The sequence below is a fragment of the Caballeronia sp. BCC1704 genome, from assembly GCF_902833455.1.
In the GTDB taxonomy this organism is placed as follows: domain Bacteria; phylum Pseudomonadota; class Gammaproteobacteria; order Burkholderiales; family Burkholderiaceae; genus Caballeronia.
Window position 1 is genome coordinate 287,373 of the sequence record NZ_CADFFT010000005.1, and the last position, 226,457, is coordinate 513,829.

The 226,457-nt window shown below is 64.5% G+C and carries 218 protein-coding genes and 2 pseudogenes (2 of these 220 cut by a window edge); 121 read left to right on the forward strand and 99 right to left on the reverse strand.

The genetic code is table 11. The annotated features are described in order from the left end of the window. Positions 1-288 carry the 5' end (the start) of a hypothetical protein gene (locus HWX53_RS24340; RefSeq protein WP_175945708.1) on the reverse strand. 900 nt of this gene lie to the left of the window's left edge, so only the first 288 of its 1,188 coding nucleotides appear in the window; it begins with the start codon at positions 286-288; the stop codon falls past the left edge of the window. 246 nt (positions 289-534) lie between these two features. On the opposite strand from HWX53_RS24340, the gene bluB reads away from it, so the two are divergent. After that, positions 535-1,182, forward strand: a complete 648-nt coding sequence (bluB, locus tag HWX53_RS24345) for a 5,6-dimethylbenzimidazole synthase (protein ID WP_175945709.1) — start codon at positions 535-537, stop codon at positions 1,180-1,182. A 4-nt stretch (positions 1,183-1,186) separates the two neighbouring features. Here the strand turns inward: bluB and HWX53_RS24350 are convergent, their stop codons facing one another. The 5 genes from HWX53_RS24350 to HWX53_RS24370 form a co-directional block, all read right to left on the reverse strand. After that, a complete protein-coding gene (locus tag HWX53_RS24350; RefSeq protein ID WP_175945710.1) occupies positions 1,187-2,401 on the reverse strand; it encodes a YeeE/YedE family protein in 1,215 nt (404 codons plus the stop codon). 121 nt (positions 2,402-2,522) lie between these two features. After that, a complete protein-coding gene (locus tag HWX53_RS24355) occupies positions 2,523-3,608 on the reverse strand; it encodes a carotenoid 1,2-hydratase (protein WP_244140274.1) in 1,086 nt (361 codons plus the stop codon). 26 nt (positions 3,609-3,634) lie between these two features. Next, positions 3,635-6,196 (reverse strand): FtsX-like permease family protein, encoded by a 2,562-nt coding sequence (locus tag HWX53_RS24360; protein ID WP_175945712.1) that lies wholly within the window; start codon positions 6,194-6,196, stop codon positions 3,635-3,637. Continuing rightward, positions 6,193-6,888, reverse strand: a complete 696-nt coding sequence (locus HWX53_RS24365) for an ABC transporter ATP-binding protein (protein WP_175945713.1) — start codon at positions 6,886-6,888, stop codon at positions 6,193-6,195. The genes HWX53_RS24360 and HWX53_RS24365 overlap by 4 nt, the downstream gene beginning before the upstream one ends. Before the next feature lie 261 nt (positions 6,889-7,149). After that, complete coding sequence (locus tag HWX53_RS24370) at positions 7,150-7,770, reverse strand: hypothetical protein (RefSeq protein WP_244140248.1); 621 nt, start codon at positions 7,768-7,770, stop codon at positions 7,150-7,152. 267 nt (positions 7,771-8,037) lie between these two features. Between HWX53_RS24370 and HWX53_RS24375 the strand changes: the two genes are divergently transcribed. From HWX53_RS24375 to HWX53_RS24385, 3 genes are all read left to right on the forward strand, one after another. Beyond that, positions 8,038-9,144: an NADH:flavin oxidoreductase/NADH oxidase gene (locus HWX53_RS24375; RefSeq protein ID WP_175945716.1), complete on the forward strand. Its 1,107-nt coding sequence runs from the start codon at positions 8,038-8,040 to the stop codon at positions 9,142-9,144. A gap of 69 nt (positions 9,145-9,213) precedes the next feature. After that, on the forward strand, positions 9,214-9,582 hold the full coding sequence (locus HWX53_RS24380; protein WP_175945718.1) for a hypothetical protein: 369 nt from the start codon (positions 9,214-9,216) through the stop codon (positions 9,580-9,582). Between the two features lie 292 nt (positions 9,583-9,874). Then, on the forward strand, positions 9,875-12,208 hold the full coding sequence (locus tag HWX53_RS24385) for a filamentous hemagglutinin N-terminal domain-containing protein (RefSeq protein WP_175945719.1): 2,334 nt from the start codon (positions 9,875-9,877) through the stop codon (positions 12,206-12,208). Positions 12,209-12,262: 54 nt separating this feature from the next. On the opposite strand, the gene HWX53_RS24390 is transcribed toward HWX53_RS24385, so the two are convergent. Then, complete coding sequence (locus HWX53_RS24390) at positions 12,263-14,017, reverse strand: ShlB/FhaC/HecB family hemolysin secretion/activation protein (RefSeq protein WP_175946192.1); 1,755 nt, start codon at positions 14,015-14,017, stop codon at positions 12,263-12,265. A 249-nt stretch (positions 14,018-14,266) separates the two neighbouring features. Further along, entirely contained in the window at positions 14,267-15,436 is a 1,170-nt protein-coding gene (locus HWX53_RS24395) for a zinc-dependent alcohol dehydrogenase (RefSeq protein ID WP_175945720.1), read from the reverse strand. Positions 15,437-15,849: 413 nt separating this feature from the next. Here HWX53_RS24395 and HWX53_RS24400 point away from each other — a divergent pair, with 413 nt between their 5' ends. Next, positions 15,850-16,719 (forward strand): manganese catalase family protein, encoded by an 870-nt coding sequence (locus HWX53_RS24400; protein ID WP_175945721.1) that lies wholly within the window; start codon positions 15,850-15,852, stop codon positions 16,717-16,719. 98 nt (positions 16,720-16,817) lie between these two features. Here the strand turns inward: HWX53_RS24400 and HWX53_RS24405 are convergent, their stop codons facing one another. Both HWX53_RS24405 and HWX53_RS24410 read right to left on the reverse strand, forming a co-directional pair. Then, positions 16,818-17,969, reverse strand: a complete 1,152-nt coding sequence (locus tag HWX53_RS24405; RefSeq protein ID WP_175945722.1) for a porin — start codon at positions 17,967-17,969, stop codon at positions 16,818-16,820. Between the two features lie 407 nt (positions 17,970-18,376). Beyond that, positions 18,377-19,585, reverse strand: a complete 1,209-nt coding sequence (locus HWX53_RS24410; RefSeq protein WP_175945723.1) for a zinc-dependent alcohol dehydrogenase — start codon at positions 19,583-19,585, stop codon at positions 18,377-18,379. 120 nt (positions 19,586-19,705) lie between these two features. On the opposite strand from HWX53_RS24410, the gene HWX53_RS24415 reads away from it, so the two are divergent. Then, a complete protein-coding gene (locus tag HWX53_RS24415) occupies positions 19,706-19,909 on the forward strand; it encodes a CsbD family protein (RefSeq protein ID WP_175945724.1) in 204 nt (67 codons plus the stop codon). A gap of 15 nt (positions 19,910-19,924) precedes the next feature. On the opposite strand, the gene HWX53_RS24420 is transcribed toward HWX53_RS24415, so the two are convergent. Beyond that, entirely contained in the window at positions 19,925-21,736 is a 1,812-nt protein-coding gene (locus tag HWX53_RS24420; protein ID WP_175945725.1) for an ATP-dependent DNA helicase RecQ, read from the reverse strand. Between the two features lie 353 nt (positions 21,737-22,089). Here HWX53_RS24420 and HWX53_RS24425 point away from each other — a divergent pair, with 353 nt between their 5' ends. Further along, complete coding sequence (locus tag HWX53_RS24425; protein WP_175945727.1) at positions 22,090-22,395, forward strand: hypothetical protein; 306 nt, start codon at positions 22,090-22,092, stop codon at positions 22,393-22,395. An 84-nt stretch (positions 22,396-22,479) separates the two neighbouring features. On the opposite strand, the gene HWX53_RS24430 is transcribed toward HWX53_RS24425, so the two are convergent. From HWX53_RS24430 to HWX53_RS24440, 3 genes are all read right to left on the reverse strand, one after another. Then, positions 22,480-22,869 carry a hypothetical protein gene (locus tag HWX53_RS24430; RefSeq protein WP_175945729.1) on the reverse strand — a complete coding sequence of 130 codons (390 nt, stop codon included), beginning with the start codon at positions 22,867-22,869 and terminating at the stop codon, positions 22,480-22,482. Positions 22,870-22,995: 126 nt separating this feature from the next. After that, complete coding sequence (locus tag HWX53_RS24435; protein WP_159834885.1) at positions 22,996-23,241, reverse strand: DUF6723 family protein; 246 nt, start codon at positions 23,239-23,241, stop codon at positions 22,996-22,998. Positions 23,242-23,488: 247 nt separating this feature from the next. Further along, complete coding sequence (locus HWX53_RS24440) at positions 23,489-23,830, reverse strand: cupin domain-containing protein (protein WP_244140249.1); 342 nt, start codon at positions 23,828-23,830, stop codon at positions 23,489-23,491. Between the two features lie 344 nt (positions 23,831-24,174). On the opposite strand from HWX53_RS24440, the gene HWX53_RS24445 reads away from it, so the two are divergent. Both HWX53_RS24445 and HWX53_RS24450 read left to right on the forward strand, forming a co-directional pair. Continuing rightward, positions 24,175-24,618 carry an SET domain-containing protein gene (locus tag HWX53_RS24445; protein WP_175945733.1) on the forward strand — a complete coding sequence of 148 codons (444 nt, stop codon included), beginning with the start codon at positions 24,175-24,177 and terminating at the stop codon, positions 24,616-24,618. Positions 24,619-24,706: 88 nt separating this feature from the next. Next, positions 24,707-25,750: a sensor domain-containing diguanylate cyclase gene (locus HWX53_RS24450; RefSeq protein WP_175945735.1), complete on the forward strand. Its 1,044-nt coding sequence runs from the start codon at positions 24,707-24,709 to the stop codon at positions 25,748-25,750. Here HWX53_RS24450 and HWX53_RS24455 read toward each other — a convergent pair. Next, positions 25,747-26,952, reverse strand: a complete 1,206-nt coding sequence (locus HWX53_RS24455; RefSeq protein ID WP_244140250.1) for a polysaccharide pyruvyl transferase family protein — start codon at positions 26,950-26,952, stop codon at positions 25,747-25,749. The two genes, HWX53_RS24450 and HWX53_RS24455, sit on opposite strands and share 4 nt — an antisense overlap. A gap of 126 nt (positions 26,953-27,078) precedes the next feature. Here HWX53_RS24455 and HWX53_RS24460 point away from each other — a divergent pair, with 126 nt between their 5' ends. The 3 genes from HWX53_RS24460 (at position 27,079) to HWX53_RS24470 (ending at position 29,610) form a co-directional block, all read left to right on the forward strand. Further along, positions 27,079-27,846, forward strand: a complete 768-nt coding sequence (locus HWX53_RS24460; RefSeq protein WP_175945737.1) for a hypothetical protein — start codon at positions 27,079-27,081, stop codon at positions 27,844-27,846. 172 nt (positions 27,847-28,018) lie between these two features. Further along, entirely contained in the window at positions 28,019-29,287 is a 1,269-nt protein-coding gene (locus HWX53_RS24465; protein WP_175945739.1) for a PQQ-dependent sugar dehydrogenase, read from the forward strand. Continuing rightward, complete coding sequence (locus tag HWX53_RS24470; protein ID WP_208454816.1) at positions 29,284-29,610, forward strand: cytochrome c; 327 nt, start codon at positions 29,284-29,286, stop codon at positions 29,608-29,610. The genes HWX53_RS24465 and HWX53_RS24470 overlap by 4 nt, the downstream gene beginning before the upstream one ends. A 245-nt stretch (positions 29,611-29,855) precedes the next feature. Here the strand turns inward: HWX53_RS24470 and HWX53_RS24475 are convergent, their stop codons facing one another. The 3 genes from HWX53_RS24475 to HWX53_RS24485 all read right to left on the reverse strand — a co-directional run bounded on the left by HWX53_RS24475 (position 29,856) and on the right by HWX53_RS24485 (position 31,642). Continuing rightward, positions 29,856-30,041, reverse strand: a complete 186-nt coding sequence (locus tag HWX53_RS24475; RefSeq protein ID WP_175945323.1) for a hypothetical protein — start codon at positions 30,039-30,041, stop codon at positions 29,856-29,858. Between the two features lie 133 nt (positions 30,042-30,174). Beyond that, positions 30,175-30,840, reverse strand: a complete 666-nt coding sequence (locus HWX53_RS24480) for a glutathione S-transferase family protein (protein ID WP_175945742.1) — start codon at positions 30,838-30,840, stop codon at positions 30,175-30,177. Positions 30,841-30,856: 16 nt separating this feature from the next. Continuing rightward, the gene (locus tag HWX53_RS24485; RefSeq protein ID WP_175946198.1) at positions 30,857-31,642 is read right to left on the reverse strand and encodes an enoyl-CoA hydratase/isomerase family protein; all 786 of its coding nucleotides are present in this window, start codon (positions 31,640-31,642) and stop codon (positions 30,857-30,859) included. 285 nt (positions 31,643-31,927) lie between these two features. Here HWX53_RS24485 and modA point away from each other — a divergent pair, with 285 nt between their 5' ends. From modA to modC, 3 genes are read left to right on the forward strand one after another with little or no spacing between them, the layout of a single operon-like run. Next, complete coding sequence (gene modA / locus HWX53_RS24490) at positions 31,928-32,680, forward strand: molybdate ABC transporter substrate-binding protein (protein WP_175946200.1); 753 nt, start codon at positions 31,928-31,930, stop codon at positions 32,678-32,680. A gap of 7 nt (positions 32,681-32,687) precedes the next feature. After that, the gene (modB, locus tag HWX53_RS24495) at positions 32,688-33,368 is read left to right on the forward strand and encodes a molybdate ABC transporter permease subunit (protein ID WP_175945744.1); all 681 of its coding nucleotides are present in this window, start codon (positions 32,688-32,690) and stop codon (positions 33,366-33,368) included. A 19-nt stretch (positions 33,369-33,387) separates the two neighbouring features. After that, on the forward strand, positions 33,388-34,509 hold the full coding sequence (gene modC, locus HWX53_RS24500; RefSeq protein ID WP_244140275.1) for a molybdenum ABC transporter ATP-binding protein: 1,122 nt from the start codon (positions 33,388-33,390) through the stop codon (positions 34,507-34,509). On the opposite strand, the gene HWX53_RS24505 is transcribed toward modC, so the two are convergent. Continuing rightward, on the reverse strand, positions 34,484-35,086 hold the full coding sequence (locus HWX53_RS24505; protein WP_175945748.1) for an NUDIX domain-containing protein: 603 nt from the start codon (positions 35,084-35,086) through the stop codon (positions 34,484-34,486). The genes modC and HWX53_RS24505 overlap by 26 nt on opposite strands. Positions 35,087-35,305: 219 nt before the next feature. On the opposite strand from HWX53_RS24505, the gene HWX53_RS24510 reads away from it, so the two are divergent. Together HWX53_RS24510 and HWX53_RS24515 are read left to right on the forward strand one after the other, a co-directional pair. Next, a complete protein-coding gene (locus HWX53_RS24510) occupies positions 35,306-35,623 on the forward strand; it encodes a hypothetical protein (protein ID WP_244140276.1) in 318 nt (105 codons plus the stop codon). A gap of 24 nt (positions 35,624-35,647) precedes the next feature. Next, positions 35,648-36,166 (forward strand): glycine zipper family protein, encoded by a 519-nt coding sequence (locus HWX53_RS24515; protein WP_175945750.1) that lies wholly within the window; start codon positions 35,648-35,650, stop codon positions 36,164-36,166. 6 nt (positions 36,167-36,172) lie between these two features. Here HWX53_RS24515 and HWX53_RS24520 read toward each other — a convergent pair whose 3' ends face one another. Beyond that, positions 36,173-37,015 (reverse strand): hypothetical protein, encoded by an 843-nt coding sequence (locus tag HWX53_RS24520; RefSeq protein ID WP_244140251.1) that lies wholly within the window; start codon positions 37,013-37,015, stop codon positions 36,173-36,175. A 40-nt stretch (positions 37,016-37,055) separates the two neighbouring features. Next, a complete protein-coding gene (locus tag HWX53_RS24525) occupies positions 37,056-37,808 on the reverse strand; it encodes a lipoate--protein ligase family protein (RefSeq protein WP_175945752.1) in 753 nt (250 codons plus the stop codon). A gap of 257 nt (positions 37,809-38,065) precedes the next feature. Here HWX53_RS24525 and HWX53_RS24530 point away from each other — a divergent pair, with 257 nt between their 5' ends. Next, entirely contained in the window at positions 38,066-38,296 is a 231-nt protein-coding gene (locus HWX53_RS24530; RefSeq protein ID WP_175945753.1) for a hypothetical protein, read from the forward strand. 5 nt (positions 38,297-38,301) lie between these two features. On the opposite strand, the gene HWX53_RS24535 is transcribed toward HWX53_RS24530, so the two are convergent. Both HWX53_RS24535 and HWX53_RS24540 read right to left on the reverse strand, forming a co-directional pair. Further along, the gene (locus tag HWX53_RS24535) at positions 38,302-39,069 is read right to left on the reverse strand and encodes an SDR family oxidoreductase (protein ID WP_175945754.1); all 768 of its coding nucleotides are present in this window, start codon (positions 39,067-39,069) and stop codon (positions 38,302-38,304) included. A 140-nt stretch (positions 39,070-39,209) separates the two neighbouring features. Beyond that, positions 39,210-39,707: a hypothetical protein gene (locus HWX53_RS24540; RefSeq protein ID WP_175945755.1), complete on the reverse strand. Its 498-nt coding sequence runs from the start codon at positions 39,705-39,707 to the stop codon at positions 39,210-39,212. A 209-nt stretch (positions 39,708-39,916) separates the two neighbouring features. Between HWX53_RS24540 and HWX53_RS24545 the strand changes: the two genes are divergently transcribed. Together HWX53_RS24545 and HWX53_RS24550 are read left to right on the forward strand one after the other, a co-directional pair. Continuing rightward, entirely contained in the window at positions 39,917-40,621 is a 705-nt protein-coding gene (locus HWX53_RS24545) for a glutathione S-transferase N-terminal domain-containing protein (RefSeq protein ID WP_175945756.1), read from the forward strand. Between the two features lie 398 nt (positions 40,622-41,019). Beyond that, the gene (locus tag HWX53_RS24550; RefSeq protein ID WP_244140252.1) at positions 41,020-41,382 is read left to right on the forward strand and encodes a hypothetical protein; all 363 of its coding nucleotides are present in this window, start codon (positions 41,020-41,022) and stop codon (positions 41,380-41,382) included. A gap of 79 nt (positions 41,383-41,461) precedes the next feature. On the opposite strand, the gene rpoD is transcribed toward HWX53_RS24550, so the two are convergent. From rpoD to HWX53_RS24575, 5 genes are all read right to left on the reverse strand, one after another. Next, on the reverse strand, positions 41,462-43,465 hold the full coding sequence (gene rpoD, locus HWX53_RS24555) for an RNA polymerase sigma factor RpoD (RefSeq protein WP_175945757.1): 2,004 nt from the start codon (positions 43,463-43,465) through the stop codon (positions 41,462-41,464). A gap of 186 nt (positions 43,466-43,651) precedes the next feature. Continuing rightward, complete coding sequence (locus tag HWX53_RS24560; protein ID WP_175945759.1) at positions 43,652-44,971, reverse strand: replication protein O; 1,320 nt, start codon at positions 44,969-44,971, stop codon at positions 43,652-43,654. Between the two features lie 298 nt (positions 44,972-45,269). After that, entirely contained in the window at positions 45,270-46,130 is an 861-nt protein-coding gene (locus HWX53_RS24565; RefSeq protein WP_244140253.1) for a ParB/RepB/Spo0J family partition protein, read from the reverse strand. A gap of 111 nt (positions 46,131-46,241) precedes the next feature. After that, complete coding sequence (locus tag HWX53_RS24570; RefSeq protein ID WP_175945763.1) at positions 46,242-47,420, reverse strand: AAA family ATPase; 1,179 nt, start codon at positions 47,418-47,420, stop codon at positions 46,242-46,244. 172 nt (positions 47,421-47,592) lie between these two features. Next, positions 47,593-49,068 carry a phage integrase family protein gene (locus tag HWX53_RS24575; RefSeq protein WP_244140254.1) on the reverse strand — a complete coding sequence of 492 codons (1,476 nt, stop codon included), beginning with the start codon at positions 49,066-49,068 and terminating at the stop codon, positions 47,593-47,595. Between the two features lie 645 nt (positions 49,069-49,713). Here HWX53_RS24575 and HWX53_RS24580 point away from each other — a divergent pair. The 7 genes from HWX53_RS24580 to HWX53_RS24610 all read left to right on the forward strand — a co-directional run bounded on the left by HWX53_RS24580 (position 49,714) and on the right by HWX53_RS24610 (position 58,087). Further along, the gene (locus HWX53_RS24580) at positions 49,714-51,051 is read left to right on the forward strand and encodes an Nramp family divalent metal transporter (protein WP_175945767.1); all 1,338 of its coding nucleotides are present in this window, start codon (positions 49,714-49,716) and stop codon (positions 51,049-51,051) included. A gap of 24 nt (positions 51,052-51,075) precedes the next feature. Next, positions 51,076-52,230: a dienelactone hydrolase family protein gene (locus HWX53_RS24585; protein WP_175945769.1), complete on the forward strand. Its 1,155-nt coding sequence runs from the start codon at positions 51,076-51,078 to the stop codon at positions 52,228-52,230. 32 nt (positions 52,231-52,262) lie between these two features. Beyond that, positions 52,263-54,587, forward strand: a complete 2,325-nt coding sequence (locus HWX53_RS24590; protein ID WP_175945771.1) for a cytochrome P450/oxidoreductase — start codon at positions 52,263-52,265, stop codon at positions 54,585-54,587. A 643-nt stretch (positions 54,588-55,230) separates the two neighbouring features. After that, positions 55,231-56,412, forward strand: coding sequence for an acetyl-CoA C-acetyltransferase (locus tag HWX53_RS24595; protein ID WP_175945773.1), 1,182 nt, complete (start codon positions 55,231-55,233; stop codon positions 56,410-56,412). A 133-nt stretch (positions 56,413-56,545) separates the two neighbouring features. After that, the gene (gene phbB, locus HWX53_RS24600) at positions 56,546-57,289 is read left to right on the forward strand and encodes an acetoacetyl-CoA reductase (RefSeq protein WP_175945775.1); all 744 of its coding nucleotides are present in this window, start codon (positions 56,546-56,548) and stop codon (positions 57,287-57,289) included. A gap of 126 nt (positions 57,290-57,415) precedes the next feature. Beyond that, positions 57,416-57,634, forward strand: coding sequence for a hypothetical protein (locus HWX53_RS24605; RefSeq protein WP_175945777.1), 219 nt, complete (start codon positions 57,416-57,418; stop codon positions 57,632-57,634). A gap of 180 nt (positions 57,635-57,814) precedes the next feature. Continuing rightward, complete coding sequence (locus HWX53_RS24610) at positions 57,815-58,087, forward strand: hypothetical protein (protein ID WP_244140255.1); 273 nt, start codon at positions 57,815-57,817, stop codon at positions 58,085-58,087. Here HWX53_RS24610 and HWX53_RS24615 read toward each other — a convergent pair. The 8 genes and pseudogenes from HWX53_RS24615 to HWX53_RS24645 form a co-directional block, all read right to left on the reverse strand. Further along, positions 58,047-58,253, reverse strand: a pseudogene (locus HWX53_RS24615) (isochorismatase family protein); the annotation flags it as partial. The gene HWX53_RS24610 and the pseudogene HWX53_RS24615 sit on opposite strands and share 41 nt — an antisense overlap. A gap of 399 nt (positions 58,254-58,652) precedes the next feature. Further along, positions 58,653-58,934 carry a DUF4148 domain-containing protein gene (locus HWX53_RS24620; protein ID WP_175945780.1) on the reverse strand — a complete coding sequence of 94 codons (282 nt, stop codon included), beginning with the start codon at positions 58,932-58,934 and terminating at the stop codon, positions 58,653-58,655. Between the two features lie 140 nt (positions 58,935-59,074). Next, the gene (gene lpdA, locus HWX53_RS24625) at positions 59,075-60,487 is read right to left on the reverse strand and encodes a dihydrolipoyl dehydrogenase (RefSeq protein WP_244140277.1); all 1,413 of its coding nucleotides are present in this window, start codon (positions 60,485-60,487) and stop codon (positions 59,075-59,077) included. A 168-nt stretch (positions 60,488-60,655) separates the two neighbouring features. Then, a pseudogene (locus tag HWX53_RS27970) lies at positions 60,656-60,874 on the reverse strand (biotin/lipoyl-containing protein); the annotation flags it as partial. 300 nt (positions 60,875-61,174) lie between these two features. Further along, positions 61,175-62,092: an ABC transporter substrate-binding protein gene (locus tag HWX53_RS24630; protein ID WP_175946204.1), complete on the reverse strand. Its 918-nt coding sequence runs from the start codon at positions 62,090-62,092 to the stop codon at positions 61,175-61,177. A gap of 124 nt (positions 62,093-62,216) precedes the next feature. Continuing rightward, on the reverse strand, positions 62,217-63,254 hold the full coding sequence (locus tag HWX53_RS24635) for a ribose ABC transporter permease (protein ID WP_175945784.1): 1,038 nt from the start codon (positions 63,252-63,254) through the stop codon (positions 62,217-62,219). A 27-nt stretch (positions 63,255-63,281) separates the two neighbouring features. Next, positions 63,282-64,850, reverse strand: coding sequence for a sugar ABC transporter ATP-binding protein (locus HWX53_RS24640; protein ID WP_175945786.1), 1,569 nt, complete (start codon positions 64,848-64,850; stop codon positions 63,282-63,284). Further along, positions 64,840-66,099, reverse strand: coding sequence for an ROK family transcriptional regulator (locus HWX53_RS24645; protein ID WP_175945788.1), 1,260 nt, complete (start codon positions 66,097-66,099; stop codon positions 64,840-64,842). The genes HWX53_RS24640 and HWX53_RS24645 overlap by 11 nt, the downstream gene beginning before the upstream one ends. A 186-nt stretch (positions 66,100-66,285) precedes the next feature. Here HWX53_RS24645 and HWX53_RS24650 point away from each other — a divergent pair, with 186 nt between their 5' ends. Next, complete coding sequence (locus tag HWX53_RS24650) at positions 66,286-66,792, forward strand: GAF domain-containing protein (protein WP_175945790.1); 507 nt, start codon at positions 66,286-66,288, stop codon at positions 66,790-66,792. A 58-nt stretch (positions 66,793-66,850) separates the two neighbouring features. Further along, positions 66,851-67,828, forward strand: coding sequence for a substrate-binding domain-containing protein (locus tag HWX53_RS24655; RefSeq protein ID WP_175945792.1), 978 nt, complete (start codon positions 66,851-66,853; stop codon positions 67,826-67,828). Here the strand turns inward: HWX53_RS24655 and HWX53_RS24660 are convergent. Then, complete coding sequence (locus HWX53_RS24660; protein WP_175945794.1) at positions 67,825-69,009, reverse strand: fumarylacetoacetate hydrolase family protein; 1,185 nt, start codon at positions 69,007-69,009, stop codon at positions 67,825-67,827. The genes HWX53_RS24655 and HWX53_RS24660 overlap by 4 nt on opposite strands. A 124-nt stretch (positions 69,010-69,133) precedes the next feature. Between HWX53_RS24660 and HWX53_RS24665 the strand changes: the two genes are divergently transcribed. The 4 genes from HWX53_RS24665 (at position 69,134) to HWX53_RS24680 (ending at position 74,527) form a co-directional block, all read left to right on the forward strand. Next, on the forward strand, positions 69,134-69,880 hold the full coding sequence (locus tag HWX53_RS24665) for an IclR family transcriptional regulator (protein WP_175945795.1): 747 nt from the start codon (positions 69,134-69,136) through the stop codon (positions 69,878-69,880). Positions 69,881-70,173: 293 nt separating this feature from the next. Next, a complete protein-coding gene (locus HWX53_RS24670; protein WP_175945796.1) occupies positions 70,174-71,367 on the forward strand; it encodes an HlyD family secretion protein in 1,194 nt (397 codons plus the stop codon). Between the two features lie 3 nt (positions 71,368-71,370). Then, positions 71,371-72,954 (forward strand): DHA2 family efflux MFS transporter permease subunit, encoded by a 1,584-nt coding sequence (locus tag HWX53_RS24675; protein ID WP_175945797.1) that lies wholly within the window; start codon positions 71,371-71,373, stop codon positions 72,952-72,954. A gap of 1 nt (position 72,955) precedes the next feature. After that, on the forward strand, positions 72,956-74,527 hold the full coding sequence (locus tag HWX53_RS24680; RefSeq protein WP_175945798.1) for an efflux transporter outer membrane subunit: 1,572 nt from the start codon (positions 72,956-72,958) through the stop codon (positions 74,525-74,527). Here HWX53_RS24680 and HWX53_RS24685 read toward each other — a convergent pair. Then, a complete protein-coding gene (locus HWX53_RS24685) occupies positions 74,524-74,763 on the reverse strand; it encodes a hypothetical protein (RefSeq protein WP_175945799.1) in 240 nt (79 codons plus the stop codon). The genes HWX53_RS24680 and HWX53_RS24685 overlap by 4 nt on opposite strands. Positions 74,764-74,958: 195 nt before the next feature. On the opposite strand from HWX53_RS24685, the gene HWX53_RS24690 reads away from it, so the two are divergent. Continuing rightward, positions 74,959-75,423 carry a response regulator gene (locus tag HWX53_RS24690; RefSeq protein WP_175945800.1) on the forward strand — a complete coding sequence of 155 codons (465 nt, stop codon included), beginning with the start codon at positions 74,959-74,961 and terminating at the stop codon, positions 75,421-75,423. A 20-nt stretch (positions 75,424-75,443) separates the two neighbouring features. Here the strand turns inward: HWX53_RS24690 and HWX53_RS24695 are convergent, their stop codons facing one another. The 4 genes from HWX53_RS24695 to HWX53_RS24710 form a co-directional block, all read right to left on the reverse strand. After that, positions 75,444-75,857: a hypothetical protein gene (locus HWX53_RS24695; RefSeq protein WP_175945801.1), complete on the reverse strand. Its 414-nt coding sequence runs from the start codon at positions 75,855-75,857 to the stop codon at positions 75,444-75,446. A gap of 155 nt (positions 75,858-76,012) precedes the next feature. Continuing rightward, the gene (locus HWX53_RS24700) at positions 76,013-76,453 is read right to left on the reverse strand and encodes a hypothetical protein (protein ID WP_244140256.1); all 441 of its coding nucleotides are present in this window, start codon (positions 76,451-76,453) and stop codon (positions 76,013-76,015) included. 177 nt (positions 76,454-76,630) lie between these two features. Beyond that, complete coding sequence (locus HWX53_RS24705; protein ID WP_175945803.1) at positions 76,631-76,981, reverse strand: hypothetical protein; 351 nt, start codon at positions 76,979-76,981, stop codon at positions 76,631-76,633. A gap of 131 nt (positions 76,982-77,112) precedes the next feature. After that, positions 77,113-78,087: a serine hydrolase gene (locus tag HWX53_RS24710; protein ID WP_175945806.1), complete on the reverse strand. Its 975-nt coding sequence runs from the start codon at positions 78,085-78,087 to the stop codon at positions 77,113-77,115. A gap of 202 nt (positions 78,088-78,289) precedes the next feature. Here HWX53_RS24710 and HWX53_RS24715 point away from each other — a divergent pair, with 202 nt between their 5' ends. Further along, positions 78,290-79,639: an AarF/UbiB family protein gene (locus tag HWX53_RS24715; RefSeq protein WP_244140257.1), complete on the forward strand. Its 1,350-nt coding sequence runs from the start codon at positions 78,290-78,292 to the stop codon at positions 79,637-79,639. A gap of 4 nt (positions 79,640-79,643) precedes the next feature. Here the strand turns inward: HWX53_RS24715 and HWX53_RS24720 are convergent, their stop codons facing one another. From HWX53_RS24720 to cyoA, 8 genes are all read right to left on the reverse strand, one after another. After that, entirely contained in the window at positions 79,644-80,441 is a 798-nt protein-coding gene (locus tag HWX53_RS24720; RefSeq protein ID WP_175945810.1) for an IclR family transcriptional regulator, read from the reverse strand. Positions 80,442-80,486: 45 nt separating this feature from the next. Beyond that, positions 80,487-81,215, reverse strand: coding sequence for an SDR family NAD(P)-dependent oxidoreductase (locus tag HWX53_RS24725; protein WP_175945812.1), 729 nt, complete (start codon positions 81,213-81,215; stop codon positions 80,487-80,489). Between the two features lie 11 nt (positions 81,216-81,226). Beyond that, positions 81,227-82,528 (reverse strand): MFS transporter, encoded by a 1,302-nt coding sequence (locus HWX53_RS24730; RefSeq protein WP_175945814.1) that lies wholly within the window; start codon positions 82,526-82,528, stop codon positions 81,227-81,229. 68 nt (positions 82,529-82,596) lie between these two features. Further along, entirely contained in the window at positions 82,597-83,124 is a 528-nt protein-coding gene (locus HWX53_RS24735; RefSeq protein ID WP_175945816.1) for a 2,4'-dihydroxyacetophenone dioxygenase family protein, read from the reverse strand. Between the two features lie 164 nt (positions 83,125-83,288). Next, positions 83,289-83,621 carry a cytochrome o ubiquinol oxidase subunit IV gene (cyoD, locus tag HWX53_RS24740; RefSeq protein WP_175945817.1) on the reverse strand — a complete coding sequence of 111 codons (333 nt, stop codon included), beginning with the start codon at positions 83,619-83,621 and terminating at the stop codon, positions 83,289-83,291. After that, positions 83,621-84,226: a cytochrome o ubiquinol oxidase subunit III gene (cyoC, locus tag HWX53_RS24745; protein ID WP_175945818.1), complete on the reverse strand. Its 606-nt coding sequence runs from the start codon at positions 84,224-84,226 to the stop codon at positions 83,621-83,623. The genes cyoD and cyoC overlap by 1 nt, the downstream gene beginning before the upstream one ends. Then, entirely contained in the window at positions 84,227-86,236 is a 2,010-nt protein-coding gene (cyoB, locus tag HWX53_RS24750) for a cytochrome o ubiquinol oxidase subunit I (RefSeq protein ID WP_175945819.1), read from the reverse strand. 3 nt (positions 86,237-86,239) lie between these two features. Next, positions 86,240-87,124 (reverse strand): ubiquinol oxidase subunit II, encoded by an 885-nt coding sequence (gene cyoA / locus HWX53_RS24755; RefSeq protein WP_175945820.1) that lies wholly within the window; start codon positions 87,122-87,124, stop codon positions 86,240-86,242. On the opposite strand from cyoA, the gene HWX53_RS24760 reads away from it, so the two are divergent. The 6 genes from HWX53_RS24760 to HWX53_RS24785 all read left to right on the forward strand — a co-directional run bounded on the left by HWX53_RS24760 (position 87,091) and on the right by HWX53_RS24785 (position 91,110). Then, the gene (locus HWX53_RS24760) at positions 87,091-87,429 is read left to right on the forward strand and encodes a hypothetical protein (protein WP_175945821.1); all 339 of its coding nucleotides are present in this window, start codon (positions 87,091-87,093) and stop codon (positions 87,427-87,429) included. The genes cyoA and HWX53_RS24760 overlap by 34 nt on opposite strands. 107 nt (positions 87,430-87,536) lie before the next feature. Next, positions 87,537-88,280 (forward strand): hypothetical protein, encoded by a 744-nt coding sequence (locus HWX53_RS24765; protein ID WP_175945822.1) that lies wholly within the window; start codon positions 87,537-87,539, stop codon positions 88,278-88,280. A 258-nt stretch (positions 88,281-88,538) separates the two neighbouring features. Then, a complete protein-coding gene (locus HWX53_RS24770; protein ID WP_175945824.1) occupies positions 88,539-88,766 on the forward strand; it encodes a hypothetical protein in 228 nt (75 codons plus the stop codon). A gap of 210 nt (positions 88,767-88,976) precedes the next feature. Beyond that, the gene (locus HWX53_RS24775) at positions 88,977-90,185 is read left to right on the forward strand and encodes a nitronate monooxygenase family protein (RefSeq protein ID WP_175945826.1); all 1,209 of its coding nucleotides are present in this window, start codon (positions 88,977-88,979) and stop codon (positions 90,183-90,185) included. Positions 90,186-90,325: 140 nt separating this feature from the next. Next, a complete protein-coding gene (locus tag HWX53_RS24780) occupies positions 90,326-90,547 on the forward strand; it encodes a DUF3079 domain-containing protein (RefSeq protein WP_175945827.1) in 222 nt (73 codons plus the stop codon). A 131-nt stretch (positions 90,548-90,678) separates the two neighbouring features. Next, the gene (locus HWX53_RS24785; RefSeq protein ID WP_175945829.1) at positions 90,679-91,110 is read left to right on the forward strand and encodes a hypothetical protein; all 432 of its coding nucleotides are present in this window, start codon (positions 90,679-90,681) and stop codon (positions 91,108-91,110) included. Between the two features lie 26 nt (positions 91,111-91,136). Here the strand turns inward: HWX53_RS24785 and HWX53_RS24790 are convergent, their stop codons facing one another. The 6 genes from HWX53_RS24790 to HWX53_RS24815 form a co-directional block, all read right to left on the reverse strand. Then, on the reverse strand, positions 91,137-91,439 hold the full coding sequence (locus HWX53_RS24790) for a hypothetical protein (protein ID WP_175945831.1): 303 nt from the start codon (positions 91,437-91,439) through the stop codon (positions 91,137-91,139). Between the two features lie 102 nt (positions 91,440-91,541). After that, positions 91,542-92,525: a spore coat protein U domain-containing protein gene (locus tag HWX53_RS24795; RefSeq protein ID WP_175945833.1), complete on the reverse strand. Its 984-nt coding sequence runs from the start codon at positions 92,523-92,525 to the stop codon at positions 91,542-91,544. A gap of 44 nt (positions 92,526-92,569) precedes the next feature. Then, on the reverse strand, positions 92,570-94,927 hold the full coding sequence (locus tag HWX53_RS24800; protein ID WP_244140258.1) for a fimbria/pilus outer membrane usher protein: 2,358 nt from the start codon (positions 94,925-94,927) through the stop codon (positions 92,570-92,572). Positions 94,928-95,011: 84 nt separating this feature from the next. Then, positions 95,012-95,737: a molecular chaperone gene (locus HWX53_RS24805; protein WP_175945836.1), complete on the reverse strand. Its 726-nt coding sequence runs from the start codon at positions 95,735-95,737 to the stop codon at positions 95,012-95,014. 113 nt (positions 95,738-95,850) lie between these two features. After that, a complete protein-coding gene (locus HWX53_RS24810; protein WP_175945838.1) occupies positions 95,851-96,357 on the reverse strand; it encodes a spore coat U domain-containing protein in 507 nt (168 codons plus the stop codon). A 229-nt stretch (positions 96,358-96,586) separates the two neighbouring features. Then, on the reverse strand, positions 96,587-96,865 hold the full coding sequence (locus HWX53_RS24815; protein WP_175945840.1) for a hypothetical protein: 279 nt from the start codon (positions 96,863-96,865) through the stop codon (positions 96,587-96,589). Between the two features lie 435 nt (positions 96,866-97,300). On the opposite strand from HWX53_RS24815, the gene HWX53_RS24820 reads away from it, so the two are divergent. Together HWX53_RS24820 and HWX53_RS24825 are read left to right on the forward strand one after the other, a co-directional pair. After that, positions 97,301-98,359, forward strand: a complete 1,059-nt coding sequence (locus HWX53_RS24820) for an NAD(P)-dependent alcohol dehydrogenase (RefSeq protein ID WP_175945842.1) — start codon at positions 97,301-97,303, stop codon at positions 98,357-98,359. 14 nt (positions 98,360-98,373) lie between these two features. After that, a complete protein-coding gene (locus HWX53_RS24825) occupies positions 98,374-99,192 on the forward strand; it encodes an AraC family transcriptional regulator (protein WP_175945844.1) in 819 nt (272 codons plus the stop codon). A gap of 6 nt (positions 99,193-99,198) precedes the next feature. Here HWX53_RS24825 and HWX53_RS24830 read toward each other — a convergent pair whose 3' ends face one another. Beyond that, positions 99,199-99,633: a DUF2000 domain-containing protein gene (locus HWX53_RS24830; RefSeq protein ID WP_175945846.1), complete on the reverse strand. Its 435-nt coding sequence runs from the start codon at positions 99,631-99,633 to the stop codon at positions 99,199-99,201. A gap of 194 nt (positions 99,634-99,827) precedes the next feature. Here HWX53_RS24830 and HWX53_RS24835 point away from each other — a divergent pair, with 194 nt between their 5' ends. The 7 genes from HWX53_RS24835 to HWX53_RS24865 all read left to right on the forward strand — a co-directional run bounded on the left by HWX53_RS24835 (position 99,828) and on the right by HWX53_RS24865 (position 107,769). Further along, a complete protein-coding gene (locus HWX53_RS24835) occupies positions 99,828-101,168 on the forward strand; it encodes a hypothetical protein (RefSeq protein ID WP_175945848.1) in 1,341 nt (446 codons plus the stop codon). 143 nt (positions 101,169-101,311) lie between these two features. Beyond that, positions 101,312-101,659 (forward strand): hypothetical protein, encoded by a 348-nt coding sequence (locus tag HWX53_RS24840; protein WP_175945850.1) that lies wholly within the window; start codon positions 101,312-101,314, stop codon positions 101,657-101,659. A 38-nt stretch (positions 101,660-101,697) separates the two neighbouring features. Next, positions 101,698-102,363, forward strand: a complete 666-nt coding sequence (locus tag HWX53_RS24845) for a MarC family protein (RefSeq protein ID WP_175945852.1) — start codon at positions 101,698-101,700, stop codon at positions 102,361-102,363. A gap of 98 nt (positions 102,364-102,461) precedes the next feature. Continuing rightward, positions 102,462-104,207, forward strand: a complete 1,746-nt coding sequence (gene araD, locus HWX53_RS24850; RefSeq protein ID WP_244140259.1) for an L-arabinonate dehydratase — start codon at positions 102,462-102,464, stop codon at positions 104,205-104,207. 16 nt (positions 104,208-104,223) lie between these two features. Further along, the gene (locus HWX53_RS24855) at positions 104,224-104,958 is read left to right on the forward strand and encodes a ribonuclease activity regulator RraA (protein ID WP_175945856.1); all 735 of its coding nucleotides are present in this window, start codon (positions 104,224-104,226) and stop codon (positions 104,956-104,958) included. A 435-nt stretch (positions 104,959-105,393) separates the two neighbouring features. After that, a complete protein-coding gene (locus tag HWX53_RS24860) occupies positions 105,394-106,665 on the forward strand; it encodes an MFS transporter (RefSeq protein WP_175946210.1) in 1,272 nt (423 codons plus the stop codon). Between the two features lie 45 nt (positions 106,666-106,710). Further along, the gene (locus tag HWX53_RS24865; RefSeq protein ID WP_175945858.1) at positions 106,711-107,769 is read left to right on the forward strand and encodes a LacI family DNA-binding transcriptional regulator; all 1,059 of its coding nucleotides are present in this window, start codon (positions 106,711-106,713) and stop codon (positions 107,767-107,769) included. A 4-nt stretch (positions 107,770-107,773) separates the two neighbouring features. On the opposite strand, the gene nudC is transcribed toward HWX53_RS24865, so the two are convergent. Beyond that, entirely contained in the window at positions 107,774-108,703 is a 930-nt protein-coding gene (gene nudC, locus HWX53_RS24870; protein ID WP_175945860.1) for an NAD(+) diphosphatase, read from the reverse strand. Between the two features lie 129 nt (positions 108,704-108,832). Between nudC and HWX53_RS24875 the strand changes: the two genes are divergently transcribed. Together HWX53_RS24875 and HWX53_RS24880 are read left to right on the forward strand one after the other, a co-directional pair. Further along, positions 108,833-109,765 carry a glycosyltransferase family 4 protein gene (locus tag HWX53_RS24875; RefSeq protein WP_175945862.1) on the forward strand — a complete coding sequence of 311 codons (933 nt, stop codon included), beginning with the start codon at positions 108,833-108,835 and terminating at the stop codon, positions 109,763-109,765. Positions 109,766-109,859: 94 nt separating this feature from the next. Then, complete coding sequence (locus tag HWX53_RS24880) at positions 109,860-110,201, forward strand: hypothetical protein (protein WP_175945864.1); 342 nt, start codon at positions 109,860-109,862, stop codon at positions 110,199-110,201. 22 nt (positions 110,202-110,223) lie between these two features. Here the strand turns inward: HWX53_RS24880 and HWX53_RS24885 are convergent, their stop codons facing one another. Next, positions 110,224-110,748 carry a response regulator transcription factor gene (locus HWX53_RS24885; RefSeq protein ID WP_175945866.1) on the reverse strand — a complete coding sequence of 175 codons (525 nt, stop codon included), beginning with the start codon at positions 110,746-110,748 and terminating at the stop codon, positions 110,224-110,226. Positions 110,749-111,004: 256 nt separating this feature from the next. On the opposite strand from HWX53_RS24885, the gene HWX53_RS24890 reads away from it, so the two are divergent. From HWX53_RS24890 to HWX53_RS24905, 4 genes are all read left to right on the forward strand, one after another. Continuing rightward, the gene (locus HWX53_RS24890; RefSeq protein WP_175945867.1) at positions 111,005-111,664 is read left to right on the forward strand and encodes a glutathione S-transferase family protein; all 660 of its coding nucleotides are present in this window, start codon (positions 111,005-111,007) and stop codon (positions 111,662-111,664) included. 26 nt (positions 111,665-111,690) lie between these two features. Beyond that, complete coding sequence (locus HWX53_RS24895) at positions 111,691-112,401, forward strand: DUF899 family protein (protein WP_175945868.1); 711 nt, start codon at positions 111,691-111,693, stop codon at positions 112,399-112,401. 124 nt (positions 112,402-112,525) lie between these two features. After that, positions 112,526-113,227: a septal ring lytic transglycosylase RlpA family protein gene (locus tag HWX53_RS24900; protein ID WP_175945869.1), complete on the forward strand. Its 702-nt coding sequence runs from the start codon at positions 112,526-112,528 to the stop codon at positions 113,225-113,227. A 97-nt stretch (positions 113,228-113,324) separates the two neighbouring features. After that, positions 113,325-114,386, forward strand: a complete 1,062-nt coding sequence (locus HWX53_RS24905; protein WP_175945870.1) for a phytoene/squalene synthase family protein — start codon at positions 113,325-113,327, stop codon at positions 114,384-114,386. Here HWX53_RS24905 and HWX53_RS24910 read toward each other — a convergent pair. Beyond that, positions 114,364-115,185, reverse strand: a complete 822-nt coding sequence (locus HWX53_RS24910) for a LysR substrate-binding domain-containing protein (protein ID WP_175946213.1) — start codon at positions 115,183-115,185, stop codon at positions 114,364-114,366. The genes HWX53_RS24905 and HWX53_RS24910 overlap by 23 nt on opposite strands. A 138-nt stretch (positions 115,186-115,323) precedes the next feature. Here HWX53_RS24910 and HWX53_RS24915 point away from each other — a divergent pair, with 138 nt between their 5' ends. The 4 genes from HWX53_RS24915 to HWX53_RS24930 all read left to right on the forward strand — a co-directional run bounded on the left by HWX53_RS24915 (position 115,324) and on the right by HWX53_RS24930 (position 118,229). Then, positions 115,324-116,193: an alpha/beta hydrolase gene (locus tag HWX53_RS24915; RefSeq protein WP_175945871.1), complete on the forward strand. Its 870-nt coding sequence runs from the start codon at positions 115,324-115,326 to the stop codon at positions 116,191-116,193. A gap of 141 nt (positions 116,194-116,334) precedes the next feature. Beyond that, the gene (locus HWX53_RS24920; protein ID WP_175945872.1) at positions 116,335-116,718 is read left to right on the forward strand and encodes a hypothetical protein; all 384 of its coding nucleotides are present in this window, start codon (positions 116,335-116,337) and stop codon (positions 116,716-116,718) included. Between the two features lie 156 nt (positions 116,719-116,874). Next, complete coding sequence (locus HWX53_RS24925; protein WP_244140260.1) at positions 116,875-117,777, forward strand: fructose bisphosphate aldolase; 903 nt, start codon at positions 116,875-116,877, stop codon at positions 117,775-117,777. 236 nt (positions 117,778-118,013) lie between these two features. Continuing rightward, on the forward strand, positions 118,014-118,229 hold the full coding sequence (locus tag HWX53_RS24930; RefSeq protein WP_175945875.1) for a hypothetical protein: 216 nt from the start codon (positions 118,014-118,016) through the stop codon (positions 118,227-118,229). A gap of 25 nt (positions 118,230-118,254) precedes the next feature. Here HWX53_RS24930 and HWX53_RS24935 read toward each other — a convergent pair whose 3' ends face one another. Further along, positions 118,255-119,196, reverse strand: a complete 942-nt coding sequence (locus HWX53_RS24935; RefSeq protein WP_175946215.1) for a LysR family transcriptional regulator — start codon at positions 119,194-119,196, stop codon at positions 118,255-118,257. 111 nt (positions 119,197-119,307) lie between these two features. Between HWX53_RS24935 and HWX53_RS24940 the strand changes: the two genes are divergently transcribed. The 7 genes from HWX53_RS24940 to HWX53_RS24970 all read left to right on the forward strand — a co-directional run bounded on the left by HWX53_RS24940 (position 119,308) and on the right by HWX53_RS24970 (position 126,647). After that, positions 119,308-120,819, forward strand: a complete 1,512-nt coding sequence (locus tag HWX53_RS24940) for a CoA-acylating methylmalonate-semialdehyde dehydrogenase (RefSeq protein WP_175945877.1) — start codon at positions 119,308-119,310, stop codon at positions 120,817-120,819. A 96-nt stretch (positions 120,820-120,915) separates the two neighbouring features. Further along, on the forward strand, positions 120,916-122,040 hold the full coding sequence (locus HWX53_RS24945) for a nitronate monooxygenase (RefSeq protein ID WP_175945879.1): 1,125 nt from the start codon (positions 120,916-120,918) through the stop codon (positions 122,038-122,040). Between the two features lie 88 nt (positions 122,041-122,128). Next, complete coding sequence (locus tag HWX53_RS24950) at positions 122,129-123,079, forward strand: TauD/TfdA family dioxygenase (protein ID WP_175945881.1); 951 nt, start codon at positions 122,129-122,131, stop codon at positions 123,077-123,079. A 35-nt stretch (positions 123,080-123,114) separates the two neighbouring features. Continuing rightward, positions 123,115-124,191, forward strand: coding sequence for an ABC transporter substrate-binding protein (locus HWX53_RS24955; RefSeq protein WP_175945883.1), 1,077 nt, complete (start codon positions 123,115-123,117; stop codon positions 124,189-124,191). Positions 124,192-124,220: 29 nt separating this feature from the next. Next, positions 124,221-125,048 carry an ABC transporter permease gene (locus HWX53_RS24960; protein ID WP_175945885.1) on the forward strand — a complete coding sequence of 276 codons (828 nt, stop codon included), beginning with the start codon at positions 124,221-124,223 and terminating at the stop codon, positions 125,046-125,048. A 9-nt stretch (positions 125,049-125,057) separates the two neighbouring features. Then, the gene (locus HWX53_RS24965) at positions 125,058-125,861 is read left to right on the forward strand and encodes an ABC transporter permease (protein ID WP_175945887.1); all 804 of its coding nucleotides are present in this window, start codon (positions 125,058-125,060) and stop codon (positions 125,859-125,861) included. 12 nt (positions 125,862-125,873) lie between these two features. After that, a complete protein-coding gene (locus HWX53_RS24970; protein ID WP_175945889.1) occupies positions 125,874-126,647 on the forward strand; it encodes an ABC transporter ATP-binding protein in 774 nt (257 codons plus the stop codon). Here HWX53_RS24970 and HWX53_RS24975 read toward each other — a convergent pair. The 6 genes from HWX53_RS24975 to HWX53_RS25000 all read right to left on the reverse strand — a co-directional run bounded on the left by HWX53_RS24975 (position 126,644) and on the right by HWX53_RS25000 (position 135,564). After that, positions 126,644-128,968: a transglycosylase domain-containing protein gene (locus HWX53_RS24975; protein ID WP_244140278.1), complete on the reverse strand. Its 2,325-nt coding sequence runs from the start codon at positions 128,966-128,968 to the stop codon at positions 126,644-126,646. The genes HWX53_RS24970 and HWX53_RS24975 overlap by 4 nt on opposite strands. A gap of 119 nt (positions 128,969-129,087) precedes the next feature. After that, on the reverse strand, positions 129,088-129,429 hold the full coding sequence (locus HWX53_RS24980; RefSeq protein WP_175945893.1) for a zinc ribbon domain-containing protein YjdM: 342 nt from the start codon (positions 129,427-129,429) through the stop codon (positions 129,088-129,090). 85 nt (positions 129,430-129,514) lie between these two features. Further along, on the reverse strand, positions 129,515-131,299 hold the full coding sequence (gene treF, locus HWX53_RS24985; RefSeq protein WP_175945895.1) for an alpha,alpha-trehalase TreF: 1,785 nt from the start codon (positions 131,297-131,299) through the stop codon (positions 129,515-129,517). A gap of 87 nt (positions 131,300-131,386) precedes the next feature. Beyond that, a complete protein-coding gene (locus tag HWX53_RS24990; protein ID WP_244140261.1) occupies positions 131,387-132,844 on the reverse strand; it encodes an efflux transporter outer membrane subunit in 1,458 nt (485 codons plus the stop codon). 19 nt (positions 132,845-132,863) lie between these two features. Beyond that, complete coding sequence (locus HWX53_RS24995) at positions 132,864-134,441, reverse strand: MDR family MFS transporter (protein WP_175945899.1); 1,578 nt, start codon at positions 134,439-134,441, stop codon at positions 132,864-132,866. Continuing rightward, positions 134,434-135,564: an HlyD family secretion protein gene (locus HWX53_RS25000; protein ID WP_175945901.1), complete on the reverse strand. Its 1,131-nt coding sequence runs from the start codon at positions 135,562-135,564 to the stop codon at positions 134,434-134,436. The genes HWX53_RS24995 and HWX53_RS25000 overlap by 8 nt, the downstream gene beginning before the upstream one ends. 166 nt (positions 135,565-135,730) lie before the next feature. Here HWX53_RS25000 and HWX53_RS25005 point away from each other — a divergent pair, with 166 nt between their 5' ends. The 4 genes from HWX53_RS25005 (at position 135,731) to HWX53_RS25020 (ending at position 139,936) form a co-directional block, all read left to right on the forward strand. After that, the gene (locus HWX53_RS25005; protein WP_175945903.1) at positions 135,731-136,384 is read left to right on the forward strand and encodes a TetR/AcrR family transcriptional regulator; all 654 of its coding nucleotides are present in this window, start codon (positions 135,731-135,733) and stop codon (positions 136,382-136,384) included. Positions 136,385-136,604: 220 nt separating this feature from the next. Next, the gene (locus tag HWX53_RS25010) at positions 136,605-137,297 is read left to right on the forward strand and encodes a heme-binding protein (RefSeq protein WP_241270105.1); all 693 of its coding nucleotides are present in this window, start codon (positions 136,605-136,607) and stop codon (positions 137,295-137,297) included. 297 nt (positions 137,298-137,594) lie between these two features. After that, positions 137,595-138,560, forward strand: a complete 966-nt coding sequence (locus HWX53_RS25015) for a bile acid:sodium symporter family protein (protein ID WP_175945907.1) — start codon at positions 137,595-137,597, stop codon at positions 138,558-138,560. A gap of 143 nt (positions 138,561-138,703) precedes the next feature. Next, the gene (locus tag HWX53_RS25020; RefSeq protein ID WP_175945909.1) at positions 138,704-139,936 is read left to right on the forward strand and encodes a multidrug effflux MFS transporter; all 1,233 of its coding nucleotides are present in this window, start codon (positions 138,704-138,706) and stop codon (positions 139,934-139,936) included. Positions 139,937-139,966: 30 nt separating this feature from the next. Here the strand turns inward: HWX53_RS25020 and HWX53_RS25025 are convergent, their stop codons facing one another. From HWX53_RS25025 to HWX53_RS25045, 5 genes are all read right to left on the reverse strand, one after another. Next, on the reverse strand, positions 139,967-140,743 hold the full coding sequence (locus HWX53_RS25025; RefSeq protein ID WP_175945911.1) for a MipA/OmpV family protein: 777 nt from the start codon (positions 140,741-140,743) through the stop codon (positions 139,967-139,969). Then, the gene (locus tag HWX53_RS25030; RefSeq protein WP_175945913.1) at positions 140,740-141,621 is read right to left on the reverse strand and encodes an alpha/beta fold hydrolase; all 882 of its coding nucleotides are present in this window, start codon (positions 141,619-141,621) and stop codon (positions 140,740-140,742) included. The genes HWX53_RS25025 and HWX53_RS25030 overlap by 4 nt, the downstream gene beginning before the upstream one ends. 2 nt (positions 141,622-141,623) lie before the next feature. Beyond that, on the reverse strand, positions 141,624-142,421 hold the full coding sequence (locus tag HWX53_RS25035; protein ID WP_175945915.1) for a DUF4118 domain-containing protein: 798 nt from the start codon (positions 142,419-142,421) through the stop codon (positions 141,624-141,626). 221 nt (positions 142,422-142,642) lie between these two features. Next, complete coding sequence (locus HWX53_RS25040; protein WP_175945917.1) at positions 142,643-143,023, reverse strand: hypothetical protein; 381 nt, start codon at positions 143,021-143,023, stop codon at positions 142,643-142,645. A 19-nt stretch (positions 143,024-143,042) separates the two neighbouring features. Then, the gene (locus tag HWX53_RS25045; protein WP_175945919.1) at positions 143,043-143,465 is read right to left on the reverse strand and encodes a hypothetical protein; all 423 of its coding nucleotides are present in this window, start codon (positions 143,463-143,465) and stop codon (positions 143,043-143,045) included. 805 nt (positions 143,466-144,270) lie between these two features. On the opposite strand from HWX53_RS25045, the gene HWX53_RS25050 reads away from it, so the two are divergent. Continuing rightward, complete coding sequence (locus HWX53_RS25050; protein ID WP_175945921.1) at positions 144,271-146,535, forward strand: bifunctional diguanylate cyclase/phosphodiesterase; 2,265 nt, start codon at positions 144,271-144,273, stop codon at positions 146,533-146,535. 18 nt (positions 146,536-146,553) lie between these two features. Here the strand turns inward: HWX53_RS25050 and HWX53_RS25055 are convergent, their stop codons facing one another. Beyond that, positions 146,554-146,853: a hypothetical protein gene (locus tag HWX53_RS25055; protein WP_175945923.1), complete on the reverse strand. Its 300-nt coding sequence runs from the start codon at positions 146,851-146,853 to the stop codon at positions 146,554-146,556. 351 nt (positions 146,854-147,204) lie between these two features. Between HWX53_RS25055 and HWX53_RS25060 the strand changes: the two genes are divergently transcribed. The 17 genes from HWX53_RS25060 to HWX53_RS25140 all read left to right on the forward strand — a co-directional run bounded on the left by HWX53_RS25060 (position 147,205) and on the right by HWX53_RS25140 (position 169,203). After that, a complete protein-coding gene (locus tag HWX53_RS25060; protein WP_175945925.1) occupies positions 147,205-147,753 on the forward strand; it encodes a hypothetical protein in 549 nt (182 codons plus the stop codon). Positions 147,754-147,822: 69 nt separating this feature from the next. Beyond that, the gene (locus HWX53_RS25065; protein WP_175945927.1) at positions 147,823-148,374 is read left to right on the forward strand and encodes a hypothetical protein; all 552 of its coding nucleotides are present in this window, start codon (positions 147,823-147,825) and stop codon (positions 148,372-148,374) included. Between the two features lie 400 nt (positions 148,375-148,774). Beyond that, positions 148,775-150,076, forward strand: coding sequence for a gallate dioxygenase (locus HWX53_RS25070; RefSeq protein WP_175945929.1), 1,302 nt, complete (start codon positions 148,775-148,777; stop codon positions 150,074-150,076). Positions 150,077-150,101: 25 nt separating this feature from the next. Beyond that, complete coding sequence (locus HWX53_RS25075; RefSeq protein ID WP_175945931.1) at positions 150,102-151,451, forward strand: aromatic acid/H+ symport family MFS transporter; 1,350 nt, start codon at positions 150,102-150,104, stop codon at positions 151,449-151,451. A gap of 19 nt (positions 151,452-151,470) precedes the next feature. Next, positions 151,471-152,496, forward strand: a complete 1,026-nt coding sequence (locus HWX53_RS25080; protein WP_175945933.1) for an amidohydrolase family protein — start codon at positions 151,471-151,473, stop codon at positions 152,494-152,496. Between the two features lie 2 nt (positions 152,497-152,498). Then, a complete protein-coding gene (ligK, locus tag HWX53_RS25085; RefSeq protein WP_175945935.1) occupies positions 152,499-153,182 on the forward strand; it encodes a 4-carboxy-4-hydroxy-2-oxoadipate aldolase/oxaloacetate decarboxylase in 684 nt (227 codons plus the stop codon). 14 nt (positions 153,183-153,196) lie between these two features. Beyond that, entirely contained in the window at positions 153,197-153,898 is a 702-nt protein-coding gene (locus tag HWX53_RS25090; RefSeq protein ID WP_175945937.1) for a substrate-binding domain-containing protein, read from the forward strand. 592 nt (positions 153,899-154,490) lie between these two features. Then, positions 154,491-155,750 carry a nucleotide sugar dehydrogenase gene (locus HWX53_RS25095; protein WP_175946226.1) on the forward strand — a complete coding sequence of 420 codons (1,260 nt, stop codon included), beginning with the start codon at positions 154,491-154,493 and terminating at the stop codon, positions 155,748-155,750. 30 nt (positions 155,751-155,780) lie between these two features. Then, complete coding sequence (locus HWX53_RS25100; RefSeq protein ID WP_175945938.1) at positions 155,781-158,291, forward strand: tetratricopeptide repeat protein; 2,511 nt, start codon at positions 155,781-155,783, stop codon at positions 158,289-158,291. Positions 158,292-158,360: 69 nt separating this feature from the next. Continuing rightward, positions 158,361-160,451, forward strand: a complete 2,091-nt coding sequence (locus tag HWX53_RS25105; protein WP_175945939.1) for a glycosyltransferase — start codon at positions 158,361-158,363, stop codon at positions 160,449-160,451. Positions 160,452-160,502: 51 nt separating this feature from the next. After that, entirely contained in the window at positions 160,503-161,639 is a 1,137-nt protein-coding gene (locus tag HWX53_RS25110) for a polysaccharide biosynthesis/export family protein (RefSeq protein WP_175945940.1), read from the forward strand. A gap of 9 nt (positions 161,640-161,648) precedes the next feature. Further along, positions 161,649-162,962, forward strand: coding sequence for a sugar ABC transporter permease (locus HWX53_RS25115; protein WP_175945941.1), 1,314 nt, complete (start codon positions 161,649-161,651; stop codon positions 162,960-162,962). A 5-nt stretch (positions 162,963-162,967) separates the two neighbouring features. Continuing rightward, on the forward strand, positions 162,968-163,687 hold the full coding sequence (locus HWX53_RS25120; RefSeq protein ID WP_175946228.1) for an ATPase: 720 nt from the start codon (positions 162,968-162,970) through the stop codon (positions 163,685-163,687). Beyond that, positions 163,680-164,840 (forward strand): sugar ABC transporter, encoded by a 1,161-nt coding sequence (locus HWX53_RS25125; protein ID WP_244140262.1) that lies wholly within the window; start codon positions 163,680-163,682, stop codon positions 164,838-164,840. The genes HWX53_RS25120 and HWX53_RS25125 overlap by 8 nt, the downstream gene beginning before the upstream one ends. After that, positions 164,833-166,869, forward strand: a complete 2,037-nt coding sequence (locus tag HWX53_RS25130; RefSeq protein ID WP_175945942.1) for a tetratricopeptide repeat protein — start codon at positions 164,833-164,835, stop codon at positions 166,867-166,869. Before HWX53_RS25125 ends, HWX53_RS25130 begins: the two co-directional genes overlap by 8 nt. A gap of 43 nt (positions 166,870-166,912) precedes the next feature. After that, positions 166,913-167,977, forward strand: a complete 1,065-nt coding sequence (locus HWX53_RS25135) for an SDR family oxidoreductase (RefSeq protein WP_241270103.1) — start codon at positions 166,913-166,915, stop codon at positions 167,975-167,977. Between the two features lie 143 nt (positions 167,978-168,120). Next, the gene (locus HWX53_RS25140) at positions 168,121-169,203 is read left to right on the forward strand and encodes a polysaccharide lyase family 1 protein (RefSeq protein WP_347879174.1); all 1,083 of its coding nucleotides are present in this window, start codon (positions 168,121-168,123) and stop codon (positions 169,201-169,203) included. Between the two features lie 38 nt (positions 169,204-169,241). Here HWX53_RS25140 and HWX53_RS25145 read toward each other — a convergent pair whose 3' ends face one another. The 3 genes from HWX53_RS25145 to HWX53_RS25155 form a co-directional block, all read right to left on the reverse strand. Next, positions 169,242-170,783, reverse strand: coding sequence for a methyl-accepting chemotaxis protein (locus tag HWX53_RS25145; protein ID WP_175945944.1), 1,542 nt, complete (start codon positions 170,781-170,783; stop codon positions 169,242-169,244). Positions 170,784-170,948: 165 nt separating this feature from the next. Beyond that, positions 170,949-171,662 carry a DUF2182 domain-containing protein gene (locus tag HWX53_RS25150; RefSeq protein WP_175945945.1) on the reverse strand — a complete coding sequence of 238 codons (714 nt, stop codon included), beginning with the start codon at positions 171,660-171,662 and terminating at the stop codon, positions 170,949-170,951. Next, entirely contained in the window at positions 171,643-172,404 is a 762-nt protein-coding gene (locus tag HWX53_RS25155) for a DUF899 domain-containing protein (protein WP_175945947.1), read from the reverse strand. Before HWX53_RS25155 ends, HWX53_RS25150 begins: the two co-directional genes overlap by 20 nt. A 129-nt stretch (positions 172,405-172,533) precedes the next feature. On the opposite strand from HWX53_RS25155, the gene HWX53_RS25160 reads away from it, so the two are divergent. The 4 genes from HWX53_RS25160 (at position 172,534) to HWX53_RS25175 (ending at position 179,121) form a co-directional block, all read left to right on the forward strand. Next, positions 172,534-173,754 carry a helix-turn-helix domain-containing protein gene (locus tag HWX53_RS25160; protein ID WP_175945949.1) on the forward strand — a complete coding sequence of 407 codons (1,221 nt, stop codon included), beginning with the start codon at positions 172,534-172,536 and terminating at the stop codon, positions 173,752-173,754. A 45-nt stretch (positions 173,755-173,799) separates the two neighbouring features. Next, a complete protein-coding gene (locus HWX53_RS25165; RefSeq protein WP_175945951.1) occupies positions 173,800-174,438 on the forward strand; it encodes a PQQ-binding-like beta-propeller repeat protein in 639 nt (212 codons plus the stop codon). A gap of 153 nt (positions 174,439-174,591) precedes the next feature. After that, positions 174,592-176,721, forward strand: coding sequence for a PAS domain-containing hybrid sensor histidine kinase/response regulator (locus HWX53_RS25170; protein ID WP_208454817.1), 2,130 nt, complete (start codon positions 174,592-174,594; stop codon positions 176,719-176,721). A gap of 150 nt (positions 176,722-176,871) precedes the next feature. Further along, complete coding sequence (locus HWX53_RS25175; protein ID WP_244140263.1) at positions 176,872-179,121, forward strand: EAL domain-containing protein; 2,250 nt, start codon at positions 176,872-176,874, stop codon at positions 179,119-179,121. A gap of 22 nt (positions 179,122-179,143) precedes the next feature. Here HWX53_RS25175 and HWX53_RS25180 read toward each other — a convergent pair whose 3' ends face one another. After that, complete coding sequence (locus HWX53_RS25180) at positions 179,144-180,085, reverse strand: LysR family transcriptional regulator (RefSeq protein WP_175945955.1); 942 nt, start codon at positions 180,083-180,085, stop codon at positions 179,144-179,146. 122 nt (positions 180,086-180,207) lie between these two features. On the opposite strand from HWX53_RS25180, the gene HWX53_RS25185 reads away from it, so the two are divergent. The 8 genes from HWX53_RS25185 (at position 180,208) to HWX53_RS25220 (ending at position 187,183) form a co-directional block, all read left to right on the forward strand. Then, on the forward strand, positions 180,208-181,230 hold the full coding sequence (locus HWX53_RS25185; RefSeq protein ID WP_175945957.1) for an alpha/beta hydrolase: 1,023 nt from the start codon (positions 180,208-180,210) through the stop codon (positions 181,228-181,230). 440 nt (positions 181,231-181,670) lie between these two features. Further along, positions 181,671-182,288, forward strand: coding sequence for a CsgE family curli-type amyloid fiber assembly protein (locus tag HWX53_RS25190; protein ID WP_175945959.1), 618 nt, complete (start codon positions 181,671-181,673; stop codon positions 182,286-182,288). Positions 182,289-182,320: 32 nt separating this feature from the next. Next, positions 182,321-182,770, forward strand: coding sequence for a curli assembly protein CsgF (locus HWX53_RS25195; protein ID WP_175945960.1), 450 nt, complete (start codon positions 182,321-182,323; stop codon positions 182,768-182,770). A gap of 18 nt (positions 182,771-182,788) precedes the next feature. Continuing rightward, positions 182,789-183,709 carry a CsgG/HfaB family protein gene (locus HWX53_RS25200; protein WP_175945961.1) on the forward strand — a complete coding sequence of 307 codons (921 nt, stop codon included), beginning with the start codon at positions 182,789-182,791 and terminating at the stop codon, positions 183,707-183,709. 4 nt (positions 183,710-183,713) lie between these two features. Then, a complete protein-coding gene (locus HWX53_RS25205) occupies positions 183,714-184,271 on the forward strand; it encodes a hypothetical protein (protein WP_175945962.1) in 558 nt (185 codons plus the stop codon). A gap of 162 nt (positions 184,272-184,433) precedes the next feature. Next, the gene (locus tag HWX53_RS25210; RefSeq protein WP_175945963.1) at positions 184,434-185,423 is read left to right on the forward strand and encodes a hypothetical protein; all 990 of its coding nucleotides are present in this window, start codon (positions 184,434-184,436) and stop codon (positions 185,421-185,423) included. 245 nt (positions 185,424-185,668) lie between these two features. After that, positions 185,669-186,793 carry a porin gene (locus HWX53_RS25215; protein WP_175945964.1) on the forward strand — a complete coding sequence of 375 codons (1,125 nt, stop codon included), beginning with the start codon at positions 185,669-185,671 and terminating at the stop codon, positions 186,791-186,793. Between the two features lie 57 nt (positions 186,794-186,850). Next, a complete protein-coding gene (locus tag HWX53_RS25220; protein WP_175945965.1) occupies positions 186,851-187,183 on the forward strand; it encodes a DUF2322 family protein in 333 nt (110 codons plus the stop codon). A gap of 71 nt (positions 187,184-187,254) precedes the next feature. Here the strand turns inward: HWX53_RS25220 and kdgD are convergent, their stop codons facing one another. Beyond that, entirely contained in the window at positions 187,255-188,172 is a 918-nt protein-coding gene (gene kdgD, locus HWX53_RS25225) for a 5-dehydro-4-deoxyglucarate dehydratase (RefSeq protein WP_175945966.1), read from the reverse strand. A gap of 198 nt (positions 188,173-188,370) precedes the next feature. On the opposite strand from kdgD, the gene garD reads away from it, so the two are divergent. The 4 genes from garD to HWX53_RS25245 all read left to right on the forward strand — a co-directional run bounded on the left by garD (position 188,371) and on the right by HWX53_RS25245 (position 192,425). Continuing rightward, complete coding sequence (garD, locus tag HWX53_RS25230; protein WP_175945968.1) at positions 188,371-189,960, forward strand: galactarate dehydratase; 1,590 nt, start codon at positions 188,371-188,373, stop codon at positions 189,958-189,960. A gap of 195 nt (positions 189,961-190,155) precedes the next feature. Then, positions 190,156-191,013 (forward strand): NmrA family NAD(P)-binding protein, encoded by an 858-nt coding sequence (locus HWX53_RS25235; RefSeq protein ID WP_175945970.1) that lies wholly within the window; start codon positions 190,156-190,158, stop codon positions 191,011-191,013. A 74-nt stretch (positions 191,014-191,087) separates the two neighbouring features. Continuing rightward, positions 191,088-191,792 carry a glutathione S-transferase N-terminal domain-containing protein gene (locus tag HWX53_RS25240; protein ID WP_175945972.1) on the forward strand — a complete coding sequence of 235 codons (705 nt, stop codon included), beginning with the start codon at positions 191,088-191,090 and terminating at the stop codon, positions 191,790-191,792. Positions 191,793-191,807: 15 nt separating this feature from the next. Further along, positions 191,808-192,425, forward strand: coding sequence for a TetR/AcrR family transcriptional regulator (locus HWX53_RS25245; RefSeq protein ID WP_175945974.1), 618 nt, complete (start codon positions 191,808-191,810; stop codon positions 192,423-192,425). 2 nt (positions 192,426-192,427) lie between these two features. Here HWX53_RS25245 and HWX53_RS25250 read toward each other — a convergent pair whose 3' ends face one another. Further along, positions 192,428-193,069 carry a DUF1109 domain-containing protein gene (locus HWX53_RS25250; protein WP_175945976.1) on the reverse strand — a complete coding sequence of 214 codons (642 nt, stop codon included), beginning with the start codon at positions 193,067-193,069 and terminating at the stop codon, positions 192,428-192,430. Then, complete coding sequence (locus tag HWX53_RS25255; RefSeq protein WP_175946236.1) at positions 193,056-193,625, reverse strand: sigma-70 family RNA polymerase sigma factor; 570 nt, start codon at positions 193,623-193,625, stop codon at positions 193,056-193,058. Before HWX53_RS25255 ends, HWX53_RS25250 begins: the two co-directional genes overlap by 14 nt. Positions 193,626-193,960: 335 nt before the next feature. Here HWX53_RS25255 and HWX53_RS25260 point away from each other — a divergent pair, with 335 nt between their 5' ends. The 4 genes from HWX53_RS25260 (at position 193,961) to HWX53_RS25275 (ending at position 197,092) form a co-directional block, all read left to right on the forward strand. Next, on the forward strand, positions 193,961-194,590 hold the full coding sequence (locus HWX53_RS25260; RefSeq protein ID WP_175945978.1) for a cytochrome b/b6 domain-containing protein: 630 nt from the start codon (positions 193,961-193,963) through the stop codon (positions 194,588-194,590). A gap of 18 nt (positions 194,591-194,608) precedes the next feature. Then, on the forward strand, positions 194,609-195,385 hold the full coding sequence (locus HWX53_RS25265) for a molybdopterin-dependent oxidoreductase (RefSeq protein WP_175945980.1): 777 nt from the start codon (positions 194,609-194,611) through the stop codon (positions 195,383-195,385). Positions 195,386-195,461: 76 nt separating this feature from the next. Then, positions 195,462-195,692 carry a pentapeptide MXKDX repeat protein gene (locus tag HWX53_RS25270; RefSeq protein WP_175945982.1) on the forward strand — a complete coding sequence of 77 codons (231 nt, stop codon included), beginning with the start codon at positions 195,462-195,464 and terminating at the stop codon, positions 195,690-195,692. 197 nt (positions 195,693-195,889) lie between these two features. Then, positions 195,890-197,092, forward strand: a complete 1,203-nt coding sequence (locus HWX53_RS25275) for an L-dopachrome tautomerase-related protein (RefSeq protein ID WP_175945985.1) — start codon at positions 195,890-195,892, stop codon at positions 197,090-197,092. Here the strand turns inward: HWX53_RS25275 and HWX53_RS25280 are convergent. Genes HWX53_RS25280 through HWX53_RS25300 form a run of 5 tightly spaced genes read right to left on the reverse strand, consistent with a single transcriptional unit; the run spans position 197,017 to position 202,300 of the window. After that, positions 197,017-198,468 carry an efflux transporter outer membrane subunit gene (locus HWX53_RS25280; RefSeq protein ID WP_175945987.1) on the reverse strand — a complete coding sequence of 484 codons (1,452 nt, stop codon included), beginning with the start codon at positions 198,466-198,468 and terminating at the stop codon, positions 197,017-197,019. The genes HWX53_RS25275 and HWX53_RS25280 overlap by 76 nt on opposite strands. A gap of 14 nt (positions 198,469-198,482) precedes the next feature. Continuing rightward, positions 198,483-199,454, reverse strand: a complete 972-nt coding sequence (locus tag HWX53_RS25285; protein WP_175945989.1) for an HlyD family secretion protein — start codon at positions 199,452-199,454, stop codon at positions 198,483-198,485. After that, positions 199,451-199,660 (reverse strand): DUF1656 domain-containing protein, encoded by a 210-nt coding sequence (locus HWX53_RS25290; RefSeq protein WP_175945991.1) that lies wholly within the window; start codon positions 199,658-199,660, stop codon positions 199,451-199,453. The genes HWX53_RS25285 and HWX53_RS25290 overlap by 4 nt, the downstream gene beginning before the upstream one ends. A gap of 34 nt (positions 199,661-199,694) precedes the next feature. Then, a complete protein-coding gene (locus HWX53_RS25295) occupies positions 199,695-201,806 on the reverse strand; it encodes an FUSC family protein (RefSeq protein WP_175945993.1) in 2,112 nt (703 codons plus the stop codon). Then, on the reverse strand, positions 201,803-202,300 hold the full coding sequence (locus HWX53_RS25300) for a MarR family transcriptional regulator (protein WP_175945995.1): 498 nt from the start codon (positions 202,298-202,300) through the stop codon (positions 201,803-201,805). The genes HWX53_RS25295 and HWX53_RS25300 overlap by 4 nt, the downstream gene beginning before the upstream one ends. Positions 202,301-202,525: 225 nt before the next feature. On the opposite strand from HWX53_RS25300, the gene ampC reads away from it, so the two are divergent. After that, complete coding sequence (ampC, locus tag HWX53_RS25305; RefSeq protein ID WP_175946238.1) at positions 202,526-203,692, forward strand: class C beta-lactamase; 1,167 nt, start codon at positions 202,526-202,528, stop codon at positions 203,690-203,692. Here ampC and HWX53_RS25310 read toward each other — a convergent pair. Then, positions 203,689-204,645 carry a LysR substrate-binding domain-containing protein gene (locus HWX53_RS25310; protein WP_175945997.1) on the reverse strand — a complete coding sequence of 319 codons (957 nt, stop codon included), beginning with the start codon at positions 204,643-204,645 and terminating at the stop codon, positions 203,689-203,691. The genes ampC and HWX53_RS25310 overlap by 4 nt on opposite strands. 119 nt (positions 204,646-204,764) lie before the next feature. Here HWX53_RS25310 and HWX53_RS25315 point away from each other — a divergent pair, with 119 nt between their 5' ends. The 9 genes from HWX53_RS25315 to HWX53_RS25355 all read left to right on the forward strand — a co-directional run bounded on the left by HWX53_RS25315 (position 204,765) and on the right by HWX53_RS25355 (position 215,563). Continuing rightward, on the forward strand, positions 204,765-206,498 hold the full coding sequence (locus HWX53_RS25315; RefSeq protein ID WP_175946000.1) for an IlvD/Edd family dehydratase: 1,734 nt from the start codon (positions 204,765-204,767) through the stop codon (positions 206,496-206,498). A gap of 14 nt (positions 206,499-206,512) precedes the next feature. Next, entirely contained in the window at positions 206,513-207,451 is a 939-nt protein-coding gene (locus HWX53_RS25320; protein WP_175946002.1) for a Gfo/Idh/MocA family oxidoreductase, read from the forward strand. A gap of 45 nt (positions 207,452-207,496) precedes the next feature. After that, the gene (locus HWX53_RS25325) at positions 207,497-208,501 is read left to right on the forward strand and encodes an arabinose ABC transporter substrate-binding protein (RefSeq protein ID WP_175946004.1); all 1,005 of its coding nucleotides are present in this window, start codon (positions 207,497-207,499) and stop codon (positions 208,499-208,501) included. A gap of 6 nt (positions 208,502-208,507) precedes the next feature. Continuing rightward, a complete protein-coding gene (gene araG / locus HWX53_RS25330) occupies positions 208,508-210,043 on the forward strand; it encodes an L-arabinose ABC transporter ATP-binding protein AraG (RefSeq protein ID WP_244140265.1) in 1,536 nt (511 codons plus the stop codon). Positions 210,044-210,095: 52 nt separating this feature from the next. After that, the gene (gene araH / locus HWX53_RS25335) at positions 210,096-211,094 is read left to right on the forward strand and encodes an L-arabinose ABC transporter permease AraH (RefSeq protein ID WP_175946006.1); all 999 of its coding nucleotides are present in this window, start codon (positions 210,096-210,098) and stop codon (positions 211,092-211,094) included. Positions 211,095-211,202: 108 nt separating this feature from the next. Next, a complete protein-coding gene (locus HWX53_RS25340; protein ID WP_175946242.1) occupies positions 211,203-211,907 on the forward strand; it encodes a DUF3348 domain-containing protein in 705 nt (234 codons plus the stop codon). Between the two features lie 5 nt (positions 211,908-211,912). Then, positions 211,913-214,345 (forward strand): DUF802 domain-containing protein, encoded by a 2,433-nt coding sequence (locus tag HWX53_RS25345; RefSeq protein ID WP_175946008.1) that lies wholly within the window; start codon positions 211,913-211,915, stop codon positions 214,343-214,345. After that, the gene (locus HWX53_RS25350) at positions 214,342-214,989 is read left to right on the forward strand and encodes an OmpA family protein (protein WP_175946010.1); all 648 of its coding nucleotides are present in this window, start codon (positions 214,342-214,344) and stop codon (positions 214,987-214,989) included. Before HWX53_RS25345 ends, HWX53_RS25350 begins: the two co-directional genes overlap by 4 nt. Before the next feature lie 4 nt (positions 214,990-214,993). After that, positions 214,994-215,563, forward strand: a complete 570-nt coding sequence (locus tag HWX53_RS25355; protein WP_175946011.1) for a DUF2894 domain-containing protein — start codon at positions 214,994-214,996, stop codon at positions 215,561-215,563. Here the strand turns inward: HWX53_RS25355 and HWX53_RS25360 are convergent. The 8 genes from HWX53_RS25360 to HWX53_RS25390 form a co-directional block, all read right to left on the reverse strand. Then, on the reverse strand, positions 215,560-216,558 hold the full coding sequence (locus tag HWX53_RS25360; protein WP_175946012.1) for a transketolase family protein: 999 nt from the start codon (positions 216,556-216,558) through the stop codon (positions 215,560-215,562). The genes HWX53_RS25355 and HWX53_RS25360 overlap by 4 nt on opposite strands. 14 nt (positions 216,559-216,572) lie before the next feature. After that, positions 216,573-217,409, reverse strand: coding sequence for a transketolase (locus tag HWX53_RS25365; protein WP_175946013.1), 837 nt, complete (start codon positions 217,407-217,409; stop codon positions 216,573-216,575). A gap of 32 nt (positions 217,410-217,441) precedes the next feature. Next, positions 217,442-218,770 carry an MFS transporter gene (locus tag HWX53_RS25370; RefSeq protein ID WP_175946014.1) on the reverse strand — a complete coding sequence of 443 codons (1,329 nt, stop codon included), beginning with the start codon at positions 218,768-218,770 and terminating at the stop codon, positions 217,442-217,444. An 84-nt stretch (positions 218,771-218,854) separates the two neighbouring features. Continuing rightward, positions 218,855-219,604: a glucose 1-dehydrogenase gene (locus tag HWX53_RS25375; RefSeq protein WP_175946244.1), complete on the reverse strand. Its 750-nt coding sequence runs from the start codon at positions 219,602-219,604 to the stop codon at positions 218,855-218,857. Between the two features lie 93 nt (positions 219,605-219,697). Then, positions 219,698-220,300: a peroxidase-related enzyme gene (locus tag HWX53_RS25380; RefSeq protein ID WP_175946015.1), complete on the reverse strand. Its 603-nt coding sequence runs from the start codon at positions 220,298-220,300 to the stop codon at positions 219,698-219,700. A 66-nt stretch (positions 220,301-220,366) separates the two neighbouring features. Further along, entirely contained in the window at positions 220,367-220,690 is a 324-nt protein-coding gene (locus HWX53_RS25385; RefSeq protein WP_175946016.1) for a hypothetical protein, read from the reverse strand. 92 nt (positions 220,691-220,782) lie between these two features. Then, complete coding sequence (locus HWX53_RS27975; protein WP_255751465.1) at positions 220,783-220,911, reverse strand: hypothetical protein; 129 nt, start codon at positions 220,909-220,911, stop codon at positions 220,783-220,785. Positions 220,912-220,971: 60 nt separating this feature from the next. After that, positions 220,972-221,238, reverse strand: a complete 267-nt coding sequence (locus HWX53_RS25390; RefSeq protein ID WP_175946018.1) for a DUF6566 family protein — start codon at positions 221,236-221,238, stop codon at positions 220,972-220,974. A gap of 110 nt (positions 221,239-221,348) precedes the next feature. On the opposite strand from HWX53_RS25390, the gene HWX53_RS25395 reads away from it, so the two are divergent. After that, a complete protein-coding gene (locus HWX53_RS25395) occupies positions 221,349-221,660 on the forward strand; it encodes a hypothetical protein (protein WP_175946019.1) in 312 nt (103 codons plus the stop codon). A gap of 3 nt (positions 221,661-221,663) precedes the next feature. Here HWX53_RS25395 and HWX53_RS25400 read toward each other — a convergent pair whose 3' ends face one another. The 5 genes from HWX53_RS25400 to HWX53_RS25420 form a co-directional block, all read right to left on the reverse strand. After that, positions 221,664-222,128, reverse strand: a complete 465-nt coding sequence (locus HWX53_RS25400; RefSeq protein ID WP_175946021.1) for a YaiI/YqxD family protein — start codon at positions 222,126-222,128, stop codon at positions 221,664-221,666. 57 nt (positions 222,129-222,185) lie between these two features. Beyond that, positions 222,186-222,443, reverse strand: coding sequence for a hypothetical protein (locus tag HWX53_RS25405; protein WP_175946024.1), 258 nt, complete (start codon positions 222,441-222,443; stop codon positions 222,186-222,188). A gap of 62 nt (positions 222,444-222,505) precedes the next feature. Further along, positions 222,506-222,718, reverse strand: coding sequence for a hypothetical protein (locus tag HWX53_RS25410; protein ID WP_175946026.1), 213 nt, complete (start codon positions 222,716-222,718; stop codon positions 222,506-222,508). 40 nt (positions 222,719-222,758) lie between these two features. Beyond that, the gene (locus HWX53_RS25415) at positions 222,759-225,395 is read right to left on the reverse strand and encodes a PAS domain-containing protein (protein ID WP_175946035.1); all 2,637 of its coding nucleotides are present in this window, start codon (positions 225,393-225,395) and stop codon (positions 222,759-222,761) included. Positions 225,396-225,543: 148 nt separating this feature from the next. Then, positions 225,544-225,717, reverse strand: a complete 174-nt coding sequence (locus HWX53_RS25420) for a hypothetical protein (RefSeq protein WP_175946037.1) — start codon at positions 225,715-225,717, stop codon at positions 225,544-225,546. A 140-nt stretch (positions 225,718-225,857) separates the two neighbouring features. Here HWX53_RS25420 and HWX53_RS25425 point away from each other — a divergent pair, with 140 nt between their 5' ends. Further along, a protein-coding gene (locus HWX53_RS25425; protein WP_175946039.1) for an aldose epimerase family protein crosses the window boundary here: on the forward strand, positions 225,858-226,457 show its 5' portion. Its footprint extends 543 nt past the window's final position; 600 of the gene's 1,143 nt are visible here — the first part of the coding sequence; its start codon is at positions 225,858-225,860; its stop codon lies beyond the right edge, outside the window.

The window sequence follows — 226,457 nt, forward strand, 5'->3', positions numbered from 1 at the left end:
CGGATGATGCGTCCGGTTGTCGTCCATCAGAAGCGCGTCGACTTTCGTCTTCAGCTTCTCCGGCATGGCGCGTTCAACGCCGTTCGCAAGCATCGGCAACAACTGGCGATAAACGAACGGACGATCGATCGTGCCATCGAGCATGGCGGGCAACGCGAACTCCGGCGTCTGATCGCGGAATTGCCACTTCGTGAAATAACCGTTGTACGATGCCGCCGCGACCACGTAATACATCACGACGAGCAGCATCCAGCGTACACCGCGGCGCAGAACCGGTTCGTTGAACATGGCGATCTCCAGACGATGTGTCGACCCAGCCCCGCAGCTCGGCACGAGACTGATATCGGTCAGGCGACTGTTCCGGACAGCCTCGCGCATGTTCGCTGATTTTCCTCGCCGCGAAGGTGGGCTACCGCACCGTTATGCAAATGCAAGGCGTACTGAGCGAAGGCACCGCGACGCTTTCGCGAGTGGCGGCCTGTGCGACATCGCGCGATGCGGATAGAGTGGCGCTACTGCAATTTCTTCGAGATCATGGATAACCAGACCTTCAGCGAATCGGAACGCAACGCCGTGTATCGCGCCATTCAGGAGCGCCGCGACATGCGCCATTTCGTGAGCGATCCCGTCGCGCCGGCCGTGATGCAGCGGCTCATCGACGCCGCGTTGCATGCGCCGAGCGTCGGCTTCATGCAGCCCTGGCGCATCGTCCGGATCACATGTCCCGAGATTCGCGCGCAACTTCACGCGGCGGTCGAGCGCGAGCGGCTGCTGACCGCCGATGCGCTCGGCGAGCGGCGCGATGCGTTCATGAAGCTGAAGGTGGAGGGCATGCGCGATTGCGCGGAGGTGCTCGTGATGGCGCTGATGGACGGCCGCGAGCGCCATGTGTTCGGCCGCCGGACGCTGCCCGAGATGGATCTCGCGTCGGTGGCCTGCGCCATTCAGAACATGTGGCTCGCGGCGCGCGCCGAAGGCATCGGCATGGGATGGGTGTCGCTTTTCGATCCGCAGGAAATCGCCGACGTGCTCGCGATGCCCGCAGGCGCGCGGCCCGCGGCGATTCTGTGCGTCGGACACGTCGAGCGGTTCTACGACGCGCCGATGCTGGAAACCGAGGGCTGGGCCACGCGCCGGCCCCACGAAGAATGCGTCTTCGAGAACCGGTGGCCGGCGCGTTGACTTCTTAACAGGCTGTCGGCCTGACGCGTTCCACTTCCAGCCCGAAGAGCGGGCGCAGGCGCGTGCCGAGCACGTTGCCGAAGAACGCCGCCACGAGCCACAGCCAGCCGTGCAGGCTGCCCGACACGATGCCGCTGAAGTACGCGCCGATATTGCATCCGTACGCGAGCCGCGCGCCGTAGCCGAGCAGCAGACCGCCGACGATGGCGGCGATCAGCGAGCGCATCGGCACGCGCCAGACCGGCGCGTAGCGGCCCGCGAGCGCGGCGGCGAGCATCGCGCCGAGCACGATGCCGATATCCATCACGGACGTCACATCGTGCGAGACCGGCGCGGCGAGCGTTGCGGCGTTCGGCTTGCTCATCCAGTACGGCCAGCTCGCGACGTCGAAGCCGATGGCGGAGGCCGCCTTCGCGCCCCACAGCGCGAACGCGGACGTGACGCCCCACGGCCGGCCCGACAGCGCGAGCGTCGCGAAGTTGAGCACCGCGAGCGCCAGCGCGCCGGCGAGAAGCGGCCACGGACCATGCAGCCACGGCGACGTGTGCGCGGGCTGCACATGTGCGGCGACGAGCTTGCCGTGCCGGCGCTTTTCGATGACGACCGTCAGCGCGGCGATCAGCGCGAACACGATCCAGTTCACCGCGAGCGCGGGCGCAAGACCCAGCGACTTCACGAGCGAGATGGGCTGCAACGAAGGCAGCGCGGTCCAGAACGGCATATGCGCGGTCGCGATCACCGATCCGACGATGAACGCCGCAAGCGTCACGATCATGCGCGTGCTGCCGCCGCCGACCGTATAGAGCGTGCCGGATGCGCAGCCGCCGCCCAGTTGCATGCCGATACCGAACAGAAACGCGCCCACGATGACCGACGTTCCCGCAGGCGAAACCAGCCCGGTCACGGGCATGCCGAAAAGCGACCCGGCGGCGAGCGCTGGAAAGAACAACGCGACGCCCACGGCCAACATGAGCATTTGCGCGCGCAGGCCGGCGCCGCGGCCATCGGCAATGAACACGCGCCACGCGGACGTGAAGCCGAAAGCGGCGTGATAGAGCGCGACGCCGAGCAGCGCGCCGACCACATACAGCGCGGCCTGACGCGCGCCGGCAGTCTGCGCTAGATAGAGCACACCGGCGAGCAGGAGGAGGCCGGCGACGGTCAACGGCTTCGGGTTGATCTCGGTGCGGCGGCGAAGAGGGCTGGCTAAATCGGACATGATGAGTCGAGGCGGTGAATTTGCGCAAACCCCTATATTGTCGGCCTATTTCGGGGTTCTTGCTGACGGCCGCTTCGTCGCCGCTTGGTCACCGCTCGGTCACCGCTTCATCACCGCTTCTTCACCGCTTCCCTGCTTCGGCCTCCTTGCCGTAGCCCGTGAGTTCGAGATAGCCGCGTCCGCCCTTGCCTTCCGCCTGACCTTCGCCCTTCACCGTCACGGCGCCTTCCCAATACACCGCGCCGGTGGATTCGCGCGAGTCGAGTTCCTGATCGTCGATGAGCGGCGCGAGACGCCAGCGCATCGCGCCGACGCGCACCGTCATCGCGACCGGATAGCGCGTGTTCGTGCGCGGCGAGCGCCACTGGCGTTCCGGCGTGAACTCGACATCGCCAGGGCCGAACTGCATCATGCGGCCATCGCGGTCGCGCAGCGCGGCGTGCGCCCAGACCGCGCGGCCGTCGCGGCTGCGGACCTTGAACGCCATGAGCGCGGAACCGTCGTCGAGGTTCGCGCCGAGCCAGTCCCAGCCGGCGGCGTCGGCGGGCAGCAAGGTGCTCGACCACTCGTGATCCAGCCACGCGCTGCCGGTGACATCGACCGTATCGCCCGTGCCTTTCGCCGAGGGGCGCGTGACGCTTCCCGTCACCTGCAACTGCGGTTCGCTGTAGTAATAGCTCGCTTCTTCCGGCGACGGCCCCTTGCGCGAATAACCGCGCTCGCCCTGGATCATCGGCGGCTGCGTCGGCGTGAATGTGAGATGCAGCGCGAAGCCGGCGGCATCCGCGCTCACGGTGTAGCGGCCATCCGCTTCGCGGACCATGCGCCATGCGTCGAGCTTGACGTCCGTGTTGCCGTTCGCCGCATACGCGAGCCCGAAGCCCTGCCGCGCGATGTCCTGATCGTGCACGAGCCGCCCGAATGCCGGATCGGAGAGCGCGGCGTGCGCGACGATGACCTGCGACGGATCGAAAGCGCCGCCGCCGCCCTTGCCCGTGTTCGAGCGAAAGAACGTGATCTGGAAGCCGAGCGGCTTCTTGTCCGGCGTTTGCAGCCAGCCGGTCGCATACCACCACTCCGTGCGGTACGCGGGATGCGCGCCGCTGTCCTGCGGCCAGTCGATCGCCCGGCCCGGCACGACCGCCGCGAACGGCGCATCGGCGGCGAGCGCGCTCGTCGAGAACGACGCGGCCAGCGCAAGAAGCATCGCGATGAAGGAGCTGAACGAGCGCATCACCAGTCCTCCCGCACGGCGCGCACCGCATCGACCGATACGGCGCGCCGCCCCGCCAGCACCGCCGTCGTGCAGGAAGACACGAGCATCACCACGCCGATCACGACGAGCATCGTCCACGGCACATGCAGCGACATGGTCCAGTGGAACGATTGCGGATTGACCACGAAAACGAGGATTAGGCTGATGGCGAAGCCGAGCACGCAGCCCATGACGATACCGAGCAGCGTCAGCAGGCCGCCTTCGGAGGCGAGCAGCGCGAGGATCTGTTTTCGCGTCACGCCGACATGGCGCAGCATGCCGAATTCGCGCGAGCGCGCGAGCGTCTGGACCGAGAACGTCGCCGCGACGCCGAACAAGCCGATGATGATCGCCACCGCTTCGAGCAGGTACGTCACCGCGAAGCTGCGGTCGAAGATCGTCAGCGTGCGCGAGCGGATGTCGCCGGGCTGCGAGAACTCCAGCGCGTCGCCGAACGGCAGGCTTTGCAGCGCCGCGATGACCTGCCCTGCCCGCACGCCGGGGCGCAGCGTGATGGCCACTTCGGTCGCGCCCATGTCGCCCGTCAGCCGCCGATAGTCCGCGAGCCGCAGTTGCAGCGCGCCCGTCTGCCGCACATAGTCGCGCCAGATGCCCGCCACGACGAAATGTTCGTCCGCGCCGCCGAGCGGCAGTGTCACGCGCTGGCCAGTGCGATAGCCGTACAGATCGGCCATCGCCTCGGACGCCCACACCGGCGTTTCGTCGGCGCGCCACGCTTCGGGCGGCAGGGTCGCGCCGGTCATTTGCAGCATCGCGCCGGGGTCCGCGCCGTTGATCTCGCGGGCGATCACCGCGACGGGCGGTTTCGAGGCATCGAGCGTCACCTGCGACGAGCGCGAGAACGCCGCCCGCGCCACCCCGCCCGTGGCCGCGATCTGCGCCTGCTGCTGCGGCGTGAGCCCGCCCGTATCGCCGGTGGATGCGAGCCGCGCATAGACATCGGCGGACAGCAGATGCTCCAGCCAGTCCACGACCGATATCCGGAAACTCGCCACCATGATCGCCATCGCGACGATCAGCGTGAAGCTCGACAGCACGCCGCCCATGGCAATCGACGCCTGCCCCGGCGCGTTCGCGAGCCGCGCGAGCGCGAGCGTGCCCACCGCGCTGCGGCCATGATTGCGGCGCAGCCACGCGTAAGCCGCGCTCGCCGCGCCGAAGACCATCGCCGTGAGCCGCGGCATCAGCGCGATGCCGCCCACCAGAAGAAGCGCGACGGCGAGATAGCCCGCGATGGGCGCATCGTCGATAGGCGGCGCCTGCGTGAGCGCCGCGCCCGCGACGAGGCACAGCAGCGCGGGCCACGGCGTCGAAAGCGGCGAGAGCGCGGCTTCCTCGCTGCCCGCTTTCAGCGCCGGCGCAGGGCGCGCGCGAACCGCTTCGAGCGCGGGAACGAACGTGCCCGCGAGCGCGACGCCCAAACCGAGCGCGAGAAAGATCGCGGTCGAGACCGGCTCGAAATGCACGCGCGGCTGCACGCCCGGGAAGTAGCCGCCGCCGAGATCGCTGCCGAAAAAGCGCAGCGCGAGCCCGGCCACCGCAAAGCCGAGCGCGATGCCCAGCAGCGCGCCCGCCACGCCGAGCAACGCGCCTTCGGACATGATCTGCCGCACGAGCTGGCCGCGCGTCATGCCGAGCACGCGTAGCATCGCGAACTGCGCGCGGCGTCGCACGACGCCCGCCGCCTGCGTCGAGAAGACGAGGAACGCGCCGGTGAAAAGCGCAACGAGCGCGAGCACGTTCATGTTGATGCGGTAGGCGCGCGACAGCCTGTCGGTGCGGCTTTCGGTGTCGCGCGTCTCCGCGACGACGAAGCGCGGGCCCAATTCATCCTGCAACGCGCGGCGAAACGCTTCGCGATCGACCCCGCGCGCGAGTTGCAGGTCCACGCGCGAAAGCCGTCCCTGCACGCCGAAGCGCGACTGCACGGCGGCGATATCCATCACGCCGATACGCTGGCCGGCCAACGCCCGCACGATGCCGCCCGCCACGCGCAAGCGCACCGGCGACGTGCCGTTCTGCAAGTCCACGTCCGCGCCCACGCGCGTGTTCAGCCATTGCTGCGCGGCGGTCGAAAGAAAGATGGCGTCGTCCGACAAGACGTCGAGCGGCGTCTGCGGCGACGGCACGCCGGTCAGATCGGGCGCGATGCGCTTTGCGCGAAACACGTCGATGCCGAGCACCTTCAGCGGCGCGCTCTGCTTCGGCACCGCGACATCGAGTTCCAGCACGGGACTCGCCACGACGACGCCCCGGCGCGTGGCGAGCATCGGATAAAGGCGCTCGTCGATGAACTGTTGCGCGCCGCGCACCTGCAAGTCCGCCTGCCCCGACAGACTGCGCGCGGCGGCGGAGAATTCGTTGAAGGCCGCGCTGTTGATGAGTTGCACGGCGTAACCGAGCCCGACGCCGAGCGCGATCGTCAGCACGGCGACGATCGCGCGCCCGCGATGACTGCGCCATTGAGCGCCCAGCAGCCAGCGCGCGAGCATGCGATGACCGGCGGCGCGCGCCGTCATCGCGCGCGCGACTCGTTGAACGCCGCGAGCGACGCGGCTTCGTGCAACGTGCCGTCGGCGAGGATCAGCACGCGGTCGGCAAACGCGGCGGCGGCTTCCGAATGCGTGACCATGATCACGGCCGCGCCGGTCGCTTTCGTTTCAGCGTGAAAGAGGCCGAGGATTTCGTGCGCGGTTTGCGGATCGAGGTTGCCGGTCGGTTCGTCGGCAAGTATCAGCCGCGGGCGATGCACCAGCGCCCGCGCGATGGCCACGCGCTGAAGTTCCCCGCCGGAAAGCTGGCGCGGCAGATCGTTCTGACGATTGAAGAGACCGACGGCGGCGAGCATGCCGTGGGCGGGCGTGGTCGGCAGGCCGTTCAGGAGCAGCGGCACCGCGACGTTCTGCACCAGCGTGAGATGCGGCAGCACGTGAAACGCCTGAAACACGAAGCCGAGCTTTTCACGCCGCGTTTTGGTGGCGGCTTCGTCGCTCATCGCGGAGATGGGCACGCCGTCGATCAGAATCTCGCCGCTGTCGGGGGCGTCGAGGCCCGCGATCAGATTGAGCAGCGTGGATTTCCCCACGCCCGAGTCGCCCATGATCGCGATGAATTCGCTCGCGCCGAGCGTGAAGTCCAGCCCTGCAAGAATGGTTCTGCCGGGACCATAGGTTTTGTGAAGGCGGCGGCATTCCAGGGCGGGGCGTGTCATAGGCAAGCGCGCTCAGTATCCTCGGGTGACGAGTATTATGCCTAAGGTGTTTCTTCCGATGTGAAAGCTCGTTCGCGTTGCTCATTCGACTGATGTTTCGGCGGCCATCGGAATGTTGGATGGCGTCGTATCATGCCGCGACCCCAATAATGGGGCCTTCGTTAGGAATGCTTGTCTTGTTTGGCGACATTCGAAGACACCGCACTTAATTCGATGTGCGAACGATCCGAGCGAGGACCGCGACTAGCGCCATTCGCGCCCTCACTGCGCCGTCTTCACCGCATCGGCTTCGGCCGGCTTATCCCAGCCGAACGCCTGCACATCCGTCACCGCGCCGCCGACCGCCACGACGCCGCGTATCTCGCCGGGCATCGGCAGCACGACTCCATGCCACGACGCATCCGCGCCGCTCTCCCCGCGTTCGGCGCGCGTCTTCGCGATGCGCGCTGCATCCGCGAGCGCATCGACCGCGAGGCCGATCCCGACGCTCGCCGCGCCCACCGCGATCACGATCCAGATGCCCGAATACGCGACATCGACGTGAACGCTGCGCTTGCCGCGCGGGTCGGTTGCGATGATGCGCTCGTCCGGGCCGTCCTCGACCTGAACTTCTTGCGGACGGCAATCGAACATCTGCGAGACGACGAGCCGCAGCGTCGCGCGGGCCACGCCGAAACGCCGCCCGATGGCCGAATGCGGATGCAGCCGCGCGCGCCTGCGCTCCGCGACACTCAGCCAGCTGCCGACATTCGACGCCGACGCGAAGCGGAATTCGCTCGTGACGAGCCAAACGCACAACTCGCCGCTCGCGGGCGGCCGGTCGACGGCGCGCGATTTCGCGAGGTCGTGATAACGCCACGCGGCGTCATCGGCTAGTTTCAACGGGAAAGACGTGCAGACGCCCTGCATCATGCACAAAGGCTCAGTCGAAGGGCGAAGGAATGCGGCATGGCGGCGACCTCTCAGGTTGTTTTTGTGGGGCGCCCGCCGGGCGGGCCCACCTGCATTTTCCGGAACGGTTCCTTAACAAACGCTTATGAGATGGCCTTCATTCAGCATGCAATGATATGCAGTTGGCGCGCATGGCACCCGCATGCCGGAATATCGATTGCTGCCCTCTCCGACCACCTGTCATTCCGGAGACTCCCTATGCCACAAGCCGCTCTGTTTACTCCCACGCGCGTGCGCAACCTCGAACTGGCGAACCGCATCGTCATTGCACCGATGTGCCAGTACTCGGCCGAAGACGGCTGCATGAACGAATGGCACCTGATCCATCTCGGCCAGCTCGCGTTGTCGGGCGCGGCGCTGCTCACTATCGAGGCGACCGCCGTGCTGCCCGAAGGCCGCATCACGTGGGCCGATGTCGGCCTATGGAATGACGAGACCGAAGCCGCGCTCGAACGCACGCTGAAAGGCATTCGCCGCTGGTCCGACATGCCGATCGCCATCCAGTTGAGCCATGCGGGCCGCAAGGCATCGACGGAAGTGCCGTGGGAAGGCGGCGCGCAGCTCGCGCCCGACGACGCGCATGGCTGGCAAACCGAAGCGCCTTCGTCCGTGCCGTACGAAGAGAGCGAAACGCCGCCGGTCGCGCTGGACCGCGCGGGGCTCGAGCGCATCCGCGACGCCTTCGCCGCTTCGGCGAAACGCGCCGCGCGACTCGGCCTCGACCTCATTCAGATTCACGCGGCGCACGGTTATTTGCTGCATCAGTTCCTGTCGCCGCTTTCGAACCGGCGCGACGACGAATACGGCGGCTCGCTCGAAAACCGCATGCGCTTTCCGCTCGAAGTCTTCGACGCCGTGCGCGGCGCCTTCCCCGAGGACCGGCCGGTAACCGTCCGCGTGTCCGGCACGGACTGGGTGGAAGGCGGCTGGGATATCGAACAGACCATCGCCTTCGCGCGCGCACTGGAGGCGCGCGGCTGCGATTCGATCCACGTGTCGAGCGGCGGCCTGCACCCGGCGCAAAAGATTCCCGTCGGTCCCAGCTATCAGGTGCCGCTTGCGCGCGCGGTCAAGGGCGCGGTGAAGATGCCGGTCGTCGCGGTCGGGCTCATCACCGGCATCGAGCAGGCGGAGAGCATCATCGGAACGGGCGACGCGGACATGATCGCGCTCGCCCGCACCGCGCTCTACGACCCGCGCTGGCCGTGGCACGCGGCGGCGCAACTGGGCGCGCACGTGCGCGCGCCGAAGCAGTATCTGCGCTCGCAGCCGCATCAATATAGGGACTTGTTCGAAGAGGACTGAGGCCCCGCGCGAACGTCGCGGCGTGCTATCTTCAAGCCGTCGCGCGTCGCCGCGTCATGTGGTGCGATCATGAGTCAAGTCCGCTATCCGCTCGGACCCGACGACCGGGTGCATCTTCTCTGCTGGCTCACATGCGGCTTTCTCGGCGCGTTCTATCTCGAAGGCGCGTGGCCCGAGCCGTCGTTTCAGGTGCGCGCGGCGCATCGCTGGCTGGACAACCACAACCGCGCCGCCGACTGGATTGAGACCGCGAAGCTCTCCGTCACCGCGCAGGCGCTCGCGTCGCGCTTCTGTCCGCTGCTCGATACCGAAGCCGGACGCAGCGCTATCGAAAAGATCATCGAAGGCGACGATCTCGACTACGAGAGCCAACTCGTTCAGCGCATTTTCCACGCGTGTGTCGTGCAACTGACGGAGCGGCGGCGGCCCTCGCGCTAAAGTCGTGCAACCCCGCGCGCGGCGTTGTATTCGTCCGACAGAACGCCTTCCTCCAAACGCTTATTTCACTTGACAAGCCGGTTGCCCGCGCCTTGCAGCAAGCCTTCGGCCGCGCGGATTTTTTCTGCAGCGACTATGTGCGGTAGCACACACTTCGGCGTTCGGCCGCGTTGCTAAATTCGTGCCGCCTGCTCGCACATCGATGTTCGCCCTCTCGCTAGCCGACGACGGCGCGGCTACACCGTCAGCGGCCAAAAGACGACAAAACAAATCGACACAGCCCGGAGGGTGTATGCAGCGCAGCATCGGTTCTTTCAGTCGCGCCTCGCGGCTTCGGCCGCTTTCGGCCATCGTGCCGCTTCTCGTCGGTCTTCACTGTGCGCACGCCGCGCCCCCGCTTCCGAGCGGCGGCCAGTTCGCCGCGGGCAGCGGTTCGATCACCGGCGGCGGCCGGTCGCTCGTGATCGACCAGACTTCGCCGCGCGGCGTGATCGACTGGAAGAGCTTTTCCATTGGCAGCGGCCGGCAGGTCACGTTCAACAACGGCAACGGCGCGACGCTCAATCGCGTGACGGGCGGCGATCCGTCCACCATTCTCGGCCAGCTCACCGCGAGCGGCAGCGTGTATCTCATCAACCCGCAAGGAGTGGTGATCGGGCCGGGCGGCGTAATCGCGACGGGCGGGCGCTTCGTCGCGTCGTCGCTGAACGTGAGCGATGCGGCCTTCATGAAGGGCGGCGACCTCACCTTTTCCGGCGACGGCCGCGGCGTCGTCGTGAATCTCGGCAAGATCGGATCGAGCGGCGGCGATGTCTTCCTCGTCTCGCGCACGGCTGCAGTCAACGCCGGCTCCATCGACGCGCCCAAAGGCAGCGCCGAACTGGCGGCGGGCGCGCAAGTGCTGCTGCACGATTCGTCGAGCGGCCAGCAGATTTTCGTGCAGACGGGCAGCCACGGCACGGTCGCGAACGCGGGCGTGATCCACGCGGCGCAAGCGAGCCTTCAGGCCGCCGACGGCAACGTCTACGCGCTCGCGGGCAACAACGCGGCGATCCGCGCGACCGGCACCGCGAAGCGCGACGGCCACGTGTGGCTCGTCGCCGATCAGGGCGCGGTGCATGCGGCGGGAACCCTCGCCGCGACGAATGCGAACGGCAGCGGCGGCACGGTCGAAACCCGCGCGGCCACGCTCGATGTCGCGAACGCAAACGTTGTCGCGGGCGAGTGGTCGCTCTCGTCGCCGACGCTCGCCATCGACAGCGCCACCGCGAACGCCTTGTCGCGCAGCCTCGCCAACGGCACGTCCGTGAATGCGCAGTCCGGCGGCGATCTGACCGTGAACGGCAACGTGCAATGGAACGGCAACGCGTCGTTGACGCTCGGCGCGGGGCACGGCGTGACGGTGGCGCAGACATCGACTATCGCGAACACGGGCGGCGGCAATCTCACTTTGCGCGCCGATGCGAGAGGCGTCGACAACGGCGGCAGCGTGACCAATCGCGGCAAGATCGACTGGTCGGGCAGCACGGGCATTGTGAGTGCGCTCTACGACATGAACGGCAGCTACGCGCCCGGCACGCTGCTCACGCACGCCGGCTGGACGGCCGCGCCGTATAGCGGCGTCGTCACGCAGATCACCGCGTACAAGCTCGTCAACACGCTCGCCGATCTCGGCCGCGTCTCGCAGAACCTCGCGGGCAACTATGCGCTCGGCAAGGACATCGACGCGAGCGCGACCGCGTATCCCAACTTCTTTACGCCGATCGGCGCGACGCCCGACACGCCGTTCACCGGCCAGTTCGACGGCTTCGGCCGCACCATCGACCGGCTCGCGTCCAGTGATTCTTCGTCGTCGGGCTACGTCGGCATGTTCGGGGTGATCGGCGCGAGCGGCGTCGTGCGCGACATCAAGCTGACGAACGCCAGCGTCGGCGGCGGCGCGCCCGGAACCTACGGCCTGCTCGCCGCGCAGAACAACGGCCTGATCACGTATGCCTCGACCTCGGGGGACCTGTCGTACGGCGGTTTCGGCGGCGGAGGAAACGGCGGGCTCGTCGGCGCGAACAACGGCCGCATCGAGCGTTCGTCGAGCAGCGCGACGGTCGGCTATCAGGGCCCGTCCGGCGGCCTCGTGGGCGTGAATACCGGGACCATCGCGCAGTCGTATGCGACCGGCGACGTCAGCGGCGGCTCGCATGCATCGGTGGGCGGGCTCGTCGCGTTCAATACCGGCACGATCACGCAGTCGTACGCGACCGGCAGCACAGGCGGCCAGACCGGCGACGGCGGACTGGTCTACGACAACGGCAGCACGGGCGTCATCAACGAATCGTTCGCGGTCGGTCAGGTCGGCGGCGGCGGACCTCCGTTTGCCGTGTACGGCGGCATCGCGGCGAGGAACGAAGGCGTGATCAACAACGTCTACTGGAACCGCGACACGACGACGTTCACGAATGCCGTGGGCGCGAACAACGGCACCGCGCCGGGCGACGCGAACGGACTCTCGAGCGCGCAAATGCGCGTGCCGGGCAACTTCGCGTCGTGGAACTTCAACGCGGGCGGCGCGTGGACGCTGCCTGCAGACGCGACGCACCCGGTCCTCAGCTGGCAGCAGGCGCGCCCCTGAGGCGTCTAGCACGAAGCGCGAAGGGCGGGCAGCCGCCCGCCCTTCAATTTCCGATCAACTTCCGATCACGACGAACACTTCGCCGAGCGGCGCCTTCGATCCGTTCGGCACCACCGCTTTCAGCGGGAACCCGAACGTTCCTCGCACGCTGACGAAACGCCCCATCTGAAAGCGAATGCCCGCGCCGACGCTCGCGAGCGATGCGTTGTTGACCTCGCCCGCTTCGGGAATGCGGTTCCACACGTGTCCGGCATCGAAGAAGACGAACGGCTGCAACGCCGCGACGCCCAGCGTGAACGCGGGCGCGCGCATTTCCGTCTGTACGTTCCAGCCGCGATCGCCTTGCGCCGCATACGGCTCGTAGCCGCGCACGGTCGCATCGCCGCCTAGTCCGAGTTCTTCGCTCGGCAAAAGCGTGTTGCCGGTCCACTGAAATAGCCCTCGCGCGGACACCGAAAATCCCGACGCCCCCAGCGCCGACTCATGCTGTCCCGACAGTTGCACGTACTGATAACGCGGCGTCGCGCCGAGCCGCGCGGCATCGAAGGCGGCTTCGTTGTTGCTGCTGTCGAGACGGCCGGGACTCGCAAAAATCGACGCGTTCAGATGCGTGCCGCCCGCCGGGTCGCTGTTCGTGAGATCGTAGGCAAGCACGAACTGGTGGATATGCGTGTTCGCGTTGAACACCTGAAAGCCGCCGAATTCGAGGTCGTTGTTCGAGCGCTTGAAGTCATAGCCGAACTGAATCTGCTGCTGCCACGCGCCCGCGTTGTCGAGCGGCGGAAGCAGGCGGTCGTAGCGAAAGCTCAACTGCGAACTGATGCCGGTCTGTCCGTAGCTGTCCGGCAGGCGCGGCGTGCTTTGCGCTAACACGCCGAACAGTTCGATGCGATCGAGCCACGGCAGCGGCGCGAAGAAGTTGAATGAGTGCGCAATGAAGCGCGCTCGGTCGGGCCGTCCTTCGATGTCCGGATTGCCCGAAAAGAGGTCGTTGCTGGCCGTCGCCTGATAGCCGATGCGCGCGTCGATGCCGAACAGGTTGCCGTAGTCGAAGCCCGCGAGAAACCGGTCTCGTCCCAGATCGCGCACGCCGTCGTTGTTGTAGCCGCCGTAGACGCGCAGCGGCAGGCGGTCGTCCGTTTGCAGCACGACGTCGGTGGTGTTCTGCGCCTCGCCCGGCGCATAGATCACATCGACGCGGCGATACGGATTCGCGTTGAGCAGCGCGAGCCCCGCTGCGACATCGGCCTCGTGGATCGGCTCGCCGCTCGCGAGCGGCATCTCGCGCGTAAGCAGCGCATCGGAGAAATAGCGGTTGCCCTTCGCCATCACGCGCCCCGCACGGAACTCGGCGACCGCGATGGTCACCACGCCGTTGCTCACGTCCTGCTCGGGCACGTAGACATCGACGAGCGGCTGTCCCGCGTCGCGATATCGCTGCACGACCGCGCGGCGGATCTGCGCGAGACGTGCGAAGGTGAGCGGCTTGCCGAGGTCGGCGGCGAAGGTGTCGAGGAAAGCGGCGTCGGCGAGCGGAAGGTCCGTGGACGTGATCGCGCCCTGCGCGGCGGACTGCGCGGCGGATCGGCGATTGCCCGATGCAGCCTCGCCTGCGCGCGCGAACGCAATGCCGCGCAAGTCTTCGATCGCGACGGCCTGCGACTCGTCGGCCGGCTGCTGCGGCGGCTGTGGCGCGCGCGGGCGCTCGGCGGCGGGCGGCGCGATCGGCGCGACATCGCGATAAGCCTGCGCGGCGGCATCGCCGATATGCGCGCAAAGCGCCGCCACCGCGACGGCCAACGCGCGCATCGGCGGAAAAAGACGCGTCATGCGCCGCGAAGGCGCATGGCCGAACTCTCGATGCGGCGGGCAACCAAGCCGCGCCGCGCATTGTCAGCGTGTGTCACGCCGCCTCCGATGCTGTCCGTTGCTGGGCCGCCGACTATATATCGGCGGCGCTCGGGCCCGCCAGCGTGCGTCCGGCGTGAATGTGCGAAAGCGCACGGTAAGCATACGAATCGCTCGCAGCCGCTCACGCGCGCGCAACGCATCACGCGCTCACGGCTTCAGCACGACCTTGATGCAGCCGTCTTCCTTGTCGCGGAACGTCTTGTACATGCCCGGTCCGTCCGCGAGCGAGACCGTGTGCGTGATGACGAACGACGGGTCGATCTGTCCGTCCTGAATGCGCTTGAGCAGGTCGTCCGTCCAGCGGTTCACGTGCGTCTGACCCATGCGCCACGTCAGTCCCTTGTTCATCGCGGCGCCGAACGGAATCTTGTCGATGAGTCCGCCGTATACGCCCGGCACCGACAGCGTGCCCGCCGGACGGCACACGTAGATCATCTCGCGCAGCACGTGCGGACGGTCCGTCTCCAGCATCACGGCCTGCTTCGCGCGGTCGTACATGGCATCGACGGAACGCGTCGCGTGCGATTCCATGCCCACTGCGTCGATGCACTTCTCCGGACCCTTGCCTTGGGTGAGTTCGCCCAGACGTTCCAGCACGCTTTCTTCCTTGAAATTGATGACGGTCGCGCCGCCCGCGCGCGCCATCGCGAGGCGCTCGGGGATATAGTCGATCGCGATCACCTGCTTTGCGCCCAGCAGCACGGCGCTGCGAATCGCCATCTGGCCGACGGGGCCCGCGCCCCAGATCGCGACCGTGTCCGTCGGTTCGATATCGCACTGCACGGCGGCCTGCCAGCCGGTCGGGAAGATGTCGCCGAGAAAGAGCACTTGCTCGTCGGTCAGGCCGTCCGGAATCTTGACGTGCGTCTTGTCCGCGAACGGCACGCGCACGTATTCGGCTTGTCCGCCGGGATAGCCGCCCGTCAGGTGCGTGTAGCCGAAGAGGCCTGCCGTCGTGTGGCCAAACACCTTGTCCGCGACATCCTTATTACGGTTGCTGCGCTCGCAGACGGAGAAGTTGCCGCGCTTACATTGATCGCATTCGCCGCACACGATCGTGAACGGCACGACAATGCGATCGCCCTTCTTGAGCGCGCTATTGCCCGCGCCGACTTCGACCACCTCACCCATGAACTCGTGGCCCATGATGTCGCCGGATTCCATGCCAGGCATGAAGCCGTCGAAGAGATGCAGGTCCGAACCGCAGATTGCGCACGTCGATACCTTGATGATGGCATCGCGCGGGTGCTCGATGACCGGGTCCGGGACTGTCTCGTATCGGATGTCTTTCTTGCCTTGCCAAATCAGCGCCTTCATTGTTTGCCTCCAGCGGGAGTGAAAGGTCGGAACGCGTGTCGAATCACTGAGTAGCAAGAGCGTCGACCGCAACGCAAGTGCAGCAACGCGTGTTCCGCGTGAGCAGCCGCCAGGATGTCCATGACGAGCTTGCGTCATCGCATACAGCACGTAAGCAATGCAATAACGCGACTCGCGCGGACGGGCCCGCGCATCGAGCGGCGACCTGCCCCACGCTTGGGAAACGACCGCGCGAACCGCGCCGCGCGTCGCCCCTATCGACGCGATTGGAAAAATCCAACGGCTCGGCGCGCCGTGGGAATACCCACTGCTATTAACTCGTTGCGCCCATCCGGTTCTAGCGCTGGACGCTCGATGGCGCTTCCCCGCATCGCTTGTTTGGACCTCTCGCACTTTCATCGAAGGAGCCTGCCATGTTCATCCACAACAAACGTCTGCAGTACACGGTGCGCGTTGCCGCGCCCAATCCCGGCCTCGCCAATCTGCTCCTCGAGCAGTTCGGCGGCCCGCAAGGCGAGCTTGCCGCCGCCATGCGCTACTTCACGCAAGCGGTTACCGAAGACGATCCGGGCCGCAAGGACATGCTCTTCGATATCGCGACCGAAGAGATGAGCCATCTGGAGGTGATCGGCAGCATCGTCGCGATGTTGAACAAGGGCGCGAAGGGTGCGCTTGCCGAGGCGGTGGAGCAGGAAGCCGAGCTGTATCGCTCGATGACGGGCAACGGCAACGATTCGCACACGACCGCGATTCTTTATGGCGCGGGCACGCCGCTCACGAACTCGGCCGGCTACCCGTGGACGGCGGCGTATATCGACACGATCGGCGAGCCGACGGCCGATCTGCGCTCGAATATCGCAGCCGAAGCGCGCGCGAAGATCGTCTATGAGCGCCTCATCAACGTGACGGACGATCCCGGCATCAAGGACGCGCTCGGCTTTCTGATGACGCGCGAAATCGCACATCAGAAGTCGTTCGAGAAGGCGCTGCATTCGATCCAGCCGAACTTCCCGCAAGGCAAGCTGCCGGGCGTGCCGGAGTTCACGAGCGTGTACTTCAACATGTCGAAGGGCGACGACGCACGCGGCCCGTGGAACGAAGGCGGCGACTGGAAGTTCGTCGAAGATCCGCAACCCGCAGTCGATGGTGGCGACGGCACCGCGAGCGTGACCGTGAGCGAGATGGAGAAGGACGCGCTCACCACGATGGCAACGCGCACTGCGTCCGACCCCGCCGCCGACCCGGTGACCGGCGCGGACCTGGGCTCGGGCAAGGCAGTCTGACGCGCGCATCGCGCGACAGCGCCGCAAGAACAAACGGCCGCGATCGTCATGATCGCGGCCGTTTGTGTTGGTGAAGCGTTGGTGAAACTCAGTGCAGCTTAGAACCGGTGACGCAGACCCACCGCAGCGGCGACCTGATTCTGCGAAGTCGACGGCGACAGCGTGTTGATGATCGCGACGTTCGCGCCAGCGTTGCCGAGCTGGCCGGACGCATGCTGATACACGCCTTCGACATAAACGTCCGTGCGGCGCGACAGCGAGTAGTCGGCCTGCAGCGAGACGGTATGCCACTTCGGATCGCCCGTGCCGTTCGAGCCCGTGAGCTTGCCGTCCGTGTACGTGTACGCGGCGTCGAGGTTCAGCGCCGGCGTGAGCGCGTAGCGGCCGTTCAATTCGAAGTTGTTCAGATGCAGGTTCGTGCCGGTCGGGAGGGTGAACGACGTGCCGCCCTGCGACGCCGCGATCAGGCCGTCATAGTGCGTGTTCGTCCACACGAAGCCCACCGTCGCCGGACCGTACGCGTAGTTCACGCCTGCGCCGAACGTGCGTTGCAGGTCCGCCGTCAGGTTGCCCTTGTTGCTCTGTCCCGCCGTCACCGCGCCGCCCGTGTTGAAGTTGCGCGAATTGTTCGTTTGCAGGTAAGCCGCCGCGAAGTTCAGCGGGCCGGCCGTGTACGACGCGCCCGCGCTCCATGCGCGGTTATTCGAGAACTGGCCGGCGTCGTTACTGAAGCCGTACAGACCGCCGAACTTGAAGCCCGCGTAATTCGCGCTGCGATACTTGACCGAATTCTTGATCGAGAACGAGTTGTCGAGATTGTCGTTATCGAACGGATGCGCGCTCAGGTTATTGCCATAGCCCGCGCCTGCTTCGGAAAGCGGCCCGAGAAAATCGACCATTGAATCATATTGACGGCCGAGCGTGACAGTACCGAACTGATCGCTTTGCAGACCGACATACGCCTGGCGATTGAACATGCCGTCCTGATTGAAGCCGCCGTTATTCAGGTTGAAGCCGCTCTCCAACTTGAAGAGCGCGTGCAACCCGCCGCCCAGATCTTCGCTGCCGCGCAAGCCGAAATACGTATCGGAGACGGAACCGCTGCCTTGCTGCCAATTGCTGTGGTTACCGGCGTTATTCGCATACACGAGGCCGGCGTCCAGCATGCCGTATAGCGTGACGCTGCTTTGTGCCTGTGCCGAAGCCGCAAAGGCGCCGAGCACGCCCACAATGAGGAGATTTCTTTTCATGGTTGCTGTGTGTCCTGATTTAGAGCAAAGGCTTCCCGAGGCGATGCGCCTTGTCCCCGGGAGGCTCGACACACTTTAAGCAATGCGCTCTCATACGTCGCGTTATTCGACGCGTTTTGCCGAGTAAGAATCTATTGCTAAAACTGGAATGAGCATGCTTGAGCGCGAGTTAATGCTTTACGGTCAATCGCTTAGTGCCATTGAAACTCGACGCTCGCTCATTTCGATGTTGCACATGGACCACGTTATTCATGCGCCATCTGGAGAGGTGCTTTGCAGATGAGCGCGTTGATCGACGCAATCGCGCTCGCTAATCTTTCGAAGGTCTAAAGTCTTTGACACGAGTTGCAGTCTGAGGACACGGGGCGGTTTCGCGAGAGGAGACCGCCCCGCTTTTCCATTGCCCGTCAAGCAGCAGGATCGAGTTTGACCTTGATCCATCCCGGCTGGCGCAGATCGAATGCCTTATAAGCCTCGATGACGTTCATCATCGGCTCGCGCGTCGTCAACACGCGAAGCGGATCGAACGAGCCGTTGCTCACGCGCTCGATCAAGGCCGGCGTGATCGAGCGATGGTTGCAGTTGCCCATCTTGATGGTGAGATTCTTGTTCATCGCGATGCCGAGCGGGAAGAAGCGATCGTTCGGCGGGTATACGCCGATCACGCCGAGCGTGCCCGCCTTCGCGAGCGCGGCAACGGCCCAGTCGATCGCCTGCGTCGGCGCATTGCCGGGCGTCCAATTGTTGCCGTCCTGATTGCGCTCGGGCGTGACCGTCTGGCTTTCCTGTTCCGCCTGCTTGATCTTGTCTTCCGACGCGGCCGGCCCGCCTTCGGGATGCACCGCGTCCACGCCGACCGCGTCGATTGCGCGATCCACGCCGATGCCGTTCGTCAGTTCCAGAATCGCCTGCACCGGGTCTTCCTGATCGAAGTTCACCGTTTCCGCGCCCTGCGCGCGCGCCATGTCGAGACGGTCCTGCAAGCGATCCACAACGATCACGCGGCCCGCACCGAGCATCCATGCGCTCGCAATCGCGAACTGTCCCACCGGCCCCGCGCCGAACACGGCGACGGTATCGCCCGGACGCACTTCCGCGAGCTGCGCGCCGAAGAAGCCGGTCGGGAAGATATCGGAGATGAGAATGGCGCGCTCGTCGTCGACGTTCTCCGGCAGCTTGATCAGGCTCGCGTTCGCGAGCGGCGTGCGCGCGAACTGGGCTTGCAGGCCGTTGATCGGACCCGTGGCTTTCGGTCCGCCATAGAACGCGGTGCCCGCGGACGGACCGTTCGGGTTCGCAAGGTCGCACTGCGCAGTGTAGCCCTGCCGGCAGTATCCGCAGCATCCGCACGAAATGGTCGACGGAATCAGTACGCGGTCGCCGCGCTTCAGGTTGCGCACGCCCTTGCCGATTTCTTCGATGATGCCCACGCCTTCGTGACCGAGGATGGTGCCCGGCACCATGCCGGAAAACGTGCCGCGCACCATGTGCAAGTCCGTGCCGCAGATGGCGCTTGCGGTGAGCCGGACCACCGCGTCGTGATCGTGCTGAATCGTGGGGTCCGCTACGTTGTCGAGCGATATGTTGCCTATGCCGTGAAACACGACTGCTTTCATCGTCTGACTCCCGGAAAGATTGATCGAACGATGATTCAGCAACACGCGCGCCCGTGAGTTCGGGCATAACCGTTGCGACGAACGGTATGTTGAAACCGCTAATTCCGAAAGGAGAGTCACATGAACAAGGACGCGACCGAAGGCATCAAGGAACAGGTGAAGGGTTGGGTGGATACGGCCATCGGCACCGTGACCGGTGACGAGGACCGCAAGCTCAAGGGCGATGTCGAGATCACCAACGGCGCGAGCCGCAAGGACTACGCCGATCAGAAGGACAACATCGAAAAGGGCGTCGAGGATCCGGGCGAACCGACCAACACGTAAGCCCTTTTCTTTCCGTCACGCCGCGCGCTTCACATAGCGCGCGATGAAGGTGCGCGTCTCGTCGTCCGGGAAGCGCACCGCCACGCGATCCGCGCTCACCATTTCCACCACGCCATCGCCATAGCGGCGCACGCGCACGCGGTCGCCCTGACTGAACGTCGGTGCGCTTCGCTTCGGCTTCGCTTCTTTCTTGTGCTCTTCCGACAGCGCCTGTTCGCGCACTTCGCGCGGGCTCTCCTGCACTTCCGGCGGATGCAGGCAGTTGTCGCACGAACCGCACGCGCCGCCGCCGAGTTCGTCGTCGGGCGCGCGATAGTTCACTTCCTGTTTGCCCGCGGACGGCTGCGAAGGAACGTCGTCGTCCACGTCGTCGGCGAAGTAGTCGAGCAACATGCGCCACCGGCACTGCGCGCTCTGCGCATAGCTGATCATGCGTTCCAGCACGGCGCGATCGCGTCCGGCGCGCGTCGCGTAGCCCTGAGCGGCATCGTCCAGTTGCGCGATGGCCGCGCCGTCGTCAATCAGCTTCATGCCGCCGCGCCGCGTGCGACGCGTCACGCCCATATCGTTGAGCAGCGTGGCCGCGACGCGCAGCTTGTTCACGCCGACGTGCGGCAACGCTTCGCGCAGGCGTTCCAGCGGCTTTTCGAGCGTCTGGCTCGCGTTTTCGCGCGCGAGGTCGCGCACCGACTCGGCCACGCGGCGGATCGTCTCCGCGCTCGGATAGCGGCCGCCGAGAAAGAACTGCTGAACCTGCTTGTCCTTCAGTTCGAAAAGCAGGATGCACTGGGCCGGCTCGCCGTCGCGGCCAGCCCGCCCGGCTTCCTGATAATACGCGTCCAGACTGCCCGGCACCTGTGCATGCAGCACGAAGCGAATGTTGGGCTTGTCGATGCCCATGCCGAACGCATTGGTCGCGACCATCACGCGTGCTTCGTCGGCCATGAACGCGTCCTGTGCTTCGGACCGCGCGCTCGCCGCCATCTTGCCGTGGTATCGCTGCGCCGCGACGCCCGCCTCGCCGAGCGCGGCGTGCAGCGCATCGCATTCGGCCACCGTCGCGCAATAGATGATGCCGCTGCCTTCCAGCGTGCTCGCGAGTTCGATGGCCCGCCGGCGCTTGTCCTCGGGATTCGTCAACTGCTCGACCGAGAAATGCAGGTTGTCGCGGTACACGCCCGTATGGATGACGTTGGCTTGGCGCATCTGCAATTCGCGCACGATGTCTTCGATGACGGCGGGCGTCGCCGTCGCGGTCAGCGCAAGCACGGGCGGGCGGCCGAGCGTCTTCACGGCGTGGATCAGCTCGACGTAGGCCGGGCGGAAGTCGTGGCCCCACTGAGAGATGCAATGCGCCTCGTCGATGACGACGAGCGGCACCGACGGCATGTCCTTCGAAGTGAGCGTCGCGGTGAATTCCGCGTTCACGAGCCGCTCCGGCGTGACGAACAGGATGCGGACCTCCCCTTGCGTGACCGCTTGCATGGCTTCGCGTTCTTCTGTCGTGGACAACGTGCTGTTAAGGACCAACGCTGCTACACCGGCTTCGGTCAGCTTTGCGGCCTGATCGCGCATGAGCGAGATGAGCGGCGACACGACGACCGTCATGCCGTCCAGCTGCAAGGCGGGCAATTGATAGCACAGGGACTTGCCGGCGCCCGTAGGCATGACGGCGAGCGTGTCGTGGCCGTCGAGAACGCTGCGGATGACTTCGTCCTGGCCCGGCCGCAGATGAGGAAAGCCGAAGACTTTGCGAAGGGCGGTTTCGAGTTCACGGTCGAGCGGTTTGCGCGCGCGGGTGGCGATGCTGCGGGTGGTGTCGTTCATGTCGATGGCGTTCGAGTGGCGCGCTGCGCGGTTCGCATCCGGTGGATTCACTAAGGAAGGATGGCACGCGGCGAAGGGAGCAAGCGCCAGACCCACGGCAAACGTTTGAAGAAACCACCATGCCGCGTGTAAAAGTTTTCGCATCGGTCCGTGCGCTAGCCGACGCACGACTGCATTTGGCGTCGGAGTTATCGGCCAAATTAAGTCCAGACGAATAAGGGTGAATGCTAATACCGGCGGGCCTGAGCGCACGTCCGTTTCATTTGGAAACACATTTATCGGTGCGAAAAAGTCGCGAAGGTACGCACCTTGCTCTTGTAGTTGCTTTCCGATTTCACGCTGGACGCTTCCTTATGACACGAACCCTCGCCGCCGCCCCCGCCTTCCGACAGCGTCGCCCGGCCCAGCTCGCAGAGCGCGAACTCAAACACCTCGAACTGATCCTGGCGAGTTTCGTGGAAGGCAGCGCCGCGCCGGGACGTCTGCCGACGAAGTATTGGGATATGCGCGTGGCGCAACTCGACAGCGACTACGAGCTCGTCCCCTCGCAAAGCCAACGCGTCGCCACGCTGCAACGCAAGCTGGCCTTGCTCGATTCGGCGCTCGGCTCCGCCGCCGCCGATGCTCAAGAGAAGCAGAACCGCCGCGTGGCCGCCTGAGCCTTCTGCCGGCCGCAGTTTCCCGCCTATCGACGCACGCTGTACCAGCGGGCGTCAGCCAAAACCGAGTTTACCGAGCGGCGCTTACTTAGCCCGCCGGATCAGCGCGCGTGCCACATTGGCCGCGAGATCCGCGCGGAGCTCGGCCCATTTGCCGAGCAGCGACGCATCGTTGGTCAGGAAGTAAGGCGCTTCCGCAAAATCCGTGTTCTTGCCATTCGGGCTCGCGACTTCGAAGACGCGCATGTCCAGGTCATCGCACGTGCCCATGCTCACGAGTTCGCCGAACGAATGCACGCCCGCGATGGCGACATTCTGCACGCCCACGCCCTGCACTACCGCGATGACCGTCTTTCCCATGCGCCAGGCGGCTTCGCGGCTGTCGGCCATGACGAACGCGATCCCCTCGACAGGCGCTGTCAGCGTCACGCGAAAGAGCCGTGATTTGCATACGTCACTGAGTTGAGTGGTCATGTTGGCCGCCGGCGGAAGAAGGAACTCGATAAGCGCGAAGAGCGACATGTTAGCAAGTCATGCTCCCGCCTAGCCACCGCTTTAACGGCAATGGCTTTGCGAGTTCCGCCGACACACGAACTTCGATCACAGCTCGGGGCGCGCGAGATCGGCCTGCACGACCTCGTCGCCGCGGCGCTGCGCCGCTTCGATCGCATCCGACTTTGACGCGTAGGGCCCGAGCGTGTCCGCGCCTTCGAACGGAAATAGCAATCGCCCGTCCGTTTTTCGCACGACCTTCAAGGTGCCGTAATAGCCGCTTGCCGCACTACCGCGATACGACGCATAAATCTGGAAATCACTCTCACTCGCGCCTGGCGTCGGCGCGACGATGCGTGTGGGGAAATAAACTAGCTTGGGGCGTCTGCCACTCGAATACGTCACGAAAATCACCGGTTGAACGCGCGTGAACCTATGCGTTCGTTTCGGACGAGTCAGCCCGGGCGCGGCTCGTCGCATCACGATGCGAACTAGCTGCGCTGCGCCTGCCGTCGGAAACGAACATAGGAAAGAAAAGGCCGCTGCGTTTACGGTGAGCAATTGCCAAGCCGGATCGGCTGTCCAAGACGCGTGCCTCGGCCTATGCGCGCGGATCGTCGCAGAATACGGTCGTCGCGTGCTTTCTTTCCACCGTCAGGTTCACCGAGCGCGAGCCCAGCGGACGCGTGCGATGACGCACGCCAGCCGGGACGGTCAGCAGTTGCCCGGCGTGGACGTGCATCGAGCCGTCTTCGAGGTCGATCACGAGCGTGCCTTCCGTGACGATGAAGGTCTCGTCCGAGTCGGGATGCAGATGCCATTCGTAGGGCGCGCTCATCACGCTCACGTGAACTTCATGGTCGTTGACGGTGGCGACGATGCGATTGAGATAGCCGTCGTTCGGCGTGCGAGCGAGCGTCGTCAGATCGATGGGCGAGATCACTGCGGCTCCTTTCGTGCGATGCGGTTCGTTTCCCGAGCCTAGTCGAGCGTGAGCGCGCGGCGCAAACGAATCGTTTTCGCTTCCTTGCGAAGCGGGCTCACACGACCGGTCGCACGGGATGCAGGGCAGCGGCATCGCGCTCGTTCGTGCCACAAGACGCCCGAGCCAAGCCGCAAACGCCCGATGAGCAGCAGAGGAAACGGAACGAATCGTCACACACGCCACCCCATACCGCCGCAATGCAGTTACGATAGATCGCGAGCGCTATGCGTCCATCGCTGCGTGCGCGAACATGACGCCGGTCCACAGCCGGCTTCCACTTCAACACTGCGACTCGCCACACCATGCGTCGAATCACTGTCCGAACATCGCCCGTTCACGGCCGGGGCGTCTTCGCCCTCGCGGATCTGCCCGCGGGCGCGCTGCTCTTCGAATACAAGGGCAAGCGTCTTTCGTGGAAGGAAGCGCAACGCATGTACGAGCGCTCCAACGCCGAGGACGGACATACGTTCCTCTTCGGACTCGACGACGGCCGCGTCATCGACGGTGCCCGTGGCGGGAATTCCGCGCGCTGGCTGAATCACAGTTGCGCGCCGAATTGCGAAGCCGAGCAGGACGGCGAGCGCGTCTTTATTCGTTCGCTTCGCCCGATCGGCAAGGGGCAGGAACTGTTCATCGACTATCGGCTCACGGTCGAAGGACGGCGCACGGCGGCGCTCAAGCGCCTCTACGCGTGCCGATGCCTCGCGGCCAATTGCCGGGGCACCATGCTCTCCGACGAACGCTGACGCGCGCCGCACGGCGCGCATGCTCAGGATTGCCGCGCCGCCGCCGTAAACACAGGCTCACGTTCCCCGCGCGCCGCGCGTCAACCGAATGAGCCTCATGCAGCCCGACAGTCCGCTCAAAGCCGCGTTCCTGCGTCACGAAGCATCGCTCTCGCCGTCCTGCCGCGCGTTCGGCGAGGAAGACGGCGCCGTCTATCGCACGCTGCTCGAATCGACGAAGGCGATCCCGTGGAAGATCGACTGGGCCACCATGCAGTTCAGCTACATTGGGCCGCAGATCGAGCAACTGCTGGGCTGGCCGCCGTCGTCGTGGAAAACGGTCCATGACTGGGCCGAGCGCATGCATCCCGACGATCGCGACGCGGTCGTGAACTTCTGCGTATCCCAATCGAAGGCGGGCACCGATCACGAAGCCGATTACCGCGCCCTCACGCGCGACGGCGGCTACGTCTGGCTGCGCGACGTCGTGCATGTCGTGCGTGACGCGCACGGCAATGTCGAGGCGCTCATCGGCTTCATGTTCGATATCAGCGAACGCAAGCGCACGGAGGAGCAACTGCTGCAATTGCAGGCGGAACTCGAGCGCCTCTCGTTCAGCGACAGTCTCACCGGCGTCGGCAATCGCCGCAAGTTCGACAGCGTGATCGCACGCGAATGGAAGGCGGCGCAGGCGACGGCGAAACCGCTCTCGCTTGTGTTGACCGACATCGACTTCTTCAAGTCCTACAACGACTACTACGGCCATCTGCAAGGCGACGAGTGCCTGAAGCGCATCGCGCGCGTTCTCGGCGAGGCGGCCGGGCCTTCGCACTTTCTCGGACGCTTCGGCGGCGAGGAGTTCGTCCTCGTGCTCGCCGATACGGACGCCGATGCCGCGCTGGCCGTGGCGGAACGGTGCCGTGCGCGCATCGCCGCGGAAGCCATCGCGCATCTGCGCTCGCCGCATGCTCAGTGCGTGACGGCGAGCTTCGGCGTGGGCACGGTGCTGCCGCGCGACGGCATGGATATCACGGCCTTCATCAATCTCACCGACGCGCAGTTGTATCAGGCGAAAGAGAACGGACGCAACCGGATTGCGGCCGTGGACAGAGCGGCGATGCGCGGCGAGGGCTTCAGGCATCAGTCGCGTTAGTCGACGGCGCGGCGCGCGGCATCAGCCCGATACAGGCGCGCCAGTTCCCGAGCACGCTGCCTGAGCGCCTCGCGGTCGGCGCTCAATGCATCGCGCATGGCGGCTTCGAGTTCGTCGATCGACACGGCACCCGGCACGTTCTTGTCGTCCCAGGTCTGCGCATAGGCGGCCTGCTTGCCGGTTCGCGCCGCTTCGTGCGGATGAAGCATGTTGATGCGAGGCAGTCCATACGCCATCGCGACGATCCGTCCGTGCAGGCTGCTGCCCGCATAGCCCGCGCTCGTCGCGATCAATGCGCAGATATCCCAAATGTCCAGCGACCGGAAGACCAGCGCGCGTTGACGCATGCGGGCCGCAAGCCGCTCGTATGCGCCGATGTCGTCGTGCCACGGCGCCGCGCCCGCGCGAAACAGCGCGATGCCGAGGCCGGTCGATGCGGCGAGCGCATCCAGTTCGCGCGCCAGCCGGTCGAGCGTGGCGTCGTCGCCGAAGTCGGCGCTGAACTGCACCGCGAGATGGCCGCGCGGACACGCGCGCCGCACGTCGGCCGCCGGGCCGAGGCGGGCGCGCGAGGCGATGCGTGAATCGAAGAGTTCCGCGATCATCGTCACCGGGTCCGGAACGAGCCTCGCTTCGATGCCTGCGGCACGCAGCATCGCTTGCGTGTGCACGTCGCGCACGCTCAGGTCGTCGGCGCTGCGCAATGTGCTTACGACTTCGTTGCGCAGCGCAGGCTCGCGCGTGCCGAGCGACACGCCGCCCACCGCATTGAAGCGAATCGACGACGCCTGCGGCCATGTCTCGCGGCCGACGACGTAAGGCGCTAGCGCATTCCTTTTCAACGAAGTGCGCGCATACGCCAAGCGCTCCTCGGCTCGCGCGCCGTATCGCGCGATGGTCGCCTGCGCGTCTTCCGGTTCGTTGAGCATCACGGCGGCTTCCCACGCGTCGCAGGTCAGGAGTTCGCCGCCGGCATGCACCAGCGTGACCGGCTTATCGCGCAGAATTCCGGCGAGCGTGCCCAGCGCCGCGACCGCATGGCCGCCGTATCGACGCAGGTCTCGCGCGGCCAGTCCCGCGAAAAGCGGTTTGGCGTCAGGCAGGCGCTCGAGAAGCAGACGCTGCTCGACATGCGCGGACAACATGTCGCCGAAGTTGTGGCGGTCGAATGCGCCGAAGATCACGACGGTGGCATTGAGCAATGAGCTTCCTCTGTGTGTCCGATCTTCGTTCGCTTCTTCGTTCGCTTGACGCCCCGCAGTCCTGCGCCTATACAAGACGTTCCCGCTTCGAGCACGCGAGGCGGCCGACCGCGACCGGAGCCTTCGATGACGAGCACGACACGCGCCGCGCTGTTCCCTGCCTCGCTTGCCCTACCCTTCGTCGTGTTGTTCGCCGCCTGTTCGACCAGCCCGCCGCCCGTCCCGCCGACGCAGGCCGTCACGACGACGCTGCCATCCGGTGGCGTCTACAACGGCACGCTCGGCGACGCGGACGCCACGTTGCTCGTACTCTTCGACGGCACCGCCTACCTCTTCTACGCGAGCGGCGGCGCGGGCGTCGGAGGCGTCGTCATCGCGACGAACGGTTCGCAGACGAGCGACGGACGCTTCGCCAGCGCGACCGCATTAAATTACCGCATCGGCGCAGCGCCCCCTTCGCCGGTGTCGTTCACGGCGGACTTCGCGCACGCGCCGGCCGTCGAAGGAGCGATTACGCGCGGCAGCGGCGGCGAGAGCCAGAGCTTCTCGGCGACGGCGGCGCCGCTGCTCGACACCGCGCCCACGCTCGCCAATGCGGGCGGCCTTTATAGCGGACGCGGCATGGCGCTCGGCGGCTCGACGACGACGCGCATCACCGTCGCCGCCGATGGTTACGCCGCCGGCACGACCAGCGCCGGCTGCATCTTCAAGGGGACGCTGCGCCCGCGCCCCGGCGTCAATGCCTACGCAGTGTCAGCCACTTTTGGTCCCGCGCCCTGCCCGCTGCCCGATGTGACGGTGGACGGCAGCGCCATCGTCGACGGCGCGCGCCTCCTGGTCGCGCTGCCGAGCCCGGACCGCTCGAACGTCTTCATCTTCGACGGGCGGAAGTAGCGGCGGCATCGACAATATTCACGCGCCGCTTACATACGGCGTTTCGTGTCCTAACATTGCTTTACCGGGCCAGCGGCGCCGTACCTGCCGGCGCACCGACGCGGAGGCTCGGCGAAGAAAGTCCTGTGGTCGAACACCCTCTTCCGATGCCGTAAATAAAGGAGACAACCGGATGAACGCAACGCTCAAGCTCTTGCCATTGGCCGTCGGCGCAATGCTCGCCTGCATGCCGCCCGCCGACGCAGCGCAGGACAACGTCGGCACGCTGTCCAACTTCCGTCAGACCGACAATACGCAGCCGCCCGAAACCGTCCCGCAAACGGGTCAGACGGCGGACGCGCTTCGCGAAAACCTGAAGCAGATCAAGCTGCCGCCGGGCTTCAAGATCGACCTGTATGCGGTCGTGCCGGAAGCGCGGCACATGGCGATCGAGCCATCCACGGGCGTGGTGTTCGTCGGCACGCGCAAGAATCGCGTGTGGCAGGTGACGGACAGGACGAAGCAACGCGTCGCGAGCGACGTCGTGCAGTTCGCCTCGTCGGTGACGTTCAAGGTGCCCAACGGCGTGTGCTTCTCGCCGGACGGCGTGCTCTACGTCGCCGAGCAGAACCGCGTGCTAGGTTTTCCGGCCGCGCAGTTCTTCGGCGAAGGGGGCCCGGACGTGGCCGCGGCAGTCGTGGTGCCGCAAGGCAAGCTGATCCCGACGCAGTTCGAGAGCTTCAATCACGGCGCGCGCGCGTGCCGCATCGGACCGGACAAGAAGCTGTATATCGCGCTCGGGCAGCCGTGGAACGTGCCGCCGAAGGACAAGCTCGCGGAACTCGACCGCAACGGACTCGCGGGCATCATCCGCATGGATCAGGACGGCAAGAACCGCGAAGTCTATGCGCATGGCGTGCGCAATTCGGTGGGGCTCGACTTCAATCCGAAGGATAAGACCTTGTGGTTCACCGACAACCAGGTGGACGGAATGGGCGACGACATGCCGCCCGGCGAGCTGAATCACGCGACGAAGGCCGGCGAGAACTTCGGCTTTCCGTGGTACGGCGGCGGCAAGGTACGCACGGTCGAGTACAAGGATCAAAACCCGCCGGCGGGCGTCGTGTTCCCGCAAGTGGAGTTCGCCGCGCATGCCGCCGACCTCGGCATGTCGTTCTACACCGGCAAGATGTTCCCGCAGAAGTATCAGGGGGGCATCTTCGATGCGGAGCACGGCTCCTGGAACCGCACGAAGCCGATTGGCGCGCGCATCATGTACACGCCGATCAAGGACGACGGCACCGCGGGCGAAACGGAAGTCTTCGCCGAAGGCTGGCTCACGCAAAGCGGCGAATACATGGGCCGCCCCGTCGACGTGCAAATGCTGCAGGACGGCTCACTGCTCGTCTCCGACGACTACGCCGGCGCCATCTACCGCATCTCGTACGCGGGGGCCAAATGAGGCGCGCGAAGCAGACGGCGACGCTCGCGGCGTTGATGACGTTGCTTGCGGCGATATCGGACGCGTCGCTCGCGGCGGGCGATATCAAGGCGGGACGCACGAAGGCGGCGCAGTGTCAGGCGTGCCACGGGCTCGACGGCATCTCGAAGCTGCCGGAAGCGCCGAATCTCGCGGGCCAGACGGAGGAATATCTCGTGAAGGCGCTCAACGATTTTCGCTCGGGCGCGCGGCAGAACGAGATGATGTCCGTGGTGGCGAAAGGCTTGTCGGATACGGATGTCGCGAATCTGGCGAGCTATTACCACAGCCTAGGCAAGCAGTGAGGGCGTTCGAATTTTTTCGAAATGAACGCTTGACTTGGCGGACTAAGGGTTTATACTAGCCCTTGTCTCCTCCATGTCTCAACCGATGTGGATTCAAGCCCGCTCTCTCGAGCGGGTTTTTTTTTGGTTTTTCCCGCCGAGACTATCCACAGAAATCGGGGAAAAGCCTGTGGACAACGCGCTGACGATTGGCCTAAGCCGTTGACCCAAAAGCATCTAGCACTCGTGCTTCCCAACGCACCCGCTCACTTCCCGTCGCCGACGCACGACAAGACCATCGCCTCCGCGCGGCTCGCGTCGGCGGCGAATATCGCTTGCGGCGCAGTCGCGATGCGCAACTCTTCGGCGGCCGACCCCGGCAGCGCGTAAAGGATCGTGCCCGTCGCAACGAGCGCCACGATCATCGATAAGAACCAAGAAAAGACGTACATCGCCGGCACCTCGCCAAAGAACGCTTCGTCTGGACAGGCGCGTCGAACGTCAGCGCCTGACGCGCAGAGTAAAGCGTCGCGGCGGGTCGCACAGCCCCACGGAGGGAGGGACGTGAAGGAGGGAAGCGCCCGGTCAGCGCGTGTCCGGCGCGGGCACCGGCGAGACGCCTTGCGCCCGGGCGGCGGCGTCCTGGGCGCGCATCGCGCGGATAAAACCGTCGCGTTCGCGCAGGCTGGACCAGTAACGCGCGACCGGTTCGGCGAAGCGCGCGCTCAAGTCCAGATGCTCCGCCAGCATCAGCGCATAGCCGACCGAAATGTCCGCCGCCGTGAAGCGGCCCGCGCAGAGAAAGTCCTGGCGTTCCAAGAGCGGCGCGAGCGCGCGCAGCCGCGCGTGGAACCATCGCGCGTAGTCTTCCGCGACTTGCGGCTGCCGGCGCTCGGGCGGCTCGAAATGCGTGTAGCGCAGCACGAGCGTCTGCGGAAACGTGAGCGTCGCCTCGCCGAAATGCAGGAAGTTCAGATAGCGGCCGAAGTCGGCCTCGTGCACGGAGACATCCAGCACGCCGGGCGAATAGCGCGCCGCGAGATACTGGCAGACCGCGGCGGATTCGGTCATGAAGAGCGCATCATCGGAAAATGCGGGCACCGTGCCGAGCGGATTCACGTCCATGAAGGCGCGCGCCATCATGCGCGGCGGAAACGGCAGCATCTTCAGTTCATACGTCAGCCCGATTTCTTCGAGCGCCCACAGCGGCCTGAAAGAGCGCGCGCTGACGCAGTGATGGAGCGTGATCATCGGCGTGCTTCCGCGCTCAGGCCAGCCACGACGGCTTGCGCTTTTCGAGGAAACTGCGCACGCCCTCGCGCCCTTCGTCCGATGCGCGTATCCGCGCGATGCGATCCGCCGTGTCCGACATCAGCGTCTCGTCGATAGCGCTGCCCGCGAGATCCGCGACGAGCCGCTTGCATTCGCGCACCGCGTTCGGGCTGTTCGCGGCGATGCTCGCGGCGATCCCGTCGACGGCGGCGTCGAGTGCATCCGCTGCGACGACCTGATGCACGAAACCGATGCGCAGCGCCTCGGCCGCGTCGAAGCGCTCGGCCGTCACGAAATAGCGATGGGCTGCACGCGCGCCCATCGCGCGGATCACGTACGGCGCGATGGTCGCTGGCATCAGGCCGAGTTTGGCTTCCGACAGGCAGAAGTGCGCCGTGTCCACGCTCACCGCGATATCGCACGCGGCGACGAGGCCCACGCCGCCCGCGTAGGCGTCGCCCTGCACTCGCGCGATGACCGGCTTCGCGCTCGTATAGATGGTGTTCAGCATGGTCGCGAGACCGAGCGCGTCGGCGCGGTTCTCCGCGTCCGTGAAGCCCGCCATGCGTTTCATGTAGTTCAGGTCCGCGCCCGCGCAGAAAGCCGGGCCGTTCGCGGCGAGGATGATCGCCCGCACGTTGGCGTCGTCGTTGAGCGCGCGAAATGCGGCGGTCAGCTCGACGATAGCCGCGTCGTCGAACGCATTGCGCACGTCCGGCCGGTCGAGCGTCACGCGGGCGATCGGGCCATCGACGGCGAGTTTCAGGCGTTGCAGGTTCATTGCATCGCTCATGTCTTGTCTCCTCGTTTGCCGCAGCATGTGAGTAACGCTCATTTCCTCACGGGCGCAAATCCGCGCCATGCGGCACAGTTTCGTCGATAACGGTAATCGCGGTCAATCGCTTCCTGTGAGGCAGGCTCACACGAAGCCAGCGCCCGCTGGACCTTTATCATGTCACGAACGCGCGTAATATATTCGGCTATATTACGCAGGCTCGTCCGGCCGAATATGCCGCGACACACCAACACGACGAAGAACAGGAGCCGTTACGTGAAGACCCGTTTCATGCGCACGATGCTTGGCACATTGCTTCCAATCGCAATCGGCATGGCCGCGTCCGCTGCGGTCGCCGGCGAAGTGCAGGTCGCGGTCGCCGCCAATTTCACGGCGCCCATGCAGGCCATTGCCGCCGACTTTGAGAAGGACACGGGCAACAAGGTCGTCGCCTCGTATGGCGCGACCGGCCAGTTCTACGCGCAGATTAAGAACGGCGCGCCGTTCGAAGTGTTCCTCGCCGCCGACGACACCACGCCCGCCAAACTCGAAAGCGAAAGTCTGACCGTGCCGGGCAGCCGCTTCACCTACGCGACCGGCGCGCTCGCGCTGTGGTCGGCGAAAGACGGCTACGTGGACGACAAAGGCGACGTGCTGAAGAAGAACGAGTTCACGCACCTCGCGATAGCGAATCCGAAGGCCGCGCCCTACGGGCTCGCCGCGACGCAGGCGCTCGACAAACTCGGGCTGACGCAGGCCGTTGCGTCGAAGATTGTGGAAGGACAGAACATCTCGCAGGCGCAGCAGTTCGTCGCCACGGGCAACGCGGAGCTCGGCTTCGTCGCGCTGTCGCAGATTTACCAAAACGGCAAGATCACGGGCGGTTCGGCTTGGATCGTGCCCGCCTCGCTGCACGAGCCGATCAAGCAGGACGCGGTGATCTTGAGCAAGGGCCGGGACAATCCGGTTGCGAAGCAGTTCGAAGACTATCTGAAGGGTCCGAAGGCTGCGGCGGTCATCAAATCGTTCGGTTATCAACTCTGAGCGGACCATGCCGATCGATTCCGCCGACCTCCAGGCCATCGCGCTGACGCTGGAACTCGCGTCGCTCGCGACGGTGCTGCTGCTCGTCATCGGCACGCCGGTCGCGTGGTGGCTCGCGCGCACCGCATCGCGCATGAAGGGCCCGGTCGGCGCGGTCGTCGCGCTGCCGCTCGTGCTGCCGCCGACGGTCATCGGCTTCTATCTGCTCGTGCTGATGGGGCCGAACGGCATGGTCGGCAAGCTCACGCAGGCGGCGGGCATCGGTCTGTTGCCGTTCACGTTCGCCGGGCTCGTCGTGGGTTCGGTGATCTATTCGCTGCCGTTCGTCGTGCAGCCGCTGCAAAACGCGTTCGAAGCCATCGGCCGCCGTCCGCTCGAAGCCGCCGCGACGCTGCGCGCGGGGCCTTGGGACACGTTCTTCACGGTGGCGTTGCCGCTCGCGCGGCCGGGCATCGTCACCGCGACGATTCTCGGCTTCGCGCATACGGTCGGCGAATTCGGCGTCGTGCTGATGATCGGCGGCAACATTCCAGGGCGCACGCGCGTGGTCTCCGTGCAGATTTTCGATCACGTCGAAGCCCTGGAATACGCGCAGGCGCACTGGCTCGCGGGCGGCATGGTGCTGTTCTCGTTCGTCGTGCTTCTTCTGCTCTATTCCACTCGCCGGACGGCGACGGCGCATGTCTGAACTCACGTCACCTTCGCTCATGCTCGACGGCGCGCGCAACAACGCGACCCACGCGGCCATCGAAGTGCGGTTCGTCGTCGAACACGGCGGCTTTTCGCTCGATGTCGACCTGAACCTGCCGGGGCGAGGCGTCACCGCGATCTTCGGCCAGTCCGGTTCGGGCAAGACCACGCTGTTGCGCTGCATCGCCGGGCTGGCGCGCCCGACACGCGGTCGGCTCGTCGTGAACGGCGACGTGTGGCTCGACACCGAGCGCCGGGTTTTCCTGCCGACGCATCGGCGCGCGCTCGGCTACGTCTTTCAGGAAGCAAGCCTTTTTCCTCACTTGAGCGTCGTAGAGAACCTGCGATTCGGGCTCAAGCGCGTGCCGCCCGCGACGCGCCGCGTCGATCTCGCGCACGCTGCGGAATTGCTCGGGATCGCGCATTTGCTCGAACGGATGCCGGCGGGTTTGTCGGGCGGCGAGCGGCAACGGGTGGGCATCGCGCGGGCGCTGTTGACGAGCCCGCGTCTGTTGCTGCTCGACGAGCCGCTCGCCTCGCTGGACCACAAGCGCAAGCTCGAAATCCTCCCGTATCTCGAACGCCTGCACGACGAACTCGATATTCCGATGCTCTACGTGAGCCACGCGCCCGAGGAAGTCGCGCGGCTTGCGGATCATCTCGTGCTGCTCGACGCGGGTCGCGCGCTGGCGAGCGGTCCGATTAGCGAGACGCTCGCGCGGCTCGACTTGCCGATCGCCCTCGCCGACGATGCCTCCGTCGTGCTAGAAGGCACGGTCGCTGGCTACGACGCGCGGTATCGGCTGCTGACGCTTGCGCTGCCGGGAGGACGCGCGACGCTGCGCGTGCTACACGAGCCGGTCGCGGAAGGAAAGCAAATGCGCGTCGCGGTGAAGGCGCGCGACGTGAGCCTCATCACCGGCGAGCACGACCATACGCTAAGCAGCGTCCTGAACGTGCTGCCCGCGACGGTGAAGGCCATTGCCGAAGACGCGAATCCGTCGCAGGCGGTCGTGCGGCTGGACGTCGACGGCTTGCCGCTGCTTGCGCGCGTGACGCGCTACTCGATGGATCGCTTGCACATCGCGCCCGGCATGCGCGTGTGGGCGCAGGTCAAGACCGTGTCGCTGCTTGCCTGAGCGCGAGGTGCTGCAACAGCATGATCGTCTTGCCGTCCATGATCTCGCCACGGTCGATCATCGCCATTGCTTCGTCGAGCGGCGGTTCGACCACCTCGATCTCCTCGCCCTCGTCGATCACGCCGCCGCCGTCGCCGACGCGCATCGCGCCGTCGTACTCGCCGATATAGAAGTAAAGCTTCTCCGTCACCGATCCGGGGCTCATGAACGCCTCGAAGATCTTCTCGATGTGGCCCACGCGGTAGCCCGTCTCCTCCTCCACTTCGGCGCGGATGCGGGCATCGGGCGTTGCGTCGTCGAGCAAACCGCCGGGGGCTTCGATCAGCATCCCGTCATGGCCGTTGACGAACGCGGGCATGCGGAACTGGCGCGTCAGAAGAACGGTGCCGGTACGCGGGTTATGCAGCAAGATGGTCGCGCCGTTGCCCCGGTCGTACGTCTCGCGGCTTTGCCGCTGCCAGGTGCCGTCGCGGCGCCGGAAATCGAAGATGACTTTTCTGAGCACGTACCAGTCGTCGGACAGCGTGACTGTCTCGACGACGCGAACGCGTTCTTTCGTGCCGCCTGCATCGGTCATGATCGCCTCGGTTTCGAGTGTTCTTGACACGCATTATTACCGGGTAACACGCCGAAAGAATGCGTCGCCGCGCCGTAATTGAAATTCTTCCGCGACTGGAATAGCGTAGAAGAATGCACGCGTGGCGGCCATGTGGAAGTCGTAAGTTTGCTGCTGCGAAGCAATCTAGCAAGAATGTTTTTGGAGAAAGTCGTGAATCGCCTGAAGGCTCTTATCGCGATGTCGGTGCTCGCTACCGCCGGTGTGGCGACCACCGCGAGCGCGCATGGCGGCCATGTCGGAATCTGGTTCGGCGCGCCGCTGTATTACCCCGTGGCGCCCGTGCCGTACTACTACTATCCGCCGGCGCCGGTAGTCGCGGTGCCCGCTGCGCCGACCACGTATGTCGAACAAGGACAAGCCGCGGCTGCTCCCGCGCAGCCGAGCGGTTCCTGGTACTACTGCGACGGATCGCGCACGTACTACCCGTATGTGAAGGAGTGCCCCGGCGGCTGGCGCGAAGTGCCGGCGCAACCGCCGCCGCCGTCGAATCAATGATGAAGTGCTAACGAAGTGACGTCCATGAACTACCGAAGGCTCGTATTTTTTCTCGCGCTCACCGGCCTGTCCGCATGCACCGTCATGCCGAGCGGGCCGAGCGTCATGGCGCTTCCCGGCTCCACCAAGACGTTCGACCAGTTCCGGGCCGACGATGCCTCCTGCCGTCAGTTCGCGCTCCAGCAGGTCGGCGGCGTCAGCGCCGATCAGGCCGCGACCAACAGCGCGGTCGGAAGCGCGGTCGTGGGCACCGCGATCGGCGCGGCGGCGGGCGCGGCGTTCGGCGGCGGCTCGGGCGCGGCCATCGGCGCGGGCGCGGGCTTGCTCACGGGCAGCGCGTTTGGCGTCGGCGCGGCGCAGTCGTCCGGCTACGGCGTGCAGCGCAGCTACGACTACGCGTATCTCCAGTGCATGTACGCGGCGGGCGACAAAGTGCCCGTCAGTGGCGCCGTGCGAACCGTCACGCCCAATGGCGCTTACTCGGCCCCGCCGCCCCCGCCACCGCCGCCCGGCATCCAGCCGCCTCCGCCGCCTTCGACCTGAGTCGAATCAACGGCGCCGGCGCCAGCTATCGTCGGCGGAGCGTACGTGCGGATTGAGCGGAGCGACCATCGCCGGCGCGACCAGCAGCCCCGTTACCCAGCCGATGTAAAACCGCAGGTCGCTCCAGAACTCCGCGTTCGTGTAGATGCGAAAGCTCTGCACGTGCGCGAGCCACAGCGCGAGTTGCAGCACGCCGGTCAGTGCGAGCCACGTCGCCGCGACGACAGCCGTCGCGCGGGCGCAGCGGCGAAACGTGGACGGGTCCCATTGCTCGCGCACGACCACGGAACCCGCGATCAGAATCAGCACTGAAGGAATCAGCGTCGTCGCGATGACGCGCCCTCCCCACTCGAAAGTCAGACCGCACAAATAGCCGATCACGACCGCCAGCAATGCCGCCGGCCATGCCGTCGAGCGCGGCCCACGCGCCGCGAGCCACGCGATGGTGATGAAGAACGGCATCGCCGCCCATTGCATCGCCTGCGCCACCGCTTTCGCGAGATTCTCGCCGGCCTGCTCGTTCGAATGGCTCGCGGCGACATACACGGTGATCGCCTCGTGCACGCACACGGCCACCACCGCGAAGCTCAGCGCTTCGCACGCGGCGAAGGCGGGCGACTTGGCGGGCCGTCGATGCGTCGCATCCTCGCCGAGCGCGCGCACGCGCTCCAGCACCGGATCGACGAAGAACGCGAGGATCGCGCCGATCAGAAGCGCCGCGGCGGCGTCTGTCAGCGAAAAGTGTCCGACAAGCGAGACGAGTCCTTGCCACAGAAACTCGGGCGCGGCCGCGCAGACGGCGACCCAAAGCGCAAAAAAGAAGCCGTTCGATGCACGTCTGAGCGGCATGGCCACCTCGATGCGGTTGAAACGGACAGCGACCAGACGCTCAACCTGTCTCCGGCAGCGAAGCCCGCGCAAGACGCGCGGCGAGCGCATCGCACACGCGCGCGCGCAGGTCGGCGGGAATCTCGAAGCATTCGTACGCGAGCGCCTGCGCGACGGTGACGACTTTCATCTCCTGATAGCGGCGTCCGCTGCCGATGAGCGTTTCGAACGCGTTGGCGCGCTCGTTGATCTCGACCGGGTCGGCATCGACCAGCAACACGGCGTGGGCGAGCACGGCGTAGAGCGGCGTGTCGCGTTCATCGGCTGGTTGCGGCGCGCGCCGCCAGTACTGCGCGGTGCCCGCGATCTTGCGCGCATCGTTGCCGGGCGCCCACGCCAGATTGAAGCGTCCATCGCAAAAGGAGCCGTCCACCGCCTGATGATGCGTGAAAACGCCGAGCGTTTGCAGCGCGTCGGCCAGGATGCCGCAGAGATGCACGTAGACCGTCTCGGCGAGCGCGCCCATCGGAGCGCGCACGGGATAGGCAAGGCTCACGTTCACGATGCCCGGTCCTTGCGGCACCAGGCCGCCGCCCGACAGACGCTGCCATACCGGACAGCCGCGCCGCGCGAAGTTCGCGCGGGCATCGGCGAGCGCCGGGTAGCGTTGATAGCTGCGCGGCACCGAGAGCGAGACGGGCGCGGTCCAGATGTGCGCGACGGCATCGCCCGATGCGGCGCGCGCAAGAAGTGCTTCCTCGGCGTCGAGCGGATCGCCGGCAAGCATGGCGGGATCGAGCAAAACGAAAGGCATGGGATCAGGTGAGGGCCGCGCCGGTATCGACGCCACCGGGAGATGGTAGCGAAGATCGGCGGCGGCGGCCAAATGCGTGCAGCGGCTTCGCGTTACACCGGTTCGGACGAGCCGCCCGGCGCGCCGCGAGCACTCGAACCGCGGGTAAACCGCCCCGCGCGCTTTATCGTTCAGGCCATATGATGCTCGAATCAGCACACGAGACATGCGCCGGCTCGCCGAAGCCGGCGGCAAGAACATCAAGAAGGAGACGACCGATGACGAAGATCGCCTACGAAGACTTCGAGCGGCAGGTAGTGCAGCATCACCTGATCAAAGGCAACGTGTACGAAAACGGCGCGGCGCTCGTCGAACGCGCGAACCGGTGGATCGCTGAGAACCGCATCGACGTGTTGAACGTGGAAAGTCTCTCCACCTTCGGCGCCGGTGACGATACCAGCGTCAGCCACTGGTACTCGGGCATTCGCGTCTGGTATCGCACCGAATAGCGCGCTCAGCCGCGGCCGACGAACGGCATCTTGGTCGCCATCACGGTGTGGAACAACACGTTCGCTTCGAGCGGCAAGTTCGACATGTAGAGCACGGACTGGCCGACGATCTTCACGTCCATCATCGGCTCGACGGCGATCTCGCCGTTCGCCTGCGGCACGCCGCGCGACATCCGCTCGGAGAGTTCGGTAAGCGCGTTGCCGATATCGATCTGGCCGACCGCGATGTCGTACTTGCGGCCATCGAGCGATGCGGACTTCGTCAGGCCCGCGACCGCATGCTTCGTCGCTGTGTAGGCAGCCGAATTCGGACGCGGCGCGCTCGCGGAAATGGAACCGTTATTGATGATGCGCCCGCCTCTCGGCGACTGCGCGCGCATCGTGCGAAACGCCTGCTGCAGGCAATAGAACATGCCGTTCAGATTGACGTTGACGACGCCCTGCCACTGCTCCGGCGTCCAGTCCTCGAACGGACCGGGCGGATTGCTCACGCCCGCGTTGTTGAACAGCAAATCGACGCGTCCGAAGCGCTCCACCGCCGCCTGAAAGAGCCGCTCGACCGATTGCGGATCGGCCACGTCGGTCGGGACGGCCAGACCGCGTTCGCCGGCGCCGGATTCGGCGATAACCGCCTCCAGCGGCGCGCCGCGGCGGCCCGCCAGCACCACCGACCAGCCATCGCCTAGCAGCGCGAGCGCCGCCGCGCGTCCGATGCCGCTTCCCGCTCCGGTCACAACCGCGATCTTCGAATTCTTGTTGGCTGCTTCAGGCATGTCTCCGTTCTCCTGTCGACCGGAGTGGGCGCGCGAGCGTCGTTCTCCGGTTCCATGTGTGGAAGTGTTGGGTGGCGCGCGACAGTGCGCGCGTCGTCGATCAGGCGAACATTATCGGCGAAATGCCTTGCAACGCCGTTTCAATGACTGCTCGTCGCGTCGGTCGCGACCGTGCCGGCCGTGTTGCGCATGGGGCTGCCGTTGCAGAAGATGGCGGTCATCAGCATCGGTACGACTTCGTGCACCACGGCCGTGCTGCCTGCATCGCGCACGCGCGCCTCGACCGACTCCTTCGATCCGACCACGACGACGCCGTACGCCGAATCGTTGATCGGCTCGCCCTTGCCCTGCTTGAAAAGCGCGTCGCCTTGTTCGTAGCCGAGCACGGCGTAGACGCGAAAGCCGTACGCGGTGAGATCGCTGCCGTGCGTCGGCCGGAAAGCGTTGACCGAGTTCGCTTCGACGCGCATTGGGCTGGCGTCGATGTACTGCTCGTCGCGCAGCGGCGCGATGAAGCGATGCGCGCTCGACTTGCAGTCGAGCTGTTGTTCGAGCGGGTAAGCCTGCGACACGCTGGGCAGCAATCCCCCAGCCACAGCGGCGAGCGCGGTAAGCGTTGCGAGAGGAACGGTTTTCATGGCAGCGGCAAGGCAGCGGTTGAGGAGTCTGGTCGTTGAGGTTCCGGCTGTCGGCGCCGGTTTTGTCGCGGAAGTCGCAATTTCTGAGCCAGGTTTCGCGGAATGCGGCACGGTGAACGTTGCGGCGGCATGGAGAACGTGATTCGCGTGATGTGCGTCGAGTGGGCGAACTCGCTATATTGAGCGATTCCCATCGAACAGGACCCGCCATGCCCGCGCTCTCCGACTTTCCGATCACCCGCAAATGGCCCGCGCAGCACCCCGACCGTATCCAGCTTTACTCGCTGCCCACGCCGAATGGCGTCAAAGTGTCGATCATGCTTGAAGAAACCGCCCTGCCCTACGAGCCGCATCTGGTGCGCTTCGATACGAACGATCAGATGTCGGCGGAATTCCTGTCGTTGAATCCGAACAACAAGATTCCAGCGATCATCGACCCGAACGGCCCCGGCGGTGAGCCGCTCGCGCTGTTCGAGTCGGGCGCGATTCTCATCTATCTCGCCGACAAGTCCGGCCAGTTGCTGCCCGAAGACTCGGCGCGGCGTTACGAAGCGATCCAATGGCTCATGTTCCAGATGGGCGGCATCGGTCCGATGTTCGGCCAGCTAGGCTTCTTCCACAAATTCGCGGGCAAGGACTACGAGGACAAGCGGCCGCGCGATCGCTACGTGGCGGAGAGCAAGCGTCTGCTCGGCGTGCTCGACGCGCGGCTCGCTGGCCGCGAGTGGATCATGGGCGACGACTACAGCGTCGCGGATATCGCGGTGTTTCCGTGGGTGCGCAATCTGGTCGGCTTCTATGAGGCGCGCGATCTCGTTCAGTTCGACGCCTACGCGCATGTGCAGCGCGCGCTCGATGCGTTCGTCGCACGGCCGGCGGTGCAACGCGGGCTCGACATTCCGAAGCGCGGGTGACGCGAAGACCGTCGATGCACTGAGACCGTCGCGCGACGCATGATTGCGCGACGTCTGAGGAAATGCGTGAAGCATCAAGCGCTTAGCTGCTCGATGCTCAGGATATCCACATGGTTGATCACTGAAACTGTGGACAACGATACTGCGTTGTCGTGAGCGAGCCGTTCAAAAGATACGAGAGCGAACGCGCTTTTTGCAACCGGTCCACAATAGGCGTTTCACGCGCGCATTTCGCACGACGGGCGAAACACGTTTCGCATCAACGCGTTGGCTCGGCGATGCTCAGGATATCCACACGCTTGTGCACGGAAACTGTGGACAACGCGGTGCTTTGCGACCGCTATGGATGAGCCCGGCGCGCCATGTCTCGATGCGATGCTTCGTTGGACTGCGACGCCATGAACACACCTTCCTTCTTTGATGTCCGTAGGCGTAGCGCGCGAACGCTGGCGACCGCTGCGCTCGTCGGTTCCATATGCGCGGGCGCGCACGCGCAGGCGGTCGGTCAATGCCCCGGTTACGTCGAAACAGATGGCGGCAGCGCATTCGACGTCGCCGCCATCGTGAAGGACAGCGGCTCGCCGCAGTCGGCGCTGGAGCGCGTGCGCCGAGCGGTATCGAAGATAGACGCGGGCGGCGGATGCTCGATCTTCGCCAACGTCCACGCTTGCGAAGAGACGGTGACGCTCGCGCGGAAGGCGATCATCGCGCTGCAGGCGTGCGCGGCGGCATCGGCGCCGAAGGGCACGACGCGCGGCTGAGCGGCGCAGGCGAAAAAAAACGCGTGCCGTCCACTGGACGGCACGCGTTGCGGCCCTGCTCGTACTACTGCGCTCGGGCTTAGCGATCCAGGAACGGACGCAGCTTGTCCGCGCGGCTCGGATGCATGAGCTTGCGCATCGCCTTGCTTTCGATCTGGCGAATACGCTCGCGCGTCACATCGAACTGCTTGCCGAGTTCTTCGAGGGTGTAGTCCGACGCCGTGTCGATACCAAAGCGCATGCGCAGCACCTTTGCTTCGCGCGGCGACAGCGCGTTGAGCGCATCGTCGATGGCGGCACGCATGTTCGCGTGCACGGCGGCATCCGCCGGCGACGCGGCGCCCTGGTCTTCGATCATGTCGCCAAGCGTTGCATCGGCGTCCTCACCGACCGGCGTTTCCAACGATACCGGCTGCTTCGCGATCTTGAGAATCCCGCGGATCTTCTCCTCGGGCATTTCCATGCGCTCGGCGAGCACCGACGGATGCGCTTCCTGGCCGGTCTGCTGCAGAATCTCGCGCGAAATGCGGTTCAGCTTGTTGATCGTTTCGATCATGTGAACCGGCACGCGGATCGTGCGCGCCTGATCGGCGAGCGAGCGCGTCACGGCCTGACGAACCCACCACGTCGCGTACGTCGAGAACTTCCAGCCACGGCGATATTCGAACTTGTCCACCGCCTTCATCAGACCGATGTTGCCTTCCTGGATCAGATCCAGGAACTGCATGCCGCGGTTGACGTACTTCTTCGCGATCGAAATCACGAGACGCAGGTTCGCCTCGATCATCTCGCGCTTCGCCTGACGCATCTTCAGCTCGGCAGCCGTCATCTGACGGTTGATCTGCTTCAGTTGCTTGAGCGGCATGGCGACAGCGGCTTCGATGTCGATGAGCTTTTGCTGCTCTGCCTGAATGGCCGGCAGACTGCGCTCGAGCGATGCACCGTATTGCTTGGCGCTTGCGGCCGTGCGCGCCGTCCATTCGAGATCGGTCTCATGTCCCGGGAACGACTCGACGAACTTCTCGCGCGGCATGCCGCAGCGATCCACGGCGATCTGCAGAATGCGACGTTCGATCTCGCGCACCTGCGCGACTTGCTGCTGAACGTTCGCGCACAGACGGTCGATGGTCTTTGCCGTAAAGCGGATCGATCCCAACTCGCGTTGAATTTCGGCGCGCGCGCGTTCGACCGCCTTCGTTGCTGCGGCACCCGAACCTTTCGGATGACTGGCTTGTTCGGCCAACTCGCGCACGCGAGCGAAAATTTCGAGGCAGTCCGCTTTCAGTTGCTTCAAACGCGCTTCGTTCGATGCACCGGCATCGCCACCTTCGATGTCGCCGTCGTCGTCTTCGTCGCTATCCGATTCTTCGGCGTCCGTATCGATGTCCGTCGAATCCGTCACTTCGGAGGCCGAGATTTCTTCTTCCGCTGCGTCGTCTTCCTTGAGACCGTCGACGAGTTCGTCGATCTTTAGCTCGCCGGATTCGACTTGCGCGGCGTCCGCGAGAATGCTCGCCACCGTCGACGGGCACGCGGCGATCGCCTGAATCATTTCGTGCAAGCCGTCCTCGATGCGCTTCGCAATAGCGATTTCGCCAGCGCGCGTGAGCAGTTCGGTCGCGCCCATTTCGCGCATGTACATGCGAACCGGGTCGGTCGTGCGGCCGAATTCCGAGTCGACGGTCGAAAGCGCGTTTTCGGCTTCCTCTTCCGACTGTTCATCGGTCACCACCGTCGGCGCGTTGTCGCTCAACAGAAGCGTTTCGGCGTCCGGTGCTTGCTCGTAGACGGCCACGCCCATGTCGTTAAACGTGCTGACGATGGTTTCCATCGCCGCCGTCTGCGCGAAGTTGTCGGGCAGATGGTCGTTGATTTCGGCATGCGTCAGATAGCCACGCTCCTTGCCCAACTGAATCAACGCGCGCATTTGACGCTGACGCTCTTCATCCTGCTCCGCCGTCATCACGACATCGGGCTGCACGTTGCCGGCCTGGCCCTTTGCCTTGCCTGCGCGTCGGCCCGGCGACTTGCGCGCCGGCGCGACGATATCCAGCTCCGAATCTTCCCGATCAAAACTTGCCATACTTTCTCCTCGACAGGTTTGCTCGGCGATGACAGGTCCCCGGAAGCGAGCGTACGGCCCGCATGGATATCGAATCACTTTCGATCACGGACGGCTTGCTGAGAATCGCATCGAGCAAAGCGCGCAAACCGCGTTCGCGCAGCTTGCGTATTTCAATCGCCTCTAGAGGCGGAACCTTAGAGTATATCAGGGTTTGTTGCGACGCAGCAGGTTTTTCAAAAGCTCTGCTTGTTGCGACATGTCGCACCGCGCGGGTCGTGAGATCACGAGTTCGCGCAGGTTTTCCGACTCCCGCCTCGATGTCGATTTGGGGATAGCACCGACTGTTTTCAACCTGAGGAGTCGTTTCAGGGCCGTGACGTGTTCCGCGCTGCTCGGCGCTTGCTTGTCGACTTCGTGCTCGCAGATATGGTCGAAATCCTCCTGCCGCTTAACGCCTTCGACGTTCAACGCCTCGTGTGATACCGGCGAGATGTGGCCGCCGTCGAGCGCTGCCACGAAATCGGTGGCCCAAGATCCCACCCGCACGCGAGGACGCGGCTCGTCACGGTGATGCGCCGTGAGTTCCGTGGCATCGGCGGAAACGACATAGCGCGTGAGCCCGTCGCGGCTTACGAATGTTTTGCCGGCGATCGCCCGAGCGGTGTTCTCGATGTGCAAGTCGTGCAATTCGCGCGACTGTCGCTGTTCCGTCTCAGCGCGAAGAGTGCGAACTCGGTGAGCGTAATCGATCGGCTTTTTCAGCAGAGCGCGCAGGTAGTTGATCGGATGCTTTGCCCGCTTGAGATGCTCCCATGTGGTCTGTACGACGTCGGAGAGAAGCTTGCCGTGTTGTCGCGCCTCCCCCATGAGTTTGAAGATTAAAAATTCACGAAATCCCAGCAGCCGCAGGCGCTTGAGATCGGCGGGGAGGCGGGCCGCTTGTCTCTTTTGATTAGTAGGGGATAGATCCTTATATATAGCACCGTCTGCCAGGGTGACAGACGGTGCGGTCAAGAAATCGCCCGCGGAGTTGTACACGGGCGCCTGGTTTGACTCGCGCGGAGAACCACTGTCAATCGCGGGCTTCTCGGTCAAACCGAGCAAGTCGGCCGCTTTAGGTGTCAGGTGCAGATAGGCTCTACCGAACAGACCGGCGCTTTGATACCGCGTTTGCGGAGGGCGCGTGATGAATCCCGCTGATTCGAGGTCTTCGAGGCTCCGATAGAACGTGCGCATGGACTGAAGCGCTCGCCCTGTCAAGAGCTCGCGTCGGGCGAATATGGCTGCGAAGGGGCGAGCAGCATCGACAGTCCGAGCAAGGGCGGCGAGCACCGCGCGGGCGCGGGCAGGCAGGGCGGACAGGTGATTGGCGCGATGCGCTGCGCGGAAAATGATCCAGGGCAGATTCGACCGGTCACAAGCGTATTCGTCTAACGCCTGTCGGTCTTCTGGCCCAGGAAGGAAGTCACTGTTTTGCGGACGAGAACCAACCTCGCCTGCAACGGAAAGTTGCGCGATATGCATGTCAAGTGCGTCCATTTCGAAAAATGGAGGGCTAACGCTTGACTGCCGATCGCGATCCGCTAAACTTCGAGATGTGCACTCGTGACCCGATTGGCGTCGGGAAGCGAACCGGGCGAACAGCAGTTAAGCCCGAATTCAAAAGCCTTCGGTTGGCGCCGAAGGCTTTTGTCTTTATACAGCGTGTCGGTTACATGGCTACCTCGGCCAATTGATGCTTTTCGGACGTTTCCAGCGCAGTGTTAGCGCTTGTCTGACTGCAAAACTCTAAGTCGTTGATTTTTAACGAGTACCTAGTAGGTCACTCATCTTCGGCGGTCTCGCTTAGCGACTTGCTAATGAAATCCGCTATCCGCTGCCCCCAATCATTCGCAGCGCCGGCGTCTTTCTCGAAGAACCGGACTCCTACCACTCCGTTCCGAGTCGTTACTTCGCATACCTTCCGCCGTCCTGCGCGCACGACTGTCACGCTAGGCTGCGCGGCCTTGGGTTTCTCAGCAACGAGTGCCACCGCTTTGTCCTGGGTGAAGCTCTCATCGTCGACCAGGCGCTTCACTGCTTCGACCACCTTCTCACTTTTCCCGGCTTCCGCAAGCGCCGCGAGCTTCTGGGCAGCGTTACTCCCGAGGCGCTCAGGCTTTGCGGCCAATATTTCCTTCGCTGCGTCCGGCAGGGCGTCGAACGAGAAAATGCGGCTTACGTGGCTTTTGCTCAGTCCGGCGCTTTCGGCTATCTCAGTGCGCGACAGTCCGCTCAACTCCTGCAGCCGTTTGAAGTTCCAATACTTTTCAAAGTCCGTAAGGGATGGCGATAGCAGGTTCGAGAAGAAAGCGGCGAACTCAATCTCGCCTTCCTCGATGGATGCAACGTTCGCGCGAATGGTGCCGCGTCCGAGTTCGCGATACGCGGCGACCCGGTTGTGTCCGGCCACAATCTCGTACCGCCCGTCTGAAACGGACCGAACCAGAATCGGCGTAGCGAGGGCGTGCTGCGCGAGATTGGTCTTCAGTTCCTGAAACTGCTCGGCCGTGAGCTTTCGGCGACGTCCCGGTACTTCTACAAGCGCGTCGAGCGGCACTTCAAGCGCCGCCCGTTCTTCCAGTTGCGATTCGAGTTCCTTAATTCGCGCCTGCGCGGCGTTGATGCGATGCTGTGCATCCATCAATCTTCCGGGCGAGGTCCGCGGCTCGGTGTTCGCGGGTCGTTGAGACGTATCAGTCGGCTTGCTGCCGACGTTTGCAGTCTTCGCGAGGAGCCTATCCCCAATCCCCATTTATTCCTCCTTCTGGTTCCACGCGCGGACGAATTGCGCGTCGAGATGCTCTGCGAGCCGGTCGAGCGGCTCTTTGAACCGGTTGTATGCGGCCGTGCTTCCATCCGGTTTCGACAAGTCGTAGACGGTAGAGAGTTGGGCGGATGCTCCCTTCGGCACAGTGGACTCGGGGATCTCGAACGGCAGGACGCGATCGCCGTAGGCTTTTTGCAACCAGCCCCGCACCACGCGAGACACATCGTCCGACTTGGCTTTAGTCAAGATCACGTTCACGAAGTCGAAGCGCTTCTGCTCGAGCACGCCCGGAAGCTTCTTCGCGATGTCCGCGAATAGATGCCAGAACTGAGTCGAACTCGCGAAGTCGAGAGCTTCGGGCGGGCAGGGGAGCAGAATGGCGTCGGACGCGAGCAGCGCGTTGATAGTTAGATAGCTGAGCGCGGGCGGCGTGTCGATGACGATCGCGTCATAGTCGTCCGTCAAGGGCAGCAAGCCCTTGCGAACGATCTCCCAGAACTCGAACGTGCTGTCGTTGAGGACCTTCGCGGGTATCTCGAATTCGGCGTCGAAAAGCGACGAGGAAGCCGGAATCAGATCTAGGTTGTGCCAATACGTCTGCTGCACGGCGTAGCGCAGTGTCTCTTGGTCGCCATAGATGAGCGGCAAGAGCGTCTGGTCGTCGGAGATCTCGGCGTCGGGCGCCCAGCCACACAGTTGCGTCGTGGTGCCTTGCGGGTCGCAGTCGATTACCAGCACGCGTCGGCCGAGAAGCGTCAGCGCCTGCGCGGCCGAAACGGCGGTCGTCGTTTTCGCGACGCCGCCCTTGAAGTTCGCCACCGTCACGATCCGCCCGCGCTTACCCTCGGGCCGCCTGACGCGCTCCTTTGTCGCCCGTATCCAGGTGAGTGTTTCTTCCAGCGTGAACTCTTTGCTTCGTCCCGCACCCTTCGACGTTCCTGCAGGCAGTTCACCCTTTGTCGTCAAATATTGAAACCGTTGCTTGTCGATGCCGCACAGCGACGCAACCTGCGCGCTCGTGAAAGTGGGCGCGCTCTTGCGCGGATACGGCTCCAGCATCGCGTCGCGGATCTGGTTGAGGATGTCAGTGGCTTGAGCGGCCACCCCCAGCAGCGTTTCGATGGAAACGGATTGATCGACTTCGGGAAGCCGGGCGCTTAACATGGAGTTCGCAGTCACTGGCGGGCCTGGGTAAGCAAATAATTCTTCGGTTTGTGGAAAACATGCTGCAAACCGAAGAATAAACGCCCAACCGGTAAACCTCAAGTAAACTCTGAAGTCGTTTTCACGCGCTCTCAGGCATTTTTACAACGTTCCCAGCGGCCGCAACGTCGCGTTAAGCGGATCCTGATGATTGTCCGAGCGCGAAAGTCTCTCGCAGAAGCCGTTCGACGCCAAGTAAACGCCGCGAACTATCGCCCTGTAAGTACAGCGATGTGGTCGAAGAGCTCGCATGGCCTAGGCCCCTGCCGATCTCGACGATGTCCGCCCCGTGCGCCAGCGCATGCGCCGAGTGCGTGTGCCGCAACCAATGCGTGCTCGCGAGCGAGAGGAGCCGCCCGGAGCCAGGGACGTTTTTTTCCGCTGCAGCGGCGGCGTTCGCGAAAATCGCCTTGAACAACTTGCCAATACCGTCGGGCGTGATCGACCCGCCGTTTCGCGCCTGCGCGAGCAGCGGCGTGCGTTCCGGGCAGTCCAGCACGCTGGGAAGCCCGCGCATGGCCAGGTTTTCTTCCAGCGCCTCGACCACGATGGGCGGCAGCAACACGGATCGAGCTGCGCTCCGTCGCGACGCATCGCCGACGCTCAACTGCCAAACAGGCGCGTCGACGCCCGGAAGGCGCCCGACTGACAGCATGTCGGTCGTCGCATGCGCCAATTCGGCGCGGCGCAGGCCTGCGGCGTACGCGAGCAGCAGCGCGAGGCGGTCGCGATGCTCCACAAAGGTGTACTTACGCCGGGTCACGGCATCGAAAACAAGCTTCCACTGCCCGAAGTCGAGCGACCGCGTCTGTGCATCGAAAACGGGCGGCGTCGCTGCCCGCTCCATTCCGCTGAACGGATTCGTCGCTAAGTAACAGATCCCGACGAGCCATTCGCACATCGCGTTCAATATTGAGCGCGCTGTCTCCCGGCTGCGATCGGACAACGGACCGGCGAACGGCCGCCATGCGGCGAGGCACCGCTCGATGCGGCCTTTCGCGACCCAACGCCCGGGACTCGGACTCAGTAGAAAAGTATGAACATACTCGGTGCAATCCGGCGAAGTCAGTGACGACAGCGGTTTCCTCTTTTCGACCAATGCCCACAGCAGCAGCCGTTCAGCTTCCCGCCGATAAGCCCGCCGCGTGTGGTCGCTTGCAGAACGCGCGTCGAGCCACGCGTTAATCGCCTCGATATCGGTGCGAAGAAGGCAGTTCGAGCCGCGAGCCCGATTCGTCCCGTCCGAGCCGTCGAGCGGGGCAGGGACGCGAATCGCTTCGAGCGGCGCGATAGCAACCGCGTCACCGTTCGCAATGGGACGCTCGGGCACCGCCGGCGTCCACTGTCGCCGCGGCACCAGCGCCAACGGCGAAAGCCTGTGGCCGAGCGCGTCCGAATGCAGTTGCAGCCAGTCGACGATGCGCTGCGCGCCCTTCGGACCGAGTCGCGGCACTGCGGTGTACCAGCGATGCCGGCGGCGCTCGACCAACGCGATCAGATCCGAGATCGTCTCAATTCCCGCTGCGGTGAGCCGCGCCGCGACTGCCGGCTCGAACCAACCGTCGATCGGATGGTCAGGCCGCGGATCGTGGACCAGCGTCGCTTCCATTCGCGCGAGCGCGTCCGCCTGGCGCCGACGCAGGCGCATGTTTCGCGCGGTTCGCCTATCGACAGTCGGCGAGGCGTCCGCCGGGAACGACTCCCGATACAACGCCAGCAATTCCGCTTCGCCGAATACACCGTCAGGATCGACGCGTTCACGGAATGTCTCGAGCGTAGGCGCGTTTCCGGCAAGTTCGGCGGGCGTCGACGGAATGCTTCCCGGGCGCAATCGCAGAAGATGCGCCGCTTCGGTATCGTGCGCGCGACGCGCCAGCACAGACAGCGTGTCCCGCAAAGCAGCGATGAGCCGGCGCGTGCTGCGCACGTCGTTGCCCGAGTCGCCATACGATGCATGAAGTTGCGCCTCTGCCACGCCGTCGAGATAGCCGCGATATAGGGCAAAGTGTTGACGCGTGAGCCGTCGCGTTGCGGCGCCGTCCTGCAATTCAGCTTGAGCGGAAGAAGGTTCTTTCTTGAAATCAACCATTTGGCGCGAGGTTATCAACTCAGTCCGAATTTGACAACGAAAATCGCTACTTCTGATAAGTAAGATTATCAGTACTCGATGCAAACGGCTGCCCCAATGCTTGTATCTTTATGACGCCCGGCGCATATTCGTCCACTGACAAGCGCCTTACGGAGGCCCGTGCCCATGCGCGACCCTCGCCCCGCGTACAAAGATGCTCAACCGGACGATGTGCGCCCGAGCTTGCCGGAGGTCCACGCGTCGGTGCGAGTGCCGGTCGGCGGCAGTTGGTTTCGGCGACTCCTCGCGTTCGCAGGACCCGGCTACATGATCTCGGTCGGCTATATGGATCCCGGCAACTGGGCGACAGATATCGCAGGCGGATCGCGCTTCGGCTACACGTTGCTCGCGGTCATCCTGTTGTCGAACCTCATGGCGATCCTGCTGCAGGCACTCGCCGTCCGGCTCGGCGTCGCGACGGGCCGCGACCTCGCGCAGGCATGCCGCGATCACTACTCCCGGCCCGTCAATCTGGCGCTGTGGTTAGCGTGCGAAATGGCGATCATCGCGTGCGATCTCGCCGAAGTCATCGGCACCGCCATCGCGCTGAAGCTGCTGTTCGACATTCCGCTCGTGTTCGGCGCGCTGATCACCGCGCTCGACGCCTTCCTTCTACTGCTGCTCGTCAACAGAGGCTTCCGTTTCCTCGAAGCATTCGTCATCGCGCTGCTGGCCGTCATCGCGGTCTGCTTTGCGTTGCAGATCGCCGCGGCGGCGCCGCCGGTCGCGCAGGTGCTGCGCGGCTTCGTGCCGTCCCCGCAAATCGTCGCGAACCGCGAGATGCTGTACCTCGCGATCGGCATTCTCGGCGCGACGGTCATGCCGCACAACCTGTATCTGCATTCTTCGGTCGTGCAGACGCGCGCCTATGGCGCTTCGGTAGATGCGCGCCGCGACGCCATCCGCTGGGCGACGATCGACAGCACCATCGCGCTGACGCTCGCGCTCTTCATCAACGCAGCGATCCTCGTCGTGGCAGCGGCCGTCTTCCATAGCAGCGGTCACGATCAGGTGGCCGAAATCGCCGACGCGTTCCATCTCCTGTCGCCGCTGCTCGGTCTCGGCATCGCGTCGACCTTGTTCGCGGTCGCGCTGCTCGCCTCCGGTTTGAATTCGACGGTCACGGCCACGCTCGCCGGCCAAATCGTGATGGAAGGCTTCCTCCAGTTGCGCCTGCCGAACTGGGCGCGCCGCCTCCTGACGCGATCGATCGCCATCACGCCCGTGATCGCCGTCACCGCGATCTACGGCGAAAGAGCCACCGGCCAACTCCTCGTCCTGAGCCAGGTGGTCCTGTCGATGCAGCTGCCGTTCGCCGTCGTGCCGCTCGTGCGCTTCGTGTCCGACCGCCAGAAAATGGGCGTCTTCGTCATCGGTCGATGGCTGGCGGCGCTCGCGTGGCTGGTCGCCGGCGTGATTGTCGTGTTGAATGTAAAGCTGCTTGCCGATACGCTGCTTTCCTGACCGACGACTCCGGAGACGCCTGACATGGCTGGGACTTTCATCGACATCGCCGCCCGCGAAGGCGGCCCGATTCGCGCGTACGTGACGTGCCCGGCGCAAGGCTCGGGACCGGGACTGCTGCTGTTGCACGATGCCGCGGGCCTCGACGACCTCGCACAATCGACCGCCGAGCGTTTCGCCGAGGAAGGGTACGTCGTGCTGGCGCCCAAGTTGGCGGGGCGCGAGCTTCGGGCCGGCGGCGTGTCGATGGCAAATCTGGCTGCAATCATCGAAGCCCCGCGCGCGCTGCCGGAACATGCGGGCAAAGTCGGCGCGGTCGGCTTCGGCGCGGGCGGGCGGCTAGCCGTGCAGGCCGCGGCGAACGCGGACATCGACTGCGCGGTCGCTTACTATCCCGACGACCTCGCCGCCTGCCTCGACGACCTGCGCACCATCCGCTGCCCGATGGTCTTCCATTTCGCGGAAACGCAAGCCAGCGACGCCTTCGCCGGCAAGCCACAGATACAGCGCTATATATATAGGGGCTGCGCGCCCGGTTTCGCCGTGCCCGCCACGTCCGCCGACTCGCCGTACGACAAACCCGCCACGCTGATGGCGTACTCGCGCACGCTCGGCTTGCTGCGCGAGGTGCTCGGTCCGGTCTACGACCTCGACCGCCTGTGGGAACAGCACTGCTATTTCGAATTCGCGACGCGCGACGTCGACGCCGTCATGCCGACCATGGTCGCCGAGCCGTACGTCAATCATGTGCCGACGATGACGGGCGGCGTCGGATACGACGAGCTCAAACGCTTCTACCGATATCACTTCGTTCACTCCAACCCGGCCGACACGAAGCTGATCCCGGTCTCGCGCACGATCGGCGCGGACCGGATCGTCGACGAATTCGTGTTCTGCGCGACGCATGACCGCGAGATCGACTGGCTGCTGCCGGGCCTCGCGCCCACGGGCCGCTATTTCGAAGTGCCGATGCTCGCGGTGGTCCGCTTTCGCGGCGACAAGCTCTATAACGAACACATCTATTGGGATCAGGCGTCGGTGCTGGTGCAGATCGGCGTGCTTGACCCGACCGGCTTGCCTGTCGCCGGTCGCGAAACGGCGCAGAAGATGATCGACGAGACGTTGCCGAGTAACACGCTGATGCGCAACTGGGCATCGAGCGAAGGAAAGCCGGTCTGACACATACATATATAAATAAGGAGACGAATCTGATGGCCGACGCAAGCACCCCGACTTCCGCGACGCAATGCCCTTTCCATTCGACCGCGCCGAACGGCTGTCCGGTGAGCGCGCGCGCCGCGGATTTCGATCCGTTCAGCGACGGCTATCAGCAAGACCCGCCCGAGTACGTGCGCTGGGCGCGCGAAGAGGAGCCGGTGTTCTACAGCCCGAAGCTCGGTTATTGGGTCGTCACGCGCTACGACGACATCAAGGCGATCTTTCGCGACAACCTCACGTTTAGTCCGTCGATCGCGCTGGAGAAGATCACGCCGACCGGGCCGGAAGCGAACGCGGTGCTCGCGTCGTACGGCTTCGCGCTCAATCGCACGCTCGTCAACGAGGACGAACCGGCGCACATGCCACGCCGTCGCGCGCTGATGGACCCGTTCACGCCGGAGGCGCTCGCGCATCACGAGCCGATGGTGCGCGCGCTCACGCGCGAGTATGTCGATCGCTTCATCGACGATGGCCGCGCCGATCTGGTCGATCAGATGTTGTGGGAAGTGCCGCTGACGGTCGCGCTGCATTTTCTCGGCGTTCCCGAGGAAGACATGGACACGCTGCGCGAATACTCCATCGCGCATACGGTGAATACGTGGGGCCGCCCGAAGCCGGAGGAGCAGGTCGCGGTCGCGCACGCGGTCGGCAAGTTCTGGCAGTACGCGGGCAAGGTGCTCGACAAGATGCGCGAGGACCCGTCCGGCCCCGGCTGGATGCAGTATGGCATTCGCAAGCAGCAGACCTTGCCCGACGTCGTGACGGACTCCTATCTGCATTCGATGATGATGGCCGGCATCGTCGCGGCGCACGAGACCACGGCCAACGCGGCCGCCAACGCGATCAAGCTGCTGCTGCAACACGGCCAGGCGTGGCGCGACATCTGCGAAGACCCGAGCCTGATTCCGAACGCGGTCGAAGAGTGCCTGCGCCACAACGGGTCAGTCGCGGCGTGGCGGCGGCTCTCGACGCGCGACGTGAAAATCGGCGGCATCGACATTCCGGCGGGCGCGAAGCTGTTGATCGTGACGTCATCCGCCAACCATGACCCGCATCAATTCGCCGACGCCGATCTCTTCGACATCCGCCGAGAGAATGCCAGCGATCAGCTGACGTTCGGCTACGGCGCGCATCAGTGCATGGGCAAGAATCTCGCGCGCATGGAGATGCAGATTTTTCTCGACGAACTGACGCGCCGCCTGCCGCACATGCGCCTCGCCGAGCAGCGCTTCACGTACGTGCCGAACACGTCGTTTCGCGGCCCCGAGCATCTCTACGTCGAATGGGACCCCGCGCTGAACCCCGAGCGCACGAATCCGTCGGTGCGCGAGCCGCGCGCGACGGTGCGCATCGGCGAGCCGTCGTCGCATGCGGTGAGCCGCGCGGTGATCGTCGAGTCGGTGTCGATGTGCGCGGATCGCATCGCGCGCGTGCGTCTCGTCGCAGCCGACGGTCGCGCGCTGCCGCGCTGGACGCCGGGTTCGCACATCGACGTCCTCTGCGGCGACAGCGGCCTCTCACGGCAATATTCGCTCTGCGGCGATCCTGCCGATTCGGCCGCCTACGAGATTGCCGTGTTGCGCGAGACAGCGAGCCGCGGCGGCTCGGCATGGGTACACGACAACGTGAAGCCGGGCGCGCACTGGCGCATTCGCGGGCCGCGCAATCACTTCCGGCTCGATCCCGCTGCGCGCAGGCTCGTGCTGATTGCCGGCGGCATCGGCATCACGCCGATCAGCGCGATGGCGCGTCACGCGCGCGAGCACGGCATCGACTATGAGATTCACTACAGCGGCCGCAGCCGCGCGTCGATGGCCTTTCTCGACGACCTGCGCGCGCTGCATGGCGAACGGCTGCGCGTGTACGTATCGGAGGAGGGCGCGCGCAACGACTTCACGGCGCTTCGCATCGAGGCGGGTACGCAAGTCTATGCTTGCGGCCCGGCGCGCATGATGGACGCGCTTTCGACCGCAAGCGCCCGGTGGCCCGAAGGCGCGTTGAAGATCGAACATTTCGAATCCACGCTGGGCGCGCTGGACCCGTCCAGTGAGCACGCATTCGAAGTCGAACTGCGGGATTCGGGTCTGACGTTGACCGTTCCGCCCGATCAGACGCTTCTCGCCACGCTTAGGCGCGCGAATATCGATATTCAAAGCGATTGCGAAGAAGGACTATGCGGTTCGTGCGAGATTCGCGTGCTCGACGGTGAAGTCGATCATCGCGACGTCGTATTGACTAAAGAAGAACGAGTAACCAATACGAGAATGATGGCGTGTTGTTCGCGAGCCAAAGGTATCAAACTGGTATTGGCGATTTAGACAGGCTGAAACAAATTACCGCGTTACATCGCCACGTCATATTAGCGCTGCATTACGGGGAGATTGCAGTCGACGAAACTGCTAATACTAAGCAAATAACGAATAGTGGCATGCAAATGGTCCGACGCTCGCCGAATCGTCGGGCGTCGTGTACGCCGCGCCGGGGGCATCCGTCCGCCATCACCGCTGCAGCTTTCAAGCGGCATTCGTCAGACTTGCCGCGCAATTTCCCCTGCTAAAGAGCACGTTTATTGCACGGGCGTTCGACGTTCTTCAAAATTAGCCGCATCTTTTGTGCGGAATTTCTTACCTTTCCTAGGGTTATTACCTAGGAATATGAAAACTTTTGTCGATCTTTTCCGTTTAGAATTATCGCTGATTGGTGCGGCGCACAAGCGCACGCCCCGACTTACTTCCCCGATTTGATCCCAACAACGCGTGCAAGATCGCATGCGGTGGACTTGCGCTTGGCGCATTTTCCAAATGCGTTCGATCGGGAGACGGCCGCTGTTCGACCTGAGAGACTCATAAAAGGCCCATGTAAATGGACCACGCGTTCACCTCGAAAGCGCGCGATTGTGTGCGTGGACGAAACGCATGAAAACCGTGATTCACGAGTTCTGCTGTTCAACGAGGATTGAAGATGAATGACGTAGTGATCGTATCGGCCGCGCGCACCGCGGTCGGCAAATTCGGCGGCTCGCTTGCGAAGATCGCAGCGCCGGAACTGGGCGCCACCGTGATTCGCGCGGTGCTCGAACGCGCGGGACTCAAGCCCGAGCAAATCAGCGAAGTCATTCTGGGTCAGGTGCTGACCGCGGGTTCGGGTCAGAACCCGGCGCGCCAGTCGGTCATCAAGGCCGGCTTGCCCGAAATGGTCCCCGGCATGACGATCAACAAGGTCTGCGGCTCCGGCCTCAAGGCAGTCATGCTCGCGGCCAACGCGATCATCGCGGGCGATTCCGAGATCATCGTCGCGGGCGGCCAGGAGAACATGAGCGCCGCGCCGCACGTGCTGCCGGGCTCGCGCGACGGCTTCCGCATGGGCGATGCGAAGCTCATCGACTCGATGATCGTCGATGGCCTCTGGGACGTCTATAACAACTACCACATGGGCACCACCGCAGAAAACGTCGCGAAGGAATACGGCATCACGCGCGAAGCGCAGGACGCGTTCGCGGCGCTTTCGCAGAACAAGGCGGAAGCCGCGCAGAAGGCCGGCCGCTTCAACGACGAAATCGTGCCGGTGTCGATTCCGCAGCGCAAAGGCGAGCCGATCCAGTTCGCCACGGACGAGTTCGTGCGCCACGGCGTCACCGCCGAAGCGCTCGCGGGACTGAAGCCCGCGTTCTCGAAAGAAGGCACGGTGACGGCGGCCAACGCATCGGGCATCAATGACGGCGCGGCGGCGGTGGTCGTGATGTCGGCGAAGAAGGCCGAAGCGCTGGGTCTCACGCCGCTCGCGCGCATCAAGGCGTACGCGAGCGCGGGCGTCGATCCGAAGATCATGGGCATGGGTCCGGTGCCGGCATCGAAGCGCTGTCTGGAACGCGCGGGCTGGAGCATCGACGATCTCGACCTGATGGAGATCAACGAAGCGTTCGCCGCGCAGGCGCTGGCGGTGCACAAGCAGATGGGCTGGGATCAGGAAAAGATCAACGTGAACGGCGGGGCGATCGCGATCGGGCATCCGATCGGCGCATCGGGCTGCCGCATTCTGGTCACGCTGCTGCATGAAATGCAGAAGCGCGATGCGAAGAAGGGCCTGGCGTCGCTGTGCATCGGCGGCGGCATGGGCGTCGCGCTGGCGGTCGAGCGGCCGTAACGTACATCGCCCGCAGAGTTGGCATCGACGGGCATCGACGGGCAACACATCCCGGCTCCGCGCACCACACCTACACTACAAGCGCGCCGCCGGGAGGCATTCGAGCACCATAGAACCTGAGAGGACTATTAGCATGACTAAGCGTATTGCAGTGGTAACGGGCGGCATGGGCGGCCTCGGTGAAGCTATCAGCATCAAGCTGAACGACGCGGGCTATGCCGTCGTCGTCACGCATTCACCGGGCAACACGATCGTCTCCGACTGGCTCGCCAGCATGGATCGGCAGGGTCGCAATTTTCGCGCGTATCCCGTCGACGTCTCCGACTACGACGCAAGCCAGCACTGCATCGCGAAGATTCAGCGCGAAGTCGGGCCCATCAGCATTCTCGTGAACAACGCGGGCATCACGCAGGACACCACCTTCAAGAAGATGACGAAGGTGAACTGGGACGCCGTTCTGCGCACGAACCTCGATTCCGTGTTCAACATGACGAAGCCCGTCTGCGAGGAGATGGTCACGCGCGGCTGGGGCCGCATCATCAATATCTCGTCGGTGAATGGCTCGAAAGGGCAGATCGGGCAGACCAACTACGCGGCGGCGAAAGCGGGCATGCACGGCTTCACGAAGTCGCTCGCGCTGGAAGTGGCCAAGAAGGGCGTGACCGTCAACACCATCTCGCCGGGCTATCTCGCCACCAAGATGGTGACAGCCATTCCGCAGGACATTCTGGAGTCCAAAATTCTGCCGCAGATTCCGGCGGGCCGTCTCGGCAAGCCCGAGGAAGTGGCGGCGCTCGTCGCGTTCCTGTGTTCGGACGATGCGGGCTTCGTGACTGGCGCGAACATCGCGATCAACGGCGGCCAGCACATGCATTGATCGCCTTCGCGCGATCACGCATTCCTCGTTCATCGTTCACGGCGGCGTGAAGCAGGCGCTTCGCGTGCGCCTCGTTTGTCCCCCTCGAACGCCGGGCGTTCCACGACGCGCGGCCGCATCTCGCCAATGGAAGACATCCGCCAGGGCACACGTCCCTATAACGTGAATCATCTCGACGCGGCTATCGCGCATCTCGAACAGGTGCTGAATCTGGACGGCGCGAATTCGCTGTTCTCGAAGACGTATTGGCGTTCGCGCGTCGATCAGGCGCTGTCGACGCCGGGTCTCGCGCCGTGCCAGCACGCGCGGCTGCAACGTCTGCTGGATCGCATCAGCGAGTCTTGAGCGATGAAGAAGGGCGGCTGCTGTGCCGCCTCATCGTTTCAATCGTCTGATCCGTGAAGGATTCGGCGTACGGCGTTACCATGCGTGCCTCATCGAGATCACGACACAACGCGTATGCCTCATTCATCCCACCAATCATTCGCCGGGCGCGTTGCAGCCGCGCTCAGCGCGGGGTTGTGCATGGCGCTCGCGGCCTGCGGTACGACCACCGCCGTCACCGCCGGCCCGCAGCCCAATGTCTTCACCGTCACGGGCAAGGCCACCGGCACACGTATGTCATGGGTCACGGCGCGTAACCGGGCAATGGACGCCGCCGACGACTATTGCAAGCAGCGCTCACAGCGCGTCCTCGTCAGATCAGAATCGACGAGCGGTGTGCGATCCCTCGAAGAGCAGACCTCGACGGTGACGTTCACCTGCGTCGCGCAACCGACGCAGGCGGCAAGCGACTGAGCCTGCACGCTCTTAGCGCGCATGCGTGAGCAGCGAGCGCACGATCGCGGACGCAATCCGACAGCACCAACGGAATGATGCCGCGTTGCATCGCGCCCACGACGCTCGCGCGGACGCAGCTGCTCGTGCCCGCGCCGGCGACGACGTGCGTGTGTACGACTCTTCGACGTCAGCACATCGAGCACTTCCAGCGAGAAGGTGAGGGCATTCGAGTCTTCGCCCGCATTGAAGAATGCGGGTATGCACGACCGGCCAACGCATCTCGTTGGGGAGGCAGCACGCATTCCTGGTCGAGCCGGCGCGGCATCGGTTCAATGGTCCGAGCGCTTATCCATCAACGCTTCGACTATCGGCACGAAGGCGAGCGATGGCATCTGAACGCCCGCAACGCTACGGCGTTGATGTTTAATGTGGACGTCTAAGCAATCTGCATAGTTCAAAAGAGGAGCAGCGTTTTGCTCGGCATGCATTGCTGCGGCGAGCGCCCCAAACGGAGTGAAGACAAAAGATGCAATGAAACAACTGAGCACGCCGCGTTCAACGCGGCGCACGTCCCGCTACGACATCACTGGCCGATGCCGGCCTTCTTCTGCGCCTTCTGAATGTCCTGTGGATACGACGCGTCGTCGCGCTGCGCCGGGTTGTATCCCGCGCTTTCGAGCTTCTTCAGCTCGGCGTTCTTCTTCGCGCGCGCTTCCTTGCGCGCGGCCTTGCGCTGGGCTTTGGTCGAAGGCGCGGCATCGGTCGTGCTGCTGTTGTCCTGCGCATACGACACGGCCGCGACGGACACGCCGAAGGCGGCCACGATCATCGAGACGGCAAGCTTCTTGGCAAGCGTTACGTTCATATCCTCTCCAGTTTAATTTGCATGGAACATCGGACGATGCACGGCGCGCCGTGATCGACACGGCCGCCGCGCGATGATTGTATGGCGGTTCGCGCCACCGTTCAGCGAACGTGCAACGCGAACGCAGCTTCGCCGCTCACTCAGATATTGAGGGCGCGCTTGTTCACCGCGAGCGCCGCCTCGCGCATCACCTCTGAGAGCGATGGATGCGGATGCGAAATGATGCCGATATCCTCCGACGCCGCCTTGAACTCCATCGCCACGACCGCTTCGGCGATCAGATCCGACGCGTTCGCCGAGACGATGTGCACGCCGAGAATCTCGTCGGTCTTCGCATCGGCGATCATCTTGATGAAGCCGTCCGTCTCGCCGATGCCGAGCGCGCGGCCGTTCGCCATCATCGGGAACTGGCCGGTGCGGTACTCGCGGCCTTCCGCCTTGAGCGCCTGTTCGGTCTGCCCGACCCACGCGATTTCCGGGTGCGTGTAGATCACCCACGGAATGCAGTTGTAGTCGATATGCGGCTTCTGTCCGTCGATGATCTCGGCCACCAGCACGCCTTCGTCCTCGGCCTTGTGCGCGAGCATCGGGCCGCGCACGACATCGCCGATCGCGTAGACGTTCGGGACCGTCGTCGCACAATGGCCGTCGACGGGAATGAAGCCGCGCTGGTCCGTCGCGAGGCCGATGGAATCGAGCCCGAGGTTGTCGGTGTTCGGCACGCGGCCGATGGACACGATCAGGCGGTCCGCGTCGAGCGTCTGCGCGGCGCCGTCTTTGTCGGTATAGGAGACGGAAACGCCCGCATCCGACGACTTCACGTTTTCGATCTTCACGCCGAGGTGAATGGTTAGTCCTTGCTTCTTGAAGAGCTTGGCGGCTTCTTTCTGGATCGCGGTGTCGGTGGAGGCGAGAAATTCGGGCAGGGCTTCGAGAATCGTCACTTCCGCGCCGAGCCTGCGCCACACCGAACCGAGTTCCAGGCCGATCACGCCCGCGCCGATCACGGCGAGCTTCTTCGGCGCGGAGTCGAAGGCGAGCGCGCCTTCGTTGTCGGACACGATGCGGTTGTCCACGGGCACGTTCGGCAGATGCCGCGCTTTCGAACCCGTCGCGATGATCACATGCTTCGCGGTATGCGTCCCGTCCTGGCCGCCGCCGCTCACTTCAATGCGAAACGCGCCGCCCGCCTTGCCCGCGAGCTTGCCGTGACCTTTGAGCCACGTGATCTTGTTCTTGCGAAACAGGAATTCGACACCGCCCGTGATTTTCTCGACGATGGCTTCCTTGCGTCCGACCATCTTCTTGATGTCGACGTTCAGGTTGTCCATCGAGATGCCGTGATCACCGAAATGCAGCTTCGCGTTCTCGAACGCTTCGGACGACGCGAGCAGCGCCTTCGACGGAATGCAGCCGACGTTCAGGCACGTGCCGCCGAGCTTGGGCTTGCCGGCCGGGTTGATCCATTCCTCGACGCACGCGACCGACATGCCGAGCTGCGCGGCGCGGATCGCGGCGATGTATCCGCCGGGGCCGGCGCCGATCACGATCACGTCGAAGTCGGCTTTGTTATCCGCAGAGTCTGTCGGGCTCGCCTGTTGCGCCGGAGCAGCGGCGGGCTTTTCAGATGCTGTGGCAGGCGCAGGCGCGGGTGCCGGCGCGGGCGCGGGCGCGGCCGCTGACGGCGCGGCGGCTTTCGCCTCGGTGTCGATGGCGGCGAGCAGTTCGTCGGCGTGGACGATATCGCCTTGCTGCTTGAGCACTTCCGCCAGCACGCCCGATGCGGGCGCGGGCACTTCGAGCACGACCTTGTCGGTTTCCAGCTCGACGAGAATCTCGTCTTGCGTCACGGGGTCGCCCGCTTTCTTTTTCCACGGCAGCATCGTCGCTTCGGTGACGGATTCGGAAAGCTGCGGAACCTTGACTTCAACCCTGGCCATTCAGTTTCTCCTGTCTGCGCTGCTTGATCGATTAAGGGCGCGCGTCACCGTTCACCGAAGCACGGCCGCGTCGAAGCCACAGGATACGCCGTGTCCGCGGCGTGCGTGCGCGTCCGTGCGGAGCGTCGCCGCGCAAGCTGCGCCCGGCGGCATCGACAGGTTCAAAAGCAGACTGGGATTGGTGAGCAGGCGGCGCGCCGTTCGAATGGCGGCCGAAGTTGGATGCGGGCGGCGCCGCATGCCCGGAGAGACAATGTACGACGCGCCGCTCGCTGATTGCAGCGAGCGGCGAACATGACCTCAATGCGGCGACGACCAGCCCTTGTAATTGGCGACGTTCTCGCGCGTGACGAGCGTCGACGGCATCAGAATCATCGTGCTGCTCGGCTTCTTGCCGTTCATCAGGTCATAGCCGACGCTCACCGCCTGCTGCGCCATCGACCACGGGTCCTGGCTCGCGGACGCCTGAATCAGCGTATCGGTCTTGAGCGCGTTTTCGATATCCGGCGCGCCATCCACCGACGTAATCACCAGATTCGAGCGATGCAGCTGCTTCGCCGCGAGGTCGCTGCCGATAGCTTGCGGATCGTTGATCGCGAACAGGCCGTCGAGCTTCGGGAAGCGCGTGAGATAGCCCTGCATCGCGTTCATGCCGCCTTCGCGCGAGCCTTTCGCATCCTGATCGTCGGAGAGCACCTTGATGCCGGGGTTCTTCGCGAGCACGGCCTTGCAGCCGTTCACGCGGTCGATCACCGCCGACACTTGCGGCCCGTTCTCGATCACGACGTTGCCCTTGCCGTTGAGCTTCTTCGCGAGGAAGTCGCACGCAATCTGGCCGGCCTGCACGTTGTTGGTCTGCACGGTCGCGTCCGCACCCGCCGCCGCGACGTCCACCGCGACCACGACGATGCCCGCCGCCTTCGCCTTCTTCACCGCCGGCTCGATGGCCTTCGGATCGACGGCGTTCAACAAGATCATGTCGACGTGCGCCGAGATGAAGTTGTCGATCTGGGTGAACTGCTTGTTCATGTCGTAATCGGACGAGACGGCCGTGACCTTCACGTTCGGATTGATGGACTTCGCCTTGGCTTCCGCGCCCTTCGAGATGGTCACGAAGTACGGGTTGCCGAGCGAGCCGACCGTGATGCCGATGGCCTTCAGTTGCTTATCCGCCGCGTGGGCGGCGAGCGTCATCGTGCATCCGAGCGCGAGGGCCATGCTCGCGAACAGCTTGTTATGCTTGCGCATAGGGTTGTCTCCGGGTTGTTTGGTTGATGTTGATGTTGATGTGGATGGTTGCGACTCTAAGCGATTCCAGGCGGCGTGAACCGACAAGATCTCATTAGGTACGCGCCGATCCGCGCTGGCGATAACGGTCGAGCGCCACCGCGCCGATAATGACGAGGCCCTTGATGATGTACTGCCAGATGTCCGACACGCCGAGCAGCACGAGGCCGTTGGACAACACCGCGATGATGAGCGCACCGACCAGCGTGCCGACGATCGAGCCGACGCCGCCCACGAAGCTGGTGCCGCCGAGAATGACCGCGGCGATGGCGTCGAGTTCATACGACTGGCCGAGTTGCAGGCCGTTCGCCGCATAGAGCCGCGCGGCGGACATCACCGCGCCGAGTCCGGCGAGCAGGCCCGACATCGCGTAGACGAACATCTGGATGCCCCACACCTTGATGCCCGAAAGCCGCGCCGCCTCCGGATTGCCGCCGACCGAATAGATGCGCAGGCCGAGCACCGTGCGGCGCAGGATAAACCACGAGACGATCACGACCGCGAGCGCGATCACGACGAGCCAGGGCACGCCGAGAATCGAATCGTTGCCGATGAACGCGAACGACAGTTGTGGATTGAAGATGGTCGTGTCGTGACCGATCAACCGCGCGATGCCGCGCACGGCGGTCAACGAGCCGAGCGTCACGATGAAGGGCGGCAGCTTGAGCAGCGCGATCAGCGCGCCGTTGATGACGCCGAAGCCGAGCCCGACGCCGAGCGCCGCGGGCACGCCGAGCCAGCCCATGCCTTGCAGATTCGACGCGAGCAGCGCCGTGACCGCCGCCGCCGACAGCACCGAGCCGACCGACAGGTCGATGCCGCCTGTCAGAATCACGAAGGTCATGCCCGCCGCGAGCACGATGTTGATCGACGCCTGCTGCGTGACGATCGAAATGTTCTGCAAGCTGAAGAAGCCGTCGGTGACCACGCCGAAGCCGATGCACAGCAGAATCAGCACGGGCAACATGCCGGCCGTGCGCATCAGCACTTGCATGCGCTCGCGATGCTCGATGCGGCGCTGCCGCTGCGTCGGGCTTTCGGCGCTTGCAACGGGTGCCGCGCCGGTGTCGTGGTGTTTCGTCGTGTTAGCCATGTCTGTCTCCGATAACGTCAAGCAACGTCAAGCCGCCTGACCGAGCGCGGCCCGCGAGCCCGTCGCCAGTTCAATGATTCCTTCCTGCGAGATCGGCGTGCCCGAATGGCCGCCGAGTTCGCCCGCGATCACGCCTTCGCGCATTACCAGCACGCGATCCGCCACGCCGATCACTTCGGGCAGTTCGCTCGATATCACGATCACGCCGACGCCCGATCGCGCCAGGTCGTTGATGATCCGGTAAATCTCCGACTTCGCGCCGATGTCGACGCCGCGCGTCGGTTCGTCGAGAATCAGCACTTCGGGCTTCGTTTCGAGCAGCCGCGACAGCAGCACCTTCTGCTGATTGCCGCCCGACAGCGCGCCCGCATTCACGCGCGCATTCGGCACGCGAATGGACAGCGCCGCGATGGCGTCGCGCGCCCGCGTGTTTCCACGCGCGATGTCCATCACGCCGGCTTTCGCGTCGCGCCCGGCCACCGCGATGTTGATGTTGTCGCGCACGCTCATGTCGAGGAAAAGACCCTGGCCCTTGCGGTCTTCGGTGAGATAGACGAGGCCCGCGTCGATCGCGTCGCGCGGCGTGCGCAACGCGAGCGGCTTACCGTGCATCGACACTTCGCCGCGCGTGCGCTCCTCCGCGCCGAAGATAAGGCGCGCAAGCTCGGTGCGGCCCGCGCCGACCAGTCCCGCAATGCCGAGCACTTCGCCCGCGTGCAGATCGAGGCTGCATCCGCGCACGCGATTGTCGTCGGCCATGTCGCGCACGGACAGCACGACGTGGCCGGGATCGTAAGGCGCGTGCTCTTTCTTGTAGAAGCCGGAAATGTCGCGGCCGACCATCATGCGCACGAGGCTTTCGGCGGAGAGTTCGTCGCGCATCAGCGTGCCGACGTAACTGCCGTCGCGCAGCACCGAAACGCGGTCCGACAACTCGTAGATTTCCGCCATCCGGTGACTGATATAGATGATCGCGATGCCTTCCTCGCGCAGTTGACGCACGAGCTCGAACAGGCGATCGGTTTCGCGCGACGAGAGCGGCGTGGTCGGCTCGTCCATCACGAGGATGCGGGCGTGCGCGTGCACGGCTCGCGCGATTTCGACCAGTTGCCGTTCCGCGATCGACAAGTCGCCGACGAGCGTATGCGGCTTGAACGCCGCGCCCAAGCGCTTCAACACATCTTCGCAGCCGCGCTCCATGCCGGGCCGGTCGACGAGCGACCACGCGCCTTTACCGCGACGCAACTCGCGCCCGGCGTAGATGTTCTCGGCCACCGAGAGATTCGGCGCGAGACTCAGTTCCTGATAGATCACGGCGACGCCGAGCGAGCGCGCGGCAAGCGGCCCGTCGATGACGACCGGCTTGCCGTCGATCAGAATCTGGCCGCCGGGGTCCGCCTGATACGCGCCCGAGAGAATCTTCATCAGCGTGGATTTGCCCGCGCCGTTTTCGCCCATCAGCGAATGCACTTCGCCGGGATACACGGACAGGCGCACGTCGTTCAACGCGCGCACGCCGGGAAACGTCTTGCTGATGCCGCGCATTTCGAGCAGCGGCGTGCGTGCGTCCGGCGAAAGGGCAGAGTCATGCGGCATGGTTCACCTCCTGCGATTTGACACCCGCGCCGCGATGCAGCCCCACGCGTGGCGAGAAGTTGAAGAACATCGGCAGCGTGGCCGCGCCGATTGCGCCCGCGTCCGGGCCGAAGTTGCCGCGCACGATTTCCGGCGTGCCGCGCGCTTCGGGCGCGTTCGCGGCCATCGTCGCGGCGAGACGGTCGATCAGGCGGTCGAGCAGGCCGCCGTCGATATCGGAATCGATCACGACCATCGGCACGTCGAGCACGCAGAGCATCGCGCGCAACGCGGGAGCCAGCGCTTCGATGCAGTCGTCGATCCATTCTTCGACCGCGGGCAGACGCCGCTCGATGCACGCTTGCACGTCCATGCGGCTCGCCGCCGGCGCGCCGGAGAAGTGCAGATGCCGCACGAGCGCATTGAGCGATGCGCGCGAGAGCAGGATGTCCCACTGGCCGGGCGGCTGCGGCGCGGACGGCAGGCGGCTCGGCCGCACAGGCATCACGCCGATGTCGCCCGCATTGCCGGTCGCGCCGCGCAGACAGTCGCCGTCGATGGCGACGCCGCCGCCGATGGCCGAGCCGAGAAAGAGATACACGAAGTCGTCGCAGTGGCGGCCGTGGCCGTAGAACAACTCGGCGGTCGCGGCGGCGTTGCCGTCGTTTTCGCCGAAGACGGGAAGGGCGAGCGCGCGGGACAGCGCGGCGGGAAAGTCGGTCTGATCCCACGCGCGGAAGATGTCCGCGCTCGTCGTATCGGCGCTCACGCCCAGTTCGCGCAGCCAGCTGCCGAGGTTGTACGGCTGCGCGACGCCGATTCCGGTCAGACGCTCGCGTTCCGCTTGGCTCAACAGGCCTAGCATGCCTTCGATATCGCGCTGAACAATCTCCAGGACAGCCGACGGATGCGGCAGCACGCGATCCAGCGCGCTTCGGGCGAGCACGTCGCCCGCGAAATTGACGAGCACCGTCTCGATGCTCGTGCGGTCGAGCCGGACGCCGATGCCGAACGCGCCGCGCGGATCGAGCCGGATGAGCGACGCGGGCTGGCCGCGCTGACCTTCGAGCCGCCGTCCGCTGTATTCGATCAAGCCGGCGCGTTCCAGCGACTCGACGATGCTGCCGACCGCCGTGCTCGTCAGGTTCGCGTGACGCGCGAGATCCGCCTTCGACGCCGGTTCGGTGCGGCGCAGCGCCTGCAATAGCAAGCGCTCGTTGTATCGGCGCACGGACGCGGAATTGCTTCCTCTGCCGCTCGGCAATTTCACTGGCTGTCTCCGGTTATGCTGGCAACCGCCATCTGTGTGACGATTAATTAAATCAAGTTGATTTATTTAATACCGGGGCCGACAGGGTGTAAAGCAGGGAAATCCCGAAGGCGGTTTGGCATTCGGCGTGCAGCGATCGGCGCATAGACGCTAAGCTACACCTCGATCGCACTTCGAGCCGCCGCCATGTTCACGCCTTCCACGCCCTCCCACGCCAGCAAGTCCACGCAGTACGACGACCTGCTACAACAGGCCCGTTCGCTGATCGGCGACGAAGCCGACTTCATCGCGAACGCGGCGAACTTCTCGTCGCTCGTCTATCACACGCTGCCGGATATCAACTGGGCCGGCTTCTATCTGTTCGATGGCGACGAACTCGTCGTCGGGCCGTTCCAGGGCAAGCCCGCGTGCGTGCGCATCGCGCTCGGACGCGGCGTGTGCGGCACGGCGGCGCGCGAACGCAAAACGCAGGTCGTCCCCGATGTCGACGCGTTTCCCGGCCATATCGCCTGCGATTCAGCGTCGCGCTCGGAAATCGTCGTGCCGCTCGTCGGGAGCGACGGCACGCTGATCGGCGTGTGGGACGTCGACAGCCCCGTGCCCGGCCGCTTCGACGAAGAAGACGCGCGCGGCATGGAAGCTCTATGCGCCGCGTTCATTGCGCTGGCGTGGGAAGAGCGTCCGCAAGCGTGAGTCGTGGTCGCTGCCGTTTGTCTACAATGAGGCGACCGTCGATCCCCGACCCGCCTTCATGATCAGCCTTGCCCGCCGCCGTCTGCTCACCACGTGCGCCCTCGCCGCGAGCGGGCTCGCGTCCGTGCGCCCGGCCGCCGCGCAGCCCGGCGGCAAGGCGAGCGTCGCGCTCGTGATGAAGTCGCTCGGCGATCCCTTCGTTCAGTCCATGATCGACGGCGCGAAGAATTACCAGCGGCACTACGCGTCGCAACTCGACCTCACGACCTACGGCACGCTCACGGACAACGACGTGACCGGGCAGAGGCGCATCATCGAATCGCTTGTCGCGGCGAAAGTGGACGCCATCGTGATCGCGCCGACCGATTCCAGAGCGCTCGTGCCGGTGGCCGCGAAAGCGGTCGCGGCGGGCGTCATCGTGATCGCCATCGACAATCCGTTCGACGACGACGCGCAGGACGCCGCGAACGTCACCATTCCGTTCGTCGGGCCGGACAGCCGGCGCGGCGCGCGGCTCGTCGGTGCGTATCTCGCGTCGAAGCTCAAGGCGGGCGATGAAGTCGGCATCATCGAAGGGCCGCCGAACGACCGCAACGCGCAGCAGCGCACCATCGGCTACAAGGAAGCCATGAGCGCCGCGCAACTGCGCGTGAGCGCCGTCGATACCGGCGACTGGACCGCGCCGAGCGGCAAGTCCATCGCGCTGCAAATGCTGTATGCGCATCCGGCGCTGCGCGGCATGCTCTGCGCGAACGACAACATTGCGATGGGCGCGATCGACGCCATTCGCATCGCAGGCAAAAAGGGGCGCGTGCTCGTGACCGGCTACAACAACATCAGCGCGGTGCAGCCGCTTCTCGACAACGGCAGCATGCTCGCGACCGTCGAGCAGTTCGGCGCGCGGCAGGCCGTGTTCGGCGTGGACGTCGCGGTGAAGGCGCTCGTCGAACGGCGCCGTCAGCGCGACTTGTCGCCGTACATGGAGACGCCGGTGCAGGTGGTGACGCGCGAGAAGACGCGCGCCCCGCGCGCTTAAGCGTTCGCCGCGAGCAGGCCGCGCGCAGCCAGGCTGCGATACAGCGCGCGCACGCCGAAGGTCCACGGCTCGATTTCCGTCGAAAGACGCACGGTATTGACGAGCGCGCCGAGTTCCGGCGTCGAGATGGTGACGACATCGCCAAGATGATGCGTGAAGCCGCCGCCTTGCGTGTCGCGGTCCTTGATCGGCGAGAACATGGTGCCGAGGAAAAGCATGAAGCCGTCCGGATACTGGTGATGCGCGCCGTGCGTCTGCGCGACGAGATCGGCGGGATCGCGGCTGATCTCGGTCATGTGGCTCACGCCTTCGAGCACGAAGCCGTCGTCCGCGCCTTCGATGCGCAGCGACACGCTCGTGCCGCGCACCGTATTCAGCGTGAAGCGGCCGTCGAAAAGCCGCACGAACGGGCCGATCGCGCACGACGCGTTGTTGTCCTTCGCCTTGCCGAGCAACAGCGCGCTGCGGCCCTCGATATCGCGCAGATTCACGTCGTTGCCGAGCGTCGCGCCGACGATCTCGCCGCGCCCGTTCACCGCCAGCACGATTTCCGGCTCCGGGTTGTTCCACTGCGAGGTCGGATAGAGGCCGACGTCCGCGCCGAAACCGACCGACGACATCGGCTGCGACTTCGAGAACACTTCCGCGTCCGGCCCGATGCCGACTTCCATGTATTGCGACCACGCGCCGCGCCGCTCGAGTTCTTCCTTCAGCTTCTGCGCGCTCTCCGAGCCCGGCTTGATCTTCGAAAGATCCGCGCCGATCAGCTTGTTGATGGTGTCGCGCACTTCCTGCGCCTTGCTGGCGTCGCCGCCGGCCTGCTCTTCGATCACGCGCTCGAGCAGGCTCACCGCGAACGTCACGCCGCACGCCTTCACGGCCTGCACGTCGCACGGGGCGAGCAGGCGCAAGCCGCCGGGCGCGGCGTCGAGCGTCGCTTGAAGCAGTTCTTGCGCGGTGCCGAGGCGTTCGCCCTGCGCGTTCTTCGCGATGTCGAGCGCGTCGGGGCGGTCGAACAGATCGGCGGTCGTCGGGGCGGCGCGCGTGATGTCGAACACTTCGCCGTTTCGCACCGCGACGACAGCGGGACCATCGACCGGCGCGGGACGCCATACGCGGCCGATCAACACGGCGTCGGCGAGGTCTTCGGGCAGGCAGGAGGAGACGGAAACGGGCGGCATGGCAGGGTCACCGGGCATCGGAAAAGGGAAAATGATCGTAGCTTGCCGCTCCGTCACTGTCCATTGGGTTGCACGTTTGTCCAACATACTGGACGATGCACGCATCCCCGATGCGACGACTCACATGGAAAAGACCTACGACGTTCCGGCGCTGCGCCGCGCGAACGATATCCTCGAAGCGCTCGCCGACGCCGCCAAGCCCGTGCGCGCCGCCGCGCTCGCGGAGCGCACCGGCCTGTCGCGCAGCACGCTTTATCTGATGCTGGAAACGCTCGCGCGCATGCAGTGGATCGAGAAGCGCGACGATGGCTATGTGATCGGCGTCGGCCTCTTCGAGTTGGGCAATGCCTACGTGCGGCACGACGCGCTGCAGGCGGCGTTTCGCGAGGGCGCGGGCGCGTTCATCAACACGCACAACGAAGTCGTGCAGCTTGCCGTGCTGGACGGCGTGCAGGTGGTGTATGTCGCGCGCGAGGACGCGCATCGGCCGGTCCGGCTCGTGTCCGATCTGGGCTCGCGGCTGCCTGCGCACTGCTGCGCGCTCGGCAAGGCGCTGCTCGCGGGACTGGCCGACGAAGCGGTCATCGAGCGGCTGCCCGAGCGCCTCGAAGCGGTCACGCCGCGCACCATCACCCGCCGCGCGGCGCTTTTGCGCGAACTGGCCGCGATACGCACGAGCGGGCTCGCGGTCGAACGCGAGGAAGTGGCCGAAGGACTTGCGTGCTTCGCGGCGTATGTCGGCGTGACGCCCGCGGGCAAGCGCGTCGCGGTATCGACGAGCGTGCCCGTCGGACGGCTCGACGCGAAGCGCGAGAAGCAGATCTCGATGGGCATCGTGCAACTCGCCGCGAAGCTGCGCCAGGCGCTCTGAAGCAATCGCTCGCACGACTGCACCGTGCAGCTTTTGCCAGCGATTTTGAAAACCGCGCTGGGCAATCAGCGCCTCGAAAGCGCGCGGTTTCATGCCAGTCCGCACGGGCGTTCGGTTCGGCCGGTTCCGAGTCATTTGGGAATGCGTCTTGCTCGGATCGTCCGCTCGAATGCCCTGACCGGCAGTCGCATACCGGTCACGCTCGTCACGCAGTATCCGCACGAGGTCCACCCGGCCGCACCGGGATTTCACCCCGAGTCGAACTCCGGACTCCAACCGCAAAGCGAACGCTGATGCCAGATCGAGACGAAACCCAGGACGATGCACGCCCCGGCGCCGCGAAGGACGACGGCAAGCGCGAGTCATCGGAGAAGAACGACCAGGCCGGCAATGACGATAAAGCCAAGAACGGCGACAAGAAGAACGGCAACGGTAAGGAAGAGCGCAAGGGGCCCGGCAAGAAGCCGTTGATCATTCTCGGCATTATCGTGGTGGTGCTCGCGATAGGCGCGCTCGTCTGGTGGTTCATGACGCGCAATCAGGAAACCACCGACGACGCCTATACCGATGGCGACGCCGTCACCATCGCGCCGAAGGTATCGGGCTATGTTGTCGCGATGAACATCGACGACAACCGCTTCGTTCATAAGGGCGATCTGCTGATTCGCATCGATCCGCGCGACTATCAGGCGCAGCTCGATCAGGCGAACGCGCAACTCGGTCTCGCGCAGGCGCAGTTGCATGCGGCCGAAGTGCAGCTTCAGGTCGCGCGGGTTCAATATCCCGCGCAACTCGCGCAGGCGCAGGCGCAGGAAGCGAGCGCGCGCGCCAATCTCGCGCAGGCAAGCGCGGCCTACCAACGCCAGCAGTCCGTCGACGTTCGCGCGACCTCGCAACAGAACATCGACGCCGCCACCGCGCAGCAGAAAAGCGCGCAGGCGAACGTCGCCGAGGCGCGGGCGCAGGTGCGCACCGCGAGCCTCGTGCCGCAGCAGATCGCGCAGGTCGTCGCGTCTGTGGAAGAGCGGCGCCAGCAAGTGCGGCAGGCAGAGGCGCAAGTGGAAACCGCGCAGCTAAATCTCTCGTACACCGAACTGCGCGCGCCCTCCGATGGGTGGATCACCAAACGCAACGTGCAGTTCGGCACGTTCTTGCAGGCGGGCACGTCGATTCTCACGCTCGTCACGACGCGCATGTGGGTGACGGCGAACTTCAAGGAGTCGCAGCTTTCGCGCATGCATCCGGGCGACAAAGTGGATATCGACGTCGACGCGTATCCCGGCCTCTCGCTGCACGGCCATGTCGACAGCATTCAGCTCGGCAGCGGCTCGCGCTTCTCGGCGTTCCCCGCCGAAAACGCGACCGGCAACTTCGTGAAGATCGTGCAGCGCGTGCCAGTGAAGATCGTCATCGATAGCGGCATGAAGCCGGATACGTCGTTGCCGCTCGGGCTTTCCGTGGTGCCCACCGTCATGCTGCGCCACTGAGCCATGAGCGAACCCACCGAACAGGACCACAGCGGCTGGAAGCCGAGCGCGAATCCGTGGCTCATCGCCGTGGTCGTGACGCTCGCGGCCTTCATGGAAGTGCTCGACACGACCATCGTGAACGTGGCGCTGCCGCACATCTCCGGCACCATGTCCGCGAGCTACGACGAGGCGACGTGGACGCTCACGTCCTATCTCGTCGCGAACGGCATCGTGCTGCCGCTGTCCGCGTATTTCTCGAAGATTCTCGGGCGAAAGCGCTACTTCCTGATCTGCATCGCGGCGTTCACGGTGTGCTCGTTTCTCTGCGGCATCGCGACGAATCTCGGACAACTGATCGTCTTTCGCATTCTTCAAGGCTTCTTCGGCGGCGGTTTGCAGCCGAGCCAGCAGTCGATCATTCTCGACACGTTTCCGCCCGAACAGCGCGGCCGCGCGTTTTCGATCTCGGCGGTGGCGATCGTCGTGGCGCCCGTGCTCGGGCCGACGCTCGGCGGCTGGATCACCGACAACTTCACGTGGCGCTGGGTCTTTCTGCTGAACGTGCCGGTCGGCGTGCTGACGACCATCGCGGTAATGCAGTTCGTCGAAGATCCGCCGTGGGAAAAGCGGCAGAGTCATAAGGACGTGGGCATCGACGTGGTCGGCATCGGCCTGATCGCGCTCGGGCTCGGTTGCCTGCAAGTGTTTCTGGATCGCGGCGAGGACGACGACTGGTTCGCGTCCAACTTCATCGTGACCTTCGCGGTGCTCGCGGCGATCGGCATCGTCGGCGCGGCGTTCTGGCTCGTGTACGCGAAAAAACCCGTGGTCGATCTGCGCGTCATGAAGGACCGCAACTTTGCGCTCGGCTCGCTCTCGATCGTCGGCTTCGCTTCCGTGCTCTACGGCAGCGCGGTGCTCATTCCGCAGCTCGCGCAGCAGCAACTCGGCTACACCGCGACGCTCGCGGGGCTCGTGCTGTCGCCGGGCGCGTTGCTCATCGTGTTTCTCATTCCCGTGGTCAGCAAGCTAATGCTGTGGGTGCAGACGCGCTATCTCGTCGCATTCGGCTTCTTTCTGATGGGCTGCGCGTTGATCTATTCGCATCATCTCGTGCCGAACGTCGACTATCGCACGCTCACCATGATGCGCAGCGCGCAGTCCGCCGCCATCGGCTTTCTGTTCGTGCCGGTGACGACGCTCGCGTATCTCTCGCTGCCGAAGTCGATGAACAACGACGCGTCCGCGCTGTTCACCATGTTTCGGAACGTGGCGGGCTCCATCGGCATTTCGCTCGCCACCGCAATGATCCGCGAGCGCACGCAGGCGAACATGGCGCATATGGTCGAGCATCTGACGCCGCTGAATCAGCCGTACAACGACACCGTGCAGCGCATCGCGCGAACGCTGATGGACACGGGCCAGACCATGTCGCAGGCGATGGGCGCGGCGACCGGCCAGATGTACAAAACGCTCGTCTCGCAGGCGACGATTCTCGCGTACCTCGACGTGTTCGCCGCGTGCGCGATCTTCTCGTTCCTTTTCATTCCGATCACGTTCTTCTTCTCGCCGGTGAAGGCGTCTGGTCAGGCGGGAGGACATTGACATGACGCAGCGACTTTCCGCTCGACTTTCGATTCCGGTGCTCGCGCTCGCGATGAGCGCCTGCACGGTCGGCCCCGACTTCAAGCCGCCTGTCGCCGACACGCCGGGCAACTGGAACGACATGCAGCGCGCGCACAACGCAACGCCGGATGCGCGCGCGCCGCACGCCGACGCGCCTTCCGTAGCGACCACATCCGCCGATCCCGATCCGCGCTGGTGGAAGCAGTTCGACGATCCTACGCTCGATTCGCTGATCGACCGCGCGGTGGCTGGCAATCTCGATCTGCAAAGCGCGGTGCTGCGCATCGCGCAAGCGCGTGAGCAAAGCGTGTCGGCGGCGGCGCAAGGCTTGCCGCAGATCAGCGCGAACGCGAGCGTCATGCGCGAGCAACTCGGGCTGAAGGGCTTGCTCCAGTCGCAAGGGCTGTACAGCCGCATCGACGCGCTGGGCGCGAACGGCGCGCCGATCCGGCAAGGCCTCGACTCGGCAACGGGACCCGTCACGCTGTTTCAGGACGGCTTCGATGCGTCGTGGGAACTCGATCTTTTCGGGCGCGTGCGGCGGTCGGTGGAATCGGCGAATGCAGAGACGCAGGCGGAAATCGAAAGCCGCAACGACGCGCTGGTCTCGCTGGAAGCCGAAGTCGCGCGCACGTACGCGCAGTTACGCGGCGCGCAGTCCATCCGTGAAATCACGCTTGCCGAGATCGACGCTGAACAGCAGATTCTCGACCTCACGCGCGAGCAGGCGCGCGTCGGCCTGACGAGCCAGCAGGACGTGCAGAGCGCGAGCGCGCAAGTCGGCGCGTTGCAGGCGCAGGTGCCGTCGCTCGAGGCGCAGATCGCGCAGGCGATGAACGGGCTCGCCGTGCTGACGGGCAGCGCGCCGGGCACGCTGGACGCCGAACTGTCCGATGCCCGCGCGGTGCCGCCCGTGCCGCCGACGGTGCCGGTCGGCCTGCCGTCGACGCTCGCGCGCCGCCGTCCCGATATCCGCCGCGCCGAAGCGCAATTGCACGCGGCCACCGCCGAAGTGGGCGTGGCGGTCGCGCAGCTATATCCAGACATCTCGCTGACCGGCCAGGTCGGCACGCGAGCGACCAAAGCGAAATACTTGGCGCGCTGGTCGAGTCTCTTCTGGTCGGTCGGGCCGAGCATTTCGCTGCCGATCTTCGAAGGCGGCGCGCTGCGCTCGAACGTTCGCGTGGCAAAGGCGCAAGCCGCGCAGGCGGCGCTGCAATATCGGCAGACGGTGCTCACGGCGCTTCAGGATGTGGACAACGCGCTCGTCGCATATCGGACGGAGCAGGACCGGCGCGCGGCTCTGGTGCGTACCGTGGAGGCGAATCGCGTGAGCCTGCAACTCGCGACGGACAGCTATCGCAAGGGACTGACAGCGTTCGTCACGGTGCTCGATGCCGAGCGCCAGCTTGCGCAAACGCGCGAACAGCTCGCGCAGTCGACGGTGAACGTGACGACAGATCTAATCGCCGTGTACAAGTCGCTCGGCGGCGGATGGCAGGACGATGCGCAAGACGGCGCGAGCAAGAGCGCCGATGCAGGCAACGGCTAGCGGCGGCGCTTCTTCCAGTCGTAGTCGGCGGGCGGGTCCGCGACGCCGGGTTTGCCGACCGATTGCGGATTCTCGCTGCACAGCGTGACGAAGCCGACCGGTTCGCCTTGCGCCTGGCGCTTGCGCAAGGCTTCGGCAAAGCGCAGCGCCTCGGCGAGCGCGGCGGCGTCGAACTGCTGGTGACGCGCGTGGCTTTGGGCGTCGGCATCGCCTTCGAGCCAGTAGACGACGAACATCGTGTGCCTCCGTAGGGAGCGAGCGTGCCGCTCGCAGGTGAACTGGGTTCTTCTTGGTGCAAGCGTCCGGCCCGCGCGGCGTCCGGGTATTCCCGGGGTGCAACGTTGGCGCGCGCCGCACTGTACGGGCAAACCCTGAATGCTGCGTCGCGGAACGCGCGTTGCTAAAACAGTCGGTCAATCCGAGGCCAAAAAATGCAATCAACGCAACGACAAGCACGCGTACCGGAAGAAGCGGTGTGGCAGATTCCCGTTCGCGCTGCGCATCACGACGAACCGCGCGTGCTCATCGCCGACGACGACCTCGACGCCACGCGCGCCATCTGTCTCGCGTTCGAGGACGCCGACTTCAACGTGCGCGCCGTGCACACGGGGCTGGACGCCGTGGCGCTCACGCGCAAGTGGCGGCCCGGCGTCGTGCTGCTCGATCTGATGATGCCGCTCGGCGACGGCTGGGAAGCGGCCGAAGCGATTCGCGCGCTCGATACGTCGATGATGCTGCTCGCGCACACCAGCCGCACGTGCCCCGACGATTGCGCGCGGGCGCGCCGCACCGGGTTCAACGGCTATTTCGTGAAGCCGAGCCCGCTGGATCGCATGATCGACGTGATGCGCGCCTATTATTCGACGCACGAACCACGGCGCGAGCGCGAGTGCTGAAGGCGAGCCGCGCCGGGTGACTAGACTTGCTTGAGACGGCGCAGCGCGTCGTTGCGCGAAGTGCCGGCCGCGGCTGGCGGGCTCAGCAGCGCGCTGTCGTTGCGGTCGACCGGCCGCGCGGGCAGCGTGCGTTGCAATCCGGCGCTGAAGCCTTTTCTGAACGCGCGGCGGTAGGTGCGGCGGTACGCCTCGTCCGTCGATACTTCGCCGCTGTAGTCGGACAGAGCCTCGGTCAGCGCGCGTTGCTCGTGCGCGAGGGTGCGCAGCAGATCGATCAACACAGGCTGGCCGACACCCGCGCCGTCCCCGCTCGCGAGCACATCCGACAGCGCCGCCACCGCACGCGCGACATCGTTGCTGCGTTTCTCGATCGCCACCGGATGCGCGATGACAGGATGCCCTTCGGGGTTGATCGTGATCTTGACTTGGTCCATCTGCTCTTCCTCGTTGCTCGGTACACGGCGCAACGCGCCCGCTCCTTCGCGAGAAAGCATTTCTTTGCATCCGGACGAACGGCTGCGCGCGGCCGCGCGAAGTGTGCCCGAGTCGATCGACGGCGGCAACTGCCGTGGCGCGTGGATGCGGCGTTTCAGGCGTTGACGCGCCGTGCCGGAACTTCGTCCACGGCCACTGCGAGCGCGTCCATCTCACGATCGACATGCTGCTTCAGCACGTCTTCCCAATATTGGCAGTAGCCGGCCCAGAACGGGACTTGCGTTTGCGCGCAGGCATCGGCAGGCAGCGGATGCGGCAGCATGCGAGCGAGCCGCGCGATCTCCCTGCGCTTCCACTGCAGCAGCGTGCGGCGCGGGCCGCGCACGGCCGGGCAGAGTTCGTTCATGCGCGTGATGGCCAGCCACAGACCTTCGGCCGGATGCGAAGCCATGGTCGTGAGAATCGCGGTGTTCGGGCGCGGCCCGCGTTCGTGACACACGACCGCGCCGATCTGCCCGAGGATGTACATGCTTCGTTCGATACGCTCACCGGCTGGCGGCTGCATGGCGCGTCCTTTTTCTGATGGTTGTTTCATGGCGCTCTCGATTGCCTCACGTGCAGCCGGAAGCCGTTGCGACACGGATTCCGGCATCGCGATATTGATACGTTATAGCGTGAGCGCATTACGATACCGTATCGAAAATAATCGGGATCGCATATCGACAAAAATCTACATTGACGACGGGCGCTTTTTGCTGCCGCTGGTCACGGATCACCGCTGCGTGTAATCGATCGGCTCGGGCGGCGCGTTGGCCGCGAGTTCCTGGCGCCGCTGCTCGGTTGCGGCGTGCACGCCCTTGTCGTAGAAGGCTTGCGCGGTGTGTTGTTCGAGCGCGGCGAGCAACGGAAGGCTTTCTTCGGCGAGAGAATGCATGAGATGCAGGATGTCGCGCCTCATCGGCTCGGGCCACGCGCAGAAGTGCTCGAACGCGCCGGGCGCGGCGATCATGCCGACCAGCGACGCAAGCAGTCGCGCGCGGCTTTTGCAATGCTCGCCGATGGGCTCGGCGTGCGAAACGACGACGCGCCCCTGCGCATCCACCGAAATGTCGAAGGACTTCATGCGATACCTCGCTTGCCTCGAATGTCCGCCGTGGCAACGGACGCAAAGCGAGATTACCTGCGCGCGAGGCTTCGATCTGCGCTCAGTTCGGAAACGAAGCCGCGAGCAATCCGAAACAACGCTGGCGAGGATCAGCGCGCATCGAGGCAGAGCACGTGTTGCTCGAAGAGCGCGCGGACGTTTTTGTTCGCGGCGGTGTTGTCGCATGTCGCGGCTGCGACGATTCCCGCCTCGCGCGCAACGAAGATGAACTGCTCGCCGAAGCCCGCCGCGAACGCATAGCGCGGCGCGATCCACCACAGGTAGCCGTACTGCGCGTCCTGCATCGGCGGGCCGCCCTCGCTGTGCACCGACATGGCGTCGTCGATGAACGACGCATCCACGAGTTGCGCGCCTTGCCATGTGCCGCGATCCAGCATCAGCGTGCCGAGCTTCGTCATGTCGCGCGCGCGCAGCATGAGTCCGCGCCCCGCGAACGTATGGCCGTCTTCATCGGCGATCCATTCGCTCGTTTCAATGCCGAGCGGCGCGAAGAGCTTGTCGCGCACATACGCTTCGACGGTCGCGCCCGTCACCGCTTCGACGGCGAGCGACAGCAACTGCACCGCATGCGAGTCATAGCGAAAACGCGTGCCGGGCGCGTCGGCCATCGGACGCGAGAGCACGAAGTTCAGCCGGTCGTCCTCGCCGGCGAGCCGCTCGCACGCGCCGAGCAGACACTTGTCCACTGCGCCTGGTTCGCACTCGAAGCCCGAAGTCATCGTGAGCAGATGGCGCAGCGTGATGCGTCGGACGCGCTCGTCCAGCGCGGGATCGCGCGCCTTCTCGATGATCTCGCTGATCGGTGTGTCGAGGTCCGCGAGCAGCCGCTCGGTCAGCGCGATGCCGACGGCCAGCCCCACGACGCTCTTCGTGACCGAATTGACGTTTTTGAGCGTATCGGGCGCGGCGTCGCTGCGGTAATGTTCGAATTCGATGCGGCCGTCCCGCACGACGACGAAGCTTCGCACGCCGCTGTCCTCGCTTTGCAGCGCATCGCGCAGGGCGCTCGGGTCTTGTCCGTCGACGGAACCGCGCGCCGGAGCGTCTTCCGTTTTCATGTGCATGGTGGTGGTTCGAGGCAGAGCGCAGAAAACGCGCGGGTTCGAATCGTGCTGTAAGTGCTGCAAAATGCAAATCGAGCAAGCCGAATGCCACGGCACACTCAAGCCAAAAGGACTTCATTTGCCCGTCCGACGACTCGCAACGCTCTGGCGTCTTGGCCGGGCGTTCGTCCGCGAAAGCCAATCAGATAGCGACGGCGCGTCGATGCAACGCATCGCGCGCTTCTTCGCCGTGCATGGCGCGCGCGCCGCGCCGCTCGCGGGCGGCGTGCCGGCGTTGAGCCAGTTGCCGCGCGTGTTCTCGCTGGCATCGGGCGCGCTCACGCGGCATCCCGCGCTCGCGGAAGCGGCGGTGCGCGTGGCGCTCTCGGAGATGGAAGGTCTGTTCACGCCCTACGATGCCGCCAGCTTTCGCAGCGCGTGCGCGCTCGCGCTCGCAGCCGCGCCGCGCGCCGAAATCACCGGGATCAGCGCAGCGCCGCTGCGCTCGGGCATTGCGGAGCAGACGCATGCGGCACGCATCGAAGGCGTCCCGGTCCGCATCACGCTGCTTCGCGCGGACGCACGCCAGGAACTCGCCGACGATCTCGATCTGGCGCTCGCCGCCGCGCGCTTCGCCGAGCGGCGTTCGGCGACGGCCCGCGAGTTGCAGGCGGTGCAGTGGTTGAGCCGCGTGCGCGAGAGCGTGCATTCGATGATCGACCTGCGCCAGCGCGCCGCCGATCAGAGCTATCTGCGTTACCGCCTGCGCGACGACGACAGGCTCGCCGTGCCCGAAGTGCTCTGGGACTTTTGTAACGACGCCGTGCTGACGACGCGCGCGATCGACACGGTGCCGCTATCGGACGGCCACGCGCTCGCATCGCACGGTCTCAAACAGGCGGATCTCATCGCGACGCTGATCGAAGCGTTCTTCGAAATGGCGCTCGGGCAGGGCGTGTATCACGCGGGGCTGGACGCGGCAGGCGCGCGCGTCAGCATCGATCCCGGCACGCGCGGCAAGATCGTGCTCGAAGCCGACAACGCCATTTCGTTCTTCGCTGCGCACGAGCGCGATTTCATCGTCGGTGTATCGAACTCGCTGCTCGAAGGCGATCACAAGGCGGCGGCACGCACGCATCTCGAACACGGGCGGCCAGAGGAACACGCGGCGCATCATGAAGTGCGCGTCGAGTCGACGTATCGCCGGGAAGCGGAGCGTTTTTCGTCGACGGATGCGCGGCAGGGCGCGCACGTCTCGCATTTGTTCGATGCGATCGGTAAGGCGCCCGCCGAGCACATGTTCAGCGCGGCGCACGGGCGCATTGCGTCGCGGGCGGTGCTGCTGTCGCGCTCGATGGAGACGATCGAGCGCATGGCGCACACGGTCGCGCCGGATGTCGATGTGTGGAAGATCGCGCGGCGCGTGATCGCGCGGCTCGCGGCGGACCAGTTCGGCTGCCACGGTCTGCTCGCGCACCTGGCGCAGGAAGCGACGCATTGGCCGCAGTTGCTGCCGCGCCTGCCGACTTTGATCGCCAAGCGCGCGGGCGCGTCGCAAGGCAACGCGTTCTGACGCTTTAGCGCGTGCCGGGACTCATGCGCTCGGCAATCGCGCGGCACGCAGACTTCAGCGGCGCGACGTAGGTTTCCATCGGCGTTTCGCTCTTTCGGAAGAGCGGAATGCTCACGCTGACGCAGCCGAGCGGCGCGCCGTTCGCGCCGACGATCGCGCTGCCGTAGCAGAAAATCTGCGCTTCGTTCTCCTCGCGGTCTTCGGCGTAGCCGCGCGTCCGGCATGCGTCCAGTTCGGCATCGAGCGCGCTTCGGTCGACGATGGTGTTCGACGTGAATCGCTGAAACGGGATGCCGTGCAGGAGCGCGTCGCGTTCGGCGGGCGAAAGCGTCGACAGATACGCCTTGCCGACGGAGCTCGAATACAACGTGACCCGCGTGCCGATGCGCGACGCCATGCGCACCGCGTGCGGGCTTTCCAGCTTCTCGACGTACACCATTTCCGCGCCGCTTCTCACCGCCAGATGCACGGTTTCCTGCGTGGCATCACGCAGCGCCTGCAACGCGTCGGCGGCGGCGATGCGCAAGTCGGACCGCTCCCAGCTTCGGCTCGCGAGCGACATCAGGCGCGGGCCCAGCGTATAACAGCCGCCGCGCGCGCTTTCGACGACGAGCCCTTCGGCCATCAACGCGCCGACGATGCGGTACACCGTCGGGCGTGGATAGCCGCTTTGCGTCGTCAGACGCGCGATGGTCGGCGGCTCGGGCGCATCGGCGATGAGCTGAAGTACCGCCATGAACTTGGAGAACGCGGCGGTGCCGGTTGCCTTTGCGGCGTCGAGAGAGGCGGGATCAGCGGCCATGATCGGATAGGGAAGCGGCGGCGCGGCGATTATATCGACGCTCGCTTACGCCACGAGATAGCCGCCGTCCACCGGCACGATCGCACCGGTCATGAACGCCGCCGCCGGCGAAGCCAGAAACGCGACGACGCGCGCCACGTCCTCCGGCAAGCCCCAGCGTTTCATCGGCGTGCGGTCAAGAATGGCTTGCGAGCGGCCGCCGTCGTCCTGAAGCGCCTGCGTGAGCGGCGTGGCGATCCAGCCGGGCGCGACCGCGTTCACGCGAATGCCGTCTGCCGCATAGGCAATGGCGAGCGACTTCGTCAATTGCGCGACGCCGCCCTTGCTCGCGCTGTACGCGGGCACGAGGCCGCCGCCGAAGAATGTCAGCATCGACGCCGTATTGACGATGCTCCCGCCGCTTTTCGCGAGCAACGGCCGCGCGGCGGCGCACATGCGCATGGTGCCGTTCAGGTTGACGGCGATCACGCGTTCGAACGTCTCGATGTCGTGCTCGTCGCCGCGCTTGATCATGCCCGCGCAGTTCACCAGCACGTCGAGCGCGTCGAGGCGGTTCATGAGATCGGCGGTGCTCGCGACGTCCGCGACATCGAGCGCCGTGACTTCGATGCCGCCGCCGAGCGCGTCGCGCTGCGCATCCGTCGGCGCTATGCCCGCCGCGATCACGCGCGCGCCGAGCGCGGCGAACTGCTGCGCGATGCCTGCGCCGATGCCCTGCGTGCCGCCCGTTACGACGACGGCCTTGCCTTTGAAGAGATCAGTCTGGAAGGTCATATCGGTCACCCTCAAACGACCGGCACGGCCGACGCCGGCTGCTCGGAATCCTGAATCGGCACGCGGACGACGAACATATAAACGAGCGCCGCCGCGAACGCGACGCCCGCGCTGATCAGGAACGCGTTGACGAACGAATGCGTCTTGTCGACGACGAGGCCCGTGATGAACGGCGCGAACGAGCCGCCGAAATAGCCGCCGAAGTTCTGAATACTGCCGAGCGACGCCACCATGTGACGCGGCGCCGCCACCGAGACGAGCGCCCACGCCGCGCCGCTCGCCATGTTGACGAAGAACATCGCCGCCGAGAGATACGTGATCGCGAGCGCGAGGTTCGGCGTGAACGCGGCCGGAACTGTGAACAGCGCCGCGCCGATGAGTCCGGTGCAGATCGGCCACTTGCGGCTGCGGATCGGTGCGACGCCGCGGGCCATCAGTCCATCGGCGATGAAGCCGGACGACAGCATGCCGAGCGTGCCCGCCAGATACGGAATCGACACGATCCAGCCGGTCTTCGCGATGGTCAGATGCCGCTCGTGTTCGAGATACGCGGGCAGCCACGTCAGATACAGCCACACCATGTAGATCACGCCCATGAAGCCGAAAATCATGCCCCAGGTGGTCGCCTTGCTGAAGAGGCCGCGCCATTCCGCGAAGCTCATGCTGCGCTCCGTGCGCTGCGCGGGCTCGCCTTCGGTCAAGTGCGCGATTTCCTGCGGCTCCAGCGCAATGTCTCGCCGGTTGCGATACACGATGTACCAGCCGATCGCGACCGCAATGCCCAGCACGCCCATGATGACGAACATGTTGCGCCAGCCGAAGCTCAACAGCAGCACGGTCAGAATCGGCGGGGCGAGCGCGGGGCCAATGGTCGAGGACGTGACGAAGATGCCGGTCGGCTTGCCGCGTTCGTGTTGCGCGAACCATTCCGAGACGACCTTCGCGCCGGCCGGAAACTGCGGCGCCTCGCCGATGCCGAGCGCGATGCGCGCCGCGAGGAACTGATGCAGGTTCGTGACGAGGCCGCCGAACAACTGCGCGACGGACCAGACGAACATGCCGAGACCGAGCATGATGCGCGCGCCGAAGCGGTCGAGCATCACGCCGATGGGCAATTGCGAGAACGCATACGCGAACGAGAACGCGGACAGCAGCAGCCCCATCTGCGATGCGGAGAGCCCGAGCTCCTGCGTGACCGAATGATTGGCGATGGACAGCGTGCTGCGGTCCAGATAATTCACGATCCCGGCGAGCGTGAGGAACGTGAGCGCGATCCATTGAATGCGCTTGATGCGTGGCGATTTGCTCTGCATGGTGTCTCCCCGATGCGTTTCGTTGACGCTTCGGCTGCTTATGATGGTTTGGCTATTTAATGGACGAACTAGCGAATGAACTGATCGACGAAATCCGCGCCCAGCCCGACGGCTTCATAGTGCTTGCGGCACATGTCGACCTTGGTGAACACGTCCTCATAGCCGGTGTAGTTGCCGTACGGATCGCAATAGAACATCACGCCGTTCACCTGAAAGTACGTAATCATTTCTTCGACGTCTTCGGGCACGTAGAGCGTATGCGTTTCGCCGGGCGGCTCGAAGACATAGCTGCCTTCGGTGGCGACCCAGTCGTGCTCCAGATACCGCCAGCGGCCCTTGAGCACCATGCCGTGCACGGCCTGCGGATGACGATGCCGCGAGAGCACGCCGGACTTGCGCACGCGCAGCAGGTTCATCCAATAGCCGGTGGACACGTTGAGACAGAGCGGGCGAAACCAGACGTTCTCGGCTTGCGGAACCCATTCGCGCTCGTCGGTCGGAATCGCATGACCGATCACGATTTCTTTCTGCGCTTCCTTGGGATTGGGGAATTGGTACGGCGTCATTGCGTCCGCCGACGGTTTTGGCGCGGGCATCGCGTCTCCTGTGTCCATAATGTGGATCGTGAAATCAAATTATGGACAGATGGTCGCGCCGCTTGCAGGAATTGTCAAGATTTGTCAGCGACCGCAGAAATCGGCGGACGAAAAAAAAGCGGGCCCGGAAACCGGACCCGCCTCTTTCACCGATGCCTGCGGCGTTAGCGCGCCATCATCAGCATGTGGACGTTATGCATGACCCATACCGTACCGACGACGATCACGAGCGACATCAGGATCGTGTAGGCAAACGACAGGGCGTGCCAGCGTTGTCCCTTCGACGTGTTCACGTGCAGGAAGAACACCACATGGACCACCATCTGAATGGCGGCCAGCACCGCCAGCCACACGATGCCTTGTTCGCCCGACACCTGGGCCGCCGTGACGAGCCAGAACGAAACCACCGTGAGAACGACGGCCAGCACGAAGCCGGCGAGATATCCGCCCACGGTGACGCGCGGAATATCGCTATGCGTTATATGCGTATGAGCCATTAGACGACGCTCGCAAGGTAGACGAAGGAGAACACGCAAATCCAGACGATGTCGAGGAAGTGCCAGAAAAGGCTGAGGCAGGCGAGCCGGCGGATCTGGCGTTCGTTCAGCTCCGGCTTCTGCATGATTTGCAGCGCCAGCACGACGAGCCACACGAGGCCGAGTGTGACGTGCAGACCGTGCGTGCCGACGAGCGTGAAGAACGACGACCAGAACGCGCTGCGCTGCGGACCCGCGCCTTCAGCGATCAGATGGGCGAACTCGTGCACTTCCAGCCACAGGAAGCCCGCGCCCAGCACGAACGTGACGAAGAGCCACGCGAGCACGCCGCCCGTCTGCTTGCGATGCGCCGAGATCATCGCGAAGCCGAACGTCAGGCTGCTTGTGAGCAGCAGGCCGGTTTCGATCGCGACATCGCGCAGGTTGAAGAGATCCTTGGCCGTGGGGCCGCCCGCGAACTGGTTCGCCATCATCGCGAAGGTCGCGAAGAGGGACGCGAACAGCACGCAGTCGGTCATCAGGTAGGACCAGAAGCCAAACACCGAGTGAGACGGCTGGTGTTCGTGCTCGTGCGCGTCATGCGCGGAAAGCGTCGATTGCGACATTTACAGCACCTCCAGTTCCAGTTCGCGCCCCGCGCCGGTCTTGGCGGGCGACTTCGGCGGACGGTTCCGCTCTTCGGTCGCCTTCACCGTGGCGGCGGGGATGATGTAGCCGGCGTTCTCGCCGAAGCTGTAGCCGATCACGACCGCAGCGACGCCGATCAGGCCGACGATAGCCAGCCACCAGATATGCCAGATCGCCGCGAAGCCGAACGCCAGCGCGAACACGCCAACGAAGAAACCGGCGCTCGTGTTCGACGGCATATGGATGTCGCGGAACGGACGCGTTTCGACGCGGTTCGTTTCCTTCGCGTGGGCGAAGTCGTCGAGTTCACGGACAGCCGGCACATGCGCGAAGTTGTAGACCGGCGGCGGCGAGCTGATCGACCATTCGAGCGTGCGGCCGCCCCACGGGTCGCCCGTGACATCGCGATAAGCCGGCTGATTGCGGCGAATCACGCTCACGACGATCTGCGCAACCTGGAACGCGACGCCCAGCGCGATGATGCCGACGCCGCACGCCGCGACCACCAGATACGGCTGCCACGCCGGATTGTCGTAGTGGTTCAGGCGGCGCGTCATGCCCATGAAGCCGAGAATGTAGATCGGCACGAACGCGACGAAGAAGCCGACGAACCAGCAAACGAACGCGTTGCGACCGAGCTTTTCGTCGAGCTTGAAGCCGAACACCTTCGGCCACCAGAACTGCACGCCCGCGAAGTAGCCGAACACCACGCCGCCGATGATGGCGTTATGGAAGTGAGCGATCAGGAACAGGCTGTTATGCAGCACGAAGTCCGCGCCCGGGATCGCCAGCATCACGCCCGTCATGCCGCCGAGCGTGAACGTGATGATGAAGCCGATGGTCCACAGAACCGGCGTGGTGAACTGCACGCGGCCGCGATACATCGTGAAAAGCCAGTTGAAGATCTTCACGCCGGTCGGGATCGAGATGATCATCGTCATAATGCCGAAGAAGGCATTGACGTTCGCGCCCGAGCCCATGGTGAAGAAGTGGTGCAGCCACACGAGGAACGACAGCACCATGATGCAGCACGTCGCCCAGACCATCGTCTTGTAGCCGAACAGCGGCTTCTTCGAGAACGTGGATACGACTTCCGAGTAGATGCCGAACGCCGGCAGAACCAGGATGTAGACCTCGGGGTGGCCCCAGGCCCAGATCAGGTTCAGATACACCATCGGGTTGCCGCCGGCATCGTTCGTGAAGAAGTGCATGCCGAGATAGCGGTCGAGGCCCAGCAGCGCGAGCGCGACGGTCAGAATCGGGAACGTCGCCATGATGAGCACGTTCGAGCAGAAGGCCGTCCACGTGAACACGGGCAGCTTCATCCACGTCATGCCGGGCGCGCGCATCTTCACGATGGTCACGAAGAAGTTCACGCCGGTGAGCAGCGTGCCGACACCGGACAACTGCAGCGCCCAGATGTAGTAATCGACGCCGACGCCCGGGCTGAACTGCGTTTCCGACAGCGGCGGATACGCGAGCCAGCCGGTCGCCGAGAACTCGCCGATGAAGAGCGACAAGTTGATCAGCACCGCGGCCATCGCCGTCATCCAGAACGACAGCGAGTTGATGAACGGGAACGCAACGTCGCGCGCGCCGATCTGCAGCGGCACCACGAGATTGAAGAACGCCACGAGCAGGGCCATCGCCATGAAGAAGATCATGATGGTGCCGTGCGCCGAGAAGATCTGGTTGTAGTGATGCGGCGGCAGGAAGCCCGGCGAGTCGAGCGCGACAGCCTGCTGCGCGCGCATCATGACGGCGTCGACGAAGCCGCGCACGAGCATCAGGCCGGCGACGACCAGATACATGATGCCGATGCGCTTGTGATCAGTCGAAGTCAGGTACTCGCGCCAGAGCCAGCCCCATTTTCCGAACTTGGTGAGAAGGGCGGCCGCACCGAGCGCCATGACCGCCATGAGGACGGTCGCCCCCATGATGATCGGCTCGTGGTACGGGATCGCCTCAAGCGTTAATTTGCCGAACATGGCTTACCCCTTGGTTACGCAATTCGTGCCAACGGTGACATTCCCGTTGTTGTACTTGCCGACGATGTTGTTGAAGAGCTTGGGATCGACGGTCGAGAAATAGCGGACCGCGACTTCTTCGCTCGGACGCGCGACGCCCGCGTAGACGTTCATGTCGAGTGCTTCGGGCGCGGTCTTGACCTTCTTGACCCACGAATCGAAGTCGGCCTGCGAGAGGGCGAGCGCGCGGAATTTCATGTCGGAAAAGCCCGCGCCGCTGTAGTTCGCCGAGATGCCCGCGTAGTCGCCGGCGTGGTCGGCTTGCAGGTTCAGACGCGTCTGCATGCCCGCCATCGCGTAGATCTGACTGCCGAGCTGCGGGATGAAAAACGAGTTCATCACGGAGTCCGACGTAATGCGGAAGTTGACCGGCGTGCCGACCGGGAACGCGACCTGATTGACGGACGCGATGCCGAGATCCGGATAGACGAAGAGCCATTTCCAGTCGAGCGCGACGACTTCCACGTTGATCGGCTTGACTTCCGACTGAAGCGGCTTGTACGGGTCGAGCTCGTGGGTGGTCTTCCACGTCAGGGTGCCGAGAAACAGGATGATGGCCGCGGGAATCGCCCATACGACGACCTCGATGGCCGTGGAGTGCGTCCATTTCGGCGCGTACGTGGCGTTCTGGTTGGACGCGCGATAGCGCCAGGCGAAGATCAGGGTGAGCAGAATCACCGGAACGACGACGAGAAGCATCGTGAAAGTCGCGGTGGCGATGAGCGAGCTTTCCGCCGCGCCGATCACGCCTTTCGAATCGAGCACCTCGAGATTGCATCCCGATAAACAGACACTGGCCAACAAACCCGATAACAATGGCGCTGCTAAACGGTGAGTATTTTCATTCATTGCATTCGCTGGTTTTTTGGATCGAAGCGTCCTGGGAAGAACGCCGTTTCACGGCGTTGCGCCGCGACGCGATCATGCCACGCGAGATTTATCGCGATGTTGCGAATCTATGGAATTTGGTCGTAAAACGCGGCGTTGCGACGCTGTGTCGCGCGGGCTATGCCTTTCGAATGAGCGCGCTCTTGCCATGCTTCGAAGCGTGGCCGCGCGAGAGCGGAACCCGCCATTTTGCCGATACTGCCCGACGCTGGCGAGCGTTATGCGCGTGCCATAACGAATGCATCAAAATTTGGCATGTCGAATGATATTTCTTGTCAAATGGTGTAACGCGTGGCATCGGCGGGAACGTAAGCCGTCAAAATGCGAGGCTCGAATCGCAGGCGCACGTTGGCCCATGAGCCGATGCCACAACATGAACAAGAAACTCATTCTCCTTGCCGCCAGTCTCTTCGCGCCGATGCTCGCGCACGCCGGTTGCGAGGACATGATGCAGACGTGGGCAAACACGCTGCATCCCGAAAAGACGCTCGATAGCGCGCTCAGCGTTTGCGAGGCGTGGCCCGCGAGCCCCGCGTTGACGCTCGCGGCGCTTGCGTTCTCCGGCGACGGCACACAGTCGAAGGAAAACGCGAACGACCTCGAGGTGCTCGTCGCCGATACCGCGACCGGCGAGATCGTGGCGCATGTATATGAGCCAAGTGCGATCAGGCAGCGCGCAGGCGCGTCGGCCGATATCGCGCTCGACACCGCGCCTTATCAAGTCGCGCCGACGCAGCGCGCGTTCGGCGTGCGCATGAGTTCCGACGGATCGTCTGGGCCCAAGCCACATGGCGAGACATCGCTGAGTCTCTACGCATTCGACGGCCAGACGCTGCGCCCCGTGCTCGACCGACTGACGATCTCGCAGGCGAGCGGCGAATGGGACACGCATTGCGCCGGCTGGTACGACTCCACCACGCGTACGCTTTCGACGGGGGCGCCCGGCGCCGAGGGCTATGCTTCGCTGAAGATCGCCGAGATGACGGTGCATAGTGTGTCGCGCATCGCCAAAGGCGTGTGCGTCAATAAAAACGGCGCGCCGAAGCGAAAGAACTTTACGCTCGCCTATCGCGACGGGCGCTACGCTGTGCCGAAGGAATCGCAAATTAAGGGCTGATGCAAAGTGTAGTGCCTCGTTGCTTTCTATGCGGTCTGTGGTAAGGGCAGTTCGTTACGAGCGACGCATTGCGCCAATACCTTGCTGATCTCCCGTGCTGACATTCCAAGCTCATGCCCTGATTGACGTTCGTGTTCGAATTACGTCTACGTTCTGGAATCGGCGATCGCGGACGAGCACCGCGAATCGATGTGACGATCGTCAATGAAAGCAAATGCAGGCTGCTTGTCGACGCCAATGGTCAGGGCTACGATCTTGATGACATCGGCAGATTCGTGGCGTGCCGCTGTCGTCATGCCGACGGTGTCGAAGGACGTCGACGAGTTGACCGTCGCACTGCGCGAAGGCGCATGCGGCTATTTGCCGAAGAACATCGAAGCGGAGGCGCTTTGCGTGGCCCTTCGAAAGGCGGCGGGCGAACCGGTTATCGCCGATGACATCACCGCGAAAGCTCGTCGCAAGCACGCGGCGGCCCGGCGACGCTAGCGGAAGCCGGGCACGAGCCACTGACGTCCTCGCTGGCTAAGAGCGCCGTGAAGATCCACGTGCGAAAGATCTTGCGCAAGCTCAACTGCACGAGTCGCGTCCGGGTCGCGCTCTATGCCGCGGGACACGACGCCGACCGATCGGACGCAGCGACCGCGAAAACTTAGCGGCGCATCGACGGCTCTTGCCAACCTATCAGGCAGTCAGATCATGAATCGAAATCAAGCTGGAATCCAAACTTCTCCGAGCGCGGGAAAGAGCGCGTTCGCGCCGCTCGTCATTCGCGGGCGCAGCGTGCTGCCGATCGTGCAGGGCGGCATGGGCGTCGGCATTTCGGCGCACCGACTCGCGGGCAGCGTGGCGCGAGAAGGCGCGGTCGGCACCATCGCGAGCATCGATCTGCGTCACCATCACGCCGATCTGCTCGACATGTGCCGCGCCGATCCGTCGCGCGAAACGCTGGAGCGGGCGAATCTGACCGCGCTCGAGCGCGAGATTCGCGGCGCGCGTGAACTGTCGGAAGGTCGCGGCATGATCGCCGTGAACGTGATGAAAGCGGTCAGCGCCCACGCCGACTACGTGCGCGTGGCGTGCGAAGCGCGCGCCGATGCGATCGTGATGGGCGCGGGCTTGCCGCTCGATTTGCCCGATCTCACGCAAGGCTGCGATATCGCGCTGATCCCGATTCTGTCCGACAGCCGCGGCGTCGCGCTCGTGCTGAAGAAGTGGATGAAGAAGGGACGCTTGCCGGATGCCATCGTGATCGAACATCCGGCGCATGCCGGCGGACACCTCGGCGTGAACGACGTCTCCGACATGGACAACGAGCGCTTCGGGTTCGCGCGCGTGCTCGCGGACCTGGAGACCGTCTTCGCGTCGCTCGGGCTGGCGCGTGCGGACGTGCCGGTGATCGTCGCGGGCGGCATCAACAGCCACGAAGCCGTGCGCACATGGCTCGCGGCCGGCGCCAACGGCGTCCAGATCGGCACGCCGTTCGCGGTGACGGAGGAAGGTGACGCGCATCCCGAATTCAAGCGCGTGCTCGCGCAGGCGACGCCGGACGATATTGTCGAGTTCGTCAGCGTGACCGGCCTGCCTGCGAGAGCCGTGAAGACGCCGTGGCTCATGCGCTACTTGCGCAACGAAGAGCGCATCCGCACGAAGATCGGCGCACGGAAGCAGACCTGTCCGACGGCGCTCGAATGCCTGAGCGCGTGCGGATTGCGCGACGGCATCGAGAAGTTCGGACACTTCTGCATCGACACGCGGCTCGCGGCGGCGCTGCGCGGCGATGTGGGCAACGGCTTATTCTTCCGGGGGCGCGAGAAGTTGCCGTTCGGCGCGGCGATCCGCAGTGTGCGGGATCTCATCGAACTATTGCTCACCGGCAGCACGCAGGCGGCGGTCGCGGCTTGTTGACTAAGCAACGCGCGGCGTTCGTGAGAAACATGACGAAGCCGCCATTCGTGAACGTTCGAACTCGTTCTGTTGGCCGGCAGTCGGGCGCGTCGTAGCCTCTTTGAAGGTGCCAGCCGCATCGGACCGAGGATCAGGAAGACATGGCAAAGCGATTTCCCCTTCGTCCGAAGCACCCGGAACGCAATTGCTGGGGCCGCGACCATTACTGCGGAGCGAATGCCCTGCTTCGCGGAAATGGATGGAGCCGCACGCAGCATCCGGCGGAGTTGCTGGGCGAAAACTGGTACACGTTCGGCGACTGCGGGCTTGACGTAGTGGACGAGTCGACCTCCACCACGTCGGCCGCGACGAAGACGCGCTAACGCCTGAATCATCCCGGGAACGCGAAACGCAGTGATCCTCGAGCCTCACGTCGAATTCGGCCTTCTCCTAAACGCCGACCGTTACGGCGTGCCTAGAATTTGGGCAACTCACACCACGCGTTGCCACCGTCATGCCCACGAAGCTCGAATTCGACACCCCGGAAGGCCGGCTGTCGCTGTCCATCGATGATGTTCAATTCATGGCCTACGACGCCGGCGACGCCACGTTGCGTTCGATGCGTCAATTCATCGAACGCATGCGGGCGATGGGGCTCGGTCAGATCGCCGAATCGCACGCAAGGTTAATCGCGCAGAACAAGCTTCATGTGATCGAGCTTCGGGAAGCACGTCATGACGCCGAAGCGCTCCTCGCGTGCGGCGCAATTGGCGAGGCTATTGAAGACCGAATCACGCCTCGAATCGAAATGCTTCGCGAGGACATTGCGCAGACGCATGCGCAACTGCGCGCGAGCGTCGAACGGCTGGCCGCGCTGTCGGCAGCTTGCCATGAGGCGTTGCAGCAAATTCCCGGATATCGGCCGCCCAGCCGCCTGCGCGACTAATCGGCGACGCCACGCCGCGCGCGAATTCACCCGCCCGAATACCTGCGCAACAGCGCGCTAACATCGATGCGCTGCCCTTGCAGCAACAGCAGCCGCGCGTGCAAGACAAGATTCTCGATGACAAGCAGCGCCGTGGTGAGCATGTAAGTGACGTTCACATCGCCGGCATTGAGCCCGCTCGCCTGCAGGCTGCGATGCCTTTCCAGAAGCGATGTCAAGACAAGACCGCGCAGTTCCGGCTCGCCGAACGGCAGGTCGCCGTAATCGACGGGATCTTCGCGTTCCAATTCCTCGAGCAGCCCTGTCAATTCGCTGATGGTCACTTCCATGGCGTCTCCGGCGAGCGGTTGCGTGGATGGCGGACAGCGTCTTGATGATGCCACGTCGCAAGAAAATGCGGTGGCGGCCGCAACAGGCGCTGCTCTTCGCGCTCAAAAGCTGACTGTCGCTGTGATCGTGTCTGAGTAGGTGCCGGCCGGCTTCGATGGTTGAGCCGGCACCTGACCGTAGACAACAAACGATTGCGACGAGCCGACGCCCGTCCCCGTGTTCGTCGTCGTGCCGTTGGTGCCATCGCCCCACGGCTGAGTGCGGGCCGCGTCGGTGTATAGCTGGTAGTCGACCGTCGCGGCGCCCGATTGAAGCCCTAGCTTGCGCATTGCGACGGTGCCGCCGGCTGTCGTGCCGCCGTCCAGTGCGACGGTGTACGGGGCGCCCGAGACGCACGTCACTTGCACGGTGCTCGTCGCCTGAAGCGGCTGGTTCAGCAGACTCGCCGCGGGAAAGGCGAGCGGCGCCGCGACGATGTTGCAGTCCGCGACGACGTTCGCGGAGAGCGTGAAGCTCGTTCTCCCGCTAGGACTGATGAAGCTGGTGCAACTGGGCGGCGTGCCCGTGTATCCCGAGTAGGCGAAGAGCGTGTCGTTGGTCGTGAATGTCAGCGTATAGCTGCCGACAATGGCCGAAAGCTGATTCGCGTCGACGCGGCCATACATCGTCACATTGGTGGATGCGCTTCCCGCAGTCACGGGCAAATCCAGCTGGACGAGCGGCGGCGATCCCGACGAATAGTACGAGCCCCATGCCGTTTGATGCGACGCGTCGGAATAGATGTTCGCTGTCAGCTTGTTGCTCGACGGTCCGCTCAAAGAGCGCTGCGTGAACGTGGTACCTGCAGGCGCGCCGAGGCTCAGGCACAGCCTCACGGTCGCCGTCGAAAAGCCGGTGCAACTGACGCCGAGCGTTCCTGCCGCGTCGGCGGGCACACCGCTGATCGTACTCACCGCGCCGAAGCTGATGTTGCTCGTGGTGAACGTACAGCTTTGCGACCACGCGATACGCGGCAGCACCGCCAACAGCAACGCGCAGAGCGCTAGTCGCCTCCAGTCGAGCGTCCGTCTCGCGGCATCATGCATAGCGTGCGTCCTTGGGATCGAGATTCGGCATAGGCCACGGCGCGTCACGGTTTTCTCGTCGCGCGGCACGCGATCGGACCGAGCTGCGGCATCGTCCGTGCCGTCGATGGATCGAAGGCCACGTCGGCCGCGCAGTCGATGCTCTTGCCGTGGATGGTAACCGCGTTCATCGCGGACAACTGTTCGAAGAAGGCGACACCGTCATAACCGACGACTGCCGACGCGCCCGTGTCCGTCACCGTCGCGATGCTGCCGGGCGGGATTGCATTGCCATTGGCATCGACGAAACTCACCGACGCGCCTCGATAACGGCTCAAGCCGAAGCGCGCCAGCACGCCGGCACGCCGCTCGGGCGCGACATCCATTTGTGTCTTGTCGATCATCGTGTCGGCCGGTAAAGCAAGCGGGTCGATGGCGAGCTGATTGCGCTGATACGACAACAGGTCCGGCACGAGCAGGTAACCGTCGCGGTTGGTCACGCCGACCACGCGGTTCTCCTGCAACACAGGCACACGGGCGACGCCGTCTGTCGAGACGAGCGCGAAGCCGTCGCCAAGCGAGCGCGAGGCCAGAACGGTGCCGTCCATCGCCACGATCGCGCCCGCTGCTTGCAACGTGCTCGTCGTGGTGCCATTGAAACGCTGCGCCGTCGCCTGGAAGTCGCCGAAGCTCGCGCGGTAATTCGCGCCGGCAAAGGCATGCCGGTAATCCGCGCCCGCGCCGCCCTGCACCGCCCAGCCCCATCCGCCGGTGAAGTCGGCCGGGCGCGACGCGCTGACATCGGCTGTCGTATGGCCGCCGGATTGCGAAACGGTCGCGCTCGCGGACGCATTGCCGCCCAGACTCAGCGTCAGACCGATCGATCCGCCATAGACCTTGGTCTGCAGGAAGTCGCGAAAGACACTCGCGAAAAGCGACCAGCGCGCGCCGAGCTGGGCGTTATAGGCGAGCGTGACGACGCGCGCATGGCCCGAGAACGTATCCTTCGAGTCGATATAGCTGACGCTCGCCGACTGCGTGCGAAAGAGCGCCACGGACGCGGTCGCCTGATAGAGGTGTTCGAAGGTCGATGCGCCGCCGAGCGACGCGATGTCGCGATAGCCGCTCGTCGCGCGCGTGCCTTGCAGGTTCACCGAGAAGCGCGGGCCGATATATTGATAGCCGAGACTCGCGAGCGCGCCCGACTCGCCGTTCCCGTTGCTGCCCGCCACCGCGGCGCTTAATGTGCCCCGGTTGCCCAAAGCCAGGACCGCGCCGCCGCCGCCGTTGCGCAGATCCTTTGCCGCTTCCGCGTGCGCCTGAAGCGTAAGGCTGTCGCTCATTCCGTAGTTGAAGGTGCCGCTGAATACGGGCGACGAGTCGTACGACCAGGATCGCAGCGTGTAGTCGTTGCGAAGGAAACCGAACTCGACGGAGTAGTCGAAGAGGCCCTTCGCGAGCAGGCGCGTGTCCACATAAAGGGGCACGCTCGTGGTCACGCGCCGGCCCAGCGCGTCGGTGACGACGACCTGCGCGACGCCCGCGCCCGTCAGGCTCGGCGCCTGCGCGATCTGAAACGGACCCGGCGCCACGTCGCCGCTGTATTGCCGCAGCCCGTTGATGTACAGATCCACCGCTGAGGGCACGGCGGCGGAGCCCGTGAACATCGGCAGCGGGAACGTGATGAGGTCGGGACGAAGCGCGAAGTCGCGCCGAATCTGAATGCCCCCGAAGCGAACTGAACGCGACCAGGCCAGCGATCCGGAGATGGCGTCGCCTACCGTCAGCGAGAAGAGCTTCGTGGCGTCGGTGTACGTCCAGTTCGTGTCGAGGCGCGTATAGCGGTTGAGATCGGTGCCGTTCAGGTACGTGCCCGTGTTGTCGAACACGCCGAACGGCGAAAACAACCGCTGCTCGCTCCAGACGCCGAACTGATCGCCATGCACTTCGCCCGACGAGCGTTGATACGTCGCATCGTAATTGAGGACGAAGCCGGTGCCCGGCGTCGCCTTCGGCACGGCGGGCAAGCGGTAGCCAATTTGTTGAGCGATCTGCCGGTCTTTGGCGACTTCGAGCACGGCTTGCTGAGTGCGTGCCACGTAGGTCGCGTGCACGCCCGGTATCGACGCAAGCGCGACCCAGCCATCCGCGCCGGGCTTGACGTCATCCACGCGAATGCCCGCGTTGACCAGCGACTGCGGCTCCGCGTAGAGCTCGCCGCCGCGCAATTCGAAGCTCGAAGGTTCGCCCTGGCTCGTCCCATTGACGACGATTTCGAGCACCAGCGATTCTGTCGCCGGCGCAGCCAGAGGAGCGGCTCGCGAAGGCGTGCTGCCGGTGAGACTCGGTAACGCGGCCGGACTGCCGCCTGTTATATCGACCTGCGCGACGGCCGATTGCCCGATGACCGACAGTGCGAACACGACGCGGATTCGGCGGCATCGCCGGCTCAGTCGTGTTCGACGTTTGTCGCGCGCGGCGCTCACGGCGCGGCCCGAAGCGGCGAGTCAGCGCGAACCGCTGCCGACTAGCGGCGCCTTCACGCCGTTGCCGTTTACCGTGGCGGTCACGTCGCCGCTTCGTCCGTGCAGTTGCCCAGCGACGCTTGTCAGCGGCCATGAGCGCGTACGGCCGGGCAGCACGTAGCCTAGCAATCCGGCCGCGACGGGCACACTGGCCCCGGAGACCGTGAGCGAGACCGCGCTCAAGCGCGCGTGCGTCTGTCCGGTGTTGGATACGCGAAGAAAGGGCTGCCCGCTCTTCTCGACAATCGACCAATGCAAGTCGGGCGGCGTAGCCTCGCCCGCTGGCGCAACGAAAAGCGGCACCGAATATCGGAAACGAAACTGCACGCCGTTGCGTCCGCTGCTGCCTTCCGGCGGCAGTTCGTCGATCAACAGCCTGTATGAGCGCTCGCGTTCCGGAGCGGCGCGGTCGGCGCGAATCACGCGGATGACTTGCTGGCCGCCCGCAGGGATTTCGGCGATGGGAGGACTGGCGAGCAGGTCGCGCGTCGGACTGAGGCGGTCCTCTTCGTCGGCCTGGTCCCAATCGAATGCGCGCACTTGAGCGTGAATGGCGACGTCGCTGTCGTTGCGCAGATTGAGCACCTTACCGGCTTCCGTGGCGTCCAGTGCAATGGAAACCGGCGAAATCTGTAACGATGCCGCCTGCGCCGACGTGACCTGAAACATTGGAAAGACGAGCAAGGCGAGAGCAAGCAGTCGACGCATGAGTCGCCTCCTTTTAGGGCGTCCGGTCTCGCCTCATCTGATATAACGCGCGCTGCACAAGCGCAAGCGCCTCGCATGAGCGAGGCGCCTGAAACATCTACAACCGGTGTCGATCAGAACACGACCGTGGCCGTGACGGTGGACGTGTACGTGTCCGCGGCGGGCGTCGCTTGTGCCGGGACGCGGCCGAAGACGGAGATTGTCTGCGCGCTGCCATTGCCGACGCCGGAAACCGTGTCGCTGCCGACCGTTTGGCCCCAGATCTGCGTGTGCGCCGAGTCGCGGAAGAGGTTGTATTGCACGGTGCCCGTGTTCGCCGCGTTCTTGAGCGTGCGGGCGGGGATAGTCGATCCGGCCGGGCTGCCGGCGTCGAGCGCGACGTTGTACGGCGTGCCGACCGTGCAGGTCACGGCGAGGTTCGTCGACTGATCGATGTTGCTCGCAATGACGCCCGTGGACCCGAAGTTGAGCGGATTGGCGGCGATGGAGCAGTCGTCCTGGATGGTCAGCGTCACCTGGAAGGTCGCCGTCTTGCTGGCTGCAAAGAGACTGGGCGACACGCCAAACGCTGTGCTGGCGATCAATGCAACGACTGCGGCTTTCTTGAACACGCTTTTCATGCTGACTCTCTCTAGTGGAAGACGATGGAAAACTGTGCTGTCCGGTCTTCGCGATTCCGAACAGCTTCGACGGACACACAGATTAGTGAGAGAGAACTTCAGAATGAATGAGACGGCTCCTAAATTGAGATGGGGCACGGCGGCGCCACGGATCACGTTTGCCTTTCCGTGACGCGCGCTTCAACGAGTTACAAGCAAGGCGGCGCGGCTTCGGCGCATGCGGGCCGCTTCAATGCGCCACCGCCATGGCCTTTTCCAACGCCGCGATGCCGAACCGCTGCATGATGAAGCTTTGCAGCACCAGGTAGAGGTCCGACTCGCGCGGCCGCGTGCCCCATCGGCTATTGCCGGCGACCGACGCAACCGTGAACCACGAATGCGGCGGAAACAGTTCGACGCGCAGCACGTCGCGCTCCAGAATCCGCAGCCGTCCCGTGTCCGGGTGGAACTCGGCGCTGACTGCGCCGGTCGGCAAATTGATGCTCACCGTCATGGCATTCGCTTTCATCGTGGTCCTCCTCGTGTCGCGTGTGTCGCGTGTGTTAGGCCGGCCGCGTGCATGGCGTCCGGCTCTCTCTCTCGATCGTAGGACGCACATGACGAGCGCCACTGTCTTGCGCCGCTCGCAAGGCGCCGTATTGGCTCCCACGCAACGGCGAAATCCGACGCGCCAGCGCCGCGAAATCGCCCTGACTACCGCGGACTCCACCGTCTCAGCAAAAATATTCCGATAGGCATACAGTAACGAGGCTGCGCGCCGCCGCCGAAGTATCGGCGGGATCGGCAAGAACGGAGCAGCGGCTCGGCAGCACGGCGGCGAGCGTTCGCTGCCACACATAAAAAGCCCGCGCGACCCGTGCGCACACGTCTTTTCAGCCGCGCCTTCCCACCGCGTGAAGGCGCCGGCACCCTGTCCACGCATCAAGATCAAGAGGAAGCGACCATGTTCAAAGCCTATTCCTATGCAGCGTCCGCAGCCGACAAGCCGCTCGGCCCGCTCGAGATTCAACGCCGCGATGTCGGCCCGAACGACGTGCGTATCGACATCCTCTTCTGCGGCGTCTGCCATTCCGATCTGCACATGGCGCGCAACGAATGGGGCGGCACCAACTATCCGGTCGTGCCGGGGCACGAGATCGTCGGGCGCGTGACGGAAGTCGGCTCGGACGTGACGAAGTTCAAGGCGGGCGATCTCGCGGGCGTCGGCTGCATGGTGGACTCGTGTCGCGTCTGCGAGGCGTGCAAGGAAGGTCTGGAGCAGTATTGCGAAAGCCCGGAGAGCTTCGTGCAAACCTACAACTCGCCGGACAAGAAGTCGGGCGGCGTGACGTACGGCGGCTATTCGACGTCCATCGTCGTCGATGAAGCCTTCACGCTGCGCGTTCCCGAGAATCTCGAACTGGCCGCGGTCGCGCCGCTTCTGTGCGCGGGCATCACCACGTACTCGCCGCTGCGTCACTGGGGCGTGAAGCAAGGCGATAAGGTCGGCATCGTCGGTCTGGGCGGCCTCGGCCACATGGGCGTGAAGCTGGCTGCCGCGATGGGCGCGCATGTCGTGCTCTTCACAACGTCGCCGAGCAAGATCGAGGATGCGAAGCGTCTGGGCGCGCATGACGTCGTCGTGTCGAAGGACCCGGACCAGATGGCCAAGCACGCCAACAGCTTCGACTTCATCCTGAACACGGTGGCCGCTTCGCACGATCTCGACCAGTTCATCACGCTGCTCAAGCGTGACGGCACCATGACGCTCGTGGGCGTGCCGGAGCATCCGCATCCGTCGCCGTCGGTCATCAACATGATTTTCAAGCGCCGGTCGCTGGCGGGCTCGCTCATCGGCGGCATCGCGGAGACGCAGGAAATGCTCGATTTCTGCGGCAAGCACGGCATCACGTCCGATATTGAGATGATCCGCATGGACGAGATCAACACCGCCTACGAGCGCATGTTGAAGAGCGACGTGAAGTACCGCTTCGTGATCGACATGTCGACGATCGAGCGGTAACCGAGCGCCGGCGAATGTCCACGAACGCCCGTCCCACGTCCGACACGCAGATCTGGCACGCGCCCGATCTCGGCGCGGAACTGCTGCGCGGGCGTTTCGCGGACTTCGCCTACGACGTTCACGCGCACGATACCGCCTGCTTCGCGCTGCTCACGGGCGGCGCGATTCGCATCCGCATGCGCGGCACCGAGTTCGTCGCGCGGCGCGGCGATCTGTACGCCATCGACGCCGACGAGCCGCACGCCGGCTGGCCCGTCGACGGCGGCGGCTGGACGCAGCGCACGCTGTACGTGGACGTCGCGCATCTGCTCGGGTTGACCGGCGAGAAGCGCGCGGGCGGGCTCATTGGCCCGATCATCCGCGATCCGGTGTTGAGCATGGCGCTTCAGGACGTGCATCGGTCGTCGGAAGTGCGCGGTTCGTCGCTGTATCGCGACGAGCGGTATCTCTCGTTCGCGGCGCGGCTCGCGCAACGTCACATGAAGCAGACCACCGCGCCGCGCGAGACGAGCGAGCCGCGCGCCATTGTCACGGCGCGGCGCTTTCTCGAAGATCGTCTCGCCGACCCGCTGCGTCTGCACGAAATCGCGGCGGCGGCCGACCTGCCGCCGTATCGCCTGTTTCGCGCGTTCAGTCGCGAAACCGGCATGACGCCGCACGAATACCAGCGGCAGGCGCGCGTGCGCCGCGCGATGGCGCTCATCCGGCGCGGCAATGCGCTCTCCGATATCGCCGCCGAAACCGGCTTCGCCGATCAGGCGCACTTGACGCGCACGTTTCGCCGCATGCTCGGCGTGACGCCCGGCGCGTACAAGGCGGCGACGCGCGGCTGACGCGCATCACTTCAACAGGCCGAGGTTCGCGACGGCCTTGCTCACCGGCTTTCTGTCGCCGATCAGCGCGACGCCCACATAACGCAGCGCGTCGGTGACGACGGTAGCGACAGCGTCGCGGAAGGCGGCGTAGTCCGTCGTCTGCTGGCCCTGCTCGGGGAACGCGACGACATCGCAATCGGCCGCGAGCGCCTTGCCGCGAATCGTCGCGAGTTCGTCCTGGCTGGCCGCCAGCACCGCGATGCCGACCGGAATCAGCCCCGGATGCGCCACGCCGGACGCATCGACGAGCGGTTCGCCGACGAGCGCCGGGTGCCGCTGCCCGATGGTCAACGCGAGCACCGCCGCCGCGTTCGCGGCTTTGCCCGCGGGCAGCGCGCGGTCCACCACGATCACGCAGCGTTGCGCTCGCGCGCTGGTTTCTGTCGTCTCGCTTGTCATAGAAATTCCCCTTCGGTTGGCAGAAAGCGAAATTGTCGCGGCGCGCGCGCGCGGCGTCTTGAATCCTGTTGCACGCGCGGACGATACGAGTCAGCGCCACGTCACGCAGCATGAAACAAAGTGTCCAGCCGCTTGCCCGAGCCCTGAATGCGAACGCAGAATCGGTGATTGCCTGTATCCCTTATCGAGCTTTCATGACGACCCGAGTCATCAGTTTCTTCGCGAGCCGGGACGCGCACGCGTCGTTCGAGAACCATCGGCGCTATTGCGCGCATCGCGGGTACGCGCAGGAGTTCGTCGATGCGAGCGGCATCGGCTGGACGCATCTGCGCATGCTGCTGAAGTTCCAGACGCTCTTGCGCGCGCTGCGCGCCGCTGCCGACGGCGACTTTGTGCTGCTGCTCACGCAGGACTGCCTGATCGTGAGCGATATCGCCTGCGAAACGCTGATGGCCGACGCTGAGCGCGACGCGCTGATCGTCTCGATGGGCGACGCCCAAGGCGATGCCGTGATCGGCGCGTTCCAGCTTTGGCGCAGTACGCCTGCGTCCCGCGCGCTTGCCGAACGCCTGTGCGCGGGCGCGCGCTTCGGCGGCGCGCTCGCGAGCGAATCGGCGCTCTTGCGCATGACGGCGCCACTCGGCTACATGACGCAGATCGACGGCGCGCATGCCGTCGTGCCCGCCGCGTGGCATATCGATCCGATGTGGGCGCGGCTGCGCGTCTTCGCCATCGCGCTCGCCGACATTCCGGACGCGCCGCCGAACGAGCCCGTCCACGCCGATCTGCGCGATCTTTTTGCCACGCACATCAATGCGTGTCAGGCAAAGGGCGAGGCATATCTGACGCTGCCGGCTTCAGATATCGCGGAGGACGCGTACGAGGCGCTGCGCCCGGATTCGCGCATCGCGCTTGCCATGCTCTACACGCCGAACATTCGCGCGTACGGCGCTATCGCCGAGCGCAATCTGCGGCGCTACTGCGCGCGCCACGGTTATGCGCTGCATCTTTATCGCGATATCCCGCCCGAATCACCGCACGGCGCGAGCGGCAACTGGCTGAAGCCGTGGGTGCTGCGCCGTCATTTGCCTCAGCACGAATGGGTGTTCTGGATCGACGCGGACGTGCTCGTGCTCGATCAGTCGATGCCGCTCGAACGTCTGCTTGACCACCGCGACCGTCTGATCGCGATGGACATGAGCTGGCAGTTCAACTCGGGCATCATGGGCTTTCGGCGCACGCAGGCGAACTTCGACGTGCTGGGCGAAGTGGAGCAGGCGATCGGCGGCGTGACGGACAAGTCGTCGACGTACGCGAGCGGCGGCGATCAGGACACGTTCATTCGAGTGCTCACGCGTCACGGCATGGCAGGCGATGCGGAACTGGTCGACTGCATCACGCTGAACACGCCTTATCAGCTTCAGCGCGCGGACAGTTTCATGGTCCACTACATGCACATGTGGCCGTCGCTGCGCGCGCTCGCCATGCATCACGGCGACCTCGCCAGTCAAATGCTGACCGAGCGCCGCGCGTAGCGGCGGACGGCGTTTGCCGCGACGCAATATGCTGAAATGCCACGAGAACCTAGTCGTTACCGCATTGCAGAGGCCGAGGCCGACACCGTGCGGGCGCATCCGGTGAAGTAAAATGCCAGCCTCCTTCCTTTATACGGCGACGCATGTTGCGCAAGGCCTGGCGCGGAGAAGAACGTTTCTGGAAAGTCTGGTGGCTACTCGGCCTGCCCATCCATCTCGCATGGTGGGCGGTGTACCTGTACCTCTGGGGCAGCGCCGTTGCTCCCGAAGCGTTTTTGCTAATTACCATCTGGTTCTGGCCCGGCACGCTGGGCCTGTTCGCCGCGTGCGGCGCGCTTTATCTCGCGTGGTGCACGGCGGCATGGCGCTGCTCGGGTAACGTCGACCGGCGCATGTGGACGTACGTGGCGCGCGTGCTGATCGGCGTGGGGCTCGGCTCGTTTCTGACGGAGTGCGCGCTCATTCTGACCGCGCCGCTCGTGTCCGGCTGAGGACGGACAACCGAATCGACATCCAGAACCTATCGAGCATGTTCAACGAATTCGTCAAGACCGTGCTCGTGATCGTCGCCGGGCTCTTTCCGATCATCAATCCGCCCGCGGTCGCGCTCGTCGTGTTGAGCATGCTGCCGCATATCAGCGATGCCGAGCGGCAGGAGCTCGCCCGGCGCATTTCGTTGAACAGCTTCGTGATTCTGCTGGTGTCGCTGTCAGTGGGCGCGTACGTGCTCAACTTCTTCGGCATCTCCATCCCGGTGCTGCGCGTGGCGGGCGGCATCGTGGTCTCGATGGCGGGCTGGAGCCTCCTTCAGGCTCCCGACGAAGACGCCTCCGCCGAGCCCACGCCCACGCCACGCAGCGGCGCGTCGCTGCGCGCGAAGGCGTTTTATCCGCTGACGCTCCCCATCACCGTCGGACCGGGCTCGATTGCGGTGGCCATCGCGCTCGGGACCGGCTCGCCGCGCCACGGCTTGCAGCCGGTTCATATCGTCGGCGTGACGGTCGGGCTTCTGCTGCTGTGCGCGAGCATCTACGTCTGCGTGCGCTTCGCCGGCTATCTGGAACGGTTGCTCGGCACCGCCGGCACGCAGGTCGCCATGCGGCTTTTCGCGTTCGTCATCTTCTGCATCGGCGTGCAGATTCTCTGGCTCGGGCTTTCCGAATTGCTCGGCTCCGTGCATCTTGTGAGCAGATAGGCCTCTGCTGTTCGTAAAAACCCCAAGCGACGGTCGTCGATGATAACGCTACCATCGCGGGCATTGAAATGGTAACGCTACCATCAAGGAGACATCGCTTGACCTACGATCCCACGAAACGCAAGACGCCCGAGGAACTGCGCAGCCATCGCTGGTACGGCGTGAACGACCTGCGCTCGTTCGGGCACCGCTCGCGCACCGCACAGATGGGCTATCACTCGTCCGATTACATGGGCAAGCCGGTCATCGCCGTGGTCAATACGTGGAGCGAGATCAACTCGTGCCACACGCACTTCAAGCAGCGCGTCGAGGAAGTGAAGCGCGGCATCTGGCAGGCGGGCGGCTTTCCGGTGGAAATGCCCGTGATGACGCTCGCGGAGCCGTTCCAAAAGCCGACGACCATGCTCTATCGCAACTTCCTCGCGATGGAAGTGGAAGAACTGCTGCGCTCGTATCCGTTCGACGGCTCCGTGCTGATGGGCGGCTGCGACAAGACCACGCCCGGCCTGTTGATGGGCGCGATCAGCATGGACTTGCCCGCCATCTATCTTCCCGCCGGCCCGATGCTGCGCGGCGACTGGAACGGGCGCACGCTGGGCAGCGGGTCGGACACGTGGAAATACTGGGCGGAATTGCGCGCGGGCAAGATCACTGAGGACGAGTGGAAGGGCGTCGAAAGCGGCATCGCGCGCTCGCCGGGCCATTGCATGACGATGGGCACCGCCTCCACGATGACGAGCGCCACCGAAGCGCTCGGCCTCACGCTGCCCGGCTTTGCGTCGATTCCCGCCGTTGACTCGCGGCATGCGCAGTATGCGTCGCTCACCGGGCAGCGCATCGTCGAGATGGTGTGGACCGATCTCAAGCCGTCCGACATCCTCACGCCGAAGTCGTTCGACAACGCCGTGACCACGGTGCTCGCGATGTCCGGCTCGACGAACGCGATCGTGCATCTGGTGGCGGTCGCGCGCCGCGCGGGCGTGCCGCTCACGACCGCGCGCTTCGACGAACTGTCGCGCGTGACGCCGGTTATCGGCAATCTGCGGCCGGCCGGGAAGTATCTGATGGAAGACTTCTTCTACGCCGGAGGCCTGCGCGCGCTGCTCGCCGAACTCGGTGATTTGATCGACGGTTCGCAACTAACGGTCAATGGCGCAACGCTCGGTGAAAACATCGCGGGCGCCGAAATTTTCAATGACGACGTGATTCGCCGGCTTAGCAATCCGCTCGTGCCAAACGACGGCCTCGCCGTGCTCACCGGCAACCTCGCGCCCGATGGCGCCGTCATCAAGCCGGCGGCGATGGAAGCGCATCTGCTGAAGCATCGCGGGCCGGCGGTCGTGTTCAAGGACTACGGCGACATGGCCGCGCGCATCGACGACGAAGCCCTCGATATCACCGCCGATTCCGTGATCGTCCTTCAGCACGCGGGACCGGTCGGCGCGCCGGGCATGCCGGAGTGGGGCCAGTTGCCGATTCCGCAGAAGCTGTTGAAGCAAGGCGTGCGCGACATGGTCCGCATCTCGGACGCGCGCATGAGCGGCACGAGCTACGGCGCGTGCGTGCTGCATGTGGCGCCGGAATCGTTCGTCGGCGGGCCGCTCGCGCTGGTGAAGGACGGCGACATCGTCGAACTGGACGTGCCCGCGCGCCGCCTGCATCTCGACGTCAGCGAGGAAGAACTCGCCGCGCGAAAAGCCGCCTGGACGCCGCCGAAGCGCCCGTTCGAGCGCGGCTTCGGCGTGATGCATCAACTGCACGTGACGCAGGCGAACAAGGGCTGCGACTTCGATTTCCTCGAAGAGAAGACGGCCGCGCACGGCGGCGAGCCGGAAATCCACTAATCACGATACCCACACCATGACGACACAAGACATCGCCATTTCCGACGAAACGCTCGATTCGCTGCGCCACGTCAGCACCGCGACGCTCACGACGCAACTCTTCAAGCGCGGCCTGCGCAACGTGTTCCTGCAAGGCGTCGCGCCGCTCGTGAAGCCCGCGAAGGGCGCGACGAATCTCGTCGGTCCGGCCTTCACGCTGCGCAACATCCCGGCGCGCGAAGATATCGATCACGTCGGCGTGTTTCAGGACCCGGATCATCCGCAGCGCAAGGCGGTCGAGAGCGCGCCGCCGGGCAGCGTGCTCGTGCAGGATTGCCGCGGCGATCGCACGGTGGCATCGACCGGTTCCATTCTCACGACGCGCCTGAAGGTGCGCGGCGTCGCGGGCATGGTGTCGGACGGTTGCGTGCGCGACAGCGGCACCATCGGCGAAATCGGGCTGCCGCTTTTCTGCGCGGGCGCGAGCGCGCCGCTCAATCTGGCGAAGCATCACGCCGTCGACATGAACGTGCCGATCGCGTGCGGCGGCGTGGCCGTGTATCCGGGCGATATCGTCGTCGGCGATGTCGATGGCGTCGTGATCGTGCCGCGTCACATGGCCGAGCAGGTCGCGAAGGATGCCGCCGAGCAGGAATTGCTCGAAGAGTTCGTGACGACGCGCGTGGAAGCGGGCGCGCTCTTGCGCGGCACGTATCCGCCGAATGAGGAAACGCTCGCGGCGTATGCCGAATGGCGTAAGACGCGGGCGTAGCAGGCGTGAGTTTGTTGGCAGCATGCGTGTCCGAACCCGCGCCGAGCGGCGTGGGTGGCGGATCGCGTCGCATCTGACGGCGCAACCGGCCAGCGCCCGGCGCGGCGTGAAGGTGTGCGGTGGAGCGCAAACGGCACGCGACAGCCTTGCAGTGCGCTGCAGTCACGCACTAAAGCGCGCCGCTCAGCCGACCGCCCGGCTTCGGGCCTGCCATTGAACAATGCAACTCGCTATCGATGAGCCTGCACCGGACTCGGCCGCTGCGCACGGAACCGCTAGAAGCTGGAGCGCCAACCGCAGCGCACACCGAAGCGCCAACCGAAGCCCCGACAGCCCCGCCCTGGAGACACCGTGAACACCCGATCGCCGCTTTCCCGCAACGCGCCGTTGACCGTCGACGAGCCGCGTCTCATCAACCGCCTCGCATGGCGGTTGATGCCGCTCGTCGGCCTGCTGTATCTCGTCGCGTATATCGACCGCTCGAACATCGGCTTTGCGAAGCTGCAGATGCTCGGCAGCCTGGGCATCTCCGAAGTGGCGTACGGGCTCGGCGCGTCGCTGTTTTTCATCGGCTATCTGATCTTCGAGATTCCGAGCAACGTGCTGCTGCACAAGTACGGCGCGCCGCGCTGGATCGCACGGATCATGCTGACGTGGGGCGTCGTCACCATCCTGCTCGCGTTCACCACGAACGCGACCATGTTCTACATCCTGCGGTTCTTGCTCGGCGCGTCGGAGGCGGGGCTGTATCCCGGCGTCATCTATTACCTGACGCTGTGGTTTCCGCAGCGGCATCGCGTGCGCATGCTCGGGTATTTCACGCTCGGCAGCAGCATCGGCAACATGGTCGGCGCGCCGATCTGCGGCTACCTGCTCGACAAGGCGTGGTTCGGCCTGCAAGGCTGGCAGCTGGTGTTCATCGTGACGGGCGTGCCGTCGGTGCTGCTCACGGTGGTCGTGCTCTTGTGGCTGCCGGCATCGCCGAAAAAAGCGCGCTTTCTCTCCGACGACGAAAAAAGCTGGCTCGACGCCACGCTCGAAACCGAACGCCAACAGGCGAAAAAAGCCGAAACGAGCCACGCGAATGTCATGCGCGTGCTGACCGAGCCGCGCGTGATCGGCATGGCGCTCTACTACATGATGCTGTCGATGTCCGTCTATGGCGTCAGCTACTGGCTGCCGACGCTGGTGAAGGGCTTCGGCGTGTCGAACACGACCAACGGCCTGCTCAACATCGTGCCGTGGCTCGCGGCGACCGTCGTGCTGGCGTGGGTGCCCGCGAAGCTGCGCGCGGCGAACGGCTCCGACCGCCGCACGACCATGGCGATGCTGACGGCCGCACTGCTCGGCGTCGTCTTCTTCCTCGCGAGCGTGTTCCTGCCGACCAACACGCTGCGCTTTATCGCGCTATGCCTCGGCGCGCCGTGCATGTACTTGCTGCTGCCATGCTTCTGGACGATTCCGCCGAAGTTCCTCACCGGCGCGCGCGCGGCGGCGGGCATCGCGGCGATCAATTCGCTCGGCAATGTCGGCGGGTTCATCGCGCAGAATCTCGTGCCGTGGGTGCGGCAGACGAGTGGCAGCGTGAAGGCGCCGATGCTGATTCCGGCTGCGTGCCTGATGATTTTCGCCGTCGTGACGATGCTGCTGATGCGGCGCGGGAACACACGCGGCGACGCGGCCGTCGATGCGCCCGTGAAGGCCTAAAATGGCGCGCTTTCTCCGATCCGCCTCTGATGCGTCAATCCATGCATGACCAAGCTCGCCGACATCTCTGACGACGCCGCAAAGGCGGGCCCCGCGCCGCGCCGCACGCGTGGCACATCGAAGGGCGTGCGCATCACGGACGTGGCGGCGTCCGCGGGCGTCTCTCCGATCACCGTCTCACGCGTGTTCAACGCGCCCGAGACCGTCGCGCCCGAGACGCTCGCCCGCGTGCGCCGCGCGGTGAGCGAGCTCGGCTACGTGCCGAACCGGCTGGCGGGCGGTTTGTCGTCGGCGAAATCGCGGCTGATCGCGGCCATCGTGCCGACCGTCGCGCATTCGCTCTTCTCGGAAACCGTGCAGGTGTTCAGCGATACCATGTCGCGCGCCGGCTATCAGGTGTTGCTCGGCCTGTCGGGCTACAGCGACGAAAACGAGGACCAACTGCTCGACGCCGTGCTGAGCCGCCGTCCGGAAGGCGTGTTGCTGACGGGCGTCGCGCATACGCCGACGCTGCGCGAACGGCTGCGCAAGATCGGCATTCCGATTGTCGAGACGTGGGACATGACCGACGACCCGATCGACATGCTCGTCGGGTTTTCGCACTATCGGATCGGCGCGGCGGTGGCCGAGCGCTTCGTCGCGCGCGGCGCGGCGCATCCGGCGCTCGTCTGCGCGACGGATCAGCGCGCGCTCGCGCGGCGGCGCGGTTTCATCGACACGCTCGCTTCGCACGGCATGCGCGACGTCGCCGATGTGCTGATGCCGCCGCCTTCGTCGGTGGCGCTCGGGAAAGACGCGCTGCGGCGCATTCAGGAGTCGACGCCCGAGGTCGACGCGATATTCTGCAGTTCGGATCTGCTCGCGCTCGGCGTGGTCTCCGAGGCGCGGCGGCTCGGACTCGACGTGCCCGCGCGGCTCGCCGTGTGCGGCTTCGGCGACCTCGACTTCGCCGCGGACACGACGCCCGCGCTCACCACGGTGCGCGTGGATGGCAAGCGCATCGGCGCGACCGCTGCGCGCTGCCTGATCGACCGGCTCGGCGGCGCCGCGCCGGTTGCGCCGGTCGATGTCGGCTTCGAGATCATCGAGCGCGAGACGCTCTGAGGCTTCAGTCGCCTTCGACGAACGCCTTCAGCAAGTGATGCGCGATGGCGAAAGCCTTGGGCGCGTTCAATCCTTGCGGGTGCGTGCCGTCGAGCATCGCGCGGACTTCGTCGCGGCTGAACCAGCGGGCGTCTTCGAGCTCTTTTTCGTCGACGGTGATCTCCGTGCCCGTCGCTCGCGCGAAGCAGCCGATCATCAGCGACGACGGGAATGGCCACGGCTGAGACGCGAAATAGCGCACGTCGGCGCAGCGAATGCCGGCTTCCTCCAGCACTTCCCGATACACCGCATGCTCGAACGTCTCGCCCGGCTCGATGAAGCCGGCGAGCGCGGAGTACATGCCCGTCGCGAATTGCGGCTGGCGGCCGAGCAGGCAGCGCTCGCCGTCGGTGACGAGCATGATGACCACTGGATCGACGCGCGGAAAGTGCTGCGCGCCGCAGTGGCCGCAAATGCGCCGCCAGCCGGCGCCCGCGCTGTCCGTCGGATTTCCGCAGTTCGCGCAGAAGCGGTGCCGCCGATGCCAGTCGAGCATCGACCGCGCTTCGCCGAGCGCGCTTACGAGCGGCGGCGCGACGAGCCCTTGCATGGCGACCGGGCGCAGTTCGATCGCTTGGACGCTCGCGCCCGGGAGCGCATCGGCGGCGGCCTCGGCGGTCGTATCGATCGTGCAGGCGAACAGCGCGCGTTGGTCGGCGTCGCGCCCGAGCAGCACGGTCTGCAGCGGCGTGCCGTACTGCGCGGCTTCATGAGCGAGAAAGAGCGGATCGTGGCCGTCCGTGCGCTTGAATAGCGGCACGTTGTTCACGAAGAGCAGAAAGCGCGTTGCGGCGTCGTCGTTGAGGCTCGCGAGAAACGCTTCGTCGTCGCGCTTCTCGGACATGCGGTCGAGCGGGTCTTGCGTAAAACCGATGGCGTCTGGCGGCGTGGGCATGGTGTGTGCGAAGGTCGGCGGCGCGCGCCGGGGAAGAGTCAAGCGAGCATCGTAGCGAAGTTGACGCATCCTTGCTGACGGGCCGCTATGCTATAAGACGCGGCATTCTGTTATCTGCGACTTGGAATCATGGAGATCAACGAAATTTCGCGCGGCGCCAACGGCGGCACGGAACTCATGCTGCGCCGATTGCATCGCAGCCTCGACGCAGGGCTCTTGTCGAAGTTTCAGATCATCGCGTCGCGCGTTCGCGATATCGACCCGGACAGAAAGACAATTCTGTGGCTTCACGACGTGCCGACCGTCGAGACCGCCGGTCTGAAAAGCGCCGAGTATCGGAAGCAATTCGCGAAGATCGTGATGGTTTCCGACTGGCAGATGCAGATGTTTCACATCTTCCACGGCGTGCCGTATTCGGATTTCGTCGTCATCCGCAACGGTATCGAGCCGATACCCGCGCAGCCGAAGCCCGATGCGGGCCAAGTCGTCAACATCATCTATCACACGACGCCGCAGCGTGGCCTCGCGCTGCTCGTGCCGGCGTTCGAGCGCGTGCAGGCGGCTCTCGGCGGGCTGCATCTGCATGTGTATTCGTCGTTTGCCGCGTATGGGAAGCCGGACATGGACGAACCGTTCCGGCCGCTTTTCGAGCGATGCCGGCAGCATTCCGACATCAGCTATCACGGCTTTCAGCCCTATGAAACCGTGCGGCACGCGCTTCAGCAGAGCCACATCTTCGCGTATCCGTCGATATGGCCGGAGACTTCGTGCCTCGCCGCCATCGAAGCAATGTCGGCTGGCAATCTCGTCGTCGCGCCGAACTACGGCGGCCTCTTCGACACCTGTAACCGATGGGCTCTGAGCTACCAGTGGACGGAAGACGCCGACCAGCACGTCTCGCGCTTCGCGCAGGCGCTGTCCGACGCGGTTCTGCAGGTTCGGAACGATCCGGCGCGCCATGCGGCGCACGTTCGCGCGCAGAAAGCGTTCGCTGACCAGTTCTACGACTGGAACGCCATCGCGCCCGTGTGGGACCGCATGTTGCGCCAATTGCTGGCGTGACGAGGCTTGCCGACCCTTTCGGATTATTCCGCTGGCGCGTGCCGACGCGCGGCTTCTAGAGTTTCGGTCCCCCCAATTCGGAAAGGAGACGCTCGTGGAGTCGAACGTGACGGTGTCGGTCAACGAGAACGGCCATGCGGTCATCACCCACGCGATGCCGCTCGTGGACTATTGCGTGAAGCGCGCCCAGACGCTGCGCGCGATGGTCGAAGTCGTAAGCCGCGCGCACGGCCATATCGACGGGGCGAGCGAGTGCTCGCCCGCGCTCGCGAAACCGCTGATGGAACTGATCCGCGCTCAAGTCGAAGAACTCGCGCCGCTCTTCCGGGCGCTCGATCAACGCGCGTACGAGAAAGGGTTCGACGACGGCAAGGACGTGAGTTACGCGGACAAGAAGGCGCGCGAGGTCTCGAAGGACGCTTCGCCGTCCGCGTGAGCCGGAAGTCACGCGGGCGAGCTTACATGCGCGCGGCGAGGGTCGTCGCGCTCAGGCGTACTTCGCGATAGATCGTGTTCGGATCAAACGCTTGCGCGTTGCGGCGCTCGTTTTCGAGGCACGCCGCGATGCGCGGCGAGATCACGCCTTTCACGCCCGACAGCACGCGCTCGCAGACGCGTCCGAGATCCTTCAGTTCGTCGCGCGTACTCGCTATGCCGTGTGCGCCCGCGCGCTGCATCGCGCGAATCGCGAGTGGATCGCTGTCGGCAATCAAGGCAACGAGCGGCGTGTGCGGCGCGCATTCGCGCAGCTTGCGCAGGATGCCGAACCTGTCGGCCGCCGGGCGCGTATGCGCACCGAGCGCGCCGCCCACGATCACCAGTTCCCCGTCCGCGTCGCGCAGCTTTGAGAGCAACTGCTCTTCGACCGTCGCGCTCGCGACCACGCGATAACGCTCGCGCGTTTCGAACCACGTCTGCAGTCCCAGCACGATGACCGGCTGCTCGTCTGCGACAACGACCCTTATCTTGTCCTTGCGTAACATTTCTTGCCTCGACCCAGTGATTGTTTCGTCATTTCCGTGCGAGCGGTTCTCGTGACAGCTTCGCGACGGAACCCCGCACGGTAGCAAAGGCCCAGTCCGGCGACAATGCGGCGCGCGCGGACGCTGCGTCGCACAACAAAATTTTCTCGTTCCGGTGCGCGAAGTTGTCGATTCGCCGCCACGTCGCGCGTCGTCGATATAACCGGCATGCAGCGCGCCGACCATTCCTATGCGAAGTTTCCTGCGGAGTCTGCCGATGAGTCTGATCCTTTATGCCCATCCTTTTTCGTCGTACTGTCAGAAAGCGCTGATTGCGCTCTACGAGAACGAGACGCCGTTTGCCTGGCGGCCGCTCACGCCCGACGCGCCGCAGTCTATGCGCGAACTTGCCGAGATCTGGCCCATCAGAAAATTTCCCGTGCTGGTCGACGGCGGCAAGCCGGTGATCGAAGCGACGATCATCATCGAATATCTGGACGTGTTCTATCCCGGCCCCGTGCGCCTGATTCCGGACGATCCGCGCGCGGCGCTCGAAGTGCGCTGGATGGACCGCTTCTTCGACAATTACATGGCCACACCGCAGCAGAAGATCGTGTTCGACTGCATGCGGGCCGAGAATGAACGCGATGCCCGCGGCGTCGCGGACGCCCGCGCGATGCTCGATACGTCATACGCGTTTCTGGACCGCGTGATGGCGAACCGCGAATGGGCCGCGGGCGATGCCTTCAGCCTCGCCGACTGCGCCGCCGCGCCGTTCCTGTTCTACGCGGACTGGACGCATCGGATCGGTGACGTTTATCCGAACGTGATCGCGTATCGCAAGCGGCTGCTCGCGCGGCCGTCGTTCGCGCGGGCGGTCGACGAGGCGCGGCCGTATCGGCCGCTCTTTCCGCTCGGCGCGCCGGATCGCGATTGAGCCGAATTCAACTCAGGAGAGCCAGCATGACATCACCGACGACGACACGTGTTCCGGCCGCCGAGTTGGCGAACCGCGCCAGCATGCGGTTTCCGAACGAAAGCGCCGAATACCGCCGGGCGCGCACCGCGTTGCTCGCGGAGGAAATCGAATTGCGGCGGCACATCGAACGCGTCGCGCAGATGCGGCGCGCGCTGCCGCCCGGCGGCGAGGTCACGGGCGACTACCGCTTCGAAGGCGAGCACGGTGTCGTCGATATGGCCGGTCTGTTCGGCGACAAGCAAACGCTCGTGACGTACAGCTACATGTTCGGACCGCAACGCGAGCGCCCGTGTCCGATGTGCACGTCGCTGCTCTCGGCGTGGGAAGGCGAAGCGCGCGATATCGAACAGCGCGTCGCGCTGGCGGTGATCGCGCGCTCGCCGCTGACACGGCTTCTTGCCTTCAAGCGCGAACGAGGCTGGCGCGATCTCAAGCTGTACTCCGACGTGAACGGCAATTTCAGCCGTGATTACCACGCCGTTTCGAAAGACGGCGGCGACGAGCCGGCGCTCAACGTGTTTACGCGGCGCGACGGCGTGATCCGCCATTTCTGGAGCGGCGAAATGGATTTCGCGACGGCCGATCCGGGCGAAGATCCGCGCGGCGCGCCGGACCCGATGCCGCTTTGGACCGTGCTCGACATGACGCCGGAAGGACGCGGCACCGACTGGTATCCGAAGCTCGAATACGTCTGAGGCGTCGGCGGCGTATCTGTCAACTTGAGTCATATCTGCGCGACGCGGGTCAACTACCGCGACGACATTGCGTTATGGGCGAGCCGGTTCCGGGTGAACCGGCGTTACATGGAGAAGCTCGCTCATGGTCGCAAAGGCATGGATTCGCCGTTCGCGCGTGGCCGGTGTCGCATCGGTCGGCGCATGGATGCTGCTGAGCGGCTGCGCGGCGCATCGGCCCGCGGTCGCAACGCCGCCGCCGCAGAAAAAACCGCAAGAGGAAAGCGCGCCCGCGGCGGCATCGGCGGTGGATGCGGTGGTTGCGTCGGCGCCCGATGAGGCATCGGCGGCGGCGCCTGAGCCGTCGCCGTCGTCATCGCCCGAAACGGCCTTCGACGACGCATCGCCTGCGTTTCGGCAAGTCGGCGAGGCGTCGTATTACGCTGGCAAGTTCCAAGGCCGTCGCACTGCGAGCGGCGAGCGGTACGACATGCACGCGCTCACGGCGGCGCATCGCACGCTGCCGCTCGGGACGTATGTGCGCGTCAGCAATCTGTCGAGAACGAAGTCGGTCGTCGTGCGAATCAACGATCGCGGGCCGTTCGTGAAGACGCGCGTGATCGATCTGTCTTTCGCCGCCGCGAGCGTGCTCGGTCTGCAACAGGCCGGACGCGCGCGCGTGGTGCTGGAACCGGTGACGTCCGTCGCGCTGGACCTCGCGCCGACGCACGCAGCGTCGGCTCACGCCGCTCACACCCGACAGCATCGCCACACGAAAGCGGCCGTCAAGCCGGTGATGCTGCATATCTCGCATGTCCGGCATCGCATGCCGGCGCACAAGCACTAGCGCGCGAGCGCAGCCAATGCGCTAGCGAAATTGCGCGGACGGATACAATGCGGCGGCGCGCACGGCCGCGCGCCTCGCCGAGTCTCCGATCCGACACATGAACCCATCACCCCGCGCGTTTCTGCTGGGCCCGTTGCTGAAGCGCGTTTCCCGGTCTTTCTATCTGACGCTGCGCGTCCTGCCGCCCGGCATGCGCGACCCCATCGGGCTCGCGTATCTGCTCGCGCGGGCGGCCGATACCATCGCGGATACGTCGCTCGTGGCGCCCGAGCGGCGTCTCGCATTGCTGCTGTCGCTGCGCGCGCAGGTCAACGGCGAGCCGGACGACGGCGCGCTCTCGCGCATCGAAAGCGAAGTGGCGGGGCAGCAGGCGCAGCCCGACGAACGCACGCTGCTCGAATCGCTCGGCGCGGCGCTCGCGATCCTGCGCGAGACGAACGCCGCCGACCGCGCCGCCGTGCGCGACATCGTCACGACGCTGACCACCGGCATGGAGTTCGATCTGCGCACGTTCCCCGACGAAACGTCCGAGCAAGTCGTCGCCCTGCAACGCTTCGACGAACTCGACCGCTATACGTATCTCGTCGCGGGATGCGTCGGCGAGTTCTGGACGAAGATGACCTACGCGCACAGCCCGGCCAAGCTGAAGGCCGCGCCCGACGCGATGCTCGCGCGAGGCGTGCGCTTCGGCCAAGCGTTGCAGATGACGAACGTGCTGCGCGATTGCGCGCGCGATTTGCGCATCGGCCGATGCTATCTGCCCGGCGACATGCTCGCGCGTCATGGCCTGACGCCGACGGATCTGCTCGATTCAAGCGCTTCGGCGGGAGCGCGGCCCGTGCTCGCGGACCTGCTGCGCACGACGCTCGCGCTGTATCGCGATGCGCTCGACTACACCTTCGCCATTCCCGCGAGCGCCGTGCGGCTGCGGCTCGCGTGCCTGTGGCCGATCATGATCGGCCTGGAGACGCTGGTGCTGCTTGCGCGCAACGACGCGTGGCTCGACCCCGCGCGCGTCTCGAAGGTTCGCCGCAACGACGTCTATCGCATCATGGCTGCGTCGCTGCCGCTGGTCGCATCGAACAGATTGGTGCGCGCGTGGGCGTCGCGTCGCATGGGCGCGATCGAAGCGGAACTCAACGCCGCAACTCCGCGATGATGCGTTCCGCCAGAAAATCGCACGGCGGACGCTTCGAGGCCGCGCTGCGCGCGAGCACCACTTCCAGCGCCGCGATTTCCGGCAACCCGTGCGCTTGCCCGAGCAGCGTGAACCGCGACGGCACCGCGCATTTCGCGAGCGGCGCGACGGCGAGACCGGCTTCGACCATGGTCAAGAGTCCGAGCAGGCTAGGACTTTCGTAAGACGTGCGATAGCCGATGCGCGCCCGCTCCAGACTGCGAACGGCGTTCTCGCGCGCGACGCTGCCCGGCAGAAACACCGCGATCGGCAGCGGCCGCTCGCGCCAGATTTCGTTGGCGCTCGGCGCAGCGGCCCAGACCATCGGCTCGTGCCGCAGAAACTCGCCCGTGATGCCCTTGATGCGCGTCGCGCAGACGAGATCGACTGCGCCGTCTTTCAGCATGGGCGCGAGCGCGGCGCTAGGCAGGCCGACCACCTGAATCTCGACCTTCGGATACGTCGCGGAGAATTTCTTGAGAATCGGCGGAAAGAGCGACGACGCGTAGTCGTCCGGCACGCCGATCACTACGCGCCCGGTCACGTCGGGCCGCACGACCGCCGCCCACGCTTCGTCGCGCAGCGCGATCATGCGGCGCGCGTAGGCGAGCAGCACTTCGCCGTCTTGCGTGGGCACCACGCTGCGCGGCTTGCGCACGAACAGCGCCTTGCCGAGCGCGGTTTCGAGCGTCTTGATCTGCATGCTCACGGCCGATTGCGAGCGATGCACCAGCTCCGCCGCGCGGCTGATGTTTCCGGTGTCGGCGACGGCGACGATCATCGAGAGAACGTCGAGGTCGAGGGCTTTCAGGTTCGTGGTCAAGAGCGCGCGCCATCAGAAAAGCTGAACGGTTCTATCAATATTATGCGATTTTCTTTTGCATCGGGGCGCGGCATAGTGCACGAAAGGAGCGAACCGATGAACGCGCGTACCGATCCCGCCGTGCTGACCGCAGTGCAAACTCTGCCCGAACCGTCGTTTGCGACGGTGGCCTCGGGCATCTCGGTGCCTTACGTCGAATGCGGCGAAGGCGAGCCGTTGCTGTTCATTCACGGTTCGCTCTGCGATTTCCGCTGGTGGAGCGCGCAACTCGCGCCGCTCGGCGAAGACTTTCGCTGCATCGCGCCGAGCCTGAGCCACTACTGGCCGGCCGTCGACGCGTACGTGCAGGGCGACTTCGGCTGGGAAGCGCACGTCGCGGAAATGGCGGACTTCATCGCCGCGCTGGACCTCGCGCCCGTGCATCTCGTCGGGCATTCGCGTGGCGGCTGCATCGCGTTTCATCTGGCGCGTGAGTATCCGCGGCTCGTAAAGACGCTGACGCTCGCCGACCCGGGCGGTCCGCTGCAAACGTCCGCTCAGTCCACGCCCGCCGCGCTGCCGCCCGCGACGAACGCGCTGCGCACGCGCGTCGCGGAACTGATCGAAGCGGGCGAGTTCGACGCGGGGCTCGAAATGTTCGTCGATTCGGTCAGCATGCCGGGCTTCTGGCGCAAGAGCACGGAGAGCTTCCGGCGCATGGCGCTCGACAACGCGCTCACGCTGCCGAAGCAGTTCCGCGATCCGCTGCCCGCCTACACGCGCGAGGCGGCGCGCGACATCAAGTGCCGCACGCTTTTGATCGACGGACAGAAGAGTCCGCGCATGTTCCGCAACAACGTCGAAAAGCTCGACGAGTGGATCGAATTCGCCGAGCGCGAGACGATTGCCGGGGCATCGCACGGAATGAACGTCGCGAGTCCCGGCGCGTTCAACCGCGCGGTGCGGACTTTCGCGGCGGCCTGGTAACGCGCCCGGCCGAACGGTCGTGCGGCGCGCGGCGCGACTGCTTCTCGTCGTACTTTTTGTGCGAATGTTGTGACATGACAACGGAAAACCGGCGGCGCTCGGGCTAACATCGTCCGCACCTCATTGCCGAGAGAGGCATGTGTGAGCACGGGCCACGACGATCTCGCCGCATGGAACCGCCAGCGCACCGTCACGCTGGCGCTGGAACTGGCCGATAGCGGCCGCTACGAGAATTTCGCCGACATCGCCTACGCGCTGCAATTCGAGCACGGAATGGCTTCCGCGCAGGCGCTCATCGATCATCCGGACATGCGCCGCCAGCTGAACGCGCGATGCGCCGATGCCCGCGAGGCGCTCCTTCCCGACGCGCCGGAACAACCGCAGGCGCCGGAAATGCCGGAATCGCTTTCGGCGCAATCCGCCACGCCGTCATTCTTGCGCCGCGCCGCCGGCGCGCTCCGGCGCGCGGGCGCGAGCACGGCACAGCCTGTCGCGCCCGGCGACCTCAATTCCGCTGCTTCCTGATCTTTCGGCGCGAAAACGCCCCGCGAATGGCCGCAACGCCGGGGATTTGGCGGATTTGCACGAGAAAGCCACGCCTCAAAACCATTAAACTTGAAGGAGTTGAACCAAAAGCCCGGACCGTGCTCGCGCGCTCCGGTGTTTGAACTTTGAGGAGGAATGCTCGTGGCTAACGAGAAGATGCTGGCGCAGATGGCGGAAAAGCAGGGTTTCATCGCCGCTCTGGATCAAAGCGGTGGTTCGACGCCCGGCGCGCTGCGTCAATACGGAATTCCGGATGACGCCTACAACGGCGACGCCGAAATGTTCAAGCTGATGCACGACATGCGCGTGCGCATCATGACCGCGCCCGCCTTCACGGGCGACAAGGTGATCGGCGCGATCCTGTTCGAACGCACGATGGACGGCGAAGCCGAAGGCAAGCCGGTGCCCACGTTCCTGTGGGAAGACCGCGGCGTCGTGCCGTTCCTGAAGGTCGACAAGGGCCTCGAAGCCGAGGCCGACGGCGTTCAGGTGATGAAGCCGATTCCCGGCCTCGACGAGCTGCTCCAGCGCGCCGCGAAGCTCGGCGTGTTCGGCACGAAGATGCGCTCGGTCATCCATCAGGCGAACGAGAAGGGCATCGCGGCGGTCGCGCAGCAGCAGTTCGAAGTAGGCGCGCAGATCATCGCGCAGGGTCTGGTGCCGATTCTCGAACCGGAAGTCTCGATCAAGAGTCCGGACAAGAAGGGCGCGGAAAAGATTCTGCGCGACGAGCTGCTCAAGGGGCTGGACGCACTGCCGGAATCGAGCAACGTGATGATCAAGCTCACCATTCCGGACGAAGCGGACTTCTATCGGCCGCTGATCGAGCATCCGCGCGTCGTGCGCGTGGTCGCGCTGTCGGGCGGCTATTCGCGCACCGACGCATGCAAGCGCCTCGCCGAGAATCACGGCATGATCGCGAGCTTCTCGCGCGCGCTGATCAACGAGCTTCAGAAGTCGATGAGCGACAGCGAGTTCAACGCGACGCTTGCGAAGTCTATCGACGAGATTTACGAGGCGTCGGTCGAGAAGGTCTAAGCATCGACTGACTGCTTTCACGAAAAACGCGCCCCTTCGTGGGCGCGTTTTTCATGGCAGGCCCCGTGCGCAATCCATCCGATTATTAACTGGGGTTTGCCGTTGTTGTGGCGCGTATGCTCGGTCCCTATACTTCAACATATGGGACACGAGCCGCGAGACGCAACGCGTTTCGCCAGCTTGCGGTCGTCATTCGTCACGGCACCGCGTGCCGAACCATAGCCGACGCCCTCACTATGAACGATCTCGCCTGGGGCCTATTCTTTTTGGTCTCCTCACTATCGGCGGTTGCACTGCTTTCCTGCACGATCGCGACCTATCTCGACCTCTGGCATCTCCCTGACGACCGGCTCGACGAAGAGCGCTTTCGCGTTCTGCGCTCGACGTGGTTCTTTTACGCGAGCGCGTGCACCTGCCTCACTTCGGTGGGTTGCCTGCTCTATGTGACGTGATCCACCGAACGACGCAGCGACCGCCTCAAAGCGGAAAGCCGCCCGCGAAAGCCTCGCGCAGGTACCCGATGAATAGCGCGACGGCGCGCGGCACATGCGTCGCATAGGGCCGCACCACGTAAAGCTGATCCGCGAACGCGCCCACGGGCCGCCAGTCCGGCAGCAGCACGACGAGCTTGCCGGCCTGCACCGCCGCTTGCGCCGTGAAGTCGGGCAATAGCGCGATGCCGAGATCGTCGAGCGCCGCATCGCGCAGCAATTCGCTGTTGTTCGCCGAGAACGCGCCGTTGATCGCGAGCGTGAACGGTCCCGCCGTGGTCTTGCGCGCGCCCTTGCGCACGAACGACCAGATGCTCGCGGCTTGCGTGCGCGGATAGTACAGGCAGTCGTGCACGGCGAGATCGGCGGGCGTGGCGGGCGTGCCGCGCCGCCGCAAATAGGCGCGCGTCGCGACGATCACCGAATGCGTATCGCACAGCTTCCACGCGACATGCGTTTCCGGCGCCTGCGCGCTATGACGAATGGCGAGATCGAAGCCTTCAGTCGCAATCGACGTCAGCCGGTCCGACGCCTCCAGTTGCACGCGCACTTCCGGATGCGCGTGCAGAAAGCCCGCGAGCTTCGGCACAATCTGCTGCCGCGCGAAAGCCACCGGCGCCGTCATACGAATCAGGCCGCGCGCCACGCCCGCCATCTCGCGCACGCTCGAAAAACTCGTCGCAATCTGCGCGTACTGTGCGCGCGTATCGTCGACGAGCCGGCGGCCCGCTTCCGTGAAGCGCACGCTGCGCGTCGTGCGCGTGACGAGCGGGACGCCCGCCGCGCGCTCCAGTTCCGCGATGCGCTGGCTCATCGCCGCCTTGCTCACGCCGAGGCGCGCGGCCGCCGCCGTGTAGCTGCCTTGTTCGGCGAGCACCGTCAGCCAGTGCAGATGCGTCCAGAGCGCTTCGATCTTTTGCTCGTCCATGCGCGGATTGTTTGCCATCGTGAACAACGAGTTCAATCATAGCGCCTTTGCACGGCCCGATTCGCTTCCTACACTTGTCGTATTGCCGAAACGTTCGAGACAGGAGACGAAATGCAAGCCTTCAACGATACCGCCGATGTCGTCCACTACATTCACGGCGAGCGAGTGAGCGGATCGGGCGCGCGCTCGCAGCCCATCTTCAACCCCGCGACCGGCGAGCGTCCGCGCAAGCTCGTGCTGGGCGAAGCGGCGGACGTCGAAGCGGCGGTGCAAAGCGCGAAGGCCGCCTTTCCCGCGTGGCGCGACACGCCGCCCATCCGTCGTGCGCGCATCATGCAGCGCTTTCTCGAACTGATGAATCAGCACCGCGACGAGCTCGCCGCGATCATCACGGCCGAGCACGGCAAAGTGTTCACGGATGCGCAAGGCGAAGTGACGCGCGGCATCGAAGTGATCGAATTCGCGTGCGGCATTCCGCAACTGTTGAAAGGCGACTTCACCGAGCAAGTCTCCACGGGGATGGACAACTGGACGCTGCGCCAGCCGCTCGGCATCGTCGCGGGCATCACGCCGTTCAATTTCCCGTGCATGGTGCCGTGCTGGATGTTCCCGGTCGCCATTGCAACGGGCAACGCGTTTATCCTGAAGCCGAGCGAGCGCGATCCGTCCGCGTCGCTCTTCATGGCGAATCTGCTGAAGAAAGCCGGCTTGCCCGACGGTATCTTCAACGTCGTTCAGGGCGACAAGGTCGTCGTGGATGCGCTGCTCGAACATCCGGACGTTCGCGCGATCAGCTTCGTCGGCTCGACGCCTATCGCCAATTACATTTACGAAACGGGCGCGAAGCATGGCAAACGCGTGCAGGCGCTCGGCGGCGCGAAGAACCACATGGTCGTGATGCCGGATGCGGATATCGACCAGGCCGTCGATGCGCTGATCGGCGCGGCGTACGGCTCGGCGGGCGAACGCTGCATGGCGATTTCGGTCGCCGTGCTGGTGGGCGATGTCGCCGACAAGATCGTGCCGCGCCTGGCCGAACGCGCCCGTCAGCTCGTCGTGAAGAACGGCATGGAGCCGGACGCCGAAATGGGCCCGATCGTCACGCGCGCCGCGCTGGAGCGCATCGAGGGCTATATTGCGATGGGCGTGGACGAAGGCGCGCAACTCGTCGTCGACGGGCGCGGCCTGAAAGTGCCAGGTCACGAAGACGGCTTTTTCACGGGCGGCACGCTGTTCGACCACGTGAAGCCGGGGATGCGCATCTACAAGGAAGAGATCTTCGGGCCGGTGCTCGCGTGCGTGCGCGCGAAGGACTTCAGCGAAGCGGTGGATCTCGTCAACGCGCACGAGTTCGGCAACGGCGTCGCGTGCTACACGCGCGATGGACACATCGCCCGCGAATTCGGCCGACGCATCGAAGTCGGCATGGTCGGCATCAACGTGCCGATTCCGGTGCCGATGGCATGGCACGGCTTCGGCGGCTGGAAGCGTTCGCTCTTCGGCGACACGCATGCTTACGGCGAAGAAGGCGTGCGCTTCTATACGAAGCAGAAGTCGATCATGCAGCGTTGGCCCGAAAGCACGGAGAAGGGCGCGGAATTCGTGATGCCGACCGCGAAGTAATATATGAGTGCATGAACCTGGCGCCCGCTGATTTCTCGGAATTCAGCGGGCGTTGTGCGTTGTGCGTGCCGGTTGACCGCGTGAGAGGACATTCGAATGACTCAGCAGACCAGACACAACACCTTGATGCCCTTGCTCGGCATCACGAAGCCGATCATTCAGGCGCCGATGGCAGGCGTGAGCACGCCCGCGCTCGCGGCGGCGGTATCGAACGCGGGCGGGCTCGGCTCGCTCGGCGTCGGCGCGATGAACGCGGAAGGCGCGCGCAGCGTGATCCGCGAAACGCGCGCGCTGACAGACAAGCCGTTCAACATCAACGTGTTCTGCCATCGTCCGGCGCAGGCGAACGAGGCCGTCGAGAAGGCATGGATCGACTGGCTCGCGCCGCTTTTCGCGCAGTACGACGCCAAACCGCCGCAAAAGCTCGCCGAAATCTATACGAGCTTCGTCGTCGACGATGCCATGCTAAAGGTCTTCGTCGAAGAGAAGCCCGCCATCGTGAGCTTTCATTTCGGACCGCCATCTAACGACGCGATAGACGCGTTGCGCAAGGCGGGCATCACATTGATGGCCGCAGCCACCAACTTACGCGAAGCGGAACAAGTGGTCGCCGCGGGCATGGATGCGATCATCGCGCAGGGCGTCGAAGCGGGCGGGCATCGCGGCGTCTTCGACACCGAAGCCGACGACGACCGTATCGGGACGTTCGCGCTCACGCGCCTGATCGCCCGCAAATTCGACGTGCCCGTGATCGCGGCGGGCGGCATCATGGATGGCGCGGGCATCGCGGCGGCGCTCGCGCTCGGCGCGCAGGCGGCGCAAATGGGCACGGCCTTCGTGCCTTGCACGGAGACGTCGATCGACGCGGGTTTTCGCCGTGCCATCCTGAGCGATGCCGCGACTCGCACGACATTCACAGCAGCGATCTCGGGTCGGGCCGCGCGTGGTCTCGTCAACAAGTTCACGGAGCTGGGCCGCAGCGCGGACGCGCCTGCGCATCCGGATTATCCGATCACCTACGACGCCGGCAAGGCCTTGCACGCGGCGGCGAAGGCGAAGGGCGAGTTCGGCTACGGCGCGCAGTGGGCGGGGCAAGCGGCGGCGCTCGCGCGCGAGATGCCGGCTGCGGAACTGATGGCGCAATTGAGCGCGGAACTCGAAGAGAGCATCGGCGAACTTCAGCACTACGCACATGCTTTGCGCATGACATCGACGCTGTAAAGCTAAGTCGAAACGCTTCGTTGGTCAGGCGGTGGCGAGATGCTTCAATGTTTTCTCCCAACCGACACCAAGATCAACGGAGCCCACGATGTCCGATACCGTTTCGCTCGCCAACGAATCTTCCAGCGACACCGCACGCCAGCCCGCCACGTCACACGAGCCGTTTCAGGTCCGCCCGATAGGCGGGCGCATCGGTGCCGAAGTGCGTGGCGTGACGCTCTCGGCGGATCTCGACGATACCGCCATCGGCGTCATCAACGCGGCGCTGCTTCGGCATAAGGTGCTGTTCTTCCGCGGCCAGTCGCATCTCGACGACGCCGCGCAAGAAGCCTTCGCCGCCCGCTTCGGCGAAACGGTCGCGCATCCGACGGTGCCTTCGCTTGCAAGCGGTAGCCGCCTGCTCGAACTCGACTCGAAGCACGGCGCGCGCGCGAATTCATGGCATACGGACGTCACATTCGTCGACGCGTACCCCAAGATTTCGATTCTTCGCGGCGTGGTAATTCCGCCCGCGGGCGGCGACACGGTTTGGGCCAACACGGCCGCCGCATACGAACACTTGCCGCAAGCCTTGCGCGAACTCGCCGACGGTTTGTGGGCGCTGCATACGAACGCCTACGACTACGCCGCCGCGCGCAATACGCCGGACACCGAAGCGGACCGCGAGTACCGCCAGCAGTTCACCTCCACGCTGTACGAGACGGAGCATCCGGTGGTGCGCGTGCATCCGGAGACGGGCGAGCGCACGCTCGTTCTCGGCCACTTCGTGCAGCGGTTCATCGGCTTGTCGCAGCGGGATTCCGACCGGCTGCTCGCGATCTTTCACGATCACATCACGCGTCTGGAGAACACCGTGCGCTGGCGCTGGACGCAGGGCGACGTCGCGATCTGGGACAACCGCGCGACGCAGCACTACGCGGTGAACGATTACGGCGACGCGCATCGCGTGGTGCGGCGCGCGACCGTGCATGGCGATGTGCCCGTGGGCATCGACGGACGCACGAGCCGCATCGTCAAGCGCGAGACGCGCACGCATTGATCTTTGCCGACGCCCTCCACTTCAGCGATCAAGCGATGAAATCGAGCAGACTCTCTGGCCTCATCACACGCAGTCTGGCCGCGTGGTTCGGCGCGGCATTGATATGCGTCGCGCATGCGGCGCAGCCCGACGTGGTGCGCATCGGCGTCGCGCAGCAAGGCATGGGCGATCCCCCGACGTTCGGGGGATCGCCTGCCGCGACCGCGCAATTGCAGCATCGCGTGGAAGATGCGCTGAAGCCCGAGCACATCAATGTGCAATGGCTCTTCTTCAAAGGCGCGGGACCTGCCGTGAACGAGGCGCTCGCGAACAAGCAAGTCGACTTCGCGTATCAGGGCGATTTGCCCTCGGTGCTCGGACGCGCCAACGGGCTCAAGACGCATTTGCTACTCGCGTCGAACGTGCGCACCGGCGTTTATCTCGCGGTGCCGCCGGACTCCGACATCAAGGGCGTAAAAGACCTGAAGGGCAAGCGCGTCGGAATATTTCGGGGTACGAATCTACAGCTCGTGACGGACAACGTGCTCAAGGAGAACGGACTGAGCGAGCGCGACTTGCGCGTCATCAACCTCGATACGGCGGCGGCGCAGGCGGCGCTCGCGTCGAAGGGCGTGGATGCGGTGTTCCTCGACTATTCGCTGTTCAAGTTGCAGCGTCAGGGGCTGGCGAAGATCGTCTACGCGTCGCGCAATGACGGCTTGCAGCTGACGCGCCAGGCGCATCTGCTCGTGCTGGAAGACTTCGAGCACGCGCATCCCGATACGGTGCAGAAAGTGGTGACGGCGGTGGTGCAGGCGGCGCAATGGTCGTCGGATGAAGCGAACCGCAACGCGCTCTTCGCGCTGTGGGCGAAAAGCGGCGTGCCGGTCGAATCGTGGCAGGCCGAGTATGCGAACCAGCCGATGAAGGAACGCATGTCGCCGCTCATCGATCCCTTTCTGGTCGCGCGCTATCAGGCCGTCGCCGACGACGCGCTGCGCCTCAATCTGATCCGTCAGCCCGTCAGCGTCAACGGCTGGTTCGAGCCGAAGTATCTCGACGAGGCCATCAAATCGCTGAAGCTCGATGCCTACTGGCCGCGCTTCGATGCGTCGGGCAAGCCGCAGGCGTGACGCGCTCAACCTTCACGGAGAACAGGCTCATGGCGAACACACTGTCCCGCGCGTTGCCCACGGCCGAGCGCGCCCGCTCTCGCGTGCTCGGCGCGCAGACGCTGCGCGCGGCCGGATGGACCGCGCTTCCCTGGCTTCTGCCCGTTGTGTGCGCGGTGTTGTGGGTGCTCGGCGCGCGTTTCGGATGGATTTCCGCGCAGGTCTTGCCGGCGCCCGCGCTCGTCTTCGAAACGCTCGGCGCGCTCGCCAAAAGCGGCGAGCTATGGACGCATCTGGCCGCGAGCCTCTCACGCGTGGCGGTCGGCTTCATCGGCGGAGTTGCGCTCGGCGTCGCGCTGGGTGCGGCGCTCGGTCTGTCGCGTTCGCTCGAAGCGTATGTCCTGCCGAGCTTCAATGCGATCGTGCAGGTGCCCGTGCTCGGATGGCTGCCGTTCCTGATGATCGTCGTCGGCATCGGCGAGCCGTTGAAGTATCTGCTGATCGGCCATGCTGCGCTCGTGCCGGTCACGCTGAGCACGCTCCAGGGCTTTCGCAATACGCCGCCCGCGCTGCGCGAAGTCGCGTCCGTGTATCGCTATTCGCGCTGGCAGACCATTCTTCACGTCACGCTGCCCGCCGCCATTCCGATGATCGGCACCGGCGTGCGCCTCGCGTTTACGAAGGCGTGGCTGACGCTCGTCGTCGTGGAACTCGTCGCGTCGTCGGAAGGGCTCGGGTATCTGATCGTGTACGGCCGCCAGCTCTTTCAGCTCGATCTCGTTCTGGCGTCAGTGCTGATCGTGGGCGCGATCGGGTTCATCGCGGACCGCTCGCTCGGCGCGGTGGAACGCAGGCTGAATCGCGCGCACGCGGGTTAAGGAGCCGACATGTCCACACTCGAACTCGAAGCCGGAACGCCCGATAAGCAGCGTATCGCCGGTCCGCAGCGCTGGCGCGGCGTCGTGCTGCCGCTCGCGGCGCTCGCGCTGTGGTGGCTCGTGTCGCGTCATGCGCAGCCCGGCCACGGCGTGATGGTCTCGCCCGCGCAAGTGTTTCATGTCGCGCTGGAACAGGCGAAAAGCGGCGCGCTCGCGCGTGCATTGTCGCCATCGCTCGCGCGGGAATTGACCGGCTTTTTGATCGGCACCACGCTCGGCCTCGCCTTGGGCGCGCTGCTCGGCATCTCGCGGCTCGCGCATCGCGCCATTGCGCCGAGCTTCGACACGTTCAAGCAGGTGTCGCTGTTCGCGTGGATTCCGCTCATCTCCGTGTGGTTCGGACTCGGCGATGTCGCGAAGGTCGTCTTCCTCTCGCTCGCCGCGCTGGTGCCGGTCGTCGTGCATACGAGCGACGGCATTCGCGCCGTGCCGCCGCAATGGACCGAGGTCGCGCGCACGTTCGGCTACAGCAAGCTGCAAATGCTCGCGCATGTGGTCTTGCCCGCCGCGTTGCCGTCCGTCTTCACCGGTATCTACCTCGCGCTCATCTACTCGTGGCTCGCCACGCTCGGCGCGGAGTATCTGCTGGTCGCGGGCAGCGGCATCGGCAATACGCTCGTGGACGGCAGCGAGCAGTTTCGAATGGACCTCGTTCTGTTCGGCGTCGTCGTCGTCGGAGTAACGGGCTGGGCGCTCAATGCGCTCGCCCGCGCGATACAGCGGCGATGGTTCGATGCATCGCGCTATGTTTGAGGAGAACAACGAATGGAAGCGATAGCAGCGCAGGACGGCAGCCTCGCCTTGCGGCACGTGAGCAAGCGTTTCGCGGGCGACGACAGCGCGCCCGTGCTCGAGCGCATCGATCTGAACGTGCGGAGCGGCGAGTTCGTGAGCATCGTAGGCGCGAGCGGATGCGGTAAGTCGACGCTCCTGCGGCTCGTCGCGGGCCTCGATGACGCTTTCGAAGGCGAGATCGACTTCGACGGCGCGCGCGTGGTGTCGACGGATCTGTCACGCGGTATCGTGTTTCAGGATCACCGCCTGTTTCCGTGGCTCGATGTGGAACAGAACGTGGCGGTGGCGCTGCGCAACGCGCGCTTGTCGAAGGGCGACAAGGCGAAGGCAGTGGCCGAGCATATCGCGCTCGTCGGGCTGCGCGGGTATGAGCGGCACTATCCGCATCAGCTGTCGGGCGGCATGGCGCAGCGCGTGGCGATTGCCCGCGGTCTCGTCAATCGGCCGCGCCTGTTGCTGCTCGATGAACCGTTCGGCGCGCTCGATGCCCTCACGCGCGCCCGCATGCAGGACGAACTGCAACGCATCTGGGCCGCCGAGCGGATCACGATGGTGCTCGTCACGCACGACGTCGAGGAAGCGGTGCTGCTTGCGGATCGCGTCGTGGTGATGCAGGCGCGGCCGGGACGCATCGCCGACATCGTCGATGTCGACGTGCCGCGTCCCCGCGCTCGCACCGATGCGCGACTCGCGCGTCTCAAAGACGATATCGTCGCCGGGTTCTTTTCCGAAGCCGGGCTCTAAGGCTCCGTGGCGGATGCTGGCGCAGGCGCTTCGCTCGCGGCCACGGCAGGCGATGCGGTCGAAGCAGGAAGCAGCGGCGGTACGGCGGGCAGGATCGGCGGCTGAGGCGGCTGCGGCGGCTGAGGCGTCTCTTCCGTCACTTCTGCCGCCGGTTGCGCAGGCGCACGCTTCACACGCACCGGCTTGTGCACCGCCGTCTGCGCGGGTTTATTCGCGAACGTCTCGTCGATCCATCCGCGCAGCCGCGTGACGAAAGTCTGCCACGCGCTCGGCGGTGCCTGCGTGTCGAAGCGCGCTCGCGAGTCGATCAGGCGCGAGCGCAACGCGCGCTGCACGAAGTCGCCGACCATCGGCAACGCGCTATGCGCGCCTTGTCCCCAGTAGTCGCTGCGCAGCGTCACGCGGCTGTCGTTGAAGCCGACCCACGCGCCCGCCACCAGTTGCGGATGCATCAGGATGAACCAGCCGTCCGCGTTGTCCTGCGTCGTGCCCGTCTTGCCCGCCACATCGCCGCGAATGCCGAAGCGCGTGCGAATGGCCGTGCCCGTGCCGCGATTCACGACATCGCGCATCACGTCGACGAGCTTGTGCGTCGCGTCGATCGATAGCGCCCGCTCCGGCGTGCTTTCGAACTGCGCGAGCACGTCGCCCTTGCGGTTCTCGATGCGCGTGACGAGTAGCGGCTCCACATAATTGCCGTTGTCGGCGATGGTGCCGTACGCCGAGACCATCTCTTTCAGCGTCACCGGACTCGTGCCGAGCGCAAGCGACGGCACCACGTCGAGATGACTCTCGCGCACGCCCATGTCCCGCGCGAGACGTGCGACGCGCGCCGGGCCAACCGACTGCATCAGTTGCGCGGTGATGCGGTTCTTCGAGAACGCGATGCCGTCGCGCAGGCTCACCGGACGGCCGCTCGGCGGCGCTTCGTCCGTGGGATGCCAGGTCTCGTTGCCCTTCACCGGAATGGTCACGTCCTGATCGATGAACGTATCCGTCGGCAGCGCGCCGCGCTCGAACGCCGCGCCGTAGACGAAGGGCTTGAACGTCGAGCCCGGCTGACGGCGTGCCTGTTGAACGTGGTCGAACGGGTCCTGCGTGAAGTCGCGGCTGCCGACCCACGCCTTGATCTGTCCGTTGCGCGGATCGAGCGCGAGAAACGCGGCCTGCACGCGCGTCTTGTTCTCGCAGACGTTGCGCATGAACACGCGATCCGCCATCAGATGCTTCAGGGCGTCCGCGTCGGTCGCGCCGGCATCGCGGGCGGCGCGGTATTCGCTCGTCTCGCGCACGAACGCGCGCGCCAGATCGGCGTCCGCGTTCGCGCAGCCGCCGTGTCCGTTCCAAGCGGCGTTGGCGATCGACTGCAACTGATTGCCCTGCCACGTGAGCGCCTGCGTGGCCATCGACTGAAGGCGCGAGTCGATCGTCGTGCGCACGACGAGCCCGTCCGAATAGATATTGAAGTCGTTGTCGTCGGCCCACGCGATCAGCCACTTGCGCAACTGCTGCGCGAAATGCGGCGCGCGTCCCGGCTCTTCGGTCTGCCGCTCGAAGTCGATGCGTAGCGGCCGCTTCGCGAGCGCGTCGAGTTTCGCGGGCGGAAGATGCCCGAAGCGCACCATCTGGCCGAGCACGATGTTGCGGCGGTCGAGCGCACGTTCGGGATTGATCACCGGGTTGTAGTAGCTGTTGCCCTTCAGCATGCCGATGAGCGTCGCGCTTTCGAGCACATCGAGCTGACCCGCGGACTTGCCGAAGTACGTGCGCGCGGCCATTTCGATACCGTAGGCGTTGTAAAGGAACGGCACCGTGTTCAGATACGTTTCGAGAATCTCGTCTTTCGAATAGACGGCTTCGATCTTGAACGCAGTGATCGCCTCCTTGAGCTTGCGCGTGAGCGTCTGCGAGCGGCCGATCTCATCGGGATACAGATTGCGCGCGAGTTGCTGCGTGAGCGTCGATCCGCCCTGGCGATCGCCCGAGAAAGTGTGCAGCGCCGCCGACGCCGTGCGCCGCCAGTCGATGCCGTGATGCGAGTAGAACCGCCGGTCTTCGGTGGAAATGAGCGCGTCGATGACGTACGGCGAGACCTGCTTCACGCTGACCCATTCACGATGCGTCGGCTTGAATTCGGCGAGCAGCTTGCCATCGGCGGAAAGGATCTGCGCGGGCTGATCGACCTTGGCCTTGCGGATATCGCTGATGCCGGGCGTGAACGGAATCAGCGCGAGCACATACAGGACGAAGAGTGCCGGCAGCAGGAGAAGCGTGCGCGGCCGGACGTGCGGACGCAGCCGGGCCGCGAGACGGGCGAGCATCGCGCGGGCGATGACTTTGAATTCGGACGCAATCAAGACGAAACGGCGGGGCGCGGCGTGGAAAACACGCATCGTAACGCATCTTTACAATGCGCTTGCCGGCCGCGCGGCTCGAACGCTCAAGCCTTGCGCACGAACTCCGATTTGAGGCTCATCGCGCCGAAGCCGTCGATCTTGCAGTCGATATCGTGGTCGCTATCCACGAGGCGGATGTTCTTCACCTTCGTGCCCATCTTGATGACGCCGCCCGAGCCCTTCAGCTTCAGGTCCTTGATGACGGTGACGGTGTCGCCGTCGTTGAGCACGTTGCCCGCCGAATCGCGATAGACCTTGGTGGATGCTTCGGCAGCGGTGTCCGCGTTTGCGCTCCATTCGTGCGCGCACTCCGGGCAGACGTACGCGCCGCCGTCTTCATACGTGAATTCGGAATGGCAGTGCGGGCAAGGGGGAAGTGCGTTCATCGGTTGTCCTTCGGGCCGTGCGTGGCGCAAAAGCGCGTGAGTATAGCGCCGCGCACGGCCGCGATTTCCGACGATCCTAAGTCGCTTATTCCCCGCTCGGCGTCGGCGCCAGCCGATGCGTATTCTTCGACGCCTTCGCCGCCGAAGCCGCCGCGTCCGCGACGCCGGCCGCGCCGGAAGGGACATCGACCGGACGCGTGGTCGCGCCCGCCGCCGACGGATACATGACCATCAACGTGCGCAGCACGCCGTTGGTCCAGCCGAAGCCGTCCTGCAACGGATACTCGCCGCCGCCCGCCGCGGTCGATCCCGCTTTCGCGTCCACATCGTATTTCTCGACGAGCTTGCCGGTGTGCTGGTAATACGCGACGTTCGTCTGAATCCAGCGCTCCGCGATTTGCCGCGCGAGCGCGGACTCGCCATAACGTCGCAGGCCCATGATCGCGAGATATTGCAGCGGCGCCCAGCCGTTGGGCTCGTCCCATTGCTGGCCGGAGCGCACCGTCGTGGTCGCGAGCCCGCCCGCGCGCAGCAGTTTCCCGCGAATCGTCGCTGCCACCGCGCTCGCCTGCGCTTTCGTCGCGATGCCTGCGTACAGCGGATACACCGTCGCGGCGCTCAGGCGATGCGTGAGCGCATGCGCGACGAAATCGTAATCGCCGAACGCGTGCAGTTGCGGGTCCCAGAGATGGCTGCGGATCGCCTGCGCCCGCGCGTGCGCGCGTTGTTCGAAGTCTTCGGCTTGCGCGGCATCGCCTTTCACGCGATACGCCCGCGCCAGCGTGCGTTCGAGATCGTAGAGCAGCGCGTTGAGATCGACCGGCGCGAGCGACGTGACTTCGATCGTCGCAAGCGACTTGCCGTCCGAGAACCAGCGCGAACTGAAGTCCCAGCCGGTTTCGCCGCCCGCGCGCAGATTGCGCCACAAGTCTTCGGCATTACGTTGCGGCATCTGTTTCGCCGTCTCCACGTCTTCACGATACGACTCGTCGCGCGGCGTGGCACGGTCGTCCCAATAGCGGTTCAGGAGCGTGCCGTCGGACAGGCGCACGACATGCCGATACGCCTCGCCGGGCGCGACCTTGTTCTCGCCGTCCATCCAGTACGCGTATTCGCGCGCGAGTTCGGGCAGATAGCGCAGATACGCGCTGTCGCCGTCGGTTTCCGCCGCGAGCTGAACCATCTGCGCGAAGAAGGGCGGCTGCGAGCGGCTCAGATAGTAGCTGCGGTTGCCGTTCGGAATATGCCCGTATCGGTCGATGAGCGTCGCGAAGTTATCCAGTTCGTTCTTCATCAACTCGCGCTGCCCGCTTTGCCGCAGCCCGAGCATGATGAAGTGCGAATCCCAGTAATAGATCTCGTCGAAGCGGTCGCCCGGCACGACATACGCGTACGGCAGCGGCAACAGCGATGACCACGGGCTCGCGTTCGCATCCGGATTGCGGCGCAGAACGGTCCAGAGCGTGTCGATATGCTGCGTCACGCTCTCGTTCGGGTCGGACGCATAGCCCTTGGTTTCGCGCTGCGGCAGCGTGAAGTGCGAGCCGACGAAGCGCGCGAGATCGAACGGCTGCGTCCGGTTTGCATAGTCGATCATGACCTGCTGCGGCGACACGTTCGGCGTCATGTCGGCGAAGGTCTTGCTATCGGGATAGACGCGCGCGAGTTGCACCTCGCGATACAAGTCGCCGTAGAGTTCGGACGGCGGCAGCGGCGACGAGGCGGGCGCGCTCGCCGCCACGGCTGCGGACGCGGCTTGTATTTCGCTTTGTGCTTGCGTGGCGGTTGAGAACGCCGCGGCGCTCGCCGCGATCAGCAATGCGCGTGTAAGAGTGGTGAAGCGTGTGGCAGGGTGTTTCGCTCGATGCATTCGATTCTCCGCGTGATGCCGGAAGTACAGGGTTCAAGACTGAACCCTGTCGCAAGATGCATTCCGCAGAGCAATCGAATGTTTTCGTCAGGAAGTCGAGTCCGACGCTTGCTGCCAGCCGAGGCCGAGACTCTTTTGCAGCGACACGAAATCTCTCAGCAACTCGGCGCGCGCCGCGACCACGTCCTGTTGCGCGGCGAATTCGGTGCGCTGAGCGTCGAGCAAGTCGATGAGCGTGGAAACGCCAGCTGTGTACCGTTGACGCACGAGCGTAGCCGACCGCTCCGACGACGCCTGCACTTCCTGAAGCCGCACGACATGCTCGCGCTGGTTGCCATAGCGTGAAAGCGCCGAATTCGCGTCCTTCAGCGCGGCGAGCACGGTCTTGCCGTAACGCGCCTCGGCTTCGTCACGCGATGCCTTCGCTGCATCGACGCTCGCCGCCGTGCGGCCGAAATCGAGCACGTTCCATTGCAGATACGGCACGCCCAGCCACGAGAAGTTCTCCTTGCGAATCAGATGCCCCGGATCCGCCGCCGAGAATCCGATATCCCCGAGCAGCGAGACCTTCGGAAAATAATCCGCGATATGCTCGCCGATCTGCGCGTTGCTCGATGCGAGACGCCGCTCCGCCGCGCGAATATCCGGGCGCTGCTGCAGCATCGTCGCGGGATCGCCGATCGGAACCGACGCGGGCAGCGCCGGCAGCGGCGCGGGCTGCGCGAGTTCGACATCGAGCGCGCCGGGCACGCGGCCCGTCAGCACCGCGAGTTGATCCAGCGAGTCGGTAATCTGCACTTGCAGCGGCACGAGCGTCGCGCGCGTCGTGTTGACCTGCGTGTTCAGGCGCTCGACATCCACTTCGGCCGCCGTGCCGCGTGCGCGGCGCTGCTCGGTCAACGTGAGCATCTGCTGCTGATAGTCGGCCGTGCGCTGCGCGAGCGCGAGCCGCTCTTGCTCGTCGCGCAAGTCGATATAGGCGGACGCGACTTCGGCGGCCAGCGACACTTGCGTATCGGCGAGATCGGCCTGCACGGCTTCTGCTTCGCCCGATGCCGCTTCGATCGCGCGGCGCGTGCCGCCGAAGAGGTCGATCTCCCACGATGCATCGAAGCCGACGGTGTAGAAGTCCAGCGGGCCACGGCCGCCCGAGCCTTCCGATCCGCCGAGGATGGCGGTGTCAGGCGAGCGCATGCGCAACACCGCCGCGGACGCCGAAGCCTTCGGCAATGCGTTTGCGCGTTCCCCGCGCAATTGCGAGCGCGCCTGCCGCAAACGCGCCTGCGCCATCTTCACGTCGAGATTGCCGGCGAGCGCGGTGTCGACCAGCGCGTCGAGTTGCGGATCGTTCAGCGAGCGCCACCATGCGGCCGGCGCGCGCGTGGCGAGCACGCCCTGCGACGGCGCGCGCACGAACGCGCCGCTTTGCACCGATTGCGTGGCGACCTCGGGCGCGCCGTGATAGTCGGGTCCGACGGTGCATGCCGCGAGCGCGAGCGCCGCGAGCGGCAGCAGGCGCGTGAAACCAGAATGAGAACGGGACATCGTGTGGGAATTCATTGCTTCAGTGTCCGGCGGACGGCGCTTCGCCGGGTTTGAATGACGGCGTTTTCAGCAACATCGCGAGCGGCAGGCAGGCGAGCAGCGCGATGGCGAGCACATAAAACGTTTCGGAGTACGTCATGACGACGGCTTGCTGGCCAATCTGCATCGAGAGTTGCCCGAGCGCCTGCAATTTCGCGTGCGCCATGTCGCCGGTCTGCGCGAAGAAACTCGCGGCGCTTCCGGCCATGCGCTCCTGCCCGATGACCGAATTCGCCGTCACGGATTCGCGGATGGCCGCATTATGAAAGTCATTGCGCCGGTCGATCACCGTGCCGAGAATCGCGAGCCCGACCGAGCCGCCGAGATTGCGCGCCATGTTGTAGAGCCCGGCCGCATCGCCGGATTCTTCGCGCGACACCGCGGCCATCGACGCCTGATTGAGCGGCATCATCGCGAGCATCTGGCCGATGCCGCGCAGAATCTGCGACCAGAAGAAGTCGTGGCCGACGCTTTGCGCGGTCAGCGAAATGTCCAGCAGGCAGCTTCCCGCGAAGCAGAGAAGGCCCGCGATCACGAGCACGCGCGAGTCCACCTTGCCGAGCAGGCGCGGCAACACGGGCATGATGAGAAACGCGGGCACGCCGGAAATCAGCATGATGGAGCCCGATTGCAGCGCGTTGTAGCCTGCCACGATGCTCAAAAACTGCGGCAGCAGAAACGACACGCAGTAGAGTCCGGCGCCGACGGCAAAGACGATCAGAATGACGCTCGCGTAGCGCGGATTGCGCAAGAGCGAGAGCCGCACGATCGGGCGCTTCGCAATGACCTGCGACACGGCGATCAACACCATGCCGAACGCGGCGACGCACGAGAGCAGCACGATTTCGCTCGATTCGAACCACTGATTGCGCTGGCCTTCTTCGAGCACGACCGTGAGCGAACTGAGTCCGATAGCGAGACCCGCAATGCCGATCCAGTCGGCCCTGAAGAACGCGTCCCATTGCGACTTCTCGGAGGGCAAGCCGGAAAGCAGCAGCGCCACCAGCGCGACGCCCACCGGCAAGTTGAGAAAGAAGCACCACGACCACGAGATGTTTTCCGCGAGCCAGCCGCCCACCACCGGCCCCATGAGCGGCCCGAGCAGCACGATCAGGCCGAAGATGGTCATGCCCACCGGCATCTGCTCGCGCGGCAGCCGCGTGCGGATGATGGTCTGCGCCGTGGGAATCATCGCGCCGCCGGTGAAGCCCTGACCGATGCGGCCCGCCACCATCATCGGCAGCGAATGCGAAAGGCCGCACATGGCGGAGAACATCGTGAAGAGCACCGCGTTGCCGAGCAGGAAATTGCGCAGGCCGAAGACGCGCGTGAGCCACGCGGCGAGCGGAATCATCACGATTTCCGACATCAGATAGCCGGTGGAGATCCACGTGCCTTCGGTGCCGGTCGCGCCGATTTCGCCCTGGATCTGCGGCAACGCCGAGTTCGTGATGGAGATGTCGAGCGTGGCCATCAGCGCGCCGAGCGCGCCGGCGGTCACGGCGATCCAGTCCGTCGCGGTGGCGCGTGCCGGCGCGTTCGCGCTTGCCTCAGTCATGGCGATTCTCGGCTGCGATGCGCTTGCTGTCATCGGTGGCCGACTTCGTGTCCACGTCGACGGTCACGGACAGCCCCGGCAGCAGGACCTGACGCGTTTGCGGCCCGGTGTCGATGCGAATGCGTACCGGCACGCGCTGCACGATCTTCGTGAAGTTGCCCGTCGCGTTCTCCGGCGGCAACAGCGCGAACTGCGCGCCGGTGCCGGGCGAGAAACTCTCGACGACGCCGTGCAGCTCGGTGCCCTTCAGCGCATCGACGTGCAGCGTCGCCGGCTGACCGATGCGCATGCGGCCCACTTGTGTTTCCTTGAAGTTCGCTTCGAGATACACGCTCTGCACCGGCACGACCGTCATCAGACGCGTGCCCGGCTGCACGTACTGGCCGACGCGCACGGTGCGGTCGCCGACGCGCCCGGCGAGCGGGCTATACAACGTGGTGTCGTTGAGATCGAGCTTCGACTGGTTCATCTGCGCCTCAGCGGCTTCCATCTGCGCGCGGGCCTGCACGATCTGCGCTTCGGTCGCGCCGATCTGCGTGGCCGCCGAGCGCGCCGCAGCCAGATTCGCGGCGAGCGTGGCGCGAGCCTGATCGCGCGTGCTCACCAGACTCGCGAGCCGCTCCTCGGTTTCCGCGCCGGTGGCGACGAGCGGCCGATAACGGCGCACGTCGTCTTCAGCATGCGCGAGGCTCACGCGCGATACCTCGGCTTGCGCTTTGGCCTGATCGGCATTGGCGTGCTGCTGCTTGAGTTCGGCCTCGGCGCGCTGGATGTCGGCGGCGCGCGCATCGAGCGTGGCCTTGGCCTGATCGAGCGACGCCTGATACTGGCGCGTATCGAGCCGCGCGAGCGGTGCGCCTGCCGCCACCGCCTGATTGTCGGCGACGAGCACGTCGGTCACGTAACCGGCTACCTTCGGCGCGATGGTCACGCTGTCCGCCTGAAGATACGCGTCGTCCGTGCTCTCGATGAAGCGGCCGACCGTCCACCAGCGCAGTCCCCAGATCAGGCCCGCGACAATGGCGATGATGCCGACGATGAGCAACAGCACGCGTCGCCGCGACGATTTGCGTTGGGTCGACTCGTTCGATTCGCCGCCCTGTGCAGGCGCTGTAACTGCCATGATTTCTCCAACCTCGATATGACCGCGCTGCAAGGCGGCCGTAATGAACCTGCATCCGATGGCGCGGCCGCGACATTCGCGCGGCACGCTCGCCAAACTAGACGGCATCGTCTAGTATGCATGATTGTAGACGGATGCGTCTAGTTTCGTTCGACAAGGAGACCCGATGACGAAGTCACACGATCACGACCCGCTTGCGCCTGAACGCGCCAGCAGCGCGCGTTCGCCATTGCAGGCGCGCGGGCGCGCGCGCATCGAGTCGGTGCTCGACGCGACGGCCGATCTGATCGTGGAAAAAGGTCTCGCGGGCGTGACCATGCATGGCGTGGCACGCAGCGCGCAGACGCCGATCGGCTCGATGTATCACTTCTTTCCGAACCGCGAGAGTCTGTTGAGCGCGCTTTGGGATCGACACAAAGCGGCGATGGGCGAGATCGACGACGCGCTCGATAAAATCGACACCGAGACGTGGCGCACGTTGTCGTCCGAGGCGGTGATCGACCGCATCATGACGCCTTACATCACGTATCTGGAGCAGCACCCGGACTGCCTCATCCTGATGTCCGTCATGCCGCACGACGACAAGACCAAGCGCGAGTCCGGCACGCTTAGGAAGGTGATCGACGTGCGCATGGCGAGCGTGAAGCCCGCCGAGCGCGCACTTTACGTCGACATGTTGCGCGCGCTCGCGAGCGGCGCGCTCGCCATCAAGCTGCGTCCCGCGATGGGCGACGTGCAACTCGCGAAGCGTTATCTGCGCGAGGTCAAGCGGGCGCTGGCGGCCTATCTCGCCGTGGTGGAAGCGTCGGTGTCCGGCTGACTTTCTTCCGATTACAGCGCGCTTTCTACGAGTCTTGCGTAGGCAGCGCGCCCTTCTTCGTTCAGGGTTTACGACGAAGAAACAACGTTCGTTCTATTCACTAAGGCATCCTATCTTGTTAGGCAGCGATCGGTTTAGTGCTTCACTCGTGTAGGTAAATCGTGAATACGTCGGGAGAATCGCCATGCGCATGATCGCGTCTTACTCGTTGGCCGCCGCAATGTCCGTTGCACTCGTGTCGCCGCTCGCTCACGCGTACGGCTACGACGACTATCCGCAGGGACGTTGCATGCTTCCTCAAGGAACCGTCTCGCTGGTCGAGAATCAACTGGCCAAAGTCGTCAATGCGGGCGACGGCAACGGCGGCATCTTCAAGCCGAACCGGATGTGGGCCGCGGTCGTGGATCGCGAAGGGCACTTGTGCTCCGTCATCAAGACGGGCGACGCGTGGCCCGGCAGTCGCGCCATCGCGATTGCGAAGGCGTACACGGCGAACGGCTTCTCCAACGATGCGCTCGCGCTCTCCACGGCGAATCTTTACGCGGCCACGCAGCCGGGCGGCTCGCTCTACGGTCTGAACAACTCGAATCCGTTCGATGCGCGTTTTCTGGAACACGGCAGCGGCATCGGGCGCACGCTCGGCGGCGTGATCACGTTCGGCGGCGGCGTGGCGCTCTATGCGGGCGGAAAGGTGATCGGCGGTCTGGGCGTGAGCGGCGACAGCGCCTGCGCGGATCATGCGATCGCATACCGCATGCGCAAGCTCGCGGGACTCGGCAACGTGCCGCGCGGTCAGGGGCCGAACAACACCGACAACATCATCTATTCGACGGGCGCCTCGCCAATGGGATTCGAACATCCCCACTGCTTTCCGACCGATCTGAGCCCCGCCGCCATCGAGTCGACGCGCTGAATCCGCATTGCCTGTCAGGGGGGTGCGCGAACTCCGGGCGGGCGCCGGTAAAATACGAGCCTTGCCCGCCAACTGGCCGCGTCGCGCGTGACCCGCGCGGCGCGGCATCGTAAGCGGGCATTCGCCCCACGAAGGCAAGCATTTCGTCCCACACGCGGCCCGCGATCCATGCCGCGCGCTTTGCCATCCGACGCAGCAAAACGTATCGCCGTGACGCCTTCCGGGCATCACCCGCCGGCTGCTGCGCTCGACGTTCGCTCAGAACACACACGCCACGACATTCGAGGACCGCACCACATGCTTGCCCGCATTACCCGTCTCTTTCCGCTTTGGGCCGTACTTGCTTCGGTTGCCGCGTACTTCTCGCCGTCATCGGTCACCGGCATCGCGCCGCACGTGACGACGCTGCTCACCATCATCATGCTGTCGATGGGCGTGACGCTTTCCATCGACGATTTCCGGCGCGTCTTCACGCGTCCCGCGCCGGTCGTCGCCGGCATCGTCCTGCACTATCTCGTGATGCCGCTCGCCGCCTGGGTCATCGCGAAGGCGCTGCGCATGCCGCCCGATCTCACCGCGGGCATGGTGCTCGTCGGCAGCGTCGCGAGCGGCACGGCGTCGAACGTGATGATCTATTTGGCGCGCGGCGATGTCGCGCTTTCGGTGACGATCAGCGCGCTCTCCACGCTCGTCGGCGTGTTCGCGACGCCGCTGCTCACGCGCCTATATGTCGATGCGTCCATCGCCGTCGATGTGCACGGCATGCTCATGAGCATCCTGCAGATCGTCGCCCTGCCGATCATCGTCGGGCTGATCGTGAATCATTTCTTCGGCAAGCTGGTGCGCAAGATAGAGCCGGTGCTGCCGCTCGTGTCGATGGTGTCGATCCTGCTCATCATCGCGGCGGTCGTCGGCGGAACGCAGAAGAGCATTGCGTCGGTGGGCGTCGTCGTGGCGCTGGGCGTGGTGCTGCACAACGGCATCGGACTGCTCGGCGGCTACTGGGGCGGGCGTCTGCTCGGTTTCGACGAAGCCGTTTGCCGCACGCTGGCGATCGAAGTGGGCATGCAGAACTCGGGTCTCGCCGCGACGCTCGGCAAGCTCTACTTCACGCCGATTGCCGCGCTGCCCGGCGCGCTCTTTTCCGTGTGGCACAACCTGTCGGGCTCCATGCTCGCGGGCCACTGGGCGGGGCGTCCGGCGAAAGGATCGACTCGCGATGCCGACGCGCAACGCGTCGCCGCGAATCGCAGCGGCGCATAGCGGATGAGGCGCGTTCGGCGGCATCGCGCGATGACAGGCAGAATACGCGCTGACGCCGCTTCCAAGCATCATTCCATCTGAACCGGTGGATGCCTCGTCACGGCATCCGCTCCTTCGTCGCTTTGGTCGCTTTCATCGCTTTCATGAACCCTGCTCATCCGGACGGCACATTCGTCGCCGCGCGCCCGGCGAACTCGCCGCGCTTTCTGCTGTTCCTCGTGTGTCTGTTCGCATCGGCAGGGCAGCTTGCCATCGACATCTACGTGCCCGCGCTACCCGCGATGGCGCGCTATTTCGCGACCTCGCCGCAAGCGATCCAGTCGAGCGTCTCGGGCTACATGGCGGCCTACGCGCTCGGCCAACTGACGCTCGGACCCGTGGCGGACGCATACGGCCGCAAGCGCGTGCTCGCGTTCGGGCTTGTCGTCTTCACGCTCGGCTGCCTGCTGTCGCTCGCCGCGACGAACCTCGAAACGTTTCTTATCGCGCGCTGCCTGCAAGGCTTCGGCATTGCGGCGACGAATCTACTCGCAAAGGCCATCATCACCGATTCGTTCTCGGGCCACGCGTTGATGCACGCGTTCACGTATATGTCGATCGCGTGGGGGCTCGCGCCGATTGTCGCGCCCGTGATCGGTGCGCATCTGCAAACCGCGTTCGGCTGGAAGGCGTGCCTCGTCTTCCTGCTGATCTATTCGATCGTGATGTGGGCGCTGGTGTGGCGTTATCGCGAGACCTTGCGGCGGCCGGTGCGGCTCGAGCCGCGCACGCTGATGGCGAACGCGGGCAAGGTGCTCGCAAGTCCGGTGTTTCAGAGCTGCTTTCTCGCGCAGGGCCTGTGCTACAGCATTCTGCTCGTGTTCAATATCGTCGGACCGTTCATGGTCCAGAACACGCTGCACAAGCCGCCGACGTACTTCGGTTATCTCGCGCTCGGCATCGGCATGATGTACTTCTTCGGCGGCCTGTCGAACCGCGTGCATGGGCCGCGCCTGCCGAGCGCGGAAGCGCGGCTGCGCATCGGCTCATGGACGATGGCGGCTGCGTCGGCCGTCATGCTGCTGCTCGCGTTGACCGTCGGCCTTCGCGTATGGACGCTCGCTCTGCCCGTGCTCGTCATGGGCTTTTGCGCCGGCGCGATGTATCCGACGCTCATGGCGAAAGGCAATTCGCTGTTCCCGCACATCGCGGGGTTGACGAGTGCGATTCTGGGCTGCGCGCTGCTGCTTGTTTCGTCGGCGATGATGGGACTCGCGGGCTTCGTCTCGGTGCAGGTGCTGACGCCGCTCGCCGCGTTCTTCGTGCTCGTCGGGATGACCGTCGTATGGATGGTGGGCAAGCTGCTGCGGCATCTGGAAGCGCAGGCCAACGCCTAGTCTCGCGCGACTATCGCTCGCATCGCGGCATCAGAAGCGATATGAGACAGACGCCATGCCGTTGAGATCGAGACGGCGCTCGGTGATCGGACTGCCGCCGGCATATTTTTCGAGTCGTCCGACTTGCGCCGTCACATCGGCGGACCAGTGCGCGTTTATCGTGTACGTCGCGTTCAGGCCGAGGTGGATATCGCGCAAGCCGGAACGCGTCGCGTACTGAGGCAAGCCCGACGCGGCGCTTTCCTGCGCGCTGACGCCGAAAAACGTCCTCGTATAAGCTGCATTCGCCCACGTCAGACCCGGTCCGACGGAGAGCAAGAGCTTGCCCAACGGAGCCGACATATAGAGGTCCGTCATCGCGGTGAGACCTTGCCCCGTTCCGGCGATGTCCTGATAGACGGCCGCCGCGCCCGTGAACGCCCACCACGTGTAGTCTGCAAAAAGCCGCAGCTTGGGGCCGTAGTGAACATCAGGCAAGCCTTTCAGACGGGAGTCGTCAGAGGCGGATCGCGATTGAAAATCGAAGCTCAGCGACGCACCGACGTGATAGTTCTCGCCCTTCAACGCATTCACGCCGAGCACGTCCGGGCCTTGCGAGAAGATCCGTTCCTTCCACGATATGTCCTGAACCGGGAACGGCAGCACCTGCAATTTTGACGAGCCGGGATACTTCGGAAAGACATAGAGGCCGGGCCCGATCGACACCTTCCAGTCACTGGCGGGCGGCGGCTCATCAGCGTCCGCCGCTTGCGCAGTAGCCGTTAGCAGGAGGGCGAGGGCCGCCGCGACCGCGCACGTGCGAATCATGCCTTCCTCGCAACGGTCGCCAATTGCCGCAGACGGCGCGCGAGGGCGCGCGACACGACCGGCGTCGGCGCATTGTTCGATTCCGACGCGGCCGCGCTTTCGCGCAAGAAAAGCGCGCATTCCCGCGCGACGACTTCGCGTTCGTTATCCGATGTGATCATGTGATAGGAATCGTCGAGCCAGATCGTGCGGAGGAACGACGCCCCGACGTTCTTGCCGACGAAGCGCGCGTTATGCGGGCTCGACGTCTCGTCGTCGATGGCGTGAATGATGAGGCAGTCCGTCTTGATGCCCTTCAGCTCCTTGCGCACCGCGTGAGCGAGGCGGCTCGCTTCGTGCAGCGCCGGCATGGCGATGGACGCAGGACCGACTTCGCTGATTTCGTTCTTCTGCATCGCGCGCGCGATTTTCGAGCGCAACGCCTCGTTGCGCAGGCCGTACGGCTCCTCTTCGCGATAACGGTAGCGCGAGCGCAACGGCGTGTAGTAGAGATAGTCGAGCAGGAAGCGGTACCACGGAATCGCCCAGCCGTCGTAGTCGAGCGTGACCGACAGCAGCAACAACGCGCGCGCGTCCGGGCGTCGTTGCGCGACGGCGGCTGCGAGCGTCGCGCCCATCGAAAGCCCGCATACGGAGACGTGGCGATAGCGCGCGGCAAGCGCGTCGAATTCCTTGACGGCCGCGTCGATCCATCCTTCCATCGCTTCGTGTCCGGTGCCCGCGCTGTATCCGCGCAATTCCGGCGTATGCGTTGCGAAACCTTCGTCGGCGAGAAAGCGCGCGAGGAAACGCAGTTCGAGCGGCGAACTGGAAAGGCCGTGCAGAAGCAAAACGGCGTGGTCGTGGCCGTGTGCCGACGAAAACTCGGGTGCGTTCATAGTCAGTCTTCTGCTCGCAGAATCAGGAAGTCGCCCGACGGCGTGACGAAGCGCTCGCACACGCACTCGACGGGTTGCCAGTCGTCGCGTCCGCCAGACCGGAAGCGAATGCGGTGATGCCCCGGCGTCAGGCGAACGCTTACGCGGGCAAGATCCTCTTCGTGCGCCTCGGCGTGCTTCGTCCCGTACGCGATGCCTGAGCCGAACGATGTGTCGTCGAAGACGCCGTTGCGCGTGGCAGTCGCCGCCGCCACGACACTGCCGGGCGACACGCCGTTCGCCAGGTCGAGCGCCTTGATGACGATGAGCGAGCGATTGTATTGCGCGATGTGATGCAGCATCCGATGCATTTCGTCCGTGGCGCGACGCGCGATGAGCCGCTCGTTGTCGTGACGCAGCAGCATTTCATAGCGCGACTGCGCGACCGCCGCGAGCAACTCCGCGCGATACTGCGCGCGTCGCAAGCGCTCGATCAGCGTGATGACGACGATCGTGATGAGCGGATAGGAGATGAGCAGCCGGAAGTCGGAAGCGTCGATGACGTCGATGCGCCCGTACGGCGGGACGAACAGATAATCGGCGATCACGAGTCCGGCCAACATCACGAACGAGGCGGGCGCGAGGCCGCAATAGTACTGAACGAGCGCCGCAGCGATCAGGAAAGCCGCGCCGGGCATGACGGGACCGAGCAACGGGTGCAGCATCGTTCTAATGACGCCGGCGGCAAAAAGTGCTGCTCCGGCGATGAGCCACCTCTTTGCTCCGCGCGGCGCCCACCGTTTGGAGTTTTTGATTTGCATGCGTTCTACGCGATTTTGATGTTCTTTGCCTGGCCCGGGCGATAAAGCGGGACGCTTGCCGCGCAGTCAGATCGAGAGCGGTGCGTAGTATCGTGCGATTATAGGGTTCTTGTTGATCGCCGAATTCCCAGAACTGGGGGTTGATGTCACTGCTATCGCCGATTAGGAAGATGCCGAGGCAAAGGCATCAAGGCGCGGCCTGCTCGCCGCGCCTTGCGCCGTCAAACCATCGCGTCCTCGGTCAGCGCTATGGCGTGACGCTTGGCCACAGCAGAAAGTTGAAGCGGCCAGTCTGCGACGTCGCCCGCATCATGCAAATCTTCGAGGTCGTGAAGTAGCGCTAACGTTTCCGCCTGATACACGTCGACACCGGACATTGCCAGCGCGCGCAGTAGCGGACCGTCCTGGCCCGTCTTGTAATAGCTGATTCCGAGGCCTTCCAGCGGATGGCCGTAGTGCGCGTCATCGATCAGGATGCCGATCGCGCATCGGCGGCCGTCTTGCCCGCGCAGACGGCAGGTTCCGTCGCCATCCACCGAGATGGCCTGCTGCGCAAGCAGATGCGACCGCACTTTTGCGAAGATTTCCGTCAGGTCTTTCATGATGCGTTGCCTTGATTCACTAGGCGGCGCGCTGCAAGCGCTCGGCCGACAGGCCGAATTGGCGCGCGATGGAACGCAGGCGGTCCTGCCACTCCCAGATGCCGAAAACGTCGTGTACGTTTTGCAGGCAGCTCAACAGTTCCACCGTTTCTTGTGAGAACACGTTGATCCGTGCCCGCAAGAGCGCCTTCCTGAGCGCGGCGACGCCGACATCCATATAAGCCGGGACCCGCGTCGGGTCCGCGAGAATAAAGCGAACGGGCACGCCTTCCATGGCAGTGCGATAGTCGCCAGGGCGCACCAGCGCGCCGACGGGGCAGCCACCGCATCGTCCGCGGTAAGCACCGCCTCCGCGCGGCAGCAGCGAAGCCGAGCCTTGCGTGAGAAGGTGGTCGATGCTTTTTTCGAAAATTTCCTGATGGGAGAGAAACGTTTGCGACATGGTGTGCTCCGACGAGAGGTTGTGCCTGAGTATCGTCGGAAGGAACGAAGCCGCGCATTGATGAAAACCCTGTTTTACCGATGATCGCGTGCATGACCGGCACGATTTACTCGTCCACGCTTCGCAGCCTCGCGAAACGGACGACGCCTGACTTAACTAAACGGATAAGCAGCCGATAAAAGTGTTCGGAGAAAGGCCATTTTCCTTGAGTGGTCTACGGCAGTCGGGCGAGTCAGGTGCGATTCGTTGCGGCATTCGCATTCCAGGCATCGCATCGCGCACTACTACAAAAGATCTGGCGTTCGGCAAGTGGCAATGAAAAAAGACGTGCGGCGGTTCGTGCGGGGCCTTCGAGGCTCCAAAAGAGGCCGGCTTTTCGGAGCAGTCATCTTTCTGTTTGCAGTTGCATCGTTCGCTGCGCTGACGTGCTATTTCGCGGCGAGATCGCGATCGCAACAGGAAGACGCGCTGCGACAAGCGCTCACGGTCAGTTCGCAACTGGAATTGATCGCCAATCTGCATATCGACGCGAACGCGGACTTTCTTACCGGCGTCGGCAGCGCGCGGTTTCGATCGCTCGCCTGGCCGGTGTCGCGTGCCGTCGAAGCCATGCGCTCTTACGATCTGCTTCAGCGCTTCCTGAGTGACGACGAAGCATCGCTCTATCAGCTATCGACGCTGCGCAGCGACACGAGTCTGTGGGCATCGCAACTCGACTTGGCTGCAACGAGCGCGCGGTCCTGGCGCAAGCCGAACCGTCGATTCGGCGCAACTGGAAAAGGCCAACAAGACGCTTCAGTCGATCATGCATGGGCTTTCCGAACTGCAACTGGCGCAAAGGTCGAAGCTCGCAACGATGCAACTCACGGCGGAAGCGCAACTTGTCCGGCAGAAGGTCACGTTCGCCGTGGCACTCGCCACGGGTTTAATCTTGCTGGCTTATGCACTCGTGATCGCGCATCGCGCGTCGCTTTCTAGCAGCGCGGCCAAGATCGTCGCGCGCGAAGCACATGACCGCTTCATCGAATACTTCGAGCAGCATCCGCTCGCAATGCTCATCTTCGACATCCATACCGGCCGCGTGCTGACCGCGAACGCTGCGGCACAGCGTCAGTACGGAGGCGATCTCAGCGAGCTGATGCAGATTACCGCTGACGAACTGCGTCCGCCGGAGGATAGACAGCAGTTCCGGCGAGACCTGGAGATGTACGTTGCGTCGGGCGCGCCGGCAGGGTCGGGCGGCGTGCGCAGGCATACGCGCCTTGACGGTCAGATCATTCATGTCGATGTCTCGTACCATCTTCTGAACTATGCCGGCCATGAAGCGTGTTTCGTTACGGCAGCCGATGTCAGCGCGCACGAACTGGCAAGACAGGAGTTGAGGATTCGCAGTCGGGCGCTGGACGCGTCGGACAACGCGGTCGTTCTTCTGCACAGCACGACCGGCCAACGCTCTGCGCAGGTGATCTATGCGAACCCTGCATTTCAACGGCTGACGGGGCTGCCTGTTGCGGATGTTTTCGGCAAAGAAGCGTCCGACGTCCTGCCGGGAAGCATGGATGACGCCGCCTTGCTCCATACCACGTCATCGACTGCGGATCGTCTCAAAGCGGCGACGGTCGTCGAGGGACGCCGTCGAGACGGATCGCGATTCTGGGCGCAGCGTCAGATCTCGCCCGTGCTCGACGAGCATGGCAAAACGACGCATACGGTTGCAGTGTTCAGCGACATCACGGACCGTATCAGGGATCAGGAGCGATTGCAGTTGCAGGCAAGCCTCGATCCGTTGACCGGCCTGCTCAATCGATCTGCCTTATATACGCGGCTGGCCGACATGCTCGGCACGGCCTCGACTTCTGCGGCTCAGATAGCGGTCCTCTTTATCGACCTCGATAACTTCAAGGAAATCAACGATTCGCTCGGCCATGTGTGCGGCAATGAAGTCATCAAGGAGGTCGCGCGGCGACTATCGCGCAGCGTCGGCGAGTACGACGTCGTGGCGCGCTTCGCCGGCGACGAGTTCGTCGCGTTGCTTGTCGGGCGCTCGGGCATGGAAGAACTGATCGGCAGGGCGAAGGCGCTGCATGCTTCGGTGAACGCGAATCTGCGCGTGGGCGGTGAGTGCGTCGCTTCGAATGCGAGCGCCGGGGTCGCGTTATTTCCCGATCACGCGATCGACGCCAGCACGCTGATTCGCTACGCCGATGCAGCGATGTATCACGCGAAGCGTTCCCGGCAAAGCGCGCTCGTGGTCTACGACGAGTCGATCGCGACCGCCGACGCCGAGCGTGTCGAGCTCGCGAAGCATCTCAGCCGTGCCGCTCAGACGGATGCGTTGCGGCTCGTTTTTCAACCGCGTGTCGCGTTGGAGGGTGGCCAACCGGTCGCGTTCGAAGCGCTGTTGCGATGGTTCGACGGCGAGCGCGGACTCATCAGCCCCGCTGTCTTCATACCGCTCGCCGAGGAGAAAGGGCTGATCGTGCCGATAGGCGAGTGGGTGTTCGAACAGGCATGCCTCCAGGCAAAAGACTGGGCGCGGGATTATCCGGACATCGTCGTTTCGATCAACGTGTCGGCCATGCAGTTTCTGCATTCCGACTTCGCAAGCACGGTGGAGAGGACGCTTGCGAAGATCGGCGTCAGTCCGCGCAACATCGAACTCGAAGTGACCGAGAGCGTGTTGATGACGCCGGCCGCGCTTGTCGCGCTCAACGCAATCAGACGAATGGGCGTATCGATCGCGATCGACGACTTCGGCACAGGCTTCTCGAGCCTCAATTACATTCGGGAGTTCAAGCCCGACTGCATCAAGCTCGACCTGTCGTTCGTTCAGGGCATCGGTAAGTCGACGATCGATGAGGTCATCGTCAAGGCGGTGCTGGCGATGGCTCATACGTTGGGGATGCGCGTCGTCGCCGAGGGTGTCGAGACCATCGAACAATTCGCCTTCCTCGCCGACAACGAGTGCGATGAAGTACAGGGCTTCCTCACCGGACGCCCGATGCCTGCGGCGCAGGCGCGCCAGGCGCTGAGCAGGTCCGGGAATGAGGCCGTCGAAGCGTTTGCGTAGAACCGCTACCGAATACGCTCAGTCGCGCGGCGGGACGTTAGCCTTGTTGCCGGCGAGCGGCGCGCCATAGCCGCCGTCGTTCGCATTGTTGGGCAGGCCGTTGACCATCTGTGCGCGAGGGTCCGCCGGATTGAGGTTCAACTCGCCCGCTTGCACGTTGCCGTGCGAGGGATATTCGCTGCCGAGCGGCGCGCTCGGCATCAGCTTCGGGTTGTTGTGGGGCGCGCGCATATCCGTTTCCGGGCTCGGATGCGACTGCGCCAGAGCGAACGGCGTTGCAACGCACAATGCGGCGAACACAAGCACTAGCTGTTTCATGACTGGCTCCCGTTGCGTAGTCCAGTATAGGTGCTCCGGTGCCGGCATCCACGGATACCCCTACGGACGAGCAGACCAGCGTTTGTCATACGGTCTTCGTGCGCCGCAGCAGTATCGCATGTCCTTCCTTCGGTCATCTAAGCGCGCACCGACCGTCTTACATCGGCTAGCAATAATCGAGAAGTTCGACCGTGCTAAACGAAGAATCTCAGCTCGACGAAGCGTCAGCCTGTTTATGCGTTCTGACTCTTTTACTTTGCAATACGTCGCAGTCGTTCTATCCTAACGCATACGGTTGCCAGATCGCTTGCTCATTCGGCAATGCCCGCAACTGACATAAGAGGTGGAGACATGCGTGCTTTCGTCGTTTCAGTCTTATTGCTGCTGCAATTGACGGCTTCCTTCGCGGGCGAGACGCCCTTGGTGTTCGACGCGCAAGGCAAATTCGTCGGACCACTGGACGATTACGGCGGCCCCGGCGTTTATCTGACCGTCAATGGCGCGATTGCATTCGTGCCCATCGAGCGCGTGATCGTATCGGGCGACGGCGGTCCGCAGACCGTTTATTCGGCGACGCAATTCAGATGGTCGGGCATGAACGTGGCCGACTTCACGTCGACGGACTGCAGCGGCACGCCGGTCATCACATTGACGACAGGCGTGCGGCCATCGACCACCATACGGCTAGGCCACGACGTCACGTTGTACGTCGCGCCTGCCACCAACTCCGCGCCGATCGTGATCGGGTCCGTGCGGTCGGGTCCGACCTTTACGTGCGCGGCATCGGGCACGCCAGTCACGGAATACGGCTGGCCGACCGAGAGCACCTTCTCGCTGACCGGCGCCTATCCCGAGCCGCTCACCGTACGCATTCCGACCGGGAACACGCCCGCGCGGTGAGGCTAGCCGAGGGACTTCGCAACAAGCGCGTCCCCACTGAACCATGACTATGGGCTTGAGGTGCATGCCATGCGCAGAATGATTCTGTTGACGCTGCTGTGCTCGGGCGCGATGACGTCGTTTGCCGATGAAGTCGAGCACCACCATCATCATCGGCACGTACTCCGCGTCTTCGACGCAAACGGGAAGGAAGTCGGCCCATTGAAATACGCAGGAGGCAGCGCCGGTGTCTTCCAGTCGGTGAACGGAGCGCCGGTGTTCGTGCCGATCATGCGGCGACAAGTCTCCGGCACCGGCAACAAGATCGTCTATTCGGCGACCGAGTTCACGTGGGGATGGTATTTCATGAACCAGTTCTATTCGAGCGATTGCAGTGGCGCGCCGCTCATCCCCAGCACGACTGCATCGCGGCCCGCGTTTGCAGTAAGGAAAGGCTCGGACGTCACGGTATATGTCGCGCCGGAAACCAACTCGCAATTCCTGACCGTCTCGTCGTACACCCTGGGCACCAACGGACAATGCCAGCGCTATAACCCGCCCATCACGGCGGCGGGCTGGCCGGTCGACTCCAGTTGCGTAATTACACAGGAACATCCCGAGCCGTTGACGATTCACTATTGATGCACTCCTGACACGGTCGGCGCGGACGAGAAGTCTCGCGTTTCGCGACGACGACGGACCGCTCGACGTCGGCTCCCCGCGGTCAGCACAACGCCACCACTGGTGAAGGTCCGGTTCTCGAACAACCGGCCGTTCGCCGTCCCCTTGCGTCCTTTTTGTCCGGCCATCGGTTTTATTTATCGGGCCGCGTGAGCCGTGGCGTCGAAACCCCGCCCGCAAGCCCGCGCTGGCCGGTCGTCCATCATCTTCGCTGCGTCGCATCTCTCCCCGACTCATGGTTTACGCGCAGTACCGCGCGTGCCGTGCGGCCCGTATCGTCGGCTCACGTTCTCGCAACACACCGGGCCGCGTGCATTTCACGAGCGCCTGATTGCCCGGCACCTCACGGAGCACCTTCGACATGGCCCGCATCATCGGTGGCATCGCCGCCTCGCACACGCCCACCATCGGCTTCGCATTCGACAAGAACAAGCGCGACGACCCGGTCTGGGCGCCGATCTTCGAAAACTTCGCGCCGCTCGCGAAGTGGCTGGAAGAGAAGCGCCCCGATGTGATCCTGACCATCTATAACGACCACGTCACGTCTTTCTTCTTCGATCATTACTCGGCGTTCGCATTGGGCGTAGGCCCCGAATGGCACGTCGCGGACGAAGGCGGCGGCGCGCGCGATCTTCCGCCGATCAAGGGACATCCTGCGCTTGCCGCGCACATCGGCAGCTCGCTGATGACCGACGAGTTCGACATGTCGTTCTTCCAGAACAAGGCGCTCGATCACGGCTGCTTCTCGCCGCTGTCGATGCTGTGCCCGCACAAGCCCGAGTGGCCCGTGAAGATCGTGCCGCTGCAAATGGGCGTGCTGCAATTGCCGATACCGAGCGCGCGACGCTTCTACAAGCTCGGTCAGGCGCTGCGGCGCGCCATCGAAAGCTATCCGGAGGACATCAAGGTCGCGATTCTCGCGACGGGCGGTCTTTCGCATCAGGTGCATGGCGAACGCGCCGGCTTCAACAACACTGAATGGGACCAGCGCTTCCTCGATCTCTTCGAACGCGATCCCGAACAACTCGCCGAGATGACGATTGCCGAGTACGCGGAACTGGGCGGCTACGAAGGCGCGGAAGTCATCATGTGGCTGACCATGCGCGGCGCGCTGTCGTCCAGCGTGGTCTGCAAGCATCGCAGCTACTACTTGCCGTCGATGGCCGGCATCGCGACGGCCATCTACGAAGGCGAGGACAGCGAGACGAAGCCCGCGATCATCGAGCGGCATCGTCAGCGCATGGCGATCGAATTGACCGACGTGGAGAAGCTGCAAGGCACGTATCCGTTCAGCATCGAAACGGCGGTGCGCGCGTATCGCATCAACGACTATCTGCATCGCATGGTCGAGCCCGCGCATCGCGAAGCCTTTCAGCAAGATCCCGAAGCGAGCTTCGAGGCCGCCGGTCTCAGCGACGCAGAACGCGACATGATCCGCCGCCGCGACTGGCGCGCGCTGCTGCATTACGGCGTGATCTTCTTCATGCTCGAAAAGCTCGGCGCGGTAACGGGCGTGTCGAACCTGCACATCTATGCCGCCATGCGTGGCCAGACGCTCGAAGAATTCCAGAAGACGCGCAATGCGCCGGGCGCGCTGTATTCGGTCGCGGGCAAGGGCGGCGGCAAGCTCGACTGGGACAAGGCGGAGCAGGGCAAGCAATAAAACAATAGACGCACGGAGACATCACATGACTAGCGGTAGAACCATCGACATCAAGGCGTTCATCGACGAGCGGCCCATTTCCGCGTACCAGTGGCTGCTGGTGGCGCTGTGCTTTCTCGTCGTGACGGCCGACGGCATGGACGTGGCCATCATGGGGTTCGTCGCGCCGTCGATCATCGCGGACTGGCACATCTCGCGCCCGGCGTTCGGACTCGTCATGAGCGCCGCGCCCATCGGGCTCGTGATCGGCGCGTTAGCCGCCGGGCCGGCGTCGGACCGTATCGGAAGAAAAGGAGTCCTGATTACATCGGTGTTCCTGTTCGGCGTGTTCACCATCGCCACGGCATTCACCAATTCGCCGACGAGCATGGCGTTGCTGCGCGTACTGACGGGTATCGGTCTCGGCGCCGCAATGCCCAACACCACGACGCTGCTCTCCGAGTACGCGCCGCAACGCAAGCGCGCGCTGCTCATCACCATCATGTTCACGGGCTTCAATCTTGGCTCGGCGCTGATCGGCTTTGTCGCGGGCTGGCTCATTCCGACGCACGGCTGGCGTTCCGTGCTGATCTTCGGCGGCGGCCTGCCGCTCGTGCTGATTCCGCTGCAAATCTGGCTGCTGCCCGAATCGGCGCGCCTCTTGGCGGTGCGCGGCGCGACCTCGCAAAAGATCGGCAAGGTGCTGGGCCGCGTGTGCGGCGCGCGCTTCGCGGGCGATGAAACCTTCGTTTCGACTGAGCCGCCGCTGCCGACCAAGCGCCCCATCGGCGTGCTGTTCTCGCACGGCTACGGCCTTCTGACGGCGGCGCTGTGGGTGACCTACTTCATGGGCCTGCTCGTGATCTATCTGCTCACCGGCTGGCTGCCGACGCTGATGAAAGACGCCGGCCTGACGGTCTCGGCGGCGGCGAACATCACGGCCATGTTCCAGATCGGCGGCACCATCGGCGCGATCATCGTCGGCTGGATCATGGACCGCGTGCGCCCCGCGCCGGTCATCAGCGCGGCCTATCTCGGCGGCGCGGTGTGCGTGCTCGGACTCGCGTGGATCGGCGCGCTGTCGTCCTCGCTCGCCGTTCTCGTCTTTGCCGCGGGCTTCTGCATGAGCGGCGCGCAAACCGGCCTCAACGCGTTTGCGCCGGGCCGCTACCCGACGGTCGCGCGCGCCACCGGCGTGAGCTGGATGCTCGGCATGGGCCGCTTCGGCAGCATCTTCGGTTCCGCGTTCGGCGGCGCGTTGCTCGGCCTTGGCTGGCAGTTCGGCGCCATTCTCGCGATGCTCGCCATTCCCGCGACGCTCGCCGCCATCGCCATTCTTGTCGCGCAGCGCAGCCGCACGGCCGATCCCGCGCCGCAGACGACAGCCGCACATTAGTCATGGAGTTGAAGTCACGATGATCATCGACATACACGGCCATTACACGACCGCGCCGAAGGCGCTGGAGGCATGGCGCAACCGCCAGATCGCCGGCATCAAGAATCCGTCGGAGATGCCGCGTCCGTCGGAACTGCATATCAGCGACGACGAACTGCGCGAATCCATCGAAAGCAATCAGTTGCGGCTGATGCGCGAGCGAGGGCTCGATCTCACCGTCTTCAGTCCGCGCGCGAGCTTCATGGCGCACCATATCGGCGACTTCGAGGTGTCGAGCACGTGGGCCGCCATCTGCAATGAACTTTGCTATCGCGTGAGCCAGCTTTTCCCGGACAGTTTCATTCCGGCGGCGATGCTCCCGCAGAGCCCCGGCGTCGATGTCGCGACGTGCATCCCCGAGCTCGTGAAGTGCGTGGAGCAGTATGGCAACGTGGCCATCAATCTGAACCCGGACCCGTCCGGTGGTCACTGGACGAGCCCGCCGCTCTCGGACCGCTACTGGTATCCGATCTACGAGAAGATGGTCGAGTACGACATCCCCGCGATGATCCATGTCAGCACGAGTTGCAACGCGTGCTTTCACACGACGGGCGCGCACTATCTGAACGCGGACACGACCGCGTTCATGCAGTGCCTCACGTCCGACCTGTTCCGCGACTTCCCGACGCTGCGCTTCGTCATTCCGCATGGCGGTGGCGCGGTGCCGTATCACTGGGGACGCTTCCGCGGGCTCGCGCAGGAACTGAAAAAGCCCTTGCTGAAGGATCATTTGCTGAACAACGTGTTCTTCGACACTTGCGTCTATCACCAGCCGGGCATCGACCTGCTCACGCGCGTGATACCGGTCGACAACATTCTTTTCGCCAGTGAAATGATCGGCGCGGTGCGAGGCATCGATCCGGAAAGCGGGCATTATTTCGACGATACGAAGCGCTATATCGAAGCGGCGTCGATGCAGCCGGAAGCGCGCCACAAGATCTACGAAGGCAACGCGCGCCGCGTGTATCCGCGCCTCGATGCGGCGCTCAAAGCCAAGGGACAGTGAATATGTACGAACTCGGAGTGGTGTATCGAAACATCGATCGCGCCGATGCCGACGCAGCGGCGAAGCTCGGCGCGCTCGGCTCGGCCACGGTTCACGAAGCGATGGGTCGCGTCGGCCTGATGAAGCCGTATATGCGCCCGATATACGTTGGCGCGCAAGCGAGCGGCACGGCCGTGACGGTGCTCTTGCAGCCGGGCGACAACTGGATGCTGCACGTCGCGGCCGAACAGATACAGCCGGGCGATATCGTCGTGGCCGCGTGCACGACCGACAACACCGATGGCTTCTTCGGCGATCTGCTCGCGACGAGCTTCAAGGCGCGTGGCGCGCGGGCGCTTATCATCGACGGCGGCGTGCGCGACGTGCGCGTGCTGACCGAGATGGGCTTCCCCGTGTGGAGCAAGGCCATTTCGGCGAAGGGCACGGTCAAGGCGACGCTTGGCTCGGTCAACATTCCGGTCGTGTGCGCGGGCGCGTGGGTCGCGCCGGGCGATGTGATCGTCGCGGACGATGACGGCGTGGTCGTCGTGCCGTCTGCATCGGCGCAAAAGGTGCTCGAAAAGGCCATGGCGCGCGAGGCGCTCGAAGAGGAGAAGCGCGCGAAGCTGGCAAGCGGCGTGCTCGGTCTCGACATGTACAGCATGCGCGAGCCGTTGCAGCGCGCGGGCCTGCGCTATATCGACTAATGCGAGGATTCGCGATGCACGACACTGCCGCGCCGATCACGGTCATTTCCTCGATGGCGACGCGCCAGGTCCTGAACGATCTCGCCGACGTCTACATGCAGCAAGCCGGGCAGCGCGTGACGGTCGAATCGGTCGGCGGCGTCGCGGCGGCGCGGCGTATTGAGGATAACGAAGCATTCGATGTGGTGGTGCTCGCGTCGGACGTCATCGCGCGGCTTGCCGAGGCCGGGTTCGTCGATGCGACAAGCCGCGTAGGCATCGCGCGTTCGGGCATTGCGGTGGCGGTGGCGGCGGGCGCGGCGCGTCCTTCGATTGAAAGTGGCGCAGCCGTGCGCGAGGCCGTGCTCGCCGCGCGAAGTATCGGCTATTCGACTGGACCCAGCGGTGCGCACCTCTTGCGCTTGTTCGAGCGCTGGGGCATTGCGGACGCGATCGGTTCGCGCATCGTGCAGGCGCCGCCGGGCGTCGCCGTCGGCACGCTCATCGCGCGCGGCGAAGTCGAACTGGGCTTTCAGCAGATGAGCGAGCTGATCGGCGTGACGGGCGTGGACATCGTCGGTCCGTTGCCGGGCGACGTTCAGGCGCTGACCGTGTTCGAAGGCGCCGTGTGCGCGACAGCGCGCGCGCCGGTGGAATCGAGGGACTTGCTGGCCTTCATGGCCGCGCCTGAAAACGATGGAATCAGGCGGCGGTATGGGATGGAGGCTGCGCGGTAGGCATTCGCGAGCTTTTGGCGCCGGCGCTGTCCGGCTGCGCGATTAGCTTCTGGAAATCTCAGCGATGCTTACGCCATCAAGAAGCGGGCTTTCGAACCGGTTGCCTTGCGACAATCAAAAAAATGAAAGCATTCGCCATTTTCAGAGCGTCCCGTTATTAATCTCGAAAGAGTTTGATAATCGGCAGAGATTCCGTATAGATGGCCCACGTACTGCTGGCAGATTTTAAGTGTCGTCCTATTTACACTGCAGCCACCGCCGAATCTGGCGTTCCTTTCGCTCCATTAAAGATTCGAGGAACGCTTCTTAATGCACTTATCAAGCTCACAGACTGGCTAATTCGTAAAACAGTGTTATCTGAAACATTGTTTCGAAGTCCGTCTATATCCCTTGCGCCGTCTTTATCACCTCTATAGGATTCGTTCCAATTCGCTGGGTCTGGATATTTTTAGCGAAAAGTAACCCAGACGAATAACAGCGTTCACGGCAGATGACTGCCAACGGTGATGTTGCAACACGCTATTCAATGCGCACGGTCAGCGTTGAATAACCAGGCGTCAAGGATAATTCTGTGTCACTCAAGAAAATCGCAGTGTGTGGTCTGGGCTATGTGGGCCTGCCCGTCGCCGTCGCGTTCGCGCGCCGCTACGACGTTATCGGATTCGACGTCGATCGTCGCCGTATCGAGCATCTGAAAAAGGGCGAGGATTGGACAGGCGAAATCGAGAGCGATGTGTTGCGCGCCTCGACCATGCGCTTTACCGACAACGCAGCGGACCTCGCTGACTGCAACTTCTTCGTGGTCGCCGTGCCGACGCCCGTCGACGAGAAGTGCATCCCCGATTTCTCGCTGCTCGTGAGCGCATGCCGCACCATCGGACCTGTGCTGCGTCCGGGCAGTATTGTCGTCTTCGAGTCCACGGTTCATCCCGGCGCGACGGAAGAAATCTGCGGGCCGGAGCTCGAAAAGGCGTCGGGCTTGCGCTGCGGCGTGGACTTCAAGCTGGGCTACAGTCCCGAGCGCATCAATCCGGGCGATCGCGAGCATCCGCTGGAGCGAATCGTCAAGATCGTGTCCGGACAGGATGACGAAAGCGCGGACATCATCGCCGAAGTCTACGGCGGCATCATCGACGCGGGCGTGCATCGCGCGTCTTCCATCAAGGTGGCGGAAGCCGCGAAGGTGCTCGAAAACACGCAGCGGGATATCAACATCGCGTTGATGAACGAGATGTCCAAGATCTGCGATCTCGCCGGCATCTCGACGACGGAGGTGCTCGAAGCGGCAGGCACGAAGTGGAACTTCCTGCGCTTCACGCCAGGACTCGTGGGCGGCCACTGCATCGGCGTGGACCCGTATTACCTGACGTCGAAGGCGCAGGAGATGGGTTATCACCCGGAAGTCATACTGGCAGGGCGCCGCATCAACGACGGCATGGCGCAGCACGTCGCCGCGAAGATCGTGCAAATGCTCGCGCGCAAGCACCGTCTTGCCGGGTCCACGCGTGTCGGGATTCTGGGCATGACGTTCAAGGAGAACGTCCCCGACATTCGCAACTCGAAGGTGGTCGATCTGTACCGTGCGTTGCAGCAATACGGCATCGCGCCGCTTGCTTTCGACCCGATGGCGGACAAGGCCCAGATGGAGCATGAGTACGGCATCTCGCTCGTCGACAAGTCTCACTTCGACAATCTCGATGTCGTCGTTCTCGCCGTGCCTCATCGCGACATCATGGCCACGATCTGGCAGGACCTGCCGCACATGCTGACGGACGGCGCATTGCTGTGCGACCTCAAGTCGTCGCTGGACAAGACGCGCTTGCCCGCGAGCGTGCAGTACTGGGCGCTGTAAGCAGCTTCGTCCACGTCACTCAAAACCGGTATGAGCCATTCGAAGCTGCTGGTCAGTCCCATCGGGACGTGCCGCATACATACGCCGCTGCGCAAAGGCGCCGCGCGGTATCCGATTCGGGCGCAAAGCGCGCGCAACTATGGATTCGTCCACACGAGTGCGGAGGCGCTCCAGCAATTGCGTTTCATGCTCGGTCAGCAGTCGATTCCGGCCGAGATCGAAGCGCTGCTGTTCCGGCCCGGCGTCGCGGCGGCGAGCTATGCGAAGCCCTGCGCGCGCGCTGACCTGACTATCCTGGAGGTGTCTTCGCGCAAGCTGCTGACGGTCGACGGTTATCCCATCCAGATCAACTACATGGGCCGGTACTTCGCAGATTTCTTCGCGGACCGGGCGCGTTCGCGGACGTTCTGGTCGATGGCATCGGTCAAGAAGATGGCCGAGCGGCGCGCATGGCTCGAACAGGAGCCGAACTTCAGGCGGCTTGCGGCGGCGGATCAGGCCTTGCTCGCGCGCATCGTGCGAAGGGAACAGACGGACGACGAGATCGAGCGCGACATGCGGGAGATTGCCGCGCTCGTCGGAAGGGAGAAGCTGGTGTTCGTCACGCACGTTGACGCCGCGCCGCCCGACAATCCGGTGATCGAGCAGCGGCACCGCCTGATCGAGACGGTGAGCGATATCGCGCGGCGCATGAAGGTGCCTTGCTACGATCCGACGCCGCTGATGCACGAGGTCGGCCAGGCTGACGCGATGGAGCAGGGCGGACTCGATCTCACGCACTTCACCGATGCGTTCGCCGATCGTCTGGTGGACGACTGGCATCGCTGCTTTCTCGCGGCGCATATCGCCGCATCGGGCGTGCGCGACGGCGGCGCGCGCTTGCAGAAAGAAACGCAGCCGGTAGACGAGGCCGCGAGCATCGAGATGGCATGGAACGAAGGACGCCTGTGCGAGGCGTCGCGGCGAGTGCGCGCCGTGTTGCGCGCCGACCCGACACGCGCGGAGCACGGCCTGTTGCTCGCGCGCATGCAATTCGAACTGGGCGATTACGAAGGCGCGATCAGCGTGCTCAAGCAGCGAGAGGCCGACGACGGATCAGACGACAACGCCAACCGCGTGTTGATGCGCTGCTACTTCGAACTCGACGATTTCGAGAACGCGTTCGCGCTCGCGACTGCGATGCTCGGAGACGAAGTGGAAACGCCCGAGCTATTGCGCGTCAGCGCCCTTTCCGCCACGCGCCTCGGCGACGCCAGGACCGCGCTTGCAAGCTGGAAGCGCCTGTTCCGCCTGACGAACGGCGACGCCGAAGCCGCCAGCGCAGTGCTATCCCTGCTGCAATCGGCTGGGGAAGCGGAAAGCGCAGAAAACTGGGCCGAAGAAGTGCGCGCGACACTGCCGGCGCACGCCCCGAGCTATGCATTGCTCTGGAACCGCAAGCTCGACACGAACAACCGCGCGGCGCTGATGCGGCTTGCCGGTGAGTCGCTGCCGCTGCCCGCGCGTGAAGCGTTGGCGCTCGCGGAGCGGGCGGTCGGCGAGGGCTTCGCGGCGCCCGCGGCGGCATTGGCTGTATCGCAGGCATTCGCCGCGAACGATTCCGCCGATGTGGCGGGCTGGCTGAACCGCCAGATCGCGCGGTGGCTCGCCGAAGGCGAAGCGGCAGTGGCCGCAGGCGATCTCCGCGTGGCTGCCGACCGCATTCAGGCGGCGTGCCTCGCACAGCCCGCGAACGCGGACGCATTGCGCGCGCGCCGGGCGCTCGAGCGGCACATGCGTCAAGCGGCTCGCGCGGCCATCGTCGAGCAGAATTTTCATGCGGCAGTCGGCCTGATCGACATCGCCTTGCAGACGAGCCTCACGTTCCCCCACCTCGACAGCTTGCGTGGGCGGGCAGCGGAAGCGCTCGGCGATACGCCGACGGCGCTTCGTCACTTGCGACTGGCTGCGGACGAGCCCGGCGCGCCGCTCTCGGCGCGTCTTCATCTCGCGCGCGTGGCCGTTCGGGCCGGACGTTATGCCGAAGCGATCGAGGCCTTCTCGCAGATCGCTGCGAACCACGATGCGGACTCCGCCATGCGTGACGACGCGGCGCGTCAGATCTCGACGTTGCGAGGGCGCTCGATTCGCGCCGCCCGCGACATGCTGGCTCGCCAGGAGTACGACGCGGCGTGGTCCCTGCTCGATCTGATCGAAAGAGCCGACGCCTCGGGCGCCGATGTCGCCGTCGAGAAAAAGCGCGTCGTCGCGGCGTTGCGTGCGCAGCTGCGCGGACTCGATTCCGCGAGCGGCGAGGAACGCCTGGCGCTCGGCGAAGCAATTTTGAAGCTCGTGCCCGACGATCCGGTCGGCCTGAAGGCGGCGGCGTCGGGCGCCATGCGTCTGCATAGCTTCGCGCAGGCGCTGCCGTACTGGAACGCGCTGCGCAAGCAGTCCGGCGATGTCGAGCAGATCGACGCGAACATCCGCAAGTGCCTGCTGTGGGCCGAACGCGACAGGCGCAAGACGATCTCGCCGCCGCAGCCTGCGAAAGCCGCGTGACGGTGTATGCGGCGTTTGCTTCGCGCGGCACGGTTCCGCCGCGCTTTTGAGAGATAGTGGCAGTCCTAAATGATGACTCACGTAACGCAAGCGAGCACGACAGCGGTGGACTCGGCGCCGGCTGCATCGGTTCAATTGAGCGGTGTAGACGACACCGACGCCGTGCGGGCAGAACTCGCCCGGCTGGTGGCGCACGCGCGCACGGCCCGTCTCGCGCAAGACGCGCTCGCCGAGGCGCGAAGCCTCGTTCGCGATCACGCGCAAGACGCCGACTCGCGCCTTTTGCTGTTGCAGTTGATGGAAATGGCCGGGGATGCCGAGGGCACGCTCGACGCCTGGCATGCGCTGTCGGCGGATTGCCCGGACCATGCGGGCATCACGCGCGGTTACGCGCTGCGGCTCGTCAAGGAAAAGAAGGTAGAAGCGGCGCTGGAGCACATCGACCGCTGCATGCCGGAATCGCTCGACGACGCGTCGGCGAGTCTCGCGCGCGCCGAGCTTCTCGCGGACGTGCGCGCGCACGAGGCGTCGGATGCGTTGTTCGAACGCCTGATCGCGCGGCACGACCGACGCGATATTCGCATTGCCTTCGCCAAGCGACTCAGCAAGCGCGGACGGCTCGCGCAGGCGGTCGCCGTGCTGGAACCGATCGCCGCGTCGCTCGCGCCCGACAGCAAGGCCGGGCGACTGGCGGCCGCGCTGGCGAGCGATTACACGTTCTATCGACAGTATGAATCGGACGACGTGCTCGCGAGCGCCGACATCAAGATCGTGGCGATGAAGCACGCGATCCTGTCGTTCCGCCAGCGCGTTGTGCGCTGTGCGGACGGCGAACGCGCGAAAGCCATCGCGCTCGTCACAGGCAGCCTCGGACCGGGCGGCGCCGAGCGTCAGCTGACGAGGCTTGCCTGCCATTTGCGCAAGGATGCGCTGCATGGCGGCGCGTCGGCGGCGGTGAGCCGCGTCGAAGTGCTCGTCAGACAGCATACGGAAACCACGCGTGAGCCGAACGGCCAGCGGCTCGACTTCTTTCTCGGCACATTGAACGATGCGGGCGTGCCCGTCACGCAGATCAACGACCTGCCCGTTGTCGTGGCCGGCGATCGATCCGTGACGGACGCCAACCTGCTGCGCATGCTCGGCAACCTGCCGCCGCCAGTGCACTACGGCGTGGGACGCCTCGTACCGTACTTTCGCGAGCGCCGCTTCGATGTGGTCAGTCTTTGGCAGGACGGCACATGCCTGTTCGGCGCGCTCGCCGCCTTGCTGGCGGGCGTGCCGGTCATCCATCTTGTGTTTCGCGGATTGCCGCCGAACATTCGCCGGGAGCGCGACCGCCCCGAATACGCGGTGCTCTATCGGGCCCTGGCCGAGGTGCCCGGCATCCACTTCGTCTGCAACAGCCGCGCGGGCGCGCAAGCGTACGCCGCATGGCTCGATCTGCCGCTGGCGCGGTTCCATGTGCTCTATAACGGCGTGCCCGAACTCGACACCACCGGTTCGATCGAGGACGAAGAGCGCTGGGAGGCGTTCGCGAAGAAGACCGCGGACGCATCCGAGACGATCGGCGGCGTCTTTCGCTTCGAGCCCGACAAGCGGCCGTCGTCATGGATCAGGCTCGCGGCGCGGTATCTGAAGAAGCGGCCGCGCGCGCGTTTCGTGATTGTCGGCGACGGGCGGTTGCAGCAGAAGGCCGTCGAGCTTGCGAACGAGTTGGGCATCTCGAACCGGCTTCTGTTCGCGGGCTTGTCGTCGCATGTGGGCTACTGGTATTCAAAGATGGACGTGAAAGTCTTGCTCTCGCGCTTCGAAGGGCTGCCCAACGTGCTCATCGAAGCGCAGATGCTCGGCGTCGCCACGCTTTCGACGCCGGCAGGCGGCGCGGGCGAGTGCTTCGTGGATGGCGTGACCGGGCACTTGCTCGAATGCGCCGATCAGCCCGACTTGCAGGCCGCCTGCGACAAGCTCGCCGCGCTCGTCGACCGCTGCAAGGCGGACGGCGCTACGCGGGAGCATGCGCGTCAGCGGGCGCGCATGCTGTTTTCGGTCAACGCGATGCTCAGCAAGTTCGCAGAACTCTGCGCTTCGACGGCACAAGGCGCTGAGTCGACCGCGCCGACCCAGCCGACCGACGAGCAGGAGAGCCCGCTTGTCGCGTGATGCATGCATGAGAGCGGGCGCGTGTGGCTCGATGGTTCAGAGAAGGAAGCGATGAAATCGTTGGCTCGTGAAATCTTCCCGGCGAAAGTCACCCGCGCGCGACAGTGCGCGGCGTTGCTGCTCGGCCTTGCCAGCGCGTGCTTCCTTCAGGGATGCGGCTTGCCGCGCAGCGGGCCGATGGTGAGCGAGATCAACGCATCGGACGCGCGGGGCGACGTCGTGCTCGTTCCCGCGACAGCCCAGACGGTTCTTGCCGGACATAGCGCGCGCCCTTCGACGTTTCCGCCCGCGTTCGCGCACGCGGCCGCGTTCGACTACGAACGTCTCGCGCCAGGCGATGGCATAGACGTGACCGTCTTCGAGCGCGACGGTCTCGCCGTTTATCCGGCCGGGCCGAACGGCGCGTCTGACCTGGGCGAGATGATCGTCGACCGTGCAGGCGACATCTACTTGCCATATGTGGGCAGCATCCGCGCAGAGGGGCTGACCGCAGCCGAACTACGCGCTGCGATCATGCGGCGTCTGAGCCGGCTCATGACTGCTTCGGACGTCGTCGTGCGGCCCACGACGCGGCGCGGACAGACGGTCACGGTTCAGGGCGATCTTCAAAAGCCCGGCGTGTATGCGCTCGGCCGCGACATGTCTCGCCTGAGCGATGTGCTCGGCCTCGCCGCGCCCAGTCAGGTCAACCCCGAACAGTTGGCGATTTTGGTGCGACGTCAAGGCACGGAAGCCACCATACGGCTTGCGGACGTGTATCGAACGCGCGCCAACGACATTCCGCTGCGACCGGGCGATTCGATCATCGCGCATGACGTGGTCGAACAGGTCGTGGTGCTCGGCGCGGCGGGCGTGCAAGGGCGCATCAAGGTGCCGAAGCGCGATTACACGCTTCTCGATGCGCTCGGCGATTCGCGCGGTCTCAGCGACGCGCTCGCGAATCCGCGCGGCGTGTATCTGTTGCGCAGAGCCGGCACGAGCGAGCGCGAGCCGGGCGATGCACGGCCTACGGTCTATCAATTTGATTTCACGCGGCCAGAGCAGATCGCACTCGCGGGCCAGTTCGTCGTGCATGACGGCGATGCCGTGCTGGTTTCCGATGCCCCGTTCACGCAAGTGCAGAAGCTGCTGTCCACCTTCAGCGCGTCGCTCGGCACCGCGCGCTCGGTGAGCGCGCTGGCGGATTGACGCGGCACCATGACCAATCAGAAGCGGATAGACGACTGGCGCGCGCGTCGGCGAACGAACGGCTACCGGATCGGCGCGGGCGCGCAGATGGAAGACGCCGGGCCGCACGCGCCCGCGACAACGCTTGCGCTAATCCTTGCCGCACTGCGCCGGTCACCACGCGAGACGCCTTCGCAGCGCCGGCAAGTGTACGAGTCGCTAGAGGCGCGTCTTAGCGACGACGTGTCCCACGCGGACGAAGAAACGCTCGACCTGCGGCGACGGCAACTGCGCACCGTGATTCGTCTGCTAGAGAACGACATTCGCGCGGGCGTCGATGTGTTCGCTCCCCGTTACGCGCCGGCCACGCTCGCGCGAGAAGAAGCGCATCTTGCCGATGCCCACGAAAAGCGCGTCCGCCGCCGTCGCGAAGAAGAAGCGCGCGAGGCTCGCCGCAGCGCGTCGCGCGAGGACCGCGCGCTGACGCCGGACGTCAGCGCCGGCGAAGCCAGCGACCTCGCGGCGCTGAAGTCTCGCATCGCCTCGCTTCATGCGAGACAACGGCCACGGGCGGTGCAAGCCGGCCGCTCCGACCTGCGCGCGTTGCTTCCGATGCTGATCTTCCAGCTCGACACCATGCAAGGCGAAAGCCGCTTCGCACTCGCGTGGGCGTTTTTCGGACCGGCGGTGCTGCTCACGCTCATTTCGTCGCTCTACTTGCTGACGGGGACCCAGTTCATTCTGGGAATGGACGTGCCGACCTTCTCGCTGCTGGGCGCGACGACGTGGATCATGTTCCGGCAGATCATCTTTCGAAGCAGCACGAGCTACATCTCCGCTCGCGGATGGCTGAACCTTCAGGGCGTCACGCCGCTCCTGTGCGCGTGCGTGCAGGCCGTGCTGTATCAGGCGATCTTCGTCCTCGTGTTCGCGACGCTGATTCTCGTCGGCCACGCGTTCGATCTGATCAGCTTGCCGGCGAGCTGGCCCGCGTTCTTCGGCTATGTGATCGCGATGGGCTTCGGCGGCGCGTCGACGGGCGTGTTCTTCGGCGCTATCGCGAGCAAGTGGCGCTTCTTCCTGCGCCTTGCCACGGCCATCGAACGACTGCTCGAAATCTTCAGCAGCGTGTTCTTCGTGTCGGAGCAGTTGCCGGAGCAGTATCGCGGGTGGTTCTTGTGGTCGCCGTTCGCGCACGGCATGCAGCTATTGCGCTCGGCGTATTTCGAAAGCTATCGCTCGACGGATGCGCGTCTCTCCTACTTCGTCACGTCGCTCGTCTTTCTTGCGGCCGTGGCGCTTTGCGCCGAACGGTTCGCGCGATGCAACGTCCAGCCGATGTGACCGACATGATCCACCTGCACGCCGTCACGTGTTCATCGACGATCTCGGGCTCGCGCGCGCCGCTGCTGTCGAACGTCGATCTCGACATTGCGCGGGGACGCTATGCGTTGCTTTCGCGAACGCCCGAAGCCCATCGCGCACTGATCGATGTGCTGGCCGGCCTGCGCAGGCCGCGCCACGGCTTCGTCGAGCATCGCGGTCGCGTGTCGTGGCCGCTCGGCCGACAGGGCTTCATTCGCGGCAAGGCGAACGGACTGCGCATGATCGAGTTCGTGTGCGCGCTGCATGGCTTGCCTGCGAAGGCGGCTATCGAACTCGTGGCGGACCTTATTACGTGCCCCGCGCATCTCGAACTGCCGATGGAACATTGGCCGCTCGCGACGCGTCAGGAAGTGTCATTTGCGCTCGCGCTCGCGCCCGACTTCGATGTCTATGTAATCGACGGCGCCCTGCCACATGAAGCAAGCCGCTTCGCGCGTCTGTGGCGCGCGCTCTTCGACGAACGACTGGTCGGGCGCACGCTCATTCTCTCAACTTACCGTCGTCAGCAGATGGCGGATTATTGCGCCAAGGGTTTGGTCTATGAAGGAAGCAGCCTTCGAATCGACGCCGATCTCGACGAGTGCCTCCGTCGATTCCCTCCGCGCCGCGCGAACAGCGAGTCCAGCGCAAGCGCGGACGGCAACGGACTCGACGCCGCCGCCAGAGGTCCGTTCGATGTCTGAGTCCGGATCGGCCATCGAAGCGCGTCGCCGTGAACGAGACACGGCGAGGCTCGCGCGGCGAAGGGCGCGCTGGATGATGCTCGCGCTCGTTCTCGTGCCCGTCGCGTTGTGCGCGGCCTACGCGACGCTCGTTGCGAAGCCGCGCTATTCCGCCGAAGCGCGATTCTCGGTGCGCGCGACATCGAGCGCAGCGCCTCTCGCGGGCGGCGCAGCGAGTCTCTTCACGACTGGCGGCGGCGCTGGCGTGGCTGCCGGTTTCGTCGATGGCTGGGCCGTGAGCGACTTTCTCGCTTCCCGCGACTGCATGCGCCAACTCGACGAAAGAATCGGACTGCGCCGCCGGCTCACGTTGAACGGTCTGGATCTGCCTAACCGGCTGCCGTCGAACGCGTCCGAAGACGATCTGTATCGCGCGTACCGTTCGTCCGTGAAGGTGTCGTACAACATCATGGAACAGGTCGACGTCATGCAGGTGAGCGCCTATTCGCCGGCCGATGCCGCAGCGATCTCGGAGGCGCTGCTCGACCTCGCGCAGACCTTCGTACAGCGAATGGATGAGAAAGGCGTCGAGGATGCGCTCAAGGTGAGCCGGCAGGCCGTCGCGCTGGCGCAGAAAGAGGCGCAGTCGGCACGCGCGGCGCTGACGAAATGGCGAATCGTCAACCAGAATCTCGATCCCGCCGCGAACGCGGCGATGCTGCTCAATCTCTCGGCTCAACTGGAAACCGAGCTCAACACGGCGCAGATCAACCTCGACAAGATTCGCGCGCTCGGCAATCCGCAGCACCCGATGTTGGCTCCGGCAGCGGCACAAGTGCAGGCATTGACGGAGCGGCTCGCGCAGACGCGAGAACGCATTAGCGGCAAGGGCAAGACTCAGGCGAGCCAGTTGGGCGACTATGAATCGTTGAAAAACGCCGAGGCGTTCGCGGATTCGAATCTCACCGCGACGCAGCAAAGCTATCAGCAGGCATTCACGGATACGCTGAAGCTCCAGCGATACCTGACGGTCATCACGCGGCCCTTGCCGACGGACCGGCCCACGAGCCCGAACGTGCCGCTTCTGTTGTTGGCGTCGCTGGCCGCGGGTCTTGCGCTCGCGCTTGTCGTACGCGTCGCCGTGATGCTCGGGCGCGAGTTCTTCAATGGATAAGCCGATGGACACGCCGAACGGCCGGGCTCTGTTCGACGCCTGCAAGTTTCTGGTCAGAAAAGGCGTGTGGACTGCCGGCCTTGCCGCGTATGCCGATGCGGTGCGAGCCGGCGCTGTGCCTGATGCAGCGGCGCGCGTGTATCGCGCCATCGCGCAGATTCGCGTCGGCGAGAACGGAGCCGCCGCGATCGAGGCACTGGATGCGTCGCTCATCCGCGCCGCCGATGCCCGCATCGACGTGAAGCGCCTCGTCGTATCGCCGCTAATTAGGGACGGCGCGCTGCACGACGCAGCCGCCGTCCTCGGCGCATTGGTGAACGCGTGGCCCGAGCTCGCCGAGGAGCGGCGGATGCTCGCGAGCGTTCTCGGCCGCTTGCAACGCTGGGACGAAGCGGTGAGGCACGCGGATGCCGCAGCGCGGATCGAACCCGACGCGCCGGCTGCGCGTGCGGCCTGCATCCAGTTGCGGCTCCAGGCGGGGCGCGTCGCAGAGGCGGCCGAACTGGCGCGCGCGAGCATCGACATGGCGGTGGCGCACGCCGCGCATGCGCACGCGTGGCTGACCGCGCTCACGCGCGCGGGGCATACGGAAGTCGCCGCGCGGCTCGCATCGCGCCTCGACGCCGCGAGCATGCCCAACGATCGCGCTGCGGCGGCCGTCGTGCAGGCGCTGGCGAGCGACAACCGTATCGGACTCGCGATATCTGCGGGAGAGGCGGCATTGCGCGCCGGACTCGACGGCACGGCGCTGCGTTCGCAACTGGGGCAGGCGTATCTGGCGAGCGGCGTCTCGGACGGCGGCCATCTGCGAGCGCTCGAACAATTGGCGCGCGGCGTGGCGCTCGCACCGAACGACATGCGGCTCATGACGCTCTATGGCGAGACGCTGCTGCGCGCGGGTCGCTATGAAGATGCCGTCACGCATCTGCAAAGCGCGTGCGAGCGTTGTCCCGACCTTGCGCACACGCGAACGTTACTCGCCCGCGCATTGCGCCACTGCGGCCGCCACGCGGAATCGGCAGACCACATGCTGACGCTCGCATCCCAGCGCCCGGACGATGAACGCGTACAGCGTCTCGCGATCGCGGCGTTGTCTCAGGCCGGCAGAAAGGATCAAGCGTCCGAGCTTTACCGCAAACGTCTCGACGCGCGAGACCGCCTGCTGCCTTCGAGTTTTGCGCTCGCAATGGCGCAAGTCGATATGCGACTTGATGAAGTCAGTATCCCGAAGGAAAGGCTCGATTGGGCGTGGTCACTACGCAGGGAAGCGGACCCGGCGACGCGCGAAGCATGGGAGCGGGCGGCGCGCTGGGGACATCTGGTCGATCATCTGTTGCTGGAATGGCTCGAATGTCGCGATCATCTGATTGAAGAAGCCATGACCTTGCTCGACGATCTCGACGAAACGGAGCGGCGGTTCGCCCCATTACTTGCGGGCGGAAAGGGTGTCGTGGTCGCGACCGCGCATGTCGGCCCCATGTACGCCGGCCTGATGGTGCTCGAACTGCTCGGCATTCCGTCGCGCTGGGTGGCGAGCATGCCGGGCGTCGCCACGGCGCATTACGCGTCCGCGCTCATCTCCACGGCGGACCAGACCGAGGCGCAAGTGGCCCGGCAATGCTTTCGCGCCCTTCAATCCGGCTTCGCGGTATGTATTGCGGTCGATGGCGCGCCGAACCCCGCCGCGCCGCGCGTTCCGTTCGCCGGGCAGGAGATCACCTACTCGTCGTTCGCGGCACGTGCCGCGCACCGGCTCGGCTCGCCGTCGGTCTTTTATGCGCCGCGATGGCGCAACGGCAAGATCGTGCAAACACTCGAAATGCTGCCCGCCGCCGAGCCCGGCGAGGATGTCGAACGCTATGCGCTCCGATGGCAGGAGGCTTATCTCGGCCACCTGCGCGAGCATCTTGCCGGAGCGCCGGAAGACCTGCGCCTGAGCGGCGGGCTGTGGCGTCACGTGCGTCCGGTCGATCCGTCCGCTCATGCAACGCGCGCCGCATGCGATCGAAACCTATCGTGTATCAACTGAGCAGAAGCTTATGCAGAGAGAAACCTTGTTGAATGAGTCGACGATGCCGGCATGGCTGCTGCACGAGTCGCAATCCGGCTTGCGCGATGCGCTCGCTGCACAGCGCTTTCGATGGCTCGTGACGGGCGCGGCGGGCTTCATCGGATCGAATCTTGTCGAGACGCTTCTCGTGCTCGGACAGGAAGTGCGCGGGTTGGACAACTTCGCGACCGGGCATCAGCGCAATCTCGATGAGATCAGGTCGCGCGTCGGCGAAACGCGCTGGCGCAATTTCAGCTTTCAGGAGGCCGATATCCGTGACGCGCGCGCGTGCGATGCCGCGGTAGACGGCGTGGACTTCGTGCTGCATCAGGCTGCGCTCGGGTCGGTGCCGCGTTCGGTGAAAGATCCGATTGCGACCCACGATGTCAATGCAACGGGCTTTCTCAACATGCTCGATGCGTCGCGGCGGGCCGGCGTGCGCCGCTTCGTCTACGCGGCGTCGAGTTCGACGTATGGCGATGAGCCCAATCTTCCGAAGCGCGAAGAGCGCATAGGCAATCCGCTGTCACCGTATGCCGTCACCAAGCTGGTGAACGAGATCTATGCGAGCGTATATGCGCGCACTTACGGATTCGCCTCCATCGGCATGCGGTACTTCAACGCGTTTGGACCGCGGCAGGATCCGGACGGCGCCTACGCGGCGGTGATTCCGAAGTGGATTGCCGCCATGCTATCGGGCGAAGACGTGCAGATCAATGGCGACGGCGAAACGAGCCGCGACTTCTGCTATGTCGGCAATGTGGTGCAGGCGAACTTGCGCGCGGCGCTTCGCGCGGAGCTTGCCTCGAGCGAGGTCTACAACGTCGCGGTGGGCGGACGCACGACGCTCAACGACCTCTTTCATGTGATCCGCGACGGTCTCGCGGAACTGGGCCACGCATATCACAAGCAACCGGCGCACCGCGATTTCCGCGCAGGCGACGTGCGCCATTCGCAAGCGGACGTGTCGAAGGCGCAGCGTGAACTCGGCTATGTGCCGCTCGTCGATTTGCGCGCGGGAATGAAAGAGGCGCTGCCGTGGTACGTCGATTTCCTGACGAACACGAAGCGGGTGCGTGCGTCATGAAGATCTCAACGAACTTTGAGCGCCTTCGCTGGGCGCTGCGGACGTGCATCGTTAGCATGATCGCGTGTGCGTCGATGGCCGCGTGCATGCCGGCATCCGCCGCGCCGCGCGATGCATGCGAGCGTGCGACCGCGGATTGCGCGATGGTGTCCAAACTTCTTCAACAGCGAGAAGGCTATGGCCGCGCGGCGACGGGCGGACTGGACGGCAAGGTCGTAGTTGTGTCGTTGGCGGCGGACGCCGGGCCGGGATCGTTGCGCGATGCGCTCGTGCATGCGCGCGGACCCACCTGGATTCGCTTCCCGTCGGACATGAAGATCGCGCTCGCGTCCATGCTTCGCGTGCCGTCCAACGTGACGATAGACGGCCGCGGACACATGGTGGAACTGCTGGACTACGGCTTCGGCATCTATGGCAGCGCGAACGTCATCGTGACGCATCTGACGATAGACGGCCGCTTGCGCACGTTCGCGCAGGCGATCGACATCGCCAATGGATCGCACGATGTCTGGATCGATCACCTCGATCTCTCGCGGTTCGCGGCTCGGCTCGTCAACGTGAAGAACGGCTCGACCGATGTCACGGTCTCGTGGGTGAAGTTTCACGATGACGACAAGGTCATGCTGGTCAACAACATCACCGATGACAATCTCTTTGCCAACTACGAGCGCGATGCGATCGCTCGCGTGACGATTCACCATAGCTACTTCGTCGATACCATGCAGCGTAACCCGCGCGCGCAGTTTGGGACGGTCCACCTCTACAACAATCTCATCCAGAACTGGGACTTCTACGGCATGAGCTTCAGCCTGGAGGCGAGGGCGCTCGTCGAAGGCAATGTCTTTTCGAACGCCGCGCATCGCGCTTGCACGGAGCCGGCATACTTCCCGACGGTCGAAGGCGTCAACGCGAATTACTGCCGCTACATTCCGCAGGCGCCGGCACGCAGCGCGCTCGTCAATGGCGAATCGGATCGCGAACACTATGAGCGCACGAAGTCGCTCTACGGGTACACGCACGGCTATCAGGCGTTTCTTTCGGTACGCGACAACCTGTACCTCGGCGACGCGAAAGCGGTGCTGCAAGACGAGCAACCGGGCAAGGTGCCGAAGCCGCCGTACTGCTACTCGTACGAAGCGCCATCAGTGGATCTTGCCGATCGCATCCGCGCACATGCAGGCAACACGCGCGACGATGCTGCTGCAATCGGGCGGTGCGGTCAATAAGCGAAGCGCGCACGAACCCGTTGCGCGCTCACGCAACCTCACGCAGCCTCATGCAGCCTGAACGTCTCCACCGCCGTGCGCAGCGCCGCCGCCTGGTCCTCCAGCGATTGCGCGGCGGCTGCCGCTTCCTCGACGAGCGCCGCGTTTTGCTGCGTCACTTCGTCCATCTGCGTCACGGCGCGCGCCACCTGATCAATGCCGCTGCTCTGCTCTTCCGATGCCGCCGCGATCTCGCCCATGATGTCGGTCACGCGCTGCACCGCGCCGCTGATTTCGGTCATCGTGCGGCCGGCTTCGTCGACAAGCGCGCTGCCCGACTGCACCCGCTCCACCGATGTGTCGATCAGTTCCTTGATCTCCTTCGCTGCCGCCGACGAACGTTGTGCGAGCGAGCGCACTTCACCCGCCACGACAGCGAAGCCGCGTCCTTCTTCGCCAGCGCGCGCCGCTTCCACGGCGGCGTTCAACGCGAGAATGTTGGTCTGGAACGCGATGCCTTCGATGATCGTAATGATGTCCGCGATCTTCGCCGAGCTTTGATTGATCTCGCCCATCGTCGTGACGACTTGCGACACGACATGGCTGCCCTTGCTCGCAATCTCCGACGCATTGGCGGCCAGCATGCTCGCCTGACGCGCGTTGTCGGCGTTCTGTTTGACGGTGCCTGTCAGTTCATCCATGCTCGACGCCGTTTCCTGCAACGCCGAAGCCTGCTGTTCCGTGCGCGATGACAAGTCGGTATTGCCCGCTGCGATTTGTTTCGTTGCAGAGGCGATCGACTCGCTGCCCGAGCGTACCGAACGCACGGTGTCGATGAGGCTCGCTTGCATCGTCGAAAGGCCGCGCAGCAGTTGGCCCATTTCATCGTTCGAGCTGACCGTCACCTCGCGGCGCAGATCGCCCGATGCAATTGCGCTGAATTGCGTGAGAGCGGCATCCAGCGGACGCGCGATGCGGCGGCGCAGCGACGCCCACGAATAAATCGCGGCAGCCACGCCAGCGAGGATGGCCGCAATGCTCAACAGGCGGAACGTTTCGAACTGGGCTTGTCCCGCGTCGTAGGCGCGTTGCGCCAAGTCGAACTGCAGCTTGCGCAGCGCGACGCCCGTCTTGGCGAATTCGTTGAACGCCGCCTGCATGGCGCTGGCGTCGGCGGTGATCTTCTCCTGGTCCTTCGCGCGCACGTCTGCGTAGCCTTCGTCGATCAGCTTCTGCATGGCGAGACGCTGCTGGTTGAACTTCTCGCCGAGCGCCTTTTCTTCCGGATCCTGGGCCAGCGATGCGTATTTGGCCCATGCTTCGTCGGAGGTCTTACGCATGAGCGCGCCGCGCCCGATCGCATCTTCGGCCGCGCTCGTGCCCACGTTCAAGGCGGCGCGGTCGAAGCTCAGACGCTCGCGTGCCATGAACATCTCGGCGTTGCCGACGGAAACCGCGCTCGGCATTTCGTTCGTGAACAGATCATGCGTCACCGAGTTCGCGTGTGTCATGCCGATGAGCCCGAGCACGCCGATGCCGATCAAGAGCGCGCTCAGCAGCGTCATGGCCAAAGCCAGCCGCCCTTTGATAGTCGAAAACATGAATTCCCCGAAATGGCTGCATCGCGTCATGCACGCTCCAGGCGGCGATGCTGCGCCCACTGCGCGGCCGAGGGATTCCATCGACCTTTGTATATCGACCGCCGCGCGCCGCGCTTGAGTCCGGGAAAACATGGATGAGGAAAGCGCACGGCCGATCGTTTTATTTCATGCGACGGCGTGAAGCATCCACGCCGCGCCCGCTGCGATCATCAGTACACCAATGCCTTTTGCCACGCAATGCCCGAAAGGCAGCAGGCGTTCGGCGGCGATGGCGAACGTCACCGCGGCCACTGCTCGCGGGTCCGCCATGCCCGCGACGCATAAAGCCACGGTGAGCGCCGCGCACGATGCAATGCACTGCATGCCGTGCCATATCCCGTGTTCATACGATGCAAGCATCGTCGAGCGATGCTCGCTGGTGGAACGGCAACGCGCGAGACGGCGCGCCTTCCATCGGCTCGATTGCACCATGCCGGCAAGCACGATCACCGCGCCGCCGGTGACGGGCTTCGCCATGAAGAGCACGCTCCATGTCGCGCCGAGCGGATACATCGCGATGCCGGTCATCGACCATGCCGTGACATAACCGGCCGTCATGAGCGCGAGCGCCGACGCGCCGCACCGGCGATAGCGCCACAACGTCTGCGCGAAAGGCGGCAGCATCATCGCGTTCATCATGACGGCCCACAGAGCGACGAAGGAGACTGCCGCGCCGAGCGGCGTCTGGCCGCAAGGACGCGCCCAGTCCATCGAGGGCATGCACGCATGACACGCGGCGAGCAACGCGGCACTGAGCGTGAACGCGAAGGCACGCAGCGCGACGAGTCCGCGCCGCTCGTCCCCGCTCAGCATGACGAAATCAGTCGGCGTACTCGTCATGGCGCTTCCACCAGATGCCGTTCTCATTGCGTCCTTTCGGCGCGCGATCGAGCCATTGATACATGCCCCAGAGCGCATCGAGCCCGCGGGCATACGCCGAGTACGTGTGATAGACGACGCCGTCTTCCATCGCGAATGCGCTCATGCCGGGGCGATCGCGTGTGAAGGTCGGCGCGTCGGTGCCGCAAGCAGCGGCGAATGCCTTCACGGGTTCCGGCGCGTCCTTCATGTCCATCGCGTGGCCGCCGCGCGCGAAGTTGTATTCGATTTCGCCCGCGCGCTGCTGCGCCTCCGTGAACGACACGTTGAAGTCGTAGTTGAACTCGCCGTTCTTCGCGGACGCCCACGGAAAGCGCCATCCCATGCGCTTCTTATAGCCCGCCAGCTTGTCGATGGACGCGCGCGAGACCGCCCACAGCGCGACATCGTGATGCGCGAGATGAACGGCAAAGCCATCGAAGCCGTCCGCAATCGACGAGCACGACGGACAGCCCGCGCTCCAGTCCGGTCCGAACATGAAGTGATAGACGAGCAGTTGCGAGCGCCCGCCAAAGAGGTCGGCGAGCGTGGCATCGCCGGCTTCGGTATCGAAGCGATATGTCTTGTCGATGCGAACCCACGGCAAAGCCTGACGTTGCCGCGCGAGCTCGTCGCTGCGGCGCGTGAGCTCCTTCTCGGCTTTCAGCAGATCGAGCCGTGCGGCGAGCCAGTCATTGTGTGTCGCAGTCGTGTGAGTCGTCATTTGCGTTGCCTCCGTTGTGCGGCGGTGCGTGCGCACCGGTTTGGGATCCATTGCGAAGCGCGCCATGCATGGTGTTAGATTAGTGCGGGGCATCGGACGCGGGGGAGTGACAAGCGTGTCGGGATTCGCATGGATTCGTTGATGACGGCGGCGGCGCGCGCGCTCGCGGCGGGCGATCCGCTTGGCGCGCTGAACCGCGTGGCACTGCGCGACGATGCTCCCGCGCTCGCGCTGCGCGGCATCGCGATGGCGCAGCTCGGCGACTTCCCGCGTGCGAAGGCGCTGCTCAGGCGCGCGTCTCGCGGGTTCGGCGCGAAGGAAGCGGTGGCGCGCGCCCGCTGCGTCGTGGCTGAAGCCGAGATTGCGCTCGCATCGCGCGAACTCGCGTGGCCCGCGAAGGCGCTGGACCATGCGCGCGCGACGCTCGAAGCGCACGGCGATCGCATCAACGCGGCGCATGCGCGTTATCTCGACGTGCGACGCGCGCTCTTGATCGGGCGCATCGACGAAGCAGAAGAAGCGCTTCGCGCGCTCGATGCGTCCGCGCTCCCGCCCGCGTTGCTTGCCGCGCACGCGCTGATCGAAGCGGGCATCGCCATGCGCCGTCTTCGGGCGCAAAGAGCCCGCGCCGCGCTGGATCATGCGAGAGAAGCCGCGCGAGTGGCGGGCATTGCCGCGCTGTCCGCGGAAGTGGACCATGCGCGCGCGCTGCTCGATACGCCCGCTGCGCGGCTCATCGCACAAGGCGAGACGCGTCTTGTCCTGCTGGACGATGTGGAAGCATTGTTCGCATCGAACACACTCGTGATCGACGCCTGCCGCCACGCCGTGCGCGATGCGCACACGGTCGTCTCGCTCGCCTCCCGCCCGGTGCTTTTCACGCTCGCGCGCATGCTAGGCGAGGCATCGCCCGACGACGTGCCGCGCGATCGACTCATTGCATGCGCGTTTCGGATGCGTCACGTGGACGAGACGCATCGCGCGCGGCTGCGGGTCGAGATGGGACGCTTGCGCACCTTGCTGCGGCCGCTCGCGCAGATTCGGGCCACGCGCGACGGGTACGCGCTCGCGCCGCATCAAACAGCAGATGTGGCGGTGCTCGCGCGGCCTCTGGATGACGCGCACGCGCCACTGCTCGCCTGTCTGTCTGACGGCGAAGCGTGGTCGAGTTCCGCGCTCGCGCTTGCGCTCAATGCCAGTCAACGCACGGTGCAACGCGCGCTGGAAACATTGGCCGCGTCGGGCAAGGTGCAGTCGTTCGGGCGCGGTCGCGCGCGGCGCTGGCTCGCGCCGCCGACGCCGGGATTCGCGTCGGCCTTGTTACTCCCCGCCGATCTCGCGAGCGGCTAGCATCATCGCCATGCATCGAACGATGCGCGACGAGAGGACCGAGCCATGAAACGCGCGAAAGCAGAAATCATTCGTGAATACGGGCCTTTTCCGGGTGTGGAAGGCGTGCACGGCGTCACGTTCGACGGTCATGCCGTGTGGTTCGCGGCAGGCGATACGCTCAATGCGTTCGATCCCGCGACGGGCGAGCCGCAACGCAAGCTCCATGTCGCGGCCCATGCGGGAACGGCTTTCGACGGCGAGCATCTTTATCAGATCGCGGAAGACCGCATCCAGAAGATCGATCCGCGAACGGGCCGCGTCGTCTCGACGATTCCGGCGCCGGGCGGCGGCGCGGACTCGGGCCTCGCGTGGGGCGAAGGCACGCTGTGGGTCGGCCAGTACCGTGACCGCAAGATCCATCAGATCGATGCGACGAGCGGCGAAATTTTGCGCACCATCGAATCGAACCGGTTCGTGACGGGCGTGACGTGGGTCGAAGGCGAGTTGTGGCACGCCACATGGGAAGGCGATGAAAGCGAGTTGCGCCACGTCGATCCGGCCACGGGCCATGTGCTCGAAAGGCTCGACATGCCTGAGGGCGCGAGCATCTCGGGGCTCGAATCAGACGGGCATGATCGCTTCTTTTGCGGCGGTGGCCGCGCCGCCAAAGTGCGTGTCGTGCGCCGGCCGAAGACGCCTTAAGGCACGCCATTCTTCGTGAAGGTTGAGCGCGGCGCGGATGACGGCAAGCGTCTTTTTTGCGCGTGCGAGCGCAATAGCCCTTATGCTCTCGCATGAAGCGCGCGGCTCTTGAGTGAGGCTCCATGCGCAAAAACTCGACAAAAAAGGCCGGCCTTGACGTCCACCACCATCGATTCAATTCAACTCGATTCATGGGTCGGGGAGACAGCCCGCGCCATTCGCGATTTCGACTGGTCGACCACGCCGCTCGGCAGCATCGGCGAATGGCCGCAGGCGCTGCGCTCCGTCGTGCAGATGATGCTGCGCAATGCGTTGCCGATGGCCGTGCTATGGGGCGAAGAGGGCACCTTGCTCTACAACGACGCGTACGCGAAGTTCTCCGGCGTGCGGCACCCCGGCATTCTCGGCATGCCGGTCGAGCAAGCCTGGCCGGAAGCGTCGGAGTTCAACCGCAATGTCGTGGACTCGTGCTTGAGCGGCGAATCGCTTTCGTACCACGACATCGGCTTCGTGCTCGCGACCCACGGCCGTCCGGCGCAAGTGTGGCTCGATCTGCACTACAGTCCCGTGGCCTCCGACGACGGCACGCCTGCGGGCGTGCTTGCCATCGTCGTCGATACGACCGAGCGCGTGCTGCTCGAACACAACCGCGCGGTCGCGGAAGCCGCATTGCGCGAGGCCAACGACCGCCTGAATCTCGCGTTGAACTCGGGCGCCGTGCTCGGCGTGTTCGTGTGGGAGATCGGGTCGAACCGCGTGCTGGGCGACGAACGCTTCGCCCGTACGTTCTCGGTTCCGTTCGAACAGATGGCGGAGGGCTGGCCGCTGGAAGCCGCGCTCGACATCATGCATCCGGCGGATCGCGCGCATGTGCACGAGTCGATCGAGCGCACGGTGCGCGACGGCGTGCCGTATCGCGCGGAATACCGCATTCGCACGCCCGGCGGCGGATGGATGTGGATTCTCGCGAGCGGCCGCTGCGACTACGACGAACGCGGCCGGCCTTTGCGCTTTCCCGGCGTCATCGTCGACATTCACGACCGCAAGATCGCCGAAGAAAGTTTGAAGGAACTGACGCGCGGCCTGGAAGACAAGATATCCGAGGCGGTCGCCGCGCGCATCGCGGTGGAAGCGCAACTGCGTCAGAGCCTGAAAATGGAGGCGCTCGGCGCGATGACAGGCGGCGTCGCGCACGACTTCAACAACACGCTGCAAGCCATCAGCGGCAATCTGCAACTGCTGCAGTATCTTCCGCCGATGGACCCGCGCGTGCCCGAGCGCGTGCATGCGGCGATGGAGGCCGTGGAGCGCGGCGCGAAACTCGCCTCGCAACTGCTGTCGTTCGCGCGGCGGCAGCCGCAGTCGCCGGTGGTCATCAATCCGCGCCGCCTGCTCGGTGAAATCCGCGAACTGTTGCAGCATGCCGTTGGCGCGTCGGTGTCCATCGGCACGCACTTGCCGGACGATGCCTGGAACTTCTGCGTCGACCGCAATCAATTGGAAAACGCGCTGCTCAATCTCGCGATCAACGCACGCGACGCGATTCGCGGCGACGGCAAGTTCACGCTGACATGCTCGAACGAAGTGCTCGACGAAGCGGCGTGCGAAGGCAAGGACGTGCGCCCCGGTGAATTCGTGCGGCTTTGCGCATCCGACACCGGCTCGGGCATGGCGCCTCACGTGCTCGAACACGCGTTCGAGCCGTTCTTCACGACCAAGCCCGAAGGCCACGGAACGGGCCTCGGCCTGAGCATGGTGTTCGGCTTCGTCAAGCAGTCGGGCGGACATATCGACATATCGAGCACGGTGGGCTCGGGCACCACGGTCGAACTGTACTTTCCGCGCAGCTTCGAACAAGAAGCCGTGGCCGTGCGCGGCGGCCCGCTCGCCACGCAAACGGGCGGCGCGACGCTGCTCGTGGTGGATGACGATGCCGCCGTGCTCTCGTCGACAGTCGCGATTCTGGAAGCCTTGCACTACACCGTGCTCAAGGCCGCGAACGGCGATGCCGCGATGAGCGTGCTGCAAAGCGGCGTCGGGGTGGACCTCATCCTGACCGACGTGGTGATGCCCGGCAAGGCGAAGTGCGCCGATCTCGCGGAATGGGCGTTCGCGCAGCCGCGGCCCGTGCCCGTGATCTACGTTTCGGGCTACACGCGCGACATCATCCTGCGCGACGGCGTGCTGCGTCCAAACGTGACGCTGCTGAGCAAACCGTATCGCGCGGAGACGCTGGCGAAGGAAATCGCGTTGGCCTTGAAAGGCGCGCAGCACGCGCATTGAGCGACACGCGAAGACAGGTTTCTCCGCCTTTTTCCAGAGCATTGCCCGGCTCAAGACTTTCCCCGGCGCGCCGTTAAGCAGCGAGCAAGGACGCACTCACGGCGGAAAGGGACTACGGCAGTGCAGGAAAGAGCGAGCGATTTTCTCGGAATGATCGGCGACAGCGTCGCGCGGCGAATGCCGCATGTCGAACGCGCGCGCCGCTTCGACGCCTACGCGCTGGCGGTGCTGGGCGCGGCGCTCGTCGCGTGCGTGACGCCGTTCGTGCCGCATCCGTGCGCGCTCGTCCTGAGCGCGGCGTGCGCCGCGGCCGTGGCCTTCGTGCATTGCATGCTGCGCTCGAAGCGTCAGCTTTTCGCCGCGCAGCAGTTCTCGAACGGGCTGCTTTCCATCGCCGAAGACTGCATCAAGCTGCTTGATCTCGACGGCCGCGTGACCTGCATTTCCGATGTCGGCGCGCGGCTGCTCGAAGCGGCGGATGCGAAGGAAATCGTCGGCATCGACTGGCTTGCGCTGTGGGACGGCGCAGACGCGCGGGCGGCATTCGAACACGCGAAGGCGGGCCGGTCCATTTCGTTCTCGGGCGCATGTCCGACGATGGCCGGCTCCCCGAAGTGGTGGACGTCCACGTTCGCGCCGGTCTATGGCGAAGAAGGCTGTGTCGTCGCGGTGCTGTGCAAGTCGCGCGATATCACGGCGGAAGTGGATCTGATCGAGGAGCTGCGCGGCAACGCGCGCGTGCAGAAGGACATGGAAGACCATGTCGATGCCGTGTTCTGGACCGCGAGCCACGACTTCAAGGACCTGTTGCATGTAAGCTCGGCTTTCGAGCGCATGTGGGAAATGCCCGTGGCCGCGCTCGAAACCGACAAGACCGCGTGGATGCAGCGCGTGCATCCCGAAGACATGCCCGGCCTGCGCGGCAAGATGCGCGATGCCGTGAATAGCGGCGCGCCGTCGCAGAGCTATTTCCGTTTGTGTCTTGCCGGCGACCGCACGCGCTGGGTGCGCGCGGACATCTATCCTGTCAGCGAAGACGGCGCGGTCTCGCGCGTGGTCAGCGTATGCGTCGACGCGACCGAAGAACGCATGAACTTGCAGGCGCTCAATCGCCTCGCGAACACCGACAGCCTCACCGGACTGCACAACCGCAACGCGATGATGCATGCGCTCGTCGAGCGATGCGCGTCGGGCGAGCCGTTCGCGTATCTGTTCATCGACATCGACCGCTTCAAGTCCATCAACGATACGGCGGGCCACAGCGCGGGCGATGCCGTGCTCAAGGCGATTGCCGAACGCATCGGCGAGGCCATGCCCGAGGGCGCAGTGGCGGCGCGTGCCGGCGGCGACGAGTTCACCATCGTGCTTCCCGGCGCGTTCGATCAGGACCGCATCGAGCGCGCGTGCAGACGGCTTGCACTTGCCTGTAACCGGCCGATCAAAGCCGGCTGCAAGACCGTCAACATGACGTGTTCGATCGGCGTCGCGTTGTATCCCGAGCATGGCCGCACGCCCGAGACGCTTTTCATCAGCGCGGACATGGCCATGTATGCCGCGAAACGCGCGGGCCGCAACGCGTTTCGCGTGTTCGGCGAGCGCGAGAAGGACGACCTCGCGCGCGCGCATCTCGAAGCCGAACTGCACGGCGCCATTCGCGACAACCAGTTCGTTCTGCACTATCAGCCGCAATATTCGATGTACACGAACGGGCTCGTCGGCGTCGAGGCGCTGTTGCGCTGGCAGCATCCGCAGCTCGGTCTGATTTCGCCGGCTGCGTTCGTGCCCGTGCTGGAAGAAAGCGGGCTCATCGTGGAAGCGGGGCATTGGATCATTCGCGAAGCCGTGCAGGCGGCAAGGCGCCTCGCCGCATCCGTGCCCGAGGTGCGGTCGGTCGCGGTGAACGTGTCGCCGAAGCAGTTGCGCGATCCACGGCTTGTTCCCGTGCTTCAGCATGTCATCAAGCGATCCGGCATCGACGCGAATTGCATCACGCTCGAGATTACCGAGTCCGCGTTGATCGAGAATGTCGACGACGCGCAGGAAGTGCTGTCGAAGCTGCGCGCGCTGGGCGTGCGCATCGCCATCGACGATTTCGGCACCGGCTATTCGAGCCTGAGTTATCTGGCGCGCTTCAGGCCGGACGTGCTGAAGCTCGACAAGTCCTTCGTCGATAACATCGCCACCGACGCGATGACGCGCACGGTGGTCGAAGGCGTGATCGATCTCGCGCACAAGCTCGGCGTGATCGTGGTGGCCGAAGGTGTCGAGACGCACGAGCAACTGCAACGCCTCAAAGACGCCGGTTGCGACAAGATGCAGGGCTTTCTGCGTTCGCGGCCGGTTGCGCTCGAAGCATTGCTCGAGCAGGCCGCTTGCGTGGAAGCAGACGGCGTGCGTTGAGGCTGCGCGCAACGCCGTTGCATCACTTCGCTGAGCGCTTGCGGCGCTTGTCACGTTGCGCGAACATCGGCATGGCGTGCAGCAGACATGCGAGCAGTGCTTGCGGTCCGGCTGCGAGCGGCCTGCCCGCTTTCAACAGCACACGCGCCTGAATGTTTTCGAAGACGGGGTGCGCGATGGGCACGGTCTTCATCTCGCCGCTTGCAATCTCGCGATAAGCAGCGAACGCACCGATCAACGTAATGAAGTCTCCCGCGCTCACGATGCGTTTCAATGCGGTGAGCGAGTTGGTCGTAAGCGTCGCGCGGATGGAGACGCCCTCCGCCAGTTCGACCATCTTCACGACATGCCCGATGCCGAACGTGGGCGGCATGAGCGCGAGCGGATAGTCGCGCAGGTCCTCGACGCGCGCCACGCCGCCGCGTTGGACGATCGGATGATCTCGCCGTGCAAGCAATACCACTGGCTGCGCCGAGCTTGCGCGGACCTCGATGCGCGGGTGCGGCGGCGGGTTGTACGCAAGCCCGATATGCGCGCGGCTTTGCGCGACCTCCTCGATGATCTCATCGACGGCCAGCATCTCTACCGTTACGTCGAGGCCCGGATAGCGCGCGCAGAACGGCGCGAGAACGTCGTCCACCAGCATGTCGACGTAGCCCTCGCTCACGGCAAGCCTGATCTTGCCTTGCTGAAGCCCCTTCAACGCATGAAGCTGATCCTCCAGCTTCTCCTGCTGCGAACGATACCCGCGCCAAAATTCGAGCAGATGAAACGCGGCCTCCGTCGGACGAACACCGCGCGCCTGACGTTCGAAGAGCAGCGTGTCGAGTTCGTCTTCGAGCAACTTGATCTGCCGCGCAATCACCGAAGGCGACGTGTTCAGACGATCCGCCGCGCCGCGAATGGTGCCGTGCGCGAGCACCTCGTTGAAGTAGCGCAGACGCTGCTGATTGATCTCTCGCATGACCCTGTGCCCGTCCGTGAGCGTTGTTCATCAAGCAACGATACGTGAACTTTGTTGCTCTTGCTCGGACGGCGCGACGCATCCATCATGCGCTTCATCGACGACACTTTCGGGAGAGTGACATGACGGAGAACATCAACGGATCGCGCCGCCGCCTGCTCGGTGCGACGATGGCAGGCATCGGCGCGATGCAGTTGGGCTTCAGCGGTCTCGTTCGCGCGCAGTCGGCGGGCACAGCGACCGCGAGTTCCTTTGCCGATATCCGTCAGATCAATGCCGGCACGCTCAATGTCGGCTACGCGCAAGTCGGCCCCGAAAATGGTCCGCCTGTCATTCTCCTGCACGGCTGGCCATACGACATCCATAGCTTCGCCGAAGTGGCGCCGATGCTCGCGGCCGCGGGGTATCGCGTGATCGTGCCTTATCTGCGCGGCTATGGCTCGACGCGCTTCCTCTCGGCCGATACCCCGCGCAACGGACAGCAGGCGGTCGTCGCGGTCGATGTCATCGCGCTCATGGATGCGTTGCGCATTCAGAAGGCGCTCGTCGCAGGCTTCGACTGGGGCGCGCGCACGGCCGATATCGTCGCGGCGTTGTGGCCCGCGCGTTGCAAGGCGCTCGTGTCGGTGAGCGGGTATCTCATCGGCAGTCAGGAAGCGAATCGCGCGCCCTTGCCGCCGAAAGCGGAGTACGCATGGTGGTATCAGTTCTACTTCGCGACCGAACGCGGCCGCGCGGGCTATGAAGCGAATCGCGGCGCGTTCTCGAAGCTGATCTGGCAAACGGCATCGCCGGAGTGGCATTTCGACGACGCGACGTTCGAGCGCTCGGCGCAGGCATTCGATAATCCGGATCACGTCGCGGTCGTCATTCACAACTATCGGTGGAGGCTCGGGCTTGCCGAAGGCGAGCCGCAATACGACGCGCTCGAGAAGCGCCTCGCGGCCGCGCCGCCGATCGCGGTTCCGACCATCACGATGGAAGGCGACGCCAATGCCGCGCCGCATCCGAACCCGTCCGCGTATGCAAAGAAGTTCACGGGTAAGTACCGGCATATCGACGTGGGCGGCGGCGTGGGACACAATCTGCCGCAGGAAGCGCCGAAGGCGTTCGCCGATGCTGTGATTGCGGTGGATCGCATGTGACGAGAAGCGCCACGCCGGCCGCGTGGCGCGGTAATACATTTAGGCTTACGAAGCGAATGCGCCGATCCGATGCGTACGTCCTTCATCGCCTTGCGGTCGGCCCACTCCAGCCGGGCTCTGCGACCGACGAACGTCGCATTGCAACCACAGTCTTGCACCGAGAAGATGGCTCGATGAGCCGCTACCGTTTGCGCAAACGTTTCGTCGGCGATCGAACTCGCTCGCCTTCATTCAATCCCCGAGCGCATTACAAAGATCGAAACTTTCCTCAGACTAATGTGGCGTGTGCCACATAACGACTCGGCCCTTTTGCGCAAAATTCGTTCCGTCTAACGAATAACAACAAGCAACGTCTGAAGGCGGCACCATAGCGGCCAAGGACATACGGGGAAGTCATGCAGCGAGAGAGAAAGCAGCTTGGCCAAGGGCGTGCAATCGCAGTGTGCATCATTGCTTTATCGGCCGTAGCAAGCCGCGCATTTGCTCAGGATGCCGAATCGAGTCCGGCCGCGCATGCAGAGCCGTCCGTTGCCGCGCAGCCGCTCCTTTCGCTTCCGACGACGCCGACGCCGAGCCCGGTCGGCAAGACGACGCCGCTGCCAGCCGCGAACGGCGCGCCGCTTTCGCCGCGCGGCACGGTGAACGCATCCGAGTCGCTCGAGAAGAGCGCGACGCTCGCGGGAACGCCACGCGCCCGCACCGCCGATGTCACGGGCCAGAAGCCGCTCGACGATGCGCTCGGCGGTGTCGTGACCACCGACACGGTGACGCTCGCGGGACAGGACTTCTATAACTGGTTCGCGCAGGCATGGAGCGCGATTCCGTTGAGCGAGCGTTACGTCGTGTCGGTCCACGAGCGTCCTTCCGCGCGCTACGGCAGCCTCGTATGGGTCGAGTTCGGTCAGCGTCGCGTCTTTCAGGCGTTCTTGCCGATCGCGCGGGCCAACGTGCGGCCGGTCGCTGAAGGCGCGGCACAGGTGGCGTTCCAAAACGTCATGCAGGCCGACCTCGCACGCCTGCTCTTTCGCGACGCCGACATGGCGAACGACGAACTCTAATAAAAGCAACACGGCCAACTACGGGGAACACGATGAAAATCAAGGCGCTTGTCCGCAGCGCGATGCTCGCCTGCGCGCTCTCGATGCCGCTTCTGATGCCGCTTGCCGCTCACGCGACGACGCTCGTCTATGAGCCGGTGAATCCGAACTTCGGCGGCAATCCGCTCAACGGCGTGAATCTGCTGAACGAAGCCAACGCACAGAATAAGTACAAGGATCCGTCGCTCGCGGATTACGGCACGAGCGGACAGTCCACGCTCGACCAGTTCAATACGCAACTGCAACAGGCGATTCTGTCGCGCGTCGCGTCCTCGATTTCGAGCTCGATCGTCGGCACCGACGGCACGCTGCATCCGGGAACCATCAACACGGGCAACTTCTCGATTGCGATCACGCAAGTCACAGGCGGCAATCTACAAGTGACGACGACCGACAAGACGACCGGCGCATCCACCACTTTCATTGTCGGCAACGGCCAGTAAGACGAGCGCATATCAGCCATGAACAACAATACATTCAGGACCGCCGCGCTCGGCGCCACGCTTGCTGCCGCGATGCTACTCACCGGCTGCGTGACCGCGCCCATGCCTTCGGCAGGCAATGCCACGCTGACGCCGCCGACGCGCGTCACGCGCGATCTCACGCATCTGCCGCCCCCGAAGGGCAAGATCTATGCGGCCGTGTACGGCTTTCGCGACCTCACGGGTCAATACAAGCCGTCGCCGGACAGCTCGTTTTCGTCGCAAGTCACGCAAGGCGGCGCGTCGTTTCTGGTGAAGGCCATGCGCGATTCCGGCTGGTTTCAGCCTGTCGAACGCGAGAACCTTCAGGACCTGCTGACCGAACGCAAGATCATGCGTGCGCTCGAGACCCCGGACGACAAGAAGAACGCGATACCGCAGATCGGCGCGCTGGCGCCAGCGAACATCGTGCTGGAAGGCGGCATCGTCGGCTATGACTCGAACATCCGCACGGGCGGCGCGGGCGTCGCGTATCTCGGCATCTCGGCGTCGCAGCAGTATCGCGTCGATCAGGTGACCGTGAACCTGCGCGCGGTGGATATCCGCAACGGCACGATTCTCAATAGCGTATCGACGACCAAGACCATCTACTCGATTCAGGTCGATACGGGCGTGTATCGCTTCATCGGCTTCAAGGATCTGTTGCAGGCCGAGATCGGCATGACGCGCAACGAGCCGCAGCAGTTGTGCGTGAACGAGGCGATCGAATCGGCACTCGTGCATCTGATCGTGCAGGGCGTGGCGAACCAGACGTGGGCGCTCAAGGACATGAAAGACTGGTACGACCCGACGATGCAGCGTTATCTGCAGGAAAACCAGGGTTACGCGCAGACCATGGAAGACGTGAACCCGCCGTATAGCGCGGTGAAGATCGATCCGCCGAAAACATTGGGAAGCTGATGCGATGAACAAGCCTAACGAAGTGATACCGCCGCGCGCGCCGTGGCGGGCGTCGAAAGTCGCGCTGTGCGCCGGCGTGTTCGCGGTCGTGAGCCTTTCGCTTGCCGTGTTCGCAGCGGACCTTTCGCCGGTGTCGGACTTCGGCCCCGCGGAGCCGGGTTTCGGCGGCGCGACGCAGGTTGCGCGCGTCACGCAGCACGGCGCCAACAATCGCGTCACCGGCATTCAGGCGGGGCAGAACGGCCTCGTCGTGAATCAGGCGGGCATCGCGAACGCGGCCGTGACGGCGCAGGCCGGCAACGACAACTGGTCGGTCGTGCAACAGGGCGGCAACGCGAATCAGTACAACGGTTATCAGGCCGGGCAGTACAACCGGTCGATTGCAGTGCAAAGCGGTAGCGGCAATGCAGCAACGGTGACGCAGATCGGATCTTCGATGTCTTCGCAAGTGACGCAACTCGGCAACAACAACGAAGTGTCCATTCTGCAAAGCCGAAACGGAGCGGGGCTCCAGGTGATGCAGAACGGCAACGGCGCGCGGGCGTCGGTGCTGATGAAGTAACCCGTTTTTCGGCCTTGGCGACATGTCACGGCGCGAGGAGACCGTAGTAAGCAGTACGTAGGGAACAAGAGGGCGCAGTTCGGTCGCAACGGAGGGCAGCAGGGGCTGCCAGCCGTCGGTGATAAAGAAGTCACTCAAAACTCAAACCACGAGGCTATAAAAATGAAAGTCAAGGCAATCATCATCGCTATGGGTCTGGCAACGCTGGCTTCCACGTCGGCTTTCGCAGTGGACGGTTCCACCGGCGAGAAGGCGTTCGTTTCGCAATTCGGCGCGAGCAACACGGCTAATGTCGACCAGCAGAAGTCGAGCTACGACAACGTGACGATTCTGCAAAACGCGAATAGCGCGAATGCGGATGTCGAGTCGAAGAACGGTGGCTACAACACCACGACGATCCAGCAAAGCAGCGCGCAAGCGACGTCGAACGAAACGGCGACCGTGAAGCAGGACACGACTGTCGGTAACACGACGTCGATCACGCAGACCGTCGGCTCGGACAAGGCACTGGTCGAAACGACGGGTGGCGGATACAACACCATCGCGATCAATCAGGCAGGCACGGGTTCGGGCACCGACACGCACGTCGTGCAGACGAACGAACAGCGTGACCACGTGACGATCAAGCAAACCGGCGCGGCCATCGCCAATACGGATTCGAGCAACGGTAGCTATAACACGACGACGATCAGCCAGATCGGCTCGCCGAACGTGAATCTGGCCAACGTCCTCCAGATCGGCGCGACCAACGAAACCACGACCATTGTGCAAACCGGCGACGGCAATGGCCACGCTTACGTGAACCAGCACTATTCGGCGAATGACCAGGCCGGCATCGTGCAGAACGGTAATGACCAGATCGCCTCGATCGACCAGAACTTCGGTTCGGGCAACAAGGCTGGCGTGCTGCAATTGGGCAAGAAGAACGAAGCGCACCTCGATCAGGACGCTTCGTTCGAATCCACCCTGCTGGCTGCTCAGATCGGCGACGCGAACTACATCTCGGCTTCGCAGACCGGCTACGGCAACTTCGGTTTGATCGGTCAGGCCGGCAGCGCCAACACGGCGACGGTCACGCAAGCTGGTACGGGCAACGTCGCGATCGTGTCGCAAGTCGGCTCGGGCAACAAGACGACCATCGCGCAGCACTAAGCACGCGTAGAAGCATCATCTGTCGTATTTCGGGCGATAACGGCTTCGGGCCGTTATCGCCCGTTTTTGCTTTCGAGCGGCGCGAACGCGAGACGTCAATCAACGCGCACTCCGTACGCCGCCGCACGCGTCAACCAGTCACCTCCGACAAGCCCAGTTCTGCAAGCTTCGCCGGATGATGCTACGTTCCCGGCTAGGTCCGCCGGCGCCGCTCCGGCACGCCCCATACGAGGAGCATCGCAATAATGAAAGCCATCCACATCCGTCTCTCCGTCGCGGCGGGGTTCACTCTGCTCGCATCCGCCACCGCCTGCGCCCAATCCAGCGTCACCTTATACGGCCGGCTCGACGGCGGCATCGAATATCTGAATCACATCGCGAACGGCTCGGGCGGCAATGCTACGCGATGGAGCGCGGAAGGCGGCGACTGGGGCACGAGCATGCTCGGTCTCAAAGGCGTCGAAGACCTGGGCGGCGGCATGAGCGCCGTCTTCAATCTGGAAACCGCGCTGCAAATCATGAACGGCAGAACGGGCGGCGACCGCATGTTCTCGCGGCGCGCCTATGTGGGCATCAATTCGAAGACGTGGGGCCAGATTCAGGCGGGCCGCAATCTTTTCATCGACAGCGACGGCGTCTGGGAATTCGATCCGATGGTGCAGGAAGCGGTGTCGTCGGCATCGCTCGTGCGCGGCCGCAACTGGCAGCAGACGAACAATAACGTCGAATATCATAGCCCCGTGTTTCATGGCTTCGATGTTCAGGGCCAGTATGCGTTCGGCAATCAACCCGGTGCATTCAACAGCGGCGCGCCGGGCGAGTTCGGGCGCTCCGAAGGCATCATGCTCACGTATCATTCGCCGCTTCTCGATGTGCGCGGCATCTACGACGAGTTGCGCGACCAGAACGGGCGCTTGAGCAATATCTTCGCGTCGTCGCGGGAATACTTCGTCGGCGCGAACCTGAAGGTCGACAAGTTCAAGATTCAGGCCGCCTATACGCACTACGCGGCGCCCGATACGCCAGCAGGCATCGCCGACAGCGCGGACCATTACTGGCTCGGCGCGACGTATCAGGCGACGCCGCAATGGGCCGTCACCGCAGCGGGCTTTTATGTTCATGTAGGCGAGGGCGCGGGCGACGCCTCCCACGATCCGGCGAGTCACGCCATGCTGTATTCGCTCGGCACCACCTACAACTTCACGAAGCGCACGTTCGTCTACGGCACCGTGGCCTATGTGCGCAACAGCGCGAACGGCACGTTCTCCGTATTCGCGACGCCCCGCAATTCGGACGCCAGCACGAGCACAAGTCCGCTCGCCGGCGAATCGCAGACCGGCGCATATGTCGGCCTCATGCACATCTTCTGATGCGTGAATCGATTAAGATACTCCGCCTCATTCACCGACCATGACGGAGCCTCTTTCGTGATTCAGCCGAGCAGCGTATTCAAGGACAACCTCGCGCAACTACCTTCGATCGAAGGCATCGAGCGTATCGATTTGATCGATGCGAAAGGCGCTGTCGTCGCGAGCATCGAAAACAAGCCGGGCAAACAAGGCTCGCTCGCGGTCTATCACTACCTGAAAGAGACGTTCGGCACGCTGAACGCGCAGGCCGCCGAGCACGGGTTGCGCGTATTCGCGGAACATACGGCGGACGCGCGCAATCGTCCGGGGGCGCATCCCAATGTGGATCGTCTGCTCGATATCGCCGCCGGTGGCGATGCAGTCGAGTTGCGCGTGGTCGCGGCTTCCTGAGCGCCAGTCAAAACGCCCCGAGCGCCGCACAAGATCCGGCGCTCGGGGCGTGTTGTCGAAGCGAACGCGCGTTACTGCGCGCCGAGCTTTTTGATCAATGCATCGAGCTGGCTCATTTCTTCGTCGGTCAGATCCGTGAGCGGCGCGCGCACCGGACCGGCATCGTGTCCGACGAGCTTCGCGCCGGCCTTCACGATACTCACGGCATAGCCCGGACGACGATTGCGAATGGCCAGATACGGCAGGAAGAATTCGTCGATCAGCTTGCCGGTGGTCTCGTGGTCGTTCGCCGCGATGGCGCGGTAGAACTGCATCGCCGTCTTCGGGATGAAGTTGAATACCGCCGACGAGTACACGGGCACGCCCAGCGCCTTGTACGCCGCCGCGTAGACTTCCGCGGTCGGCAGGCCGCCGAGATACGAGAAGCGGTCGCCGAGACGGCGGCGAATGGTCACCATCGCTTCGATCTCGCCGACACCGTCCTTGAAGCCGATGAGGTTCGGGCAGCGATCCGCGAGACGCTCCAGCATGTCGGCGTTGAGCTTCGAATTCGCGCGGTTATAGATGATGACGCCCAGGTTCGGCACGGCCTTGCAGACCTGTTCGGCGTGCGCCGCGATGCCTTCCTGCGAGGCTTCCGTCAGATAGTGCGGCATCAGCAGAATGCCTTGCGCGCCGTTCTTCTCGGCTTCCTGCGCGAAAGCGATAGCCGTGCGCGTCGGGCCGCCCGCGCCCGCGAGAATCGGCACCTTGCCTTTGCAAACTTCGGTGGCCGTGCGCACGATCTGCGAATATTCAGGCTGCGTCAGCGAGAAGAACTCGCCCGTGCCGCCGGCGACGAACAGCGCGGACGCACCGTACGGCGCCAGCCATTCGAGACGTTCCGCATACGTGTCGGCGCGAAAGTTGCCTTGCGCGTCGAAGTCGGTCACGGGGAAAGAGAGCAGGCCCTCGGATACGATTTGCTTGAGTTCTTGCGGTGTCGTCATGATCTATGTCTCGTTTGGCAGCGTCCGGCGAATGCAGCGCTTATAGGTCATCGTACAACATGCCCGCGCCGTCGGCAACTGATCTACTTCGATGCGACCTAATTTGCGGGTATACACCGAGCCAAAGCGCGACGATGTGTTGTAGGATGACATAACTCTAAGACGGCGCGGGCCGTCATGCATCAGGGATCATCGAAAATGAATCAGCCGCCGCTCTATATACGCGTGCACCCGGAAGACAACGTGGCGATCGTCGTGAACGACGGAGGGCTCGGCGAAGGCGCGACGTTCGCCGATGGCCTCGTGCTGCGCGAACGGGTGCCGCAAGGTCACAAGGTGGCGCTCACCGATCTTGCGGAAGGCGATGCCGTGATCCGCTACAACGTGGTCATCGGTTATGCGCTGAAGGACCTGCCCAAAGGTAGCTGGATCAACGAGCACGTATTGCGCATGCCGACGCCGCCCGAGCTCGACGATCTGCCCATCGCGACTATCAAGGCGCCCGATACCTCGCCGCTCGAAGGCTTCACGTTCGAGGGGTATCGCAATGCGGACGGCAGCGTGGGCACGCGCAACATCCTCGCGATCACGACCACCGTGCAGTGCGTGGCGGATGTCGTGCAGCACGCGGTCGACCGCATCAAGGCGGAACTGCTGCCGCGCTACCCGAATGTCGATGATGTCGTGAGCCTCGGCCACTCGTACGGCTGCGGCGTCGCCATCGAAGCGCCGGACGCGATGGTGCCCATCCGCACCGTGCGCAACATCGCGCTGAACCCGAACTTCGGCGGCGAAGTGATGATGGTGAGCCTCGGCTGCGAAAAGCTCCAGCCCGAACGCCTGATGCCGCCCGGCACCATACCGATCGCGGCCGCCGCGCTCGACGACGCCATTGCCGATATCGGCGACATGGAAAGCGAGGCGAACGGCGGTGCGGTCGTGTTGCAGGACGAGGGACACGTCGGCTTCCAGTCGATGATCGACTCCATCATGCTCATGGCCGAGACGCATCTGAAGCGGCTCAACAATCGCCGCCGAGAGACGTGTCCGGCATCCGACCTCGTCGTCGGCGTGCAGTGCGGCGGCAGCGATGCGTTCTCGGGTCTCACGGCGAACCCGGCGGTCGGCTTCGCGACGGACCTGCTCGTGCGCGCGGGCGCGACCGTGATGTTCTCGGAAGTGACCGAAGTGCGTGACGGCGTCGCGCAACTCACGGCGCGCGCGGCGAATGGCGAAGTGGCTGCGGCCATCATCCGCGAGATGAAGTGGTACGACGATTATCTGAAGCGCGGCGGCGCGGATCGCAGCGCGAACACGACACCCGGCAACAAGAAGGGCGGCTTGTCGAACATCGTCGAGAAGGCGATGGGGTCCATCGTGAAGTCGGGCAGCTCGACCATTTCGGGCGTGCTGTCGCCGGGCGAGAAGGTCAAGCAGAAGGGCTTGATCTACGCGGCGACGCCCGCGAGCGACTTCATCTGCGGCACGCTGCAACTGGCCGCGGGCATTAATCTGCATGTCTTCACGACAGGGCGCGGCACGCCGTACAGTCTCGCGGAAGTGCCGGTCATCAAGGTCGCGACGCGCTCGGATCTCGCGCGCCGCTGGCACGACCTGATGGACGTGAATGCCGGGACCATCGCGACGGGTGAGGCGAGCATCGCGGACGTGGGCTGGGAACTGTTCCGTCTGATGCTCGATGTCGCGAGCGGGCGCAAGCAAACGCGCGCCGAGAAGCTGAAGCTGCACAACGCGCTCGTGCTGTTCAATCCGGCGCCGGTGACCTGAAGCACGCGTCGTCCCTGTAGTGTCGAAGCCCCGTTCGCGGCCTTGTTTTGCGGCCCTTTTGCGAGCGGGGCTTTTTCATTCGTGCTGCCGCGTTATCAATGTAATGACGCTCACGGCATTTCACCGGCGCGGGCCGCCGCCTACCATGCGAGTCGTCGAACAAGACATCAACCGATGCGCAAGGAGGAAGCAAACATGTACGCCATCACGGGTATCAGCGGACAAGTGGGCGGCGCGCTCGCCGATGCGCTGCTGCAAGCGGGACAAAGCGTTCGCGCGGTCGTGCGCGATGCAAAGAAGGGCGAGCCGTGGGCGGCGCGTGGCTGCGAGGTCGCGAACGCGCGCATGAACGATGCGAACGCGCTGGCGCAGGCATTCGAAGGCGCGCATGGCGTATTCATTCTGCTGCCGCCGCAGTTCGATCCGTCGCCTGGCTTTCCGGAAACGTGTGAAGTCATCGAAGCCGTCGTCTCTGCGGTGCGGCGTGCAAAGCCGCGCAAGATCGTGTGCCTGTCGACCATCGGCGCGCAGGCGAAAGAAACGAATCTGCTCACGCAGCATACGTTGCTGCAAGACGCGCTCATCGCGCAGCCGATACCCGTGACCTTCCTGCGCCCCGGCTGGTTCATGGAGAACAGCGCATGGGACGTGCAGTCGGCCCGCGAAGAAGGTGTCGTTCATTCGTTCCTGCAACCGCTGGATCGCGCGATTCCGATGGTTGCTACTGACGACGTCGGCAGAACCGCCGCGCGGTTGCTTATGGACGACTCGCACGGCACGCGGATCATCGAACTCGAAGGCCCGCAACGCGTCAGCCCGCGCGATATCGCTGCGGCGTTCTCGGCCGTGCTCGGCAAGCCGGTCACCGCGCAAGCCGTGCCGCGCGAGAGTTGGCGCGACATGTTCGAGCAGCAGGGCATGAAGAATCCGATGCCGCGCATCCGCATGCTCGACGGCTTCAATGAAGGATGGATCGACTTCGAAGGACCTAGCGAAGACATCGTGAAGGGAGAAGTCGATATCGAGTCTATCGTGCGCAAGCTCTGCGCGTAAGAGAAGCAGGCGTCGTTGCGCGTTTTGGAGCGAGCGATCTAAAATGATCGCCTGCCAAACCGGAGCGCGCTCGCATGATCCACTTCTACTTCCACCCCACGCCCAACCCCGCAAAAGTCGCGCTGTTTCTCGAAGAAGCGGGCGTGCCTTATGAACTGAAGCCAGTGGACACCAGCAAAGGCGAGCAGCATACGCCCGCATTCCGCGCGATCAACCCGAACGGCAAGGTGCCCGCCATCGTCGATACGGAAGGCCCGGGCGGCAAGGAAGCCGTCGTGTTCGATTCGACCGCCATCCTTCTCTATCTCGCGGAGAAGACCGGCCAGTTTCTTGGCACGCCGGAAGACCGGCCGCAGCTTTTGTCGTGGCTCATGTTCATCGCCACGGGTCTCGGGCCGTTTTCGGGCCAAGCCGTGCATTTCCAGCATGCGGCGCCCGAAGGTCTCGACTATGCGGTGAACCGTTATCGGCGCGAAGCGGACCGGCACTATCAGGTGCTGAACGATCGGCTCGCAGGTCGGGAGTACATCGTCGGCGAGAGCTTCACCATTGCCGATATGTCCGCGTGGGGCTGGATCGACCGAGCATCGCGTGTGTTCAAGACGACCGAAGCGCCGCTTGCAGCGTATCCCGAGTTGCAGCGTTGGTTCGCCGCCATCGACGCGCGCCCTGCCGTCGCGCGCGCTCGCGCATTGAACAAGCAGCACGCGTTCAAGACGGTCAACGACGAAGAGACGCGCCGCGCGTTGTTCCCGTCGAATTATCCGAAGACGGCTTGAAGGAGAGGTTCGATCATGCCGCGTCCGCGTGAATTCGACGAGGAAGCCGCGCTCGATGCGGCCACCGCGCAGTTCTGGTCGCGCGGATATGAAGCCACCTCCGTGCGCCATCTTGCGGCAACGATGGGTCTGACGGCGGCCAGTCTCTACAACGCTTTCGGCGACAAGCGCGCGCTCTTCGAACGCGCGCTGAAACGCTATGTGGAGCACGGCTTTCGCGACCGCGTGCGGCGCTTCGAGCATCATCTGCCGCCGCGCGATGCGATTCTCGCGTTCTTCGACGAGATCATCGAACTGTCAGTGCGCGATCCGCATCGCAAGGGCTGTCTCGTCGTGAATTCGGCGCTCGAACTTGCGCCGCACGACCGTCAGATTCATCGCGCGTTGAGCGCGGTGCTCAAGGAGATCGAAGGCTTCTTCATGCGCTGCGTGCGCGCGGGACAGGACGACGGGACCATCGCGGCGACCTTATCGGCCGACGATATCGCCAAGGCTTTGCTCGCTTCGCTCATGGGCTTGCGCGTGCTGGCGCGGGTCAACCCGCGGCGAGAGTTGCTCGAAGGCGCGGCGCGCCCGGTGCTCGCCATGCTGGGCGCAACCAGGCGCCGCGCGAGCGTCCGCCGCGCGAGCTAGCGCTACCAGCGCAGCACGCGCGGCCCGAGCCATGCGCCGATGCCGGCCGGCAACAGCATGCCGATGGCATACCAGACGCTCCAGAACGCGGGGCTCATCTCCGGACAATGCAGGCAATAGGCGATGGTCGCGAGCCCGCTCGACAGCAGGCCGGCCACCGCGCCGGCCATGCGCAAATCAGTGGGCGCGAGACTTCTTGCGGCAAGCAACGCTGCGGGAAACGTCGGCACGGAGAGCAACACGATATTGAACGGACACGTGCGCCACGACTGCCCGAGCACGAGCGGCAAGCGTTCAGCGGGCGTCGCCTGACCGAGCACGAGCGCGCCCGCCAGCCACACGGCGATAAACGGCAGCACGATGATCGGCCACGCGACACCGCCGCGCACGCCGGGCCGACCCAGCCGCATCACGGCGATCAGCGCGCCGACCGCGACGCATAGCGGAAACGCGACCTTGGCCCAGAACAGGGCTGTCTGCGCGACGCTCGCCAGATCCCGGCGCAGACCGTAGACCGCGAGCATCAACAGCACCGAGCCGACGAAACCGAGCGGCAGCGCCTGCGCGAAACGGCGGGCGACGGCCGCGCGATCGACGCGCACATCGCCGGCTGCGAGCAGATCGATCAGATCATCGGTTCGCATCGGATTCCTCGCTTCTGAAGCCGCGAATGCGCGCGGCAAGCGCCTTGAGTCCCCGATGCACGCCCACTTTCACGGCGGATTCGGAGAGCCCCGTGAGTTGCGCGGTCTGCGCGACCGACAACCCTTCCAGCTTGACGTGCACGATCGGCAGCCGCTGCTTGTCCGGCAGTTGCTCCAGGAGCTTGCCGAGGTCGTGACGCGCTTGAGTGGGCTCGTCGTCGGTGACGGCAAAGAGATCGTCGTGATCGTCGAGGGGATCGTTGAGCGACTCGTGACGCGAACGCGCGCGAAAGAAGTCCATCAGCTTGTAGCGCGCGATGGCATGAATCCATGCAGTAAGCGGTTCTTCCATGCGATAGGTGTGACGTGCATTGTGCACCGCCAGCAAGATCTCCTGCACGAGGTCTTCCACGTCATCGCGATGCTGCGGAATGCGCTTGCGCAAATAGCCGCGCAGATGCCGCGTCAGCGTCTGCAGAAAACCGCGATAGGCGTTCTGGTCGCCTTCGAGGCCGGAGCTAAGGAGTGTCTTCAGGCGATGTTCCGCGTCATGCAAGGCGAGTCCCGTGAAGGCAAGGCGACGGAAGGACGATGCGAGCGAACGCGGCGCGATGCAAACAGCAAGCGCAGCGTAAGCCCGATCGCGTTTTAGATCGAGCGTTTCAGAATAGCCGAAGCCACGGCGAGCGGCAATGCCGGCTGCCTTTGCGCCAATCGTTTTCATTGCATGCGTCGTTGGGGGGTGGTTGCTTGCGTACGTTAGTTCGCTTGCGAAGCGCGCGCGGTTACAGCGCAGCGGCAACCCGCATCGAAAAAATTTTGGATGCGGCCTGTAACCGGGCCGACGCGGCGAGCGAATTCACGAGTACATCACCCTTATCGGCCACGATCATGGACACGACACTCGACGCCCCGCCCGAGAGCCTGCAACGCAAGCATCCGGTTCATCCGCTGTGGCTGCGCATCACGCACTGGCTCAACGCCGTGGCAGCGCTCATCATGATGTTCTCGGGCTGGCGCATCTACGACGCATCGCCGGTCTTCGCGCGCATCGTCATTCCGCCTTCCATCACGCTCGGCGGCTGGCTCGGCGGCGCGCTCCAGTGGCACTTCGCCGCGATGTGGCTGCTCGTCTTCAACGGACTCGTGTATCTCGCGCTGAATGTCGCGAGCGGACGCTTCTTCTCGAAGTTCTTTCCGTTATCGCCCCGCGCGGTCGTGCATGACCTCGTTGCGGCGCTGCGCGGCAAGCTCTCGCACGACAATCCGCGCGAGTACAACGCGGTGCAGAAGCTCGCGTACCTCGTGGTCGTGCTGGATCTCATCGTGCTGGTGCTGTCCGGTCTTGCCATCTGGAAGTCCGTGCAGTTTCCGTTGCTGCGTGAACTGATGGGCGGCTACGACAACGCGCGCGTCGTTCACTTCTGTGCGATGGCGGTCATGGCCGCATTCGTGGCCGTGCACGTCGTGATGGTCGCGCTCGTGCCGCGTTCGCTACTCACCATGCTGCGCGGTCGTTGATCGAAGGAAACCCACGCCATGAAGACTCAAAGTAGAAAGATCGCCACGCTCGACCGCGCATCCGTGCTCGCCGATGCGACGCGCGAACTCGCCATGCCGTCGCGGCGCCTCTTCGGCAAGCGGATGCTCACGCTCGGCGGGCTGTCGCTGTTGACCGGCTGTTCCATCACCGACGAAGACTCCGTCAACACGTTTCTCGGCGCCGTCTCACGCCTGAACGATCGCGTGCAGGCGTTGCTGTTCGACCCGACTCGCCTCGCGCCCACTTACAGCGAGGCGCAGATCACACGGCCTTTTCCGTTCAATGCGTACTACGGCATCGACGACGTGCCTCATGTGAATGGCGCGGACTACCGGCTGAAGGTGAGCGGTCTCGTGACGGGCCAGCGCGTCTGGACGCTGCCGGAACTCTACGCGTTGCCCCACGCCGAGCAGATCACGCGGCATATCTGCGTGGAAGGCTGGAGCGCGATAGGGCGCTGGGGCGGCACGCCGTTCCGCGAATTCTTGCGGCGCGTCGGCGCGGACTCGACTGCGAAGTACGTCGGCTTTCGCTGCGCCGACGACTATTACGAAAGCATCGACATGCCCACGGCCCTTCATCCGCAGACGCTGCTCACGTTCGAGTATGACGGCGAGCGTTTGCCCGCGAAATACGGCTATCCGATGAAGCTGCGCATGCCGACGAAGCTCGGTTACAAGAACCCGAAGCACATCGTCGAAATCTTCGTCACTAACACGTATCCCGGCGGCTATTGGGTCGACCAGGGCTACAACTGGTTCGGCGGTTCATGACCGCCGTGCTTTCGAATCCGGTCCGGCCGGAGCAGGTTTTCAACGCAGGTCCGCAGATCCAACAAGGAGAAGTGAAATGAAACGAGTGATGACGGCAGTGTTCGCGGCGGCATTGGCAATCGGTGCATCGGCGGCTCACGCGCAGGCGAGCGGCGCGATGTCCAACGATGCGATGTCGCACGATTCGATGAGCAAGGACGCTATGTCGCACGAGAGCATGAAGAAAGACTCGATGAGCAAGGACAAGATGAAGAAGCACGATGCGATGAGCAAGGACCATCCCGCGTCCGGTGCAATGTCGCAGTAAGCCAGGCATCGAAGCTGGCCTGCGACGAGCACGCCAGCTTGACAGGCGTTTGCCGCGTACCTAGCATCAGTGAACCACCGTTTTTTAATCGCTTACAAACCATAAGCGAGGAGCGGCGAGGCGAGGGACGCGCAATGAGTCACAACGATTCCCGGCAGCGCATGCGGCGGCATGTTCTAGCGTCTTTGGGTGCAGGCATGGCCGGTGTCTTGAGCGTCGGTCTGCCCGCGAGCGAAGCGGCCGAACGCGAACCGCGCCTCGAAACCGTGGCCACGTTCGGCGATGACTTCAGGCTCGTCGGCATCGGCGTCTCGCGGCAGGGGCGCGTGTTCGCCACGGCGCCGGCATCGGTCAAACGGTCGCGCTACAGCATGGTCGAAGTGGATACGAAGACCGGCGCGCTGACGCCCTTTCCCGACGAAAGCTGGAACGTCTATAAGCCCGACGACGACGGCTCGAATCAATGGATCTCGGTGCAGGCGTTGTGGGTCGATGAACACGACCACTTGTGGGCGCTTGATTCATCGCTCGCGTCCGTCGACCAGACACGTCAGCCGCCGAAGCTCATCGAGTTCGATCTCGCGACGCGCAAGATCGTGCGCCGGTTCGACTACGGCAAGATCGTCACGCCGAAAGACTCGCTGAACGATATCCGCATCGATCATAAGCATAACTACGCATTTATCAGCAATGCGGGCAATCAAGGCGGCGTCGTCGTGACGAACCTTGATGCCGGCGAATCGCGGCTCGTGCTGGCGGGCGACCGGTCGAGCGTCGCGGACCCGACCCAGCATCTGATGTTCGGCGATCGCATCGCGCGCAAGCTGGATGGCGGCGTGCTGGTGCTGCAAACCGATGGCATCGCGCTGTCGCCGGATCGCGAGTGGCTGTATTACCGGCCGTTGACCGACCATCACTACTGGCGCCTGCCGACGGCCGCGCTCGTCGATGCGTCGCTATCCGCGCAAGAACTCTCAGAGCGCGTGCAGTTTCTCGGCGATGGCGCCGAGACCGGCGGACTCATCATGAGCGGCGCAGGCGTGCTGTACGGCGGCGATCTGGAAAACCGCACCGTCGTTGCGTTCGATGTCGTCGAGCGTGACGGCAAGCCGGCGCTCGCGCAGAAGACCTTCGTCGGCAAGCATCCGCAAACTTTCATGGGCCGATGGCTTTGCTATCGCGAACGGATACCTGTATATCGCGGACTCGCATCTGCACGAGTTGAACTTCTCGAATGGCTATCCTCGCGAGGGCAAGCTCGCGATCTTTCGAGTGCGCTTGCCGAAGCAGCCGGCGGATGGGCTCGCCGGTTAATCTCGGGCGACTACTTGCGCTGCGCGTTCGCCACGTCTTCATCGCGTTCCCAGCCGCCGCCGAGCGCGAGGAACAGATTCACCTGATCCTGCGCGACCTGGCTCTCGGCCGCCGCCACTTGCGCGGCGACGCTCGTCAGCGTGCGCGTGGCATCCAGGTCCGCGACGAACGACTCGCGCCCGGCCGTATATAGGCGATGCGTTTCATCGGCCGATTCCACCGCCGACCGGTACGCGGTGCGCAGATTGTCGGCACGCGTCGCATCCGACGCATACGTCGCGAGACTGCTTTGCGTTTCGCGCAGCGCATTGAGCACCACGCCGTCGAAGTGCGCGAGCGCGCCGCCGGATGCGGCTTCGGCCTGCACCACGCGAGCGCGTTGCCCGTTGATCGGAAAGCTCCAGTTGATGAGCGGCCCGAACGCCCAGCGATTCGTCGTCGCGCCGAGCAGGTCTTCAGCCACGCCCACGGAACCGACGGACGCGCCGAAGCTCACCGATGGATACAGCGCCGCAGTCGCCACGCCGATGCGCGCGGTCGATGCCGCCAGTTGCCGCTCGGCTTGCCGCACATCGGGACGGCGCTTCAGGAGCGACGCGCCGTCGCCGGCAGGGATCGGCTCGCGCAGCTTCGGCAGCTTGCTGCACGCGAGCGCGGCGGGCGGCAACGCGGACGGCGCGCGCGCGAGCAGCATCGCCAGCCGATACTGCGCCACGCGGCGGCGCGCGACGAAGCGCGGAATGTCGGCGGCAAGCGTCTCGGATTGCGTCTGACCGCGCGTGACTTCGGATTGATTGCTGCGGCCCGCTTCGCGCAGGCGCTGCGTGAGCCTCACGCGTTCCTTCTGGAGTGCTAACGACTTCTGCGCGATGCGTAGTTCTTCAGCCGCCGAACACGATTCGACATACGCGCGCACGACATCGGCCACCACCGTAATGCGCGCGAGATCGACCGCGGCTTCGACGGCTTCGTCGTCGGCGCGGGCGGCTTCCACGCCGCGCTTCAGCTTGCCGAAGAGATCGAATTCATACGACACGCTCAGTTCCAGCGCGCCTTCGTTCACGACCGGCAGCTTCTCGGTCAACAAGTACTGTTCCGCCGATTCCTGCGCCCGCTGGAACGCGACGGAACTGCGGCTGGAAAAGCCGCCTTGCCGGTTTGCGAATTCGACTTCGGCACGCGAACGCGCGAGGTTCGCAGCAGCCACGCGAATGTCCGCGTTAGAAATCAACGCTTCGCTCACGAGCTCGTCGAGCGCGGGATCGTCGTAGAGACGCCACCATTTCGAAGGCGCCGTGCCTTGCGTGACGGGCGCCTGATCCGCGCCGTCGATGGGCGCGTTCGCATACGGCGCATTGACCACTGCGCCTTCGGGCAGCTTGTAGTCCGGGCCGACCGTCATGCAACCGCCGAGCACGAGCATCGACGCGAGCAGGGTCAGGCCGAGGCGCGGGCTTCTCATGCGTGCAGTGCGGTTCATTGCGATGCACCCGAAGCCGGCACATGCGCGGCGACCGGCGATGCGGGCGCCGTCGCGGACGCGGGCATGTTGCCGGACGCGGCACGCGATCCGATGGTGGGACCGACGCCGCGCACCGAGACGGTGGCCGTGCGCCCGGCGATCATGCGAAAGTCGGCGGGGATTTCATCGAGCGTCACGCGCACCGGAATGCGCTGCGCGAGCCGCACCCAGCTGAAGGCGGGGTTCACGTTCGGCAGCAGACTCGAGCTCTGTTGACGGTCGCGATCCTCGATGGCCGCGACGATGCTCTGCACATGTCCGCGCAACAGGTTCGGCTCGCCCATCACCTTGATATCGACCGGTTGCCCGATATCGATGCCGTGCAGCTTCGTCTCTTCGAAGTAGCCATCGACGCGGAAAGAGTGCATATCGACGACGGACAGCACCGCGCGCCCCGCCGAGACGAATTCGCCGATGCGCGGGGCGCGATCGTTGAGATAGCCGTCCACCGGACTCAGGATTTGCGTTCGTTGCAAGTTGAGGCGCGCGGTGTCGATGGCGACTTCGGCATCGGCGAGCGCGGCTGTTGCCTGTTCCACGCGCGAGTGCGTTTCCTCGACCACTTCGCGCGCCACGAGGTTGCCGAGCGAGCGATTGCGCGCGTCCTCGCGCCGCGCCTGATCGAGCGTTGCGCGGCGCTGCTGCGCGGCGGCTTCGGCATTGCGCAGCGCGAGCGTATAGCGCGCGCGATCGATGACGAAGAGCACGTCGCCGCGCTTGACCTGCTGGTTATCGACGACCTTCACATCGGTGATGAGACCGGACACGTCGGGCGCGACCTGGATGACGTCGGCGCGCACGTGGCCATCGCGCGTCCACGGCGCGAACATGTAGTAATCGACCAGCTTCCACAACACGACGGCTGCAATGGCGACGACGATGAGCGTGAGCAGGATCTGCCCGACGGAGAACCAGGTTTTTTTCACGTGATGAGCCGATGCGAAACGATAACGACAAGCCCCAGCACCAGTACATAGATGCCGAGATCGAAAACGGAGCGATGCCACACGAAGCGATAAAAGCCCACGCGCGTGAGCACGGTGCGGATGACGAGGTTCAGCAGATACGCGATGAACATCAGCACGAGAACGGCCGGCACGAAGACGCCGAGAATGTCGATTTCGCCGATCATGCGAGCGAGTCCGGTGATGTGAATGGAGTGAGCATCAGGCGGGTTCTTCCCGTGGCGCGTCGCCACGCGCGGCTGGCGGCGTGTCCGTTGCGGGCGGATGCAGCGACAAGCGCACGCCGATGAGCGCATGCAGCGTGTCGCGCAACAATCGTTCCCCCGGCAATGCCGCCTGCCCGTGCTTTTCCGCCTCCGCGATGGTGTGCGCCGCGACCTGCGCGACGGCGCGGTCGATCGAGCGCACGAGCGTCGACGGCACGGGCTGACGTTCGCGCCGCTCGATGCAATGCCCGAAGTAATCGCGCACGCCTGCGAGCACCTCGTCGATCGACGCCTGAATATCGGAGGCGAGCTTGCGATGCGCGCGCCGCAGATCGAGCGAATTCAGCGCGACGCGAAAATCGCGGAAGCTTTCGATGGACGGGTGCCGGTGCGAATCGGTCAAGGCCTGGCGCGGCAGCACTTGCATCAGGCGGTCGAGCATGCGCGAGTAGAGATTGCGCTGATCGTCGAGCGTCGCCGTGGAAGAACACGCGACGATATCGCGCCATGCCGAGCGCGTGAGCCGCGCGACCGCGAGTTCCGAGCCGAACGGCCGCGTCACGCGCGTCCACACGAACGCGAACAGAAGCCCGGCCACGCCCGCGAGATTGCTGTTGAGAAAGACGAAGAAGTCGGCTTCGTAGGCGCTCTGGATGCTGATGAACGTGGCCGTATTCACCGCGACGAGCATGGTGATGAGCGTGAAGCGCGGCTGCGGAATCAACGTGCCGACGACGAGGAACGGCCCCGCGAAGATGACGACGAGCATCGGAAAGTCATGCACGTGCGGCAGCACGGCGAACACGTAAAGCCCCGCGAACACCACGCTCATGCAGGTCGCAAGAAAGAAGACGAACACTTGCGGCGCGGGTTCGTCGAGCGCCGCGAAGAAGCAGCACGCGACGGCGGCGAGCGTGACCGCGCCCGCGCCGTCCGCCCAGCCCGATTCGATCCACAAGGCGCACGCGACGATGATCGCGCTGACCGCGACGCCCGTCGAAAACAGCATCATGCCGCGATCGAAAAAGCGCTCGGTGCCGCCGAGCCGCCAGTGCCGAAAGCGCGGACGCCACTCGTGTTCGTCATGTAGCATCGCGGCGCGCAGCGTGCGAATGTCCTGCCATACGTCGATGACTTGCGAAAGACGCCACAGCGCGCTAGACAGCAACGCACCGTCTTCGCTCGCGAGCGCCTGCGCCGATGGCCGCATCGCTGCGATGCGTTCGCGCAGCGCGTTCGGCTCGCGATCGGACTCGGCGGCGTCGTGAATCTGCGGCGCGGGAAGCGACATCCACTTGCCCACGTCCGCGAGCAACGCTTTGAGTCCTGGCGGATGCGTGCCACGCTTGTCGACCAGTTCGATGAGCGGATCGGCCAGCGATGAAATCAGAGGCAGAAAGATTTGCATGCGGCCCTGTAACGCGCGCGCGCGCCGGACGATATCGGGCCGTGCGTGATCGTACGTGAGTTGACTCAACAGCACTTCGAGGCCGTTGACGGTCGCGGCGAGCCGCTGACGCGACGCGGATATCGCGGCACCCGCGAGCCGGCCGGAGAGCGTTTCGCTCGCATAGAACGCGGCGTCGCGAAACCAGGCATCGGTGCGTTCGACGAGCGTAGGCGCAAGACGGCTCGGAAAAACGACGCTGCCCACGATGCTCGCCACCACGATGCCGAGCAGAATCTCTTCGGTGCGCGAGATGGCGAGATCGAAGACGACCGGTGGATTCGTCACGGCCGGCAGCGCGATCATCGGCAACGTATAGCCCGCGAGGAGGAAGACGTAGCTGCGCGCCGTGCGGTCGAACATCGAGAGGAACAGCAGCGTGCCTGTCCACAGCGCGACGATCACGCTGAATAGAAACGGCGATTCCACGAAGGGCGGCACGATCACCACCGCGCCTGCCGCGCCGATTGCGGTGCCGAGCGCGCGATACAGCGCCTTGGAGCGCGTGGCGCCGACGAACGGGTTGGAGACGATATAGACCGTGGCCATCGCCCAATAAGGACGCGGCAGTTCCAGCGCGAGGCCGATATACAGCGCGATCATCGCGGCGGCGAAGGTCTTGGCCGAGAAGAGCCACTCGCGTGCGGATGCGAACTTCATGGCGCGTCGGCCCGACTTTTGTTGCTCGCGAGCGCCGCCGTGACTGCCTGTGCATCGAGCGACGCATGAGAAGCCGTGAATGCATTGAGCACGCGCAGCGTGGTTTCCAGATCTTCGCGGCTCACGTCCTCGAGCAAGCGGGCGCGCAGCGAGACGAGACGCTCTTCCATGCGCGCGGTCACGGCGCGGCCCTCGTCCGTCAACGTGATGGTCTTGGCGCGCTTGTCCTCGGGATCTTCGTCCCGCCGAACGAGGCCGGCCGCGCATAATTGATCCAGCAATCTGACGAGCGACGGCCCTTCGATGCCGACGTGCTCGGCGAGCGTGACCTGCCGCACCGCTTCGCCAAGCCGGTTCGCGGTGAGCAACGGCACCGCGCACGCCTCCGATACGCCATACGAAGCGAGCACGCCGTGGCTCGTACGCCGCCAGCGGCGCGCTGCGAGCACGAGCGTGCTACTGACCGACCGGCGCAGGAGATCAATGGGAGTCATGGGCCGGGATTATAGCGATTGTTTTATTCGTTAGCGTGCTATCAATTTACGTTTCTTCGCTTGCTCGCGTTGAGAAGGAGGCATGACGCGGCGGCGAATCAGGCTCGATTGTGGCGGATGCGGAAAGGGCGGATAGTCTCGCCACGGCATGCGCGCGCCGCTTCGGCCAATAGATTCAGTATGCTTCCGTACCAAAAGCGAAGGACTTGAACAGTGAAACTCAAAATGCTGCTCGCAGCGGCTCTTCTTTCCACCTGCTCTTTGTCTGCGTTCAGTCAGCCGGCGAACATAGGCCGTAATGACATCAAGCACATCGTCGATGAGACCGTCATGCCCTTGATGGCGCGCGACGGCATCGCGGGCATGGCAATAGGCATCGTCGTGGAAGGCAAGCCTTATGTCTTCGATTACGGCGTGGCTTCCAAGGAAAGCGGCACGCCCGTTACGCGCGACACCTTGTTCGAACTCGGATCGATCAGCAAGACGTTTACCGCGACGCTTGCATCGTATGCAGAGGAGACCGGGCATCTCTCACTGAGCGATTCGGTCGGCAAGTACTTGCCCGAGTTGCGCGGCACCGCATTCGGCGACGACGTGACGCTGTTAAATCTAGGCACGCACACGCCGGGCGGCTTGCCCTTGCAAGTTCCCGACGAAGTCCACGACAACGCGCAACTCATGCAGTACTTCAAGGGCTGGAAACCGCGCTATGCGCCCGGCACTTACAGGACGTATGCGAATCCGGGCATCGGCACGCTCGGCCTCACCACGGCTAAAAGCATGGGGCAGGATTTCGACACGCTCATCGAGCAACGCATCTTCGCGAAGCTGGGCATGAGCAATAGTTATATGCAGGTGCCACCCGCTCGCATGGCCGACTATGCCGAAGGTTATGCCAAAGACGGCAAGCCCGTGCGCATGAATCCGGGCGTGCTTTCGTCCGAAGCGTACGGCGTGCGATCGACGGCGCAGGATATGACGCGCTTCCTGCAAGCCAACATGAATGAGGCCGCGCATGTCGATGCCACGCTGCAGAGCGCGATCACGGCCACGCATACGGCGTACTTCCAGTCGGGACCGATGACGCAAGACCTCGTCTGGGAACAGTATCCGTATCCCGCGCCGCTGACCGCCTTGCTCGATGGCAACGGCCCCTCGATGATCGTCGATGGCCACGCCGCCGAGCGCATCGACCCGCCGCAAGCGCCGCGCGACGACGTCTGGATCAACAAGACCGGCTCGACCAACGGCTTTGGCGCGTACGTCGCTTTCGTTCCGGCGAAGCATGTGGGCATCGTCATGCTGGGCAACAAGAACATACCGAACGCGGATCGCGTGCGAGCCGCCTATGCAATCGTGACAGCGCTGGCAGACGGAAAGACGAAACCCTAGCGCGATGCGCTCTCGTACACGTCGGCGGCGGTGGCGCGCAAGGCGTCGACCATCACGCTCGTGGCGGGTGCAAAGAGACGGTCGGCGCGCGTGACGATGCCGAAGTCGTCCATCTGACATTCCATCGGCAAGGGCAGCACCGCGGCCATGCCGTGCTGCGCATAGTAAAGCGCCACGTCTTCCGCGAGCACCGCGATCATGTCGCTCTGCTCCAAGAGGCGCGTGATGAAAAGAATTGCTGCCGTCTCGACCACGTTCGACGGCGGCGGCAGACTGGCGCGCTGAAACATCAGTTCGAAGCGATGCCGCAATACGCTGCCCGCCGGCGGCACGAGCCATTCGCACGGCTGGACGTCGGCGAGCGTCAACGCCGGCGCGTTCAGCAGCGGATGACCGGCACGCACGAGCGCGCGCACCGGTTCGCCCGTCAGCGGTTCGTAACGAAGCCGCAGCTTGTCGTGTTCGACCGAAAGCCTTCCGATGACGATATCCAGCTTGTCCTGCGCGAGGCGCTCGAGCAGCACGTTGCTGGTATCGATCTCGACCGAGATGCGGATATCCGCGTGCTGCCGCTTGACTGAAGCGACAGCGGCGGGCAAGAGCCGCACGCCCGGCGACGTGATCGCGCCGATCGCCACATGCCCGAGCCGGCCGGTCTTCAACGCGACGAGTTCTTCCTGCGCCTGATCGAGGCTGCCCAGCACCGCGCGCGCGTGACGCACGATGGCTTCGCCGTACAGCGTGGCGCGCATGCCGCGCGGTTCGCGCTCGAAAAGCGTCACGCCGAGCGTTTCTTCCAGTTCGCGCAAGAGCTTCGACGCGGCCGGTTGCGTCATATGAAGCACGGCCGCCGCGCGATGAATGTTGCCTTCCTCCACGAGCGCGACGACAAGCATCAACTGCCGCGTCTTGAGCCGGCTGCGGATGTACCAAGGGGTCGAATTCAGCAACATTTTTAGGGGTTTCTACGAATGCCGTTTCGGGTATCGGTGGCGTCGAACAATTCATTAGTAGATTATCACGCGCCCTCATAGACTTCGCGGCAATCGCGTTATGAACCAGGACGAAACACATGTCGGCATCGAAGCCCAAGCTGCGCTCCCAAGAATGGTTCGGCACCGCCGACAAGAACGGCTTCATGTACCGAAGCTGGATGAAGAATCAAGGGATTCCCGATCACGAGTTCGACGGCAGGCCAGTCATCGGCATCTGCAATACATGGTCTGAACTCACGCCGTGCAATGCGCACTTCCGCAAGATCGCCGAACACGTGAAGCGCGGCGTGTACGAGGCGGGCGGCTTTCCCGTGGAATTCCCCGTGTTTTCCAATGGCGAATCGAATCTGCGCCCGACCGCGATGCTCACGCGCAATCTCGCGGCGATGGACGTGGAAGAAGCCATTCGCGGCAATCCCATCGATGCGGTCGTGCTGCTCACCGGCTGCGACAAGACCACGCCCGCGCTCTTGATGGGCGCGGCGAGTTGCGACGTGCCGGCTATCGTCGTCACGGGCGGGCCGATGCTGAACGGCAAGCTCAACGGCAAGGACATCGGCTCGGGCACGGCCGTGTGGCAACTGCATGAATCGCTGAAGGCGGGCGAGATCGACCTGCATCAATTTCTTTCGGCGGAAGGCGGCATGTCGCGTTCCGCGGGCACGTGCAACACGATGGGCACCGCCTCCACGATGGCCTGCATGGCCGAGGCGCTCGGCACCTCGCTGCCGCACAACGCGGCGATCCCGGCTGTCGATGCGCGCCGCTACGTGCTCGCGCACATGTCGGGCATTCGCATCGTGGAGATGGCGCTCGAAGGCCTCACGTTGTCGAAGATCCTGACCCGCGAAGCATTCGAGAACGCGATTCGCACGAACGCGGCTATCGGCGGCTCGACGAACGCAGTCATCCACCTGAAGGCGATTGCAGGCCGTATCGGCGTGCCGCTCGAACTGGAAGACTGGACGCGCATCGGTCGCGACACGCCGACCATCGTGGACTTGATGCCCTCGGGCCGCTTCCTGATGGAAGAGTTCTATTACGCGGGCGGCCTGCCCGCCGTGCTGAGGCGCCTGGGCGAAGCGAACCTGTTGCCGCATCCCGACGCATTGACGGTGAATGGCAAATCGCTTTGGGAGAACGTGAAGAACGCGCCCAATACGAACGATGAAGTGATTCGCGAACTGAGCAACCCGCTCATTCAGGATGGCGGCATTCGCGTGTTGCGCGGCAATCTCGCGCCGCGCGGCGCGGTGCTGAAACCGTCGGCAGCGACGCCCGAGCTGCTCAAGCACCGCGGACGCGCGGTCGTGTTCGAGAATCTCGAACACTATAAGGAGCGCATCGTCGACGAATCGCTCGATGTGGACAAGGACTGCGTGCTCGTGATGAAGAACTGCGGGCCGAAGGGTTATCCCGGCATGGCCGAAGTCGGCAACATGGGTTTGCCGCCGAAGCTGTTGCGCCAGGGCGTGAAGGACATGGTCCGTATTTCCGATGCACGCATGAGCGGCACCGCATACGGCACGGTGGTGCTGCACGTCGCGCCGGAAGCGGCGGCGGGTGGTCCGCTTGCCGCCGTGCGCGATGGCGACTGGATCGAGCTCGATTGCGATGCGGGCACGCTGCATCTCGACATCAGCGACGAAGAGCTGGCGAGCCGCATGAGCGGTCACGTGCCGCCGCGCGTGCATGGCGATGGCGGTTATCAGCGCCTCTACGTCGATCATGTTCTTCAGGCAGACGAAGGTTGCGACCTGGACTTCCTCGTCGGCAAGCGCGGAGCAGCGGTGCCACGCCACTCGCATTGACCACGAGGATACGCATGACATCGGCATACACACTCGCCGTCGCGGGGATCGGCAAGATTGCGCGCGACCAGCATCTCCCGGCCATAGCCGCGCAGCCCGGCTTCGAACTCGTCGCCTGCGCGAGCCGCAACGCGAGCGTCGACGGCGTGCGCAATTATGCGGACCTCGACGCGTTGCTCGCCGCCGAGCCGTCGCTCGATGCGGTATCGCTCTGTGCGCCGCCGCAAGTGCGCTTTGCGCAGGCACGCGCCGCGCTCGAAGCGGGCAAGCATGTGATGCTCGAAAAGCCGCCGGGCGCGAGCGTGAGCGAGGTCGAGGCACTGAGAGACATCGCGCAAACGCATGGCCGCACGCTCTTCGCAAGCTGGCATTCGCGCGCCGCGAGCGCCGTCGAACCGGCGCGTGCGTGGCTTGCATCGAAAGAAGCGGGCGCGGTGCGCGCGGTCGAAATACGCTGGAAAGAAGACGTGCGACGCTGGCATCCGGGCCAGCAATGGATCTGGGAGCCGGGCGGCCTCGGCGTGTTTGATCCGGGCATCAACGCGCTTTCCATCGTCACGCGCATCCTGCCGCGCGAGATCGCATTGCGCGCGGCGACGCTCACCATTCCGCGCGATACCGCAACGCCCATCGCCGCCGAGCTCGATTGCGTCGATACGAACGGCGCGCCGGTGCGCGCGTTCTTCGACTGGCGTCATGGCCCGGTCGAGGAGTGGGACATCGATGTCGATACGGACGGCGGCCGTTTGTCGATCCGCGAGGGCGGCAAGCGCCTGTCGATCGCGGGCGAAGCGGTTGCGCTCGGTCCCGAGCGCGAGTATCCGGCGCTGTATGAGCGATTCCGCGAACTGATCGAACGGGGCGAAAGCGACGTGGACGTGCGTCCGCTCAGGCTCGTCGCGGACGCATTTCTGTTAGGCAAACACGTAGAAACCGAGCCATTTGGCCGCTAAATCAAACGACATTCACCAACAAAAGCCAGACCAAGGAGACACGTCATGAACCAACAAATTCGCCGCCTGACCTTGCGCGCCATCATGGCCGCGATGTGCGTCGCGCCTTTCGCGCTCCACGGCGCCGCGCAAGCCGACGAGCCGCTCAAGATCGGCTTCCTCGTGAAGATGCCGGAGCAGGCGTGGTTCATCAACGAGCAGAAGGCATCGACCGCGCTCGGACAGAAAGAGAACTTCACGTCGGTGAATATCGGCACGCCGGATGGCGAGAAAGTGCTCGCCGCCATCGACAACCTCGGCGCGCAAGGCGCGCAGGGCTTCGTAATCTGCGCGCCGGACGTGCGCCTGGGACCGGCCATCGCCGCGCGCGCGAAGCGCTACAACATGAAGTTCGTTTCGGTCGATGACCAGCTCGTCGATTCGTCGGGCAAGCCGCTTTCGAATGTGCCGCACCTCGGCATGTCGGCGTTCAAGATCGGCAATCAGGTCGGCGACGCCATTGCCGGCGAAATGAAGCGCCGCGGCTGGAAGCCGGAAGAAGTGGGCGCGCTGCGTATTACGGACTACGAACTTCCGACGGCGAAGCTGCGCACCGATGGCGCCACGCAGTCGCTCGTCGCGAACGGCTTCAAGAAGGAAAACATCTTCGACGCGCCGCAGAAGACCACGGACGATGAAGGCGGCTTCAACGCGGCATCGCCGGTGCTCGCGCAACATCCGAACATCAAGAAGTGGGTGATCTTCGCGCTGAACGAAGAGTCCGTGCTGGGCGGAGTGCGCGCCACGGAACAGCTGCATATTCCTTCGGCGGATGTGATCGGCGTGGGCATCAACGGCGCGGGCGAAGCGTTTGCCGAGTTCCAGAAAAAGGAACAAACCGGCTTCTTCGGCACGATTGCTGTGAGCTCCACCAACCACGGCAAGCAAAGCGCGCAGAATCTCGTCGACTGGATTCGCAGCGGCAAGCAGCCGCCCGCCGACACGCAAACCACCGGCAAGCTGATGACGCGTGAAAACTGGAAGTCCGTGCGTAGCGAACTCGGTATCTAAGCACGCATGGATACGACGACGGACGACGTGACCCTCGCCCCGGCGCACGGCGAGCGCGGCGCATACCTGGAACTCGACGGCATTACCGTGAGCTTCCCGGGCGTGCGCGCGCTCGACGGCGTGTCGCTGTCGGTGCGCGCGGGCGAAGTGCACGGCTTGATGGGCGAGAACGGCGCGGGCAAATCCACCTTGCTCAAGGTGCTTTCAGGCGTCAACAAGCCGCAAGCGGGAACGCTGAAGCTCAATGGCGCGGAACACCGCTTCACGACGACGCGCGAGGCGATCGCCGCGGGCATCGCGATCATCTATCAGGAACTGCACCTCGTGCCGGAACTGACGGTGGCCGAGAACCTGATGCTCGGGCAATTGCCGAACCGCGCGGGCGTGCTCGACGAACGCGCGCTCGTCAAGCGCGCGATGGCCGAACTGGAGCGACTCGGCGAACGGATCGATCCACGCACGCCGGTGAAGAACCTCTCCATCGGCCAGCGGCAGATGATCGAGATCGGCAAGGCCTTGATGCGCGATGCGCGCGTGATCGCGTTCGACGAGCCGACGAGCTCGCTCTCCGCGCGCGAGACGAAGCAACTGTTCCGCATCATCGACGCGCTTCGCGCCGACGGACGCGCGATCATCTACGTCACGCATCGCATGGACGAAGTGTATGAACTGTGCGACCGCGTGACCGTGTTTCGCGATGGCCGGCGCATCGAGACCTTCGAATCCGTCGCGGGCCTTTCGCGCGACAGGTTGATTGCGTGCATGGTCGGCCGCTCGATCGCGGACGTCTATGGTTATCGCTCGCGCGAAGCCGGCGACGTGATGATCGAGGCAAAGGGGTTGCTCGGGCCAGGCCTTTCCGAGCCGGTTTCGTTCAGCGCGCGGCGCGGCGAGATTCTCGGCTTCTTCGGTCTCGTGGGCGCGGGGCGTTCCGAACTGATGAAGCTGCTCTACGGCGCGACGAAGGCGAGCGAAGGCCATGTCGAGCTGAAGGGCAAGCGCGTCGCGTTTTCGAGCCCGCGCGATGCGGTACGCGCGGGCATCGCGCTGTGCCCCGAAGACCGCAAGCAGGAAGGCATCGTCGCTATCGCGTCCGTGGCGGACAACCTCAATATCAGCGCGCGCCGTCATTTCAGCCCCGCGCGTTTTCTGCTGGATGCGCGCCGCGAGCGCGCGCTCGCGCAGGAATACATCGCGAAGCTCGCGATCAAGACGCGCAGCGGCGAAACCGCTATCGGCACGCTGTCGGGCGGCAATCAGCAGAAGGTGATTCTCTCGCGCTGGCTCGCGGAACGCATCGACGTGTTTCTGATGGACGAGCCCACGCGCGGCATCGATGTCGGCGCGCGTGCCGAGATCTATAACCTTTTGTATGAGCTCGCCGAAGCGGGACGCACGGTGATTCTCGTATCGAGCGATCTGGCCGAAGTGATCGGCGTGTCGGATCGCATCATCGTGATGAAAGAAGGACGCATTGCCGGCGCGCTGCCCAAGTCGCAGGCGACGCCGGACGAACTGATCAAGCTCGCATTGCCCCGCTGACTGCTGACCCCAGCGGCGGCCCCGGAAAGACGAAACGAATTAGAGCCAAGCCATGCAAACTCCAGGCACTTCCTCCACGAGCGATGCTCAAGCGCCCATTGCGCCCTCGCAGGCGCGCATGTGGGACCTCATCAACAAGTCGGGCATCGTCGTGGTGTTCCTGGTGCTGTTCGCGGTGCTCTCCGTCACGGTGCCGGGCTTTCTCACGCCCCGCAATATTCAGGGGCTGCTGCTCTCGGTGACGCTGATCGGCTCCATCGCGGTCACGATGATGTTCGTGCTCGCGCTCGGCGAAGTCGATCTCTCGGTGGCCTCCATCGTCGCGTTCGCGGGTGTGATGGCATCGACCGTCATCACCGCGACGCATAGCGTCATGCTCGGCGTCGCGGCGGGCATTCTCGCGGGCGGCGCGGTCGGACTGGTGAACGGCGTGCTGATCGCGCGCTTCAAGATCAATTCGCTGATCGCGACGCTCGCGATGATGGAAGCGGTGCGCGGTCTCGCGTTCCTCACGTCCAACGGCGACGCGGTGATGATCTCCGAAGAGCGGTTCTTCGATCTCGGCGGCGGTTCGTTCCTCGGCATCTCGTATCCGATCTGGAGCAACATCATCGGCTTCGTCGTATTCGGCTTCCTGCTGAAGAAGACGGTGTTCGGCAAGAACGTGCTGGCCGTCGGCGGCAATAGCGAGGCGGCCGTGCTCGCGGGCCTGCCGGTCACGCGCATCAAGATCACCGTGTTCGTGCTGCAAGGGCTCGTGACCGGCTTCGCGGGCGTCATGCTCGCCTCGCGCATGAGTCTCGGCGACCCGAAGACATCGGTCGGGCTCGAACTCGGCGTGATTTCCGCGTGCGTGCTGGGCGGCGTGTCGCTGACGGGCGGCGTCGCGACGATCTCGGGCGTGCTCGTCGGCGTGCTCATCATGGGCGCGGTGCAGGACGCGATGAGCCTGCTCAACGTCCCGACGTTCTATCAATACCTCATTCGCGGCGGCATTCTGTTGCTCGCCGTGCTGTTCGACCAGTTCAGGCGCAGCAAGCGCGCGGTCTGAACGATACGGGCTGCGGGCGTCGAGAAGCCGCAAAGAATGACAAAAACGCCTCGAAACTAGGCAGACGCCCGTCACCGTGTAAACTAACGGGTTTTTGCCTGCGGTGTTATCGTGCAAGCCCCCACGCGCACGGCGATCAGCGGGCCGGCGCTCGTGCGCCTGCTCGCGCGTTTCGCCGATCTCGATGTTCACGCACCCGGTTCCTCGCTGTCGGACCGTCTGAGCCAGTGGCTCGGCTGGACCGACGCGATCGCGTTGTCCACCGCGCTTAGCGGCGATCCGCCCGCCATTCCCGGCGTGCGATCCGCATCGGACGTGGAAGAAGCGGCCTGCGCGCGCGTGCGTGCGTCGCTCACCAGCGCCATCGTCGGCGACAAGGGCAACGCTCCGGGCGCTCACCGGCGACGCGCGCCGGTGCAGGCGCCGCCTCCTGACCTGGCCGTGGAGTACGCTGTCTACCGACAACGGTATCTGTCGCTGCAACAGGCGATGGAAGCCGAGATCGGCGCGCTGCGCGCCCGCGTGCGCGCGACGCTGGCGGCGAAGTCGACGCGCATGGCGCGTCTTGCCGTTGTCGATGCCGTGATGGAACAGGCGCTCGCCGCGCGCGAACGCGCGCTGCTGGCGCAAGCGCCGGCGCTCCTCGGCAAGCATTTCCAGCGCATGCGCAGCGCGCATCAGGCGTCTTCCGACGACGCATCCGCATGGCTCGGCGTCTTCGAACAGGACATGCAAAGCGTCCTGCGCGCCGAACTGCACGTACGTTTTCAACCGGTCGATGGTTTGCTCGCGGCATGTCAAACCGCTCACTGAACGCTATGCCCCGTTACCTTCTGAATGTAGCTGTCTTTCTCGTGGGCCTCCTGGCCGTCTGCGGTATCGCCATTGGTTATATCGGCTCGAATGCGCTCGCGCTCGTCGTCACGCTCGTGATCGGCGCGTGCTATCTCGTGGGCGCGTCGGAGTTGCAGCGCTATGAGCGAACGACGCGCGAGCTGGCCACGGCAGTCGGCGCATTGAACGCGACGCCTTCGAGCCTCGCGTCGTGGCTCGAACACGTGCCGGCGAGTCTGCGCAATGCGGTGCGTTCGCGCGTCGAAGGCGAACGCACTGTGTTGCCCGGTCCCGCGCTCGCGCCGTATCTCGCGGGCTTGCTCGTCTTGCTCGGCATGTTGGGCACGCTGCTCGGCATGGTCGCGACGCTGCGCGGCACAGGCGCTGCGCTCGAAAGCTCGACCGATCTCGCGGCTATCCGCGCATCGCTCGCCGCGCCGGTGACGGGCCTCGGCTTCGCATTCGGCACGTCGATAGCGGGCGTCGCGACCTCCGCGATGCTCGGGCTGCTTTCCACGCTATGCCGTCGCGAACGCCTGCACGTCACGCAACTGCTCGACATGAAGACCGCGACGACGCTGCGGCCCTTCACGCAGACGCATCAACGCGAAGCGACGTTCCGATTGCTTCAACGTCAGACCGAGATCATGCCGAAGCTCGTCGATCGTCTTCACGCGATGATGAGCGCCATCGAACAGCAGAGCGTCGCCGCGAACGAGCGGCAGTTGGCGAATCAGGCCGCGTTTCATGCGAACACGGAGACGGCGTACCGGCGCCTTGCCACCTCGGTGGAACTGTCGTTGAAGCAAAGCGTGGCCGATAGCGCGCGCGCGGCGAGCGCCGCATTACAGCCCGTGATGCAGGCGACGATGGACGGCATCGCACGCGAAACGAAGGCGTTGCACGGCAGCATCGAACAGGCTGTCGGGCGACAACTCGACGGCTTGTCGAACGGCTTCGAGGCGTCCGCGCAGAAGATCGCCGGTATCTGGGATCGCTCGCTGCAAGGGCATCAGGCGTCCAACGAGGCGCTCGTCGACAAGATGAATGCGTCGCTGGAACGCTTCGCGCAAGGCTTCGAGGAACGGTCTTCGACGCTGGTCCAAGACGTGTCGTCGCGCATGAAGCAGACAGCAGACGGACTCGACGCAACGCTTTCAAAACACGAAGAAGCGAGCGCGGCGCTCGTCGCGCAGACGGGTGCTTCGCTGGATCGTTTCGCGCACGCCGTGGACGAGCGCTCGCAGAATCTGGCCGCCGGCATCGCGACACATATCAATGGCGTGACGACCGAACTGCATGCTTGCGTCGAGAAGATCGCCGCCGCATTGAATGAGTCGGTCGTGAAGCACGAGCAGACGAGCGCGGCGCTCGCCACGCAGACAGGCGCTTCGCTCGATGGCTTCGCGAGCCGTTTCGAAACACGCGCGAGCGACTTGCTCGATGGAATTTCCTCGCGCCTCGACAGCACATCCGCTGGCATGTCGGACGCCTGGCGCAGCGCGCTTGCCGCGCAGCAGCAGGCGGGCGAGCAACTCGCCGCGCAGCATCGAGGCGCATTGAACGAGGCAACTGAACGCTTCGAAGCCCACTCCGCATCGCTTCTGAAGTCAGTCGATGAAGCCCATGCGAAGCTCGCCGCAGCGCTCGCATCGAACAACGATGCTCGCCTGAACGCGTGGACCGAAGCTCTCGGCGCGGTATCCACGACTTTGCGCGATGAATGGCAGCAGACGAGCACCTTCGTCGAGCGCCGTCAGCAGGAGATCTGCGACACGCTCGCGCGCACGGCGAGCGAGATGTCGGACGCGTCGCGCTCGCATGCGAACGGTCTCATCGCAGAGATCGAAAAGCTCATGCAGGCTGCATCGCAAGCGCCCAAGGCCGCGGCTGAAGTGGTCGCGGAAATGCGGCAGATGCTCTCCGATTCGATGGTGCGCGACACCGCCATGCTGGAGGAGCGCAGCCGCCTGCTCGCCACGCTGCACACGCTGCTCGATGCGGTGAATCTGGCGTCCACCGAGCAACGCACGGCCGTCGATGCGCTCATCTCCACGTCGGCGGACCTGCTCTCGCGCGTAGGCACGCAATTCAGCGACAAGATCGAAAGCGAAGGCGCGAAGATCAGCGCGGTGGCAGCGCAGGTCACTGGCAGCGCTGTCGAAATGGCGAGCCTCGGCGAAGCGTTGGGCGCGGCCGTCGAGTCCTTCGGCGCCGCGAACGAGACGCTCGTCACGCATCTGCAGCGCGTCGAAACGGCGCTCGACAAAACGCTCTCGCGCAGCGACGAGCAGCTTGCGTATTACGTCGCGCAGGCGCGAGAAGTCATCGACTTGAGCGTGATGTCGCAGAAACAGATCGTCGAAGACTTGCAACGCATTGCCGGACAGCGTGAGTTGGACGGAGCGCGCGCATGAACGAAGAACTCGACGGCGGCATCGAAAGCGCCGCGCCCATCTGGGCGGCTTTCGCGGACCTGATGTCGGTGCTTCTCGGCGCGTTCGTGCTGATACTCGTCGCGGTCATCGGCGTGCAGTTGCAGCTTTCCACCAAGCTCGAACAGGCCGTGAAAGAACGGCAACAGGAAGCGCAGCGGCGCAAGACGCTGGAACAGGCGCTCGCCGGACCGCTTGCGTCCGGGCGCGTCACGCTCGTGAACGGACGCATCGGCATCAGCGGCAACGTGTTGTTCGCGCTCAACTCGGATCAACTGCAACCGCAGGGACGTGATGTGCTCAAGAGCCTCGCCGGGCCGCTGTCCGCGTATCTCGGCACGCACGATCAGGTCCTGATGGTGAGCGGTTTCGCCGATGACCAGCAGGTTCGAGAAGGCAATCGCCGGTTCGCGGATAACTGGGAGCTGTCGGCCAAGCGCGCGTTGACCGTGACGCGCGCCTTAATCGATGCAGGCGTTGCGCCGTCATCGGTATTCGCGGCGGCCTTCGGTTCCGAGCAGCCCGTCAGTTCGAACGCCGACGACGAAGGCCGCGCGAAGAATCGCCGTGTCGAGATATCGGCTGTGCCGCGTCCGACGAACTCGCTGGTGAAGCCCCGTGGATGACGGCATGAATGCCCGCGCGATGCTCGACGCATGGCGCGCACGCGGCGAGCATTGCGTCAATCCCGTGCGTTATCGCTTCATCGAGGCGCTGGCGCGGCGCGCCATGACGCATGAAGGCGAGGCGAGACGCATCATCGACGCGCGCCTGTCATCGCTTTTGAACGACTACGCGGATACGGTCGCGCAGGCAGCCGCCCGACGAGCCGTTGCAGCGCATGCGCCGAAAGGACCGCTTGCCGCGTTGCTCGACGACATGGCGCGTCACGCGGCCACGCATCCGTCGCATGAAGAACTGCTGGAGTATTTGCGGGGCGTCTGGTCGAAAGTCAGCGCCGAGCGGCAGTTGCGGGAGTCGCAGCAGAAGGTGCCGAAGAACGCGGGTCCGCTCAATTCGAGCAGCCTCGTGCATCGTTCGCTTGCTTTGATGCGCGAGGCTTCGCCGGAATACTTGCAGCATTTCCTCGCGTACGTCGACACGCTTTCGTGGATGGAAGAGATGACAGCCGCGAACGCGCCTGCCGGAAAGGAAGCGCCGCGCGCGAGAAAGCCTGCGCGCGGCCGCAGCGTGCCCTAATCGAGCCAGCCCTTGAAGGTGCTCGCCATGACGTTCGTGGAGATGCCGTAGCGGTCGTGAAGGGTAGGCAAGGCGCCCGCATCGAGGAACGCATCGGGCAGCGCGATCTGTCTGAATGCCGGCGTCACGCCGGCGCTCAGCAGTGCGCACGCCACCGCTTCGCCCAGGCCGCCGATCACCGTGTGATTTTCCGCGACCACGACAAGCCGGCCCGAGCGCCGCGCTTCACAAATAATCGTATCAGTGTCGAGCGGCTTGATCGTCGGGACATGAAGCACGGCCACGTCGACGTTATCCGCTTCCAGCGCCTTCGCGGTTTCGAGCGCGCGCATCGTCAGTAGTCCGGATGAAACGACGAGTACGTCGGAACCGTCGCGCAACATCTTCGCTTTGCCGAGTTCGAAGCGATAGCCGTATTCATCGAGCACGGCGGGCACGTTGCCGCGCAAGAGGCGCGCATAGACCGGCCCCTTGTGCGCCGCGATGGCCGGCACCATCTGCTCGATGTCGAGCGCATCGCACGGGTCGATGACGGTCATGTTCGGCATCGCGCGCATCAACGCGAGGTCTTCGGCTGCCTGATGGCTCGGGCCGTAGCCCGTCGTGAGACCGGGCAGCGCGGCGACGATCTTCACGTCGAGATTGTCTTCCGCGATCGTCTGGTGAATGAAGTCATAGGCGCGGCGAGTCGCAAACACGGCATACGTCGTGACGAACGGCTGCGCGCCTTCATGCGCGAAGCCGGCGGCCGCGCCCATCAACAACTGCTCGGCCATGCCCATCTGGTAGTAACGCTCCGGAAATTCCTTGCCAAAGATATGCAGGTCGGTGTACTTGCCGAGATCGGCCGTCATGCCGATCACGTTCGACTTCGTGCGCGCCAGTTCGGCGAGCGCATGGCCGAACGGCGCGGAACGCGTGCTTTGTCCCTCGCTTGCGATCGAGGCGATCATCGCGGAGGTCTTCAAATGCGGCTTCTTTTCGATGGTGCTCATGCTGTTCTCCTTGCTTACCGGCTCGATTCGAGTGCTTCCAGCGCGAGTTGCCACTCGTGCGCGTCGACTCGTATGAAGTGATTCTTTTCGCGCTGTTCAAGGAACGGCACGCCGCAGCCCATCTTCGTATCGCATACGATGATGCGCGGCTTCGCTTCCTTCAGATTGCGCGCGTTGTCGAAGGCTTCCTTTACGGCGTCGATATCGTTGCCGTTCACGCGCTGCACGTACCAGCCGAACGCTTCGAGCTTCGGCACCAGCGGCTCGAAGGCCATAATCTGCGTCGACGGACCATCGGCTTGCTGATTGTTCACGTCGATCATCGCGATCAGGTTGTCGAGCTTCCAGTGCGCGGCGGACATCAAGCCTTCCCAGATCGCGCCTTCGTCGAGCTCGCCATCGGAGAAGAGCGTATAGACGAAAGACTTCGAGTTCTTGCGCTTCAGTCCGAGACAGCGGCCCACGGCAATGGTGAGACCCTGTCCGAGCGAGCCGCCCGACATTTCCATGCCGGGCGTATAGCTCGCCATGCCGGACATCGGCAGACGGCTGTCGTCGCTGCCATAAGTTTCGAGTTCTTCTTGCGGCAGAATGCCGGCTTCGAAGAGCGCTGCATACAGGGCAATCGCATAGTGACCGTTCGAAAGCAGAAAGCGGTCGCGCTCTTCCCATTCGGGATCTTCGGGGCGGTAGTTCATCGCGCCGAAGTAACTCACGGCCAATACATCGGCGATATCCAATGCCTGACCGATATAGCCCTGGCCCTGCACTTCGCCCATCAGAAGGGCGTTGCGGCGAATGCGATAGGCGCGCTCGGCGAGCGTCACCTCCTCGATAACGGGACTGCTCATGTTCGTCTCCTTGAGATGATGATGTGGTGTGCTTATCGATTGACGGTCTTGGCGGGCACGAGGAAAACCAGCGCCGCGCCCACGACCACCGCAGCCGAGATAAAGATCAGGCCCGCCGTGGACTTGCCCGTGAGATCGTTGAGCCAGCCGACGATGGCGGGCGAGAAGAAGCCCGCGAGATTGGCGAAGCAGTTGACTGCTGCGATGCCCGCCGCCGCCGACATTCCGCCGAGCACGGCAGTGGGCAGCGACCAGAACTGCGACGACGACGCGAGAATGCCCGCAGCGGCGACGCTCACGCAGACGATCGACGCGCCCACGCTGCCGAGCATCGGCAAGGTGGCGAAGCCGGCGGCGGAAACAAGCATGGGGATCGCGAGATGCAGACGGCGCTCGCGGTGCTTGTCGGCGCTCGCCCCGATCAGCGGCAGCGCGATGATGGCGCACAGATACGGAATCGCGGTGAAGATGCCGACCCACAGCGGGTCTGCGACGCCCGCACGACGCACGATAGTCGGCAGCCAGAACGTGAGGCCGTACTGACCGAGCACGACGCAGAAATAGATCGCGGCCATGAGCCACAGACGCCGGTCGCCGATGAACGAGCGGATCGACACGTGTTCGAGCTTCTGCGCGTTGTCCTTCTCGACATTGCGAGCGAGAAGTGTCTTTTCCGCATCGGTGAGCCACTTCGCGCTGGCAATGCCATTGTCGAGATAGAACAGAATCACGACGCCGAGCACGAGCGACGGCAATGCTTCGAGGATGAAGAGCCACTTCCATCCCGCGAGTCCGTGCGCGCCTTGCAGCGCATGCATGATGTAACCGGAGAGCGGCCCGCCGATGATGCCCGCGAGCGGAATCGCCATGAAGAACAACGACAACGCTTTGGCGCGGCGCGCGGCGGGGAACCAGTAAGTCAGATAAAGAATGACGCCCGGTGCAAAGCCAGCCTCCGCCACGCCGAGCAGGAAGCGCAGGATATAGAACATGGTCGGCGACTTCACGAACACGAAGCTCGCGGAGATGACGGCCCACGTCAGCATGATGCGAGCGAGCCAGTTGCGCGCGCCCACCTTGTGCAGTATTACGTTGCTCGGCACTTCGAAAAGGAAATAGCCGAGAAAGAAAATGCCTGCGCCGATCCCATAGATGGTTTCGGAAAAGCGCAAGTCATTGAGCATTTGCAGCTTCGCAAAGCCGACGTTGACGCGATCCAGATATGCGCCGAGATAGCACAGCATCAGAAAGGGAATGAGGCGGCGTCCGACCTTCGCATAGGTCTTTGCTTCGAAAGTGGCGGTGTCGGCCGACGACGAGATATCTGCCGCGAGCGGCGGCGCGGTGAAGCGAGGTTTCATGTTTGTCTCCTGCCATGACTCGTTACGCCCCGGTTAGTCCGAGTGCGCTGAATGCGCCCGCGCGTGAGGCGGGCGCACGCGACATCAATGAATCAGCATGCCGCCGTTGACGTCCAGCGTGACGCCCGTGAGATAGCTCGACAGATCGCTGGCGAGAAAGAGGCACGCATTCGCGATGTCGGCTGCATCGCCCAGACGGCCGAGCGGAATGCCTTTGATAATGTCCGCGCGCATCTCGGGCGTGAGCTTGTCGCCGGTAATGTCCGTCTGAATGAGGCCTGGCGTGATGGAATTCACGCGAATGCGATCGGCGCCGAATTCGCGCGCCATGGCACGCGCGAGGCCCAGAACGCCGGCCTTCGCTGCGCTGTAATGCGGTCCGCCGAAGATGCCGCCGCCGCGCTGCGCCGATACCGACGACATGCACACGATGCTGCCGCTCTGCTGCTTCCTCATCTGCCCGATGACTGCTTGCGACATGTAAAGCGTGCCGCGCAGATTGACGTCGATCACGGCGTCGAAATTCGCCGCGCTGATTTCGAGCGTCTTGATGGGTTGCGTGATGCCGGCGTTATTGATGAGCGCGTCGATGCGGCCGAATTTTTCGATGGTCGCGTTGGCGGCGGCGACGCATGCGTCCTTGTCGGTGACGTCGCATGCGAGGCCCAGGTGTTCTTCGCCGATATCGCGCGCGGCGCTTTGCGCGTCCGCTTCGCGCAGGTCCAGAATGACGACGCGCGCGCCTTGCGCGGCGAGCGCCTTTGCCGTCGCCTTGCCGATGCCACGCGCCGAAGCCGCGCCGGTCACGATCACTACACGATTGTCGAGCAACATTGCTGTCTCCATGGTTTGTTCGGTGTGGAGGCAGTTTCGTCGCGTTCGACGCAGCGATCAACGCGGTTCAGTTCAACTCATGCTGAGAAATTTTCAGGTATCGGCAGGATCGGGTTTACCCTTCGGCACGCGCCCCATGAGGTAGAACTCGTCGTTAGGCCGCATCGACGTGACATTCGCCATGCGGTTCGACAAGCCGAAGAACGCAGTGATGGCCGCGATGTCCCACACGTCTTCGTCGCTGAAGCCGTGTGCATGAAGCGCGGCGAAATCGGCATCATCCACTGCGCCGGCTTCGCGGCAGACCTTCAGCGCGAAATCGAGCATCGCCTTTTGACGCGGCGTGATGTCGGCCTTGCGATGATTCACCGCGATCTGGTCAGCCAGCAGCGCGTTCTTTTCATAGATGCGCAAAATTGCGCCGTGCGCGACGACGCAGTAAAGGCATTCGTTTACGCCGCTCGTCGCGACTACGATCATTTCGCGCTCGCCTTTGGTGAGGCCGCCTTCCTTGAGCATCAACGCGTCATGGTAGGCAAAGAACGCGCGGAACTCTTCGGGCCGGTGCGCAAGCGCAAGAAAGACGTTCGGAACGAAGCCCGCCTTGTCCTGCACTTCGCGTATGCGCTCGCGAATGTCGTCGGGCCATGCTTCAGGGTTCGGAACGGGAAAACGGCTGATGGGCAAGGTGGGCATGACGTCTCCGTTGGAGCCTCGAGCGGGCTCGTTGGCGAAGTATGCCGCAGCAAACGTAAGGGCGGTCTATTGACCTTGAGCGCCGCCGTTCGTCGTGGATGGCGCGCCGGGCTGATTGGTCGTGCTGCCGCTGCCGCTCCTCAGCATCGGCTGCATTCCGCCTGCGGAACCTTGTCCGGGCGATCGCATGCCGTCGCCTGCGCCGCCGGTGCCGCCACCCGGCGTGGGCGGCCGCATGGCGGACGCGGGGCCCTGGTCAGCGCCGCTGCGGCCTGCGGCCGACGTGTTCACCGAAGGTCCGGCGCCCGGGCTTCCGCTGCCGCTCCCGGCAGCCAGCACGGTGCCCGACACAGAGAGAGCCATTGCCGCGATCAATGCCCGCGCTTTCATGAGTCATGTCTCCTGCGAACGCATTAGATGCGATCCGCTCGCGCTGCTTTACGACGCCAGCGCGAGCGGACCTTTTGCACTACTCGACGCGATCACGGCTGGCGTTGGCCGCCCTGATGCATCGGCTGCTTCTGCTGATTCTGCTGCTGTTGGCCTTGCGCCTTCCCTTGGTCGTTACGCGGATTGGTCGGGTTCGAATTTCCGAGCTTGGACGATGGCATTGCTTCACTCCTTTGCAACGTGGTTATGGACTGACGATTACGCATACCGCGTTCCAGCGTCTAAAACTCGCGCTTCGTGCCGCCATCGGTATGTTGATCGTCGTGGCCGAGGCCATAACGTTCGATCAGACGATGAGCCCGCTCGACGCCCGCGCGCAAGGCTTCCGCGCGCGTCGCCCAGCTCGGCCCGGTCGGTTCGACATCCGGCAGGTCGGCAGGCGCCCCGTCGCGCAGGGCTGCGATCTGCGGCACCCAGTCGCCCGTATCGTTCTGCTGAATGGTCACCGTAACGTCGTAGCCTTTGAAGGAAAAACTCTCGCTCGTCATGTGTCCTCCGTGCTGATTGACTTGAATGGCAACTCAGCAGATCACGTGCCGTCGCAACGTGGTTTGCTTCTTGCTGGATATCTCACGCTAAGGAAAGACAGACCAAGAATATGAAAGCAACGATCGTCTCGCACGAAGTGCCGCCGCAAGCTTCGTCGGCCGAGATTCACCGGTTTCGTTTCAAGCTCGACGACGGAACAGCGCCGCCGCTGACTGAATCCATCTCGCTCAGAACGGCGCGCGTGATCGTCGACAACCTTCCGGACGGCAATGCGTTCATCAAGATGCTGCAGGCCATCGTGAAGACGCAACCGGACCATTACGATGCGCTCGTCGGCACCGAGTATCCCGATCATTTCAACAATAACGGAACCGACAAGCGCCGCACGACCGACCGCACAGACGAAGGTCCGCGCGCTTGAGTGTCACGGCGTCGGTTTGACGGCGCGCTGACGCGCGAGAAATTTGTCCAGTTGAGCGGCGAAATGTTTGCCGTCGCGCGGGCTATAAGGCGAGGGTCCGCCTGTCGCGACGCCCGTGCTGCGCAACTGGTCCATCATCGAGCGCATGGTCAGGCGTTCTTCGATATTGTCCGGACTGAACCATTCGCCGCGCGGGTCGAGGGCATGCGCGCCTTTGGCGAGCACCGCTGCTGCGAGCGGTATATCGGCGGTAATCACGAGATCGCCGGCTGCGGCCATCTCGACGATGCGCGCGTCCGCGACATCGAAACCCGAAGGCACCTGAACAGCCTTGATATAGGGCGAGGGCGGAGTGCGAAGGAACTGGTTGGCCACCAGCGTCACATTGATCGCTGCGCGCGGCCCCGCGCGAAACAGCATGTCTTTCACGACAGCGGGACAAGCGTCGGCATCGACGAGAATCTGCATGATGCGGTCGGGCAAATGGGCGAGCGCACATTATGCTGCATGCGCCCGCGCCGCTGCTTACGCTTCTGAATCCGGTTTGCTGCGCGGATGATCGCTGCTCGCAGCGGGATCGACATCGGGGTCGATATGATCGTCTTCCGGCGTATAAGGCCCCTGTTCGGGATGGTCCTTGCCTTTCGGAACGAGCGTCGGGTCCATGCTGCCATGTCCGCGCTGTTCGATCGTGCCGTCCGGCTTTTCTTTGACTTCGCCTTCGCCGATGGCCTCGCGGCGCTTGTCCGCGCGCTCGACCGGATCGGAGGGTTCAGGGTTCATCGCGTTGTCCTCGCAAGAGTGAGAAACGACGCTCGCGCGCCGTTTTCATAGCGTCTAAAGCGTCACTTGTCTGCGCTGCCGAGCTCGCCGTGCTTGTGCGAGTGCGTCGCGGCGTGGACGAGTTCATAATGCGCGCCCTTGCCGCTTCTCGTCGGCGGGAAGTGCTCGCCTTCCACGCACGTCACCTCGAATGCGGAGCCGCCGTCGCCTACTTTCACGACGCGATAGATTCCCGAGGTCTGTACTTTCTCACCGGGTTTGTGTTGCTCGGCCATGCGTGCCTCCTTCTGGTTGCGATGCCGTGCTAGCAAGCAATCAGCGTTCCGGGCGTCGAGTCACGGTGAGCGACGACAGCAGCTTGAGGAGGCTTTCCACATTGACCGGCTTCACGAAGTGATAGTCGAAGCCCGCCGATTGCGCGCGCAAGCGGTCGTCGGTCTGTCCGTAGCCTGTGATGGCGATGAGAAGCGGCGCGCTCTCGCCTTTGCGCCGCAGGCGTCGCGCGAGTTCGTAGCCGTCGATATCGGGCAAGCCGATGTCGAGCAACGCCACGTCCGCCTGAAACGGCGTGGCGGACAGCGCCTCTCCCGACGAATACGCCACGCGTGCAACGTGTCCTTCGGATTCGCATAGCATCGCGAGCGAATCGGCGGCATCGCGGTTATCGTCCACGACAAGAATGCGCAGCGCGGCATGCGTTTCCAGCGCACTGCTTTCGGAGAGCGCGAGCGCTGAGTGACGCTCGTGATGATGCAGACGCGGCAAGCGCACGTTGACGGTGGTGCCGAGCCCCGGTCCGGGGCTTTGAACCGTGATGGTCCCGTTATGCATCTCGACGAGCTTCTTGACGAGCGACAGCCCGATTCCGAGGCCGCCATTGGAGCGGTCCAGTGTGCGTTCGCCTTGCGAGAAGAGCTCGAATACCTTCGGCAACAGGTCGCCCGAGATTCCGGTGCCTGTATCGGCGATTACGATGGAAACCCAGTCCTGATCGGCGTCCACGCTCACCGAGATATCGCCGCCTTCCGGCGTGTACTTGCTCGCGTTGTTGAGCACATTGACGAGTATCTGCGAAAGCCGCGTGACGTCGCCGCATACCCATGTGGTTGCATCGGGGACATCGACCTGTATGTGCTGCCCGCGCGATTCGACCATGTTCGCGATCGCTTCCACCGCATGATAAACGGCGGTCCCGACCAGCACCGGCTCGCGCTGCAACGCGATGCGGCCCTGCGTGATGCGCGACACTTCGAGCAGATCATCGACGATGCGCGTCATGTGCTCGACTTGCCTGTTCATGAGTTCGACGAGGTCGTTCGTTTGCGACGACAAGTCCTCGTCCTTTTGTAACAGCGCGATAGCGGTGCGCAGCGGCGCGAGCGGATTGCGCAACTCATGCGCGAGCATGGCGAGAAATTCGTCCTTGCGGCGGCCCGATTCACGCAGGACCAGTTCCATCTGCTTGCGGTCGGTGATGTCGATCAGGCTGCCGATGATCCGCAGCGGCTTGCCGTCCTTGCTGCGCTGAAGCAATGCGCTGCCCTGCATCCACTGTTCGCCGTGCATGTTCTGCACGCGAAATTCGAATTGCTCGTGAGGATCGTCGCCGGAAGCGAGGCGTCGGACATAGCGGTCGAGAGCGGGGGCATCATCGGGATGAATGCGTGCGAGCGCCGCTTCGTAGGTGAGCGTCTCGGCCTGATCCGGCCGATGCTCGACGCTCGTTTCGAACAACATCGTCCAGTTCGCCAGTTCCAGCGAGACGATGTGAATCTTCGCAGCTTGCATCGCAACCGTGAGGCGCAGGCTGCGCGCTTCGATTGCCGCTTGCGCTTCGTATTGCGCCGTGACATCCGTTGTCGTGCCGAACCATTCCTGCAACTTGCCGTGCTCGTCGTACAGCGGGGCGGCGTGTGCCTGCACCATGCGATAAGAACCATCGCGGCGATACATGCGGAAGGTGAGCGTGCGCGGGCCGCCCTGGTGCAACGCTTCCAGCCATGCGCGATGCGTGCGCTCGCGGTCGTCCGGGTGAATGAAATCGAGCCAGCCCCAACGCGACAGCCGCTCGCGCCGCTCGCCGGTAAACATCTCCCATTCGCCGCCCGAAGGCCGGATTTCGCCGTTCGCATCAGCGGACCATACGAGCGCCCCGGTCGATTCTACGAGTGCGCGATAACGGCGTTCGCTCAGGCTCAGCCGCTCCACGTCGGCGCGTTGCTGACTGATGTCGAAGCTCACGCCGTGCACGCGCGTCAACACGCCTTGCGCGTCGAACTCCGGATTGCCGCGCATGCGCAGCCAGCGTCGCGAGGCAGGGTCGCCATTGCGATGACAGTCCAGCATGAAGTCGAATTCGAACGGGCCGCCATAACGCAGCGCATCGGCGAGCTTGCGTTGAAACGGCTCGCGATAATCGGGCGCAACGCGGTCCCATATCTCCGAGAGCATCACCGAATCGGTGCCGGGCGGAAACGCATAGAGGTCGGCGAGTTGCGCCGTCATGCGCACGACGCGCTCCTTCATGTCCCATTCCCACGCGCCCATGCGCGCGCCCGCGAAGGCCGCCTGCAGACGTCGCTCGCTTGCCTCGTACAGTTCCCAGGCGTGACGGCACTCGTGAATGTCGATCGCGACGCCTACTGTATCGCCGATTTTGCCGTCTTCGTCGCGGCGTGCCTGCAAGTGCAGCGTGTGCCAGCGAAACGCGCCGTCCGCGCGCAGAAGACGAACGTCGACGTTGCGAAGCAGCACGCCGTCGCGCATTTGCCTGAGCGCGTCGAGAACCGTGCGTTCGTCATCCGGATGAATGAAGGCTTTCCAGTGCCGTCCGGCCAAATCATCGGACGATAAGCCGAGATAGCGGGACGCCCACGGATTGGCATACTGAATGGTCCCGTCGCGCGCCGCGCGCCACACGAACGACGGCAGGAAGTGAGCAGGATCGTGCATGAGCGTCCTTGCTTCGGTTGAACGGCGACGTGTCTTATCGCCGGACGCAGCGCAGTGTCGGTGGTGGCGTTGCCTTCAACATTATACGAATGCCAAGGTGCTGAGGCAGGCGCAGAGCGCTGCGCTGCATCTGCGCGCTGCGAATCACTTAGCCATCCTCGCCGACGTCGTTCGGTTCGGGCAACGGCTTGCCCGCGCCTGTCGGCGGCGCGGGCTCGTTCGTCAGGTTCTGCTTCTGCTCGTCGCTCAGGCGGCGGTCCGCGGCGGTGGCGTCGTTGGGCGTTTGCTTCGGCGGAGTCGAACGTTCGGTCTCTTGTGTCATGGTGGGTTTTCCTCGGTCTTCGAATGGTGAGTGCATCCCCGACGGGTTGCATCGAACGTGCCCGCTATCGTTTTGACGATTCATGCGGGTATGGCCGATGCTTCGTCGGACATTTGCCTTCCATCCCGACATCCATTCCAATGAAACAGATTTCCCGAAGCGTTGCCGCGCTCTGCGCCGCTGCGGTGCCGTTTTTATCGAACGCGGCGACCATCACATCTTCGCCGTATGGCGCGACGCAGCAAGGCCAACAAGTCGTTCAATACACGCTGTCGAATGCGCGCGGCGTGTCGATGAGTTGCATCACCTATGGCGGCATCGTGACGCGAATCGACGTTCCGGACCGACGCGGGCGGCGCGCGGACATCGTGCTCGGCTTCGCATCGCTTGCCGACTATGAGCGATACAACGGCAACATCCACTTCGGCAGTCTGATTGGCCGCTATGCGAACCGCATCGCGCAAGGGCGCTTCACGCTCGACGGACACACGTATCAGTTGCCGATCAACGATCCGCCGAACACGCTGCACGGCGGTCCGCATAGCTTCGATGAGAAGGTCTGGACGGTCGTGCGCACGTTCCAGAACGCAAGCGGCGCGGGCGTGCAACTGCGTTACGTGAGCCCGGATAACGAGAACGGTTTTCCCGGGACGCTCACGGTCGACGTGACCTACACGCTCACCGACGACAACGAAGTGCGTATCGACTATCGCGCCAAAACAGATAAGCCGACCGTCGTG

Excerpts from the sequence above, each read along its gene's own strand:
- bluB (WP_175945709.1), top strand. The coding sequence starts at position 535 with ATGGATAACCAGACCTTCAGCGAATCGGAACGCAACGCCGTGTATCGC.
- HWX53_RS24350 (WP_175945710.1), bottom strand. The coding sequence starts at position 2,401 with ATGTCCGATTTAGCCAGCCCTCTTCGCCGCCGCACCGAGATCAACCCG.
- HWX53_RS24355 (WP_244140274.1), bottom strand. The coding sequence starts at position 3,608 with ATGCTTCTTGCGCTGGCCGCGTCGTTCTCGACGAGCGCGCTCGCCGCC.
- HWX53_RS24360 (WP_175945712.1), bottom strand. The coding sequence starts at position 6,196 with ATGACGGCGCGCGCCGCCGGTCATCGCATGCTCGCGCGCTGGCTGCTG.
- HWX53_RS24365 (WP_175945713.1), bottom strand. The coding sequence starts at position 6,888 with ATGACACGCCCCGCCCTGGAATGCCGCCGCCTTCACAAAACCTATGGT.
- HWX53_RS24375 (WP_175945716.1), top strand. The coding sequence starts at position 8,038 with ATGCCACAAGCCGCTCTGTTTACTCCCACGCGCGTGCGCAACCTCGAA.
- HWX53_RS24380 (WP_175945718.1), top strand. The coding sequence starts at position 9,214 with ATGAGTCAAGTCCGCTATCCGCTCGGACCCGACGACCGGGTGCATCTT.
- HWX53_RS24385 (WP_175945719.1), top strand. The coding sequence starts at position 9,875 with ATGCAGCGCAGCATCGGTTCTTTCAGTCGCGCCTCGCGGCTTCGGCCG.
- HWX53_RS24390 (WP_175946192.1), bottom strand. The coding sequence starts at position 14,017 with ATGCGCGCGTTGGCCGTCGCGGTGGCGGCGCTTTGCGCGCATATCGGC.
- HWX53_RS24395 (WP_175945720.1), bottom strand. The coding sequence starts at position 15,436 with ATGAAGGCGCTGATTTGGCAAGGCAAGAAAGACATCCGATACGAGACA.
- HWX53_RS24400 (WP_175945721.1), top strand. The coding sequence starts at position 15,850 with ATGTTCATCCACAACAAACGTCTGCAGTACACGGTGCGCGTTGCCGCG.
- HWX53_RS24405 (WP_175945722.1), bottom strand. The coding sequence starts at position 17,969 with ATGAAAAGAAATCTCCTCATTGTGGGCGTGCTCGGCGCCTTTGCGGCT.
- HWX53_RS24410 (WP_175945723.1), bottom strand. The coding sequence starts at position 19,585 with ATGAAAGCAGTCGTGTTTCACGGCATAGGCAACATATCGCTCGACAAC.
- HWX53_RS24415 (WP_175945724.1), top strand. The coding sequence starts at position 19,706 with ATGAACAAGGACGCGACCGAAGGCATCAAGGAACAGGTGAAGGGTTGG.
- HWX53_RS24420 (WP_175945725.1), bottom strand. The coding sequence starts at position 21,736 with ATGAACGACACCACCCGCAGCATCGCCACCCGCGCGCGCAAACCGCTC.
- HWX53_RS24425 (WP_175945727.1), top strand. The coding sequence starts at position 22,090 with ATGACACGAACCCTCGCCGCCGCCCCCGCCTTCCGACAGCGTCGCCCG.
- HWX53_RS24430 (WP_175945729.1), bottom strand. The coding sequence starts at position 22,869 with ATGACCACTCAACTCAGTGACGTATGCAAATCACGGCTCTTTCGCGTG.
- HWX53_RS24445 (WP_175945733.1), top strand. The coding sequence starts at position 24,175 with ATGCGTCGAATCACTGTCCGAACATCGCCCGTTCACGGCCGGGGCGTC.
- HWX53_RS24450 (WP_175945735.1), top strand. The coding sequence starts at position 24,707 with ATGAGCCTCATGCAGCCCGACAGTCCGCTCAAAGCCGCGTTCCTGCGT.
- HWX53_RS24460 (WP_175945737.1), top strand. The coding sequence starts at position 27,079 with ATGACGAGCACGACACGCGCCGCGCTGTTCCCTGCCTCGCTTGCCCTA.
- HWX53_RS24465 (WP_175945739.1), top strand. The coding sequence starts at position 28,019 with ATGAACGCAACGCTCAAGCTCTTGCCATTGGCCGTCGGCGCAATGCTC.
- HWX53_RS24470 (WP_208454816.1), top strand. The coding sequence starts at position 29,284 with ATGAGGCGCGCGAAGCAGACGGCGACGCTCGCGGCGTTGATGACGTTG.
- HWX53_RS24475 (WP_175945323.1), bottom strand. The coding sequence starts at position 30,041 with ATGTACGTCTTTTCTTGGTTCTTATCGATGATCGTGGCGCTCGTTGCG.
- HWX53_RS24480 (WP_175945742.1), bottom strand. The coding sequence starts at position 30,840 with ATGATCACGCTCCATCACTGCGTCAGCGCGCGCTCTTTCAGGCCGCTG.
- HWX53_RS24485 (WP_175946198.1), bottom strand. The coding sequence starts at position 31,642 with ATGAACCTGCAACGCCTGAAACTCGCCGTCGATGGCCCGATCGCCCGC.
- modA (WP_175946200.1), top strand. The coding sequence starts at position 31,928 with ATGCGCACGATGCTTGGCACATTGCTTCCAATCGCAATCGGCATGGCC.
- modB (WP_175945744.1), top strand. The coding sequence starts at position 32,688 with ATGCCGATCGATTCCGCCGACCTCCAGGCCATCGCGCTGACGCTGGAA.
- modC (WP_244140275.1), top strand. The coding sequence starts at position 33,388 with ATGCTCGACGGCGCGCGCAACAACGCGACCCACGCGGCCATCGAAGTG.
- HWX53_RS24505 (WP_175945748.1), bottom strand. The coding sequence starts at position 35,086 with ATGACCGATGCAGGCGGCACGAAAGAACGCGTTCGCGTCGTCGAGACA.
- HWX53_RS24510 (WP_244140276.1), top strand. The coding sequence starts at position 35,306 with ATGTCGGTGCTCGCTACCGCCGGTGTGGCGACCACCGCGAGCGCGCAT.
- HWX53_RS24515 (WP_175945750.1), top strand. The coding sequence starts at position 35,648 with ATGAACTACCGAAGGCTCGTATTTTTTCTCGCGCTCACCGGCCTGTCC.
- HWX53_RS24520 (WP_244140251.1), bottom strand. The coding sequence starts at position 37,015 with ATGCCGCTCAGACGTGCATCGAACGGCTTCTTTTTTGCGCTTTGGGTC.
- HWX53_RS24525 (WP_175945752.1), bottom strand. The coding sequence starts at position 37,808 with ATGCCTTTCGTTTTGCTCGATCCCGCCATGCTTGCCGGCGATCCGCTC.
- HWX53_RS24530 (WP_175945753.1), top strand. The coding sequence starts at position 38,066 with ATGACGAAGATCGCCTACGAAGACTTCGAGCGGCAGGTAGTGCAGCAT.
- HWX53_RS24535 (WP_175945754.1), bottom strand. The coding sequence starts at position 39,069 with ATGCCTGAAGCAGCCAACAAGAATTCGAAGATCGCGGTTGTGACCGGA.
- HWX53_RS24540 (WP_175945755.1), bottom strand. The coding sequence starts at position 39,707 with ATGAAAACCGTTCCTCTCGCAACGCTTACCGCGCTCGCCGCTGTGGCT.
- HWX53_RS24545 (WP_175945756.1), top strand. The coding sequence starts at position 39,917 with ATGCCCGCGCTCTCCGACTTTCCGATCACCCGCAAATGGCCCGCGCAG.
- HWX53_RS24550 (WP_244140252.1), top strand. The coding sequence starts at position 41,020 with ATGAACACACCTTCCTTCTTTGATGTCCGTAGGCGTAGCGCGCGAACG.
- rpoD (WP_175945757.1), bottom strand. The coding sequence starts at position 43,465 with ATGGCAAGTTTTGATCGGGAAGATTCGGAGCTGGATATCGTCGCGCCG.
- HWX53_RS24560 (WP_175945759.1), bottom strand. The coding sequence starts at position 44,971 with ATGCATATCGCGCAACTTTCCGTTGCAGGCGAGGTTGGTTCTCGTCCG.
- HWX53_RS24565 (WP_244140253.1), bottom strand. The coding sequence starts at position 46,130 with ATGGATGCACAGCATCGCATCAACGCCGCGCAGGCGCGAATTAAGGAA.
- HWX53_RS24570 (WP_175945763.1), bottom strand. The coding sequence starts at position 47,420 with ATGTTAAGCGCCCGGCTTCCCGAAGTCGATCAATCCGTTTCCATCGAA.
- HWX53_RS24575 (WP_244140254.1), bottom strand. The coding sequence starts at position 49,068 with ATGGAAGCGACGCTGGTCCACGATCCGCGGCCTGACCATCCGATCGAC.
- HWX53_RS24580 (WP_175945767.1), top strand. The coding sequence starts at position 49,714 with ATGCGCGACCCTCGCCCCGCGTACAAAGATGCTCAACCGGACGATGTG.
- HWX53_RS24585 (WP_175945769.1), top strand. The coding sequence starts at position 51,076 with ATGGCTGGGACTTTCATCGACATCGCCGCCCGCGAAGGCGGCCCGATT.
- HWX53_RS24590 (WP_175945771.1), top strand. The coding sequence starts at position 52,263 with ATGGCCGACGCAAGCACCCCGACTTCCGCGACGCAATGCCCTTTCCAT.
- HWX53_RS24595 (WP_175945773.1), top strand. The coding sequence starts at position 55,231 with ATGAATGACGTAGTGATCGTATCGGCCGCGCGCACCGCGGTCGGCAAA.
- phbB (WP_175945775.1), top strand. The coding sequence starts at position 56,546 with ATGACTAAGCGTATTGCAGTGGTAACGGGCGGCATGGGCGGCCTCGGT.
- HWX53_RS24605 (WP_175945777.1), top strand. The coding sequence starts at position 57,416 with ATGGAAGACATCCGCCAGGGCACACGTCCCTATAACGTGAATCATCTC.
- HWX53_RS24610 (WP_244140255.1), top strand. The coding sequence starts at position 57,815 with ATGGCGCTCGCGGCCTGCGGTACGACCACCGCCGTCACCGCCGGCCCG.
- HWX53_RS24620 (WP_175945780.1), bottom strand. The coding sequence starts at position 58,934 with ATGAACGTAACGCTTGCCAAGAAGCTTGCCGTCTCGATGATCGTGGCC.
- HWX53_RS24630 (WP_175946204.1), bottom strand. The coding sequence starts at position 62,092 with ATGGCCCTCGCGCTCGGATGCACGATGACGCTCGCCGCCCACGCGGCG.
- HWX53_RS24635 (WP_175945784.1), bottom strand. The coding sequence starts at position 63,254 with ATGGCTAACACGACGAAACACCACGACACCGGCGCGGCACCCGTTGCA.
- HWX53_RS24640 (WP_175945786.1), bottom strand. The coding sequence starts at position 64,850 with ATGCCGCATGACTCTGCCCTTTCGCCGGACGCACGCACGCCGCTGCTC.
- HWX53_RS24650 (WP_175945790.1), top strand. The coding sequence starts at position 66,286 with ATGTTCACGCCTTCCACGCCCTCCCACGCCAGCAAGTCCACGCAGTAC.
- HWX53_RS24655 (WP_175945792.1), top strand. The coding sequence starts at position 66,851 with ATGATCAGCCTTGCCCGCCGCCGTCTGCTCACCACGTGCGCCCTCGCC.
- HWX53_RS24660 (WP_175945794.1), bottom strand. The coding sequence starts at position 69,009 with ATGCCGCCCGTTTCCGTCTCCTCCTGCCTGCCCGAAGACCTCGCCGAC.
- HWX53_RS24665 (WP_175945795.1), top strand. The coding sequence starts at position 69,134 with ATGGAAAAGACCTACGACGTTCCGGCGCTGCGCCGCGCGAACGATATC.
- HWX53_RS24670 (WP_175945796.1), top strand. The coding sequence starts at position 70,174 with ATGCCAGATCGAGACGAAACCCAGGACGATGCACGCCCCGGCGCCGCG.
- HWX53_RS24675 (WP_175945797.1), top strand. The coding sequence starts at position 71,371 with ATGAGCGAACCCACCGAACAGGACCACAGCGGCTGGAAGCCGAGCGCG.
- HWX53_RS24680 (WP_175945798.1), top strand. The coding sequence starts at position 72,956 with ATGACGCAGCGACTTTCCGCTCGACTTTCGATTCCGGTGCTCGCGCTC.
- HWX53_RS24685 (WP_175945799.1), bottom strand. The coding sequence starts at position 74,763 with ATGTTCGTCGTCTACTGGCTCGAAGGCGATGCCGACGCCCAAAGCCAC.
- HWX53_RS24690 (WP_175945800.1), top strand. The coding sequence starts at position 74,959 with ATGCAATCAACGCAACGACAAGCACGCGTACCGGAAGAAGCGGTGTGG.
- HWX53_RS24695 (WP_175945801.1), bottom strand. The coding sequence starts at position 75,857 with ATGGACCAAGTCAAGATCACGATCAACCCCGAAGGGCATCCTGTCATC.
- HWX53_RS24700 (WP_244140256.1), bottom strand. The coding sequence starts at position 76,453 with ATGAAACAACCATCAGAAAAAGGACGCGCCATGCAGCCGCCAGCCGGT.
- HWX53_RS24705 (WP_175945803.1), bottom strand. The coding sequence starts at position 76,981 with ATGAAGTCCTTCGACATTTCGGTGGATGCGCAGGGGCGCGTCGTCGTT.
- HWX53_RS24710 (WP_175945806.1), bottom strand. The coding sequence starts at position 78,087 with ATGCACATGAAAACGGAAGACGCTCCGGCGCGCGGTTCCGTCGACGGA.
- HWX53_RS24715 (WP_244140257.1), top strand. The coding sequence starts at position 78,290 with ATGCAACGCATCGCGCGCTTCTTCGCCGTGCATGGCGCGCGCGCCGCG.
- HWX53_RS24720 (WP_175945810.1), bottom strand. The coding sequence starts at position 80,441 with ATGGCCGCTGATCCCGCCTCTCTCGACGCCGCAAAGGCAACCGGCACC.
- HWX53_RS24725 (WP_175945812.1), bottom strand. The coding sequence starts at position 81,215 with ATGACCTTCCAGACTGATCTCTTCAAAGGCAAGGCCGTCGTCGTAACG.
- HWX53_RS24730 (WP_175945814.1), bottom strand. The coding sequence starts at position 82,528 with ATGCAGAGCAAATCGCCACGCATCAAGCGCATTCAATGGATCGCGCTC.
- HWX53_RS24735 (WP_175945816.1), bottom strand. The coding sequence starts at position 83,124 with ATGCCCGCGCCAAAACCGTCGGCGGACGCAATGACGCCGTACCAATTC.
- cyoD (WP_175945817.1), bottom strand. The coding sequence starts at position 83,621 with ATGGCTCATACGCATATAACGCATAGCGATATTCCGCGCGTCACCGTG.
- cyoC (WP_175945818.1), bottom strand. The coding sequence starts at position 84,226 with ATGTCGCAATCGACGCTTTCCGCGCATGACGCGCACGAGCACGAACAC.
- cyoB (WP_175945819.1), bottom strand. The coding sequence starts at position 86,236 with ATGTTCGGCAAATTAACGCTTGAGGCGATCCCGTACCACGAGCCGATC.
- HWX53_RS24760 (WP_175945821.1), top strand. The coding sequence starts at position 87,091 with ATGGCGCTGCTAAACGGTGAGTATTTTCATTCATTGCATTCGCTGGTT.
- cyoA (WP_175945820.1), bottom strand. The coding sequence starts at position 87,124 with ATGAATGAAAATACTCACCGTTTAGCAGCGCCATTGTTATCGGGTTTG.
- HWX53_RS24765 (WP_175945822.1), top strand. The coding sequence starts at position 87,537 with ATGAACAAGAAACTCATTCTCCTTGCCGCCAGTCTCTTCGCGCCGATG.
- HWX53_RS24770 (WP_175945824.1), top strand. The coding sequence starts at position 88,539 with ATGACATCGGCAGATTCGTGGCGTGCCGCTGTCGTCATGCCGACGGTG.
- HWX53_RS24775 (WP_175945826.1), top strand. The coding sequence starts at position 88,977 with ATGAATCGAAATCAAGCTGGAATCCAAACTTCTCCGAGCGCGGGAAAG.
- HWX53_RS24780 (WP_175945827.1), top strand. The coding sequence starts at position 90,326 with ATGGCAAAGCGATTTCCCCTTCGTCCGAAGCACCCGGAACGCAATTGC.
- HWX53_RS24785 (WP_175945829.1), top strand. The coding sequence starts at position 90,679 with ATGCCCACGAAGCTCGAATTCGACACCCCGGAAGGCCGGCTGTCGCTG.
- HWX53_RS24790 (WP_175945831.1), bottom strand. The coding sequence starts at position 91,439 with ATGGAAGTGACCATCAGCGAATTGACAGGGCTGCTCGAGGAATTGGAA.
- HWX53_RS24795 (WP_175945833.1), bottom strand. The coding sequence starts at position 92,525 with ATGCATGATGCCGCGAGACGGACGCTCGACTGGAGGCGACTAGCGCTC.
- HWX53_RS24805 (WP_175945836.1), bottom strand. The coding sequence starts at position 95,737 with ATGCGTCGACTGCTTGCTCTCGCCTTGCTCGTCTTTCCAATGTTTCAG.
- HWX53_RS24810 (WP_175945838.1), bottom strand. The coding sequence starts at position 96,357 with ATGAAAAGCGTGTTCAAGAAAGCCGCAGTCGTTGCATTGATCGCCAGC.
- HWX53_RS24815 (WP_175945840.1), bottom strand. The coding sequence starts at position 96,865 with ATGAAAGCGAATGCCATGACGGTGAGCATCAATTTGCCGACCGGCGCA.
- HWX53_RS24820 (WP_175945842.1), top strand. The coding sequence starts at position 97,301 with ATGTTCAAAGCCTATTCCTATGCAGCGTCCGCAGCCGACAAGCCGCTC.
- HWX53_RS24825 (WP_175945844.1), top strand. The coding sequence starts at position 98,374 with ATGTCCACGAACGCCCGTCCCACGTCCGACACGCAGATCTGGCACGCG.
- HWX53_RS24830 (WP_175945846.1), bottom strand. The coding sequence starts at position 99,633 with ATGACAAGCGAGACGACAGAAACCAGCGCGCGAGCGCAACGCTGCGTG.
- HWX53_RS24835 (WP_175945848.1), top strand. The coding sequence starts at position 99,828 with ATGACGACCCGAGTCATCAGTTTCTTCGCGAGCCGGGACGCGCACGCG.
- HWX53_RS24840 (WP_175945850.1), top strand. The coding sequence starts at position 101,312 with ATGTTGCGCAAGGCCTGGCGCGGAGAAGAACGTTTCTGGAAAGTCTGG.
- HWX53_RS24845 (WP_175945852.1), top strand. The coding sequence starts at position 101,698 with ATGTTCAACGAATTCGTCAAGACCGTGCTCGTGATCGTCGCCGGGCTC.
- HWX53_RS24855 (WP_175945856.1), top strand. The coding sequence starts at position 104,224 with ATGACGACACAAGACATCGCCATTTCCGACGAAACGCTCGATTCGCTG.
- HWX53_RS24860 (WP_175946210.1), top strand. The coding sequence starts at position 105,394 with ATGCCGCTCGTCGGCCTGCTGTATCTCGTCGCGTATATCGACCGCTCG.
- HWX53_RS24865 (WP_175945858.1), top strand. The coding sequence starts at position 106,711 with ATGACCAAGCTCGCCGACATCTCTGACGACGCCGCAAAGGCGGGCCCC.
- nudC (WP_175945860.1), bottom strand. The coding sequence starts at position 108,703 with ATGCCCACGCCGCCAGACGCCATCGGTTTTACGCAAGACCCGCTCGAC.
- HWX53_RS24875 (WP_175945862.1), top strand. The coding sequence starts at position 108,833 with ATGGAGATCAACGAAATTTCGCGCGGCGCCAACGGCGGCACGGAACTC.
- HWX53_RS24885 (WP_175945866.1), bottom strand. The coding sequence starts at position 110,748 with ATGTTACGCAAGGACAAGATAAGGGTCGTTGTCGCAGACGAGCAGCCG.
- HWX53_RS24890 (WP_175945867.1), top strand. The coding sequence starts at position 111,005 with ATGAGTCTGATCCTTTATGCCCATCCTTTTTCGTCGTACTGTCAGAAA.
- HWX53_RS24895 (WP_175945868.1), top strand. The coding sequence starts at position 111,691 with ATGACATCACCGACGACGACACGTGTTCCGGCCGCCGAGTTGGCGAAC.
- HWX53_RS24900 (WP_175945869.1), top strand. The coding sequence starts at position 112,526 with ATGGTCGCAAAGGCATGGATTCGCCGTTCGCGCGTGGCCGGTGTCGCA.
- HWX53_RS24905 (WP_175945870.1), top strand. The coding sequence starts at position 113,325 with ATGAACCCATCACCCCGCGCGTTTCTGCTGGGCCCGTTGCTGAAGCGC.
- HWX53_RS24910 (WP_175946213.1), bottom strand. The coding sequence starts at position 115,185 with ATGATCGTCGCCGTCGCCGACACCGGAAACATCAGCCGCGCGGCGGAG.
- HWX53_RS24915 (WP_175945871.1), top strand. The coding sequence starts at position 115,324 with ATGAACGCGCGTACCGATCCCGCCGTGCTGACCGCAGTGCAAACTCTG.
- HWX53_RS24925 (WP_244140260.1), top strand. The coding sequence starts at position 116,875 with ATGCTCGTGGCTAACGAGAAGATGCTGGCGCAGATGGCGGAAAAGCAG.
- HWX53_RS24930 (WP_175945875.1), top strand. The coding sequence starts at position 118,014 with ATGAACGATCTCGCCTGGGGCCTATTCTTTTTGGTCTCCTCACTATCG.
- HWX53_RS24935 (WP_175946215.1), bottom strand. The coding sequence starts at position 119,196 with ATGGACGAGCAAAAGATCGAAGCGCTCTGGACGCATCTGCACTGGCTG.
- HWX53_RS24940 (WP_175945877.1), top strand. The coding sequence starts at position 119,308 with ATGCAAGCCTTCAACGATACCGCCGATGTCGTCCACTACATTCACGGC.
- HWX53_RS24945 (WP_175945879.1), top strand. The coding sequence starts at position 120,916 with ATGACTCAGCAGACCAGACACAACACCTTGATGCCCTTGCTCGGCATC.
- HWX53_RS24950 (WP_175945881.1), top strand. The coding sequence starts at position 122,129 with ATGTCCGATACCGTTTCGCTCGCCAACGAATCTTCCAGCGACACCGCA.
- HWX53_RS24955 (WP_175945883.1), top strand. The coding sequence starts at position 123,115 with ATGAAATCGAGCAGACTCTCTGGCCTCATCACACGCAGTCTGGCCGCG.
- HWX53_RS24960 (WP_175945885.1), top strand. The coding sequence starts at position 124,221 with ATGGCGAACACACTGTCCCGCGCGTTGCCCACGGCCGAGCGCGCCCGC.
- HWX53_RS24965 (WP_175945887.1), top strand. The coding sequence starts at position 125,058 with ATGTCCACACTCGAACTCGAAGCCGGAACGCCCGATAAGCAGCGTATC.
- HWX53_RS24970 (WP_175945889.1), top strand. The coding sequence starts at position 125,874 with ATGGAAGCGATAGCAGCGCAGGACGGCAGCCTCGCCTTGCGGCACGTG.
- HWX53_RS24975 (WP_244140278.1), bottom strand. The coding sequence starts at position 128,968 with ATGCTCGCCCGTCTCGCGGCCCGGCTGCGTCCGCACGTCCGGCCGCGC.
- HWX53_RS24980 (WP_175945893.1), bottom strand. The coding sequence starts at position 129,429 with ATGAACGCACTTCCCCCTTGCCCGCACTGCCATTCCGAATTCACGTAT.
- treF (WP_175945895.1), bottom strand. The coding sequence starts at position 131,299 with ATGCATCGAGCGAAACACCCTGCCACACGCTTCACCACTCTTACACGC.
- HWX53_RS24990 (WP_244140261.1), bottom strand. The coding sequence starts at position 132,844 with ATGTCCCGTTCTCATTCTGGTTTCACGCGCCTGCTGCCGCTCGCGGCG.
- HWX53_RS24995 (WP_175945899.1), bottom strand. The coding sequence starts at position 134,441 with ATGACTGAGGCAAGCGCGAACGCGCCGGCACGCGCCACCGCGACGGAC.
- HWX53_RS25000 (WP_175945901.1), bottom strand. The coding sequence starts at position 135,564 with ATGGCAGTTACAGCGCCTGCACAGGGCGGCGAATCGAACGAGTCGACC.
- HWX53_RS25005 (WP_175945903.1), top strand. The coding sequence starts at position 135,731 with ATGACGAAGTCACACGATCACGACCCGCTTGCGCCTGAACGCGCCAGC.
- HWX53_RS25010 (WP_241270105.1), top strand. The coding sequence starts at position 136,605 with ATGTCCGTTGCACTCGTGTCGCCGCTCGCTCACGCGTACGGCTACGAC.
- HWX53_RS25015 (WP_175945907.1), top strand. The coding sequence starts at position 137,595 with ATGCTTGCCCGCATTACCCGTCTCTTTCCGCTTTGGGCCGTACTTGCT.
- HWX53_RS25020 (WP_175945909.1), top strand. The coding sequence starts at position 138,704 with ATGAACCCTGCTCATCCGGACGGCACATTCGTCGCCGCGCGCCCGGCG.
- HWX53_RS25025 (WP_175945911.1), bottom strand. The coding sequence starts at position 140,743 with ATGATTCGCACGTGCGCGGTCGCGGCGGCCCTCGCCCTCCTGCTAACG.
- HWX53_RS25030 (WP_175945913.1), bottom strand. The coding sequence starts at position 141,621 with ATGAACGCACCCGAGTTTTCGTCGGCACACGGCCACGACCACGCCGTT.
- HWX53_RS25035 (WP_175945915.1), bottom strand. The coding sequence starts at position 142,421 with ATGCAAATCAAAAACTCCAAACGGTGGGCGCCGCGCGGAGCAAAGAGG.
- HWX53_RS25040 (WP_175945917.1), bottom strand. The coding sequence starts at position 143,023 with ATGAAAGACCTGACGGAAATCTTCGCAAAAGTGCGGTCGCATCTGCTT.
- HWX53_RS25045 (WP_175945919.1), bottom strand. The coding sequence starts at position 143,465 with ATGTCGCAAACGTTTCTCTCCCATCAGGAAATTTTCGAAAAAAGCATC.
- HWX53_RS25050 (WP_175945921.1), top strand. The coding sequence starts at position 144,271 with ATGCATGGGCTTTCCGAACTGCAACTGGCGCAAAGGTCGAAGCTCGCA.
- HWX53_RS25055 (WP_175945923.1), bottom strand. The coding sequence starts at position 146,853 with ATGAAACAGCTAGTGCTTGTGTTCGCCGCATTGTGCGTTGCAACGCCG.
- HWX53_RS25060 (WP_175945925.1), top strand. The coding sequence starts at position 147,205 with ATGCGTGCTTTCGTCGTTTCAGTCTTATTGCTGCTGCAATTGACGGCT.
- HWX53_RS25065 (WP_175945927.1), top strand. The coding sequence starts at position 147,823 with ATGCGCAGAATGATTCTGTTGACGCTGCTGTGCTCGGGCGCGATGACG.
- HWX53_RS25070 (WP_175945929.1), top strand. The coding sequence starts at position 148,775 with ATGGCCCGCATCATCGGTGGCATCGCCGCCTCGCACACGCCCACCATC.
- HWX53_RS25075 (WP_175945931.1), top strand. The coding sequence starts at position 150,102 with ATGACTAGCGGTAGAACCATCGACATCAAGGCGTTCATCGACGAGCGG.
- HWX53_RS25080 (WP_175945933.1), top strand. The coding sequence starts at position 151,471 with ATGATCATCGACATACACGGCCATTACACGACCGCGCCGAAGGCGCTG.
- ligK (WP_175945935.1), top strand. The coding sequence starts at position 152,499 with ATGTACGAACTCGGAGTGGTGTATCGAAACATCGATCGCGCCGATGCC.
- HWX53_RS25090 (WP_175945937.1), top strand. The coding sequence starts at position 153,197 with ATGCACGACACTGCCGCGCCGATCACGGTCATTTCCTCGATGGCGACG.
- HWX53_RS25100 (WP_175945938.1), top strand. The coding sequence starts at position 155,781 with ATGAGCCATTCGAAGCTGCTGGTCAGTCCCATCGGGACGTGCCGCATA.
- HWX53_RS25105 (WP_175945939.1), top strand. The coding sequence starts at position 158,361 with ATGATGACTCACGTAACGCAAGCGAGCACGACAGCGGTGGACTCGGCG.
- HWX53_RS25110 (WP_175945940.1), top strand. The coding sequence starts at position 160,503 with ATGAAATCGTTGGCTCGTGAAATCTTCCCGGCGAAAGTCACCCGCGCG.
- HWX53_RS25115 (WP_175945941.1), top strand. The coding sequence starts at position 161,649 with ATGACCAATCAGAAGCGGATAGACGACTGGCGCGCGCGTCGGCGAACG.
- HWX53_RS25120 (WP_175946228.1), top strand. The coding sequence starts at position 162,968 with ATGATCCACCTGCACGCCGTCACGTGTTCATCGACGATCTCGGGCTCG.
- HWX53_RS25125 (WP_244140262.1), top strand. The coding sequence starts at position 163,680 with ATGTCTGAGTCCGGATCGGCCATCGAAGCGCGTCGCCGTGAACGAGAC.
- HWX53_RS25130 (WP_175945942.1), top strand. The coding sequence starts at position 164,833 with ATGGATAAGCCGATGGACACGCCGAACGGCCGGGCTCTGTTCGACGCC.
- HWX53_RS25135 (WP_241270103.1), top strand. The coding sequence starts at position 166,913 with ATGCCGGCATGGCTGCTGCACGAGTCGCAATCCGGCTTGCGCGATGCG.
- HWX53_RS25140 (WP_347879174.1), top strand. The coding sequence starts at position 168,121 with ATGGTGTCCAAACTTCTTCAACAGCGAGAAGGCTATGGCCGCGCGGCG.
- HWX53_RS25145 (WP_175945944.1), bottom strand. The coding sequence starts at position 170,783 with ATGTTTTCGACTATCAAAGGGCGGCTGGCTTTGGCCATGACGCTGCTG.
- HWX53_RS25150 (WP_175945945.1), bottom strand. The coding sequence starts at position 171,662 with ATGACGAGTACGCCGACTGATTTCGTCATGCTGAGCGGGGACGAGCGG.
- HWX53_RS25155 (WP_175945947.1), bottom strand. The coding sequence starts at position 172,404 with ATGACGACTCACACGACTGCGACACACAATGACTGGCTCGCCGCACGG.
- HWX53_RS25160 (WP_175945949.1), top strand. The coding sequence starts at position 172,534 with ATGGATTCGTTGATGACGGCGGCGGCGCGCGCGCTCGCGGCGGGCGAT.
- HWX53_RS25165 (WP_175945951.1), top strand. The coding sequence starts at position 173,800 with ATGAAACGCGCGAAAGCAGAAATCATTCGTGAATACGGGCCTTTTCCG.
- HWX53_RS25175 (WP_244140263.1), top strand. The coding sequence starts at position 176,872 with ATGATCGGCGACAGCGTCGCGCGGCGAATGCCGCATGTCGAACGCGCG.
- HWX53_RS25180 (WP_175945955.1), bottom strand. The coding sequence starts at position 180,085 with ATGCGAGAGATCAATCAGCAGCGTCTGCGCTACTTCAACGAGGTGCTC.
- HWX53_RS25185 (WP_175945957.1), top strand. The coding sequence starts at position 180,208 with ATGACGGAGAACATCAACGGATCGCGCCGCCGCCTGCTCGGTGCGACG.
- HWX53_RS25195 (WP_175945960.1), top strand. The coding sequence starts at position 182,321 with ATGAAAATCAAGGCGCTTGTCCGCAGCGCGATGCTCGCCTGCGCGCTC.
- HWX53_RS25200 (WP_175945961.1), top strand. The coding sequence starts at position 182,789 with ATGAACAACAATACATTCAGGACCGCCGCGCTCGGCGCCACGCTTGCT.
- HWX53_RS25205 (WP_175945962.1), top strand. The coding sequence starts at position 183,714 with ATGAACAAGCCTAACGAAGTGATACCGCCGCGCGCGCCGTGGCGGGCG.
- HWX53_RS25210 (WP_175945963.1), top strand. The coding sequence starts at position 184,434 with ATGAAAGTCAAGGCAATCATCATCGCTATGGGTCTGGCAACGCTGGCT.
- HWX53_RS25215 (WP_175945964.1), top strand. The coding sequence starts at position 185,669 with ATGAAAGCCATCCACATCCGTCTCTCCGTCGCGGCGGGGTTCACTCTG.
- kdgD (WP_175945966.1), bottom strand. The coding sequence starts at position 188,172 with ATGACGACACCGCAAGAACTCAAGCAAATCGTATCCGAGGGCCTGCTC.
- garD (WP_175945968.1), top strand. The coding sequence starts at position 188,371 with ATGAATCAGCCGCCGCTCTATATACGCGTGCACCCGGAAGACAACGTG.
- HWX53_RS25235 (WP_175945970.1), top strand. The coding sequence starts at position 190,156 with ATGTACGCCATCACGGGTATCAGCGGACAAGTGGGCGGCGCGCTCGCC.
- HWX53_RS25240 (WP_175945972.1), top strand. The coding sequence starts at position 191,088 with ATGATCCACTTCTACTTCCACCCCACGCCCAACCCCGCAAAAGTCGCG.
- HWX53_RS25245 (WP_175945974.1), top strand. The coding sequence starts at position 191,808 with ATGCCGCGTCCGCGTGAATTCGACGAGGAAGCCGCGCTCGATGCGGCC.
- HWX53_RS25250 (WP_175945976.1), bottom strand. The coding sequence starts at position 193,069 with ATGCGAACCGATGATCTGATCGATCTGCTCGCAGCCGGCGATGTGCGC.
- HWX53_RS25260 (WP_175945978.1), top strand. The coding sequence starts at position 193,961 with ATGGACACGACACTCGACGCCCCGCCCGAGAGCCTGCAACGCAAGCAT.
- HWX53_RS25265 (WP_175945980.1), top strand. The coding sequence starts at position 194,609 with ATGAAGACTCAAAGTAGAAAGATCGCCACGCTCGACCGCGCATCCGTG.
- HWX53_RS25270 (WP_175945982.1), top strand. The coding sequence starts at position 195,462 with ATGAAACGAGTGATGACGGCAGTGTTCGCGGCGGCATTGGCAATCGGT.
- HWX53_RS25275 (WP_175945985.1), top strand. The coding sequence starts at position 195,890 with ATGGCCGGTGTCTTGAGCGTCGGTCTGCCCGCGAGCGAAGCGGCCGAA.
- HWX53_RS25280 (WP_175945987.1), bottom strand. The coding sequence starts at position 198,468 with ATGAGAAGCCCGCGCCTCGGCCTGACCCTGCTCGCGTCGATGCTCGTG.
- HWX53_RS25290 (WP_175945991.1), bottom strand. The coding sequence starts at position 199,660 with ATGATCGGCGAAATCGACATTCTCGGCGTCTTCGTGCCGGCCGTTCTC.
- HWX53_RS25295 (WP_175945993.1), bottom strand. The coding sequence starts at position 201,806 with ATGAAGTTCGCATCCGCACGCGAGTGGCTCTTCTCGGCCAAGACCTTC.
- HWX53_RS25300 (WP_175945995.1), bottom strand. The coding sequence starts at position 202,300 with ATGACTCCCATTGATCTCCTGCGCCGGTCGGTCAGTAGCACGCTCGTG.
- ampC (WP_175946238.1), top strand. The coding sequence starts at position 202,526 with ATGCTGCTCGCAGCGGCTCTTCTTTCCACCTGCTCTTTGTCTGCGTTC.
- HWX53_RS25310 (WP_175945997.1), bottom strand. The coding sequence starts at position 204,645 with ATGTTGCTGAATTCGACCCCTTGGTACATCCGCAGCCGGCTCAAGACG.
- HWX53_RS25315 (WP_175946000.1), top strand. The coding sequence starts at position 204,765 with ATGTCGGCATCGAAGCCCAAGCTGCGCTCCCAAGAATGGTTCGGCACC.
- HWX53_RS25320 (WP_175946002.1), top strand. The coding sequence starts at position 206,513 with ATGACATCGGCATACACACTCGCCGTCGCGGGGATCGGCAAGATTGCG.
- HWX53_RS25325 (WP_175946004.1), top strand. The coding sequence starts at position 207,497 with ATGAACCAACAAATTCGCCGCCTGACCTTGCGCGCCATCATGGCCGCG.
- araG (WP_244140265.1), top strand. The coding sequence starts at position 208,508 with ATGGATACGACGACGGACGACGTGACCCTCGCCCCGGCGCACGGCGAG.
- araH (WP_175946006.1), top strand. The coding sequence starts at position 210,096 with ATGCAAACTCCAGGCACTTCCTCCACGAGCGATGCTCAAGCGCCCATT.
- HWX53_RS25345 (WP_175946008.1), top strand. The coding sequence starts at position 211,913 with ATGCCCCGTTACCTTCTGAATGTAGCTGTCTTTCTCGTGGGCCTCCTG.
- HWX53_RS25350 (WP_175946010.1), top strand. The coding sequence starts at position 214,342 with ATGAACGAAGAACTCGACGGCGGCATCGAAAGCGCCGCGCCCATCTGG.
- HWX53_RS25355 (WP_175946011.1), top strand. The coding sequence starts at position 214,994 with ATGAATGCCCGCGCGATGCTCGACGCATGGCGCGCACGCGGCGAGCAT.
- HWX53_RS25360 (WP_175946012.1), bottom strand. The coding sequence starts at position 216,558 with ATGAGCACCATCGAAAAGAAGCCGCATTTGAAGACCTCCGCGATGATC.
- HWX53_RS25365 (WP_175946013.1), bottom strand. The coding sequence starts at position 217,409 with ATGAGCAGTCCCGTTATCGAGGAGGTGACGCTCGCCGAGCGCGCCTAT.
- HWX53_RS25370 (WP_175946014.1), bottom strand. The coding sequence starts at position 218,770 with ATGAAACCTCGCTTCACCGCGCCGCCGCTCGCGGCAGATATCTCGTCG.
- HWX53_RS25375 (WP_175946244.1), bottom strand. The coding sequence starts at position 219,604 with ATGTTGCTCGACAATCGTGTAGTGATCGTGACCGGCGCGGCTTCGGCG.
- HWX53_RS25380 (WP_175946015.1), bottom strand. The coding sequence starts at position 220,300 with ATGCCCACCTTGCCCATCAGCCGTTTTCCCGTTCCGAACCCTGAAGCA.
- HWX53_RS25385 (WP_175946016.1), bottom strand. The coding sequence starts at position 220,690 with ATGAAAGCGCGGGCATTGATCGCGGCAATGGCTCTCTCTGTGTCGGGC.
- HWX53_RS27975 (WP_255751465.1), bottom strand. The coding sequence starts at position 220,911 with ATGCCATCGTCCAAGCTCGGAAATTCGAACCCGACCAATCCGCGTAAC.
- HWX53_RS25390 (WP_175946018.1), bottom strand. The coding sequence starts at position 221,238 with ATGACGAGCGAGAGTTTTTCCTTCAAAGGCTACGACGTTACGGTGACC.
- HWX53_RS25395 (WP_175946019.1), top strand. The coding sequence starts at position 221,349 with ATGAAAGCAACGATCGTCTCGCACGAAGTGCCGCCGCAAGCTTCGTCG.
- HWX53_RS25400 (WP_175946021.1), bottom strand. The coding sequence starts at position 222,128 with ATGCAGATTCTCGTCGATGCCGACGCTTGTCCCGCTGTCGTGAAAGAC.
- HWX53_RS25405 (WP_175946024.1), bottom strand. The coding sequence starts at position 222,443 with ATGAACCCTGAACCCTCCGATCCGGTCGAGCGCGCGGACAAGCGCCGC.
- HWX53_RS25410 (WP_175946026.1), bottom strand. The coding sequence starts at position 222,718 with ATGGCCGAGCAACACAAACCCGGTGAGAAAGTACAGACCTCGGGAATC.
- HWX53_RS25415 (WP_175946035.1), bottom strand. The coding sequence starts at position 225,395 with ATGCACGATCCTGCTCACTTCCTGCCGTCGTTCGTGTGGCGCGCGGCG.
- HWX53_RS25420 (WP_175946037.1), bottom strand. The coding sequence starts at position 225,717 with ATGACACAAGAGACCGAACGTTCGACTCCGCCGAAGCAAACGCCCAAC.